227 protein-coding genes, 12 tRNA genes and 1 other RNA gene (1 of these 240 cut by a window edge) are annotated in these 230,686 nt (G+C 30.2%); 80 read left to right on the forward strand and 160 right to left on the reverse strand.

Annotated elements, in window-relative coordinates:
* The 11 genes from atwA to ACI389_RS02980 form a co-directional block, all read right to left on the reverse strand.
* On the reverse strand, positions 1-1,215 hold a 1,215-nt coding region (gene atwA, locus ACI389_RS02930; RefSeq protein WP_439780060.1), incomplete at its 3' end, for a methyl coenzyme M reductase system, component A2.
* Positions 1,216-1,291: 76 nt separating this feature from the next.
* Complete coding sequence (locus ACI389_RS02935; protein ID WP_439780433.1) at positions 1,292-2,002, reverse strand: MJ0144 family RNA dihydrouridine synthase-like protein; 711 nt, start codon at positions 2,000-2,002, stop codon at positions 1,292-1,294.
* Positions 2,003-2,031: 29 nt separating this feature from the next.
* Complete coding sequence (locus ACI389_RS02940; RefSeq protein WP_439780061.1) at positions 2,032-2,793, reverse strand: GTP cyclohydrolase III; 762 nt, start codon at positions 2,791-2,793, stop codon at positions 2,032-2,034.
* A 19-nt stretch (positions 2,794-2,812) separates the two neighbouring features.
* Complete coding sequence (cofD, locus tag ACI389_RS02945; RefSeq protein ID WP_439780062.1) at positions 2,813-3,718, reverse strand: 2-phospho-L-lactate transferase; 906 nt, start codon at positions 3,716-3,718, stop codon at positions 2,813-2,815.
* An 8-nt stretch (positions 3,719-3,726) separates the two neighbouring features.
* Entirely contained in the window at positions 3,727-4,500 is a 774-nt protein-coding gene (locus ACI389_RS02950) for a coenzyme F420-0:L-glutamate ligase (RefSeq protein ID WP_439780063.1), read from the reverse strand.
* Between the two features lie 28 nt (positions 4,501-4,528).
* A complete protein-coding gene (locus ACI389_RS02955) occupies positions 4,529-5,155 on the reverse strand; it encodes an IMP cyclohydrolase (RefSeq protein WP_439780064.1) in 627 nt (208 codons plus the stop codon).
* A gap of 15 nt (positions 5,156-5,170) precedes the next feature.
* Positions 5,171-5,578 carry an ExbD/TolR family protein gene (locus ACI389_RS02960; RefSeq protein ID WP_439780065.1) on the reverse strand — a complete coding sequence of 136 codons (408 nt, stop codon included), beginning with the start codon at positions 5,576-5,578 and terminating at the stop codon, positions 5,171-5,173.
* Positions 5,579-5,586: 8 nt separating this feature from the next.
* Positions 5,587-6,426: a MotA/TolQ/ExbB proton channel family protein gene (locus tag ACI389_RS02965; protein WP_439780066.1), complete on the reverse strand. Its 840-nt coding sequence runs from the start codon at positions 6,424-6,426 to the stop codon at positions 5,587-5,589.
* A gap of 95 nt (positions 6,427-6,521) precedes the next feature.
* Entirely contained in the window at positions 6,522-7,136 is a 615-nt protein-coding gene (gene rnhB, locus ACI389_RS02970; RefSeq protein ID WP_439780067.1) for a ribonuclease HII, read from the reverse strand.
* A gap of 32 nt (positions 7,137-7,168) precedes the next feature.
* Positions 7,169-8,242 carry a rod shape-determining protein gene (locus ACI389_RS02975; RefSeq protein WP_439780068.1) on the reverse strand — a complete coding sequence of 358 codons (1,074 nt, stop codon included), beginning with the start codon at positions 8,240-8,242 and terminating at the stop codon, positions 7,169-7,171.
* Between the two features lie 2 nt (positions 8,243-8,244).
* A complete protein-coding gene (locus tag ACI389_RS02980; RefSeq protein ID WP_439780069.1) occupies positions 8,245-8,883 on the reverse strand; it encodes a hypothetical protein in 639 nt (212 codons plus the stop codon).
* Positions 8,884-9,304: 421 nt separating this feature from the next.
* Between ACI389_RS02980 and ACI389_RS02985 the strand changes: the two genes are divergently transcribed.
* From ACI389_RS02985 to ACI389_RS03000, 4 genes are all read left to right on the forward strand, one after another.
* Entirely contained in the window at positions 9,305-10,000 is a 696-nt protein-coding gene (locus ACI389_RS02985; protein ID WP_439780070.1) for an archaetidylserine synthase, read from the forward strand.
* Positions 10,001-10,062: 62 nt separating this feature from the next.
* A complete protein-coding gene (locus ACI389_RS02990; protein ID WP_439780071.1) occupies positions 10,063-11,232 on the forward strand; it encodes a hypothetical protein in 1,170 nt (389 codons plus the stop codon).
* A 36-nt stretch (positions 11,233-11,268) separates the two neighbouring features.
* Complete coding sequence (locus ACI389_RS02995) at positions 11,269-11,985, forward strand: class E sortase (RefSeq protein ID WP_439780072.1); 717 nt, start codon at positions 11,269-11,271, stop codon at positions 11,983-11,985.
* Positions 11,986-11,987: 2 nt separating this feature from the next.
* On the forward strand, positions 11,988-12,362 hold the full coding sequence (locus ACI389_RS03000; RefSeq protein ID WP_439780073.1) for a dihydroneopterin aldolase family protein: 375 nt from the start codon (positions 11,988-11,990) through the stop codon (positions 12,360-12,362).
* Positions 12,363-12,365: 3 nt separating this feature from the next.
* On the opposite strand, the gene mfnA is transcribed toward ACI389_RS03000, so the two are convergent.
* The 3 genes from mfnA to rplJ form a co-directional block, all read right to left on the reverse strand.
* A complete protein-coding gene (gene mfnA, locus ACI389_RS03005; protein ID WP_439780074.1) occupies positions 12,366-13,523 on the reverse strand; it encodes a tyrosine decarboxylase MfnA in 1,158 nt (385 codons plus the stop codon).
* A gap of 52 nt (positions 13,524-13,575) precedes the next feature.
* Positions 13,576-15,852 (reverse strand): phosphoenolpyruvate synthase, encoded by a 2,277-nt coding sequence (gene ppsA / locus ACI389_RS03010; RefSeq protein WP_439780075.1) that lies wholly within the window; start codon positions 15,850-15,852, stop codon positions 13,576-13,578.
* 189 nt (positions 15,853-16,041) lie between these two features.
* Positions 16,042-16,524 (reverse strand): 50S ribosomal protein L16, encoded by a 483-nt coding sequence (rplJ, locus tag ACI389_RS03015; RefSeq protein WP_439780076.1) that lies wholly within the window; start codon positions 16,522-16,524, stop codon positions 16,042-16,044.
* Between the two features lie 203 nt (positions 16,525-16,727).
* Between rplJ and ACI389_RS03020 the strand changes: the two genes are divergently transcribed.
* On the forward strand, positions 16,728-16,955 hold the full coding sequence (locus ACI389_RS03020; protein ID WP_439780077.1) for a KEOPS complex subunit Pcc1: 228 nt from the start codon (positions 16,728-16,730) through the stop codon (positions 16,953-16,955).
* A gap of 169 nt (positions 16,956-17,124) precedes the next feature.
* Entirely contained in the window at positions 17,125-18,249 is a 1,125-nt protein-coding gene (locus ACI389_RS03025; RefSeq protein WP_439780078.1) for an ATPase, read from the forward strand.
* Here ACI389_RS03025 and ACI389_RS03030 read toward each other — a convergent pair.
* A complete protein-coding gene (locus ACI389_RS03030; RefSeq protein WP_439780079.1) occupies positions 18,244-19,326 on the reverse strand; it encodes a nucleotidyltransferase family protein in 1,083 nt (360 codons plus the stop codon). The two genes, ACI389_RS03025 and ACI389_RS03030, sit on opposite strands and share 6 nt — an antisense overlap.
* Positions 19,327-19,418: 92 nt before the next feature.
* Between ACI389_RS03030 and ACI389_RS03035 the strand changes: the two genes are divergently transcribed.
* Positions 19,419-20,675, forward strand: a complete 1,257-nt coding sequence (locus tag ACI389_RS03035; RefSeq protein ID WP_439780080.1) for a dihydroorotase — start codon at positions 19,419-19,421, stop codon at positions 20,673-20,675.
* Positions 20,676-20,725: 50 nt separating this feature from the next.
* On the opposite strand, the gene ACI389_RS03040 is transcribed toward ACI389_RS03035, so the two are convergent.
* From ACI389_RS03040 to mcrB, 22 genes are all read right to left on the reverse strand, one after another.
* Entirely contained in the window at positions 20,726-21,961 is a 1,236-nt protein-coding gene (locus tag ACI389_RS03040) for a 4Fe-4S binding protein (RefSeq protein WP_439780081.1), read from the reverse strand.
* 17 nt (positions 21,962-21,978) lie between these two features.
* Entirely contained in the window at positions 21,979-23,406 is a 1,428-nt protein-coding gene (locus ACI389_RS03045; protein ID WP_439780082.1) for a Ni/Fe hydrogenase subunit alpha, read from the reverse strand.
* Position 23,407: 1 nt separating this feature from the next.
* Positions 23,408-24,334: a F420-nonreducing hydrogenase gene (locus ACI389_RS03050; protein WP_439780083.1), complete on the reverse strand. Its 927-nt coding sequence runs from the start codon at positions 24,332-24,334 to the stop codon at positions 23,408-23,410.
* Between the two features lie 14 nt (positions 24,335-24,348).
* Positions 24,349-24,774 carry a hydrogenase iron-sulfur subunit gene (locus ACI389_RS03055; protein WP_439780084.1) on the reverse strand — a complete coding sequence of 142 codons (426 nt, stop codon included), beginning with the start codon at positions 24,772-24,774 and terminating at the stop codon, positions 24,349-24,351.
* Between the two features lie 311 nt (positions 24,775-25,085).
* The gene (locus ACI389_RS03060; protein WP_439780434.1) at positions 25,086-26,336 is read right to left on the reverse strand and encodes a SufB/SufD family protein; all 1,251 of its coding nucleotides are present in this window, start codon (positions 26,334-26,336) and stop codon (positions 25,086-25,088) included.
* On the reverse strand, positions 26,305-27,060 hold the full coding sequence (locus ACI389_RS03065) for an ABC transporter ATP-binding protein (protein WP_439780085.1): 756 nt from the start codon (positions 27,058-27,060) through the stop codon (positions 26,305-26,307). Before ACI389_RS03065 ends, ACI389_RS03060 begins: the two co-directional genes overlap by 32 nt.
* A 161-nt stretch (positions 27,061-27,221) precedes the next feature.
* On the reverse strand, positions 27,222-27,488 hold the full coding sequence (locus tag ACI389_RS03070; RefSeq protein WP_439780086.1) for a PRC-barrel domain-containing protein: 267 nt from the start codon (positions 27,486-27,488) through the stop codon (positions 27,222-27,224).
* Between the two features lie 56 nt (positions 27,489-27,544).
* Complete coding sequence (locus ACI389_RS03075) at positions 27,545-28,189, reverse strand: NTP transferase domain-containing protein (RefSeq protein WP_439780087.1); 645 nt, start codon at positions 28,187-28,189, stop codon at positions 27,545-27,547.
* Entirely contained in the window at positions 28,170-29,639 is a 1,470-nt protein-coding gene (locus tag ACI389_RS03080; protein WP_439780088.1) for a methanogenesis marker 14 protein, read from the reverse strand. Before ACI389_RS03080 ends, ACI389_RS03075 begins: the two co-directional genes overlap by 20 nt.
* A 226-nt stretch (positions 29,640-29,865) precedes the next feature.
* On the reverse strand, positions 29,866-30,804 hold the full coding sequence (gene mtrH, locus ACI389_RS03085) for a tetrahydromethanopterin S-methyltransferase subunit H (protein ID WP_439780089.1): 939 nt from the start codon (positions 30,802-30,804) through the stop codon (positions 29,866-29,868).
* 11 nt (positions 30,805-30,815) lie between these two features.
* Positions 30,816-31,058, reverse strand: coding sequence for a tetrahydromethanopterin S-methyltransferase subunit MtrG (gene mtrG / locus ACI389_RS03090; protein WP_439780090.1), 243 nt, complete (start codon positions 31,056-31,058; stop codon positions 30,816-30,818).
* An 11-nt stretch (positions 31,059-31,069) separates the two neighbouring features.
* Positions 31,070-31,276, reverse strand: coding sequence for a tetrahydromethanopterin S-methyltransferase subunit F (locus ACI389_RS03095; RefSeq protein WP_439780091.1), 207 nt, complete (start codon positions 31,274-31,276; stop codon positions 31,070-31,072).
* 10 nt (positions 31,277-31,286) lie between these two features.
* The gene (mtrA, locus tag ACI389_RS03100) at positions 31,287-32,003 is read right to left on the reverse strand and encodes a tetrahydromethanopterin S-methyltransferase subunit A (protein ID WP_439780092.1); all 717 of its coding nucleotides are present in this window, start codon (positions 32,001-32,003) and stop codon (positions 31,287-31,289) included.
* Positions 32,004-32,333 carry a tetrahydromethanopterin S-methyltransferase subunit B gene (locus ACI389_RS03105; RefSeq protein ID WP_439780093.1) on the reverse strand — a complete coding sequence of 110 codons (330 nt, stop codon included), beginning with the start codon at positions 32,331-32,333 and terminating at the stop codon, positions 32,004-32,006.
* A gap of 15 nt (positions 32,334-32,348) precedes the next feature.
* A complete protein-coding gene (mtrC, locus tag ACI389_RS03110) occupies positions 32,349-33,164 on the reverse strand; it encodes a tetrahydromethanopterin S-methyltransferase subunit MtrC (RefSeq protein WP_439780094.1) in 816 nt (271 codons plus the stop codon).
* A complete protein-coding gene (gene mtrD / locus ACI389_RS03115; protein ID WP_439780095.1) occupies positions 33,165-33,866 on the reverse strand; it encodes a tetrahydromethanopterin S-methyltransferase subunit D in 702 nt (233 codons plus the stop codon). It abuts the gene before it with no gap.
* Positions 33,867-33,878: 12 nt separating this feature from the next.
* Entirely contained in the window at positions 33,879-34,823 is a 945-nt protein-coding gene (mtrE, locus tag ACI389_RS03120) for a tetrahydromethanopterin S-methyltransferase subunit E (RefSeq protein ID WP_439780096.1), read from the reverse strand.
* Positions 34,824-35,002: 179 nt separating this feature from the next.
* On the reverse strand, positions 35,003-36,658 hold the full coding sequence (mcrA, locus tag ACI389_RS03125; protein WP_439780097.1) for a coenzyme-B sulfoethylthiotransferase subunit alpha: 1,656 nt from the start codon (positions 36,656-36,658) through the stop codon (positions 35,003-35,005).
* 5 nt (positions 36,659-36,663) lie between these two features.
* Positions 36,664-37,422, reverse strand: a complete 759-nt coding sequence (gene mcrG, locus ACI389_RS03130; RefSeq protein ID WP_439780098.1) for a coenzyme-B sulfoethylthiotransferase subunit gamma — start codon at positions 37,420-37,422, stop codon at positions 36,664-36,666.
* Positions 37,423-37,424: 2 nt separating this feature from the next.
* Positions 37,425-38,024 (reverse strand): methyl-coenzyme M reductase I operon protein C, encoded by a 600-nt coding sequence (gene mcrC / locus ACI389_RS03135; RefSeq protein WP_439780099.1) that lies wholly within the window; start codon positions 38,022-38,024, stop codon positions 37,425-37,427.
* 1 nt (position 38,025) lies between these two features.
* Positions 38,026-38,481 (reverse strand): methyl-coenzyme M reductase operon protein D, encoded by a 456-nt coding sequence (gene mcrD, locus ACI389_RS03140; RefSeq protein WP_439780100.1) that lies wholly within the window; start codon positions 38,479-38,481, stop codon positions 38,026-38,028.
* Between the two features lie 36 nt (positions 38,482-38,517).
* Entirely contained in the window at positions 38,518-39,849 is a 1,332-nt protein-coding gene (gene mcrB / locus ACI389_RS03145) for a coenzyme-B sulfoethylthiotransferase subunit beta (RefSeq protein WP_439780101.1), read from the reverse strand.
* Between the two features lie 487 nt (positions 39,850-40,336).
* Here mcrB and mmp10 point away from each other — a divergent pair, with 487 nt between their 5' ends.
* Positions 40,337-41,581 carry a methyl coenzyme M reductase-arginine methyltransferase Mmp10 gene (gene mmp10, locus ACI389_RS03150; protein ID WP_439780102.1) on the forward strand — a complete coding sequence of 415 codons (1,245 nt, stop codon included), beginning with the start codon at positions 40,337-40,339 and terminating at the stop codon, positions 41,579-41,581.
* Between the two features lie 10 nt (positions 41,582-41,591).
* Here the strand turns inward: mmp10 and ACI389_RS03155 are convergent, their stop codons facing one another.
* On the reverse strand, positions 41,592-42,515 hold the full coding sequence (locus tag ACI389_RS03155) for a methanogenesis marker 7 protein (RefSeq protein ID WP_439780435.1): 924 nt from the start codon (positions 42,513-42,515) through the stop codon (positions 41,592-41,594).
* Positions 42,516-42,558: 43 nt separating this feature from the next.
* On the reverse strand, positions 42,559-43,083 hold the full coding sequence (locus ACI389_RS03160; protein WP_439780103.1) for a hypothetical protein: 525 nt from the start codon (positions 43,081-43,083) through the stop codon (positions 42,559-42,561).
* 39 nt (positions 43,084-43,122) lie between these two features.
* Between ACI389_RS03160 and comB the strand changes: the two genes are divergently transcribed.
* From comB to ACI389_RS03185, 5 genes are all read left to right on the forward strand, one after another.
* On the forward strand, positions 43,123-43,812 hold the full coding sequence (gene comB / locus ACI389_RS03165) for a 2-phosphosulfolactate phosphatase (protein ID WP_439780104.1): 690 nt from the start codon (positions 43,123-43,125) through the stop codon (positions 43,810-43,812).
* A gap of 59 nt (positions 43,813-43,871) precedes the next feature.
* Complete coding sequence (locus ACI389_RS03170) at positions 43,872-45,044, forward strand: TraB/GumN family protein (protein WP_439780105.1); 1,173 nt, start codon at positions 43,872-43,874, stop codon at positions 45,042-45,044.
* A gap of 63 nt (positions 45,045-45,107) precedes the next feature.
* Positions 45,108-45,323, forward strand: coding sequence for a DUF1922 domain-containing protein (locus ACI389_RS03175; RefSeq protein WP_439780106.1), 216 nt, complete (start codon positions 45,108-45,110; stop codon positions 45,321-45,323).
* A gap of 17 nt (positions 45,324-45,340) precedes the next feature.
* Positions 45,341-46,660, forward strand: a complete 1,320-nt coding sequence (locus tag ACI389_RS03180; RefSeq protein ID WP_439780107.1) for a hemolysin family protein — start codon at positions 45,341-45,343, stop codon at positions 46,658-46,660.
* Between the two features lies 1 nt (position 46,661).
* Positions 46,662-47,606 carry a calcium/sodium antiporter gene (locus ACI389_RS03185; RefSeq protein WP_439780108.1) on the forward strand — a complete coding sequence of 315 codons (945 nt, stop codon included), beginning with the start codon at positions 46,662-46,664 and terminating at the stop codon, positions 47,604-47,606.
* Here the strand turns inward: ACI389_RS03185 and ACI389_RS03190 are convergent.
* Entirely contained in the window at positions 47,565-48,440 is an 876-nt protein-coding gene (locus ACI389_RS03190) for a TIGR00269 family protein (protein ID WP_439780109.1), read from the reverse strand. The two genes, ACI389_RS03185 and ACI389_RS03190, sit on opposite strands and share 42 nt — an antisense overlap.
* Before the next feature lie 51 nt (positions 48,441-48,491).
* Between ACI389_RS03190 and ACI389_RS03195 the strand changes: the two genes are divergently transcribed.
* Entirely contained in the window at positions 48,492-48,797 is a 306-nt protein-coding gene (locus ACI389_RS03195; RefSeq protein WP_439780110.1) for an MTH1187 family thiamine-binding protein, read from the forward strand.
* Positions 48,798-48,816: 19 nt separating this feature from the next.
* On the opposite strand, the gene ACI389_RS03200 is transcribed toward ACI389_RS03195, so the two are convergent.
* On the reverse strand, positions 48,817-49,923 hold the full coding sequence (locus tag ACI389_RS03200) for a DegT/DnrJ/EryC1/StrS family aminotransferase (RefSeq protein WP_439780111.1): 1,107 nt from the start codon (positions 49,921-49,923) through the stop codon (positions 48,817-48,819).
* 108 nt (positions 49,924-50,031) lie between these two features.
* Here ACI389_RS03200 and ACI389_RS03205 point away from each other — a divergent pair, with 108 nt between their 5' ends.
* From ACI389_RS03205 to cofG, 5 genes are all read left to right on the forward strand, one after another.
* The gene (locus ACI389_RS03205; RefSeq protein ID WP_439780112.1) at positions 50,032-51,198 is read left to right on the forward strand and encodes a tRNA (guanine(10)-N(2))-dimethyltransferase; all 1,167 of its coding nucleotides are present in this window, start codon (positions 50,032-50,034) and stop codon (positions 51,196-51,198) included.
* A 183-nt stretch (positions 51,199-51,381) separates the two neighbouring features.
* Positions 51,382-51,858 (forward strand): Lrp/AsnC family transcriptional regulator, encoded by a 477-nt coding sequence (locus ACI389_RS03210; RefSeq protein WP_439780113.1) that lies wholly within the window; start codon positions 51,382-51,384, stop codon positions 51,856-51,858.
* A gap of 331 nt (positions 51,859-52,189) precedes the next feature.
* Positions 52,190-53,131, forward strand: a complete 942-nt coding sequence (gene mptA / locus ACI389_RS03215; protein WP_439780436.1) for a GTP cyclohydrolase MptA — start codon at positions 52,190-52,192, stop codon at positions 53,129-53,131.
* Positions 53,132-53,142: 11 nt separating this feature from the next.
* Positions 53,143-53,583, forward strand: coding sequence for a DUF2120 family protein (locus ACI389_RS03220; RefSeq protein ID WP_439780114.1), 441 nt, complete (start codon positions 53,143-53,145; stop codon positions 53,581-53,583).
* A gap of 1 nt (position 53,584) precedes the next feature.
* Positions 53,585-54,685 carry a 7,8-didemethyl-8-hydroxy-5-deazariboflavin synthase subunit CofG gene (gene cofG, locus ACI389_RS03225; protein WP_439780115.1) on the forward strand — a complete coding sequence of 367 codons (1,101 nt, stop codon included), beginning with the start codon at positions 53,585-53,587 and terminating at the stop codon, positions 54,683-54,685.
* Here the strand turns inward: cofG and ACI389_RS03230 are convergent.
* Complete coding sequence (locus ACI389_RS03230) at positions 54,663-55,391, reverse strand: class I SAM-dependent methyltransferase (protein WP_439780116.1); 729 nt, start codon at positions 55,389-55,391, stop codon at positions 54,663-54,665. The genes cofG and ACI389_RS03230 overlap by 23 nt on opposite strands.
* Before the next feature lie 184 nt (positions 55,392-55,575).
* Here ACI389_RS03230 and psmB point away from each other — a divergent pair, with 184 nt between their 5' ends.
* The 5 genes from psmB to ACI389_RS03255 all read left to right on the forward strand — a co-directional run bounded on the left by psmB (position 55,576) and on the right by ACI389_RS03255 (position 62,782).
* Positions 55,576-56,190, forward strand: a complete 615-nt coding sequence (psmB, locus tag ACI389_RS03235) for an archaeal proteasome endopeptidase complex subunit beta (RefSeq protein WP_439780117.1) — start codon at positions 55,576-55,578, stop codon at positions 56,188-56,190.
* Positions 56,191-56,318: 128 nt separating this feature from the next.
* Positions 56,319-58,232 carry a beta-CASP ribonuclease aCPSF1 gene (locus ACI389_RS03240; protein ID WP_439780118.1) on the forward strand — a complete coding sequence of 638 codons (1,914 nt, stop codon included), beginning with the start codon at positions 56,319-56,321 and terminating at the stop codon, positions 58,230-58,232.
* 91 nt (positions 58,233-58,323) lie between these two features.
* Positions 58,324-59,343: a phosphoribosylformylglycinamidine cyclo-ligase gene (gene purM / locus ACI389_RS03245; protein WP_439780119.1), complete on the forward strand. Its 1,020-nt coding sequence runs from the start codon at positions 58,324-58,326 to the stop codon at positions 59,341-59,343.
* A 20-nt stretch (positions 59,344-59,363) separates the two neighbouring features.
* Entirely contained in the window at positions 59,364-60,392 is a 1,029-nt protein-coding gene (gene comC / locus ACI389_RS03250; RefSeq protein ID WP_439780120.1) for an L-sulfolactate dehydrogenase, read from the forward strand.
* Positions 60,393-60,568: 176 nt separating this feature from the next.
* On the forward strand, positions 60,569-62,782 hold the full coding sequence (locus tag ACI389_RS03255; protein ID WP_439780121.1) for a hypothetical protein: 2,214 nt from the start codon (positions 60,569-60,571) through the stop codon (positions 62,780-62,782).
* 24 nt (positions 62,783-62,806) lie between these two features.
* Here the strand turns inward: ACI389_RS03255 and ACI389_RS03260 are convergent, their stop codons facing one another.
* Genes ACI389_RS03260 through ACI389_RS03280 form a run of 5 tightly spaced genes read right to left on the reverse strand, consistent with a single transcriptional unit; the run spans position 62,807 to position 67,910 of the window.
* Positions 62,807-64,594 carry a DNA polymerase domain-containing protein gene (locus ACI389_RS03260; RefSeq protein WP_439780122.1) on the reverse strand — a complete coding sequence of 596 codons (1,788 nt, stop codon included), beginning with the start codon at positions 64,592-64,594 and terminating at the stop codon, positions 62,807-62,809.
* The gene (locus tag ACI389_RS03265; protein ID WP_439780123.1) at positions 64,595-65,617 is read right to left on the reverse strand and encodes an AI-2E family transporter; all 1,023 of its coding nucleotides are present in this window, start codon (positions 65,615-65,617) and stop codon (positions 64,595-64,597) included. It abuts the gene before it with no gap.
* Between the two features lie 14 nt (positions 65,618-65,631).
* The gene (locus tag ACI389_RS03270; protein WP_439780124.1) at positions 65,632-66,432 is read right to left on the reverse strand and encodes a dihydroorotate dehydrogenase electron transfer subunit; all 801 of its coding nucleotides are present in this window, start codon (positions 66,430-66,432) and stop codon (positions 65,632-65,634) included.
* 2 nt (positions 66,433-66,434) lie between these two features.
* On the reverse strand, positions 66,435-67,346 hold the full coding sequence (locus tag ACI389_RS03275) for a dihydroorotate dehydrogenase (protein ID WP_439780125.1): 912 nt from the start codon (positions 67,344-67,346) through the stop codon (positions 66,435-66,437).
* 24 nt (positions 67,347-67,370) lie between these two features.
* Positions 67,371-67,910, reverse strand: a complete 540-nt coding sequence (locus ACI389_RS03280) for a coiled-coil domain-containing protein (RefSeq protein WP_439780126.1) — start codon at positions 67,908-67,910, stop codon at positions 67,371-67,373.
* Positions 67,911-68,021: 111 nt separating this feature from the next.
* On the opposite strand from ACI389_RS03280, the gene ACI389_RS03285 reads away from it, so the two are divergent.
* Both ACI389_RS03285 and ACI389_RS03290 read left to right on the forward strand, forming a co-directional pair.
* Complete coding sequence (locus ACI389_RS03285; RefSeq protein WP_439780127.1) at positions 68,022-69,182, forward strand: NOP5/NOP56 family protein; 1,161 nt, start codon at positions 68,022-68,024, stop codon at positions 69,180-69,182.
* Positions 69,183-69,185: 3 nt separating this feature from the next.
* Positions 69,186-69,827, forward strand: a complete 642-nt coding sequence (locus ACI389_RS03290) for a fibrillarin-like rRNA/tRNA 2'-O-methyltransferase (RefSeq protein ID WP_439780128.1) — start codon at positions 69,186-69,188, stop codon at positions 69,825-69,827.
* A 639-nt stretch (positions 69,828-70,466) separates the two neighbouring features.
* On the opposite strand, the gene ACI389_RS03295 is transcribed toward ACI389_RS03290, so the two are convergent.
* From ACI389_RS03295 to ACI389_RS03340, 10 genes are all read right to left on the reverse strand, one after another.
* Positions 70,467-71,102, reverse strand: coding sequence for a phosphopantothenoylcysteine decarboxylase domain-containing protein (locus ACI389_RS03295; protein WP_439780437.1), 636 nt, complete (start codon positions 71,100-71,102; stop codon positions 70,467-70,469).
* A 25-nt stretch (positions 71,103-71,127) separates the two neighbouring features.
* Positions 71,128-71,640, reverse strand: a complete 513-nt coding sequence (locus ACI389_RS03300; protein ID WP_439780129.1) for a flavoprotein — start codon at positions 71,638-71,640, stop codon at positions 71,128-71,130.
* Positions 71,641-71,671: 31 nt separating this feature from the next.
* Positions 71,672-72,223, reverse strand: coding sequence for a PsbP-related protein (locus tag ACI389_RS03305; RefSeq protein ID WP_439780130.1), 552 nt, complete (start codon positions 72,221-72,223; stop codon positions 71,672-71,674).
* A gap of 26 nt (positions 72,224-72,249) precedes the next feature.
* A complete protein-coding gene (locus ACI389_RS03310; RefSeq protein WP_439780131.1) occupies positions 72,250-72,939 on the reverse strand; it encodes an endoglucanase in 690 nt (229 codons plus the stop codon).
* 57 nt (positions 72,940-72,996) lie between these two features.
* The gene (gene pheA / locus ACI389_RS03315; RefSeq protein ID WP_439780132.1) at positions 72,997-73,803 is read right to left on the reverse strand and encodes a prephenate dehydratase; all 807 of its coding nucleotides are present in this window, start codon (positions 73,801-73,803) and stop codon (positions 72,997-72,999) included.
* 30 nt (positions 73,804-73,833) lie between these two features.
* Positions 73,834-74,634 carry a CBS domain-containing protein gene (locus ACI389_RS03320; protein ID WP_439780133.1) on the reverse strand — a complete coding sequence of 267 codons (801 nt, stop codon included), beginning with the start codon at positions 74,632-74,634 and terminating at the stop codon, positions 73,834-73,836.
* Between the two features lie 30 nt (positions 74,635-74,664).
* Positions 74,665-75,600, reverse strand: coding sequence for a CBS domain-containing protein (locus ACI389_RS03325; protein WP_439780134.1), 936 nt, complete (start codon positions 75,598-75,600; stop codon positions 74,665-74,667).
* A gap of 64 nt (positions 75,601-75,664) precedes the next feature.
* Positions 75,665-76,363: a 7-carboxy-7-deazaguanine synthase QueE gene (locus tag ACI389_RS03330; RefSeq protein WP_439780438.1), complete on the reverse strand. Its 699-nt coding sequence runs from the start codon at positions 76,361-76,363 to the stop codon at positions 75,665-75,667.
* Complete coding sequence (locus ACI389_RS03335) at positions 76,363-76,878, reverse strand: 6-pyruvoyl trahydropterin synthase family protein (RefSeq protein WP_439780135.1); 516 nt, start codon at positions 76,876-76,878, stop codon at positions 76,363-76,365. The genes ACI389_RS03330 and ACI389_RS03335 overlap by 1 nt, the downstream gene beginning before the upstream one ends.
* On the reverse strand, positions 76,875-77,471 hold the full coding sequence (locus tag ACI389_RS03340) for a DUF366 family protein (RefSeq protein ID WP_439780136.1): 597 nt from the start codon (positions 77,469-77,471) through the stop codon (positions 76,875-76,877). The genes ACI389_RS03335 and ACI389_RS03340 overlap by 4 nt, the downstream gene beginning before the upstream one ends.
* 99 nt (positions 77,472-77,570) lie before the next feature.
* Between ACI389_RS03340 and ACI389_RS03345 the strand changes: the two genes are divergently transcribed.
* The 3 genes from ACI389_RS03345 to cas4 all read left to right on the forward strand — a co-directional run bounded on the left by ACI389_RS03345 (position 77,571) and on the right by cas4 (position 81,508).
* Complete coding sequence (locus ACI389_RS03345; protein ID WP_439780137.1) at positions 77,571-78,644, forward strand: DNA polymerase subunit beta; 1,074 nt, start codon at positions 77,571-77,573, stop codon at positions 78,642-78,644.
* A gap of 339 nt (positions 78,645-78,983) precedes the next feature.
* The gene (locus ACI389_RS03350) at positions 78,984-80,471 is read left to right on the forward strand and encodes a sodium-dependent transporter (RefSeq protein ID WP_439780138.1); all 1,488 of its coding nucleotides are present in this window, start codon (positions 78,984-78,986) and stop codon (positions 80,469-80,471) included.
* Between the two features lie 242 nt (positions 80,472-80,713).
* Positions 80,714-81,508 (forward strand): CRISPR-associated protein Cas4, encoded by a 795-nt coding sequence (gene cas4, locus ACI389_RS03355; RefSeq protein ID WP_439780139.1) that lies wholly within the window; start codon positions 80,714-80,716, stop codon positions 81,506-81,508.
* Between the two features lie 18 nt (positions 81,509-81,526).
* On the opposite strand, the gene ACI389_RS03360 is transcribed toward cas4, so the two are convergent.
* From ACI389_RS03360 to ACI389_RS03450, 19 genes are all read right to left on the reverse strand, one after another.
* The gene (locus ACI389_RS03360; RefSeq protein WP_439780140.1) at positions 81,527-82,186 is read right to left on the reverse strand and encodes a DUF5612 domain-containing protein; all 660 of its coding nucleotides are present in this window, start codon (positions 82,184-82,186) and stop codon (positions 81,527-81,529) included.
* Positions 82,179-82,442 (reverse strand): energy-converting hydrogenase B subunit P, encoded by a 264-nt coding sequence (locus tag ACI389_RS03365; protein WP_439780141.1) that lies wholly within the window; start codon positions 82,440-82,442, stop codon positions 82,179-82,181. Before ACI389_RS03365 ends, ACI389_RS03360 begins: the two co-directional genes overlap by 8 nt.
* 12 nt (positions 82,443-82,454) lie before the next feature.
* A complete protein-coding gene (locus ACI389_RS03370) occupies positions 82,455-83,453 on the reverse strand; it encodes a respiratory chain complex I subunit 1 family protein (protein WP_439780142.1) in 999 nt (332 codons plus the stop codon).
* A 3-nt stretch (positions 83,454-83,456) separates the two neighbouring features.
* Positions 83,457-84,587 (reverse strand): hydrogenase large subunit, encoded by a 1,131-nt coding sequence (locus tag ACI389_RS03375; RefSeq protein ID WP_439780143.1) that lies wholly within the window; start codon positions 84,585-84,587, stop codon positions 83,457-83,459.
* Between the two features lie 12 nt (positions 84,588-84,599).
* Positions 84,600-85,046 carry an NADH-quinone oxidoreductase subunit B family protein gene (locus ACI389_RS03380; RefSeq protein WP_439780144.1) on the reverse strand — a complete coding sequence of 149 codons (447 nt, stop codon included), beginning with the start codon at positions 85,044-85,046 and terminating at the stop codon, positions 84,600-84,602.
* Positions 85,047-85,538 carry a 4Fe-4S binding protein gene (locus ACI389_RS03385; RefSeq protein ID WP_439780145.1) on the reverse strand — a complete coding sequence of 164 codons (492 nt, stop codon included), beginning with the start codon at positions 85,536-85,538 and terminating at the stop codon, positions 85,047-85,049. It abuts the gene before it with no gap.
* Positions 85,535-86,944, reverse strand: coding sequence for a 4Fe-4S binding protein (locus ACI389_RS03390; protein ID WP_439780146.1), 1,410 nt, complete (start codon positions 86,942-86,944; stop codon positions 85,535-85,537). Before ACI389_RS03390 ends, ACI389_RS03385 begins: the two co-directional genes overlap by 4 nt.
* Positions 86,945-86,956: 12 nt before the next feature.
* A complete protein-coding gene (locus ACI389_RS03395; protein ID WP_439780147.1) occupies positions 86,957-87,208 on the reverse strand; it encodes an energy-converting hydrogenase B subunit J in 252 nt (83 codons plus the stop codon).
* On the reverse strand, positions 87,205-87,681 hold the full coding sequence (locus ACI389_RS03400; RefSeq protein ID WP_439780148.1) for an MnhB domain-containing protein: 477 nt from the start codon (positions 87,679-87,681) through the stop codon (positions 87,205-87,207). Before ACI389_RS03400 ends, ACI389_RS03395 begins: the two co-directional genes overlap by 4 nt.
* Entirely contained in the window at positions 87,678-87,959 is a 282-nt protein-coding gene (locus ACI389_RS03405) for an EhbH (protein WP_439780149.1), read from the reverse strand. Before ACI389_RS03405 ends, ACI389_RS03400 begins: the two co-directional genes overlap by 4 nt.
* Positions 87,952-88,287 (reverse strand): hydrogenase, encoded by a 336-nt coding sequence (locus ACI389_RS03410; protein ID WP_439780150.1) that lies wholly within the window; start codon positions 88,285-88,287, stop codon positions 87,952-87,954. The genes ACI389_RS03405 and ACI389_RS03410 overlap by 8 nt, the downstream gene beginning before the upstream one ends.
* Positions 88,284-89,738 (reverse strand): energy conserving hydrogenase EhbF, encoded by a 1,455-nt coding sequence (gene ehbF, locus ACI389_RS03415; RefSeq protein WP_439780151.1) that lies wholly within the window; start codon positions 89,736-89,738, stop codon positions 88,284-88,286. Before ehbF ends, ACI389_RS03410 begins: the two co-directional genes overlap by 4 nt.
* Positions 89,731-90,117 (reverse strand): cation:proton antiporter subunit C, encoded by a 387-nt coding sequence (locus ACI389_RS03420; protein WP_439780152.1) that lies wholly within the window; start codon positions 90,115-90,117, stop codon positions 89,731-89,733. Before ACI389_RS03420 ends, ehbF begins: the two co-directional genes overlap by 8 nt.
* Complete coding sequence (locus ACI389_RS03425) at positions 90,117-90,350, reverse strand: DUF4040 domain-containing protein (RefSeq protein ID WP_439780153.1); 234 nt, start codon at positions 90,348-90,350, stop codon at positions 90,117-90,119. Before ACI389_RS03425 ends, ACI389_RS03420 begins: the two co-directional genes overlap by 1 nt.
* Before the next feature lies 1 nt (position 90,351).
* On the reverse strand, positions 90,352-90,774 hold the full coding sequence (locus tag ACI389_RS03430) for a cation:proton antiporter (protein ID WP_439780154.1): 423 nt from the start codon (positions 90,772-90,774) through the stop codon (positions 90,352-90,354).
* Positions 90,771-91,037, reverse strand: a complete 267-nt coding sequence (locus tag ACI389_RS03435) for a hypothetical protein (RefSeq protein WP_439780155.1) — start codon at positions 91,035-91,037, stop codon at positions 90,771-90,773. The genes ACI389_RS03430 and ACI389_RS03435 overlap by 4 nt, the downstream gene beginning before the upstream one ends.
* A 44-nt stretch (positions 91,038-91,081) precedes the next feature.
* Positions 91,082-91,396 (reverse strand): Na+/H+ antiporter subunit E, encoded by a 315-nt coding sequence (locus tag ACI389_RS03440; protein WP_439780156.1) that lies wholly within the window; start codon positions 91,394-91,396, stop codon positions 91,082-91,084.
* A 274-nt stretch (positions 91,397-91,670) separates the two neighbouring features.
* Positions 91,671-92,375, reverse strand: a complete 705-nt coding sequence (locus ACI389_RS03445) for a metal-dependent hydrolase (RefSeq protein ID WP_439780157.1) — start codon at positions 92,373-92,375, stop codon at positions 91,671-91,673.
* 72 nt (positions 92,376-92,447) lie between these two features.
* A complete protein-coding gene (locus tag ACI389_RS03450; protein ID WP_439780158.1) occupies positions 92,448-93,188 on the reverse strand; it encodes a deacylase in 741 nt (246 codons plus the stop codon).
* Positions 93,189-93,232: 44 nt separating this feature from the next.
* On the opposite strand from ACI389_RS03450, the gene ACI389_RS03455 reads away from it, so the two are divergent.
* The 3 genes from ACI389_RS03455 (at position 93,233) to ACI389_RS03465 (ending at position 97,217) form a co-directional block, all read left to right on the forward strand.
* Positions 93,233-95,155, forward strand: a complete 1,923-nt coding sequence (locus tag ACI389_RS03455) for an IGHMBP2 family helicase (RefSeq protein ID WP_439780159.1) — start codon at positions 93,233-93,235, stop codon at positions 95,153-95,155.
* 91 nt (positions 95,156-95,246) lie between these two features.
* The gene (locus tag ACI389_RS03460; protein WP_439780160.1) at positions 95,247-96,425 is read left to right on the forward strand and encodes an argininosuccinate synthase; all 1,179 of its coding nucleotides are present in this window, start codon (positions 95,247-95,249) and stop codon (positions 96,423-96,425) included.
* A gap of 66 nt (positions 96,426-96,491) precedes the next feature.
* Positions 96,492-97,217 carry an NAD-dependent protein deacylase gene (locus ACI389_RS03465; RefSeq protein ID WP_439780161.1) on the forward strand — a complete coding sequence of 242 codons (726 nt, stop codon included), beginning with the start codon at positions 96,492-96,494 and terminating at the stop codon, positions 97,215-97,217.
* Here the strand turns inward: ACI389_RS03465 and sfsA are convergent.
* Both sfsA and ACI389_RS03475 read right to left on the reverse strand, forming a co-directional pair.
* Positions 97,164-97,880, reverse strand: coding sequence for a DNA/RNA nuclease SfsA (sfsA, locus tag ACI389_RS03470; RefSeq protein ID WP_439780162.1), 717 nt, complete (start codon positions 97,878-97,880; stop codon positions 97,164-97,166). The genes ACI389_RS03465 and sfsA overlap by 54 nt on opposite strands.
* Entirely contained in the window at positions 97,867-99,408 is a 1,542-nt protein-coding gene (locus ACI389_RS03475) for an NAD(P)H-hydrate dehydratase (protein WP_439780163.1), read from the reverse strand. Before ACI389_RS03475 ends, sfsA begins: the two co-directional genes overlap by 14 nt.
* Positions 99,409-99,483: 75 nt before the next feature.
* Between ACI389_RS03475 and ACI389_RS03480 the strand changes: the two genes are divergently transcribed.
* Complete coding sequence (locus ACI389_RS03480; protein ID WP_439780164.1) at positions 99,484-100,617, forward strand: NAD-binding protein; 1,134 nt, start codon at positions 99,484-99,486, stop codon at positions 100,615-100,617.
* Between the two features lie 45 nt (positions 100,618-100,662).
* On the opposite strand, the gene fhcD is transcribed toward ACI389_RS03480, so the two are convergent.
* Positions 100,663-101,553, reverse strand: a complete 891-nt coding sequence (fhcD, locus tag ACI389_RS03485; protein WP_439780165.1) for a formylmethanofuran--tetrahydromethanopterin N-formyltransferase — start codon at positions 101,551-101,553, stop codon at positions 100,663-100,665.
* Positions 101,554-101,635: 82 nt separating this feature from the next.
* Complete coding sequence (locus ACI389_RS03490; RefSeq protein WP_439780166.1) at positions 101,636-102,697, reverse strand: UPF0104 family protein; 1,062 nt, start codon at positions 102,695-102,697, stop codon at positions 101,636-101,638.
* A 68-nt stretch (positions 102,698-102,765) separates the two neighbouring features.
* On the opposite strand from ACI389_RS03490, the gene ACI389_RS03495 reads away from it, so the two are divergent.
* The gene (locus ACI389_RS03495) at positions 102,766-104,199 is read left to right on the forward strand and encodes a TrkH family potassium uptake protein (RefSeq protein WP_439780167.1); all 1,434 of its coding nucleotides are present in this window, start codon (positions 102,766-102,768) and stop codon (positions 104,197-104,199) included.
* 48 nt (positions 104,200-104,247) lie between these two features.
* Positions 104,248-104,907: a potassium channel family protein gene (locus tag ACI389_RS03500; RefSeq protein WP_439780168.1), complete on the forward strand. Its 660-nt coding sequence runs from the start codon at positions 104,248-104,250 to the stop codon at positions 104,905-104,907.
* On the opposite strand, the gene ACI389_RS03505 is transcribed toward ACI389_RS03500, so the two are convergent.
* From ACI389_RS03505 to ACI389_RS03545, 9 genes are all read right to left on the reverse strand, one after another.
* Positions 104,902-105,513: an MBL fold metallo-hydrolase gene (locus tag ACI389_RS03505; protein ID WP_439780169.1), complete on the reverse strand. Its 612-nt coding sequence runs from the start codon at positions 105,511-105,513 to the stop codon at positions 104,902-104,904. The two genes, ACI389_RS03500 and ACI389_RS03505, sit on opposite strands and share 6 nt — an antisense overlap.
* Positions 105,514-105,573: 60 nt before the next feature.
* A tRNA-Trp gene (locus ACI389_RS03510) sits at positions 105,574-105,721 on the reverse strand.
* A 55-nt stretch (positions 105,722-105,776) separates the two neighbouring features.
* The gene (hjc, locus tag ACI389_RS03515) at positions 105,777-106,187 is read right to left on the reverse strand and encodes a Holliday junction resolvase Hjc (RefSeq protein ID WP_439780170.1); all 411 of its coding nucleotides are present in this window, start codon (positions 106,185-106,187) and stop codon (positions 105,777-105,779) included.
* A gap of 119 nt (positions 106,188-106,306) precedes the next feature.
* A tRNA-Glu gene (locus ACI389_RS03520) sits at positions 106,307-106,381 on the reverse strand.
* A 58-nt stretch (positions 106,382-106,439) separates the two neighbouring features.
* A tRNA-His gene (locus ACI389_RS03525) sits at positions 106,440-106,515 on the reverse strand.
* Between the two features lie 30 nt (positions 106,516-106,545).
* Positions 106,546-106,628 (reverse strand) — tRNA-Leu (locus ACI389_RS03530).
* Positions 106,629-106,684: 56 nt separating this feature from the next.
* A tRNA-Glu gene (locus ACI389_RS03535) sits at positions 106,685-106,759 on the reverse strand.
* A gap of 27 nt (positions 106,760-106,786) precedes the next feature.
* A tRNA-Ile gene (locus tag ACI389_RS03540) sits at positions 106,787-106,860 on the reverse strand.
* Positions 106,861-106,865: 5 nt separating this feature from the next.
* Positions 106,866-106,938, reverse strand: a tRNA-Asn gene (locus ACI389_RS03545).
* A 189-nt stretch (positions 106,939-107,127) separates the two neighbouring features.
* Between ACI389_RS03545 and ACI389_RS03550 the strand changes: the two genes are divergently transcribed.
* From ACI389_RS03550 to ACI389_RS03585, 8 genes are all read left to right on the forward strand, one after another.
* Entirely contained in the window at positions 107,128-108,108 is a 981-nt protein-coding gene (locus ACI389_RS03550) for a radical SAM protein (RefSeq protein WP_439780171.1), read from the forward strand.
* A 161-nt stretch (positions 108,109-108,269) separates the two neighbouring features.
* Positions 108,270-109,622 (forward strand): Asp-tRNA(Asn)/Glu-tRNA(Gln) amidotransferase subunit GatB, encoded by a 1,353-nt coding sequence (gene gatB, locus ACI389_RS03555; protein ID WP_439780172.1) that lies wholly within the window; start codon positions 108,270-108,272, stop codon positions 109,620-109,622.
* 11 nt (positions 109,623-109,633) lie between these two features.
* Positions 109,634-110,440: a CBS domain-containing ParB/RepB/Spo0J family partition protein gene (locus tag ACI389_RS03560; protein WP_439780173.1), complete on the forward strand. Its 807-nt coding sequence runs from the start codon at positions 109,634-109,636 to the stop codon at positions 110,438-110,440.
* On the forward strand, positions 110,441-110,728 hold the full coding sequence (gene hisE / locus ACI389_RS03565) for a phosphoribosyl-ATP diphosphatase (protein ID WP_439780174.1): 288 nt from the start codon (positions 110,441-110,443) through the stop codon (positions 110,726-110,728). It abuts the gene before it with no gap.
* Positions 110,729-110,757: 29 nt separating this feature from the next.
* The gene (locus ACI389_RS03570) at positions 110,758-111,525 is read left to right on the forward strand and encodes an ABC transporter permease (RefSeq protein ID WP_439780175.1); all 768 of its coding nucleotides are present in this window, start codon (positions 110,758-110,760) and stop codon (positions 111,523-111,525) included.
* Between the two features lie 9 nt (positions 111,526-111,534).
* Positions 111,535-112,950 carry an ABC transporter ATP-binding protein gene (locus ACI389_RS03575; RefSeq protein WP_439780176.1) on the forward strand — a complete coding sequence of 472 codons (1,416 nt, stop codon included), beginning with the start codon at positions 111,535-111,537 and terminating at the stop codon, positions 112,948-112,950.
* Positions 112,951-112,961: 11 nt separating this feature from the next.
* Positions 112,962-113,480 carry a hypothetical protein gene (locus ACI389_RS03580; protein ID WP_439780177.1) on the forward strand — a complete coding sequence of 173 codons (519 nt, stop codon included), beginning with the start codon at positions 112,962-112,964 and terminating at the stop codon, positions 113,478-113,480.
* A gap of 13 nt (positions 113,481-113,493) precedes the next feature.
* Positions 113,494-116,031, forward strand: a complete 2,538-nt coding sequence (locus tag ACI389_RS03585) for a CDP-glycerol:glycerophosphate glycerophosphotransferase (protein ID WP_439780178.1) — start codon at positions 113,494-113,496, stop codon at positions 116,029-116,031.
* On the opposite strand, the gene ACI389_RS03590 is transcribed toward ACI389_RS03585, so the two are convergent.
* Complete coding sequence (locus ACI389_RS03590) at positions 116,020-116,580, reverse strand: GNAT family N-acetyltransferase (protein ID WP_439780179.1); 561 nt, start codon at positions 116,578-116,580, stop codon at positions 116,020-116,022. The genes ACI389_RS03585 and ACI389_RS03590 overlap by 12 nt on opposite strands.
* Before the next feature lies 1 nt (position 116,581).
* On the reverse strand, positions 116,582-117,343 hold the full coding sequence (gene larB / locus ACI389_RS03595; RefSeq protein ID WP_439780180.1) for a nickel pincer cofactor biosynthesis protein LarB: 762 nt from the start codon (positions 117,341-117,343) through the stop codon (positions 116,582-116,584).
* 55 nt (positions 117,344-117,398) lie between these two features.
* On the opposite strand from larB, the gene hypF reads away from it, so the two are divergent.
* Positions 117,399-119,639: a carbamoyltransferase HypF gene (gene hypF / locus ACI389_RS03600; RefSeq protein ID WP_439780181.1), complete on the forward strand. Its 2,241-nt coding sequence runs from the start codon at positions 117,399-117,401 to the stop codon at positions 119,637-119,639.
* A gap of 42 nt (positions 119,640-119,681) precedes the next feature.
* Here hypF and ACI389_RS03605 read toward each other — a convergent pair whose 3' ends face one another.
* Positions 119,682-120,257: an ArsR/SmtB family transcription factor gene (locus tag ACI389_RS03605; protein ID WP_439780182.1), complete on the reverse strand. Its 576-nt coding sequence runs from the start codon at positions 120,255-120,257 to the stop codon at positions 119,682-119,684.
* A 240-nt stretch (positions 120,258-120,497) separates the two neighbouring features.
* Between ACI389_RS03605 and ACI389_RS03610 the strand changes: the two genes are divergently transcribed.
* The 3 genes from ACI389_RS03610 (at position 120,498) to dnaJ (ending at position 124,231) form a co-directional block, all read left to right on the forward strand.
* Positions 120,498-121,049 (forward strand): nucleotide exchange factor GrpE, encoded by a 552-nt coding sequence (locus tag ACI389_RS03610; RefSeq protein WP_439780183.1) that lies wholly within the window; start codon positions 120,498-120,500, stop codon positions 121,047-121,049.
* Between the two features lie 37 nt (positions 121,050-121,086).
* A complete protein-coding gene (dnaK, locus tag ACI389_RS03615) occupies positions 121,087-122,958 on the forward strand; it encodes a molecular chaperone DnaK (protein ID WP_439780184.1) in 1,872 nt (623 codons plus the stop codon).
* A gap of 127 nt (positions 122,959-123,085) precedes the next feature.
* Positions 123,086-124,231, forward strand: a complete 1,146-nt coding sequence (gene dnaJ, locus ACI389_RS03620; RefSeq protein WP_439780185.1) for a molecular chaperone DnaJ — start codon at positions 123,086-123,088, stop codon at positions 124,229-124,231.
* A 358-nt stretch (positions 124,232-124,589) separates the two neighbouring features.
* Here the strand turns inward: dnaJ and ACI389_RS03625 are convergent, their stop codons facing one another.
* A complete protein-coding gene (locus tag ACI389_RS03625) occupies positions 124,590-124,913 on the reverse strand; it encodes a hypothetical protein (RefSeq protein ID WP_439780186.1) in 324 nt (107 codons plus the stop codon).
* A gap of 551 nt (positions 124,914-125,464) precedes the next feature.
* On the opposite strand from ACI389_RS03625, the gene ACI389_RS03630 reads away from it, so the two are divergent.
* From ACI389_RS03630 to ACI389_RS03640, 3 genes are read left to right on the forward strand one after another with little or no spacing between them, the layout of a single operon-like run.
* Complete coding sequence (locus ACI389_RS03630) at positions 125,465-126,175, forward strand: DUF2162 domain-containing protein (RefSeq protein ID WP_439780187.1); 711 nt, start codon at positions 125,465-125,467, stop codon at positions 126,173-126,175.
* Between the two features lie 15 nt (positions 126,176-126,190).
* On the forward strand, positions 126,191-126,835 hold the full coding sequence (locus ACI389_RS03635) for a MotA/TolQ/ExbB proton channel family protein (RefSeq protein WP_439780188.1): 645 nt from the start codon (positions 126,191-126,193) through the stop codon (positions 126,833-126,835).
* Between the two features lie 9 nt (positions 126,836-126,844).
* The gene (locus ACI389_RS03640) at positions 126,845-127,180 is read left to right on the forward strand and encodes a DUF2149 domain-containing protein (RefSeq protein ID WP_439780189.1); all 336 of its coding nucleotides are present in this window, start codon (positions 126,845-126,847) and stop codon (positions 127,178-127,180) included.
* Positions 127,181-127,772: 592 nt separating this feature from the next.
* On the opposite strand, the gene ACI389_RS03645 is transcribed toward ACI389_RS03640, so the two are convergent.
* The 7 genes from ACI389_RS03645 to ACI389_RS03675 all read right to left on the reverse strand — a co-directional run bounded on the left by ACI389_RS03645 (position 127,773) and on the right by ACI389_RS03675 (position 144,110).
* Complete coding sequence (locus tag ACI389_RS03645; protein ID WP_439780190.1) at positions 127,773-134,633, reverse strand: right-handed parallel beta-helix repeat-containing protein; 6,861 nt, start codon at positions 134,631-134,633, stop codon at positions 127,773-127,775.
* A 193-nt stretch (positions 134,634-134,826) separates the two neighbouring features.
* Entirely contained in the window at positions 134,827-137,268 is a 2,442-nt protein-coding gene (locus ACI389_RS03650; protein WP_439780191.1) for an adhesin, read from the reverse strand.
* 135 nt (positions 137,269-137,403) lie between these two features.
* Complete coding sequence (locus ACI389_RS03655; protein ID WP_439780192.1) at positions 137,404-142,320, reverse strand: cobaltochelatase subunit CobN; 4,917 nt, start codon at positions 142,318-142,320, stop codon at positions 137,404-137,406.
* A 366-nt stretch (positions 142,321-142,686) separates the two neighbouring features.
* Positions 142,687-142,967, reverse strand: an RNA gene (gene rnpB, locus ACI389_RS03660) — RNase P RNA component.
* Positions 142,968-142,991: 24 nt separating this feature from the next.
* Positions 142,992-143,066 (reverse strand) — tRNA-Met (locus ACI389_RS03665).
* Positions 143,067-143,178: 112 nt separating this feature from the next.
* Positions 143,179-143,691, reverse strand: coding sequence for a hypothetical protein (locus tag ACI389_RS03670; RefSeq protein WP_439780193.1), 513 nt, complete (start codon positions 143,689-143,691; stop codon positions 143,179-143,181).
* Positions 143,692-143,699: 8 nt separating this feature from the next.
* Positions 143,700-144,110: a hypothetical protein gene (locus tag ACI389_RS03675; protein WP_439780194.1), complete on the reverse strand. Its 411-nt coding sequence runs from the start codon at positions 144,108-144,110 to the stop codon at positions 143,700-143,702.
* Positions 144,111-144,213: 103 nt separating this feature from the next.
* Here ACI389_RS03675 and map point away from each other — a divergent pair, with 103 nt between their 5' ends.
* Positions 144,214-145,131 (forward strand): type II methionyl aminopeptidase, encoded by a 918-nt coding sequence (map, locus tag ACI389_RS03680; RefSeq protein ID WP_439780195.1) that lies wholly within the window; start codon positions 144,214-144,216, stop codon positions 145,129-145,131.
* A gap of 66 nt (positions 145,132-145,197) precedes the next feature.
* Here the strand turns inward: map and frhB are convergent, their stop codons facing one another.
* The 4 genes from frhB to frhA are packed head-to-tail and all read right to left on the reverse strand — an operon-like array spanning position 145,198 to position 148,703.
* On the reverse strand, positions 145,198-146,049 hold the full coding sequence (frhB, locus tag ACI389_RS03685) for a coenzyme F420 hydrogenase subunit beta (protein WP_439780439.1): 852 nt from the start codon (positions 146,047-146,049) through the stop codon (positions 145,198-145,200).
* 11 nt (positions 146,050-146,060) lie between these two features.
* Complete coding sequence (gene frhG / locus ACI389_RS03690; protein WP_439780196.1) at positions 146,061-146,903, reverse strand: coenzyme F420 hydrogenase subunit gamma; 843 nt, start codon at positions 146,901-146,903, stop codon at positions 146,061-146,063.
* Positions 146,903-147,472 carry a hydrogenase maturation protease gene (locus ACI389_RS03695; protein WP_439780197.1) on the reverse strand — a complete coding sequence of 190 codons (570 nt, stop codon included), beginning with the start codon at positions 147,470-147,472 and terminating at the stop codon, positions 146,903-146,905. Before ACI389_RS03695 ends, frhG begins: the two co-directional genes overlap by 1 nt.
* Positions 147,473-147,488: 16 nt before the next feature.
* Positions 147,489-148,703 (reverse strand): coenzyme F420 hydrogenase subunit alpha, encoded by a 1,215-nt coding sequence (gene frhA / locus ACI389_RS03700; protein ID WP_439780198.1) that lies wholly within the window; start codon positions 148,701-148,703, stop codon positions 147,489-147,491.
* A 148-nt stretch (positions 148,704-148,851) separates the two neighbouring features.
* Here frhA and ACI389_RS03705 point away from each other — a divergent pair, with 148 nt between their 5' ends.
* From ACI389_RS03705 to ACI389_RS03715, 3 genes are all read left to right on the forward strand, one after another.
* Positions 148,852-149,409 (forward strand): endoglucanase, encoded by a 558-nt coding sequence (locus ACI389_RS03705; protein WP_439780199.1) that lies wholly within the window; start codon positions 148,852-148,854, stop codon positions 149,407-149,409.
* A 96-nt stretch (positions 149,410-149,505) separates the two neighbouring features.
* Positions 149,506-149,579: transfer RNA gene (locus ACI389_RS03710), tRNA-Arg, on the forward strand.
* Positions 149,580-149,638: 59 nt separating this feature from the next.
* Positions 149,639-149,712, forward strand: a tRNA-Arg gene (locus tag ACI389_RS03715).
* Positions 149,713-149,716: 4 nt separating this feature from the next.
* On the opposite strand, the gene ACI389_RS03720 is transcribed toward ACI389_RS03715, so the two are convergent.
* From ACI389_RS03720 to ACI389_RS03800, 17 genes are all read right to left on the reverse strand, one after another.
* Positions 149,717-150,898, reverse strand: coding sequence for a TIGR00375 family protein (locus tag ACI389_RS03720; protein ID WP_439780200.1), 1,182 nt, complete (start codon positions 150,896-150,898; stop codon positions 149,717-149,719).
* A 99-nt stretch (positions 150,899-150,997) separates the two neighbouring features.
* Positions 150,998-151,777, reverse strand: coding sequence for a proteasome assembly chaperone family protein (locus ACI389_RS03725; RefSeq protein ID WP_439780201.1), 780 nt, complete (start codon positions 151,775-151,777; stop codon positions 150,998-151,000).
* The gene (locus ACI389_RS03730) at positions 151,777-151,944 is read right to left on the reverse strand and encodes an RNA-protein complex protein Nop10 (RefSeq protein WP_439780202.1); all 168 of its coding nucleotides are present in this window, start codon (positions 151,942-151,944) and stop codon (positions 151,777-151,779) included. Before ACI389_RS03730 ends, ACI389_RS03725 begins: the two co-directional genes overlap by 1 nt.
* 6 nt (positions 151,945-151,950) lie before the next feature.
* Positions 151,951-152,751, reverse strand: a complete 801-nt coding sequence (locus ACI389_RS03735; RefSeq protein ID WP_439780203.1) for a translation initiation factor IF-2 subunit alpha — start codon at positions 152,749-152,751, stop codon at positions 151,951-151,953.
* Positions 152,752-152,813: 62 nt separating this feature from the next.
* The gene (locus tag ACI389_RS03740) at positions 152,814-152,993 is read right to left on the reverse strand and encodes a 30S ribosomal protein S27e (RefSeq protein ID WP_303345555.1); all 180 of its coding nucleotides are present in this window, start codon (positions 152,991-152,993) and stop codon (positions 152,814-152,816) included.
* A gap of 9 nt (positions 152,994-153,002) precedes the next feature.
* Complete coding sequence (locus tag ACI389_RS03745; RefSeq protein ID WP_292739056.1) at positions 153,003-153,281, reverse strand: 50S ribosomal protein L44e; 279 nt, start codon at positions 153,279-153,281, stop codon at positions 153,003-153,005.
* Positions 153,282-153,509: 228 nt separating this feature from the next.
* Entirely contained in the window at positions 153,510-154,388 is an 879-nt protein-coding gene (locus ACI389_RS03750) for a DNA replication complex subunit Gins51 (protein WP_439780204.1), read from the reverse strand.
* Between the two features lie 60 nt (positions 154,389-154,448).
* Entirely contained in the window at positions 154,449-155,183 is a 735-nt protein-coding gene (pcn, locus tag ACI389_RS03755) for a proliferating cell nuclear antigen (pcna) (protein ID WP_439780205.1), read from the reverse strand.
* Between the two features lie 71 nt (positions 155,184-155,254).
* On the reverse strand, positions 155,255-156,028 hold the full coding sequence (gene trpA / locus ACI389_RS03760) for a tryptophan synthase subunit alpha (protein ID WP_439780206.1): 774 nt from the start codon (positions 156,026-156,028) through the stop codon (positions 155,255-155,257).
* A complete protein-coding gene (gene trpB / locus ACI389_RS03765; RefSeq protein WP_439780207.1) occupies positions 156,021-157,205 on the reverse strand; it encodes a tryptophan synthase subunit beta in 1,185 nt (394 codons plus the stop codon). Before trpB ends, trpA begins: the two co-directional genes overlap by 8 nt.
* On the reverse strand, positions 157,202-157,801 hold the full coding sequence (locus ACI389_RS03770; RefSeq protein WP_439780208.1) for a phosphoribosylanthranilate isomerase: 600 nt from the start codon (positions 157,799-157,801) through the stop codon (positions 157,202-157,204). The genes trpB and ACI389_RS03770 overlap by 4 nt, the downstream gene beginning before the upstream one ends.
* A complete protein-coding gene (trpC, locus tag ACI389_RS03775) occupies positions 157,794-158,570 on the reverse strand; it encodes an indole-3-glycerol phosphate synthase TrpC (RefSeq protein WP_439780209.1) in 777 nt (258 codons plus the stop codon). The genes ACI389_RS03770 and trpC overlap by 8 nt, the downstream gene beginning before the upstream one ends.
* A 5-nt stretch (positions 158,571-158,575) precedes the next feature.
* Entirely contained in the window at positions 158,576-159,583 is a 1,008-nt protein-coding gene (gene trpD, locus ACI389_RS03780) for an anthranilate phosphoribosyltransferase (RefSeq protein ID WP_439780210.1), read from the reverse strand.
* Positions 159,580-160,164 (reverse strand): anthranilate synthase component II, encoded by a 585-nt coding sequence (locus ACI389_RS03785; protein WP_439780211.1) that lies wholly within the window; start codon positions 160,162-160,164, stop codon positions 159,580-159,582. Before ACI389_RS03785 ends, trpD begins: the two co-directional genes overlap by 4 nt.
* Positions 160,161-161,657 carry an anthranilate synthase component I gene (trpE, locus tag ACI389_RS03790; protein WP_439780212.1) on the reverse strand — a complete coding sequence of 499 codons (1,497 nt, stop codon included), beginning with the start codon at positions 161,655-161,657 and terminating at the stop codon, positions 160,161-160,163. Before trpE ends, ACI389_RS03785 begins: the two co-directional genes overlap by 4 nt.
* Before the next feature lie 100 nt (positions 161,658-161,757).
* Positions 161,758-162,159: a hypothetical protein gene (locus tag ACI389_RS03795; protein WP_439780213.1), complete on the reverse strand. Its 402-nt coding sequence runs from the start codon at positions 162,157-162,159 to the stop codon at positions 161,758-161,760.
* Between the two features lie 21 nt (positions 162,160-162,180).
* Positions 162,181-162,738, reverse strand: coding sequence for a lysostaphin resistance A-like protein (locus ACI389_RS03800; protein ID WP_439780214.1), 558 nt, complete (start codon positions 162,736-162,738; stop codon positions 162,181-162,183).
* A gap of 556 nt (positions 162,739-163,294) precedes the next feature.
* On the opposite strand from ACI389_RS03800, the gene purB reads away from it, so the two are divergent.
* Complete coding sequence (gene purB, locus ACI389_RS03805; protein WP_439780215.1) at positions 163,295-164,644, forward strand: adenylosuccinate lyase; 1,350 nt, start codon at positions 163,295-163,297, stop codon at positions 164,642-164,644.
* A gap of 41 nt (positions 164,645-164,685) precedes the next feature.
* On the opposite strand, the gene ACI389_RS03810 is transcribed toward purB, so the two are convergent.
* The 9 genes from ACI389_RS03810 to cfbD form a co-directional block, all read right to left on the reverse strand.
* A complete protein-coding gene (locus tag ACI389_RS03810; protein ID WP_439780440.1) occupies positions 164,686-167,178 on the reverse strand; it encodes a heavy metal translocating P-type ATPase in 2,493 nt (830 codons plus the stop codon).
* Between the two features lie 194 nt (positions 167,179-167,372).
* Complete coding sequence (locus ACI389_RS03815) at positions 167,373-168,590, reverse strand: amidohydrolase family protein (protein WP_439780216.1); 1,218 nt, start codon at positions 168,588-168,590, stop codon at positions 167,373-167,375.
* A gap of 8 nt (positions 168,591-168,598) precedes the next feature.
* Positions 168,599-168,988, reverse strand: coding sequence for a DUF126 domain-containing protein (locus ACI389_RS03820; RefSeq protein WP_439780217.1), 390 nt, complete (start codon positions 168,986-168,988; stop codon positions 168,599-168,601).
* 9 nt (positions 168,989-168,997) lie between these two features.
* Entirely contained in the window at positions 168,998-170,254 is a 1,257-nt protein-coding gene (gene truD, locus ACI389_RS03825; RefSeq protein ID WP_439780218.1) for a tRNA pseudouridine(13) synthase TruD, read from the reverse strand.
* Between the two features lie 20 nt (positions 170,255-170,274).
* Positions 170,275-170,348 (reverse strand) — tRNA-Arg (locus tag ACI389_RS03830).
* 61 nt (positions 170,349-170,409) lie between these two features.
* Complete coding sequence (locus ACI389_RS03835; RefSeq protein ID WP_439780219.1) at positions 170,410-170,847, reverse strand: hypothetical protein; 438 nt, start codon at positions 170,845-170,847, stop codon at positions 170,410-170,412.
* A 51-nt stretch (positions 170,848-170,898) separates the two neighbouring features.
* Positions 170,899-172,263, reverse strand: coding sequence for an AIR synthase-related protein (locus ACI389_RS03840; RefSeq protein WP_439780220.1), 1,365 nt, complete (start codon positions 172,261-172,263; stop codon positions 170,899-170,901).
* Between the two features lie 2 nt (positions 172,264-172,265).
* A complete protein-coding gene (hisH, locus tag ACI389_RS03845; protein WP_439780221.1) occupies positions 172,266-172,862 on the reverse strand; it encodes an imidazole glycerol phosphate synthase subunit HisH in 597 nt (198 codons plus the stop codon).
* Positions 172,859-173,932, reverse strand: a complete 1,074-nt coding sequence (cfbD, locus tag ACI389_RS03850; RefSeq protein ID WP_439780222.1) for a Ni-sirohydrochlorin a,c-diamide reductive cyclase catalytic subunit — start codon at positions 173,930-173,932, stop codon at positions 172,859-172,861. The genes hisH and cfbD overlap by 4 nt, the downstream gene beginning before the upstream one ends.
* 77 nt (positions 173,933-174,009) lie before the next feature.
* On the opposite strand from cfbD, the gene ACI389_RS03855 reads away from it, so the two are divergent.
* A complete protein-coding gene (locus tag ACI389_RS03855; RefSeq protein ID WP_439780223.1) occupies positions 174,010-174,408 on the forward strand; it encodes a C-GCAxxG-C-C family protein in 399 nt (132 codons plus the stop codon).
* Between the two features lie 39 nt (positions 174,409-174,447).
* Here the strand turns inward: ACI389_RS03855 and ACI389_RS03860 are convergent, their stop codons facing one another.
* From ACI389_RS03860 to ACI389_RS03870, 3 genes are all read right to left on the reverse strand, one after another.
* The gene (locus ACI389_RS03860) at positions 174,448-175,473 is read right to left on the reverse strand and encodes an SLC13 family permease (RefSeq protein WP_439780224.1); all 1,026 of its coding nucleotides are present in this window, start codon (positions 175,471-175,473) and stop codon (positions 174,448-174,450) included.
* A complete protein-coding gene (locus ACI389_RS03865; protein WP_439780225.1) occupies positions 175,457-175,771 on the reverse strand; it encodes a TIGR04076 family protein in 315 nt (104 codons plus the stop codon). Before ACI389_RS03865 ends, ACI389_RS03860 begins: the two co-directional genes overlap by 17 nt.
* A 99-nt stretch (positions 175,772-175,870) precedes the next feature.
* Entirely contained in the window at positions 175,871-177,061 is a 1,191-nt protein-coding gene (locus ACI389_RS03870) for a redox-regulated ATPase YchF (protein ID WP_439780226.1), read from the reverse strand.
* A gap of 80 nt (positions 177,062-177,141) precedes the next feature.
* Here ACI389_RS03870 and ACI389_RS03875 point away from each other — a divergent pair, with 80 nt between their 5' ends.
* From ACI389_RS03875 to ACI389_RS03895, 5 genes are all read left to right on the forward strand, one after another.
* Positions 177,142-178,011 carry a metallophosphoesterase gene (locus ACI389_RS03875; protein WP_439780227.1) on the forward strand — a complete coding sequence of 290 codons (870 nt, stop codon included), beginning with the start codon at positions 177,142-177,144 and terminating at the stop codon, positions 178,009-178,011.
* Positions 178,012-178,028: 17 nt separating this feature from the next.
* Positions 178,029-180,128, forward strand: a complete 2,100-nt coding sequence (locus ACI389_RS03880) for a phage holin family protein (protein WP_439780228.1) — start codon at positions 178,029-178,031, stop codon at positions 180,126-180,128.
* A gap of 75 nt (positions 180,129-180,203) precedes the next feature.
* Positions 180,204-180,845, forward strand: coding sequence for a cobalt-precorrin-7 (C(5))-methyltransferase (locus ACI389_RS03885; protein WP_439780229.1), 642 nt, complete (start codon positions 180,204-180,206; stop codon positions 180,843-180,845).
* 126 nt (positions 180,846-180,971) lie between these two features.
* The gene (locus ACI389_RS03890) at positions 180,972-181,871 is read left to right on the forward strand and encodes a hypothetical protein (protein WP_439780230.1); all 900 of its coding nucleotides are present in this window, start codon (positions 180,972-180,974) and stop codon (positions 181,869-181,871) included.
* Positions 181,872-182,022: 151 nt separating this feature from the next.
* Positions 182,023-183,750, forward strand: coding sequence for a hypothetical protein (locus tag ACI389_RS03895; protein WP_439780231.1), 1,728 nt, complete (start codon positions 182,023-182,025; stop codon positions 183,748-183,750).
* 351 nt (positions 183,751-184,101) lie between these two features.
* Here the strand turns inward: ACI389_RS03895 and ACI389_RS03900 are convergent, their stop codons facing one another.
* Entirely contained in the window at positions 184,102-185,115 is a 1,014-nt protein-coding gene (locus ACI389_RS03900) for an ArsA family ATPase (protein ID WP_439780232.1), read from the reverse strand.
* 194 nt (positions 185,116-185,309) lie between these two features.
* Between ACI389_RS03900 and ACI389_RS03905 the strand changes: the two genes are divergently transcribed.
* The 4 genes from ACI389_RS03905 to ACI389_RS03920 all read left to right on the forward strand — a co-directional run bounded on the left by ACI389_RS03905 (position 185,310) and on the right by ACI389_RS03920 (position 189,979).
* A complete protein-coding gene (locus tag ACI389_RS03905) occupies positions 185,310-186,095 on the forward strand; it encodes an NAD+ synthase (RefSeq protein WP_439780441.1) in 786 nt (261 codons plus the stop codon).
* A 10-nt stretch (positions 186,096-186,105) separates the two neighbouring features.
* Positions 186,106-188,961: a leucine--tRNA ligase gene (leuS, locus tag ACI389_RS03910; protein ID WP_439780233.1), complete on the forward strand. Its 2,856-nt coding sequence runs from the start codon at positions 186,106-186,108 to the stop codon at positions 188,959-188,961.
* Positions 188,962-189,241: 280 nt separating this feature from the next.
* Entirely contained in the window at positions 189,242-189,586 is a 345-nt protein-coding gene (locus tag ACI389_RS03915) for a DUF2085 domain-containing protein (RefSeq protein WP_439780234.1), read from the forward strand.
* Entirely contained in the window at positions 189,587-189,979 is a 393-nt protein-coding gene (locus tag ACI389_RS03920) for a hypothetical protein (RefSeq protein WP_439780235.1), read from the forward strand.
* 120 nt (positions 189,980-190,099) lie between these two features.
* Here the strand turns inward: ACI389_RS03920 and ACI389_RS03925 are convergent, their stop codons facing one another.
* Both ACI389_RS03925 and ACI389_RS03930 read right to left on the reverse strand, forming a co-directional pair.
* Positions 190,100-190,831 carry a tRNA (adenine-N1)-methyltransferase gene (locus ACI389_RS03925; protein ID WP_439780236.1) on the reverse strand — a complete coding sequence of 244 codons (732 nt, stop codon included), beginning with the start codon at positions 190,829-190,831 and terminating at the stop codon, positions 190,100-190,102.
* A complete protein-coding gene (locus ACI389_RS03930) occupies positions 190,831-191,787 on the reverse strand; it encodes a zinc metalloprotease HtpX (protein WP_439780237.1) in 957 nt (318 codons plus the stop codon). Before ACI389_RS03930 ends, ACI389_RS03925 begins: the two co-directional genes overlap by 1 nt.
* Before the next feature lie 153 nt (positions 191,788-191,940).
* Between ACI389_RS03930 and ACI389_RS03935 the strand changes: the two genes are divergently transcribed.
* Complete coding sequence (locus tag ACI389_RS03935) at positions 191,941-192,888, forward strand: replication factor C small subunit (RefSeq protein ID WP_439780238.1); 948 nt, start codon at positions 191,941-191,943, stop codon at positions 192,886-192,888.
* A 9-nt stretch (positions 192,889-192,897) separates the two neighbouring features.
* Complete coding sequence (locus ACI389_RS03940; RefSeq protein ID WP_439780239.1) at positions 192,898-194,373, forward strand: replication factor C large subunit; 1,476 nt, start codon at positions 192,898-192,900, stop codon at positions 194,371-194,373.
* On the opposite strand, the gene ACI389_RS03945 is transcribed toward ACI389_RS03940, so the two are convergent.
* Both ACI389_RS03945 and aroE read right to left on the reverse strand, forming a co-directional pair.
* Positions 194,359-195,066: an ATPase gene (locus tag ACI389_RS03945; RefSeq protein WP_439780240.1), complete on the reverse strand. Its 708-nt coding sequence runs from the start codon at positions 195,064-195,066 to the stop codon at positions 194,359-194,361. The two genes, ACI389_RS03940 and ACI389_RS03945, sit on opposite strands and share 15 nt — an antisense overlap.
* A gap of 4 nt (positions 195,067-195,070) precedes the next feature.
* Positions 195,071-195,922, reverse strand: a complete 852-nt coding sequence (gene aroE, locus ACI389_RS03950; RefSeq protein WP_439780241.1) for a shikimate dehydrogenase — start codon at positions 195,920-195,922, stop codon at positions 195,071-195,073.
* Positions 195,923-196,005: 83 nt separating this feature from the next.
* On the opposite strand from aroE, the gene hisS reads away from it, so the two are divergent.
* From hisS to ACI389_RS03970, 4 genes are read left to right on the forward strand one after another with little or no spacing between them, the layout of a single operon-like run.
* The gene (hisS, locus tag ACI389_RS03955; RefSeq protein ID WP_439780242.1) at positions 196,006-197,301 is read left to right on the forward strand and encodes a histidine--tRNA ligase; all 1,296 of its coding nucleotides are present in this window, start codon (positions 196,006-196,008) and stop codon (positions 197,299-197,301) included.
* Positions 197,302-197,304: 3 nt separating this feature from the next.
* Positions 197,305-197,712, forward strand: coding sequence for a phosphoribosyl-AMP cyclohydrolase (hisI, locus tag ACI389_RS03960; protein WP_439780243.1), 408 nt, complete (start codon positions 197,305-197,307; stop codon positions 197,710-197,712).
* 1 nt (position 197,713) lies between these two features.
* Positions 197,714-199,558, forward strand: coding sequence for a PINc/VapC family ATPase (locus ACI389_RS03965; RefSeq protein WP_439780244.1), 1,845 nt, complete (start codon positions 197,714-197,716; stop codon positions 199,556-199,558).
* Positions 199,559-199,562: 4 nt separating this feature from the next.
* Positions 199,563-200,312, forward strand: coding sequence for a sugar phosphate isomerase/epimerase family protein (locus ACI389_RS03970; protein WP_439780245.1), 750 nt, complete (start codon positions 199,563-199,565; stop codon positions 200,310-200,312).
* Here the strand turns inward: ACI389_RS03970 and ACI389_RS03975 are convergent.
* The 8 genes from ACI389_RS03975 to ACI389_RS04010 all read right to left on the reverse strand — a co-directional run bounded on the left by ACI389_RS03975 (position 200,309) and on the right by ACI389_RS04010 (position 210,914).
* The gene (locus ACI389_RS03975; protein ID WP_439780246.1) at positions 200,309-202,630 is read right to left on the reverse strand and encodes a DEAD/DEAH box helicase; all 2,322 of its coding nucleotides are present in this window, start codon (positions 202,628-202,630) and stop codon (positions 200,309-200,311) included. The genes ACI389_RS03970 and ACI389_RS03975 overlap by 4 nt on opposite strands.
* Positions 202,631-202,763: 133 nt before the next feature.
* On the reverse strand, positions 202,764-204,275 hold the full coding sequence (locus tag ACI389_RS03980) for a Mur ligase family protein (protein ID WP_439780247.1): 1,512 nt from the start codon (positions 204,273-204,275) through the stop codon (positions 202,764-202,766).
* The gene (locus ACI389_RS03985) at positions 204,268-205,653 is read right to left on the reverse strand and encodes a Mur ligase family protein (protein ID WP_439780248.1); all 1,386 of its coding nucleotides are present in this window, start codon (positions 205,651-205,653) and stop codon (positions 204,268-204,270) included. Before ACI389_RS03985 ends, ACI389_RS03980 begins: the two co-directional genes overlap by 8 nt.
* Positions 205,654-205,735: 82 nt before the next feature.
* Entirely contained in the window at positions 205,736-206,923 is a 1,188-nt protein-coding gene (locus ACI389_RS03990) for an aconitase X (protein ID WP_439780249.1), read from the reverse strand.
* 1 nt (position 206,924) lies between these two features.
* Complete coding sequence (locus ACI389_RS03995) at positions 206,925-208,259, reverse strand: DHHA1 domain-containing protein (protein WP_439780250.1); 1,335 nt, start codon at positions 208,257-208,259, stop codon at positions 206,925-206,927.
* The gene (locus ACI389_RS04000) at positions 208,249-208,647 is read right to left on the reverse strand and encodes a 30S ribosomal protein S15 (protein WP_439780251.1); all 399 of its coding nucleotides are present in this window, start codon (positions 208,645-208,647) and stop codon (positions 208,249-208,251) included. Before ACI389_RS04000 ends, ACI389_RS03995 begins: the two co-directional genes overlap by 11 nt.
* A gap of 69 nt (positions 208,648-208,716) precedes the next feature.
* Positions 208,717-209,268, reverse strand: coding sequence for an XTP/dITP diphosphatase (locus ACI389_RS04005; protein ID WP_439780252.1), 552 nt, complete (start codon positions 209,266-209,268; stop codon positions 208,717-208,719).
* A 47-nt stretch (positions 209,269-209,315) separates the two neighbouring features.
* Positions 209,316-210,914, reverse strand: coding sequence for a bifunctional N(6)-L-threonylcarbamoyladenine synthase/serine/threonine protein kinase (locus tag ACI389_RS04010; RefSeq protein ID WP_439780253.1), 1,599 nt, complete (start codon positions 210,912-210,914; stop codon positions 209,316-209,318).
* A gap of 80 nt (positions 210,915-210,994) precedes the next feature.
* Between ACI389_RS04010 and ACI389_RS04015 the strand changes: the two genes are divergently transcribed.
* Both ACI389_RS04015 and cobT read left to right on the forward strand, forming a co-directional pair.
* Positions 210,995-211,498: a hypothetical protein gene (locus ACI389_RS04015; protein WP_439780254.1), complete on the forward strand. Its 504-nt coding sequence runs from the start codon at positions 210,995-210,997 to the stop codon at positions 211,496-211,498.
* Complete coding sequence (gene cobT / locus ACI389_RS04020; protein ID WP_439780255.1) at positions 211,491-212,552, forward strand: nicotinate mononucleotide-dependent phosphoribosyltransferase CobT; 1,062 nt, start codon at positions 211,491-211,493, stop codon at positions 212,550-212,552. The genes ACI389_RS04015 and cobT overlap by 8 nt, the downstream gene beginning before the upstream one ends.
* 29 nt (positions 212,553-212,581) lie before the next feature.
* Here cobT and ACI389_RS04025 read toward each other — a convergent pair whose 3' ends face one another.
* Together ACI389_RS04025 and ACI389_RS04030 are read right to left on the reverse strand one after the other, a co-directional pair.
* On the reverse strand, positions 212,582-213,415 hold the full coding sequence (locus ACI389_RS04025) for an undecaprenyl-diphosphate phosphatase (protein WP_439780256.1): 834 nt from the start codon (positions 213,413-213,415) through the stop codon (positions 212,582-212,584).
* 12 nt (positions 213,416-213,427) lie between these two features.
* Positions 213,428-214,351 carry a branched-chain amino acid transaminase gene (locus ACI389_RS04030; protein WP_439780257.1) on the reverse strand — a complete coding sequence of 308 codons (924 nt, stop codon included), beginning with the start codon at positions 214,349-214,351 and terminating at the stop codon, positions 213,428-213,430.
* Between the two features lie 124 nt (positions 214,352-214,475).
* On the opposite strand from ACI389_RS04030, the gene ACI389_RS04035 reads away from it, so the two are divergent.
* A tRNA-Val gene (locus ACI389_RS04035) sits at positions 214,476-214,547 on the forward strand.
* A 256-nt stretch (positions 214,548-214,803) separates the two neighbouring features.
* Positions 214,804-215,631 (forward strand): F420-dependent methylenetetrahydromethanopterin dehydrogenase, encoded by an 828-nt coding sequence (locus ACI389_RS04040; RefSeq protein WP_439780258.1) that lies wholly within the window; start codon positions 214,804-214,806, stop codon positions 215,629-215,631.
* A 109-nt stretch (positions 215,632-215,740) separates the two neighbouring features.
* On the opposite strand, the gene hisB is transcribed toward ACI389_RS04040, so the two are convergent.
* The 5 genes from hisB to ACI389_RS04065 form a co-directional block, all read right to left on the reverse strand.
* Complete coding sequence (hisB, locus tag ACI389_RS04045; protein WP_439780259.1) at positions 215,741-216,319, reverse strand: imidazoleglycerol-phosphate dehydratase HisB; 579 nt, start codon at positions 216,317-216,319, stop codon at positions 215,741-215,743.
* A 48-nt stretch (positions 216,320-216,367) separates the two neighbouring features.
* Positions 216,368-216,559: a 4Fe-4S binding protein gene (locus tag ACI389_RS04050; protein WP_439780260.1), complete on the reverse strand. Its 192-nt coding sequence runs from the start codon at positions 216,557-216,559 to the stop codon at positions 216,368-216,370.
* An 18-nt stretch (positions 216,560-216,577) separates the two neighbouring features.
* On the reverse strand, positions 216,578-217,270 hold the full coding sequence (locus tag ACI389_RS04055; RefSeq protein WP_439780261.1) for a TOBE domain-containing protein: 693 nt from the start codon (positions 217,268-217,270) through the stop codon (positions 216,578-216,580).
* Positions 217,271-217,507: 237 nt separating this feature from the next.
* Positions 217,508-219,064, reverse strand: a complete 1,557-nt coding sequence (locus tag ACI389_RS04060; RefSeq protein WP_439780262.1) for an oligosaccharide flippase family protein — start codon at positions 219,062-219,064, stop codon at positions 217,508-217,510.
* 50 nt (positions 219,065-219,114) lie between these two features.
* The gene (locus ACI389_RS04065; protein WP_439780263.1) at positions 219,115-219,699 is read right to left on the reverse strand and encodes a flavodoxin family protein; all 585 of its coding nucleotides are present in this window, start codon (positions 219,697-219,699) and stop codon (positions 219,115-219,117) included.
* A 279-nt stretch (positions 219,700-219,978) separates the two neighbouring features.
* Between ACI389_RS04065 and ACI389_RS04070 the strand changes: the two genes are divergently transcribed.
* Positions 219,979-220,776, forward strand: coding sequence for a phosphoserine phosphatase (locus ACI389_RS04070; protein WP_439780264.1), 798 nt, complete (start codon positions 219,979-219,981; stop codon positions 220,774-220,776).
* On the opposite strand, the gene ACI389_RS04075 is transcribed toward ACI389_RS04070, so the two are convergent.
* Genes ACI389_RS04075 through ACI389_RS04085 form a run of 3 tightly spaced genes read right to left on the reverse strand, consistent with a single transcriptional unit; the run spans position 220,773 to position 224,232 of the window.
* A complete protein-coding gene (locus ACI389_RS04075) occupies positions 220,773-221,054 on the reverse strand; it encodes a zinc ribbon domain-containing protein (protein WP_439780265.1) in 282 nt (93 codons plus the stop codon). The two genes, ACI389_RS04070 and ACI389_RS04075, sit on opposite strands and share 4 nt — an antisense overlap.
* Positions 221,055-221,106: 52 nt before the next feature.
* The gene (locus ACI389_RS04080) at positions 221,107-222,348 is read right to left on the reverse strand and encodes a bifunctional 5,6,7,8-tetrahydromethanopterin hydro-lyase/3-hexulose-6-phosphate synthase (protein ID WP_439780442.1); all 1,242 of its coding nucleotides are present in this window, start codon (positions 222,346-222,348) and stop codon (positions 221,107-221,109) included.
* Between the two features lie 57 nt (positions 222,349-222,405).
* Positions 222,406-224,232: a threonine--tRNA ligase gene (locus ACI389_RS04085; protein ID WP_439780266.1), complete on the reverse strand. Its 1,827-nt coding sequence runs from the start codon at positions 224,230-224,232 to the stop codon at positions 222,406-222,408.
* 118 nt (positions 224,233-224,350) lie between these two features.
* Here ACI389_RS04085 and cfbB point away from each other — a divergent pair, with 118 nt between their 5' ends.
* Both cfbB and ACI389_RS04095 read left to right on the forward strand, forming a co-directional pair.
* Positions 224,351-225,706: a Ni-sirohydrochlorin a,c-diamide synthase gene (cfbB, locus tag ACI389_RS04090; protein WP_439780267.1), complete on the forward strand. Its 1,356-nt coding sequence runs from the start codon at positions 224,351-224,353 to the stop codon at positions 225,704-225,706.
* A 1-nt stretch (position 225,707) separates the two neighbouring features.
* On the forward strand, positions 225,708-226,769 hold the full coding sequence (locus ACI389_RS04095) for an oligosaccharide repeat unit polymerase family protein (protein ID WP_439780268.1): 1,062 nt from the start codon (positions 225,708-225,710) through the stop codon (positions 226,767-226,769).
* Here the strand turns inward: ACI389_RS04095 and ACI389_RS04100 are convergent.
* A complete protein-coding gene (locus tag ACI389_RS04100; RefSeq protein ID WP_439780269.1) occupies positions 226,755-227,657 on the reverse strand; it encodes a restriction endonuclease in 903 nt (300 codons plus the stop codon). The two genes, ACI389_RS04095 and ACI389_RS04100, sit on opposite strands and share 15 nt — an antisense overlap.
* A gap of 124 nt (positions 227,658-227,781) precedes the next feature.
* On the opposite strand from ACI389_RS04100, the gene surE reads away from it, so the two are divergent.
* On the forward strand, positions 227,782-228,558 hold the full coding sequence (surE, locus tag ACI389_RS04105; RefSeq protein ID WP_439780270.1) for a 5'/3'-nucleotidase SurE: 777 nt from the start codon (positions 227,782-227,784) through the stop codon (positions 228,556-228,558).
* A 2-nt stretch (positions 228,559-228,560) separates the two neighbouring features.
* Here surE and ACI389_RS04110 read toward each other — a convergent pair whose 3' ends face one another.
* On the reverse strand, positions 228,561-228,704 hold the full coding sequence (locus ACI389_RS04110; RefSeq protein ID WP_439780271.1) for a hypothetical protein: 144 nt from the start codon (positions 228,702-228,704) through the stop codon (positions 228,561-228,563).
* A gap of 77 nt (positions 228,705-228,781) precedes the next feature.
* Between ACI389_RS04110 and ACI389_RS04115 the strand changes: the two genes are divergently transcribed.
* Complete coding sequence (locus tag ACI389_RS04115; protein WP_439780272.1) at positions 228,782-228,985, forward strand: LSM domain-containing protein; 204 nt, start codon at positions 228,782-228,784, stop codon at positions 228,983-228,985.
* Positions 228,986-228,987: 2 nt separating this feature from the next.
* Here the strand turns inward: ACI389_RS04115 and ACI389_RS04120 are convergent, their stop codons facing one another.
* Together ACI389_RS04120 and ilvC are read right to left on the reverse strand one after the other, a co-directional pair.
* Positions 228,988-229,995 carry a methanogenesis marker 12 protein gene (locus ACI389_RS04120; protein WP_439780273.1) on the reverse strand — a complete coding sequence of 336 codons (1,008 nt, stop codon included), beginning with the start codon at positions 229,993-229,995 and terminating at the stop codon, positions 228,988-228,990.
* Between the two features lie 58 nt (positions 229,996-230,053).
* Positions 230,054-230,686, reverse strand: partial view of a ketol-acid reductoisomerase gene (gene ilvC / locus ACI389_RS04125; RefSeq protein WP_439780274.1) — the 3' portion only. 360 nt of this gene lie beyond the right edge of the window; 633 of the gene's 993 nt are visible here — the last part of the coding sequence; the start codon falls outside the window, past its right edge — the gene reads right to left on this strand; its stop codon occupies positions 230,054-230,056.

The following is a 230,686-nucleotide window of genomic DNA, read 5'->3' on the forward strand; positions in this document are numbered from 1 at the left end:
AATTGCTTTAATTTTAGCGAATTCAGCAGGAAGATTTAAACTAATTGCATCAGTTAAGTTACCAAGAATTGTCCTATGAGGATATAAAGAATATTCTTGATGTAATAAACCAATATAAGGCATTATACGACCACGATTAAGAGGACCTACTTTAGTCATGTCAATCCATTCATCACCAAGCTTGATTTGTATATCCCCACCACTTGGCTCAGTTAATCCCATTAACATCCTAGTAGTAGTAGTTTTTCCAGAACCACTTAAACCTACAATACCAAATATTTCTTCCTTATTAATAGTTAAATCTACACCATCAACTGCTTTAACAACACCTCTTTCGATGGAGTAATAATGCTTTTTAACATTTTCTAAAACTACTTCCGGTTCTCCAAATTCAGGAATTTCCTGCTTTTTAGGAATAGGAATTGTAGCTACAAATTCATTTACAACTTTTTGAGGATCCCCTTCTTCCTTAATTTGACCGTCTTCTAACCATATAACATTATCTGCTAGTTCAGTCATTACTTCCGGCCAATGGGAAGTGATTACCATAGTTATTCCTTTATCTTTAACACCCTCTTTTAGAGTATTATGAAGTTTAATCGCAGTTTGAGGATCTAATGTACCTGTAGGTTCATCAGCTAAAAACATCATTGGAGATTTTGCTAATTGCCTTGCAAGTACAACTCTTTGTTTTTCCCCACCACTTAAATCACGAGCAATATGAGTAATCCTATGATTCATTTGAACCATTTCTAATAATTCTAAAGCTTCATAGATTCCTTCTTCATACTCTTTACCCTCAGGCATTGCTCTCATTACATTTTCAATTACTGTTTCCTCATCATATAATGCAAAATTACGTTGCAACATGATAGAAATTCTTCTTTTAATACTTGAGAATAATTTTCTTTCCGCATTAAAGAAATCCACTTCTTTCGCTTCTAAAGTTGCACCACAACTACATTTTTCACCAGCATGAGATGGAGAATCCACTGCTAAACATTCCGGACAGACAGCCACATTAACTAATATTTGACCGGCATCAGGTTTATAATCTGATGTACCTCTTAACATATTAATTAAAACAGATTTTCCACTTCCACTACGCCCTAAAATACCTAAGGTTTCTCCTTCAGCAATTTTTAAATTTACATCTTTAAGAACATCAACACCATCAAAAGTTTTAGTAATATTTTTAAGTGTTATAAAATCCATGAAATCACCTATATTTAAAATAATTTATATATTAAAGTATTAATAATACTTTCTAATAACAATTGTTTTAAAAAAATTAAAGATTAGAAATGTCAAATTCTAAATTCCCAGAAATAACAGAACGAGCAATTGAAAACCCATCAACACCAGTGCCAATCATTTTTTTAACATTAATTTCTGAATTTACAGAATTATTACCAATAACATTAATATTAACCTCATCACAAATTCTCTCTAAAAGTTCCCAGTCAGCTTCAAAAATGCCTTTTCTCATTGCATCAATATGTAAATAATCCGCTCCAGTATCTTCAATCAATTTGGCTATTTTTAATGTATCAACACATTCAACATTAGCTCTAATTTTAACTGAAACTTCACTATCCACATTATCAACAATTTGAGAGATGAACTCTTTCAAATCATCTCTTTTTAACATTTCTTGTCCACAGCCAATATTTAAAATTTCTTTTTGACGACAATGACAATTAATTTCTACAATATCCAAATTTTTAATATTCCCAATATCAATTATTGGCTGAGGATTTATTGCACGAACATTAGCTGAAACTTTTACATTATTATGAGTTTTCTTAATCAAATCAACTTCATTTTTAATATGATGAGAAATCACATCCAAAGGAAAATTAAATTCTTTCCTTCCCCTTTGAATAATCTTCTTACTAGCTTCAATTGTAGGATAATCTAAACTATATCCTCCTAAAGTAGCTACATTAAATCCATACGGAATAACTTTATTTAAAAAAGCAGCATTAGTTATACCTGCCATTGGTGCAACTACTTTAAGCATAGAATTCCTCAATCTTCTTTTTCAACAACCCAAGTCCACATCATATTATTATGTGCACGGATTTCTTCTAAACCAATATCTGCCATATATGCTGCATCTTCAGCATTTTTAGCTCTTCCAATACCTGCTTTAAGTTTAATACCAATTTCTTCATCAATTTCAATTAATAAATCTTCAATTTCTTTTTCAGATAATCCATTACATGGAGCCATGAAATTGTCCCCACCTATAAAGAATAATAATGCTCCTTTCTTAATTAATTTAGTCATTAAGTAATGTTGAGCTTTATTAACACTGAAACTTGTATCAAAAGCAGATTCAATATCAGTAAGAGTTTCAGTGACGCTATTAATATCAATATGGGCTGTTTGAACAAAACTATCTTCTTCATCAACAAGACTATCAATAGCTAAAATTTCTTTTCTTTCCCCAGATTGTGCACTTCCTGCTTTTTGAAGAGCAATAGTAGCTAATCTTTGAGCTTCATGTGGAGTTTCAGCAGCACCCACACCCATACTTACTGTAACAGGATACTTGTTCCTAATAGATCTTTGAATTCTTAAATGATCTTCTTCATTTATGCCATTTGAAATTGCAAGTAAATTATCAAATCTAGTGAAGAAAACTAAACCTTTTTTAGATCCAAAATAACTGTTTAAATCAGCAAATAATCTTGCTTGAAGAATTTGTAAGTCAGACTCAGTTCTTGGTCTTGGAGTGACAGTCCAAGGACCATAATTGTCAATTTGTATTAATGTCATTTGTATCATTGAACAACCTCTTTCCATATTAAGGAATACTATCAATAATAATTTTAGCCAAATTTTTTTTAGCATCTAAATTATTCATAATTGTATTTGTAATTATTACCTTATTAACTATTTGATTTATTTCAGCTTTTTTATCATTATCTTGGATATCAATTACCATTATATCTAAAAAATCTTCATATAATGATGCAACACCGACAGAAGAAACATCAATATCCAATGCTTTCATGAATTTACTTGCAGGTCCAGAAACAGAATCAGAACCAATAATTGGAGATACTGCAATAACATGAGTTTCTTTTAATGCATCACGAACACCATCTAATGACAAAATTGGTGAAATTGAGGTAATTGGATTTGACGGACCAATAATTACCGCATCTGAATTTTTAATTATATCAACAATACCCTCAGTTGGAGAGACCTTTGAAAATTTAAGATCCAACACTTCAGGCTCAGCCTGATGTTTAATTAAAAAATCATGGAATTCCAATTCACCCTTATCAGTAATAATTTTAATATCAGAATCCTCTTCACTCATTGGGATTATTCTTGATGAAATACCCATATTTTTAGCTTGAATTTCACATGCATTATTAAGACCATATTTTTCCATCAATTGAGTCTTTTGTATCTTAGTTGCACGATCAATATCTCCAATTCTAAGTAATTCAGAACATCCAAGCTCCTCAAGACGTTCATGAGTAATGAATGTATCATTTTTAACACCATACCAGAATTCATCATTAATCATATCTGCCATAGTATACAATACAGTGTCAATATCTGCAGAGACATAAACACCAGAAAAATAGTCATTTTCTAAGGTATTAACAATAATATTCAAATCTTTAGGATCAACAACTTCTTTTAATCCTTGCAATAATTTTGGAGTACCAGTTCCACCAGATAAAACAGTAATCATAAAACCACTTAATTTCTAAATACATCAAATTCTTTTGGCATGAGAACAGATTTAATATTTGAATTAACATCTCTTAAAGTATCAAAGCTATCGAAACCACGAATAATAACAACTGGAAGACCTTCATCAGCTTGACCCATTATAAGAGATGCTGCTGATGCTAATTCATCACAAGTTGCGATTTCAGTAGTTTCAAGTTCTCTACCATATAAATCTCTTTCACCAACTCTTTTCCATATTGGAGAAATCCCAGAACATCCAATTGCAGTACCAACAGCACCAAATCTAAATGCTCTTCCTTGAGTGTCAGTTATAATAACTGCAATTTCTTCACCAAATTCCTCTTCTAAATATTCACGAATTTCAAAAGCAGATTTATCTGCATCCTTAGGCATTGGAGTAGCAAAACCATCCCCTACATTAGATTCATCTATACCTGCGTTAGCACAAACAAAACCATGAACAGTTTCTGTAATAATAAATTTTGGACCTACTGCAACAATTTCATTAGATTCTTGAATAATGGATTCAACTAATTGTGGGTCTTTTTTAGCTTTCTTTGCCAGTTCAATAGCTTGATTTGATGGAGTTAACTCATTTAATTTTATAAAATTCTCTTCAGCTTTTGAAATTAATGTTTCAGCAATTAAGATAATATCTCCATGACAAATGTTGCATCCTTGTTTTTCAATAGCTTCCTTAATAATCTTTGAAATATCACTATCCCCATCAATAATAGGAATATTCTCTAAACCAAATAATTCAATACTCATAATAATCATCTAAAAAAAGTTTAAAAAAAAGAAAAAATTATGGACTATAAGCATCAATAGCCCATTTTCCATCAAAAACTGCAGCAGAAGAAGTTACTGGCTTCTCATAGTCTGCAAAAGTACCTTCATCAAAAATAAATTTAGCACTTTCAGTAGCTGTTTCCGCATCAAATTCCACTGGGTCAGGAACTTGAGTACCATAAGTTGAGATAAATACTGCTTTTCCATATGGAACTTTTTCAACTAAAATCTTCTGGTCATTAACTATACCAAAATAACACTCATATTCATCTTCATCACTAGACGCAGTAATACCCGCAGTAATTCTTGGAGTATTATAACTATCTTTTTCATAGTCCATTGTAAGTAATGAATATGCTATTGCATCCCTCAAATTCATTCCTAAAGTAATTTTATCTGCTATAACATCAGTCTGAGATCCATTAGATACAATTGCAACATCATTAACAATACGAATACAATTGTAAGTAATATAAGGATTTTCAAAAATATCCTTCTCAAATCCTTCTTTTGGAACAACTGCCGCACGATTTTCAAATTTAAGACATTGTCTATTCGGAAATGACCTACTTGAAACCCTATATGCAACAAAAGGCTTACCTTCACCAGTCATTCCAGTTGATAAAATTCTACCTGTATACATTTTTATTCCTCTATTTTAAATTTGCGGACGTTGAACAGCTTTATCAGGTGAAACTCCAGAAGGAGTTGTAATATCAATTTCACCCGGTTTAATGGAAATCTCACCATTATCAATTACATTTGCTTGAACACCAACTGCACTATTCATAATCGTGTCTGACTTATCAACACCATTAACTGTAACTTTATGTAAATTAGCTACAGGCATTACATAGTATTCAGCATCACCAGAAACAGAAGTAACATTAGGTTTTCCTCCACCCTCAGTAACATCTGCATCGTCCGCTTGAGCTTCAGCTGAAAAATTACTAGTTACTACTAAAAAAATCATGATTGTAAATAAAATATCAATAAATGGAACTAAATTGATACTTGGCTTTCTGTCTGAAACTTTCTTTTTATGTTTTCCAACATCAATTGCCATTTAATCACCTATTGTTTTAGTTTACTTTCAGTAATTTCAGCATTAACATTACACTTTTCCAATATAATATTGGAAATACTTTTATCTAACATACTTGGTTTAAAAGAAACTTTAATATTTGCGTATGGATCTGAAATAAATCTTGTATTAACCACACCTTCAGCTTCTTGTAATGCTTCAAGTGCACATTCAACATTTGAATCAACCCTAACTTTAACTACAGCATAACCCCAATTGGTCATTTTTGTAGCAAGTTCAATTTTATCCATTTCTACTTCAATAAGACCTTGGATATAAGTATAAATTGGCAATAAAACAATTGCGACTAAAAGTCCCATAATAGTTGTAGTTAATGCAACATAAATACCCTCTGCCATTGCAGCAGAATCTGGATTAACACCTAATGATTTAAAAGTCAACCAAATACCAATAACAGTACCAATTAAACCTAAAAATGGTGCTAATTCAGTAATAGTTTTGATTGTATTTAATCCCTTAGTCATTTCTCCTACTTCAACAATGAAGATTTGTTCCATACTTTCCTCAACTTCTGTTTTATTTTTATAACCAATCTTTAAAGTTTCAGAAATAATTCTGGAAACAGGATTTTTAAAACCACTTATTTGTTTTAAAGCTTCAACAGCACCTCCTCTTTCCATAGATGCAGTTACAACCCCAAATATTTCAGTTGCATCCACTTTACTAATTTTTCTAAGATATGAAATCTTTCTCAATGCAATAATGAGACCATAAATTCCAACAAAAAGAATTACATAAGTAATAATTCCTCCTTGAGTAAAAATATCCATTACTCCATCAATAAAAGGTACAATATTCTCAATAATCATTTTCATCCTCTATAAAATATTAAATTGAAAATTTTTTATAAGAATAGTTATATAAATTCAAATACTTAAATATTATTTTAAAAAAAAGTACTAAATTATCTCATTTTTGCAACAGTAGCCCATGACTTTCTAACAAAAACTGGCATTTCATCATAAGTATAATTAGTTAAAAATTTCTTAGTTGTTGGGTCTGATGGATAACCTGAACCAATGCCACCTAACTTAATATACTCATCATTAATCTCTTTAATCTGAGCATCCCTTTCAGCTTTGGCAATAATAGATGCTGCACTAACCTCAATATACTTATCATCAGCTTTATGTTCAGCTACAACATTACAACCTGTGTCTTTACATAGATTTTCTTGAAAACGTTCAGCTTTAACATCTACCGCATCAACAATAGTTTTTTCAGGTTTTAACTTCAAAATAATGTTTTCCATAGCATTTTTTTCTATCTCATTAAGATTAACACCATTTTCCCTTAATTCATCAATTTCACGTGCAGAAATCACTACAATCTCAAAATCAAACATTTTTCTTAATTTTCTAGATAAAATAGTGCGTCTATTAGGAGTAAGCCTTTTAGAATCTTTAACACCCATTCTTTCAAGAACTTTATCCATTTTTTCTGGGACAATAACACCTGCAATAACCATAGGACCTAAAACAGATCCCCTACCTGCTTCATCAATTCCTAAGACATCCATAAAAATCAGTAAAAAAAAATAAATAAAAATATTTATTTCATAGCCCTAAGACGTACTTCAGGTTCTAATGCAAGAGGTTCTGCAGCAACAATAGCAGTACCTTTTGCCACAACAGTCATAGGATCTTCAGAAGCTACTATAGGAATAGATATTTCATCAAATATTCTTTCTTTCATACCACGAAGTCTTGAAGTTCCACCAACTGCAACAGAGTTATTGTAAACTCCCATCATTAATTCAGGAGATAATCTTTCTAAAATAACATTTAATCCATCAATGATTTGTTGCATATAAGGTTCAACAGCCTCTGCAACGAGCATAGAGTCAATAATAACTTTTTTAGGCCTATTAGTTTCTAAAGATTTACCAATTATCTCAACACTAAGATTTTCTAATTGTTCTGAACAGTGAACCATACCCACTTCTATTTTAGCAGATTCCGCATCATGAATACCAATAGCTACATCATATTTTTCAGCTACAAGTTCCACAATTTTGTTATCAATGTCATCCCCACCACATCTAACAGTTTCAATATCATTAATACCACCAAGAGAAATGATAACAATATCAGTTGATCCAGCACCAATATCAACAACCATAGTTCCATTAGCTTCAGCAATAGGTAATCCTGCACCAATAGCTGCAGCTAATCCTTCACTAATAACTAGAATATTTTGAGCTCCAGCTTTTCTACCTATTTCTTCAGCAGCATTTTTTTCTACTTCAGAAGCATCTCCAGGAATACCAATAACAATTCTTCCAACACTTTCTCCTTCATTAATACCAATTTGCATAGCTTTAATCAATAATGCTTGAGCTTGAACAACATTTTCAATTACACCTTTTTTCAAAGGTCTTACAGCAAGAATATCCTCTGGAGTCCTCCCTAGCATTTTTTTAGCTTCTTCCCCAACAGCTAAAACTTCTGAAGGGTCATCTTTTTTAACAGCAACAACAGATGGTATTTGATATAAATCAAATTTATCACCTGAAGGTTTTGCAATTACAGTGTTCAATGTTCCTAAATCAATTCCTAAACTATTGCTAATAACTTTGGTATCATTAATCTGTGGTTCTTCTTCCTCTTTTCCAAAAATGTTCATGATTACTCCTCCGTTACAATATCTTTAAAGTCAATAACGAAAATTCTGTTAGATGTAGCTATACTTTGAACTTTTTTAATTTCTTCCTTTTTATCGACAGAAATCAAAATTGTTGATAAAACAACTTCATTCGCATTATAAAATGGCTTCAATGCAGATTTAATAAAATTGGGTAACTTTACATTATCACTTAAGTCAACATCAATAAATCCTGTAGTTTGTGAATCCTGTAAAATTGCAAAAGATAACTTTGATCTTTCCAATACAGACACTGTCTTTTTAATGACATTATCTGGGGCAATTAAAACCATTAAGTTTGGATTTTCAACTAGATACTTACGCAATATTCTTACATAAGCTCCACCATCTTGGTCTGCAAATTTTTTAAATTCATCAATAACAATAGAATTACCATAAAGCATGATAAAATCGAATTTTTTATCCAAATTACCCTCTTTTAAAATTACATGTTCCCTAAATAATATCTTAACACGATGATTAGATGCTATAGCTTTATAAGCTACTTTATCAACTAATTCAGCATTTCCTGCAACAACACACCAATTTTTCTCAATTTCATAGTCATTATTAGCAGAAACTTTTGCCGCTTGTCTAAGAACACGAATATTATCTTCTATCATCTAACTACTCACTTAATATTGATTTAAATTCAATTTTTATATAAATTAAACATTACCTTCATTAAAAAATATTAAATTTTATCAACTAAAAAATAAATCTAACATTTTAAATTAAAGAATGCATAAGCTATTTATTAAAGTTTAACCATTACTATTTATAAAAAAATTATTATATATATTTTATCTTTTATAATAATAATTCAAAAAAATATAATGAAAGAATAAAATAACTGCAAAATTATTAATTAAAAACAATCGTATTAATAATAATCCAATTAAATAATGAAAAACTAGAATAATTAATAAGTACAAATAAAAATAAGTCTTATTAAGTATTAGATATAAATATACATAAAAATAAAGTAAAATAAAAGATAAGATTAATAAGAAATAAAGTAAAAAGTAATACTGGAGTTCGAATATGAAAATTGAAAACACAAATATGAAAAGTTTCATTGCACTATCAGACATCATATCTTTAATGAATATGGCCTCAGGATTTTTATCAATAATCTTCTCATTTAATCATGAATTCAGCATAGCAGCAATCTTAATGATTATTGCAATCATATTCGACTCAGCAGATGGTTGGGTAGCACGTAAAATAAATAGGCAAGATGAATTAGGATTTGGGAAAAATATCGATTCATTATCAGATATTGTCTCATTTGGAGTTGCACCAGCAATTTTTCTTTACAGTTGCATTAACACCACCCCAGGTATTTTTCAAATAATAATAACACTTGTTAGCTTATTAATTATAATTTGTGGAGTTTTAAGATTAACAAGATATAATGTAATTGCAGGTAAAATAGATACTCATGATTTTATTGGATTTCCAATTCCAGGAATATCATTAGTAATAGGGTCATTTTATCTAAGTGGATTATTTAATCCATATATTGCAATTTTATTAAGTATAATTATTTCATTACTTATGATAAGTAAAATAAGATATCCTAAATTTGATAATATACCATTAATTGCAATATCATCCATATTAATATTAATATTAATTCTCCCAATTGATATAATCTTATTTAATATTAATATTCCTGCAACATTATTACTATTATTCTGCTTATACTACCTAATAGTTAATTTAATTAAAAAATGAGCAATATTACTCCTATAATTAAATTACCCATCTAAATTTATTCAAAATTAGGAGTATAAATAATGAATGATAAAAAACCAAGAGATCCATTGTATCCTAGGGGTTTTGAAGAAACAAAAGAATTAAAAAAACAATTAAATAAAGAATATTCAAAACCAAATAAAAAAGAGAATGAATTAACACCACTAAAAAAATTGAACCGCAAACTTGGAGTTTATTTAAGTCCAAATTCTATTGAAATATCCGATGATGAAAAAAAGAAAAAAATTGGTATAATAATAACTACATTAATACTACTTACAATAATTTCATCAGCATATTATTTCTTAATTTATGAACCTGCACAACAGGAATTAACACTTGCAAAAACAACAAAATTAAATGAACTACACGACTTATATAGTGGACCATTAACAACATCTCAGAATTCAGTTTTATTAGAAAATCGAATCAATGATGCAAGAACTCCCAAAGAAATCGAACAAATAAACATATTAACACCTGCAACAAAGGATTGGCAATCATTCCATAAAAAATCAATCTACTCCAATAAGGATAATTACAACAGAACTATGGCAGTGTATTCAAATGAAAGTAAAAATATGATTATGCCAATGAAAAAAGCTATTAATATTGTAAATGAGAATAATGCTGAAGTTTTATCAAAAATTAAATTTGAAGAACCAAATACCGTATCTGTTCCAATTTTAATCTCAAGGCTCCAAGCAGGAGCTGGCCTTGTAACAGTAGGAAGTGTAGTGGATATTTACACTAACAACAATAATACTATTGAAAATTACACTTCAAATAATACAAGCCCAGATATAAGTGGTTGTACGGTTTTAGCAATAATGAGATATGAAGATAATGGAGAAATTGACTCAGAATATTCAAAATCCAATACTCAAATAAATGGAAACAATACTAATCCAAAAGAAAATACAAAAGCGTTTTCATCAGATGTTCTTGAATTAATCAAAGGATCAATAATCAATGGTTATGATGAAGAAAAAACATTTAATATGCTTAAAAATTATGGGATAAAATTATCAAATTATGAAAGACAGATAAATTTAGGTGATTTAAATGCTCAATATATGCTTCTAATCGAAACACCACAAGATAAAGTAGAATATGTGATAAATAATATGGATAATATCATCTTAACAATTCCAACAACAAAAGCACCTAACTGGATGATAAATGAAATAAACTCGACATATCAATATTAAGAAAAGTATTATATTAGATTTAACAAAATTGATATTATGAAAAAACCAACTATCTCAACTATAATCATTATTATTTGTATATTAATAATTGGATTATATGCAATGGGAGAAGTAAATTATTTCTCATCCAAAATTTCTGTGGAAAGAAACATTGATTGCCCAACTATTGTAATACCTAGCATCGGAGTCAATGAAAAGATTAATAATGTGTCATTAAATCAAGGTGTATTAAGTGACCCAGAAGATAATATCCCTATCAAAGATTATGTTGTGTTATATGGTCATAGAACCCTTCAAGGTTCCCCTTTCTTCAGATTAAATGAACTTAAAGTTGGTGATTCATTAGTATTAGAATGGCCAGGAATTGGAGAACTAAACTACACAGTAACTAACACGACAATCGTACCAGGGACTGCTGATGTGCCAATAGGAGGAAACGAATCATTGTTCTTAATAACCTGTGATCCAATTGGATCTACAGAAAACAGAATAATAATTGAAGGAGAATTAGAAAAACAAGGTCCTATAAATGACAAAATTATTAAAGAAAATCCACAAGCATTTAATGCAATTATTATATCTGCAATATTCTTTATAATAGGAACAATATTCAGTTATTTCTATCCTAAAGACAACAGAATTTACATTTTTGCAGTTGTCTTAATAATTTCCACATTATTATTCTACTTCTGCATAAATCCAATCCCGTCTGAAATATTTTATGAAAAAATCATATTTTTAAATGGAGGTTAACAATGGACGTTGATAAAAAATATTTTTCAAACATAACAAAAAGAGAAAGAGCAATTTTTGAAGGTGCAATTAGTATGGGTGCTCTCTTTCACCAGTTCGTAGGAACACCTGTCAATAAAAATACAAAAAAAGGATTAGAAAAAAGTATGGAAGATTCTTTAAGATTACAACCTGCAATTGAAAATGTCGATGTTAAAATCAGATTTGATAAACTTGAAGAATCAATGACTGAGTTTGACTACACTTCCCTTAATGGGGATATGTTAGACGTTAAAATATATACAAAAGTAGACAATGTTAAAGCAACAATAAAAATTGAATTTATCGAAGAACTCAATTATCCTTTAATGTATGTCGAAAATATTACAGAAGATTAAAAGTTAAAATATTTCTTTTAAATCTTCCACTAATTCTTTTAAATGATTTAATTTTATATGATTCATTAATACAATCCTAATAGCTACAGGACATTTAGCAACTGAAACTTTCCAGCCAAATACATCTAATTTTTTTGCAATTTCATCAGCACATATATTAGGATGATTAAATGCAACAAGATTTAATTCAGGTTCACAAATAACTTCATAACCAATTTTTTCAAGGTTTTCTTTTAAAAATTTAGTATTATTCATTGCATCCTTAATTAATTTAGAATATCCTTCTTTTCCAAGATATTTCATGACCGCATAAGTTGCTGCAGAAGCAGCACCAGACCGTGTACCAACAATTGTTGACTGAGTTTTAGTGGTTAAATAAGGAGAATCAACTGCCATAACATCAAGATATTCTTCTTTTCTAAAAAGTATGCCCCCAGCAGGAATTGGTGCTAAACCCATCTTATGAGGATCAATAGTTATGGAACATACTCCCTCTAGAGAAAAATCAAAAACAGGTAAATTAAAACCCATTTCTCTTAGAAATGGAATAGCAAATCCTCCAAAAGCAGCATCAACATGGAAATAGATATTATTATCATGAGCTATTTTTGAAATTTCTTCTATTGGATCTATTAAACCTAATTCAGTAGTACCTGCAATAGCTACAATAGCTACTGTTTTATCTGAAATTAAATGTTTAACTGAATCTACATCCATTTTATAATTATCATCAAGACTTGCTTCAAGAATTTTTAAATTTAACATATCTGCAGCTTTTTTAAATGAAAAATGAGCAGATTCTGGAATAATTATTTCTCCACCTATTATTCCTTTGTATTTTCTTGCATGGTTTCTAGCAGCACGTATTGCCATAATATTAGCTTCAGTACCACCAGTTACAATATAACCATAAGGCTTATTTATAGATAATAATTCACCAATAGATTCAATAACTTTACTTTCTATTAATTTAGTACCTTTAAAAAGACCAGGATCACCTAAATTTGTATCAATAAATTTATAATAAACTTCTTTAGCAAAAGGATGTGCTTCAGTACACATTGAACCTAAAATTCTACCATCCCTATAATCATAATCCAAATTATGAAGTTCATTTAACTCCTTTAAAATAACATCTTTATCTATTTGTTTTTCATCCATAAAATAACCTAAATCTAAAATTCAATAAAAATAAAAAAAAGAAATAAAAAGATTATTCTAAACGTTGACGAGCAGCATCAAGAATAATTTTTTGTTCGGCCCTAGCAACAGTTTTTCTAACTTCTGCTATAGCATCAGTGTTTGAAGATACACTTGTAATTCCAAATCCAACAAGTTTTTCAACAATACGAGGTACACTACCTGCTTGACCACAGATACTACATTTTACACCTGCTTCAACACATTTTTTGATTGTCATTTCAATCAATTTCATTACTGCAGGATGTTCTTCAGAATAGTGTTTTGCAACATATTCATTGTTTCTATCAACAGCAAGAGTATATTGTGTTAAATCGTTGGTTCCTAAACTTACAAAGTCAATTCCTACTGCAATATAATCTTCAATAGTTAATGCAGCAGCCGGAATTTCAACCATCATACCAAAATCAACATCTTTATGAGGTTCTAAACCAATTTCAGAACAAATTGCTTTAGCTTGTTTAAGCTCTTCTGGACTTTGTGATAATGGAATCATAATTCCAATATTAGTGTATCCTTTTTCATGCAATTTTTTAATAGCTTTAAATTCACATTTGAGAATTTCAGGTTGATCAAGTTCCCTTCTGATTCCTCTCCAACCAAGCATTGGATTGTGTTCTATAGGTTCATTTTCTCCACCTTCTAATGTGATAAATTCATCAGTAGGAGCATCTAAAGTTCTATACCATACTGGTTTTGGATAAAATTCATCTGCTACAATCATAACATTTTCAGCAATAGTATCGATTAATTCATCTTCTCTTCCATCAGCAATGAATTTTCCAGGGTGAACACCCGCAGTTAACATTAAGTGTTCTGTTCTAAGTAAACCTACACCATCTGCACCAGTTGCAGCTGCTTTAGCTGCTGCCTCAGGCATACTTACATTAGCTTTTACTTCAGTAACAGTTATAATTGGAGCTGCTTCAACATTACTAGCTACTTGTACTGCTTCTTCATTAATTTCAGAAAATCCTTCAAATACTAATCCTTTTTTACCATCAATAGTTACACTAATATTTTCTTCTAAAACATTTGTAGCATCACCAGTACCTACAACACAAGGAATTCCAAGTTCACGAGAAATAATAGATGCGTGACATGTTACCCCACCCTCATCAGTTACAATTCCACTTGATCTTTTCATAGCAGGAACCATATCTGGAGTAGTCATAGTAGTAACCATTATGTCTCCATCTTCAATCTTATCTAATTCTGCAATATCTAAAATAATTTTAACATTACCAGAAGCCATACCTGGACTTGCACCAAGACCTCTTACTAAAACATCTCCAATTTCAGAAGAAACTTCATCAACATCTTCAACAACATCACCTAATGTAGTGATAGGTCTTGCTTGTAATAAAAATAATTCTCCTTTTTCAAATGCCCATTCAGTATCCATTGGTTCGCCATAGTGACTTTGAACTTTTTTACCCATTTCTGTTAATTCAATGAGTTCTTCATCAGATAAAACTCTTTCATTCCTCATATCTTCTGGAACATCAACTTTAACACTGGTTTCATTTTCATCATTAACGTACATGACTTTTTTATCACTCACAGTAACATTAATAATATCATTGTCTTTTTTAGAAACTTGATAATTATCTGGAGTTACATCACCAGAAACTACTGCTTCTCCAAGACCCCATGATCCTTCAATTAAAGCTATATCCTCACCAGTAGATGGATTTACAGTGAACATTACTCCTGCTTTATCTGCATTTGCCATTTTTTGGACAACAACAGCAATTAAAACTTTTGAATGTTCAAAATTATTTTCTTCCCTGTAAAATATAGCCCTTGCTTCAAATAAGGAAGCCCAACATTTCCTTAAGTATTCTAACACTGAATCATTTCCAGAAACATATAAATAAGTATCTTGTTGACCTGCAAATGAAGCTTCAGGTAAATCCTCTGCTGTAGCAGAAGATCTAATAGCTACTTCAACATCATCCTCACCACATCTTTGACAAAGTTGATTGTAAGCTTCAGTAATAATTAAAACCATGTCTTCTGGAATAGGAGCTTCATTAATAATAGCTTTAATTTCTTCAGAAGCCGCTTGAAGAGCTTTAGTATCATTGATATCAATTTCATCAAGAATACTTAAAACTTGATCATTGATTCCAGTTTCCACCATAAACTTTTCATAAGTTTGTGCAGTTACGACAAAACCTGGAGGTACTGGGATACCTGCTTGAGTTAATTCACCCAAATTAGCACCTTTTCCACCAGCAATTGGAATATCAGATTTATTTAAATCCTCAAATTTTTTAACATACATGAAATATAACCTCTTGGCTTGAAATTAATACATTGACATTCACTTTTAGAATAAAAACATTGCCAATATTATATAATAATATAAAATTTAAAGTTTAAATATTTAATTATAAAAATTAAAAATTAAGTAAAAAAAACTATATAAAATAGAAAATAAAAAAAGAGTAAAAAGAAATTCAGTTAAAAAAAATTATTTAACTAAATCTGCACCTTTATCAACAACGATTCTACATGGAACTGGTAATTTCATACCTGCTCTTTTTAATGCAACTTTAGCTTGTTCAAAGTTTCTTTCGTTACAATCAATAGTAACAATTCTTTGACCTTTTTTAACAATAGCTTCAACACTGATAGGTTTACCAAAAGCATTTCTCATACCACTTTGTACCCTATCCGCACCTGCACCAGTTGCCATTGGGTTTTCTCTTACGATTTGGTGAGGATAAACTCTCAATTTTAAGTGGTAACCCATTCTACCAGCAGCTCTTTGCATTAATCTGTTAGAAGCAATCCTTGCAGCTTCTAAAGAGTTGTGTCTAATATGAGCTGGTTTTTTAACAGCCAAACTTACAGATACTGGGAATTCATCTTTTAAATTACCCATATCATATTGTACAATTCTTGAATTTGGGGTTTTTCTAATATAATCTCTTCTTGTATAAGCACGAACCATTATAATTCCTCCGAAATAACTATGACATGATAAACATGTTTTAATTAAAAATAGCTATAATATAATCAAATTCGATAATAGCTATATAAAAATTATATATCGTAATAGATAGAATACTTAAATATATTAATTAAGTTATTAATAAATGTTACCATAATCTTAAAAAATATTAAAAAAAAGTAAAAATTAAAAAAAGTGAAAAAATGGAAATTAAAGGAACAGTATACTTAGATTACAATAATAATGAATCCGCAAAGTTAATCTTTGACTCACTAGAAATAGATAATAAAGATTATTTAAAATCAGAATTAAAAAACAACAAAATAATTTATGAAATTACAAGCGAAACATTAGGTAGTTTTTTAACAACCACCGATGATTTAATCGCATCTGAAATTGTTATTGAAAAAATATTGAATACAACACATTAATTTCCTACATACTCATACCCAATGAACATGTTTAAAATTAAACTTTTCTAAAGATTCATACTAATTTTAATTATTAAAAATAAAGATTATAAAAAGTTTTATATAATTATAAAAAAGATATATTATTTTATTATATTAATTTAATTAATTCATTTAGAGTGTGTAATTTATGGAATGTTATTATCATCCTGGAAGAGAAGGCACAGCTAATTGTGCAATATGTGGCAAATCTGTTTGTAAAGAATGTAGTTTAGAAATTGCAGGTAAAATTTACTGTAAAGAATGTTTAGAAAAAATTATAGGCATTACACTTGAAAAAAAAGCTCAAGAAGAACCTCAAGTTGTAGAACCTCAACCTGTTGAACAAAAACCTCTTGTAACAGAATCCCCAGAAATTAATACTCAAAATACTGATGATAATATATATAAAACACTAAATGAAGATAACTTTGAAATACCATACAATCCTCAAGAAGAAGTTACTTCAAATGAAATTAAATCAATAAGTGGTAACTCACCATACAATATAAAAGATAATATTAAATATTCTGGTGGACTTGAATCTTCTTACAATATTGATTCTGAGATTTATCAACAACCACCAGTAGAACAAGAACCACAAATTGCTCAAAATGAATTAGACATGCAACAATCCAATTTAAGTTCAATGACTAGTGACGATTTCATCTACCCTGATCACAATTATGAACCACCAAAAACTACTGCTAGACAGGAATTAGAAGATAAATATGAAAAATACCTTGATGACTTGTACTTTGATGAAAATGAAATTCCATTAGGTGAACAATTAGCAAAAGATGAAGCACAATATGGATCATTGACAAGAAAAGAATATGTTCCTAAACCTAAAGAGGTTCCTAAACCACAAGCACCTGTACAAGTTAGTGAGCCAAAAATAGAAACTCCTGAAGAAATGGAAGATAGGATTAGAGCTGAAATTTTAAAAGAACAAGGTTTAATGACTGATGAATTAATCCTTAAAGAAGAATCTAAAAAAGAAAGTAAACACTTCGGTTTAAGACATAAAAATAATGATAATGAATTACCAACTGATGATAAAAACATCCATAACTTAAATTATAAGAATGAAAAAGAACCTATGGGTGCTGTTGATATATTATTAACAATAATTCTTATCATTGTAATATTAATTGTAATATATTATATTGTTTACTTATTCTTATTAAGTTCAACTTATCCAACATTTATGGATGCAATATTCGCAATTAGAAATCCTCAAAATATTATTAATACTATTTTGACACAATTATAATAATGAAATATTTTCATTATTTACTTTTTTTATAAATTTTTCCAATATTTCCTTATTTTTATAACCTAAAACTCTAATATTTGATGGATATTTATCAATATATTGAGAAACAATCTTTTTTGGGATAGGATTTTCTAAAATGCTTAAAACCCTTTGATGAAAATGAGAGGAAAATCCCTGTAAAATAAATTCTTCCAATTTTTCTAAAGTATTATACGGCCCATTATCAAGAATATTTTTAGCTAATTTTTCATTAAACAAATTCAAAGCAGATAATTCCTCAAAAGTAAATGTATTAACTGTATTTAAAATAGATTCAACATCACGAATACCATATATTATGGAATCCTTTTTAATTTCCCTTTTTAAAACTTCAATAGTCTTTGAGGGCATCATATCTAAAACATCATCAAAATTATCTTTTTGAATACTTTCACGAATTAATGTTCCACTTACCCCTTCAATTCTTTCAACGAAAATAAACTTATTAGTATAATCAAATCCAATCTTGCTTAAAGAATTAGAAAATGAAGTTATAACATAATTATCTTCTTCAAGCTTATCTTTTAAAATAGTTTCATTAGTAGTTTTATCTACAATTTTATAAGGTTTTGGAGCTATATGATGACCTAAATTTATTCTTTTTAAAATTTCATCAAATCCTTCTTTAGGATTATATCCTCGTGGAATATAATCTGTATTTAATGATTTAAACATCTTACAAAGACATAATGAATACTGTCCAGATCCCATAATTCCCATTGGAGGACCTTCAACAACAATATCTGCCCCAACTGAAATTGCAATTTCTGCCCTAATTTCTCTTGGCAATATATATGGAATACCCCTACCACTTCTTTCAAATAGTCCCGGAACAATAGCAACAAATAATGAGTCAGGAAACATATTCTTTGCAGTCTTCATACAATGAAAATGACCGTTATGTAACGGATTATACTCAGTAAAATCTGCTATTAAATTTATATCTGAAGAAGTATCTGAATTCTCACATTCCATACTTACATCATTGAAAAATAATTTTTTATCTCTTTTGAGAATATCTAAAACTTGGGACATGAAAATAAATATAACTTTTAAATTAAAAAAAACTTATGATTTAAAAATGTTAAAAAACAAATATGCAATAAATAATCATTAGGAGATTAATAATGGATTTAGTAATTAAAAATTGTAAGTTGGTTAATAAGATTGGAAATTATTCCATTAAAGTAGAAGAGGGTAAAATAACTAAAATATCAAAAACACCTATAAAAGCTGATGAAGTAATTGATATTAAAGACAACTACATAATGCCCGGTTTTATTGATCCTCATATTCATTTCAGAGATCCTGGATTAACTCAAAAAGAAGATTTTAAAACTGGAAGTTTAAGTGCTGCAAATGGAGGATTTACAACTGTAATTGATATGCCTAATACTCTTCCTAAAACTAACACTTATGAATCTCTTAAGGAAAAAATCCAAATTGCAAAAAAGAAGTCCGTTGTTAATTTTGAGCTTCAGGCAGGAACTAATAATCTTGAAGAAATGAGAAAAATGATTGAATTAAATCCAATTTCATTCAAAATATTTATGGATTTAGAAAGTGATGAGAGTTTAGAAAAAATATTTAAAGATTTATCAATATTAAAAAAAACTACAAAATATAATGGTCTTGTTTGCGTGCACTGTGAGAATAAATCCATCATTGAAAACGAAACTAAAAAGTTAAAAGAAAAAAAAGAAAACACTCCTATAGATTACACTTACGCAAGACCAGTGAAAAGTGAAGATAAATCAGTGATGCAAGCTATTGAACTTGCAAGAAAAAACGATTTAACATTACACATATGTCATTTAAGTTCGTCCAAATCATTACAAATAGCAAAAGATGCAAGTAAAAATATGGCAATATCATGGGAATTTACACCACATCATTTATTACTTGATAATTCAGCATATAATACATATGGAACATTCATAAAAACCAATCCCCCATTAAGACCTAAAAATGAAAGTGTGAAAATAAGTGATTTAGATGAAAATTCAATTATAGGAACTGACCATGCACCTCACACTATGGGAGATAAAACAAAAGGAGTCTGGAATTCATCACCAGGAATTCCTAATTTAGAAACTGTGGTTCCATTACTCTTAACCGAAGTAAATAAAGGAAATATTGATTTAAATATTATTCCAAAAATCTTTTCCAAGAATGCTGCTAAGGTTTATAAACTTAGAAATAAAGGTGAAATTGCCGTTGGAAAAGATGCTGATTTTACAGTGATAAACCTAAAACAAGAAGGAAAATTCAATATAGATGAATTTAAAACAAAAGCAGAGTACTCTCCATTCGACAACTGGACTTATATTGGACAGCCAGTAATGACAATAATAAATGGAAAACAGGTAATGAACAAATTATAAAATAATTATTTTAAAAAAAAGAAAAAAATAAGGTGTGCGTGTTATCACACCTATTTATAGCATAATGCATCTTCAGGACATGCTTCGATACATTGACCACATAAAGTACAGAATCCTGCAATTGGTAATTTAGGATTTTCTGTTTTGTGAATCATGTCATAAGGACATGCATCGATACAGTCACCACATTGATCACATTTAGATGGATTGAATGAAATCCTATCTCTAACAACAGATTCACCATCAATGGTTATTTCATATTGTTCAACTTTTAATGCGTCGTTAGAACATACGGAAGCACAAGCTCCACATCTAATACAACTAACAAAAGATGGATCAGCATCAGTTTCTACTAAAGATGGGCAGGACATACCAGTTTTGGTAACTACACGAATAGCTTCAGTAGGACATTTGTTAGCACATGCTCCAATAAAGTCACATTTTTCTACATCTCTTCCAATACCTTCTGAATCTACAGGTGAAGCTTCACCCCATTCAACATCAATTTCTAATGCATCAACAGGACAAAGTTTTACACATAAACCACATGCAGCACATACGCTAGGAATAGCAACAGTTAAAGTAGAACCATTAGCAGTGATGAAATCTCCAGGACATGCTTCTACACAAGTATTACATCCAATACATTTAGCTGAGTCGAAAGTAAATGATTCAATTTCTTTTGTACGTTTAATAGGTACTTTTTCGGAAATAAATATTGCATTCCATGGACAAGTTTGGGAACATAATCCACATCTGATACAATCATCACTTACAGTAACTGGACTTCCTACTTCATCGAGAGTAATAGCTCCTACAGGACAAGGTTCTACACAGGTTCCACATCCAACACAATCTTTGATGTATAATGGACCTTTTCCTTTAAGATCTAAATCATATTCTGCAGGTTCTTTAACACCAGGAATACCAATTACATCAACTGGGCAAATGTCAACACATTTTTGACACATTACACAGAAACCTTCAACTTCTTTTAATTTTGTACCAGTGACTTCAATAGTTCCTTGTGGACAAACTTCTTCACATTTACCACATTTATCACATAAAACAGAATTAAATACTAATCTTGCTTGGCTAACGCCTTCAACAATTTCATAATCTTCTACTTTTAATGCTCCATTAGGGCAAACATCAGCACATTTTGGTTCTCCACCACAAGTGTCACAATGTACAATAGCAGTTGGTGTTACATCAATAGCTGAAGTAGGACAAGTTCCTTCACATGCCCCACATTTAATACAGCCATCTTCATTAAATACAATCATTAATAAACCCCCTTAAATTAGAATTTTTTAATGAGGTTTCCTTCACTGTCTACAATATCTACTTCAGCTAATCTCATTTGACTATCCATTGAGTGAGTAGCACAAGATAAACATGGGTCGTAAGCTCTGATAACCATTTCCATTAAGTTGAAGATTTTATCATCTACTTCAACACCAGGTTTAATGTAGTCTTTAGCAACTTGGTGAATACCCATTTCCATAGCAGGGTTATTTTGGATTGTAGCAACAACAATGTTAGCTTTAGTGGTTAAACCATTTTCATCAGATTCATAATGGTGGATTAAAGTACCACGAGGAGCTTCTACAATACCTACACCTTTACCTTCAGTTCTTTCTAATTCATCTGGGAATTTTTGGCCAGATAAATCTTCTTCTAATGCATTAGCAGCACATTCAGCAGCAGCTAATAACTCAATGAGTCTAGCATAGTTGAATAATAATGGTGCTTGAGCATATCCGAAAGCATCACGGAAGTCTTTAAGAGCTTCTCTTGCGAGAGGTGCTTCTTTAGGCATATCATCACAAACATTAATCCTAGATAATGGTGCAACTCTGTAAATACCTTCTGGGTATCCTAATTCTTTAATGTATGGGAATTTTAACCAGGAGTAAGGTTTTACATGTTCAGCAACAATGTCAGTGTACTCTTCGTTTCTGTATTCTAAGAGGTCACTTCCATCTTTGTCTTTGATTCTTACATTACCATTATATACATCCCAAGTTCCATCAGGTTTTACGAGACCACAGTGTCTGGTATCTCCAAAGTTACCTAATGAAGAGATTAAGTCAATGTTTTCTTCAAATACGGGAATAGCTAAATCTAAGGTAGCTTGTGCTAATTCAACATTTTGTTTAGCTCTAGCAAGTAAATCTTTTTGAGTTTCATCATCTAATTCAGTAGAAATTCCACCAGGAGTGGAGGAAGTTGGGTGAATTGGACGACCACCGATTTTTCTAACCATTTCTAAACCGTTTCTTCTGATATTAATAGCTTGAAGTGCAACTTCAGGCATGTCTTTAATAACTTGGAAAACATTCCTGGTTTTTCTAGTTCCGTTAGGAATAATTAAATCTGGTGCAGCTAAGAAGTAGAAATGAAGAGCGTGGGAGTGCATGTATGAACCCCAGTTCATAATTTCTCTCATTCTGTATGCAGCAGGTAAAATTTCATTATCGTCGAATCCAAAGATTTGGTCAACTGCTTTTGCTGCTGCTAAGTGGTGTTGTACATCACAAATACCACAGATTCTTGGTACGATTCTTGCTAATTCTTCTACAGGACGACCTTGTAAGAATTTTTCGAATCCTCTGAATTCCATAACGTGTAATCTTGTTTCTTCAACGTTTCCAGCATCATCAAGATGCACTGTAATTTTAGCGTGTCCTTCAATACGAGTAACAGGTTCCATAGTAAGTTTAACCATATTATTCTCCTCCTTTTTGCATTTTAGCAGGGATTAATGCTGCAGGTAATGTGTAAGTGTAGAAAGTACCTACAATATCATCTAATTGTTCAGCAACAGTTTCAGGATCTACAGTTTTATCTTCTTGTACACCGTAGTCAGATGCAATAGCACTGATCATTTTTGCTCCTTGGTCTAATACTTTTGCAGTAGGACCATAACATCCTCTACATTGGATACCAATAGAAGGACATTCTGCTCCACATAAAGATACGGTTGCAGGACCCATACATACTAATCCTTGACTAATTAAACATAAATCAGATTCTGGAGCACCCACTTCAAATTGTCTTTTAATGAAGTCCATAGCTAAACCAGCAGGTGGTTTTTCTCTAGGACATACTTCACAAAGGTTAGTGGATGGTAATTCAATTGTTTCTCCTTTTAATAATGTTAAAATAGCTTCAGCTACAACATCGGAACGAGGTGGACAACCTGGAATCATTAAATCAATATCCATAGTTTCACCAATAGGTCTTACTCTGCTTTCGAGATGAGGCACATCTTCATGAGGAATAATGCCATCAGGGTTTACAGTAGATACAGAGTTAATGTATGCTTCTTCTTCTAATTCTTCAACAGTCCATAAGTTTCCAAGACCTGGAATACCACCGTAGCAAGAACAAGTTCCGTAAGCAATAACCATGTTTGCTTTTTCATTTAACATTTCTGATAATTCTCTGTTTTCATCATTTCTGATTCCACCTTCAACAATAATAATGTCTAATTCAGGTACTTCATCATATTTAGTATCCATGAGTACAGGAGAGAATTCGAAGTCAGCGAATTCCATAACATCAATTAAAGATTCGTGGAAATCTGCAATGGACAAGTGGCAACCAGAACATCCGCCAAACCACATAGTTCCTATTTTTACTTTATCTGCCATATTCATTCCTCCAATTATTCTTCAGCATTTAATTGTTCTTTCAATGGAGCTGGACCTAATTCTTTGATTCTGCTAACCATCATTTTAACAGCTTCAGAGAATTTTTCACCTTCGGATGCAGAAATCCAATCGTGGTGAAGTCTTTCTTTTCCAATTCCCATATCTTCAACTAATTTATAAACTAATCTCATTCTACGATCTAATTTATAGTTACCAGCATCATAGTGGCAGTCACCCATGTGACATCCAGCTACAAATACCCCGTCAGCACCTTCTTTAAATGCTTTTAAAATAAATTGTGGGTCAATTCTTCCAGAACACATTACACGAATAACTCTAATATTCGGTGGGTATTGCATACGTGCAGTACCTGCTGTGTCTGCTCCTCCATAGGAACACCAGTTGCAACAAAACATTACAATTTTTACATCATCAGCCATAGAGTTTATCCTCCTCTATAAATATTTCTCCAATTTAGAAAAACATTTGTTCTTCTAAATCAATTTTAAACTTTTTTAAAAAATTTTAAAATTTTTTTAAAGAACACCATTTAGGCGTGCCTTAAAAACACAATTTCTGTACGTAATGAGCTAGCTCAGCATTACATTATGTACTAAATAATATATTTCATTTATAATTAATATAAAGGTTACTTAGAAAATAAAGTCAAAAACTTTATATACTAAAAAAGGAATTCAATAAAAAATGAGAAATATAATAGAAATTAATAAAAAAAGAAAAATAGATGGAATTACATCCCATCAAGACTCATATTAATCATATTTTGAGTTTGTTGTGCTAATTCATCAGGAAGACCAGTAATATCCATGTTTAAGAATCCTCTAACAATCATGGATTCAGCTTCTTCTTCAGGTATTCCACGAGAAGTCAGATAGTTAATTTCATCTTCAGAAATTTTACCCACAGCAGCTTCGTGAGACATTTCTAAGTTACTAGAACTAGCCTCAAGTTCTGGAACTGCATAGATAAAACTATCATCAGACAATACTAAACCATGACATTCCAAATGACCTTTAACATTAGGAACATTACCTGCTAAGTGTCCTCTAGCAAATATTTGAGATTCATCTTGAGCAACTGCTCTTGAAATAACTTCTGCCATAGCACCTTCGGCATTCAATACTGCTCTAGACCCTACATCAATAATAGAATCTTTTTTACCACCTTGAATACTTTGGAAGATAGCACGAGAATTTTTACCATCACAGTATGCAGTAGGGAAAGATTGAATGGTGCTTACAGGACTTGTTAAAATATAATTGTTAATATATGTTGAATTATCAGCTAATTTAATAGCAGTTCTTGGACGTACTTCAACTTCTTCAGCCCAATTATGAACCATTGTAAAAGTAATTTTTGAACCTGGTTTTAAGTATAATTCAGAAACACCAACATGCATTGCAGATGAAATATCATCACCAGTAGCACAACCAGTAATTAAATGCAACTCAGAATTTTCTTCTGCAATAATAATATTATGAGCAGTCTGCATAATACCAGTATCACTAATAAACATACATGCTTGAACAGGCATTATTTCTTTAGTACCTGGAAGTGATCTAACAAAATAACCACTAGTAACTCCTTCTTCTTTTTCTCTTAAAGCAGTTTTAGCAGTGTATTTATCAGTATCTGGTTTAACTACATTCCACATGTAATCTTCTAACCAAGAATATTTTTCTAATGCAACACCCATATTCATTACTTCAACAGAATTAGACATGGAATTGTTAGTAAAAATATTACTTTGATCAACTTGTAAAAATGAACCTGCTCTATTTTCTTCGTTAGTATCAACACCAACTTTTAATAAATCTTTTTTAGTTTGTTTATTTAAATCATCCAAATCATCAATCATATCAATTGCATTGATTGTTTCATCAGTGAAATTCTCAATAGTAATATCAGCACCAATAGCTGCTTTTTTATTTATTGCTCTTTCAGCATCATCATAAACATTGCGCACATTCAACACATCCATTAAAACCATTTTTTCTAATATCTTCAAGAATTTCATTAGGATTTCCTGAACAAGAAATAACACCATCAATTAAAACATGAGCTTTATCTGCACTAACAAAATTTAAAATATAACCTAAATGTGTAATTAAAAGACCGCTTCTTTTCCTACTACGTTGTGGTTTATCTTTATCTAATAAAGTTCCAATTTCAGAAGCTAATAACTCAACATTTTCAATGTCCACACCAGAATCCGGTTCATCAAACATAGTAAAATCAGGCATTTGAGCTAATAATTGTAATATTTCAGAACGTTTTACTTCCCCACCAGAGAATCCTAAATTAACATCACGATTTAAAAATTCATCATTAAATTTAAGTTGCTCAGCCAATTCTTTCATTCTTGGATTTAATTCTTCACCAACATCTTGATTAGATATAATTTTTAATAAGTCTCCAACAGAAATTCCTCTAATTGCTGGAGGAGTTTGGAAACTAACTCCAATACCTAATTGAACTCTTTCAGCAGTGGTTAAGTTAGTTATATCTTGACCTTTAAATTTAATAGAACCTTCAACAACATCATATTGTGGAAAACCTAAAATAGTTAAGAATAATGTACTTTTACCAGCACCATTAGGCCCTAAAAGAACGTGAGTTTCACCTTCCTCAATTGAAAGATTAACACCTTTTAAAACTCTTTTTCCAGCCACTTCAACAGCTAAATTTTCTATTTCAAGCAACATATAATCACCTATTTATAAACATAATACCTTATAACAATGTAATATTTGCATTATACCTTATAAATAGTTAACCTATAAAAAAAGAAAATATATAACTCAAAATAAATTATTTGATAATAATTGATTAAAATAAATCTAAAAAATAAAAATAGAAACTGAAATTATTCAGTTACAATAATAAATTCGCCAACTTTTTCAACTTTAGCGAAAGGAACTAATAAGATATCACCATTTCTTTTTGCACCTTTAACATGGATATTACGATCAGCATCGACTTTAATAGCAATATCTACGATTTTACCAGTTTTCTCATTAATAATTAGTTCATCAAGAACACCAAGAATACGTGCATTATTAGTAGCAACTTGATAATTCTTAATTTCACTCCATAATTTTTCTTCTCTTCTATGAATTTGTTTATTTTCCATTAAAAATCACCGATGAAAATTAAATCTAATTATATAACTATTTAATTTCATTATATTTAAATATAATATTCATTATATAATTTTTCTGCAACTTTACTGTCCAAGAGAGTATTAATATTTAATGCTAATTCAACTTTTGGAATAATAATATTATTTTCCTCTTGAACAATATTTTCACTTCTTAAAATATTTAATCCTGAAGGCACATTTCCATCAAAATCATAAGAATATTCTAATCCTAATTCCTTAAAAATTTCAACTGGAACAAGAACAGATAATGCATCCTTATCAGATTTTAAATAATACTCTAAAACATTATCTATAGTTTTAGAAGAAATAAACGGTAGATCTGCATTTATAAATAATAAAATGTCCTCTTTAGATTTTTTTTCAAAATAATCTAAAATATATGATAAATCCCTTAAGTAGTCTTTACCAGAAGTATCTAAAATTTCAAAATCATAATCTAAAGATTTTAAATAATTAGTAGTTTCACATGTATTCGGACTAACAGCAATAATAATTTTATCGATTAATTTAGATTCACTTAAATTATCAAGTACATATTTAATTAAAGGAATATCTTTTAATTTAAAAAGAGGTTTTTCACAAGGAACTTTAAGTCTAGTTCCCCTACCTCCCGCCATTAATATTGCATAAATCATTTGAATCCTTAAAAAATTAGGCGAACTTGCCACCATTCATTTTCATACGATCTTTAAGAATACATCTACCACCTTGTTTTCCTCCAATTGGTACTTTTGGAGTACCCATTGAATTCATACAACGAGCCATTATTGCAGAACCTAATGCAAGACCATCTTCAACAAATACAACATTTTCAAATTTATCTTGAACAGCTTCCAAAATGAGCTCAGGTTTACGTCCAGTAATACCAGCCCTACCAGTAATTCCCAAAGCAGAACCTGGAACAATCACTTTTTCATCAAATGCAACATCTAACACTCTTTTCACAATATTTGTACTGACATAATCTAAAGTAGAAAGTAAAGTTGGAAGACCATTAGCATCATAAAATTGAGCACCTAAATCCATTAATTCACCTAATTTATCCCCATTAAATCCTACATCACAACCAATTAATATGGTTCCAGCATTATCAGCAGCAACTGGATCAACCGGCACAGTACCAAATCTATCAACATCCATTGGAACTTTAGAAATATTAATTAATTTATGAGCTTCCAATGCATTAGCTTCAGCTTGTTTATGATCTGCTTTTTTCATTGCTTTAGCAGAATATAAATCTAAAGCAGCACCATTTTTCTTATCAATTTTACCAGAACCTCTAGCTAATGAATCAGAAACAACACCTGCTAAACCTAAAAAGTTTCCAACAGTGTTAGCATATGGTTCATTATCATTGACAATACGTCCTGCTAACGTGGAACCAAAATCAAGAGAAACACAAGGGTTTCTATAATCAACATCAGTCCATTTAGCACCTAATTTGATACCTGCAGTAACAAGCTCTCCTTCCATTTCATTAGCAACAGTTTCTTTACCTTTAGGCGGGACAACACTAACAACTGCACCATCAAATTGAATATTATCTAAAAGAGAATGTAAATGTAATTTTTCAGGAAGTTGAGATACACTCATTGCAGGAGACATTTTACGAGGAGGAATATCTGCTTCAAGACAACCATCAGCTAAAGCAATAATTAATTGACCAGCTTCTTCAGCAGTAGCAAAACCTGCAGTAACTCCAGTAGACCTAACAACAAAATCTAAATCTTTATCTTTATCAACATTAGCTTTTTTAAGAGCTTGTAGAACAGTATCTCTAACTAATTCAGTAACAGCTTCTTTAGAAAGTTCAATACCCCAAACAGTTTTACCAAATACTTCTTCAGAAGGTTTAGGAGGACGAATATCTCTTGTCATTTTAACAGTTTTATTAAGCAAATAAGATTCACTAGTGTTTAAATTAGTTGCCATAACAATACATTTAGTTGTAGTATTTCCTAATTCAACAGAAGCAGTTACATAAAAAACATCAGGCTTTTTAACTGCACCAGGACTTGCAGGACCAGCATGTTGTGCAGTCAATGCTGCTAAATTACCCTCACGAGATTTAGCAATAATAGGTTTTGGACCTTTATTAAAAATTTTACTTAAAAAAGACATAGTATAACCTCAATATAATTAGATATAATTTTCTTTTTATAATAATATAAATTTTATTAAAAAATTTTATTGATTAAAAAAATAAAAATATTTCTTTTTTATATTTAAGTAACTAAAATCTGTTTTATAATAAACAAAAATAGAGAAAAATAAGCAATAAAGATTAGTAGTAACTAAAAATAATCTTTTAAAAAAAAACAAAAAGGTATAGATTAGAAAATCTAACCTATAATAATTTGTTCATTGGGTGGTTTTCTACAGGTTCAGTACCGAAGTCAGCAGCAGCTTCAGCTACAAACATATCAGTTTGAGCAACAGCTGGGAAAGCGATTTTAGCGTTATCGATAGGTCCAAAAAGAACGAAGTCTCCACCACACATTACTTGAACAATGTTTGCACCAATATCACAAACAGTGTAAGCATCTTTGTGACCTGCTTTTTTGTAGTCTCTTAACCAGTCCCATGCGGAAGGTACGTTGTGAATACCGGATCCTACAGGGTATCCCCATTTAGCTTTTTCAGCAAAGGTAGTTTTAGCAGCAATACCTGCACCTTGACCTAAAGGAGTAACAGCAGTATCCATCATGAATTTTGTAATACCACAGTCAGCAGCTACTTCAAGTAAACCTTTTTCGTAAGCACCGTCGTCACCGTTTTCCCACATAGCCATTTTACCATCAACAGTAGCATTCATAGGGTTGAAACCTAAAATAATAGAAGCAGAAATATCAGTTTCAGCTAAAGCGTCTAATTCAGATTTATCTGCAGCCATGTTGATAGAGTTGTAAATAGCTCTTTCGGTTAATCCAACTTCATCAGAGTATTGTGCACCAGCAACTCTTGCATCACCAGATGTAGAATCGATAAGGTATGGAGCATCGAGAAGATCTCCAACAAACTCAATGTATTTTACAATTGCTTCTTCAGTTTGTCCGAAAACTTGTACAATGTATGGGTTACCTGTAACATCTGAAATTTCAGCCATATCATTAAGTAAAGTTTCAGCTCTTGCTTTATCAAAATCTCCAGTCAATTCATCATTAATAATGTTGTGACCACCGTAGAAAATAGTCCCAGCTAAAACTGTAGGGTATTCTCCAGGTTGTCCTCCCATTTTAACTCCTGCGAAATCAAAAACTTCTTGTTCTTTATCAAATTTAAACATAAAAATCCTCCTTATAATAAGGTAGATAACATTGAAGCTATACCAAATTTAATAGCCACAACTAATATAATTAATCCAAGTATAATACCATATAAAATACCAACATCCCTACCACTTTGTTGGCCTAAACGTTGATAATATTCTCCAACAGTGAAATCAACTTTTTCTTCTGCATCATCTAATTTATCGACTACTGCATTGAAATCATCTGAGGAAACCATAACTTGAGGTATTGAATTATTTTCATCACTCATAATAAACACCTCTAAAATCCTGCTAATTTTGCAATGAAAGGAATAACCACAAGTAATAATAATGCAAAGCATATTCCAATAGCAAATCCTTTAAATCTAGTTGCGAGTAAACCTGCAAATAATTTACCTTCTCTTGCAACAAGTTTTGAACTGTATTCAGCATCATCAGCAGCTGTTTTCATTCCATTAATATTTGGTTTGTTTGAAATTTCAACCATAAAATTCCTCCTAGAACATCAAGAATAAGGTACCAACGATTAAAGTGAAAGCTAATCCTAACATAATACCTTGAACTTTACCGGAATAGTTACCAGCCATAGTTCTTTGGACAGCTCCAACCATGTCAATTTTGGTGTTAATATCTCTAATTCTTGCTTCGATGAGAGCGGTTTCTGGGGAAACAACTTTAATAGCTTCTCCTTCTTCTTCCTCACCCTCGTCTCCTTCAACAGAAATAACCATAGCTTCTTCTTCAAAAGCACCAGGGTCTTTTTCTACACATTCATTGATTTTTGCTTGAATAGCACCAACATCTTCTGTGTCAATTAAATCAACAATTTCTAATTGTTGTTGGAATCTTTCAACACCTTCGAGTGGAACATTTTCTACAAATGGAATAGCACCAGTTGCTCCGATAATTTTCTTTTTATCAGGGTCAGCACCATTTTCGTGTAAAGCTTTAAAACTTTGACCAGTAATGTGTCCTTGTACTTCAGCACCAGCTAAGATTAAGAAACGAATGTTAGGGTTTGAGATAATGTTAGCAACAACTTTTTCTACACCTAAGTTTTCAGTTTTACAAGGACCTGCGATAGCAGCACCGGAAAGTTCAGCTTCAATGTGAGAAGCAAGAGTAGTAACAGCTACAGGACTTTCAGGGTCACCTACAATATAATCCCCACTGATAACTGGCCAGTTATCTGCAGGAGCTTTTTTATCAGCCATCTATAAAACCCCCAATGTTTGTAAGATTGGTAATGCTGCAAATATGATAAATGAAGCTAATAAAAATCCATATACAATGTTTGTTAATAATCCTGAAGTAATGTAAGATCCTTCTCTTCCAGGATATGATCCGACAGGACTTGTGTATGGGTCTAAAGAAGCCATTAATTCATCAGCAGCTAATTCTACTTTTGATACTTGTTCATTTATTTCATCCATAGATAGAAGAACAATTCCTGAACCTAATGAAGTACCAATAACCCCAGTAACAGGATCATAAGCTAAATTCATATTTGGTATAATTTGTACCATTGGTAACATTTGAGCCATATTAATTCCTCCTATTTATTCCTCTACTTTAGGCCATAAACCAGCCCATCTAGTTGAAGCAGCATCATTACATGAAGCTTGTACGAATGCTCTGAATGAAATAATCCAACCGATTAATCCAACAATGAATACAAAGAACCATGCAATACCTCCAGATACAATGGACATGAGACCAACTAAAACCATGGATAAGAATGCAGTAGAACAAGCACATTTTAAAGTTCTTACTTGATCTTCGTTAGGTCCTAAACATGCATTGAATGGGTGTTGAATTGCCATAGTACATAAAATAAATAATACTGCAATGAAACCAGTTCCAACAACTTGTTCATAAATTAAAGCCATGTCGCAAACTCCTACAATAGCAACACAGAATCCTAAAACTGCTAACATAGCTGCTGCAGCAATTTCAATAGTACATTGAATCATAATAGGGATTTTCATGCCTACAATTTTAGTAGCTACTAAAGAAATAACAGCACCAATAATAATAGCAATTATTAAACCTGCGATAGGTGCAATTATTGGCATGTTATATAAAGTACCAATAGTTAAACCTGCTAAAGCAGAGATTACACCAACAGATAAAGACATATATCCGATAGATGGAACACCAGTACCTAAACCGTAACTTGCTACTCTACGAATAGCATCTGAACCCCAAACGATTGCAAGAACCGCACCGATACCTGCAACAACAGGGCCAACAAGATTACCTAAGAATCCTGCAGCATAGATACATACTAATCCACCAATTAAACCTAAAATTAATAAATGCATTGAGTCAACTGCACCTGCAGCTGCACCATCTGCACTTCCACCAGCAGACATTTAGATACCTCCAACTAAAATTACACAAAAGATTCCGACAACGATGGAAGCAATAGCACAAGCAACAGCTCCAGTACCGATTCTTTTGAATTTTGGATCGTGCATACCTTCAATGGTACCACCAATGTTATAAGACGCAATTACAGAGTTAATAAAGAATACAGCAGTACCAATAATAGCTGCTAAACCAATACTAACAGTAGGGTCAGTGATAAGAGAACTTTGGTTTACTGCAGTGTTAATTCCGTAGAAAACTAAACCTCCACCAAAACCACCAAAGAGACCACCGATAAGACCACTTATGTAAGAAGTTAATGGTACACCGTGACCTTCAGTACCAGGAGTTTTATAAGCTTCTTGATTACGTTTACTAATCCAATCTACACGTACTTTGGATGCTGCAGGAACAACACCTACACCAAATACATAGATTAAGTTAGCAATAAGCATAGTAATACCCATCATAATCATAGCACCTATAGCACCACCAATACCAACTATATAAAATGGTTCACCAGTCATAGTAGCTGCAGTAATAAGACCTGTTAAACCAGCACCAGCAGCTAACATAGCAGTACCGGTACCTACACCAGTAGCAGTAGCCATAGCTGCAGGAGCTCCTCCTACAGGAATAAAGTGCACACCAGCACCAATCATAATACCGCCTATTGCGATGAATAAAATTAAACTAATTGGATCCATAATAAAACCTCCTTATTCATCCCCATTTTCATCTGCTACTAAAGCATCAGGATCATAAGGTCCGTATTTTTCTCTTGCGAATACTTCAACTTTATCATTAGCAATTATTAATAAAATAATGATAATGATACCAACAATAATACCACCATATACACCAAATACTACTGCATTCCAGAAGCTGAAGAATACAACGAGACCAAAACAGAAACCAGTTAATGGTCCACCAAATTTAGCACAGAAGTTTACAACATCCATAGAGTTTTTAGCACCTAATGGAGCTTTAGTAACAATATCTCCTTGAATAGCTACAGGAGTACCTCCACCAAACTCAAATTTTTGATATTCACTTTCTGCACCGTAATGTACATCCCCAGTTGAAGAACCAATAGCACCCAAAGCAATACCCCAAAGCATTGCGGAAAGTGGTAATGGGAATACATGTAACGGAGTTCCGTTTAATGGAACAGACATTAAATATGAAATTCCAACAATACAAAAACTAGTTATAAATCCGTGACCAACGATAGGTCCTAAAGATTGAGTTAACACATCCATAAATAAAGGTTGTTCAAATTGAGATTGACCAACAATCCTTCCCATATGAGCTGTGACAGTATAAATTCCGTGAACAAAAGCAGCGACACAAGCACCCATTGCAATAGCAACGATAGGCATCATACCTAATCCCATTACAATAAAAGCAATAGCACCAGCAACACCACACCAAACACCATAAGCGACCGGTTCACCAGAAGCCGCTTTGTTAATCATACGGTGTAAATGTCCCATTTGTGGAGCAAGTTGAACTTGAGAGTTAGGGTTACTTTGAGAACCAATATCAGATTCTAAGTCCTCTGCAGCCCCTCCGATAGTAGCAACTGCACCCATTAATGCAACTACACCTAATGTTACAGGGTCCATAATTTTTTCCTCCATATTTATTATTAAATTGATCATTTAATAAACGTGAATAAATCTTGATTTTTGTTCCATACAAAAATCATAATGCAATAAGAATTGCATAGTATATTTTTTAAAATTATTAATATAAATGTTTTGTGAATTAAATTATTTAAACAAAATTTAATTATAAAAATAGATAGGTGGGATTCACCTATCTACGTGTTTTTATATATCTATTTTGCTGGAGTAATAACAGTTCTTTCACCAGCTGGTTCGAACTCTCTTAAAGCACCTTTAGCAAATTCTGCACGTACTTTACTGAAGTCGAAGACTAAGTTTTTATCAGCAAATGCAATTTTGATTAATGGGTTGAAAGCAAAAGCATCTCCACGAGCTGCGTGAGGAGCTTGTGCGATACCTGCGTATTCACCTTGGTGACCTACGTTCATTGCATAGTTAGGATAGTTTGGTCCTCTCATTTCGAGTGGTAAACCTTCATCGTTTCTGATAGAGAATACGTTAGCAGCACCACATTGGTCTTGTAAATCGTATCCGTAGAAACCTAATCTGGAGTGTTGTTCTTTGTGTAAGTACATAGCTAAGTACCATGCGCTTAAACCAGTTTGTGCATTACCAGTAGCAAATGCAGTGGAACAACCAGCAGCTGCGGAAATAACGGAAGCTCTTTGAGATCCACCGAAGTGAGTTTCAAGTAATGCTGGGTATTCTTCGTATTGGTCTAATGCGTAGAAAGTAACTTCAGTACCAACGTCTAAAACAGTATCCATGTTGTTAGGTGCTTCACATAATCCGCCGTATTTATCTTCGACGTAATCTTTACCGTAGTAAGTGAAGTCATCTAATACATTATCAGTATATGCTGCAGTAGCATATTGAGTGAATCCTACACCACCAGACATGTAAGAACCTAACCAAATTTGGTCGTATAAAGCAGCACCTAATGCTACAACTTCTAAGGAAGTTGCTACAGGGTCATCTGGGGATACTCTAGAAGCTTGACAGATATCTGCCATGAATCCGAATGGAACTCCACCAAGTTCGTTTGCTGCTCTTGCTCTTCTTACAGGTAAGTAAGTACCCATTTGAATAACTTCTGCGTGTTTAGATGCGTATGCGAAGTCACCAGTAGCTCCTTCACCAGCACATTGGTTATATGCAGAAATCATAGACATACCAATTTGCATAGCAGACCATCTAGAGGTAGTACCTCCGTCACAAATTCTTCCTACAATAGAAGGAATTCTTACAGCTTGCCATACAGCTCCACCAACTTCAGCTTTTAAAGCTTCAGCTTGTTCTTCAGGGAACTCTTTGTTAATGTCTAATACAAATGCAGAATCAATTTCATCAGCTAATTCATCATCACCAGTGAAAACTTTCACATAGGAATCTTGTACAACTAATGGGTCAGTTTCTACCATGTGTTCTTGAACTACAGCTGCACCAGGCATAGCGTGGTTTACAGTTTCTAAGTAGTTAGTAATAGTTTCAGGAGTTACTTCAATACCTAATCTTTTTTCAAGAACGTTATGAGCAGTGTTTAAACCTACAATTACAGTTCTTCTAATGTCATCCCAAGCTTGTTGGATAGCTGCGTTGTTGATAAAGTGTAAATCATCACCTTCAACAAAAGTGTCAGTGCCTGATAATTGGTAAGACATTAAAGCTCTTTGACCTAAAGGAGTACCAATGTCTGGATTGTACATTGGAATTCCTCTTTTTTCAGCAATTGCTTTACCTTCGTTAACAAATGCAGTTTTTCTTTCAGATTGTTTCCAACCACCCATGTTATAGAATTGGGTTGATTTTTCAGTTGGATCTTCACTGAATTTTTGTTTCATTGCATCTAAGAATTTTTTATCAGCCATATTAATTACCATCCTGCGTTTGGATCAAAAGCACCGAAAGATCTAGATACGTGAATATTGTGTAATACTTCAACAGCATCTTTATCATCTTTGTATGCTTCACCATCTATTCTGTAAATAGTGGTTTTTGCTTTTAAAGTTTCTTCGTCTAATGGTTCACCTAATACAACAGGTTCATCTAATTCTACACCAATTTGGTCTTTAACCATTTCAACGTTACCGGTTTCTTTGTTGAATACTTGTCTTCTGAGCATATCAAACATTAAACCATTTTCATCTAATCTTAAAGAGTGACCGTGCACACCTGCACCTCTAATACCAGTTCTTGCGGTATCGAAGTATTCGGTTTCTAAGAGGATTTTGGATAATCTTTCGATATCTCTTTCTCTTGCTTCGATTACTTGTCTTCCGGATAATGTACCAGTATCAATTCCTCTGTATCTGTTTAAGTAAGATCTAGCTCTTAAGTAAGGTTGAGCTGGAGCAAAGTACATGGAGTCTACGAATTGAATGTATCTAATCCTGTCCCCTGCTTTTGCACCGTCAATAGGGGTTACTAATTCCCTTACAATGTCATCAGGCTCGTCCATTTCATCTAATGGTGGGTGAACAGATTTGTATTCTTCACCTGGAGCCCTGTGACCTAATATTTTTACTACGTCTTCATCAGAGATTTCTCTTAATTTTTCTAATTCATATTCTGGATCACAGAAGTTTCTTCTGTTTTGAGCAACCTGAGAAGTACCTGGATAAAATTGTACCATAATTATGCATCTCCTAATGCTAATTTAACTTTTCTAATAATTTCATCTAATTTTTCTTGTGAAATTGTTTCACCACGAATAACACCTGTGACTATATCTTTAATGACTCCTTGGGTTTTAATATCTTCATCTGCTGGCATTACTTTTGAAGTTTTAACCCCAATTTTAGCAAAATCTTCACAGTCAACAGGAGATTCACAAATGATTATACAAGGTTTATTTACATTTCTTAAAATTAACCTTGCTTTGTAAATAATATGATTTGCAACACCACCTAAGTGGATAACAAGTAATTTAAAATTATTCAATTGATTAATTTCTTTATCTGTGATTCCAAACAAAGTCCCACCAGATGCAGGAGCATCATGAGGAACACCAGCACCAGCATTTAACACCACAGTACTTGTTAAAACATTAGCCTCACGTAGACCAAATGTAATTTCACAAACAGGTTTAGTAATATGTCTACGTCCTGGAGACATAGCAACAGCACATACATCAGTACCACATTCAGCAAAAGTACCTCTTTGTGCAAGACTTCCGCCTTTTCCCATACCACTTGTTTCCCTACAATCTACAACATGAGTACATCTTCCAATCATATTAATCCATAGTATCTCTTTTAATAATATTCACATGGCTTTCGAAATTAGAATATTGATCAGTCATTCCAATAAGTTCATCAGGCAATTCTGCTGAACCATATTTAATCTTATCAGAAACTGTTTTATGTTTCCTAATATAATTACTCCTATCTTGGTTAATATCAAAACCAAAAGGAATATGTTTCTTACAGACTTCCTCAATTTCATTAATTGTAGATTCCATTGTTAATTCAATGAAGATTCTTGCAGTTTTAACTTGTAAAACAACATCCTCACCATTAATTGTAATGACTCTACGTTCTTTATATTTATCAGGTAAACTTTCTTCACCTTTTGGAAATCTTGGACCATGAATAACAGTTCTTTGAACATCATCAATAAGTTCCAAATCATTTAACAACTTTTCAGTTGTATCACTACCAAGAACTCTATGAGGAAATATTTCAATATCCATTTTTTAACCTTCGAAAATTAGATTTATTTAAATTAATTAGATGTCACCTTTAATTTCTTCAGCTGCAATTGCAACAGCATTCATAGGTTCTCTAAATTCATCAATTTGACTGTATACTTCTTTAATTAAACCAGAAGTTGCTTCTGGTGAAAAGAGTTGTGTTCCTGCATCTAATGACATAGCAGCAGCAGCACATGGAATACAGAATCCTTTACTGTGTCTGGTTACAACGTGGTTACCGTTGAAGAGACCAGGACCTCCACCACCATAGATGGAGTGACTGAAGAATGAGAATCCAACAGCTACACCTTCTGCTCTACCATAATCAATACTTGGTAAACCAGTAGCGAATTCTAAGTTATCATTGAAGTATAATAAAGTAGATGGTACACCTTGAGCAGCACGAGCAGCACCAACGTTGACCATAGTTGCAGCTACAGCACCAGCAGCAGCATATGCGTTCCATTTAGCTGCGTCATCAGTGTTATATATGGAGAAGTCAGTTAATTCTTTTTGAGGAGCAATAACTCCATCAGCTTCTGCACGAGCAATAGTAGCTTGTACAATAGAACCAACAGTTCCTTCAGCTGCATTATCTTTTACTAAATCCATTACTAAATTATCAGCGTTTAAACCTTGGTAAGCTAAACCTAATAAGTGTAATCTTTCGTAAGTACCTACAGCATCACCCATTTCGAACATAGCAGTTTGTTCAAAGATAGATGCTAATGCAGTAGTTTGGAAAGTATTTTTTAAAGTAGCAGCAGCGAAATCGTTTGCTTTTACTCCTCTTAATGCGTAACCTGCACCTTCGAGTTTTTGTGGAATATCTAACATAGTTGCAATGTTAGATCCTTTGTAATCTACAGATTGTGGGTATCTACCTAAAACTGCAGCTTTTACAAAGTTAGCATCATAAATGCTTACATCACAAACATCGATGATAGCTTGTACTAAAGAAGTAGCAGTAGCTAAAGTAGCAACAGAATATTCAGCAGCAGCGTCAATTCTTTGAGTTGGTACTTGTACTAATAATCTTTTACCACCAGAAATAGGTTCTACTTTAGTATCGTCACCTTCAGAAACTTGCATAGTTTCTTTAATTTTTGCTGCGATTGCTTCTGCATTAGAAACAATGTCGATATCTAATTCTCTTCCTAAAATTTTAGATTTGTCTCCACCAACAGAACCAGTCCTTACGGATTTTTCTACTCCTTCTAAGTTTACTGCAACAGTTCTTTTAACACCTTTAACGATGTTTTGAATTGCAGGATTTCTTAATGGACTAATAGCTTCGATTGGTATGTCAGATGCAATTACAGATCCTCTATCGTCGTATAAATCGACTTTATCATCAAACTTTGCCATTTTTTCCCTCCTAAATAAATAGAGTTTTAACTAATATACCACTCCAATTGTAAAAAACTTTTTTACCAAATTGAGTTAAGCTATAAAACAATGTTTGCAATAGCTAGCGATATGGTATACAGATTTTATTTTATTAAAAATATAATATAAATATTACCTATAAACTTTTTTAGAAAACTTTATAAAGTATAATAAATCATTTCAAATTTAAGAAAAATGAAGATTAAAGTAATACTATTTATTTTTATTTAAACTAAGTAACGATGAATATAATCAAATATTAAATGAATAATCTTAAAAAAATATTAATTAAATACCTAGATAGCTAAAATAAGAATAAATACAATTTTTTAATGAAAATAAAAGAAAATAAAAAATTATTACTTAAAAAGTTCTAAGTAATAAATAATACAAAGAGTAATACTAAAAAATTATACAAAAAATGATTATTAATTTATAAATAAAATGAAATTAAGAATTATAAAATATGCAATTATTAGCAGATGTTGGTGGAATACCAGGTAAAGATTGTAACGGTTTTTGTAAATACTGTTACTTCAGAAAAGTAAAAGAAGTCAAAAGTTTTGGTTGTGCATATTGTCTTCCTAATAAAATAGGTTGTGAAAGATGCAGTAAAGGTGTTAGTGAAACACAAAATGAATTTAAATCACCATTCCAAGTTATAAGTGAAGTACAAAATGCATTAATGATGAATATGCATAGAGGTAAAGTAACTGCAAATATAAGTGGTGGTGGAGATATTAGTTGCTATCCACATCTTGAAACATTAACTTCTAACTTAAACCAACTATCAATTCCATCAATATTGAGTTATACTTGTGGAAAAGGAATAAATGATGGTGAAATTGCTTCCAGATTAATTAATAATGGTGTTGAAGAAGTTTCATTTACTATTTTTTCATCAGACCCAAAACTTAGAAAAGAATGGATTAAAGACAAATATCCTAAAGAAGCTCTCAAAGCATGCAAAATCTTTTGTGAAAATATCAAATTAACTGGTGCAGCTGTAATAATACCTGGTGTTAATGATGGTGAAATATTACGCCAAACATGCAATACCCTAGAAGAATGGGGTGCAAAAGGAATGCTTTTAATGAGGTTTGCAAATACATTCAACGAAGGATTAATCCTTGGAAATGAACCAATCCTTAAAGGAATTGAATCACAACCTGTTGAAGATTTTGCAGAACTTGTAAAACAAATCAACCAAGAGTATAACTTTAGAGTAAGTGGAACACCTTTATGTGATCCTGAAACTGGTGGTCCATTTGCAATAGCTAAAGATGAAAATGAAGTATTCTTACAGTTTATCAAACCTATCACTGGTGAAGCAACTATAATTACATCCAAAATCGCAGCACCATTTATCTCCAAAATATTTGATAAATTAGAAGCAGATACTGTTAATGTTGTAGCTGTTGAAAAAGAAATTGCATGTTTAATTACTAAAGAAGACTTAGAAAAACTTGATTTAAGTGAAATAAAAGACGTTGCAATTATTCCTGGAAGATCATTTGTCCATCAGCTTGATGCAGAAAGAATTTTAAGTGCAGATGGTGTTGAAAGACTTGTTGGTCGTGGCCCAGACACACTAAGTTTTGATGGAGAATTAAGTATTGATATGACTGATGAAAATGTCATAGAAACAGAATTAGAACAATTTAATGATTTAGTTGATGCTATTAATTTCTTCGGAATGAAAAGAATATGAAAAGTAAAAATTAATTAGAATTCTCAACAAGAGAACTCTCACTATTAATTTTTACTAAAATATAATCATACATAAATGATTTCTTTATCTCAGCAAGTTCAGATAACTTTTTATCATCAATAACCACATTACCTATTACATCCGCATAATCATCATAATTTAATTTTACACGAACACCATCTAATTGTGAAGTTACTGGAGCAGGAGAGAAAACATCTTTAATTTCCATAACTTGATTTTCAATTGCATTTTTTACAACAATAGATGGAACTAATGGTGGGTCAAGAGTCATCTCTCGTTTTTTATCATTTAAAATTTTTTCACATGTTTCAACTAATTTATCCAATGCACGAACATCTGGTCCTCTTCTTAATCTTCTAGGAATTCTGCCCAAATCGCCAACATATGCATCAGCACCTGGAAGTTCTTCGATAGGAATATCCGGAGCACCAGTCACAATTACAGGTATATCAATATCATCATATAAGAAAGCCTTTTCCTTAATACAATTTTCAAAACTACCTAATACAAAAATAGCAAGGTCATGTTCTTCAATTAAACTTTTTTCTTCCTCAGTAATACCTGAAGTACCTTTACCATCACCCCTAGCAAGACCAATCATATTATCCTTAGCACCAAATTCACGTAAATATTCAGAAATATCACATGCAGCGTGAGGTAAATGGTGTCTTGCAAGAGTTGGTGAGATAATAGCTATTTCAGAACCTGCCATTGGAGCAACTGAAATTTTTGCTAAAAGTTCAGCTGATTTATCCTTAATCCTATCAACATCTTCCAAAGGAACAGCAATACTTAATACCAATTCCATTTGTTGAATACTTTCTTGAAGAATAAATCCACCTAAATCCTCAATCAATTCTTTAAATTCTTCACTTTTGTGAACTCCACCAGTAAATGTTAATGTTTCATACAATGTTAACAACTCTCCAAAATGCAATTAAATTATTAATATATTATTATATGCTTATTAAATTTTCTAAAAGTGAATATCTAATTTCTATTTTTTCAAAAGGATTTTTCGAAATACAATTATGGGATGGAATTTCAACAAGATTCTCACTTTCAATCACTTCGTTTTTAAGATAATCAGGATAAATCACATAATCAAAATCTTCAGATACAATATTAAATCCCATATCAAAAAGAATATCCTTTAAAAACTTAGAATATACTTTAACATTAATATCTCTTTTAAAATTAGAATCCAAATATTTTTTACATAATTCATAATCCTCAAAAAATGCCAATATATCCTCATCAGATAGTTCATTTTTAACTGTTTTAGAAACCTTTTTAATACTTTCAAAAACCTGTGAAGGAGTATTAATTTTAATAGCAAGACTATTCATTTCTACTTTACTTTCTGATAATAAAATAGCTAAATCTCCTTCTCCATTATCAGGATATTTATTTATAACATAATCATTAATACCTGCAAGTTTGACAATTTCTTCACACATGGGTGTTGTGATTATTTTCATAATAATTATTATATATTAATCTTTAATATAAATTAACCCATGAAAGTCACATTGAGTTTTGAAGAAAGTGAAAGTTTAGATGTTTCAATAATGGTTGATGCATTAAGAGCTAGTTCTACAATAACTCTCGCTTTAAATAATTTTAAAAAAGTCATACCCTGTTTTTCAATAAAAGAAGCAATTGAATTACAAAAAAATATTGGGGGAATACTTGCAGGAGAAAGAAATGGTAAAAAGATTGATAGATTTGATCTTGGAAATTCTCCTAGTAAAATAAAAGATTATGCCACAAATTCAAACTATCTAATATTAACAACAAGTAACGGAACTAGAATTCTTGAAAAAATGAAATCAACAGTCCTTGTAGGTTCCCTTATAAATGCCAAGTCAGTAGCTGAAAAAAGTATTAAAATAGCAGATAATCATATTGATGTTGTAATGGCAGGAGTTAAAGGACAATTTGCAATAGAAGACTTTTTAGCATCCGGAGAAATATTATACTGGATTAATAAAGAATTAACAAATTGTGAATTAAACGAATATGGTAAAGCCGCAATATTAGCAAGTAGAAATTATGACTCAATGAAAGAATCATTCATTACTTCAAGATCAGGTCAAAGATTAAAAGAATTAGGTTATGAAAAAGATGTTGAAATATGTTGTATGAAAAATATTACTAACAATGTTGCAATATATAAAAATCAAGAATTAATATTATTAAAAGATTAAATTTATATATTTAACATTAATAATATGAAAATAAAATTTATAAAGAAGTGTTTTTTTAAATGAAAAGAGAATTATTAACAATAATTGGTACTGCTCATGTATCTGAAGAAAGTGTTAATGAAGTAAAAGATGCAATTTATGAACAACACCCCGATATTGTTGCTATTGAACTTGACAGAGGAAGATATGCAAAAATAAGAAATAAAATGATGGGTATTGAAGAAGATGAGCATATTTCTGTTACTAGAATAATCAAAGAAAACAAAGTAGGATTATTTTTAGTAAGTACTCTCCTCGGATATTTTCAATCAAAAATTGGAGAGGAAGTGGATGTTGATCCAGGTTCTGAAATGATTGGTGCTATTGAAGCAAGTCAAGATTTAAATATTCCAATTGCTCTTATTGACCGTGAAATCAATACAACACTACAAAGAGCATTGAATAAAATGGGATTTATGGAAAAAGCTAAATTTGCATATGGACTACTTCTTTCAGTCTTAGGTTTTGATGATGAAGCGGAAGAAATTGATATTGAAGAGTTAAAAAACTCTGAAAATATTGATGATATGATGGAAATATTTAAAGATGAGGCTCCGAGTGTCTATGAAGTTCTTGTACATGAACGGGATGCATACCTCGCAGGAAAAATAATGCAAATACCTCATGATAAAGTTATTGCAGTTGTTGGAGCAGGACATAAACCAGGAATTGAAAAATATTTAGATAATCCTGAAACATTACCTAACTTAAAAGAACTAGAAGTTATAAATGATAAAAAAGGTATTCCTTGGGTTAAAATATTTTTAGCAATGATTCCTATATTATTTGTTGTGATATTTTTTCTGGCATATTTTAATGGGATAAATATTACTGGGAACATTTATGAATTCATAATAATTAGTATGATTATGGGATTTATTGGATCAATTCTTTCTGGTTCTAAAATTCAATCAGCAATTGTTGGTGGAATTGTAGCTCCATTAACTATAATACATCCTTTACTTGCTGCAGGATGGTTTTCAGGATTAACTGAAATAAAATACAGAAAAGTAAAAGAAAAAGATATTAAAAATCTAGCCAAAATTAAAAGTTTTAAAGATTTATGGAACAATAATATATTTAGAATATTACTTGTGGTTATAGGAACAAATTTAGGAGTTAGTATAGCTACCCTAGTAATTTTACCATCGAAAGTTTTCATTCCATTATTCATGAAAATATTTGGTGGATAATAAAAGTTTTATATGTGGAGTAGTTATATTATTAATACAATTTAATTTTAAGGAAAAAAAATCATGTATTTTATATTTCGTTGTGATTGTGGACGTGCACTATATGCAAAAGAAGGAGTAGCTACTCGCAAATGTGTTTGTGGTAAAACTTTAAAAATAAAATCTAGACGTATATTTCAAAAAGTAGCTACAAGAGAAGAAGCATCACATGCTGTTCAAGAAATGCAAGATAAAATATATGGAAATACTGGATTTATGAAAGCCAGTGATTTAAAATAACATACGGTTTGTTGAAAATGATTGGAACGACACTCGAAATAATTATAATTTTAATTTTAATGATTCTTAACGGATATTTATCAATGGCAGAACTCGCTGTAGTCTCCGTAAGAAAAGCAAAAATGGAAAAATACTTAGAAAAAGGAAATAAAAACGCAGAAATTGTTTTAAAATTACTAGAAGATCCAAATGAATTTTTATCTACAGTTCAAATTGGAATCTCACTTATTGGTGTATTAACTGGGGCATTTGGTGGAGTAACCTTAGCAGAACCACTTTCTAAACTAATTTACTTTATACCCTACAACGACATGATTAGTGTAGTACTAGTCGTTATTATTACTACCTACTTGACTTTAGTTGTTGGAGAAATCGTGCCTAAAGTTATAGCATTGAATGATCCTGAAAAAATATCAATACAAGTTGCAAAAAGCATGGTGATTCTTTCTAAAATTTCAAAACCAGTTAGTTTTATTCTTGCAAAATCAAGTAGTTTTCTTTTATGGTTGATGAGAGTCGAAAATAAAACTGATAATGTTGTTACTGAAGAAGAAATCGAATTAATGATTAAAGAAGGAAGAACAGACGGAACTATTGAAAAAGAGGAAGAAGATATTATTAAAAGAGTATTCAAACTTGACGATCAAAAAGTTGAAAGTATAATGACTCCTCGTAATGAGATTATTTGGATTAATCTTGAAGATGAAAAAGATATCAATAAAGTCAAAATTATTGAAAGTAGAAGATCAATTTTTCCAATAAGTAAAGGAGAATTGGATGAATTTATTGGAGTAGTTCAAGCAAAAGACATTCTTTCAATGATGTTTAGTGAAGAAGAATTTGATATAAATGAAATTATAAAAGAACCATTAGTAGTATCTGAACACTTAGAAACACTAGACTTACTAAAAGAATTCAAAGAAAACCAAGAATATGTTCATATGTCTCTGGTAGTAGATGAATTTGGAAGTGTCGAAGGTTTAATTACATTAAATGATTTACTTGAAGGAATTGTTGGAGATATTCCAGGAATTGACGAAGAAGATGAACCACAAGCAATCAAAAGAGAAGATGGAACTTGGTTAATTGATGGAAGATATCCTATTGGTAAATTTAAAGAATTGTTCGACTTTAATGATTTCCTTCCAGATGAGGAAGAAGACAATTATACTACCCTTGCAGGATTCATTTTAAGCATTAGTGGAACTATCCCTAATGAAGAAGATAAATATAAATGTGATAGATTCATATTTGAAATAATTGATATTGATGGGCATCAAATCGATAAAGTTCTTGTAACTGATCTTGGACCACAAGAAGAAATAAAAGAGGAGTAAAATGGATGCTGGAATTATTATCCAAGTAATTTTGTTACTTGTGGGATTTGTATTTTTAATTAAGGGTTCAGATTTTTTTGTTGATGGATCAAGTAATGTTGCTTATATTCTTAAAGTGCCTACCATAATTGTCGGATTAACAATTGTGGCATTTGGAACAAGTGCACCTGAAGCTGCAGTATCAATTACATCATCACTTTCTGGAAACAATGCAATGGCTGTAAGTAATGTCATTGGAAGTAATTTATTCAACATGCTAATGGTTATTGGAGTATCTGCAATACTTAGCAATTTATTAATGGAAAAAAATATTCTAAAAAAAGATTTACCTTTCCTTGTAGCTATAACATTATTACTAACAATATTCATTGTTATTGATTGGAAAATATCTACTATCGAAGGAATAATTTTACTTGTACTATTAATTGGCTATGTATTCTTCCTCGTTCAAAGTGCTAGAAAAGATAGTCATGCCCATGATGTAGATAAACCAAAATTGAACCTTAAAAAGAGTATTGCATTTATTATCATAGGGCTTGCAGGAATTATTATTGGTGGAGATTTAGTTGTAGACAGTGCTTCATCCATAGCAATAGCCTTAGGACTGAGTGAGACATTGGTTGGTTTAACTATTGTTGCAATAGGAACCTCATTACCCGAATTTGTAACATCTATTACAGCCTTAAAAAAAGGAGAAAATCAATTAGTAATAGGTAATGTTATTGGATCAAACATTTTTAACATTTTATTTGTTTTAGGTGCAAGTAGTGCAATAAGTGAAATACCCCTAAATCCAAGTTTACTTATAGATACTGTATTTATGATATTTGTTACAATATTATGTTTCATCTTCGGTAAAACAGAAGAAAAATATGATAAAAAAGAAGGTATTATTTTAATAACCTTATTCATTGTGTATATGATTTTTGTAATTTTGAGAAATTAATTCTTTTAACTCACAATTCTTACAAATGTTAGATGATGTTGGCTCACCACATATTTCACACTCATTAAGAATTGTGACTATATCATTTTCAAAAGTTAACATCTTTTGAAAAGATTTCATCACATTATTTTTAACACCAGGATATTGATCTTCACTTATATTTAAAAATTCTTTAATTTTAGCCCTTAAAGATAAATGAGAATAAGGGCACTCATCTAAATGAATATCAACATCATTTATTACTGCCCACATCCCAACTTCTTTTTCAGGTGTGTTCCATAACGGTTTTATTCTCGGAACTAATTTAGGATGAATAACATCAAGTTCTGGTCCAAATTTTGAAAATTTAATTGTATCCCCACGTGCAAAACTCATTAAAAAAGATTGGATTTCATCATCTAGATTATGTCCAGTGGCTATTTTAACTGCTCCTAATTCATAAGCAGTTTTATTTAAAATATTTCTTCTAAACACACCACATGGAATACATGCACTTTTAAAATTTTGATAAATATCATCTAATGCAAACCCTTCTTCCTCTTTAAATGATTTTTGAACTAACTTAACACCTAATTCTTTGGCATTATTAATAGCCGAATTAATACCATTCTGCCTATAACCTTCAATTCCTTCATCTACACTAATAGCTACTAAATCAAAATCTAATAAATTTTGATAGTTTTTTAGTGCATGTAAAGTCAATACACTATCTTTACCACCAGATAATGCCACTGCTATTAATTCACCTTCTTTAATTAATTCATAATCATGAATTAATTTATTAATCCTTGTAAAAATACGTTCATTAAATTCATCTTTGTTTAATTTATCCATTACTAAATTAATTTATAGAATGATAAATAAATAATTTTGTAGGTGAAAAAAATGATAACATGTGATTTTGCAATATTACCTGTTGGGACTGAAACTACTGAATGTAAAGAATATGTAACTGCAGCAGTTCAATCCATAAAAGATTCTGGACTTAATTATCAATTAACTGGAATGGGAACACAAATTGAAGCAAATAATCTTGAAGAACTTTATTCTGCAATAGCTAATGCTCAAGAAGCTATCTTTGAACTTGGAATTGGTAGAGTGTACACAGTTATAAAAGTAGATGATAGAAGAGATATTGAAAATAGAACTTTAGATGCTAAAATTGATACTGTAAATAAAATATTAAAATAAATAAAAAAAGAATTAGCAATTAAGCTAATTTTTCTGAAGCTGTTTTAACAGCTTCGATAACTAAATCTAAATCATCTTTTGTTAAAGATGGATGAACTGGAAGAGAAATAACATTCTCAGCAACAAGTTCTGCTTTTGGACAATTACCCTCAATTCCTAATGATTTATAAACTGGTTGATTGTACAATGGAATTGGATAATGAATTCCAGTTCCAACACCACATTCATTAATAATAGCCACCCAATCATCCCTATTTCCTTTTTCAACACGGATAGTATATTGGTGATACACATGTTTTGAACCATATGCACAATAAGGAGTTATAATTCCATCAACATCTTTTAAACCTTCATTTAGATATGCTGCATTTTCAATTCTTTTATCGTTAAATCCATCAATTTTATCCAATTGAGCAAGACCAATAGATGCAGAAATATCAGTCATTCTAAAGTTATAACCAACTTCATCATGATGATATCTTACGCTTGCACCATGAGCTCTGAAAATTTTAGCATTTTCAGCTAATTCTTCATCATCAGTTGTGATTATTCCACCTTCAGAAGTTGTCATATTCTTAGTTGGATAAAAACTAAAACATGACATGTCTCCTAAACTACCTACTTTTTCACCATTACATGTTGCACCATGAGCTTGTGCAGCATCTTCAATAACTATTAATCCATGCTTTTCAGCAATTTCATTGATTTTATCCATATTTGCAGATTGTCCATATAATTGAACTGGCAAAATAGCTTTAGTGTTCTCAGTTATTAATGATTCAATAGAGTCTGGATCCATAGTATATGTTTTTAAATCAATGTCTGCGAAAACTGGTTTTGCACCAGTATATAAAATTGAATTTCCAGTTGCAATAAAAGTGAATGGAGTTGTAATTACCTCATCTCCTTCTCCAATACCACAAGAAAGTAATGCAACATGCAATGCTGCTGTTCCAGAGTTAACAGCAATACCATATTTTGCACCAACCCAATCAGCGAATTTTTGTTCAAACTCAGCGACTTTTGGTCCTTGAGCAATCATTCCTGATTTTAAAACTTCAACCACATTTTCTATTTCCTCTTCCCCAATTATTGGTTTTGCAATAGGAACTTTAATATCTGCCACCATAATCACCATTATATTAATAAATTAAAATTATCTACACTAATCTTTAAATCTAATAATATTTAAAACATTACTTATTATTAATAAAAGAATTCAAGAGTGAGACCAATGGAAGAATATAAAACCAAAACTATTAACGAAGGTATAACAAAAATTGAATTTCCAGAATTTGATAAAGTATCTTCTGATGCACCAGTTTTTTATAATCCTCATATGGAATTAAATAGAGATTTATCCATATTAGCAATACAAGTATTCCAAAAAGAACAAGAAAGAGAAATAAATATTTGTGATTTATTCGGAGGAAGTGGAATACGTGGTATCCGTTATAAAAATGAAATTGATGGTGTTGGAGAAGTTTCAATTAATGATATAAGTGAAATAGCAAACCATTATGAAAGGCATAATATTGAATTAAACAACTTAGAAAATGTTGAAGTGTACCAACATGATGCTAGCATGTTTTTAAGAATGAAACGTGGAGAATTTGATGTAATCGATATTGATCCATTCGGAACTCCATCTCCATTTCTTGATTCATCTGGTTATTGTGCTCGAAGAAATTCTCTGTTATGTGTTACAGCAACAGATACTTCTGCACTATGTGGAACATACAAAGAACCTTGCATACGTAAATATAATGCAAAACCATACAAAAGTGAATACTGTCATGAAACAGGTATTAGAATATTAGCAGGTTTTGTTGCACTCACTCTTTCAAAATATGCAAAATGTATTGAAGTAAAAATGTCCCATAGTACTGAACACTATATGAGATTATACCTTGAAATTAAAAAAGGTTCAAAAAGAACAGACGAAACATTGAAAAATATTGGTTACATTAGCCATTGCAAACACTGCCTCCATAGGCAAACAAGTAACGGTTTAGCTAGCCCAATTGATGCAATATGTCCTATTTGTGGTGAAAAATTAATTCATGCAGGTCCATTATGGTTAGGTCCTATCCAAAATAGTGAATTTATTCAAAAAATGATTGATGAAACTAAAAATAAAAAAATCAATAGTGAAAAAGAAGCTTTAAAATTATTAAATAAATGTCTCATAGAATCTGATGCACCAGCAACATTTTTTGATATTCATAGCATCTGTAAATCATTAAAAGTCAGTGCCCCTAAATTTGACTTGATTTTAAATGAACTTAAAAAAAAAGGATTTATAGCAGTGAAAACACATTTTAAACCTTTAGGTTTAAAAACAGATGCTTCTATTGAGCATGTTAAAAATATTCTTATCCATTTACAAAATACAATTTAAAAAAATTTAATATAAAAAAGATATTTTTATAAAAAATAGTAAAAAAAACAATAAATATTATTAATTTTTAAAAAAAAATAAAAAATAATTATTAAGTTTTAAATATTATAAGAAATATAACATAAATTACATGGTTGATTAGAATAATTAACCACATTTATATCAATATAAGAGGCAATAGCGATGGTAAAAACAAAAGATAATGTTATCAAATTAGATGATATTGACATCAAGATTCTAAAAATAATCAATGAAGATGTTAGGACATCCTATAGACAAATTTCACGTAGTTTAGATGTATCCGTGGGAACCGTTCACAATCGTATTGATAAAATGCTAAAATCAGGAGTTATCAAAAAATTCTCACCGGTTATTGACCATGAAAAATTAGGTTTCGTTTTAACCACAATTATTGGAGTAAGAGTAAAAGGTGGAAAACTCAAAAATTGGGAAGAAAAAACTTTCTTTAACAAAAATGTTGTTGGAATCTATGATGTTACTGGAGAATACGATGCATTCTTGATTGCAAAGTTCAGAAACACCAACGAATTAAATGCATTCATTAAAGAATTGTTAAAAGATCCAATTATAGAAAGAACATATACTCAAACTGTTTTAGATGTTATTAAAGAAGATATGGGATCTTCAAACATTTTATAATCTATTTTTAAAAAGTAGTTCTAATGAACTACTTATTATACTACTTTTTAGATTTCTTTAATAACTCACCTTTAAGGATAACACAAAATTAATAAAATATTTTTTATTGAACAACATACCTATTTTTTCAGATACATTAATTAAAATATGAACTTTTTCATAGAATAATAGATAAAATATTGTCTAAAAATTAATATAATGCTTTCTCAATTTATAAAACAAAATTAATATTATAATGAAAAAAATAACTAGAGATAGGTAATTTTCATTAAACTATATAAATAAAAAGACAATAAATATATACTTATTATAAATATTAGAGGTTATGAAATTGGTAGTATGCTTACCTGACACTCAAGATGACACTCCAAGTATACCTATTAAACTAACTAGAGTAGGTGTTAAAGGAGTTAAAAAATTATTACAATTAGAAAGAACAAATAAAAGACCAATAATTTTATTACCTACATTTGATGCATTTGTAGATTTGCCAAATGATCAAAAAGGTGTTCATATGTCTAGAAACCCGGAAGCTATTAGTGAAGTGCTTGAAAGTGTTGCTAAAGATCCAACTGCAGACATAGAATCATTATGTGCAAAAATCGTTGAAAAAATGATGACTAAACATGAATATGCAAAACGTGTTGAAATTTCAATGACAACTGATTTCATGTTCATGAAAAGATCCCCTGTTACTAAAAACAAAACTCAAGAAATGAGTAAATTAATAGCAAAATCTGTTGGATTTAGAGATGAAGATGGCAACATTAAGATTAGAAAAAGCATTGGTGCAGAAGTCATTGGAATGACTGTTTGTCCATGTGCACAAGAATCTGTAAGAGAATCTAACAAAAATGAATTATTAAAGTTCTTAGATGAAGAAACTACTCAGAAAGTTTTAGATACTGTTACATTTGCTTCTCATAACCAAAGAGGAATTGGAACCTTATTAGTTGAAGTTCCAGAAGATAAAAAAGTTAAAGCTGAAGATCTCATAGACATTATTGAAAAATCAATGAGCTCCCCTGTTTGTGAATTACTCAAAAGACCTGATGAGAATGCAACTGTTATGAATGCACATAAAAATCCTGTTTTTGTTGAAGACTGTGTTAGAAATATGATGGAAAAAGTTGCTAAAAAATATGCAGACTTACCAGATAACACCTTAATCACAGCACGTCAAGAAAATGAAGAAAGTATTCATAGACATAATGCATATGCTGAAAAGGTAACTACAATGGGTGAATTGAAATCTGAATTAAATATCCAATAGGATTTGATTTAATGAAAAAAAGTTATGAAATTGCAGGAAAAGTAATGGGTTTTTTTGAATCATTTAAAGGTTCAAGACCTGCAATTAACAATGCTAAAATACTCATTGTTAGAGGAAGATCCAGAAAAACCATTCCTTTAGATGAATTTGACTCCAAACTTAGTGAATTAGGCGAACTTCTTGGAGGAACTGAGTTAAATGCTAGTTCTGAAGAAATTTCTAAAATATTAAAATCTGGAGACAAACATATCAAAGAAAGTGAAGGAACTACAACTACTATTGATGAACATGGATTTTCAAGAATGCAAAAAGAACTTGAATCCATGGGTCTTGAAGTTGCATACAAAGTATTCAGACTTCCAGGTTTTGATGTAGTAGTTGCTATATGGGAAGATAGAAATGAATTACCTCCATTATATGTGGAAGTAACTGTTTCAGAACATGAAGATTAAAATGCATTCAAAATTAAATAAAGAAGATATTCTCCAGATTTTAAAAGCTACTGACAGTGAAATAATCAAATATATGTCACAAACAGTACAATATAGGGAGAATAATCTTATTACTTATTCTAAAAATGTATTCATACCATTAACTGAAATTTGCAGAAATGATTGTGGATACTGTAATTTTAAAAAAAATCCTAATAATCCAGAAGCCATTATTCTTAAAACAAAACAAGAAGTTTTAGAAATCTTAAAAGAAGCTGAGAAATATGGATGTAAAGAAGCTCTTTTTACTTTTGGTGAAGATGCGGATGAAGAAAAAGTTGTTCAACTCAAATTAGCAGAATATGGCTATGAAAAAATGATTGATTATATTATAGATATATGTCAAATGACCTTAGATGAAACAACTTTATTACCTCATACCAATGGTGGAAACTTTAGTTTCGAGGATTTAAAAAGATTAAAAGAAGTTAATGCATCATTAGGATTGATGCTTGAAAACTCATCAAAAAGGTTAATGGAATTGCCTGCACATAATAAAAGTCCTGGAAAAAATCCAAAATTAAGACTTGAAACTATATCTAATGCAGGAAAGCTTAAAATTCCATACACTACAGGAATATTAATTGGAATTGGTGAGACAAAAGAAGAAATTGCAGAATCTTTAATCACAATTAGAGATTTATATGATAAATATGGACATATTCAAGAAGTAATTATTCAAAATTTCACACCAATCCCTGGAATTGAAATGGAAAATTGGCCAGAACCAAGCTTTTTAGATATGATTAGAACTGTAATAGCTGGAACTCTATTATTTGGAGATACTGATGTAAGTATTCAAGTTCCACCTAACTTAAACAATGAAACTGCACAAATATTTTTATTGTGTGGTGCTGATGATTGGGGTGGAGTTTCACCAGTAAGTCCAGACTATGTGAATATCACATCCCCATGGCCTGGAATTGATGAACTTGAAAAAATAACTATTGATGCAGGTTTTAAATTAACTGAAAGATTATGTGTATATGAAAAATATATTAATAATAAATGGTTAAATAACGATTTATTAAAAAGAATATCTAATTTATCCGAGCATCAATAACAACATGCTCTACGCCAGGAGCATATTTTTTTATTTTATTTATTTTTAATAACTCAACATCTCTATCTCCAGCTTGAGCCTTAATTCTCTCTATTGGTCTAGTATTTACTAATTTTTCTGGAACTGTTTCATGATAATGAAGAATTCCTCCTTTATTCAAACTATCAATAGCTATTTTTAAATAATGATGAGTTGTTTTTACATAACCCATTAATATCCTATCTGCCTTAAAGTTAGGAGTTTCCGTCATACAATCTCCTAAAATTGGATTTACATTTGTTAATTTGTTTAATTTAATATTTTCACATAAAAAATGATAAGAATTTGGATTTATTTCAATTGGAATAATTTCCTTTGCATTTGAATATACTCCAATAGGAATAGAAAAATAACCAATACCTGCAAACATATCAAGCACTATCTCATCATCTTCAACTAGTTTAGCAATTCTTAATCTCTCATTATTATTACCTTTAGACCACATTACTTTAGCTAAATCCAATTTAAATAAACAACCGTTTTCTTTATGTATTGTTTCTGTTTCATTTCCAAAAAGGATTTTATAAATTGGTTCCCTTTTAGTTCCTTGGATGTGATCAATTTTCATTATAGTTTTCACATTATGATTATTAGATAACTCTTCAAAATTATTACCCGAGTACTTATTGTCCAAAATTAATATATCACCAATTTTTTTATACTTCATTTTAAACACCTTAAATAAGAAAAGTTTATATATTCTAATTTAATAATATAGTATTGTTAGTTTATACTAATTATTGATTCTGATTTTAAATAATATTAATACGAAAATATTAATTTATTTTGTTAAATTAACCTATAAGTAGTTGAAATAAGATATTTTAAATACTTAAATGAGGTGTATTTAAGTGAAAGATAAAATTGTAGAAGGTACAACAACCGTCGGAATTACTTGTGAAGACGGAATTGTATTTGCAACTGAAAGAAGAGCAACTATGGGAAATTTAGTAGCTCACAAAGTAGCAGAAAAAATATTTAAAATTGATGATCACATTGCAACAACCATTGCAGGTTCTGTTGGGGATGCACAAAGCTTAATGAAAGTTATTAAAGCAGAAGTTTCATTATACCAAATGAGAAATAATGATGAAATTAGTGTTAAAGCTGCAGCATCATTAACTGCAAATATTTTACGTTCAGGACCAATGCATGTTCAAATATTACTTGGTGGTATGGACGAAGGCAAACCATCCATTTATTCATTAGATCCTGCTGGTGGTATGATTAAAGATAATTACATCTCAACTGGATCAGGATCTATCGTGGCTTACGGTGTTCTTGAAGACAGATTTAGAGATGATTTATCAGTAGACGAAGGACTTGAAGTAGCCATAAGAGCTATAAGAGCTGCTGCTGAACGTGATACTTATTCCGGTAACGGATTTTTAGTCGCTAAAGTAGATAAAAACGGCTATGAAATGTTAGATAATGAAAAAGTAAAAGAAATTTTGGATAAAATATAGCAAAACTAATTTTCATAACTAACTATTTTTTTATATAAAATGTGTACATAGTTTATGAAATTTAACTAATTATAGCTTAAAGCTTTTCATAAACTATTATAATACACAACTTTTTTTGAAGGGATTATATGGCTTCAGATATTTTAGAAGATATTAAAAAAGAGATTTTGCAAAAACTGCCTAATGAAATTCAGGTTTCCAAAGTAGAATTCGAAGGACCTGAAGTAGTAGTTTATACCAAAAATCCAGAAATTATAACCGAAAATGGTGACTTAATTAGATCACTTGCAAAAGAACTTAGAAAAAGAATAATTATAAGATCAGATAAAAGTGCATTGCTTGATAATGAAGCAACAATAAATAAAATTCATGAAATTGTTCCAGATGGGGCAGAAATTACTGATATCTACTTTGATAATGTAACTGGAGAAGTAGTTATTACTGCCAAAAAACCCGGACTTGTTATTGGAAAATATGGTGCTACTTCAAGAAATATTGTTAAAAATACTGGATGGGCACCTAAAATTTTGAGAACCCCTCCAATAAGTTCTGACATTATTGGAAAAATTAGAACTATCCAAAAAAATAGTAGTAAAGATAGAAAAAAATTATTACAACGTCTCGGACGTCAAATTCACCAAGGAAGTAAATACCCAAATGATTGGGCAAGAGTTACTTCAATGGGAGGATTTAAAGAAGTTGGACGTTCATCCATGCTTTTACAAACACCAAATAGTCGTGTTTTATTAGACTGTGGAGTTAACGTCGCTGCATCAGATAATAAAAATGCATTCCCATATTTGAATGCACCAGAATTTTCAATTGAAGAATTAGATGCAGTTATTATATCTCACGCTCACTTAGATCATTGCGGATTTGTACCTTACTTATTCCATTATGGGTATGATGGACCTGTATATTGTACAACCCCAACTAGAGATTTAACCACACTTTTACAATTCGACCACCTAGATATTGCTCACAGAGAAGGTAATCCTTTACCATTTACATCAAAACATGTAAAACAAGCAATTAAAAATACAATTACATTAGACTATGGTGAAGTAACAGACATCTCACCAGACATAAGATTAACATTACATAATGCAGGACATATTTTAGGTTCAGCAATCTCCCATATGCACATTGGAGATGGAGCTCATAATTTAGTTTATACTGGAGATTTTAAATATGAACCATCTAGATTACTTGAGCCTGCAACTATTCGTTTCCCACGTGCTGAAACAGTAATCATGGAAAGTACTTATGGTGGAAGAGAAGATGTTCAACCTTCAAGAAATAATGCAGAAAAAGAAATGATGAAAACTATCTACAAAACTCTTAAACGTGGTGGAAAAATATTAGTTCCAGTATTTGCTGTAGGAAGAGCACAAGAACTCATGATAGTATTAGAAGAATACATGAGACATGGATTGATTGAAGAAGTTCCAGTTTACATTGATGGAATGATTTGGGAAGCAACTGCAATTCACACCGCAAGGCCAGAATATTTAAGTAAAGACTTAAGAGATCAAATTTTTCACATGGGTAGAAATCCATTTGTCTCAGAGATGTTTAATAAAGTTCAAAACCACGACCAAAGAAAAGAAATTGTTGAAAGTCAAGAACCAGCAATTATTTTATCTACATCAGGTATGTTAACCGGAGGTAACTCAGTAGAATACTTCAAATGGTTATGTGAAGATGAAAGAAATACTCTCATATTTGTAGGGTATCAATCTGAAGGTTCAATGGGTAGAAGAGTTCAAAAAGGTTGGAAAGAAATTCCACTTGAAGATGATGATGGAAAAACAAGAATTTTCAATGTTAAAATGGAAATTAAAACAATTAATGGATTCAGTGGTCACTCTAATAGAAGACAATTAATGGAATACGTTAAAAGACTTAATCCAAGACCTGAAAAGGTCATCACTTGTCATGGAGATCCTTATAAAACTGTGGATCTTGCATCATCAATACACAGAAGTTATAAAATTGAGACAAAAACTCCAATTAACTTAGATTGTGTAAGAATTCATTAATAATAAATAAATACTAATTAAAACAAAAATTATTATTAAAGAATGTTGTATAATCACAACATTATTTATTTTTAAAACAATAGGTGTTAAAATGGTTACATATTCAGAATCCGGTGTTGATATTGACTTAGAAGCAGTTACTGTTTCAAAATTAGCTGATAAACTCAAATCAACATTAGAATGTAGAGATATTATCACAGACAGTGGTCATTATGCAGCTTTAATAAAATTAGGAGATAAAGCTATTGCAATGAGTACTGATGGTGTAGGAAGTAAAATTTTAATTGCAGAAATGATGGACAAATATGATACAATAGGTATCGATTGTATTGCTATGGTTGTTAACGACATTTTATGTGTTGGAGCAGAACCAATAGCCTTAGTGGATTATCTTGCTGTTGAAAAACCAGATCCTGAAAGAGCAGCAGAAATTGCTGATGGTCTTGTAAAAGGTGCTAATGAATCAAAAATTGCAATTATTGGTGGAGAAACTGCATCTCTTCCAGGAATTATTAAAGATTTCGATTTAGCAGGAACTGGTATTGGATTTGTAGACATTGATAAAATTATTACAGGTGAAAAAATCCAGCCAGGAAATGTATTAATTGGTATTAACAGTAATGGTATTCATTCTAACGGATATAGTTTAGCTAGAAATGCACTATTTGATAAAGGTGGCTTTTCTATTGATGATAAAATGCCAAATGGTGAAACAACCATTGGTGAAGAATTAATTAGACCAACTGAACTCTATGTTAAACCTATTGTTGCACTATTTGAAAAAGAATACAATATTCATGGTCTAGCTCATATCACAGGAGGAGGATTTACTAACCTTAGACGTTTAAAAAAAGGTGTGGGATATGAAATTAATGACCTTCCAGAAGTTCCAGAGATATTCAAACTTATTTACAAACAAGGAGTAGATATAAAAGAAATGTACAAAGTCTTCAACATGGGTGTTGGTTTTGTTGTTATCTGTGAAGAAGAAGAATCAAGAAAAATCATGAATACTCTAAATGAATATTGTGACTGCCAAATCATTGGTAAAGTAACTGATGATGAAAAAATCACTGTTAAAGGTTTTGAAGGTAGTAAACTTGAATACTAATTTAAATTGAGAGTGATATAATGAAGATAATGAAAGATAATGAAATAGCTCTTGTAAAAGAGATATTAAAAAAATTGGGAGCTAGTGAAGAAGATCAAGAATTAGTAGCAGAAGCAACAATTGATGCAGATTTAAAAGGATTTACATCACACGGACTTGGTAGATTCCCACAATATCTCATCAGCATTGAAGCAGGGACAATCAACTTAGAAGAAAATATCACTATTGAAAAAGAAACACCTGCAATGGCATTAATTAATGGTAATAGTGGTTTTGGACAAGCAGTGTCTTATAAAGCTATGCAAATCGCAATTAAAAAAGCAAAAGAAATGGGTATTGCATGTGTGGGTGTCCATAATTCTAATCATTTTGGAGTTACTGGATTTTACAGTGATTTAGCATTAAGAGAAAATTGTATTGGACTTGTAATTGCAAATACTGACCCTGCAATTGCACCATTAGGTGGTAAAAAAGCTTTAATTGGAACTAATCCAATAGCATTAGGAATTCCATCAGACACATATATGACAGTAGATATGGCAACATCCGTTACTGCACGTGGAAAAATCATTGAATCAAGAAGAAAAGGTTTAGATTTACCTGATGGATGGGCATTAGACAAAGATGGAAATCCAACAAACAATCCTGAAGAAGCATTAGAAGGATCCATTTTACCATTTGGTGGATTTAAAGGATATGCATTATCTTTATTAATTGAAGTATTAACCGGACCATTAGTACAAGCAGGATATGGTAATGGAGTATCAGGTACAGCATCACCAGATAAAGATTGTACAAAAGGAGATTTATACATAGTAATTGATCCTTCTAAATTTGGTGACTTTGATGAATTTAAAGCAAACACTGAAGACTTTGTTTCTCAAGTAAGAGCAACAGGTGAAAATGTAGCTATTCCTGGTGATTTAGAAGTTAAAAGGATTAGTGAAGCAGAAGCTAACGGTATTCCAATTGATAAAAAATTAAACGAACAATTAAAAGAAATCTGTGATAATTTAGATATTGACTTAGATTCATACCTTGAAGAATAATTTTATTCTTTATTATTTTTTTTACAAATTTATCGATAGTAAAAGAAATGCAATTCATAGAAAGATTTAAAATAAGAGTGAACATATATTAAGTTATATTGAAGAAAATATATAGTCCATAGAAAATCATACTTCTTTTTAGAATAATATGATTTTCATGACGGAGGAAAAAAGTTATGAAAGTTAAAAATTCTCATATTTTATTAATAATTAGTGCAATTATATTATTGATAAGCTTGGGAACAGTTAGTGCAAATGATGTTTCAACAGATTCCATATCTGATAATGGGACAAATGTTGATTCTGGGAATGATGTTGTAATCCCAAAAATAGATACTGAAATTGTTTCTAATGATGTTAAAATAAAAGATACTGAAACAGTAACAATAAATGCAACTGTAAAGGATAATAACTCAAATCCAATACCTGGAATTACTAATAAAAATTTAACAGTTATTGAAGGAAATAAAAGTATAAATTTCAATTATAATGAATCCAAAATAACTATCCTTGATGATTTATCAATCGGAAATCATAATTTGACTATTAATTATTTAGGTAATGAAATTTATTCTAATTCTACAACTAATATCCTTTTATCAATATTTGGTAATTATACTTTAGAAACACCTTCTTCTATTAATGTAAATAGCAGTAAAATTGTTGAAATACCTATTAATGTTACAAATGGTGTTGATATTAAAGATATAACTGCAGATGATTTCAATATTATCTTAACCTACAAAGATGGAAATGAGACTAAAATACTCAATATATCTGATTTAATACTAGAAAATAACAAACTTATCTTTACATACACATTATCAAATAATATTACTTCATCAGATATGACTATTATTTATAATGGAAATAAAGAAAAAACTATAAACTTAAATAGAATTTATAAAAGTAAAATTGAAGTAATAAATAGTAAAAACCAATATCAAAATGGTAATTTTACATTTAAAGTTATTGATATTGATACTAATGAAGTATTATCTGGTGTGGAAATAAATTTCCCTCTGCTCATTGGAGGTAATCATATAACAGTTGTTAAAAAAACAAATGAACAAGGAATTGCATCATTTAAAACTTCTGAGTTATCTAACTGGTATGAAACATTTAATGATAAATTAAATGTTGGCAATTACACTATTGAATTATCAACTAATGGTATTTATAAATCAACACCTTTTAAAGTTAATTTAACTATTGAACAAGCTCAAATCAACATTAAAATTGATCCATTTAAAGATGTATTTGGAACTAAAAAAAATGTAACTATTACAGTTACAAACTCCAAAAATGGAGAACCCGTCCCTGGCATAATACTTCATTTATACATGCCAGATACTTCTAAAAAAGATTATTACTATATGACTGATGCGAATGGACAATGTAAAATTTCAGTTAGTAAATTAGTTGGTGGAACTTATTCTATTACTGCAAGTAACAATGATACTGAAAATATGATATATACTAATGATAGTGGAAAAATAACTATTACACCACAATCTATTAAAATGACTATTACTTCTGGATTAACTATCTATTATAACACTGGATATACTGCAATTATTAAAGTTACAGACAAAACAGGTAAAGGAGTATCTGGAGTATATTTACTTGTCCAATTATACACAGGTTCAAAAGCATCAACTTATATTGTTCAAACAGATAAAAATGGAATTGCTAAATTTTCAGTTCCACTAAATGTTGGAAAACATAAAATGATTGTAAGTAAATCTGATAAGAGATATACTGAAGGTTCAACAACTAAATATATTACAGTCAAGAAAGCTACTGCAAAAATCAGTGCACCACAAACAAAAGCATACTACAAACAAGGAAAATACTTTGTCATAAAATTAGTTAACACAAAGAAAAGTAATGCTCCAATTTATGGTGCAAAACTTAACATTAGAGTTTACATATCTTCTTACAGATATTACAACTACAATGGAAATACTAGTGGAGATGGTACATTAAAATTATTAATTGATCTCAAACCTGGAACTTATAAAGTTGAAGTTAGAGGTGCTGATTCAAAGAATTTTGCTGCAAGTAAAGTTTCATCCAAAATTGTAGTATATAAAACTCCAACAAAAGTAACTCCAACAAAATTAACCGCTAAAAAAGGACAAACAACCTATTTCAAAGTTACTGTGCAAAACACAAAAACTAAAAAAGTAATTCCTGGAGTTCAAGTAAAAATCAAAGTTTATACTGGTAAAACATATAAAACTTACACAGTAAAAACAAATTCAAAAGGAGTAGCTCAACTTAATGTAAAATCATTATCTCTTGGAACTCATAAAGTTATTGTCAGCTCTGCAAATAGCTATTGTGTTGCAAAATCTGCTACATCATATATAACAATAAAAAAATAAATTTAAAAGAGAATTAATTTTCTCTTACTCTTTTTCTTTTTTGTATTTCGCATAAAAACCATCAGTATCTGCGTATATCGCATAAAATCCATATTCTTCAGCCATTTTTATAGATGATTTAATATATTGTCTTCCCCAAGATGTGATTGCTTTTGCACATTCAAATGAATACCATCTAAATCTTGGAAAACCATAAATACCATACATAGTATTTGCTAGTCTTTTAATAGCTTGCTGTTGTACATCTAACGCTTTTTTCTCAGTATCATTATTAGCTACTTTCATCTCACGTTTAATTCTAAAACGTTCTTGCAATATCTTATCGATAACTGATGGAATAAAACCTTTTGGTTCTTTTTTAAATTTAATATCATGCTCAGGAGATATGTTATACTCATCTTCACCATCAACATCCCCTAAATACATTACATCAGGAGATATGTTCTTTGATATAATGATACTTGGGTATAGGCTCCTAAAATCGAATTGAACAAGATTTTCATGTAATCCTTTTTCAGGTTCTCTAACATAACCACCTTCATTTTCATCAGCAGCACGGTTTGCAAAATTAGAACCTTTCTTATTTGGAACTATTTCATTATCAAAATAAGCTTGTTTTACTAAAAACCATTCTGCCTGTTGACCAGTAGCCATACGAGAAACATCAAATAATGGTTGACCTATAATACGAGTAAGTTCTAAATTAAGAGGTAAAGTCTGCTGTGCAATTTTTAATGTTGAGACAACATCATCAAGAGAATAATCAAATAAATTATCTAGCTCTTCGCCTTCATTATCCCAGAATTCCCAAATTCTATCTCCCGGAACATCAATTTTCTCTTCACCAAATAATTCATAATAAACTCTTTCAAGAGTATATCTCTCAAGAGTCATATATCTTCTCATAACTAAGTATAAATCAACATGTATTAAGCCTTTAAAAGATGCTGCATTAGTAAATCCTCTTCTAATGAATTTAACATCAGATCCATCCATTCCAATATCTAAATCAACACCCAATATTTTGGCTCTGTCTTTAAGATAAGGGAAATCAAAATTATCTGAATTATAACCTACAATAATATCAATATTATTCTCTTTAATAATTTTAACAAATTCTTCAATCATTTCTTTTTCAGATTCTACTTGATTTACAAAATTATCACGAGAATCAGAATTAGTTTTAGTTGAAATTACTTGGTTAACTCCAAAATTACTAGAAACACCAATCATGATAATTTCATCAACTTCTGAATTTGGCATTCCATGAGGATTTCTAACTTCTAAATCAAAGCTTAAAATACGAAAATCATGAGGATAATCTTGAGTGCGTTTTAGTTCATCAGTGAGTCTAATAATTTCAATATCTTGTTTATTTGAGTCTAAATCAAGAAATGAATCCAACTTATCTCCAATAGCGACTACCTCAGTCATTGGAATAACATCACGATCCATTAGATATCTTCTATAAAATGGGATATCAAATTCTCTAATCTGAATTACACTTTCTAAATCTCTTAGTACATCCCTATTATTTGCAAGTTCCGTAGGATGCTTAAATATTACCTTTAGAAATTCATTTTCAATTTGGAAATCTTTCTTGATTACTTTTTCAATACGAACATCACTTATATTATCTTGAATTTCAGCAATGCACTCATCCAAATCATCACAAACAACATACAGATATGGCTCAAAAGTATCATCGATTAATATAATATTTTTATCTCCATCTTTTGAAAATAGCCTAATAATTGGCTTATCTTCATAAGTAACATAATCAATATCTAAGATAACAACATTCCGCTGCATTTATTCATCCCCCATGAGATATTCTTTCCTATAACTATCTAAAACTGTGTATGTTATTCCTAAAATTAAAGGTCCTACAATAAAACCAACAATACCATATACTAAAGGACCTGCTAAGAAACCTACAAGTAAAATTAAAGGGTGAATATCAGCATAATAACTTGAAAGAGCTGGTCTAATATACATATCAACAGAACTTAAGAAGAATCCAAATAATAATACCACCACGGCTCTTGGATAATTTCCACTTAACACATCAATGAAAAATAAAGTCCAATAAATTGGCCATGGTCCAAATATTGGAATTAATTGTAAAATACCTGTTAAAACTCCTAAAAATGCTCCAAATGGATAACCTAAAATAGAATAACCAATACATCCAAAAATTCCAATTAATACTGCAGTTAAAAAGTGACCATAAAATATGCTTCTCAATACATTTTTTATATCCTCAATAGTTTTATCGAAAAAATCAATAGAATCCTCTGGAATAAAACTTTTAATAAATTTTAAACACTTATCTCCATCTCTAACAAAATAAAATACTGAACAAACTAAAATAAATAAATCTAAACTAAGATTAGCAAATTTACCTACAAGACTTACACCATAATCCACAACATAACTTATAATTGTCTCAAAAGAAGATGTAACAGATTGAGAAATATCATTTGGATTAGCATTAATATGCAAATAATTTATAAATTGAGAAATGAATTCATCAATATCTGCAATATAACCCGATGTAATTATAGCTGATGCAACAGAATAAAGTTCATATGAAATATAACCTACAAGAACAATTAAGGGAATTAACACAGCAACCATTGCAAATATTATAGAAATAGAAGAATATTTTAATTTTGATTGGATTTTAAAAGCTATTGGCTTAATTAAATAAGCTAAAATAGCTCCTAGAACAATCATTTTTAAAACAGGACAAATGAATATTAATGAAATAATTAATAAAAAACAAATTAAAAAAGCTGGAAATGTTAAATGTTTCTTAATATCAATTCCCATTTTATCAACCTTAATTAATATCTAACACCAGAAGCATCTCTTCTGTATTTTCCAAACTCAGTAATTTGACTTATTTTATCATTTTCAAAAACAGGACCTTCAACACAGATTCTCCAACCTTCCTCATCAACACAACATTGCCCACATATCCCAAGAGCACATTTCATATATCTTTCAAGAGAATATTGACCAGGGATTTCAGCTTCTTCAAGAATATCATAGATTCCTTTCATCATTATTTCAGGACCACAAACAAATGCATAATCAAAAGTAGAGCTTTTAAGTAACTCACTAGTACAATCAGTTGCAAAACCTTTAAATCCTAAACTTCCATCATCAGTACAATTATGAATATTAACACCTAATTTTTCAAGTGAATCACAATATAATAATTCATCTTTAGTAACAGCCGCTGCAACAACGTTTATTTCATTTCCTTTTCTAATCAAATCACTAGCAATTGCATTAATAGGAGCCATTCCAACACCTCCCCCGATTGCTAAGATTTTTTTGCCTTTAAATGAATTATCAAATCCATTACCATAACTACCCCTAACACCTATTTGATCTCCGATATTCAAGTCATGCAATTGAGATGTGAATTCCCCAATATTTTTAACAGTAATAGCTAACTCATCATCATTAATTTGAGCAATTGACATTGGTTTTTCATTTTTAAAATTCCAAACCATTAAAAATTCACCAGGATTTGGTTTTCCTAATGTTTCCATGTCCCAATTAAATTTAAAAGTTTTAATTGTAGGAGTTTCATCAATAATTTCAGTTATTTCAACAATCTTTGGTTCATTAATCATAATTACAACTCCCTATGTGCAAGTCCAACCATTTCATCTATAGATGAAAATCCTTTTTCAGCCATGAAATTTTCTAAACCTTCATTAATACAACTAAATACACCAACACCTTCATCCATTATAGCAGTACCTATTTGAACTGCTCTTGCACCAGCATATATAAATTCCACAACATCTTCCCAATTATAAATTCCGCCAACACCAATCAATGGAATATCAACTGCTTCATAAACGGAATAAACATTACTAATAGCAATTGGTTTAATTGGACGACCACTCATACCACCAAATTTATTAGATAAAACTGGACGAGCAACATCAATATTAATCTTCATACCTGGACCTAATGTATTAATTAAAGATAAACAATCAGCACCAGCATCTTCACAAGTTTTTGCGATTTCAGTAATATCAGTGACATTAGGTGTCAATTTAGCAATAATTGGTACATCAGAAGCATCTTTTGCTGCTGAAACAATTGTATGGCTTAAATTACAATCTTGACCAATAGAAGCACCATAACCATCCATTGCATGAGGACAAGAAATGTTCAACTCAATCATGTCAACAAGTCCTTGAATCTCACCAACCAATGAAGAAAATTCCTCAGGAGTTGCTCCATAAATTGAAGCAATTACAACATTATCTTCTCTTTCAATTCTTTCCAATTCTTCTTTAAAATTATCAACACCTGGATTTGAAAGACCAATTGCATTAATAATACCTCCTTCAACTGCAACAGTTGTAGGATTAACATATCCTGGATGAGAGTTTAAAGAAAATGATTTTGAAACAACTCCTCCAGCACCTGATTTTAAAATCCAATTCATTGATGACGCATTACTTCCCAAAATTCCTGCAGCTAACATCAAAGGATTTCTAAATTCAACTCCACAAATATTAGTATTTAACATGATATCAATTTTGTAATTAATTATTTAATTAGTTTTTGTTAATTTATCAATTATATCTTGATATTTTTCATTTTGTAATTTTAAACTAATTATATTAGTTTTATTGGATTTAATTATTTCTTCTTTGGATTTAAGTAAATTTAAAATTTGTTCGTCTTGTTTTTCTATAATCAAATCTTTTTGCTTTAATAAATCTTCATATGTTTTAGAGATTTTTCTAAGCTGAGTTTCAAGATTTACAGTATTATCATTCACCTGAGTCCTATAATCATCAATTAAAGATCTAAGATATCGAACTTGATCTTGCTTATCCTCAATAATAATGTCTTTTTCCTTAATTTTATCTGATAAATCATCTAACTCATTCATTGTAGCTTTATCATAATTTATTTTTGTATCCAGCTTATCTTCCAAATTTTTCTTTTCATATTTTAACTTTGTCGCATATAATTTCAGTTTATTAATTTCCTCTTTCTTATTTTCTAATTCAATATTAAGCTCATCAATTTCTGCATTTTTAAGTTCCAATTCATATTTTAAATCCTTGTAATTCTCATCTGACATAATCTCAAACCCAAAAAAATAACAATAATATACTAATTTTATTGTTTAGATAAATTAAATCTTCGTACAATATAAAAATACTTATTAAAAATAAAAAAAATATTTAATTTTATGGAATGTTATATAACTTACTCAGTTAAAGGGTTTTTAGCTTTTAATAATGAAAATGATGTAATATCCGAAAAATTGTTTCCTGAAGATAAAATAATTGATAGATTAGCTGAAATTAATGATAAAAAAATAGTTAAAGAAGAATTAGAGATAATTGAAGAAGTTTCTAGTGATTATGATGAAATAATCATTGAATCAAATAAAAGACGTTCTGATTATAATAACACTAAAATAACCGTAAAAACACCAAATCAAGGTGGGAATTATTTAAGAGATAATTATGATAAGTTTGGACTAGATTCAGAAGAAATAACCTCAATTTATAGAAATTTAGCAATTTATAAAATCAAAAAAGAATCAGCTTCACAAGATAAACATTTAATACAGGCTATTAACTCTATTGATGAAATTGATGAAAGTATTTCTAAATTAATTGAAAGAATTAGAGAATGGTATGCTCTTTATTTCCCAGAAATGGACATTATTCACAATAATGAAACATACATCAAATTAATATCACAAAATAAAACAAAAGAAAAAATTATTGAAGCAAAACCCGATGCCTTTCCAAATGATATCATTGACCTTGAAGAGGATATAGATCCATTAGATTTGGAAATTATGAATAATTATGCAAATTCTATTTATGAACTCCAGAAATCCCGGAAAAACATGGAAAATTATATCGATGAAAAAATGGAATCAATTGCACCTAACTTAAAACTTTTAGTTGGATCATCTCTTGGTGCGAAATTAATTTCCCATGCTGGAGGAATTAAAAGACTTGCAGTCTATCCATCAAGTACAGTTCAGATAATGGGTGCAGAAAAAGCATTATTTAGGCATTTAAAAAGTGGGGATAGACCACCAAAATATGGCTTAATATATCAACACCCTCAAGTAAGAGGTGCGAAATGGTGGAATCGTGGAAAAATCGCAAGAATGCTTGCTGGAATGATATCTCTAGCTGTTAGAAGAGATGTATTTACTAAAACTTTTGATGAAAATGTTGCAGATGAATTCACCTCAAAAGTTCAACAAATAGAAAAAGATAACCCATTTCCAACAAAAACAACAAAAAGAAGGACTGAAGAACGCTCCAAATCCAATAAATCTAAAAAAAGTAAGAAAAAAGGTAAAAAAAAGAAAAAAAGGAGATAAAGTATGGATGTTTATTTTAAAGATGGGACTGTGGCAACTAAAAACCTTAATCCTGGAAAATCAGTTTATGGAGAAGAGTTAGTTCAAGAAGATGTAGAATACAGAATATGGAATCCTAGACGTTCAAAATTATCCGCAGCTCTATTAAATGGATTAGAAAATTTAAAGCTTAAAAACACCTCAAAAGTACTATACCTTGGTGCATCAACTGGAACAACAGTTTCACACATTTCAGACATTGTAATCGACGGAAGAATTTATGCAGTTGAATTCTCACCAACAACAGCTAAAAAATTGGTTCAACTCTCACGTCAAAGACTTAATATTGCTCCGATTTTAGGAGATGCAACAAAACCCAAAGGATATCTTAATATTGTTGAAAATGTAGACTTGGTGTATTGTGATGTCGCTCAACCGACACAAACTGAATTATTTATGAAAAATATCAACATGTTTGCAAAAGATGATGCACAGGGACTTATAACAATTAAAGCTAGAAGTATTGACGTAGTACAAAAACCTAAGAAGATTTTTAAAGAACAAGAAAAGAAATTAAAAGAAAAAGGCTTTAAAATTGTTGAAAAAGTAAAACTAGAACCTTACGAAAAAGACCATATTGCATTATTAGTAGAGAAAAATTTTTAAAAAAAAAACGGCTAATTTTCACCACTAAACAAGCAAAAAAATAGCCATGAGAAATTAAAAAAAATACTACAAAAAAACTAAAAAAGTATTACTCCAATACCTTTTTATACTAGAAAATTAAAAATTATGTATGCTAATGCAAATAAAACAAAAGTTCATTAAAGTGTCCTTTAGGTTGATTCACTCTATTAATCACTCCATTTAACTAAAGCCTAAAGGCATGAACTTATTTTATGAAAATACTATTTTTTAAACGACTTTCTTTAAAAGAATATTTTACTCATTTTAATTGAAAAAAGTATTACTATAATGACTTTATATTCTCTATAGGATTATTTATTAAATTAAAAATTTGATTCATTGAAAAGATAACAACAAAATCGATTTTTAATAAAATACCCTTTTCAAATAAATAAATAACATTACATAAACTTGACAATAATAAATTTAACATATTTCACAGTAGTTTCATATTCAAGTAAAAAAATATAATAAAACTATGAATAGATTGAAAAAAATATTTAATTAAATGAAAAATATAAATAATTAAAAATACATTTAATATGAAATAATATAAAATTATTAGTCATAAAATAAAAATAATAAAATCAGTAATAAAAAAATAATCTAAATCACATACTAATGTACATGTCCAGATATCTTTTTTGATATTATATCTAAAATGACTTTTGCAATTTCCATTTTTGAAGCTAAAGGAACAGACAATACATCATCATCAACTATAAAAACCTCATTATTATCTGATCCAAAACTACACTCCTCTTTAGATATATCATTAGCAACAACAATATCAGTACCCGCATGTTCAATTTGTTTTCTAGCACAACAAATAATTTCATCTTTTGAGACATTGAATTCAGCCTTAAATCCAACTAAAAATATATTAGGATTTATTTTTTTAACTTGACGAATTATTTTGGTTGCAGGTTTTAAATCTAAAGATAAAGAGCTACTTGAATCAATCTTTTTATCATCTTTCTTTTTAAACTCAAAATCCGAAACAGCAGCAGTGGATATAAATATATCAAAATCAGGAATTAAGCTTAAAATAGCTTCATTCATTTCATTACCTGTTTCTACATGAATGACATCAAAAACAGGAGGAATTTCAACACTAACTTTAGCAACAACAAGAGTTAAATCAGCACCTCTAATATATGCTTCCTTTGCAAGTGCTAAACCCATTTTACCAGAAGATTTATTTGTAATTCCCCTTACAGAGTCTATAGGCTCATAGGTTCCACCAAGACTAATTAAAACTTTTTTCCCTTTAATAAAATCAATCCTTCCTATTTAAAGTAATGGTTCTTAAAGATTCAAGTACAATGTCCTCTTTAGATGGAAATTTAGCTTTTCCTTCATCCATACGAGGTTTAATAAAAGTAGCTGAACCTTCTTGTTTAATTTTATCAATATTCTCTTTAATAGCTTTGTACATTGAATCATGCATAGATGGAACAAATATGATTGGAGTGTCATGCCCATAAGCAGTAATTAAAAGAGTAGAAATAGCATCATCAGCAATTTTATATGCAAATTTTGAAATAGTATTAGCAGTTGCTGGAGCAACCAATATCAAATCCTCTTGAGAATATTTAACATGCTCAATTTGACCAGTTAATTTAGTTACGACTTTATTTCCTGTTGCAAACTCCATTGCATTCGGATGTATGATTTCACATGCAGCATCGCTCATGAAACATTTTACAATAACATCATTACGTTTAAACTCACGAGCTAATTTAATAGCCTCAGTAGCTGCAATACTACCAGTAACACATAATATAATCATTAAAATTCCTCCAATATAATTAAAAAAAGAATTATGTAATTTGAATGTCAGACAACATATAATCAAATACATATAAATTATCTTCAAAGTCATCTATCGGTGCACTATATAACATAACATAAGCTTGTCCCCCTTTTTCAAACCAAACAGCTTTATGAGCTTTTATAGTAGTATCATTTTGACTAGAAGAATATGTATATTCATATGCATGAATATTATTTACCATAACTTCTCCAGAAGAGGTTAAATTAAAAGAAGAATCTTTTTGCATTGAACTATATGTACTATTTAAAAAAGTATAAAAATCCCCTTGAATAGCTTTCTTCTCAAAGTTAATATTAACTTGACCTACTCCAGAAGAATCAATTGAATCCAACTTAGATATTGACATGATAGAATAATTAGAATCAGACTCAGAATAACCCCAATCAGAAGGATAATGAATAACAATACCTCCTTTAGATAAAGTTACCATAGTAATATCTGAATTATCTTCTTTAGCATTAACAGATGAAAATGCACAAATAAGCAATAATATAAATGAAATAATTATTATACTTCTTTTAAAAACATCCTTTTTCATAAAATCACCATTTAAATATAATATTACTATTCCTCACTAGCCCCTTCCTGTCCAGAACCATCACTTGAATCATCTGAATCAGCATCACCACCAGAAGTAGAATCACCCTCATAGGAATTAGAACTTGATGAATCATCATAAGAATCGGAACTTGATGAATCTTCAGTAGTCTCCACATCAGAATCACTGGTTGAGTAATCAGCCTCAGATGAAGATGATGTAGTCTCTGTAGTATTCTTAATATTTTCAGTAATATCAGGGAATGCAGTATCATGAACCATAGCCACAGTAGATGTCTCAGAAATACTATTAAAATCTAAATTAAAGACACCATAACCTACACCAACTGTGAAAGCTATAACCAATACTAATAACAATACTAGTTTAAATGTTCCTCCACCCATCGAGTTTTTTTCTTTTTTATTGTATTTAGCATCATCCTTTTTAGGGTTGATAATGTACTTTTGAACTAAATCTTGCTCTTCTTCCTTTTTATTTTTGTTAGATGACTTTCTTCTATTAATTTGAGTAGTTTGATTAGATTTACCTTGCATAGATCTAATCCTTCGAGTAGCTTCCATTGCATCAATAGAATTTAATTTATCTTCATATTTAGAACGAAAATAACTATATTTCTCTGGAGAAATCCTCCCCAAACGATAATCCTCTTCCAAACTATTCATAATTTTTAGAAGTTTATCCCTATCATTTGACATTCCTACCCTCCCTGAATCATTATAATATAATTTTATATTAAAACAATGATTTAAAGTTTACCTAAATTCCGGATAAGAACCTAAAACTTTTAAAAAATAAGTTTTTTCTTGGATTTGGCTAATGATATTTTGAATAATATCATCCTTTCTATGCCCATTAAAATCAACGAAAAACAAATATTTACCCAAACCTTTTTTAGAAGGTCTAGACTCAATTTTAGTTAAGTTAATATTATTCTTTTGGAAAATTCCTAAAATATCATATAACCCTCCAGGTTTATCTTCATAAATAGAAAATATAATAGAAGTTTTATCACAACCTGTTGGTTCATGATCATTCTTTGATAAGACTACAAATCTTGTTTCATTATTACCAGCATCTTGAATATTTGGTTTAATTATCTCTAAACCATACAATTCAGCCGCTTTTGAATTTCCAATAGCTGCTTTATTTTTATAACCAATAATATTCTTAGCTGCATTAGCAGTACTTACCGCATAATGAGGTTGAATTTTATTTCCAACAATGAACTCTTGGCATTGAGCAATTGCTTGAGAGTGAGAATAAACATCTTCTATGTCTTCCATTTTGGTTCCAGGATTTACCATTAAATTTTGATTAATTGGAATAATAATTTCATCAAATATCTTCAATTCAAATTTATGGGCTAAAGAATCCAATGTGATTCCAACAGGTCCCTCAATTGAATTTTCAATTGGAACAACACCATATACTGATTCCTCATTAACAACACTTTCTAAAACTGCAGGAATAGTACAATACGGAATTAAATTATCCCCAAACATATTAGCCGCTTCATGGGTAAATGTTCCTTTAGGTCCTAAAAAAGAAATTACTGGCATGTTAATACCCTTAAAAAAAAAATAAAAATATTAAGATTCTAATTTTGCAATTAGTCTTAATATATCTGTTTGTGTTATAATACCAACAACAGTACCATCTTCAACAACAGGTAAACCATTATATCCTGTTTCAATCATGATTCTAGAAACTTCACTGATTGACATTTCTTTAGATACAGAAGATGGATTTGAAGACATGATTTCCTCAACGAGAACCTCTTTAATTTGAGATTTTTGATATTTCTCAGGGACATTTTTTCTAAAATCAATGAATGCTCTCATTAAATCTTTAGATGTGATAATTCCCTTAAGTTCATCATCTTCTATAACTGGCACTCTTCCAACGTTAGCATTAATCATTTGTCTCCTTGCATGAATTAATCTATCACTTGGAGCAACTGCAATTACATTATTAGACATGACTTCTTTTACAGTTATCTTATCAAATGCAATCCCAATAGCTAGAGTTACAAAATCAGCTTTAGAAACAATTCCAATCATACCATTATCAGAGACAACAGGAACTGAACCAATACCATTCTCTAACATTAATTCTGCCACATCACTTAATTGCATTGTTTCCAAAACAGTAATTACATCTTTAACCATTACAGATGAAATATGGAATCTTGATGCAGGCATACTCTCAGATTTTGAAGATCCAAGTTTATTAGCAATATCTCTTTCAGAAACGATACCAACAAGTTCTTTATTATTTGTTACAGGCAAACGAGAAACATTATGTTTGCGTAATAATCTCAATGCATCAGAAAGATTTTGATCTTTGTCTATTGTAATTAAATTTTCAGACATCAAATTCTTAATTTGCATGATTATCATCCCCTTAATCTATATAATTATTTATACTCTTCTAACTGAGTTTAAAATATCTCTTTCTGTGATAATACCTACAATTGTATCATCTTTAATAATTGGCACACCACCAATGTTTTTTTCCGCAAATAACTCACATAAATTACCAATAGTCATTTTTTGGTCTACTGTAATTGGATCTTTAACCATGATTTCTGATACAGTAGTTTTTAAAACATCAGTAGCTAAATTTGAGTTTAAATTATCAAATAATTCTTTTGCATTTAAAAATCTGATAACATCTGTTGATGTTAAAATACCTAATAATTTTTTATTTGCATTAGAAATGTCCGCTTCACCACCAACAATTGGAATTCTTCTTAAACCATTCCTAACCATGATTTTACATGCACTTTCTAATGGTGTACCTGGAGTAGTAGTAAATACTTTAGGACTCATGTATTCATGTACAGTTTCTTTACCTGCCATACCAGCTAAAGATAATGCAATATCCCTTTCAGTTACTATTCCCACAAGTTTTCCATTCTCATCAACAAGAGGGATAGCTCCTAGTTGATTATCCAACATTGTTCCAATAGTTTCTCCAATTGAGGCTTTTGTAGATAATGTAATTAAATCACGAGACATAATTTCTTTAACAGGTTCATTAATTGCTGCTAAAAAGTTATCTTCGTATTTATTCTCAATAATGTTAAATTTTTTTCCTCCACCAAAGAAATCTAATATATCCATTACAGTTACAATACCTAATAATTTACCAGAACCTGGGTCGGTAATTGGTAATCTCCTAAACTCATGTTGCATCATTACCTTAGCAGTGTCCTTAATAGATTTGGTAGGAGGAATGGAAATAACATCTTTAGTTGCAATAGCCATTATGTCTCCCTCCTTATCATGAACTTTAGTCACATGTTCAACTGCACCAGTATTTGATTTTCTATTAATGGATGTTTTATCTTTCATTTATACACCTCTATTATCAAATCACACATCAAAAAAAAATAAAATCAAAATATCAAAAACAAATTCACTCAATGTTCAAAATCTTATGAATTTGAGGAATGGTGGAAACATCAAAATATTGTCCAACAACTTCAGAATACTCAAATAATCTAGAATTAATATCTTTCCAGTCATTTAGCGGACTTGATGGTTGGATAATTATTTTAAGGCTGCTTTTGTTTGAGATATTTTCTGATAATTTTTCAACTACCTCTCTAAATGATTCTATTTTCGTTGAAGGCAATATGACTATTTTACAATATACCATTATGCACTTAGCTATTAATAAATTTAGTGATTTGATTTCATTCAATAAAATATCCTCATTAAAATCATTGTCAAAATGTTCAGGTAATTTAATATCTAACGAAACAATGTCCAATTTCTCAATTGAATCAATATTATCTGGTAAAGTACCATTTGTTTCAAGCATTATATTTAAATTAAAATTCCTGCTGACCTCAGAAATAAATTCAGGATATAAACTAGGTTCCCCACCAGTAAATGAAATTGTCTTACAATCAGGAGTTAAAATTTTATTAATTTTCTCACAAACTTCTTCAGGTGTCATTAATTTTCCTGATTTTTCAGATTTACTATCATTAGTATCGCAATAATTACAATTTAGATTACAACCTGCAAATCTAACGAAAATTTGCCTTTCACCAATTAAAAGACCCTCACCTTGAAAACTTGAAAATATTTCTATAATTGGAGCTTTCATCATAAATCTTTCCTATATTCTGCACCTTGACCAATACCCTCATTAACACAAACTGCAACATATTTTAAGTTATTATAAGACTCTGATAATTTTTCTGCTAAATTCTCAGCAAAGTATTTTGATAACTCTTCAGCAGAAGTGTATGGCAAAGGCAACAATACACAGTCCACAGAAGGAATTGAATATCCTTTACCATCAATTTTAAAATGAACAGATTTGTTTTCTTTTAAATCTTCAATTGAATCATTTTCCTTATCGAAATCTTTAAACTCAATTAAATCATTGAAAACTGGAATCAATAATCTGTGATCAAGTTCATTACAAATTGTTTTTGTAAAACCTTTTACATCCTTAAAATCAACTACAAATTCAAATTTTCCCGCTCTTTCACCTTCAATTTCAACATCTACAAAGTAAGAGTGACCATGAATAAAACCACAGGATTCATGACCCGGAATTACATGAGCAGATGAGAATCTTAAATTTGATTGAATACCATTAACTAAAATTTTCATCCTAACACCTTTGTTTTACTTATATCTTTTTCAATTGTTTCTAACTCATCAATAAATCTGTATGCGATTTCATTAATCAAATCTAATAAATTATCATCATTAAAAATTTGAGTTCCATTTTCATCTTCAATGTCAAATAAACCAATTGTATCAACATCATCTGGAGTTCCTTTATCCTCCAAGTTAAGTGCAAAATGTATTTTTGCAGAACTTAAGGAAATACTAGCTATTGAAATAGATAACTTCCCACCATCTACAAAAATATCATCACCTTCTCTTTTAGTTTCAATTCCATATTCAGTAAGAATTTCCCTAAAAATCATTACAAGAAGTCTTTGTCTTAAATAAGCAATCCTCATATTCGGTGGTTGTTGATCGAAGAATTCACAGATGAAATTAACCATATAATTAGATTTTATCTCCAATCCCACATCAGCAAAGTCCTTTAAGTTATCTGGAGTAATATTAACTGGACCAATCCAACTTATAATTGATGATCCATAAATTCCAAACTCTTGAAAAGCCCAAGACGGATTAATTTGGCTTCCATCATATTCAAATATTTCATCGATATGTTTGTGAATAATAGACATGAACTAATTTAAGATTATATTTTTATATAAATATTAAGATTAAATGAAAAATTAATTTAAAGATGTGCTATAAAATAATTTAATTAGGAGATAATAAAAATGGAACAAGTAAGAACAAGAGATTTTATTTACACAAGTGACGATTTATATTTCGCATCAACAAATTATATTCATCCAAAAGACAGAGTAATATCATTTTTAAGATATATCCCCGATCCCGAAGGAGATAGGCAAAAAGATGGTAAAAGATACAGGAAAGTAGGCTCCGTAGAAGCTTACGAATACTTAAGGGAAAACCACCCTGATTATTTATACTTCTGTAACGTTACAAATGTTGAAATGATGGGAGTACCACTGGAAAAAGTTGAAAGGATAATTAAACCTGAAAAAAGACTTTCAGAGATTAAAGAGGCTTTCGATAATGGTGAAGAAGTTAAAAATCCAGAACTCATTGCAAAATTAATGGATGTTGCTGATTTTTTCCATTTCATGGCAGATATTCCTTATGATCATTTAGGAATCTCAGGTTCAATTTTACCATGTCTTCAAAAAAGTAATGTTTCAGACTTAGACTTTGTAGTATATGGTCTTGAAAATCACAGAAGAGCAATAGCTACCTTTAAAGAATATAGAGGAAAAGAAGTTTATATTGAAGAAATTGATAAACATATCACCGTCGAAGGCATTACAGATGATTACTGGGATTTTGTATACAATAAAAGGATGAGTGATGAAAGTCTAACTAAAGAAGAATTTAGATGGTATGAAAATAGAAAAGCAAATAGAGGAACAATTAACGGAACTTTATTTGATATTCTTGCTACTAAAGATTACGATGAAATTGAAGGAACTTGGGGAGATACTATTTATGAACCTCAAGGAATTGCTAAAATCGAATGTGATATTGTAAGTTCTCTTGGTGCATTTGATAATCCTTCATTATACACTATTGAAAACTTAAAAATATTAGATGGTGTTGAAGCACCTATTAAAGAAGTTGTTTCATTTACACACACTTATGCTGGTGAAGTAATCGATGGAGAACACGTAATAGCTAAAGGTAAAGTAGAAAAAGTCATTACTCAAGGAAAAGATGACTACTACAGAATTGTTGTTGGAACTAATCGTGAAGCAATTGATGAATACTTAAAACTTAAAGAAAGTCCTGCATAAATCGGGAGTTTATACTCCCAACTCTTTTTTAAAACAAATTCTCACCAACAAAAAGCTATTTTTTATTTAATTCAAGTAAATAATTACTCCAAAATTACAACATCTAACATTTTAAAGAAACAAAATACTCTTTTTTAAAATATTAATAAGATATAATGAACCTATTACAAATTTTTTAAAAACTTTTAGAGTTTTAATTGAAAATAATTCAATAGAGTAAAAAAAGTAAAATAATTATTCAGTATTTTTAAACAACATCGAACAAATAACTTAAAAAAAATTCAAATCAATTATAAACTTCAAAATACAAATAACATTATTATTATTTAATGTGATAAAATGAGTGAAAAAAAGGTAGAATGGGAAAGTACTTTTGCATTCATGATGGCTATGATTGGTTCAGCTGTTGGACTTGGAAATATTTGGCGTTTCCCAAATGTTTTATATTCCAATGGTGGAGGATCATTTATGATTCCTTACATCATATCATTATTCTTACTAGGAATTTCTTTTGTACTAGTAGAATATGCAGTTGGATTCCGATTTAAAAAATCTGTCGGTAGAATACTGTTCTCAATAAGTAAAAAATTAGAACCAATAGCATGGTTCATCGTATTAATCGTATTTTTAATTACAACATACTATATTTGTGTTGTAGGATGGGATTTAATTTATGTTGTTTTAAGTTTTACAAAAGCATGGGGAGCAAACCCAAATACATTCTTTACCAACAACATATTACAATCAACAAGCTCACTAAATGGAATATTCCAAATTGTTCCTATCGTACTTGCATCAGTAGCTGCTATTTGGCTTATGGTATGGCTTATTGTAAAAAGGGACTTAAATGAAGGAATTGGAAAAGTAAGTAAAATTTTATTACCAGTACTTTGTTTAATAGTGGTAATAATTGTCATATTCTCATTGACTTTACCTGGAGCATCAATTGGATATACACAAATATTTACTCCAGATTGGAGTGCACTAACCGATTTAAATGTATGGTTAGCTGCATTTGGACAAATTGTATTCTCACTTAGTTTAGGTATGGCAATTGCAATGACTTATGCAAGTTACTTACCAGAAAAATCAAAATTAGTTGACAGTGCAATAACAGTAGCATTTTCAAATTCATCATTCGAAGTATTCAATTCAATTGGAATTTTCTCAATTTTAGGATTTATGGTAATGTCAACAGGAATTCCATTTAATGAATTAGTAACCGAAGGAAGTGGTCTTGCATTCGTAGTATTCCCACAAGTATTCAACACCATGGGAACAATGGGATCAATTATAGGACCATTATTCTTCATATGTATCTTGTTTGCAGGAATTACCTCTACAATTGCACTTCTAGAAGTAGCAACATATGCAATTTCTGAAAAATTCGATATTGAACGTAAAAAAACAGTTACAATGATTTGTGTTGTAGGATTCCTAATTTCAATGATTTTTGCAACCGGCCTTGGAAGTACAATACTCAGTGCATTCGATGCATTCTTAAACAACTTCGCATTATTACTTGGAATCTTTATCGAATGTATAATCTTCGGTTGGATTTATGATTTCGATAAATTAATTGAAACTTTAAATGAAAATTCAAGAATCAAAGTAGGTAAAACCTGGAAAGCAGTCATTAAATTTATTTTACCTATTTGTATTGCTGTTTTATGGATTCAAGGAGCTTACACCACAATCACAAGCTCAGATAGTTTAAGCTTGGTCATTATGGGAATATTAAGCGTAGCATTAATCATATTGCCAATAGTATTCACCAAATTACCTGCAAAAAATAAAGACTACTACAATGTGGAATCAGATGAATAGCTAACCAATTAGCTATTCCCTTTTTTTATTTTTTAGGATTTTTAATCCAATTCACCACCAAACAACCAAATCTTATTTAACAGACAACAACCTGAATACATCATTAAAAAAAATACTTAAAATAAGTATACTGTACATATACATAATATTTATAGGCATTAATAAAATTTAAGAGTTTAAAAGCCATATTTATTTATATTACTACTTTCTAAGTAATTATACCGAATTTAAGAGGTAAAAATATGATTAACATATCTTCAATAAAAGTGCATATGTACTGCCCAATGAGTTTATACCTAAAAACACATGTCGATATCGATGAAAACAACGAGAATAATTGTTACTTGGAAATTAAAAACTTAAAAATCGATATTCAAGATCTGATGCAGAAAAATATCCGCAAAATCAAAAAAACCATGGATTTAGAAGAAATTGAAAAAATATTATCCCAAAATATTTACGAATACATAAAAAACACAACAGAATCCATACAATCTTCAAATATGGAACTTACTCCAGAACAAATTGACGATATAAACGATGAAACCTACTTTAACATAAAAACATTGAGTATTAAATCCAAAAAAGCCATGACAATACTTGATAAAGATGGATTTAGTATTAGTGAAATGTTCTTTCCAAACTGTATTTATTCCTATTTAATCAAGGATCCTCAACTCGGATTAATTGGAATATGCGATAAAATAGAAATAATTGATGGAAAATATTACCCAATATGCGTTAAAAGTTCAAATCCACCAATAAAAGGCGTTTGGGACCAGGACGCTATTGAACTTGTTGCAAATGCAATACTTCTTGAAGAAGAATTCGACACTGAAGTGTACGTAGGTTTTGTTGATTATAAAAAAATTGGTGATAGACGACCTGTTGTAATGGACGTTAACCTTAGAAAGTCACTATTTAGTGTAATACGAGAAGTTAAAGAAATAATCGAAAATAAAAAAATTCCAAAAGTCAATAAAAATTCCAAAAAATGTATGAAATGTGAATATGAAAAAATATGTATGGAACAATAATGATAATATCCTATTTACTTAAAAACGAATATTACCATCTAAACGTTCAATATTAAATGCAGCAGTGTCTGCAATTGACATTACAGCTAAAACACCCGCCTGAACAGGATCAGTAATGATCAAATCAGCGTATTTAGTTACGCTACCCGGCATATTAAGTGAAATCACAACCAAATTACTTTCTTCCTTAACTTTTTTAACGGCATTAGTGATTTCACCACCCATGAGTGAACCAGCCAAAACTAAAGCTCCAACACGAGGAAGCCTGGAAATAGCTTCAATAGCTTCAGCTAATGATTTTTCACCAACTAATGGAATGGTATCAATACTTATACGTTCACCACGTATATTATGCCTATCTGCTTCTGTAATTGCACCCATAGCCACTTGAGATACTTGTGCTCCACCACCAACAATAATTATACGTTTACCATAAATATCCAATTGTGAACCGTGTAACTCAACTGATTTAATCTCTTCAATTTTTTTCAAATCTTCAATTAAATCATCAATGTTTTCAACATGTTCAAGTTCAAGATTAATAGAACCCATGTTGTTTTTTTCAACAAAAAGATGAACATAACTGATATTTGCACCATATTCAGTTATAACATCAGTAATATCATCCAATACACCTTTTTTCTCATCAGATTTAATAGTTAATGTATAATCACTCATTTTTTGGCCTTACTTTATCTAATTCAGCATGTGCCCTTTTCCACATGCTTAAATAATTATCATTTTCAGTAACTGGAATAACATCAAGCCCCAACTCTCTATGTTCTTGAATCCATCCTTCATTAAAAACTGGAATTTCAATTTTAATTGGCTCAGAAGTTTTATTAACAATAATAAGATCCCTATAAGGGAAATCCCATTCAACAATGTATCCTCCGAGACTTATTATATGATATGGTCTCATAACAAATTTCATAAATAATTCCCCCTATAATAATCCAAGTATGATAGCTAATATACCAAGTAATGTTGTTCCCAAGATTGTTGGCAATAATTGCTTATTTGTAAATACTGGTGCAAATGCTGAGAAAATACCCATCATAAATACAAAAATTAAAGCAACAGCAATATTAACAAGAATTCCTACTGAAAAAATACTTGGAGGAACACCGATGAACAGTACTGAAAATACAGCACCAAGTACAAACATGAAAAATCCTCTAGTTAAAAAGACAATAGATCTATATTTAGCTGCATATTCCATATATGGTCCTTCAATAACATCAGATTTAGCTTTAATAATTGAAAATGGATATTCATTTAAAATTATCATATAACCTATGAAAAATACAATAGCCGCAATTCCACCAGATACTGTGAATAAAAACGGTCCATGTACCTGCTGGAAAGCAACAATATCCTCTAAGAAAATACTTCTAGCCGCAGTTACTGGAGCAAACAATGCCAAATACAATGGAAAAGATCCATAAGTAATCATTCTTAAAGACCTTTTTGCACTTATATCTTCAATGAAAGACAACGGAGCTTTTAAATGTGATGCTCCTTTTACACGATCAGGGAAAGGCATTCTAACAGACATTACAGATTTTGATAATGCACCCATCAATACATAACATATTTCTTCCACCTTTAAAAATCCAACAATAGCTACTAAACTTGCAAGTGCTGGAATTTTATAAGCTTGAGGGGTTAATGCAATTAACACACATAAAACCACAATGAAACACACTATTGGTAAACTCTTATATAATTTTGGAACAGGAGATGAAACTTCAACATTTTCCTTAAATAAAAATTTAAGTGGAGCCATAATTCCTGGAGAAAATACCAATGGTCCAACCCTTTGTTGAATTCTTGCATGAACATATTTTCTTTCAATACCTGGAAGCAATGTTGAAATTACAAAACAAACAACCACTGTGAGAATTACTGCAACTATTGGATTAGTAATTATATTTGAATACATAATCTATCTCCTAATTACCTCGATTGCTCTATCAGTACATGTAAAGCATGGATCACACTGTACTATACATAATTGACCATCTGTAAGATGATTACCAATGCATGCATATTGCATTGCGCCAATATTTGCCATTGAAGGAGTTCTAATGATACAATGTCTTACTCTACCTGTTTCTAATGCATAAGAATGATATAATGTTCCCCTTGGAACTTCAATATAACTTTCAGAAATACCATCAGTATCAAACATTTCCCAATCATTGTTAACTAATTTACCATCAGGAATATTTGCAACAGCTTGTCTTATAATTTTAATTGATTCAAATGATTCTAAAACCCTCATCAATAAATTAGATTTTACATCACCATCAGGTTGTGTTACTACATTATAATCAAAATCATCATACTCAAACATAGTAGTTCTCAAATCCCTTGCAACACCAGTAGCTCTAAGAGATGGTCCAGTTACAGCTAATTTAATTGCTTGTTTTTGAGGTAATACTCCTACACCCGTAATCCTTGACAATACAATTGGATCTGCGACAAATCTATCTGCAAAATTTGAAAGACCTTCTTCAAGTTTATCCATATCATCTTTAAGTCTTTGTAATTTGTTAGAATCTAATTCACATCTAGGTCTTACTCCTCCTAAAACAGAACATCCATATTGGACCCTGTTTCCTCCAATCATTCCAAGCAATTCCATAACAATTTCCCTTAAATAGAACACTCTCATTGAAAATGTTTCATGAGCCAGTACTTCACAACCATGAGCTAAATACAAAAAGTGAGAATGCAATCTTTCAAGTTCGCCCATAATCACACGAATATAAGTAGCTCTCTTTGGAATTTCAATACCTAAACCAATTTCAGCAGTTCTGCATGAATTCCATACATGTGAATTAGAACAAATTCCACAAATTTTTTCAGTGAGTGCATTTGCCTTTTGAACAGGAAGACCTTCCATGATTCTTTCTATTCCCCTATGATTAACACCAATAGTAATTTCAGCTTCTTGAATTATCTCATCTTCAACAAAAAACCTTACTCTATATGGTTCCAATGCAGCAGGGTGAACTGTACCCATTGGAATTTCTGTTTCAATAATATTATTTGTTGGTACTTTTTCATCCATATAACTCCCTCTCTAATCCGCATCTAATAATGTAGGTAAAAGTGATACAACTCCAGCTAAGACATCTTGTGGTCTTACAGCACAACCAGGAATTTTTGCATCAACAGGTATAATCTTATCAACAGGTCCTTCAATTTCCTCTGACGGAATATCTCCAAAACAATTTTTATAAACACCACCCATCAAAGCACAACTTCCAGCAGCTACAACTAATTTAGGATCAGGAATAGCATCATAAATTGCTTCTAATGGTTTCCTATTTAAATGTGTAACTGGTCCAGTTACAACTAAAACATCAGCTTCACGAGGATTCCAAGTTAAAAATACATTATATTGTTCAGCATCAAACCTTGGTGATAATACTGTATTAACTATTTCAATATCGCATCCATTACATCCACCAGTATAAACTAACATGATATGTATTGCTCTTGCTCTTGAAAAAGATTTAATTCCCATCTAATCACCATCCTCTTTATTTTTTAACACTGTTTTGTCTGACAAATACTGTGCAATAAATTTAAGCTTATCATCGGATATTTTAAATGGTTGTTCAAGGAATTCTGAAACATTTACTTCTTGATCACCTACACAAGATGGATGAATAGTTCCTTTTTGCCCATAAAGTGAAAATATTGGACAGAAATCATGACAATAATAACATACAACACATCTTTCAAGGTTAATTTCAGGCACTTGATCTTTAATCCAACCTTCAGTTAATTTAACAGGATGAGCTAATGGTTTCATTTCAATTGCATTAGTTGGACATACATTAGCACAACCAGAACATCCAATACATGCACTTTCATCAACTCTATCATCCACTTCCACGGAAAGAGTTGCTATTTGTTTTTTCATGTCCATATCAGTAACTCTATCAGCTGCAAAAAAGATTCTTTTAAAGTTAGTAAATGCTCCTTCTAAAGCTATTCTAATTAAATTTCTCATTTAAATACCCTCATTGAATCTTTAAAATTTCTTTCAAATAAAAATGCCCTTGCAGGACATGCATTCTTACATGCACCACAATATATACAATTTTCTTCATTAACAATGAAATTACCATCAATTTTTTCAATTGCATCATATGAACAAGTTTTATAACATAATCCACAATGCATACATAATTTTTGTTCAATGAAATTGAATCCATCTTTAATTTCATTCTTATAAATTGTAGATTTAGGAATTGCATCAACAGGACAATGTACTGCACAATTTTCACATAATATACATTTATCTAAATCAACAGAGATACTTCCTCTGTTAAGTGTAATTGCTTCCTCCTGACAAACCTCAACACAGATTCCACAAGATATACAATCTTGTGAAACTTTTCCATCCCATGAATAAGTCATGAATTGGCGAGCATTATCATTACAAACTTGGAAACATTTTCCACAAGATACACAGAATCCTGACAATGTAGGTAATTCCTCTTCATTAGATTCATCATAAATGAACATTTCATCATCTTCAACTAATGTATGAATTGGACAATGATTAATAATTGTTTCATGATTTGAATTTTCTACATCTACTGTTGGATCATATCTTAATTTATTATTGTCCACACGTCTAATTGATTCATTTTCACATAAATCAGCGCATAATCCACAATTTAAACATGAAATAATCGAACCATTAGGTTTTTGATTCAATTTATTGACAACAATTTCAGAATCCTCAATAGAAATTGCATTATGAGGACAAGATTTCATACAGTTAAGACAAAGTGTACAAGATGTTTTATTAACAATTTGATGTTTATTCATTGAATCATTAGGACAAACATCCTCACATAATCCACATCCACTGCAAATTCCCTCATCCCTGTCAATTTTAACATGAATAGCCCCAGTAGGACAATATTCTTGACACCTTCCACATAAAACACAATTATCCACATCAGTTCCAAAGTAACCTCTTGTGACTACCTTAGTTTTACTTTCTTTTTTGTGTGGAACATTATTTAATGGAGGATTGAGAATTTTTAATGATCTAATTAAATTTAATTGTTTATCCTTTTCAAGTTCATATCCATCGACACGGTTTGAACAAACTTCCTGACAAACACCACAACGAGAACAGATACCATATACAACTCCATCTTCAATAGTGATATTGTCTATAGGACAATTGTACATGCACATTCCACATCCATTACATTTTGCCCTGTCTACAACATAACCACCGTAACTATTCTGGAATATTGCATCATTTGGACAGTTTTCATAACATATTCCGCAAGTAAGACAACTAAATGCCTTTCCATTGATAAATCTAATAGATTTTGTAGGACATTGATTAATACAATCCCTATTTCCTTCACATTTATTAGTTGTTAAAAACATTATAAAAACTCCTTATTTACTCCTTGCAAATAGTAGTTTGCCTACAAAAATTCCTATTAAAGCAGATACAAAAGCTGTTGAAATTGGTAAATCTGTATAAAATGGATAATTTCCAGATTGCCATGCTACAATGATTCCTGCAATAATTATTATTACAAATGATGCTAAAGTAAACTCAGAATCACAACGATTAAGCTTGATTTGAGATCCGATAATTACACCAAATATTATCCCAAATATTATTGGTCCTAAACTTAACATCATTCACTCTCCTCATTAATTTTTTTAAATCCAACAAATGCAATAACAATTGCAGATAAACCTACAAATACTTTCAATCCAACAAATATATTGAGATATGGAATGATTCCAGCATTAGTAACATCAGGATAATGGAACACATTTTGAATTGTAGAAGGTACAATATTTAATAAATCTGTACCTACGTTGTATAAGAAAAATCCTCCTACAAATAATCCTATTAATCCAAAAATGATAAATCCTAATGCACCAATAGACTCAAAAACTTCAATATATGCATGTGAAAATTCTAATGGAGAATTACCTAACCCATATACAAGAATTGATAATATGACTCCACTTGCAATCATTGCACCTCCTTGAAAACCACCACCTGGAGTTATATGTCCTCCAAGAATAGTCATTATACCTAAACAGATTAATATCAATGAAATAGGTAATGAGATTAATTTTAAAATCATGCTACCTTGACTCATTCTTTATCCCCCAATAATCCTCTACCAAATACAAGTAAAACTACTAAAGCAGCAGTCAACAATATAATTGACTCACCTAATGTATCATAAGCTCTGAAGTCAAAGATAACAACAGTCACCATGTTTGGAGCTATTTGAGTTCCTAAAACATTATAAATATTACTTACACCAGCATTAATCATGCTACTTAAATGAAATACAGCATCCAATAAAGTAACAGAAAATATTGCTGTCATTACTGCTACGATTAAATTACGGACTGATGTGTGATTAGACAAGATTACCACCCCAATACATAACTACACATATGATTGCAAGAGTCAATATTGAATAAAATAGCATTTTATCTAGAGAATCCTCTTGTTCAATTTTAAACTTTGGAATAAGTGGAATATTTACAATTAAAATAATTGCTGTAATTAAAGCCAATAATCCTGCAAGTAAAATGCTTATATGTCTTAATAGTAAAGTTGCTAGAATTAATGAGACAATTAAAAATATTTCTGCTGAAATACTACCTGAAACATCCACATTAGTTACAGGACCTGGTGAAAACAATTTTCTGAATTGTTTTACAACATCAAATATTTTATCATATAAGTTCATAATATTCCCCCTACAAAGTTAGAAATTCCGTGTACAATAATATCTGGGAATAAACCTAAGAACACAATTAATATCAATAATATTCCCATTGCAAATACCATAGCACGAGGAACCTCTTTATTTCCAACATCTAATTCAACTGGTTTTGGTTTTAAAAACATTGCATAAAATGTTTTTACAAATATCATGAATGTAGCAATACTTACCATAATAGCCAAAATTGATAATTCTGGGAATCCGCAACTCAAAGAAGCTTGAACAAGCATTAATTTAGACTGGAAACCACTTAATGGTGGAACACCAGCCATAGCTAAACCACCAATTAAAAGCATAATACTTACTTTTGGATGATATGCTAAAAGACCTCCAAGTTTACGTGTATCCACTTCATCTGTTGCTTCTACTATTGCACCAAACCCAATAAATAATAATGCAGTGATTATAATTTCATTTAACGCTTGGAAAAGCCCAGCAGTAATTGCAAAGTTAGTTCCAAGACCAATACCTAAACCAATGAAACCTAATTCTCCAACAGCTAAAAATCCAATCATTCTTCTGAAGTCTGTCTGGGTCAATGCAAGTGAAACACCTAATACCATAGCTAAGATAGAGAAGAATACTATAAGAACTTCAAATATTGGCAATACTGAATAAATTCTAAACATTATTAATACAATTGAAATCATTGATGCAACTGTAAATGATTGAAGTAACGCTGCTCCATGAGGTTCTGCTTTTGAATAAATTCCAGATTTTATAGTATGGAATGGTGGTAAACCAGATGCGTATAACCAGCCAAAGAATATTAATCCGAGTGATAATAAAAATACTGGAGATTTTATATTAACTAATCCACTATGGACTGCAGTAACAATATCAGTTATATTTACACTACCAGTTAATGCAAGTAAAAATCCAATTCCTAAAAGCATTATTGGACTTCCAATTGATCCTAAAATCATGTACTTCAAAGCCATTTCATAACTGTAATCAATTGATGAAGCTGCTACTATACCTACTTGTGCAAGTGCTAAAATTTCGAAGAATACAAACATGTGAAATATATCATCTGTTAAAAATATTGCAGTAACAGCTGCAGTACCCAAGAACAACAAGAATAAATAAGGTCCGGAAACTTTCTTATATTTAGTTAAATATATAAATACAACTAAAAATGTTAAGATACCTATCATTGCAATAAATACTTGTTGTAAGAATGAAAATGAATATGTAATCGCAGGATGATACATAACATTTGTCACATTATCCAATATTGGTTCATATCCTCCAAAGTAATGGAGACCATAATTTGATAATAATGGAATCAACGGAAGACAAATTGCAACAACAAATGCAAAAATCTTAATAACCTTATTGAATTTTGAAAAAGCACTAATGATTAATGCAGCCATTAATGGAATAATAACCATAAGAGGAATTAGTTCATTCATCGTATTCCTCCTGCTTTGATGTATCTGCTAACATTACACTAGTACTTAACGTACCATATCTTTTGTAAAGAACCATTGCTAAAGATAACATGACCGCCAATGTACTTGCACCAATTACAATACTGGTAAGTACTAAACCGAAAGACAATGGATATGCTGCATTTGAAGCAAACCATGAAGTGTCCATACCTGGCATTAAAATAGGTACAACACCACCTGCCTTATATCCAATAGCAACAATGAACAAATTAGCCCCCTCTTCAATGAAGCTAATACCAATTATTTTTTTTATGATATTATCAATAAAAATTGCAGAATAAAGGCCTACAATAATCAATGCAACAGAAGTCAATAATATCACAAGTTGAGTTTGTGCCATTAGTTATCCACCCTCTGAGTTTTTTTAACAGCTAAAGCAATAAATACTGGTACAATTGCAGCACCTACAATAGCTTGAGTTAAAGCAACATCCGGTGCTAATAATATTTGGAAAAGAACTGCAAGAGCTCCACCTGAAAATCCAGTTAAAATTGCTGCTTTCAATAAGTCTTTTTGGATAATAGCAAGAATGGCACTTAAAACTGTTATTAAACATAATATAAATTCTATCATCCTACTCATCCTCTTCAATTTCTAATGTAGTCACTGAAAACCTTTCATCTACTTTAAGTTTTTCTGAGTCCTCAAATTCTAAAGCTTGCATTTTTTCTTTAGGATGTAAAAATGGATGGTTTTCATCTACATTTTCTTCCATAATTTGTAAATCTAAATTATTTTCTCTATCTTCTTTTTTCCAATAAGCATTACCTACTACGTGTGCTATAAATGGCATTAGAATAAAATAAATTCCAGCAAGTAAATATTGACCTATTGCAATCATTGCAATAACACATGCAATATCAAAAACACCTACAATATGAATTCTTGCATAAACAACATTCTTTGTATCTTTATCCAAACTAATAAGGCCTATTGCAGAAATGATAGTTAAAATAGCTGATATGATAAGAAGAACTGACTGAACATACTCTATCATTCATCATCACCCCCCAAAACTACAGAAAATACAACAGTACCTACAAAACCAAAGAATATTAAAGCTAATGATATATCTCTAAAGAATTCAAGATTATATAACCCACCAAAAATCAATAATGCAACTGCAAATGCATTTACCACAATTGAGCTTCCTAAAAGCCCCATAGATGTGGATTTATAGGCACTTGCTCTTAATGCAGCTAACATCATTATCATTAATGCAATAACCACAATATATTTTGAAATAAATAATATATCCATACTATCTCACTCGATTATTTTATAATAAAATGTTAAAACCGAATTTATTCCAACATTTTCTTTATATATGGTTCAAAAGGAATAACATCCTCTTTTTTTCTTGGAGAAATAGTAGCTACTTTGATAATGTTATTTTCACTGTCTAAATCAACAGCCAAAGTACCAGGAGTTAAAGAAATACTATTCGCTAATATTGTCTGTGAAACAGGTCTCTCTAAAACTGTTTCAATATCAAAAACAACAGGATCAATATTTCTTCTCATAATTCCATCAAATGCAACATTAAATGTTGATTTAATGATTTCATAAATAAGGTCTAAGAAATAAATAATTCCATAACCAATTCTAGTTAAAAACATTAAATAAGCTCCATTTCATTAATAATTAAAAAAAGTCAAAAATTGACTATTAATAATACAATATTAATTATCATGATTATTTATTATAAATGTTGTGTATTGTTATTTGAAATGTTATAGAAAATAAATAACACATGTAATAATTTTTTAAAAAAAATAAAAAAGCAACCAAATCATATTAAAAATAAAAAAAGAGCAATAATATTAAGTTAAATTAAATTTAAGGACGAATATCAAAAAATAAAAACACCATCATATCATGGTAAATAAAAGATTAATACTGAATATACATTTCAAATATTTTAAATAATTCTGATGCATGAAACATAATAGATAAAATTACTAAAATAAAAATCATGATTAATCCAAAACTTTTATAAACCTTTTTTGAGGATAAAGGAGCAAATAATTTAATCCCAGATGAAGTAAATGAATCTAGAACAATATGTGATAATAATCCCAAAAATAAACTTACAACAATTTCTATATAAGTGAAATCCCCTGCCTTAACTATAAACAAACAAATAAAAAATATTGGTAAAAAAATCATCAATAGCTTCTTATTTAAAAATAAAAAGCCTAATAAAACAATTAATACAGCCAAAATCATATAATGCTCATTTACTATTGTGAATGTTGTTATTAACTGCAATCCCCAAATCAATATTAAGCTAACTGCAGCAGCCAATATTAATATCCCAAAAAGTGAATGAGTGAAACTACGATGCTCAGAGAAATAAAAGGTTACACCTAAAAATATTACAATTAAACCAATATAATAAGGCAATTTAAGTATATAAAGTGATATGAACATTATTAATCCCAAGATAATCATCTTATATACATTATCCTTTTTGAATTTATGATCAAAATCTGGAATATTTGCACCAATTATTGTTAAAGCAATTAACAGAGGACTGTGAAAAAACATGCACGCAAGTAACAATGCAAATATAGAATGCTCTTTATAAGACGACAACTTAAATCACCTTATAATTATTATTTAAATATAATTAAAAGTAATTAATCCAAGAGCATTTGAAAAGTAACATCAAATTCCAAAATAAGATAAAAAGCTTTTCATTTGACTAAAAGATTGTTTAACAGTTCCTTTACCAACATTACCAAATGGAGATAAAACTTCACATGTAATTGATGGAATCCCCTTTAAATTACAAACATCTTCAACAGCACCCTTATACATAGCACCTGCAAAATCAAAAGAAATCATTTCAGAACCCACATCTCGTGAAATATAATTCGCAATTAAAAAACTTTCAGAAGTTGGAGCCTTTGATGAAAAAACAGACTCACGCCCAGGATTAGAATTAAAAGAAGTTGAATGAAAATCACCAACAGCAGAAATATTTAACTTTTCAATAGCCTGCACAATCAGATTACTCACTGAATTTTTAGTATGAGCTGCCCTATTTAAATCAATTGAATTGAAATTTCTCTCATTATTCATAGAAGATTTTGGAGATGCAAATGGAATTAAAAAAACAGTACAATTCAATTCTCTGTTAGCCAAATAATTTATCAAATACATATTAGCTATTTGAGGAGGCAATTCATTTCCATGAATTCCAGATAAAATCATTATTTTCTTTCTACCATCCCCCACTTTGAAAATCGGTGTGCCATAAACAGATTCTTCTAAAATAAATAGATTAATAGGGGTTAATTCCAAATGCTTTAAAATATTTTTATTTCTTGAAATGTAACCTCCAGAAAAATCTGAAATATAACTCATTTCTAAATTTCCAAATAAATCCAGCTTTTTAAAATGCATAATTAATTATACATAATAACCCCTATTTAAAAATAGGGATTAATTTGAAGAAATATATTAAAAGACTAATTAAACTTGTTAACTATGAAAGAGAAGCTGAAATAGAGTTAATGACTCATGAAATCAGCACAATGTCTGCTAAAAAACGAGAAAAATTAGGTAGAACCATAAATAAAGTTAAAGGAAAATTTATCAGTGCAGAATTAGGGTTAAAAATTGTTCAATTCGGGAGATCTGAAAAAATCGAAACAGAAATCTCTGTAGGTGACATGGTTTTAATCAGTACTGATAATCCCCTTAGAAGCGATTTAACAGGAACAGTTACCGAAAAAGGAACCCGATTTATTAAAGTTGCATTCAATAAAAGAATCCCAAAATGGGCTATGAAAAAGAAAGTCCGCATTGATTTATATGCAAATGATGTGACTTTCAAAAGAATGGAAGATAATTTACGGCATTTAAGTTTAAGAGGGAAAAATGCACTAGAATATATTTTAACTGATAGAAACCCTAAGAAAAATAAAAAAACACCATATATTGATTATATTGATGATTTTCTTAATAATTCACAAAAAAGAGCTATTGAAAATGCACTCTCATGTGAAAACTTCTTTTTGATACATGGTCCCTTTGGAACTGGAAAAACAAGAACACTAGTTGAATTAATCGCCCAAGAAACCAGACAAAAACACAAAGTATTAGCTACAGCTGAAAGTAATGCTGCAGTAGACAACATACTAGAAAGATTAATGGAAAATAAAAAATTAAATCTGACGAGACTCGGCCATCCTCAAAGAGTATCCAAACATAATATCACACAGACCTTAGCATATAAAGTTGAAAAACATGAACTAAATAAAAAAATTAAAAAAGTTCACCAAAAAATCGAGAAAATAATAGAAAAAAGAAATACTCACACAAAACCAACACCACAATTTCGCAGAGGATATAGTGACCATGACATATTACATAATGCTTCAAAAGGAAAAAGTGGGCGAGGAATTACTCCTGAAAAAATGAAATCCATGGCACAGTGGATTGAATACAATCAAGAAATTAATGAATTGCAAGAGAATATAAAAGGAATAGAAAATAAAATGATTCGAGATATTATTGAATGCAGTGATGTTATTCTCACAACAAACTCATCAGCTGCTCTTGATTCAATAGTTAAAATCAAATTCGATGTTGCGATTATTGATGAAGCATCACAAGCAACAATTCCAAGCATATTAATTCCAATAGCAAAAGCCCGTAGATTCATACTTGCTGGAGATCACAAGCAACTCCCTCCAACAATCATAAGTCCAAAATCCAAAGATTTAGAAAAAACATTATTTGAAGAGTTGATTAAACTTTATCCTCATAAATCTCAGTTATTAAATATCCAATATCGAATGAACAAGTTACTTATGGAATTCCCAAATAGAGAATTTTACAATAATGGATTGAAAAGTGATTCAAGCGTTAATGAGATAAAAGTTGACGATTTACTTGGTTCAAATAACCATGAAGAAGCATTACTTTTTATTAATACATCAAACGTATATAAAAATGAAGAAAAACATTTGAAAGATTCAAAATCACTTATAAATCAATTAGAATCGGAAATTGTAGTTAATATTGCTAAAAAATATCTAAACGCTGGAATCCATGAAGAAGATATTGGAATAATAAGTCCATATGCTGATCAAGTAAAATTAATACAAAATAAAACCCCAGTTGAAGTAAAGACAGTTGACGGATTTCAAGGAAGAGAAAAAGAAATTATCATCATATCAACTGTTAGAAGTAATGATATGGGCAACATAGGATTTTTAAAAGACTTAAGAAGGTTAAATGTTGCTATAACAAGAGCTAAACGAAAACTGATAATCGTTGGAAATAAAGAAACATTAAAAAATAATCCAACATACACAAGACTTATCGAATTTGTTGAAAGTGAAAACTTACTAATTGATGCCTAAAAAAATAAGTTTTTTAAATTATAAATACTATTAAAAATATAATTATTAAATGAATACTTATTCTCATTATAAATTATAACGGTGATTAAATATGACTGAAAAAGTTGTCTTAGCATTCAGTGGAGGATTAGACACCTCCGTTTGTGTTAAATTATTAGAAGAAAAATATGATGTAGAAGTTATTACTGCATGTGTAGATGTTGGACAAGGCGAAGAAGAAATGGAAAGAGCAAAAATCATGGCTTCTAAAATTGGTGGATTAAAACATTATAATATTGATGCAAAAGAAGAATTTGCTAATAAATATATCGCACGTGCAATTAAAGCAAATGCAGAATATGAAGGATATCCATTAAGTACTGCACTTGCAAGACCACTTATTGCTCAAAAAATTATCGATATAGCTGAAAAAGAAGGAGCAACTGCAATTGCACATGGATGTACTGGAAAAGGAAATGATCAATTCAGATTTGAAGCAGTAATCCTTGCAATGTCTGATTTAGATATTATTGCTCCTATCAGAGAATTAAACTTAACCAGAACTGAAGAACAAGAATATGCTGCATCTAAAGGAATTGAATTAAGTTCCGATAAACTTTACAGTATTGATGAAAACATTTGGGGAAGATCTATTGAAGGAGACCTCTTAGAAGATCCTGCAAACGAACCGCCTGAAGAAATTTACGAATGGACTAAATCTTGGGAAGATTCAAATGATGAACCTGAAAAAGTGACCATTGAATTCGAAGAAGGTGTTCCCGTAGCAATTAACGGTGAAATGATGCCTTTAATCGACCTTATTAACAAAGCAAATGAAATTGCTGGAAACAATGGTATTGGAAGAGTAGATACTATTGAAAACAGAATGATTGGTCTTAAAAGTAGGGAAAACTATGAAGTTCCTGGAGCAAAATTGTTAATCGCAGCTCACCAAGCTTTAGAAGAATTAGTTTTAACTACTGATGAGTTAAGATTTGCTGAATATATGTCAACACTTTATGCTGATTTAGTCTACAGAGCTCTCTGGCAAGAACCATTAAGAGAAGACTTAGATCAAGCATTTGATAAAATGCAAGAAAGAGTAAGTGGAGAAGTCGTAATGAAACTCTTCAAAGGTTCTATCCAACCTTTAGTAAGAAAATCTCCATTCAGCTTACACAGTATTGAACAAATTACTTTTGAAGACAAAGAAACTGACCAAAGAGAAGTTGAAGGTATGATTAAATACCACGGTCTTCAAGCTGCAAATTATCAAAAATTAAAAAGATAGCTTTAATGCTATCTTACCTTATTTTTTTATAGTTACTAAAACACTCATTTTTTAAAATCTTAGATTATGTCTAAAATTAACCAATTACAAAAAATTATTGATTCCTCCAACAATATTGTATTTTTCGAAGGAGCTGGAGTATCAACAGAAAGTGGAATTCCTGATTTTAGATCTCAAAATGGAATTTTTAAAAGTTTAAAAAAATATGGAGACACTCCAGAAAATCTTGTTTCATATAATTACTATTTAGACCACACAGAAGAGTTTTTCAACTATTATAAAAAGAATCTTATTTTTGAAGATGCTGAACCCAATCCTGCACACATTGCATTAAGCAAACTAGAAAAAATTGGGAAATTAAAAGATATAATAACACAAAATATTGATGGACTTCATCAAAAAGCTGGAAGCAAAAACGTTTTAGAACTCCATGGAAATATTCATAGAAATTATTGTCAAATTTGTGGAAAGGAATATGGATTAAACCATGTTTTAAAAAGTAATGGAATTCCTAAATGTGAGTGTGGAGGCATTGTAAAACCTGATGTTATTTTATATGGAGAACCACTAAATAATGCAGTTTTAAATTTTTCAATTGATTATATATCACAAGCAGACACCTTAATCATTGGAGGAACTTCACTTGTTGTATATCCTGCTGCAGGACTTATAAATTATTTTAACGGGAAAAATCTTGTTTTAATTAATAAAAGTGAAACTCCATACGACAATCATTCATCACTTGTCATTAACGATGCTATTGGAAATGTTTTCTCTCAAATCAAAATCTAAAGCTTCTGGAATCAATGTTATTCCATCTAATTGATTATCACATCCATAGACAAGAATTTCAACACCAGCATTATATGCCTCATTTAATGTTTTGGAAAATATTTGATCATTTTCCCAGTTCGGTCTAAAGAATTTACCCGCAGGATGTTGTACTAAAAAAAATACTACACTGCGTTTTCCTTCTTTTTTAAGTTTTATTAATTCATTTAAGTGTTTTGAACCTCTTTCAGTTGGCGCATCAGGAAATCTAGCTTCACCATCCACAACTAATGTTACTCCTTTCACTTCAACATAACATTCTTCAGTTCCATCTGAAAGATATATATCTATTCTTGAATTATCAACTGTTTTTTCTCTTTGATGAATAGAATAATCAGAAAGTTCTTTTATTTTACCATCAAGAATAGCATTATACACAATACTGTTTGCTTGTTGAGAGTAAATTGATACTAATACATTTTTATTTTCTACGAAGTGGAGTGAAAATTTAGTTTTTCTTTTCGGATTATCAGATGGTTTAAGCCAAACTACAACACCATCAATTAAGAGCTCTCTACATCTCCCAGTATTCGGTACATGAGCGATTTCTAAATTACCATCCACTTCCACTTCTGCTATGAATCTATTTGGACGATTCTTAAAAATTCCTTTAACATAATCCATCTTTAATCACATTACCAATAAAAGATACTAAATCAGTAGCTGAAAATCCATTTCCCTTTTCTTCAAATGCCCTATCCCCTGCTAGACCATTAATAAAGACAGCTAGTGTTGCACTATCAAAAGCATTTAAATTTTGAGCGAATAAACTACCTGCAATACCTGAAAGTGCATCACCAGTTCCACCTACAGTCATTCCAGGATTACCACTTTTATTAATCTTGAATCTATTTCCAGATAAAATTAAATCATATTGCCCTTTAACAATAACAGATCCTTTAATTTGGCGAGAAAATTGCTGAAATTCAGTGATATTTTCATCGACTTTCTTAAAATCATATGTATCAATATCCAATTTCAAATCGTTATTAACATTAAAAAAAGATTTAAACTCAAAAATATGTGGAGTTAATATGATATCCTCACGATTTTCAATTAAAGACAAATCAACCTGTTTTAAAGCATCAGCATCTAAAACTAATGGTTTTTTAATTTTTATAGCAAGTAAATTGAATAACTTTGAAGTATCCTCAGATATTCCTGATCCTGGTCCTAACAGTACTGCATCAACATTTTTGGATAATTCAATTATGTCTTCAGCATTATCCAAAGATAATTCATCCCCTTCAAGAGATTTAACAATTAAATCTGGAGATGTTACTTTAATAGCTTCACTAGCTTTTTCAGGTGCAGCAACATAAACTAAATCAGCACCTGCCCCAATTGCAGCCATTCCAGCAATTGCAGGAGCACCAGAATAATCAGAAGAACCCCCTACAATGAGTAAACGACCATTATTTCCCTTATGAGAATTATCATCTCTATTATTCAATCTTAAAAAGTCACCATAATTGACAAAATATTCTGCTTCAAATGGAATGCCAATATCTGCTGTTACAAGACCTCCAACAACCTCTTCATCAGCATTTCTTACACCCGTCTTAATTTTATGAAAACTAATCGTATAATCTGGAATAACTACCAAATCATCCACTTCACCAGTTAAAGGATCCAATCCTGAAGGAACATCAACACTTATCTTAACACCACTAGATTCATTAATTACTTCAATAGCTCTTTTAATATTGGTTTGTAATTTTCCTTTAATTCCAGTCCCTAAAATACAATCAAGAATTATAAAATCATTATTCACATTTTTAGCAACTTCACAATTATTAATATCATCCAAAGTTTCTAAATTAAATATATTTAAGCGAGACAAACGTGGTTTCATATTTTTTAATATTTCAAGATTAATATTAGCATCTTTAGAATGAATGTTATCCTTTAACATATAAATATCAACATCATATCCTCGGTTTAACAAGTATCTTGTTGCAACAAAACCATCTCCACCATTTCCACCAGAACCTGTAAAAATAACAACTTTAACTGGTTTAGAAAATGTATAAACTGCAATTTTACCTACTTCCTCTGCTAAAGATTTACCTGCAGACTCCATCAAACATAATCTTGATAAACCTAAATATTCACAATTATACTCAGTAACCATCATATCAATTGGATCCAAAAAATCACCTTTAAATTAAAATATAACTATTTAACATAAATATAATTATCTTAAATATTTTATGGGAACAAATTTATGAGAAAAATAACAATTAGAATTTTGACAAAATTACCCACAAGATATGTGACAACAGGGTTTATATTAATTATTGGATTATTTATTTACGGAATTATTGGTTCCTATTTTATAATGGACCTAAATCTTATTGATTCCATTTATTATTCAATTATCACAATGGCAACAGTAGGTTATGGAGATTATACTCCTCATACTGGAATTCAAAAGATTTTTGCAACAACATTAGCTCTTTCAGGTGTTGCATTACTTGCTTATGTATTTAATATCATGTTAACAAGTTTCCAAGAAAAAATGAGCGCATATTCAAAAGGAGCTAGGAAAATGAAAAAAATAAGTGACTTAGATGATTATTATATTATCTGTGGATTTGGCAGAGTTGGACAAGTAGTATATGACGAATTAATGAAAAGAAATCAAAATATAATTATAATTGACAAAGATGAAGAAGTTTTCAATAACATTGAAGAAAAAGATTCCGTAGTCATCATCCAAAGAGATGCAATTGAAGATAATTTAATCGCAAAATTAGCCGGAGAAAAATGTAATAGTGTAATTGTAAGTACCGGAGATGATGTAAACAATTTATTTATTGTATTAACAATACGTGAAAGCAATTCAGATGCTTGGATAATTACAAGAGCAAGTAAAATAGAAAATATTAACCGTCTTAAGAAAGCAGGAGCAAATAAAGTTGTATGCCCTGAAATAATTGGTGGACAAGATATGTTTTTCGAATCTACAAAACCTCATCTTTTAAGAATAACAGTGAATCATACTCCTCATGAATTATATGATGAATTTAAAATTATTAACAAATATGGATGTAGTTTAGAAAATATTGATTACCACATCCCCGGCGTTGAAACACCACTTACACGTGATATAGGAGTAACAAAACTTACCGATGGTAAACGCTATCAAAACTATTTAGAAACACATGATGACCAAAAAGAAGCATTACATAATTTATATAAAGCTACAAGTAATATTCATTCACATTTAATTTTAGGACCTGATAAAAAAACTTTTGAAAAATTAATTGATGATTTAAAAGAAATAGAAGACATAATTGGAATAAATCTAACAAATGAAGAAATAGCTAAAATAACTGGAAAAAAAGATTTAGATTAAAATAAGTAAATTCAAATAAAAAAAAAGAAAAGAGAATTAAATTCTCTAGAATAACTCTTGTAAGTTCATGATGTAAGCACCTAATTTACCATCAAAGTTACCTGCACTGATTTCAAGTACATCATCAACTGAACAAGCTGCTTCAATACCTGCTTTCATAGCTGCTTTAACGGATTCTTCATCTACACCATCAATAACAATTTCAAATACACCATCAGCATCATCTCTGATATCAGAGTCTACTTCACCTTTTAAAGTTACACACATTTTTTCATTAGTAGATGCGTTTAAGAATTTTGCGTATTTGTTAGATCCTACTTTAGAACCAGATGCAACCATACCACCAGGGAAAGGAGTAATTACGCCTTCAACATTAGATATAGCTTCAACAGCAGCTTGTGCTGCTTTTACACCAGTCATTTGGTCTTTTGCTAAAATAAAGAAGTTTCCACCAGCTACACCCTCTTTGTATCCGAATTCAGATTCTACTAAGAAATCACCAGACATGATTGGGATGGAATGAATTTTTCTTCCATCAATCTCACATTCTTTTTCAAATCCGTCACCGAAGAATTTTAATTTGTTACCAGTTTTTAAAGTAGTCTCTGATTCAAGACAGTTGAATGCTGCTGCAGTAGGAGCAGTTAAAATACACATTCCAATTCTTTCCATTAATTCGTGATCAAGTGCTTTTTTACCACCTTGACAGATCATGATGACATAACCTGGTCTTCCATCAGGAGTGTTTTCTGCTGGTACAAAGCAATCAATACCTGCTTCTGCAGGACATCCGATAACAGAAGTTCCGTAACCAGTTGCTTCAGTTGCTGCGATTTTTGCTAATTCTTCAGTTGCTGCAGTAACTAAAATTCTAGTTACTTTAATTCCAAAACCTTCTGCATAAGTATCTTTAATTTCTACACCATTAATTTCCATGATTTCACCAAAATTATATACAAAAAATAAATTTTTTGCTATAATAGAAAATATGTGTATAAATTAAAATAAAGTTTTCTATTTAATCATCCATTTCATTTTCAAATGTATCTTCAATTTCCTCATTTGATGAACCAAATGAAACTTTATCCAAAATTGAAGAACCATAATGAGGTAAAATGATCATTCCTAAAATTGTAGCCATCCAAAATGAAATTAATCTTTCTATAACAGTTGCAGCTGCACTTACTGAAGCAGAAACTCCCGCAACAGAATAAAATACAACCATAATTCCATCAACAGCACCAAGACCACCTGGAAGAAGTGGTATCATACCAACTAATGAAGCAATAATAAATACTTCACCAATAACAATTGGACTAATATTTGCTCCAAAAGCTAAAAATACTATATAAACTCTTAGGATTTCGAAAATCCAAATAATAAATGATAATGGCAATGCATAATATGTAACTTTTTTACTAGAAATTACAATTTTCATAGTATTCTGGAAATCTTCTATAACAGAATGGATTTTATTTTCAAATTCCTCAGAATTTTTCTTATAAAATCTTCTAACTAATCTAATTATCCACCCATCAACACGTTTTCCAAATTTAGGATTAATAGACATATAAATAAGCATAATTAAAATAAAAATAATAGCTATTACGGCTAGAATCATTACAACAAGCAACCATAAATCAAAGTTGAAGTAAAACATCATACCAATAATTGTTATTACTGCCAACAATACAAATGGAAAAGTATCTAAAGCTCTATCAGCTACAACAGTAGCAAAAGTCTCTCGCATTGGATAATCTTCTTCTTTTGCTAAAATATATGCTCTAACAGGTTCTCCCCCTCCACGTCCAGAAGGTGTTATGTTATTTACTGCAAGACCCACTAAAACCATTGGAATTAATTTTTTAAGACTAGTATTAATATCAGCTAAATTATTAAGTATTTGCCAACGTAAAGCATATAAAACATAGATAACTACTTGTACACCGATAGCTAACGCTATCAATTCTAATTTGGCAACTTTAAGAGCAACAATAACTTCATCCACTCCCACTATCCATAACATGACAAATAGTATAAGAATACTTATTCCAAGAAAAAATGCTGATTTTTTATCCATAATTACTATAACTTATATTTTCTAATACTTATAAATTTATATAGAAATTTATTCAAAATAATACATTAATGAGATATATAACAAAGACTGACTTATTAGTTATTGGCCTAAATTCAGGATATTTATTAATTGGTATCGGAATAATGTGTTTGATTCCATTAATATTTGATTTAATATATTTTGAATTTGATTTAATTAGTTTTCTTCTACCTGGAGCAATATCAATAGGTTTTGGTGTTCTTTTAATGAAATATCTCAAAAAATATTCAAAAAAGAATGTTCGCCTTAAACATGGTATGATTATTTCATCTATCGGTTGGTTATGGGCTGCTCTTATAGGAGGACTAGTTTTTATGCTTGCAACAAATATGCCTCCATTAGATGCGATTTTTGAAAGCATGTCTGCCCTAACTGGTACAGGAATAACAATATATAGTGACTTAGAAATATTACCTCACAGTATACTGTTTTTTAGATCTTTTGAACAATGGATTGGAGGTTTAGGAGTTGTAGTTATGGTCATTAGCATTCTGACAAAACCTGGTGCTGTAACCTCAACTTTATACCATTCAGAAGCACGTGAAGAACGTATAAAACCAAGTACAAAAACAACTCTTGAAAAAACAATAAAAATATATGTACTTTACACAGTTACAGGAATCATATTATATACCCTAGCTGGAATGCCTCTTTTTGATTCACTATGTAATACATTTTGTATTATTTCAACTGGTGGTATGAATATTAAAAATGCTAATATGGGTTATTATAATAGTGACTTGATTTATTTCATAACAATTATTTTAATGATACTTGGTGCTACAAGCTTTTTAGTCCATTACAAAGTTATAAAAACAAAAGGAAAATCTCTATTAGAGGATTTACAATTTAAAATAATTATCTGTGTAATTGCAATTGTAACATTATTACTTTATTATATGTCAAATATTGTCCCAATGGAATTATTGTTTACAGTAGTATCAGCAATTACAACAACAGGAGCAAGTATTCCATCATCTTTAACAATGGCAGGTTGGCCATCCTTCGTATTAATCTGCTTAATTTGTCTAATGTTAACTGGAGGATCTAACGGATCCACAGTAGGAGCAATCAAACTTATTAGGATAATTACATTTTTCAAAGGAACTTATAGAAATATACGCGAAATTCTATCACCAACAGGAAGAGTCGTTCCAATAAAATTACAAGATAAACCAATACCTGAAAAAGTAGTATCACAATCTGTAAGTTATATTACATTATACTTAATATTTATAATGTTTACTTGGGCACTATTCTGTCTATTTGGCTATGATCCATTTAAAAGTTTATTTGTAACAGTATCAATTCAAGGTAATAACGGTTTAGATCTTGGAATTATAACCTCCCAAATAAATCCTATCTTAAAAATAGTAAGTATTATTAATATGTGGATTGGAAGATTAGAAATTTATCCAGTTTTAATCACAATAAGAACTGTTTTTGAAATTTTTAAAAGATAAACTTTATAATATCTAAAAATAAATATTGTTTAAGTTAAGGTGATTATAATGGATTATGTGGTAATTATGGGAGGAGGTCGTGTAGGACTTGCCCTTGCAAATTTATTAATTAATGAAGGATATGATATTACACTAATTGAAAATGATACTAAATTATGTGCTGATGTTGCATCAGAACTCGATGCATTAGTAATATGTGGAAATGGAACAAATTCTAAAATACTTGAAGAAGTAAATATTGAAGATGCAAAATATTTCATTGCAACAACAGGAAATGATGAAGCAAACTTACTTTCATGTATCCTCGTTAGAAAATATAATGTTGAACATATTATTGCTCGCGTAAGTAATCCCGATCATGAAGAAGCATTTAAAGAAGTTGGAATAGAACAAGTAATTAGTCCTGAAAGAGCAGCTGCATCATATTTACAAAAAATTGTTACTAGACCAAACACAGCAGAATTAATGACCATAGGCCAAGGGGATGGAGAAATTTTAGATATGACCATAACCAATGATAAAATTATTGGTAAAAAATTTGAAGATATATCCCCAACAAAAGATTTCATGATTATAGCTACTTATCAAAATGGAACATTAATCATCCCACAACCAGACAATATCATTAGCCGCGGAGAAAAAGTTTCCGTCCTTGTTAAAAGAGGATCATTTAGCAAAGTATCTAAAAAATTAGAAAATAAATCATAAATATGAGTAAGATAATTTAATATGATTTTTTCCATTATCCTCAACAATAGGTCCATGACCTGGAAAAATTCTTTTGACATTTAATGTCATTAATTTTTCAACACTCTTTTTCATATCTTCATAATTTCCTCCAATATCCATTCTACCAACACCACCACCAGCAAAAATAGTATCTCCACAAATTAAATTTTCACCATCCCAAAGAGAAATTCCACCATTTGTATGTCCTGGAGTATGGATTACTTCAAAATCTGCTATTTTATCCCCTTCTTCTAGTTCAATATCAACACGAGAATTATTGATATTATCAAAACCAAAAGCAGAACCTGCAGTACCTAATGTATCTTTATTTTTAATTGGAATTGCATCTAATCTATGAACTGCTATTTTAGCATTTGGAAAAAGATGATTACCTCCAATATGATCAAAATGACAATGAGTATTAACAATTAATTCAATATCTTCTGGTTCAACACCATTTTCACGTAATTTAGAAAATAAATAATCCTTGTTCTCACCAGCACCAGTATCAACTAAAATTTTGTTATCAATTAAATAACAATTTGAATCATAATTATATCCTAAAATAAAAAAAATATTTGACATGAAAAATAATATTAAAAATCTAATAATTAAAATTTTTGAAAAATAGTTTTTGTATAAAAATGGGGTCACAGGGATTTGAACCCCGATCCTGGGATTTCTCTTGCCTCAGTACTCCAATTGTTCATCACAACAAGTACTGTTCAGTTACGCGTATATTTCTTCAAAGACAACTGGAGTCCCAGATGATGCCAGGTTACACCATAACCCCACAAATAACATACAACAATAATAAATTTATTTTAATAATATATAAATATTACCATTTACTCAAATTTCATCTGCCTATCAATACCTGTTATTTCATCAATCTCGAAACCTTTTTCCAGAGCATAATCTTTTTTAACACGATAATTACCTTTATCAGTACGAGGAGTTTTATCCGGTTCTAAAAAAAGCCATTTAGTGTATTTAAATCTAACACCAATATAGGGTTTAGCACCAAAAATGTTCGAAAATTCACATAATTCATCAATTTGAATAGAATCAATATATATTTTATCTTTTGTAGTTGTTTTAACTTCAATAGCTAAATATATTTTACCATTTCCCGCAACAACATCAGGTAATGATTTTTTAGTAGCTCCACCAGATGCTGGAGCCCTCATAGCTGCAAAACCTCTTTCCCAAAGTTTATGTACTAACTCTCTTTCTTCAGCAGACCCCTTTTTAGCCATAACAACACACAACAATAAAAATAATTTATTTATAATAATAGTTTATTTTGCATAGTATATAATAAAAATGCAAGAGCATCTGAAAACTAATCTAAAAAAATCAAAAAATATATTAAAAATGCTCCGGCCGGGATTCGAACCCGAGTCTTCGGCTCGAAAGGCCGAAATGATTGGCCGGACTACACCACCGGAGCATACAAACACAATAATGTATAAATTACATCAAATAATCAGAAAAATAGATTTTATAAATGGGGCCGGAGCCGAGATTCGAACCCGAGTCCCGGGATCCACAGTCCCGGAGGATGACCACCTACCCTACCCCGGCAAATGAAATAAATTAAAAAATTGTGAAGAATGCGGGAGCAGGGATTTGAACCCTGGTAGACCTGCGTCAACAGGTCCTAAGCCTGTCCCCTTTGGCCTCTCGGGCACCCCCGCTTATGAAAACAAAGGATACATAGAAACCATAAAAAATCTTAACAAATTTTTAAAAATGCTCCGGCCGGGATTCGAACCCGAGTCTTCGGCTCGAAAGGCCGAAATGATTGGCCGGACTACACCACCGGAGCATACAAATTTAAACTGTTTAATCAACATGGGCCCAATGGGGTTCGAACCCATGGCCTTCCGGTTATGAGCCGGACGCTCTACCTGGCTAAGCTATGGGCCCAAAAGCGCCATCGACAGGGCTCGAACCTGTGACCAATCGGTTAACAGCCGAACGCTCTACCTACTGAGCTACGATGGCATATGACACCCATCTCACTTAACCAAATACAACCCATGTTTAAAAATCAAAAGACTTTAAACAGTAATAATTAGTTTGTATAATGAAGTATATAAACTTTTTGGTTTTTGTAACCTCAACTAATAAAATTAGCCCTATTAATTAAATTAGACTAACTAGTATATAAAGTTTAAGAGCATATATACATACATGGATTCTAACATATTCGATTTAATAAAAAAAGCCAATAATACCACATTAAACAAACATGGCGATTTAATTACCTTAGAACGAGCTGTATTTTTATCATGGTGGTGTGACAAAGGAGACTGTGCATTCTGCTACATGTCAACACAAAAAGATAAAATTAAAGATCCAACTAAAGCAAGACGAAACATCAACAACATATATGCTGAGGCAGAAATGTGCAAACGTCTCAATTGGAATATTGAATTTTTATCTGGAGGATATGAATCCTTTAAAACACAAGAAATTAAAGAAATAGCTACAACAATCAAAGATATAACTGGAGATGGTGTCTGGCTAAATACTGGTATAACAGATGAATTAGAAGAATATGGGTCAGAAATAAAAGGAATTACGGGGGCAGTTGAAGTAGCAAATCCAAAAATCCATGAAAAAGTATGTCCTTCAAAAAAATTAAATGATATAAGTAATATGTTAGATGTTGCGAAGGATTTAGGCTTTAAAAATGCAATCACAATAATATTAGGTCTTGGTGAAACATTGTCTGATGTAGATTATATCATTGATTATATTCGAGACCATAAAATTGATAGAGTAATATTCTACTCTCTAAATCCTCACAAAGAAACAATATATGCTAATTCATCACAGCCTGCTTCTCTTTATTATGCACAAGTAGTAGCTAAAGTTAGGTTGGCATTCCCAAAAATCGAAATAATCTGTGGAACCTGGATAGATAATCTTGCAAACATAGGAATATTAATATTGAGTGGAGCAAATGGAATTACTAAATTTCCACTATTTAAAATGTTTGGAACAAAATACGGAAAAAGAGTTGAAGAAGAAGTAAAATGGGCAGGTAGACAGTTAAAAGGAACATTTACTGATAAAACTCAATTAGGCCCTCAAAAAAGTGAAATTTCACCAGAACTAGATAAATTTATTAAAAGATACATAAAAGAATCTCTCAAAAATAAATATTAAACTAAAATACAAAATTAAACTATCATCATATAAATTAAAATAATCATAGTAATTAATTAAAATAAATACTATTCGTAATAACCTTTATAAATCTAATTTATTAAATATAATTATAATATAACTTATTTAGTGGAGGAATTATTATTAGCGATGATGTCGATATGATGTGTGGACTTGAAATCCACGTACAACTAGAAACTGAATCAAAATTATTCTGTGATTGTCCTACAAATTATCAGGATGCACCGGCAAATGCAAACATCTGTCCAGTTTGTCTTAACCAACCGGGAGCAAAACCACACCCAACCAACATAAAAGCATTAGAAAATGCATTAATGATTGCTTTAATGCTTAACTGTGAAATTGATCAAGATGTAATTTATTTTATGAGAAAACATTACGACTATCCTGATTTATCTTCAGGTTATCAAAGAACTTCTGTTCCAATTGGAATTAATGGTGAATTAAATGGAATTAGAATTAGAGAAATTCACGCAGAAGAAGACCCTGGTCAGTACAAACCAGATAGAGGTATTGTTAACTTCAATCGTTCAGGAATTCCATTAGTTGAAATTGTTACTGAACCAGATATAAAATCTCCAGAAGAAGCAAGAAACTTCTTAAAAGAATTAATTCGTGTTTTACAATATAGTGGAGGAGCTCGTGGTGAAGGAACCATGAGAGCAGACGTAAACATTTCAATTAATGGTGGAAACAGAGTAGAAATGAAAAACGTTAACTCAATCAAAGGAGCTTACAAAGCATTGAAATTTGAACTTGTAAGACAAAAAAACCTTATGAAAAGAGGAGTTGAAGTTAAACAAGAAACTCGTGCTTACTTAGAATCCCAAATGATTACCGTTGGAATGAGGATGAAAGAAGATGCAGATGATTATAGATTCATCACAGATCCTGATTTACCACCTATGCAAATTTCTGATGAAACCATCCAAAGAATATTGGATACAATGCCTGAAGCACCTCACAACAAAGTAAAAAGATTTGTTGAAGATTATGGTATTGATTCAGAATCTGCAAAAGTTTTAACTTCAGAGCTTGATTTAGCTATCGCATACGAAGAAGTTGTAAAAGAAATTGAACCAATATTTGCATCCAAATGGATGAGAGATGAGCTTAAAAGAGTTTTATCTTATAATAAATTAGATTTCGCTGACAGTGACATTACTGTTGAAAATTTAATTGAATTCTTAAACATGATTCAATCAAAAGAAATTACACAAAAAGCAGCTAAAAAAATTATTGAACAAATGCCAAACAATGAAAAATCACCTAAAACTATTGCTGAAGAACTAGGATTACTTGGTGTTATAAAAGATGATGAGGTACTTAATGCTGTAAAACAAGCAATTGAAGAAAATCCAAAAGCTGTTGAAGATTATTTAGCTGGACAAAAAGCTTCAATTAACTTTTTAATGGGGCAAGTAATGAAATTAACACGTGGGAAAGCAGACCCTGGAGAAACTGTTAAACTATTAAGAGAAAACATAGAATAAGGAGGACAAATATGGTGGAGAAAAAATCTTTAGTTAAAGATTACATGACAAAAAATGTTATTTGCGTTTCCCCAGATACTCCTACTGAAGAAATTATTGAATTAATGAGAACAAGTCGCCATAACAGTTATCCTGTTGTTGTAAATGATCGGGTTGTTGGAATGGTAACTGCATTTGATGTCGTATCTAAAGAATGGGCAGATACAGTTGAAGGGTTGATGAGTACTAAATTAGTTGTTGCTAACCCTGAATTATCAATTAATGATGCATCTAGAGTTATGTTCAGACGAGGAATCTCCAGAATGCCAGTCGTTGATAATGATAATAAACTTGTAGGAATTATAACAAATACCGATATGGTTAGATCACATATCGAAAGATCAACACCAAATAAAGTTGAATATTTCAAAAAAACTTTAGAACAATTATATGACATTAAAGCTATTTTAAGACACATGCCTGTTGAAACTAATAAATTACGCCCAACACAAGATAGAGTTTATGCAGATGAACTTGAAGGAAGAACTTATGAATTAAAAAGAGGATTAGCAGAACCTGCAATTGTTGTAAAAACTGGAGATAGATGGATTTTAGTTGATGGACATCACAGAGCAGTAGCTTCATCCCAACAAGGTTATGAAACAGTAGATTCATATGTTATTGATTTAAAACAAGACATAAAACTAGGTATGGAAAAAACTGCAGATAAAGCAGGAATAAAAACATTTTCAGATATTGAAATTATCGATGACGACAAACATCCACTTATAGCACTTACAGAAAGCCTTCAAGACCAAGAACGTAAAAGTGATGATTAGATGAATGATGATATTATAAGAGAAGTATATGAAGTTTTAGAATCCCGTCGTGACAATCCTATTGATTCATATACTTCAAAAATTATGCAAGATAGTGATAAAAAAGCAGAAGACAAAATACTTGAAAAAATAGCTGAAGAAGCTGGTGAAGTATTAATTGCCTCTAAAAATGATGAAAATTTAATTTATGAATCTGTTGATTTAATTTTTCACACATTATTGCTCCTTGCATACAAAGGTGTAAACCTTGATGATGTGTTTGATGAATTCGCAAGAAGAAGAAAATAAACAATATTCATTCCAAAGGGTTGAAAAATATGTTTGATACAATCACAGAAAAGAAATTTTTATTAAAAGAGTTAGTTAAAAAAGATTTAACTTCGAAATATAAGGATTCTGTATTAGGAATACTTTGGAGTTTTTTCAATCCTCTTTTAATAATGTTAGTATTTACAGCAATTTTTTCAATGTTATTTGGTCGTCAAATCGAGAATTATCCAGTTTATTTTTTATCTGGAAGAATTATATTTGATTTTTTTAACAATGCAACAAAAGGTGCTATGAGATCAATAAAAAGAAATTCTAATCTATTAAAAAAGATTTATGTACCAAAATATATGTTTTCAGTAAGTACAATATGCTATGAATTTGTTAATTTCTTAATATCATTCATAATTTTATTCATTGTAATGATTCTTACTGGAGCTACATTCCATTGGACTATAATACTATCCTTAATCCCAATGTTTTTCTTAGTTTGTTTAATATTCGGAGTTGGATTAATATTAGCTGTATGTAACACTTATTTCTCAGATATTGGGCACTTATACAATGTATTTACTCTCATATTAATGTATGCATCTGCATTATTCTACCCTATGGAAATTGTTCCAGCAATAGTTCAGAAGATATTTACATTAAATCCAGTTTATTCAGCAATTTCTTGTTTTAGAGATTGTATTAGTTATGGAATTTTTCCAAATGTATCTACATTAACTTACTTAGCCGTATTTTCCATTACTACATTAGGAATCGGAATATGTCTCTTTAAAATTTATGAAAAGAAATTAGTATTAGAAATATAGGGGATTACTATGAGTTTAATTAAAAAAATAAAAAATTTAATCAATAAAGATAGTAAACAAGAAGAAAATAAATACATTCCTCTTGATGCTAAATTCCAAAATAGTAGATTTAAAAATATTAAACTCTATGCTCCTGATTTTGTGATGAGTAATGATAAAAAATATCGTGTGCAATTATTAGATTATTCTAACAACCCTATTGTGAAAAGAAAGATAACATTAAACCTTGATAACAAATATTATAATAGAATAACTGATGAGAATGGATATGCATTCATTAAAATCACACCACAAGAAAATAGAAAAGAAATAAAAGTATATCCCTCAGATGAAGAAGAATATTGCCCTTGCACTATTGCTAAATTAATACATCCTGATGATGTTAAAGAAGAATCTGGAAAAATAAAATTATATGCTCCAGATATAGACATTTATTCAAAAGATGAACCTCATTACTGTGCTAGATTGTTTGATAGTGAAGATAATCCTCTAATTGGTGAAACCATCTTATTCAATTTTAATAATGAAACATATGAAAGAATAACTGATGAAGAAGGATTCGCTAGCATTGATTTAAAATTAGATGAAGGAGAATATTCTATCAACACAATATTTGAAGGTGGGGAAAATTTCAATTCCCTTTCTAAAACATCAAAAATAAATGTAAAAACTAGAAACATCGATCGTGAAGTAATGATTGAAGTTAACCATCTTGCAATGGAATTTAAAGTTTCAAAGGACAAAATAGATACATTAAAAGAATATATTATTCGAACTATTAAAAGAACCAAAAATGATCATAAAAAAGTTAGAATACTTGACGATGTCTCATTTAACATTTACAAAGGAGAAAGAGTAGGTATCTTAGGATTTAACGGTGCAGGAAAAAGTACTCTTTTAAGAATAATAGCCGGTATCTATGAACCTAGTGAAGGAGAAATAACCATCCATGGTAAAATTGCACCATTACTTGAATTAAGTGCAGGATTTGATAAAAATTATTCTGGGAAAAACAATATCTTTTTGAATGGTGCTCTTTTAAGTATGGAGGAAGATTTTATCAAAGAAAAATATGATGAAATAGTTGAATTTTCTGAACTTGGTGAACATATAAACTACCCAGTTAAAAATTATTCAAAAGGTATGAGAGCAAAATTAGGTTTTTCAATTGCTACACTTGTAAATCCTGAAATTTTAATTATTGATGAAATTTTAGCCGTTGGAGATATTAAATTTAGGAAAAAAAGTTCACAGAAAATTAAATCAATGATGAAAGAAGGAGTTACCGTACTTCTTGTATCTCATTCTATAAATCAAATAAAAGACATATGCGATAGATGTATTTGGATTGAAAATGGTCGTGTCTACATGGAAGGTCCAGCTAGAAAAGTCTGTAATGCTTATGTTAAAAGTGCTAAAAAATAGTAGGGATTAAAATGGATAAAAAATGGATATTAATATTAATATTTTTAATTGTAGGATGTTGCTGTCTATTTTATGTTGTTGAAACATCACCTACCGTTGGAAATGCAATTACAGTGGTAAATAAAACTATTGTGTCACTCCCAGATGAATTTTCAATTGAAAATAAGGAAAATGCATATAGTACATTAATTAATAAAAATACAAATGAAAAAATTATTATTAAAGATTTAGGTAAAAAAGATTCAGCATTAGATAATTTTAAAGAAAAATCAATAAATTTAAGTAAAAATCCTGATATAATCCACGTTAATAATTCAACATTAAATATCAACAATATTACTACATACAAAATCGACTATCAAAACATTACAAAAGAAAACAATTCTGATTTGAGTAATGTTTATATATTCACTTGCAATCATACATTCTTAATTAAATTAGAAAATTACAATAATAGTACTAAATTAAATAATAATTTAGATTATGTAATTACACATATGACTCCCGATTTTAAACAATCTCAAGATTAAAAAATGTGAAAAAATGGATGAAATTGAATTTTCAATTATAATACTTACTCATAATTCAGAATTAGGAATAGAAAAATCAATTGAATCCATACTTAATCAAACACTTGATTTTAAAAAGAATACTGAAATAATTATTGTGGATAGCAACAGTGAAGATAAAACTCAAAGCATCTGCCAGGAGTATGTTTCTAAATATCCTAAAAACATATATTACACACAATTAGATACAATCAATTCCTCTGAAGCAAAAAATATAGCAATTAAAAATGCTTGTGGAAAATTCATTACTTTTTTAGAACCTCATGACTATTTCTCAAAAGATACATTATCTCATCTTTTAGAATTTATTAATATTAACAAAGACCTGGATTTAGTATTGATTCCTATTTTTTATTACGAAAATAATAAAAAGAAACATTATATTAATTATAAAATTAAAAATAGTAAAAAAATTAATCTACTTGAAAATCCACAATATTCACAATTATTAGAATTATCTACATTTTTTAAAAATGAATCTATTGAAGACATTAAATTTTTAAATACAACCAATGAAAACATAACTTTTTTCAGTGAAATATTAATTAACAATCCATATTTAGGTATTTGCAGTAAAGGATCATATTTTGCAAGCAATATTGAAAAAAAAGAATACATTCCAAATACTACAGTTTATTCCACAGAAGAATATGAAAAATTTATCAAATATAATTTTAATCATATAAAAAATAGATGTTTCAACAAATTTTCAGAAATACCGGAATTTATCCAATTTAATTTTATAACTCATTTAAGAGAATTATTATCTATAAAAAAAACAGAAGAAAAAATTGATTTGACTAATTTAATTGATAATATAATACATATAAAAGATAGTGTACTTTTGAAAAATAGATTACTTGGAAATGAATTTACAATTAAAACCTTCCTATTAAAATATAATAATCAATTAAGCGAAGAATTAAAAGAAAAATTAAATTTAAATACTGTTTTTATTGATATATATGACATTATTGATAATAAACTCCACATATTAGCAAGCACCATAGATATAACACGAAGAAATATTGATATTTTAGTTAATAATGAAAAAATAGAAACTAAAAAATTAACATTTCCATATAAATATGCTCCTAGTTTGGGTTATAATTTATTACATGATTATTCAATAGAATGTATTATTCCAATTGAAACAAATAAAAACTTTGAAATTGAATTTAAACAAGAAAATAAATCATTACATATTGATTTTTCAAGACCATGTAACTTTTCCAAAAGTGTTGGGTATTCAAAAACAAGACATTATTTAAGTATTCTTAAAGATGACAAAATAACTATCCAGAAAAAAACAACATTAAAATGGATTAAACAAGAATTAAAAAGTTTAGTAAATATGTTTAAAAATCATGACCCTGGATTTATAAAAGTAGTCCCCTTTAGAATAGCATATATGATTAGTTATCCCTTTTTAAAAGATAAAAAGATATGGTTTTTTATGGATCGACCAGATAAAGCAGATGACAATGGATTAGCGTTGTTTAAATATGCTATCCAACAAGATGACCATATTGATAAATACTTTATTATAAACTCAAAAAATAAAGAGTTCAATAATATAAAAAAGATAGGTAAAGTCATTGCCTATAAATCTCTTAAACATAGATTTTTAGGGATGTTTGTTGAAAATATTATCACATCTCATCCCGATAATGGAATTATTTACCCATTTTGGGGAGGATATCCGTTTTTTGCAGGTCTTTTAAAATCAAGCACAATGTTTCTACAACACGGAATCATAAAAGATGATGTATCATATTGGGCAAATAAATCAAACATGAATTTATCATTGTTCGTAACATCAACTATTCCAGAATATGAATCAATATTAAAAAATCCATATAACTATGATAATTATGTTGTTCAATTATTAGGATTACCTAGATATGATAATCTTACAAATCACGAAGATAAAAAAGAAATCATTATTATGCCCTCTTGGAGACGGGATTTAGAACATAAATCAAAAGAATATATCAAAGAAAATGAATTTTTCAAAAAAATCAACTCATTAATAAACAACAAACAATTAATAGAAGTAGCACGCCAAAATAACTATAAAATACTATTTAAACCTCATCCTAATGTTTATAATTTTATCGAGTTATTTGATAAAAATGAGTATGTTGAAATTTTAGATTATGGTGAACCAAAATATCAAGAATTATTCAACAACGGATCTTTACTAATTACTGATTATTCATCAGTAGCATTTGATTTTGCATATCTTTATAAACCAGTCATATACTACCAATATGGTAATGACTATCATTTTGATTTAGAAAAAGGATATTTTGATTATGAAGAAATGGGCTTTGGAGAAGTTGTTAAAAAAGAAGGTGAATTAGTCAACTTGATTAGTGAATATATTGAAAATGACTGTAAAATTAAAGAAAAATATTGCAATAGAATCAAAAATACCTTTAAATTTACTGATAAAAATAATTGTAAAAGGAATTATAACAGAATTAAAGAAATTAAGTTAAAGGATTAATTCCATATTATACATTCCTCTCTCAAAACTTCCAATTTTAACTCTTTTTTTATTGAAAATAGAAAAACCAATTCTTTCATAAAGTTTTTTAGCTCCCATATTTCTAAAATCAGCATCAATAGTAACACGATTTAATTTTTTAGAGCGAGCATATTCAATAACATCCATTATAACTTTACGACCTACTCCTTGACCTCTTAAAGACTCATCAATAGCAAGTTCAGCAAGATATAAATCATCTTTTTTAACATCACACAATACAAAATAATCTAATATATCTACAATAAGTAACTTTAATGATTTTAACCTCCAATCAAATGGTTTTTTAGAGATATACATCATTAAAATACCAATCACTTGCATTTCATCATTTAAAATTACTTTAAAAGTATCATCTACCTCATGTTTTTTTAAATCTTTCTCAATTTTTGTAATAGCATCATGTGGAGTTTTGAATAACAGATCAAAAGTTCTAAAATCAACATCATAAACTAATTTAGCAACTTTATATGTATCATGAATTTGGGGATTGAAATTTTCATATTTCAAGTTAACCACCATTTACAATAGTAAGTGCAAATACGCCTGCACCAAAACCATTATCAATATTTACAACTGCAATTCCAGGAGCACATGATTGTAGCATTGCATCAAGAGCAACTCTTCCACCTTCCCCAACACCATAACCTACGGAGGTTGGAACTGCAATAACTGGAACATCCACAAGACCTGCGACAACAGAAGGAAGAGCTCCTTCCATACCTGCACAGACAATGATTGCACGAACACCTTCTTCAATCATTTTAGCTATTTGGGGAAATAACCTATGAATTCCAGCCACACCAACATCATATGAAGTAATAGCTTCACAACCACCTTCTTCCACAATTACACGAGCTTCTTCAGCAACATTAATATCTGAAGTTCCAGCAGTCATAATACCAATTTTTGCAATTTGTTGTATATCAACATTCTCTTTTTTTATAATTAAAATTTGAGCACGTTTATTATACTCAAAAATAAAAGAATTATCACTTAAATCATCTAAAATACGTTCATATCGTTCATTAGATAATCTAGTAAAAATTAAATCATTATTATCAGATTCCATGTATTTTTCAATGATTAAAAGTAAGTCCTCATATGATTTACTTTGTGCAAAAACAGCTTCTGGAAATCCAGTTCTATCTTTTCTTTTTGTATCAAATTTAACAATTCCATTAAGTTCTAAAATATTATCTGCATTAATCAACCTTTCTGCATCATCAATATTAATTTCACCATCGAGTAACCTTTCAAGAATCTCTTTCATAATTATAATATTAAGATAAAATTATATAAAATTTAACTTACAATATTATAATTTAATGAATGCATTAAAGATTTTAACACAGGGAATAGTACAAGGTGTAGGATTTAGACCATATATCTATAGATTAGCAGTTGGATTAAATCTTAAAGGATATGTTAGAAACCTTGGAAATGTTGTTGAAATCATTATTGAAGGTGAAAATACTGAAGTCTTTGTTGAACGACTTCCTAAAGAGTTACCACCAATAGCTAAAATTAATTCTATGGATGTTGAAGCTATTAGTGTAAAAAATTATACTGATTTTGAAATTATTGAAAGTGAAGATTCCTATTCTGGAATTAGTGTAATTCCCCCAGACATCGCAATATGTGATAACTGTCTTAAAGAAATACGTAATCCCAATGATAGGCGCTATAAATATGCATTTAATGCATGTACTGACTGTGGACCAAGATTTACAGTAATTAATAGCGTTCCATATGATAGAATAAAAACTTCAATGGATGAATTTCCATTATGCAATGATTGTTTAGCAGAATACACCGAACCATTAAATAGACGTTATCATGGTGAAGCAATATGTTGCAGTGAATGTGGACCTCAAATGGAAATTTATGAAGGTTTAAATAAAATAAATACGGGCAATCCTATAAAATTAGGTGCTGATAAATTAAAAGAAGGTAAAATTTTAGCAATAAAAGGAATTGGAGGAACACATCTTGTTGTTGATGCTTATAATGATGAAGCAATTAAAGAATTAAGAAAACGTCTTAATCGTCCAAATCAAGCATTTGCAGTGATGTGTAAAGATTTAAAAAGCCTTCAAAATTATGCACATTTAACTGAAAAAGAGATTAATACAATAACTTCAAATAAAAGACCAATTGTTATTTTAAAGAAAAAAGAAAATTACCCATTCCCAGAAAGTTTATCCCCAGGACTTCATAATATTGGAGTGATGCTTCCTTACTCCCCAATGCATTATTTACTGTTTGATGAGGGAGATATTGATACATACGTTATGACATCTGCAAACATTCCTGGAGAACCAATGATGATTAAAAATGAAGATATCATCAATGGAATTAATGATTATTCGCTAATCCATAATCGTCAAATTTTAAATAGATGCGATGATTCAGTAATTCGATTTAGAAACAATGAATTATCATTTATTAGAAGATCACGTGGATACACACCTGAACCATACACAATAAATTATGATGTGAATGGATCAAATATACTTGCATTAGGTCCAGAACTTGATGTTACATTTTCAATTGCAAAAGACAATATTGTTTATCCATCCCAACATATTGGAAATACAAATAAACCCAAAACATTGAAATTCCTAAAAGAAGCAATTGAAAACATGCAAAGAATTACAAAAATAAATGAATTTGATATAATTGCATGTGATATGCATCCTCATTTCTTCACAACAAGACTTGCTCATGAGTTTGCTGAAAAGTATGATGCAGAAGTACTACCTATTCAACACCATCATGCCCATTCTATTGCTCTTGCCAATGATAATGCAATTGATGAAATGATTGTAATTACAGCTGATGGAGTAGGTTATGGAAGTGATGGTACCAGTTGGGGTGGTGAAATCCTTTATACTGATATAAAAAATTTTGAAAGATTAGGGCACTTACAACCTCAATTAATGCCTGGAGGAGATGTTGCTACAAAATATCCTGCTAGAATGCTTGCAAGCATATTAAATGATAAAGATTTAATCAAAAATTATTCTCATTACTTCAAATACGGAGAAATTGAAATAAAAAATATATTTAAACAAATAAATAGTGGGATAAATGTAGGTAAAACAACAAGTACTGGAAGGATTCTTGACTCAATGGCAGTTGCTCTTGAAATATGTCATGAACGTACATACGAAGGAGAATGTTCTATGAAACTTGAATCTGCAGCATATTATGCAACTAAAAATATAGAAATCCCAATAAGTATTGAAAATAATATTTTAAATACAAGTGAAATATTAAAAGAAGTTGTAAGATTGTATCAAAATGGTGAGAAAAAAGCTGATGTTGCAGCTGCTGGTCAAAAAGCTGTTGCACGTGGTTTAAGCGAACTTGCAATAAATGCTGCGAATAAAAAGAATATTAAAGAAATCGGTGCTACAGGAGGAGTATTTTACAATGAATCTATTACAAACACCGTTAAAAATTACATAGAAAATAATGGATTTAATTTCATTCAACACAAAAATACTTGTGCAGGAGATGGATCTGTATCATTAGGCCAATCCATAATTGCTAAAAAAATATAAATAAATGGTTTAAATAACAAACCATCTTACTGGCCAAAAAAACTATCTATTTTTTAAAGTTCTTTCAAGAATATATTCTGCTCTTTCTTTAAGATTACCATATAATCTTATTTGATTTTTCAACTCTTCGATAGCTTCAAGCTGTCCATCATCTATTCTTTTTTCAATATCTAACAATTTAGACCATTCATCACCTGATGGGAGTTGTAATGTATTAAGCATGTCCTCAGACAAGTTAACATCAAAAGTATTCCTATTAATTGTAATATGAATATTGACTTCATTTTGTAAATCATAGTATTTACGTGGCCTACCCCTTACAATCTTTTTATAGGAAGAGTTCAGAATACCTATATCTTCCATTGCCCTCAAATGAGCAATAATTGCTTTTTGACCAATTTCTAGCTCATTTGATATTTCACTAACAAACATAGGTTCTTCTCTTAAAAGATTTATAATATCTCTTCTAGTCTTACAACCCATTACATCAAGGATATCTTCTTTATCAATCCCTCCTAATTGGTCATTATAGTTTCCTCTAATTTCTATGTGGCCATTAGACGAATTGACATTTTTACGATTTTTTTTAATATTGCCAATATCATCATTTCTACTCATAATTATACATTATATCGAAACCTTTATATAACTTTTTGTTACTATAATAATGTATGAGAAAGATAACTTTTGGTTACTTTAATATTTGGTTTCAGAAAACTTGATGTAATAACTTTAAATGAATGAACCATTTTCCTATATGTCCATAAATTCCCAAAACCAATATTAAATAACTTAAAGTTTAAGTTCTCGCAGGAGAAGTTATTACAAAAGTTTTTCAAAAACCTTAAAGGTGCAAATATGACTGATGAAGATAAAAATGAAGTTGAAGTTGAAACTCAAGATATTCAAGAAAAATATGATGAGCTTCTTGAAGAATTAGCTCTTAAAGAAGAAGAGCTTAAAGAAGTTGAAGAAAATCTTGAAAAACAAAAAGCAGAAACTCAAGAGTACATTTCACTTTCACAAAGACTTCAAGCAGATTTCGAAAATTTCAAAAAAATCACTGATAAAAGAAATCAAGAGCTTGTTAAATTCGCAAATGAAGATATAATAAAAAAAATTCTTGATTGCTACGAAGATTTCGGTAGGGTTTTAGAAATTGAAAATAACGAAAACTTAAAAGAAGGAATAGAACTCATATATGATAAATTCAAAGATATTCTAACAAAAGAAGGTATTGAAGAAATTCCTACAGAAGGAGAAAAATTTGACTTGAACAAACATGAAGCAATGATGGTTCAAGAGTCTGAAGATGTTGAAAATAATTATATTATAAAAGAGTTAATGAAAGGATACATGTACAAAGATAAAGTCCTCAAATACTCAAAAGTTATTGTTTGTAAAAAATAATGTTTATTAATTTATTTATAAAAAATAGGTGATAATTATGTCTGATACTAAAAAAGAAAAAATAATTGGAATTGATTTAGGAACAAGTAACTCCGCTGCATCTGTACTTGTAGGTGGTAAACCAACCCCTATCCCATCAGCAGAAGGAGCAAGCCAATATGGTAAATCATTCCCAAGTTATGTTGCATTTACTCAAGAAGGTCAAATGTTAGTAGGTGAACCAGCAAGAAGACAAGCTGTAACCAACCCAGAAAACACTATTAGTGCAATTAAAAGAAGTATGGGTACTGATCACAAAGTTACAGTAAATGGAAAACAATACTCTCCACAAGAAATCTCTGCATTCATCTTACAAAAAATTAAAAAGGATGCAGAAACATTCTTAGGCGAACCTATTGAAAAAGCTGTAATTACTGTGCCTGCTTACTTTGATGACAACCAAAGAACTGCAACTAAAGATGCAGGAACTATTGCTGGACTTGATGTTGTAAGACTTGTAAACGAACCAACTGCTGCAAGCCTTGCATATGGTCTTGATAAATCTGATGAAGATGATATGAACATCATGGTTTACGATTTAGGTGGAGGTACCTTAGACGTAACTATTATGGAATTCGGTGGAGGAGTATTTGAAGTAAGAGCTACCAGTGGAGATACTCAACTTGGTGGTACTGATATGGATAATGTATTAATCAAATACTTAACTGATGAATTCAAAGCTAAAGAAAATATTGATTTAATGGATAATGATCAAGCAGTACAAAGATTAAGAGAAGCTGCTGAAAAAGCAAAAATCGAATTATCCACTACTACAACTACCCAAGTAAACTTACCATTCATTGCAATGAGTGCTGATGGAACTCCTAAAAACTTAATTATTGATCTTACCAGAGCAAAATTAGAAGAATTAGTTGACAGCATTGTAGAAAAATCTGGTAAACCAATGGAACAAGCATTAAACGATGCTAAAATGACAAAATCTGAAATTGATAAAATCATCTTAGTCGGTGGACCTACCAGAATGCCAATTGTACAACAATTCGTTGAAAAATTCATAGGTAAGAAAGTAGAACGTGGTATTGACCCAATGGAATGTGTATCCATGGGTGCTGCTATTCAAGGAGGAGTATTAGCTGGGGAAATTAAAGATATTGTTCTTTTAGATGTAACTCCATTATCTTTAGGTATTGAAACCTTAGGTGGAGTATCAACTACATTAATTGAAAGAAACACTACCATCCCTACTAAGAAAAGCCAAATATTCTCCACAGCTGCAGATAATCAACCATCTGTAGATATTAATGTATTACAAGGGGAAAGAAAAATGGCAATTGACAACACTTCCCTTGGACGTTTCCAACTTGTAGGTATCCCACCTGCACCAAGAGGTGTTCCTCAAATTGAAGTAACATTCGATATTGATGCTAACGGTATTATTAATGTAACTGCTAAAGACAAAGGAACTGGTAAAGAACAAGCTATTACTATCACTTCCTCAACTAAATTATCTGACGAAGAAATCGAAGAAAAAATTAAAGAAGCAGAAATGAATGCTGAAGCTGATGCTAAAAGACAAGAAGAAATCGAAATTAGAAACAATGCAGATTCATTAATCTACACTTCAGAAAAAACATTAGATGAACTCAAAGATCAAGTGTCTGAAGATGAAAAAACAAAAATAGAAGATCTTGTTAAAGAATTAAGAGAACTTATAGCTGGCGATGACGTTGATGCCATTAAAGCAAAATCTGATGAATTATCTAGTGTAGTTCAAGAGATTGGTGCAAAAATCTACCAACAAGCACAAGCTGAAGCACAAGCACAACAACAAGCAGGTGCGGATGCTAATGCGGGTGCTCAAGATGCAGATGATGACACAATTGATGCAGACTATGAAGTAAAAGACTAGATTAAATAATAACATTTTATTACATTGTTAGGTTAATAAAAATCAGAATCAAAACTAAACTAACAATAGATAAAACTATTATTTTTTCTATCTATTTTTTTATAATTATTTTTAATAGGGTGAATTAATGGCAGACAAGCGCGATTATTATGAGGTTCTTGGAGTAGATAAAACTGCTGATGAAAAGACAATTAAAAAAGCTTATCGTAAATTAGCCAGAAAATACCATCCAGATGTTTGTGATATGCCTGATGCAGAAGATAAGTTTAAAGAAGTAAGTGAAGCTTACGCTGTCTTGTCTGATGAAGATAAACGCCAAAGATATGATCAATTTGGTCATGCTGGAATGGATGGATTTAGTGCTGAAGATTTCTATCAAAATGTAAACTTTGAAGATATTTTCCAAGGATTTGATATAGGAAATATTTTTGATATGTTCGGTTTTGGTGGAGGCTCACGTTCTAGAGGTGGCAGCAGTGGCCCTCAAAGAGGTTCAGATATCTACACAGAAATACCAATAACTCTCGAAGAAGCATTTAATGGATGCGAAAAAGAAATAAAAATTACTAGAAGCGAATTATGCCCTACATGTAAGGGATCTAAATCCAAACCAGGTTCTAATCCAGAAACATGTACTAAATGTGGAGGAACAGGACAAATAAAAGAAGTTAGTAACACTTTCCTTGGACAAATGGTTAATGTAAGACCATGTAGAGAGTGCGGAGGTACTGGTAAAATTATTACAGATCCTTGTGATGTATGTCACGGAAGAGGTAGTGTAAGAAAAACAAAAACAATTAAAATCGAAATTCCTAGTGGAGTTGATGAAGGAAACCATTTAAGAGTATCACATGAAGGAAATTGTGGTGAAAAAGAAGGTCTTGAAGGAGATTTAATTGTTACTGTACATATTAAAAAACACAAAAAATTCACACGTGAAGGCGATCATTTATACTTAGAACAACAAATCAGTTTTCCACAAGCTGCACTTGGTGATTTAATAACCATCCCTACAATCGATGGAAAGAAAATGGAATTTAAAATTACTCCTGGAACACAATGTGAAACTGTTTATAAATTAAAAGGACAAGGAATGAAATCTGTTAGATATAACAATAGAGGAAATCTTTATGTGAAAATAAAAGTTGTTGTTCCTAAAAAATTAAATTCAAAACAAAAAGAATTACTCAACGAATTCGCTGAAGTAAGCGGTGATGAAATAAAACATGTTGAGAAAGGACTCTTCGATAGAGTCAAAGATGCAATGAAGTAGATTAGGTAGACTAATTTACTTTATCTACTTTTATTAAATTTTGAAATTATTTAATTCAAAATTTAAATAAATTTTATATATTAAATAATTAAATATAAGTTAAATTAAAAGACTATTTTTAAAAATATTTCAAATATACTTATGAACTAAATTAAAATAATTAAAGGATACTTTAAAAATAATAAATATTAAGACAAGAATATATATGAAAAAATAAAAATATACAATTATAAAATCATTAGTTCTAATTAGAACATTAACAGATTTAAAAAGTGAATTATAATACAAGTAGCAATTAAAATAATTAGAAATTGACACTGAAATTTTAGTTGATGATTTAACAAAAATATAATTCTTTTTAAATCATTTTTCTCAATTCATCAAGATTCAACACAATAAAATTCTTGTAATCAGGATTAGCTAATATTTTATACTGTTTTTTATTTGTTTTCAAATAAGAATCCATCATAATCTTTTGTAACTCTGATACATCACTATTTAAGATAGCAGTTAATTTATTACTTTGTTCCATGCTTAAATTATCCATATATGATTGAATTACTGATTTGAATTTATCTACTAAATTTGAATTCCTTTTTGCCATTCTCTCTAGTATAAATGAAGGTGCTAATGTAACTAAATAATCATACTCCATAACATCATCAATTGTAATCTTTTCCATAGTATCAACCTTAAAAATTAAATAACAACTGATTTTATATTAATCATAAACAATGTTAAATTTATTGAAAAATAATCAAACTATTTGGAACTAATATGGAAACTAAATTATAGTATACCATGTTTAAAAGATATACTTTAAACAATAAAGTTCCAAAAAGATAATTAAAGCAATATTTGGAACTATTTGAGGCATATTGTAACCTAACCTATTTTAATTGAAATAATATTAATTGTTATCTCGTAGCATCGGAAAAAATAAATCAAGGAATTATAAAGGATAGTTACCTCAATAATTTACTGATACCCATGAGAACAACTTATAATATATGGATACCAAAGATTGATTAAAAAAATGAATTATCTATTACTTAATGAAGATAATAAATACATATCATAAACAAATATTAAAATTAAAGCTATTAAAAGAATTAAATAAAGAATAATAGTTCCTTCACTTTTTTATCAATACATCCATTTAAAATCAAGTTTTTTTTATTTATTCTAAATATTTATTTACTTGTTTTTATATACTATCAAATGGGGTTAAAAATGGATATAATAAATATGTTATGGCAATTCGGTATTCTTGCAGCAGTTTTAGTTTTTGGAGTTAAATTAGGACTTGCTTCAGGGATGGCAAATTTGTCTAAAAAGTTATTTGCAATCATCTGTATCTGTTATGGCGCCGGTGTTTTAATAATTTCAAGTATAGCTTCCATGTTTTCAAATCAAATAGTTACAATTATTTATTCATATAATAGTTTCTTTTATATCATAATGGCACTTGTAATGATTACTGCAGGTTTGTTAACAATTAGGGAATGGAAAGTTCATGGGAAAAATACAAGTAAAGCTACAAGTATAGCAATTATAGCTCCCTGCCCTTGTTGTTTTGGTTCAATTGTAGTTAGTATCCTAGTAGTTGCTCCAGCTATTGGTATGGGTTCTTTCCATTTAAGCATAATTGTTTCAATAGCATTAATTTTGGTAATGCTTGTAACTTATTTTGCTTCAAATACTATAGTAAAATTTATTAAAAAACCTTATCCAATAGTTCTAGGAAATTTCATGCTATTTTTAGGTGCTTATTTCTTATTATCTTCAATTGTAATTCCAAATATAGTGAATATTCTTTCAAATGGATCAGAAGGACTTTCTTTATCTTCACCAAATACTATTATTGCATGTATTGTATTTGTTGTACTTTTGGTTATTGTAGGAATATTCTTGAATAAAAAAGGAGAAAGTCTTTTAAGATAAAAATGGTGATTATTTATGAATTCAACAATTCCAGGAAGTGAATATTTAACAGGAACTTTAGATGTAATTTCACAAAGTCTATCAATTCCTGTATTAGTTATTTTATTAATTTTAGTAATTATTTCAATTATAGCCCTTGGAGGATTCATTTCAGAATATACTTCAAGAAAAAAAGTTGATGTTAAAACAATCTCAGATGGAATATTTAGCATTAGTTCAGCTAGTTCAATAGATGATTTAAAAAACATTATTAATAATTTAAACATTCCTAAATCTCAAAAAAGAGTTTTAACTAAAATTGCAGAAACTGAAGATTTAAATAACTTCTCAAGAGAAGCATTAGCTCGTAAGTTAGTCGAAAATGAAGAGGAAAAAATTGATGACTCAATGGAGAAAACTGATATTATTACTCGTATCGGTCCTACTCTAGGTTTGATGGGTACTTTAATTCCAATGGGCCCAGGTCTTGCAGCTTTAGGTTCAGGAGATATTAATGTTCTTGCACAATCCCTGACTGTGGCATTTAACACCACCATTGTTGGTATTGGATGTGGTGCATTATGCTATGTAATATCAAAAATTAGACGTAAATGGTACGATAAATACACATCTGACTTAGATGCATTATCTGATGCAGTTTTAGATTACATGAATAAATAAGTGATTTTTATGGTGAGACGAAAATATAAAAGACATAGAAATCATCAAGAAGAAGATCCCATGGCTGGAACAGCAAACCTTGTTGATGCAATGCTCGTAATTGCTGTAGGATTCCTAATTTTCATAGTAATGAGCTGGAATATGCAGGGAGTAATATTCTCAGACATGTCTCATGAAGAAAAACAAAAGACAATGGAAGCTATGAAACAAGTTAGCGAGGTTAACCAAGGTGAGGAACTAGATGATACACCAGATACTTCTAATAGCTCAGGACAAGGATATACCGAGATGGGTAAAGTTTATAAAGATCCATCGACAGGAAAACTGATTTTAGTTGAAGGTTAATCCCTTCAATTCTTTTTTTTAAATAAATATAACTTCTTATAAAACACATCATATCCATCAGCTAAAAATATTGATTTAACAAAACAAAAAAACAGATATTTGAAATATATAAAATACTCACCAATATATCTATTTATATGCTTAAAAATAGCTAAACTATACTTTTAATAAACTCATATTTTAATTATTTCATAGTTTTAACAATTTTAATCATTAAACTAAGTTATCATATATAGAATAAAAAAATAAAATAAATTTCAAAACCTCATAAAATTCAAACATGTTTTTGTTCAACACGACTTTAAAAAAAAGATAAAACTCTCTTAATATCTATTAAAGCTGTTTTTATAATTTTTACTTTTATTGTGACTTTTGCAGCGATAGAATAGTTTATGCCTACATCTAACCTATTGGTAATGCACAAACATTACATCAGTGATTATCATTATAATTTACTGTAAAAATCATAATTTTCTAGATACAATATACTTACCATCAACAAGTACATTATTTATTCTGCTTTTAATCGTACAAAAATATAATTAATTTTTTTAAAAAAAAAGAAAAATAGAAGATATTTTGTATATCTCTTCTATCTTTTAGTTGTTAATATTGCTTTTTGACTTATGGAACTATAATAGTTGTTTCCATTATATTTAATGGATGCTGTGAATTTTCCTGCTTTAGTTAATCCAGTAATCTTAAATGTAGCTCTACCTTTAGAATTGGTAATTGCTTTGTAAGTTTTACCGTTAACTTTAAGATAAACAGTACCTTTGTAGATATATTTGCCTTTATTGTCTTTTAAAGCAATAGTGTATTGTTTAATTTTTGTTTTTACTCTGAAAGTCTTTTCATAAGCAGTGATTTTTGATGGTTGTTTTATAGCTTCAATAGTTACAGTTCTATTACTAGATTCATATTTATCATCACCATCAAACTTAATACTTGCTTGTTTAGATCCAAGAGTAGCAGTGTTTATTTTAAATACAGCTATTCCTTCTGAGTTTGTTTTTGCAGTATAAGTTTTACCATCATACACCAAAGTTACTGTCCTATTAGCTAAAACATTACCTTTTGAATCTTTAAGCAATACTTTATAACCATATCCTTTAGAGAGTATAGTTAAATAAAGTTTCTTGTTAGCTGATGAGAATTTTGATGGTTGTTTTATAGCTTCAATAGTTACAGTTCTATTACTAGATTCGTATGTATCATCACCATCAAATTTAATGATTGCTTGTTTAGATCCAAGAGTAGTAGTGTTTATTTTAAATACAGCTATTCCTTCTGAGTTTGTTTTTGCAGTATAAATTTTACCATCATACACCAAAGTTACTGTCCTATTAGCTAAAACATTACCATATTCATCTTTAAGCAATACCCTATAACCATATCCTTTAGAAAGTATAGTCAAATAAAGTTCCTTGTTAGCTGATGAGAAAAATGTTTTAATTGGGTTTTTAATTACTCCAGTAATGTTGTTTATAGCTTTATCACCTACTAAAGTAGCAGCAATTAAATGGTTGTCTTTAACTACTGAAATATTGTTTTCAGATTTTAAAACATTAACTGCATAATCTCCAGTTGTTGTGATATTGTTTCTTAAGATAGTTCCATTAACATTACCATCGTAAAGTAAAATACCTTGGTTAGTTGCACCAAACATGTCTGCTGTTGTAGCATTAGTTTTTCCAGTTCCATTGGAAATTATTCTGTTATCTACAATTATGACTTCTTTAGAGTTAGTTGCAATACCCATTGTGTATTGACCATTTGCAACAACATCGTTGTTAGAAACAATCTCTTTATCACCTAATAATTCAAAGCCATAAGCGGTTTTTCCATTAACAGATACATCATTATTTGTATAGTTACCTTCAACAGTATCAGATCCCCATTGTGAGGAATAAATACCATATGCTGATTCATTAGATACAACATTAACTATATTATTATTTACAGTTCCTATAAATGGACATTCAATATCAATACCAGCACCATAATTTACTTTATTAATAACAGTGATGTTGTTTGAATCTATATCCATGTTTTCTCCAGTAGCTTTTAAACCATAAGCATAGTTTACACCAGTAACAATGACACTATTATTACTGAAAGTTACATCATCTGCCTTGATTTTAACACCATAAATAGAATCATAATCACCAACACGGTTAGATACAGAAACATTAATATCATTTCCTGTAATCAATGCCTCATGGAATGTTGCATATATAGCCTCAGATTCTGTTCCATAAGCACATGAAGGAATAATAGCAGTGATTTTATTTCCAGAAATAGTAGCTTCATCAGAACCTGATAAATAAATAGCTACATTCATTGATGGAATCATATCACCAGCAGTAGGAGTACCTAAACCAGAACCATTAATAAATATATCATTATTTGAAATATTTACACTACCACTAACAAAAATAGCAATACCTAATGTATAATTTCCTTTAGCTATTATCTCATTATTAATAGCTGTTTCATCAACACCCATCAATTCCATACCATAAACAGAATTAGAGTTAAGAATGAATTTATTACCATCATATAATGCATGAACATCTCCATAATCATTAGTACCATAAACAACAGATTTAGCAGTTAAATTTACGATATTATTAGAAATAACTCCAATAAATGGTGCATTTAATGAAATACCATTAGCAGAATAATTACTGTTGAAAACAGTTATATTATTGTCAGTTAAATTAACATTGTTACCATCTGCAGTAATACCATAAATATAACTATTACCTTTACCTTTTATAGAATTTTTAGAAACGGTTGAATTTGATCCACTAACAACAATAGCATATAAACTATCATAAGAACCTAAAACAGATGAATAGTTTAATGATAAATCATTGTTTGAGATTATGTTATTATTTCCTTTAACCTGAATAAGATAAGCTGAATATTTTGCAGCATAATCTGGTCCTGGACCATAACCAGTTGCAGCAGAAGGAATTTCAGCATCAATTTTATTATTAGATACTACAGAATTATTAACATTTTCTAAATTAATGACTCCATTAACATATGAATCAGTATTATTTCCTTTAAAAGTAATTGTATTGTTTTTAATTGTTATATTATTAACATCACTAGCATAAATCAAAATATTGTCCTTACCTTGAACTAAAACAGAATTGAACTTGTTATTCATGATTGTAACATTGTTTCCATAAATTTCAATTAAGTTTTCAAGATCGAAAGTAAAACCATCAACTACAACATTATTACCTGCAATACTCATAGTCATATTGTTTAATACAGCATTATCTGAAACTAATCTGATTGAATCTATGAATGTAATTACATTAACTCCAAGATTGGAAAATTCTCCAACGAAAATCAATGTTTTATTAGTTACAGTTGGTAGTAACATACCATTTTCATCGAAATAATCATAGAAAGTTGAATTTGTAATAATTCCATTTAATATTATATAATTGTTTTCAACAACATTGTTTTCAGCACCTAATACTGCACGATCACCTGAAGTTTTTTCTCCTTTTAAACTATTGTTAGATACTGTGTTACCTGAAAGGCCAGTGATATTTACTGCATAACCTTTAGTTGAAACAATACTATTGTTTGAAATGTTATTGCCAGTAGAACCTGCTTTAAAGAATACCCCTGCATTACCATAACCTAAAGCATCAGGATAGTTATTTATGGATATTTCACTATTTCTATCACTGTTAACATGAATATCATTATTAGTGATTTTGTTGTTGTTTGATCCATAACCAGCTACACCAAATCCATATATTCCATTTGTAGTCATATTATTTCCATCTATAACATTATCATTACCATCGAATATTTCAACAGCATATGAAACATTGGATTTTAAGGAAATATTATTATCAATAACTTTTGAATTTTTAGCATATTCTAATGTTATACCATAAGCAGTATAATTACCAACAATATCAAAATTATTATCTTTAATTGAAATATTTTCACTATGATATCCTAAAATTAAACCTGTGGAAACATGATTTCCTCTAACAGTTACATTATTATTAGTGAAATTATTATTGTTAGATACTTCATCACTTCCAGAATTAGTTTGAGCACCTAAAACACCCATACCATACTCATAATTATCATAACCATATACTAAAACATTATTTCCATCAAATACATTATCACTGGAATCGAAATAAGCATCAATACCAACAAGAGAATTGGTTATTAAAGCACCATTATTTAAAATGGTTTTATTTAATTTTGAGGTTACAGTCACATTATTAGATTTAACTTGATTATCAGAAGAAGTGATAAGTAAAATACCATATGTTCTATAAATTTCATTTACTGAATTCACTCCATCAATACATTTAGATGCTTCATAATTATGATGTTGACCAGTACCATTGGTCACTATTTTATTATTCTCAATAATAGAACCATCAAGACCTAAACCCACTAAAGTGTAAGTTAAATAATCTCCAGAAGAATATAATACATTATTCTTAACTGTTGCATTAAAAACACAATTTAAGTAAATAGCATAAGCAGCATTTGGATCACAGACAGAAATATCATTATTAACAATAGTTAAATTTTCAACATCATATCCATAAATACCCCAGTTGTTTAAGTGACTTGAATTGCCATTAATGATTTTTAAGTTTTCAATCCATACATTATCTGAGGAAACTGTAATTTTAGAATTCTTAAGTACTGCATTATCTCCTGTAATTTTAACAGGTTTAGATATAATTGGGAATATTTCAACAAATTCCCCTTTAAAGTTCAAAATATCTCCATCATTAACCTCAACACTTATTAAATTACCATTATCATCAAAGAAAACATGGTAATTATCAGAAGTAATATCATGAATTTTTCCATTGAATTCAGAAGAATTATCAGGAACAAATTCACCATCAGGAGTATAAATCTTAGCAGATCCATTTACAGTATTGCCTTCAATAGTATAACTATCTTTATCAGCATCTTTAGCATTGATTGCATATTCATTATCTGTGGAAATAATATTATTAGTTATTGTAATATCAGATGGAACCCTAGTTTTAGATGATTTAGAAACATATACACCAATACCACTAGTTGAAGTAATATTATTGTTTGAAACAACTAATCCTGTGAGCTTACCTACCTGAGATACACCATTACCTGAAACTGTTGTGATATTATTATTCATTACTTTAACATTATTACCATTAGCATCTACACCAACACCTTTTCCTTTAAGATTAATATCATTATATTTAACAGTAGTGTCATCACTTGCAGATACACCCGCAGATTCAACTAAACAATTAATAAGTTTATTGTTAGAAACAGTTGAATTCTTTCCAACAATAATAGCATAATCTCCACCAACTAACTCGCCAGTAGCGAAATTTTTACCTGTAATATTAATTAAAGTATTATTATTAACATTAGCACCATCCTCAGCGGAAATTCCCCTAAATGTTCCAATTACTGTATTAAATTCAGCAGTATTATTTGAACCCATTAACTGAATACCATAACACCATGAAGTTGGAACAACCATACATTTTACAGTATTATTACGTATTATGTTATTATTAGATCTTCCACCTACAAATGCACCAGAACCATATGCAGATAGATAGATTCCATTAGCGTCATCTACTTCAATGTAATTGTTTTTAATTAAATTGTTATGAGCATCCCCTAAAACAAGAGCAGATGTAGACTTTGTAGTTCCTTCTAAAGAGATTTCTCCACTTCTAATTATATTATCTGAAATTACATTATTATTTGAACCTGGATTCAAAGCTATTGGGAATGAACTTTGACCAGAACAATTAATATCATTATTTTTAATTAGACAATTGGTAACACCAGCTAAAATGATACCTTGTGTATCAGTACATCCAATGTTTATTATTTTCAAATTAGAAACAGTAGAACCAGAAGCTCCAGTAACAAGGGCGACAGTTCCATTATAAATAATTGCATCTTCACCAGTTAAAGTAATGTTTTTATTAATTATAAATTTTTTACCAGTGAAATTTCCAGTTAAAATCAATGTATACCCATCAGCAACATCACCCATTAAATTTCCATCTTCATCAAAATAATCATCATAATTATTTACATCAACAGTAAAGATATTAGCATTTTTATTTCCATCAGGTGTTTTCATTATAGAAGATCCATTGAAATAATTATCCCTAATATTATAATTATTAACCTTCCCAACATCAATAGCATACTTACCATCAGATATGGAAATATTATTACCCATGATTACAATACCAGATGCTGAACTTGCAGATACACCATTACCACTAACTGAAGTAATATTATTATCTAAAACAATTAAAGCAGGACCACTAGTTACACCTATAGCATTCCCATTATTAGTTTTAATATTATTATGAATTAATGTAATCTTTTCCCCTGAAGGATTTATTCCAACACCCCTTCCTGTAATATCAATATTATTATCAGAAACAGTTGTATTTGAAAGTGGAATTATACCTGCACGTGTCATTCCACCGTAAACAGTATTACCTGTAATAATTCCATTATTACTAGTAGTAATACCTGTATTTGAAGCAGAGATAGTATTATTTCTTATAATATCTCCTTTACTATTAGCATTAATTCCATAACTTGATGAAATAACTTTATTAAATTCAATAGTATGCTCTTTACCTGTTAATCTAAAAGCCTGACCAGAACCAGCTCTAACAGTATTATTACGCAATACATTATTAGAAGCTGAAGTACCTATAATGATAAATCCATTACCATTACTAGAATCAACATGATTTTTTTCAAATAAATTGTAACTAGAATCCTTTATATAAATAGCATCAAGATTTCTAGTAAACATACCATCAATATACCCTTTTGACATTATTGAATTATTAAAAATCACAGTATAATTCGCATTCATTAAATATATTGGTTGTGAATTTTTACCAGTAGAAGTAATATTGTTATGCATAATAGTACAATTAGTAACACCATTCAAATTAATACCATTAATATCAGTACCATTATTAACAATTATCAAATTAGAAACAGTAGAACCAGAAGCCCCTGTAATAAGAGAAACAGTACCATTATAAATAGTCACACCATTACTAGTTAAAGTAATGTTTTTATTAATTCTGAAATTCTTGTCATTGAAGTCTCCAGTTAACACTAAAGTATCGCCATCAACAACAGTATCTTTTATATGATCATTCTCATCAAAATACTCATCATAATTATCTTCAGAAACAGTATATTCCGAAGATTGAGAAATAGTAGGACTATCATCAATAGTTGCACTATTCTTAGTTAGAACACTGTATTCAGAAGATTCAGCAATAATCGAACTATCATCAATAGTTGTATTATCTTCCGCAGAAACAGCACCCATTGCCATTACAATGAATAAAATAAGAATAGATAAAAATTTTATATTCTTTTTCATTAATTTTTTCCCTCCTTAAAATACATTATAGACTTTAAATAAATAAAAAAATTAAAGTCAAATTTATTTTTATAAAATCTAGTATAAATAAATTATTGATGATATTTTATAAAATATACTTTATAAAATAAATTACTTGAGAATTAAAAAACATGCAAAAATTAAAAAAAGGGTTGAAATAAACCCTAAAAACTTATTTTTTCTTATATCCATAAACTAATAATGCAAATATAATTATAATAACTAAAATTATTACAATTAAAGAGTTATTATTACTTATTTCTTTAGAAGCACTAATCTTTTCAATTTCATAGCTTTTAGATGAAGAATCAGCACTTGAAATAGAATTATCTTCATCAGTTGATTTAAACTCAGTTGGATTAACTATATCCTGACTAGAATATCCATTAACAACCATATCACTACCAACATCACCAATATTTGAATCAATTGAACTTCCACTAGAAACCTGGGAACTTGCATTAACATTAATATCATTATTAGTTATGTTATTGTTAGTTCCATTTGGATTAACATTAGTACCATTATTGTTAGTTCCATTTGGATTATCTGGATTATTATTAGAATTCCTTACATTGAGATATTCATCTTTTAAATTTTGAACAAAATCCAATATCCTATCTAAAAATGAACTACTATCTCCAGTATATTCCTTATTATTATCATCCCTAACTAAATTATCAGGGTTTAAAAAATAACTATAATCCATTATATCTCCACTGAAATCTTTAATAAAATTATCAGTGAAATTTACATATTGCCATTTGTACTCTGTGTTATTAGATATAATTATCATACCATCATTGTTTTCAAGGATATTCTGTTCAATGTGAATTTTTGAAGCTGTTAAATCAAATATTGCACCATCGTTAAGAGAATTATTTGCAAAATAATTATGCTTAACATCTACAATACCATAAGGACCATCTTGAATACCATCAATATGGTAATATCCTCCAAATAGTGAATAAATTATACTACTAGCTTGACCAAGATTGATTCCAGTGAAACTATTATCTTCAATAGTGATGTTATCTATCACTTTAATAGCAATTATAGGACCTATACTATATTCAAAACCTATATTTCTAAATGCATTTCCTGAAATAACAGTAAAATGAGAATTTACATCAATATAAGCCAGTGATGAATCATTATCTGTACCTCCACCATAAAAGTAATTATTCTTAATATTAATATGACTTCCTGTGTAAGTATTAATAGCATGAGTTGAATTTATGAATATATTTGAAGTTATATTCACATCATTTACATGTTCTAAATCAATAGAATTCAAGGAATGGTTAAATATATTATTACTAATGGTTAAGTTAGCTGACTTATCTCCTCCAAAACTATTAAGATAATGAATTCCATTGGAATTTTCAAAATAGTTATAAGAAACTGTACAATTTACACAATTGAGTAAGACATCAAAAACTTCCCAATCTTCAAAATATCCTTTGTCAGTAGCATTTTCATTCCTATAAAAATTATTACCACTTATAATTACATTATTTCCATTAATAGACATGGATTGTGCATCGGATCTTGCATTGTTATTAAAAAATACATTATTCAATATAATGCAACCATCACCCTTAAGAATATATATCGGAGGAGTAGCTGCAGAATTATTTAAAAAAGTATTATTAATAATAATAATTCTATTATATGCTAGAATAGCACTAGATACACCCTTATTACTCAAATTTACTTTTTCACTACTATATGAGGATAACATGGAATAAACCTCATTAGAGTCAAATTCATTATTTATGAAAGTTGAAACATTTCCATTTGAGAACACAGCAGCAGCATATTTATCAGATAAGTCAACATGTTTATGCATACTATCTGTATATCCATAGATATAATTCCTATCAAATCTAGAATTTTTGACTAATAAATTGTTTCCAGAATTATAAACAGCACCACCAAACATTTCCCCATTTCCATACCAATATGTGTTGAATATATGATTTTTTACAAAAGAACAGTTGTCAATAGTTAAATTATTACCATAATTAGCTATTGCACCACCTTGTAACATACCATTCTTAATTTTCGCATAGTTTTCAGTAAATGTGGAATTAGTTATGGTTAAATTACTTTGAAGGTTATATATAGCTCCACCACTAACTGAAGCAGTATTGGATTTAAAAGTACAGTTATTTAAAACAATGTTTCCGTTATTGTAAATAGCACCACCAGAATTTGCTCCATTATTTATAAAAATACAATTATTCAAAATTAAAACACCATTATTATAAATAGCTCCACCAAGAGTTGCTTTGTTATTTATAAAAGTACAATTATCCAATATTGAAACACCATTATTATAAATAGCTCCTCCAGTTACTCCTTTACCATTAGTTAAATTCAAATTAGATAACTTTAAAGTAGCATTAGAAGAAACATTGAAAATAGTATTCTTATTATTACCTGAAATAACAGATTGATCATCTGGATTAATTGAAACCTCATGATCCACCATGATAGTTTCATCAACAACATTATTTTCAGTTAAATTATCCAAATCCATAGCAGAAGCTGAACCAACAGATAAAACAAACAACAAACCTAAAAATAAAACTATTACATTAGACTTCAATTATTTTTCACCTCCCTTAACATTTATATGGCCAAATAAAGAAAAATTGACCATTAATAAATATATATTGATTAAGAATATTTAAATATTTTGAAAATATAGTTGATAAAAATAAAAAAAGAAAAATAGAAAGAATTATTCATCCCTTCTATTTCTAATATAACCAAATCCAAATAATATAATCAACACAATAACTGCAATAATAACAAGAGCAGGTGTTGAAGATTGTGAACTAGCTATATTTTTAGATGAACTTTTTTCAATCTCATGTGCTTTACTTCCAGAGTCATCTCCTGCATTCCCACTATCTTGAGCATTAGAATTCGCAGATGGATCGAAAGATTTAGCACTAGGTTCCGCACTATTAGAAGGTGAATTTCCAGCAGAAGTTACACCTGCAGAGGATGAATCACCACTATTAGATTCACCACCATTTTCCCCTTGAGAAGTGTCTGAACTATCTGAACTTGCATCATTTTTATAGATTGGATCTTTTAAGGTAGCATTAGCTAAAATTTCAGAATATTTCTGTTTTTCCTGAGCTGAAAGTGTACTCATTTGCATTAAAATCTTATTGAAATTAATATTGTTACATGTGTGGTGACAACAAGCAACACCATACTCAATAGAAGTTTTAATCATCTCATTAGACAATTGTTCTAAAGTACTTCTTACAGATGGATCAAGAGAATTCAAGAATTTATCTACATCCTGTTTTGAAATAGATTTAGAACTTAATAATTTCTTAAATGATTGATCAACAGAATGACCATTAGCATCAGTCATTTCCCATTTATTATTAAGAGCCATATAAACCATCCATGCAGATGCAGATGAAAATGCTGCTGCACTTGTAGTGGAATCTACATATTTCTTCATGTAAAGAGTTGATTGAGCCAATTGTGATCCTAATTGGGTGTTTAAGCTACCTTTACTTACAACTAAAAATCCAAAAGCATTCTGGATTTTAGATGCAAATGAATTCATACCCATATCAGATTTTCCCCATTCATCAAGAAACTTATTATTGGTTAAAACTGATCTTATTTCAAACTCAATTTGTTCTTGAACTGTATTAGAGGTATAATGATTCTTATTTCTGATATCTACAAATGAAGTGTCTGGATTAGCTCCAAAATGATTAGCAGCATTTAATAAACCTCCAAACCAATCATAATAATCATCACTATCAAGTACCCTCCAAGTACTGTCTAAATTCTGAGTAATCAAATCAGTTTTTCCAAGTAAATACTTGTATTGGTCTTTTTGCTGTGAAATAACAATATTACCATTATCATCAATACTCCATGCATAAGATACCTTATTCATATAAATATCTGCTAAAACATCATTTACTTTATCAATACTCCATTTGTTAGTATTTGGAATAAATGTACTCATACCAGTACCTTCCAATACCTTTCCTGGAAGACCAAATAATCTATTTAATGTTGGATTTTCTGAATAATGCTTTTTAACAAAATTAACAGAAGCATCCTCACCCGGAGCATTGAAAGCCAAACGAGTAGCAGTCACTAACCAAGTAATCCAATTTTTATTACTAGTCACCATACTTGCATATACATCTATTCTTGGTCTTTTTACAACTTTACCATTAGATAAAGTGACAGTTAATTCACTTAATGGAAGTAATTCAACACCATCAACAGTACCTGTTCTTGTCCAAGTCGGTTTACAGCCTAAGAAGTATAAAAACTCAGAAATACCAATACCTTCAGTTCTTAAAATCTCAGTACCCCATAAAATTAATGCAGTCATTTCAGGCCATTTACCATGTTTTTCATAGTAATCCGCAAGAAGCATGTTGACTATTTTTTTAGCAGATTCAAATGATGCTTTAGATGGAACTTTTGTATGATCTGTTGCATATCCATTATAACCAGTTGGAATTGAATCTCCATAAGCAGGATCTGCAAATAAACCACCTTCAACATAGCTACCATTTAATGCAGCCAATAATGCATTCCACTCATTGTTCGCATAAATTTTTAAAATAGTTTCAGCAATATATAGAGAATCTTTGTATAATTGGGATTTTTTACCATAACCCAATGAATCAGATAGATTATCACAAGTGGTTCCTCCAATGATTGACTTAACCATTTCACGTAAAAATGCTTTAATAAGTTCAATTTGAGTAGCATATTCTTCTTTACCTACAATATCATCATAATAATCTAAACCTGCAAATTCTTTAAATAAGAATGCAGCAATATGATCATAAACTGAAGTTTGAGAAGAAACAATAGTAATAACTTCTTCTATAAGATTTTCACCACTTAAAACATGCCCTAAAGTATGTAAACCTAAAGCATTGAAGTCATTTTCTAACTCATCCAAATAATCATGTAATTCAGATAACCACTCAGCGAAAGTCTGATTTTTACCTTGAGATTTGAAACCTACATTATGTGCAAGTGCAATAATCTGAGCTTTATAACTTTCTGCATTATCAGAGACATTAAGTTTAATTGCATTATTATATCCATTAATAGCATTAGCTAATTCTGAATAGTTACCATATAATTCAGAAGCAACAATAGCTGGAGTCATATGAGTAATCATTAATGCTCCTAACCTATCACGAGCAACCATAGCCTCACCAGGATTAGATACAATATAAGGATATATAGTTGGAGTTAAAGTTAACTCAAAAGTCCAGTCACCTTCCTGTACACCAATTTGATGACCTGGTAAAAACTCTAAAGTACCGTGAGTTCCCATATTAATGATAGCATCTGTTTTTGCAGTTTTATCTAACCATTCATAAAATGCAACATACTGTTGGTGCGGAGGCAATGTAGTATCATGGTAATTTTCTATTTCTTCCCATCCCCTACTTGGTTGGAAAGTAATAAAGACATTACCTAACTGTATACCAGGTATTACAATATACTTATTATCATATACCATTATTTTACCTAAACCTTCACCCCAATAATCTACTAACTGCTTCATTGCATCAGGGTTAATATCAGATATTAACTTCTTATATTGATTAAGAGATATTAACTGATGATTAGCCATTAAACTATTCCAGTTCTTTTTGACATAATCATTTAACAGCCCTTGAGCCCATGTACCTTTGTTACCGAAATCAGCTATAATATTACCTAATTCTTTTACACTAGGAATGTCTTTTTTATCCATTCCTATATCATAACCATTATCAGCTAAAAGCATTAAAAGATCATGTACACTTTGGTAAACATCCAAATATGAAGCTCCAATTTCAGCTTTTCCAGGTGGATAGTTATAAAGAACAATAGCTATATTTTTATCTTTATTTTCCTTATCTTTAAGATTTGCCCATCCAAGAGTCATTTTAACAAGTTTATCAACTCCAGACTCAATAACATGAACTTTACCTAAATCATCAACATAAGATGTTACAATAGCCCCAAATACACCCTCAAAACTAGGAATTGTAACTGCATAAGACCATTCCATTTGAGGACCTAATTCATTGTCATACCCTTGTTTAGAAATATCATAAACTGCTTTGAGAATTGTTAAATCAAGATCAGTTAAGTTTTTAACAGCAGAGTTATTTGCCATTCCATTATAATCTAAAGACCAAGAATATAAAGAATTTATCGCAGATACACCTATTGTTGATGCTTTTGCAATTTCAACCAATATTGAAGACATAGGTATAGAAGTACCTGACTGATATATATTAAAAGCAGGTCTACCTGCAGCTTCATATTTTCTAATTAGACTATCTATTAAATCTCCACCAGCATAATAACTAGCTATGACAATAAATGAATTTGAATAAGGCTTATTTTGCTTATACCATGTTTCAAACATTCCCATAAATTTAGCTGGACTTGACTGAGTTTTCTGCCATTCTGCATAATTATCAGTCATCCAGTTAAGAGAACCTATTCCATCATGGTCATAACCAGGATTCGCTTTAATCCAAGAATTAATATCCTTTTGAGATGGTGTAACTGTTAATGTTCCACAATCCGGATGGTAAAATCCAAATGATGAAGCCAATAAAGGAGTTCTTTTTGGGTCTAATGTAGGATTTGAATAATTAGATGGATTAATTAAATATTTAATATAATCTAAAAGATTAGCCATATTTGTATTTAAAACTTTTTCATCAGGAGTGTCTTCAGCCTGGAAATATGAACCAATATATGTATTTTCCAATGAATTCACATCATTATGAGAAGGGCTTCCTCCAACGAAATGAAGATCAATATTGTCTAACAATTCTTTTGAATAGACTCCAAAAGTATATGCAATCATATATTTTTCATATGCTGGTGAATACTTTAATATATCTGTACTAAATGAATAAGTAGGTCCATCAATATACATATCTAACTGTATAAAATTAGCATAGTCAAACATCCATTCTTTAGTCTTATCAAAATTCATTGTTGATACATAACATACTCTTTTTGATAAATTACATAATACATTAAGTTTCTCATGATGAGAAGAATAATCTACAAAGAACAGTATATCTGGATAGAAAATATGTTCAATATTCAACTTATTTGAAAGAGTTACAGATTTAGAATAAACTTCATAAGTATCTAAAGCTATATCCACTCTATATTTACCCTGAGCTAATTTAACAGACAATAACCCATTATCATTTGTATGGCCTTCAAATACTTTGTTATTTGATATGTCATAAATAGATATTATTGCTTTATTAGTAGCAACACCATCTTCAAACCAAGTATTATTAGCCTGAGAATAAGAATCCCTAATATCAAAATTAATAACACCATGATTAGAATTAACTGCTTTAACGACACCATTCTCCAATTGAGTATTATTAACTGAAGAATATGAATCTCCAATATCAGAATTAATATCATGATCAGAAGTAGCTACTTTAACAACATTATTATCAAAACTATCTAAGTTTGAATCAGTATTGTTTAAATCATTTGCAGATACTGTACTTAAACTTATACATGTAATAACCAATAAAATTAAAACAAATAAAAGCTTTTTAGTTTTGATATTTTCACCTCCATTTAAATTAATTAATGAAACCATAGAATGATATTAAATAGAAATATCTAATATTTTTTAATATATCCTATGCATATTCATTTATAGAACCTATTATATAAACAATACGGAATGTTTTAAAAAAAATAAAGTAAATTTGAATTAGTAATTAAATTAATTAAAAAATATTAAAAAAGAAATAAAATGAAGTTGAAAAAGAAATAATCTATATGAAATATAGTTATCTAATCAAAACTACACAAAGTTCAAAAAAATAATTTGAATCATAAAATATAATTCAACACAATTACAGAATTAATATAATAAAAATTGTAAATAAATTACATTGTATTTAATTATAATCTTAAAAATATGTAGATTACCAATATTTGATAATTTAAATTTTTCATGGCCTGTTAAGAGTAACCCACCTTCTGTTTAACAGCATTCATCTTAGCGTGCTACCTTGCCTACCCAAGAGATTATCGGCAACTTTGCTCTTGCATCCTATGGAATGGCCGTTTCACCAATTCTTTTAATGTCCTCAATTAAATATCATCGTCAACCATTAAAAGCTGTATCGTTTCTGCTCCAGTGTCATGCCTCTCAGCATACGTTTTTCAACGCCATAGTCTTGTATGATGGGCGGAGTTTCCTTAGTTAATAAAAACCAGTAGCTGTCTTTAACTTGCCATGAAAAAATGATTAATATATAGTAGCAGGGCCTAGATTTGAACTAGGGATCTCGGGGTTATGAGCCCCGCGGGATCACCAGACTACCCCACCCTGCTATACGAATAAAAACAGTATATGTATACTATATAATATGACAAATATAGTATATAAAGTTTTCGTAAAAATATGTAAAAACTTAAAGAAAATAAATTAATTTAAAAAAATAAATTATTTATTTTCTAAAGAATCTATTCTTTTATCTAAGTCACCTAATCTTTCTTCAGTAGCTTTTTGGAATTCCTCAGAGGTTTGTTTAAATTCATTGAAACTTTTTTCTAATGTATCAACATTATTAGTAGTTTCATCAAATTTAGCCTGAAGATCATCTAAATCATTCATAGTAACTAAAGACCACTCCTTAATTAACTGATCACTTTTTTGATCTAAAAATGCATCAAGCTTTTGGGAAAAAGCACTAGTATTAATAGTAGAACCATCAATATCACTTAATTTAACTTTAATTCTTTGGCCCATTGATTCCTCTTCTTTAGATAAATCTTCATATTCTGAAGTAGATTTATTATTTTTTCCTAAAATTTCATCCATATGAGCATCAGCACTCTCAGGCATGAAATCACGTAATTTATCTACAGTAGATGGACTATTTAGTAAATAATAATAAACTAAAATAATAATTGCAACAATTAAAATTAAAATTGCAACAATTTCAATGATATCCATATTACCACCTATTTATTCATTTTACTGAGTTTTTTTTCTTTTGCTTCAATTTCTTTAAGCATTTTTTCTAATTTTCTTTGTTCAGTTTCAGCTTCAAGTCTAGCTAATCTTTCATTAATTTCAGAATGAAGATAACCAACATTACTTCTTACTTCAGTAGTAGATTGCCTAATAGCTGAAAGACTATCTTGCTGTTCCTGAGGTAATGGAATTGGATTATCCATTAATCTTTTAGATTCAATGTCTTTTTCAACCATAGCCATTTTTTTAAGTTCAATTTCCTTTTCAAGGATTAAAATTGAATTTTTAGATTCTGTAACTTTTTTCCATTGGAAAACAATAATAATTAAAACAATAGCAACAATTACCAAAATAATCAAATAAAAAATTTGATCAGGTATTGCAGTAATAGTATCCATTTTTAACCTCCAATTATATTTATAGAGTAAAGTAATATAAATATAAATATAAAGTTTATTTATTAAATAATTAATTATTTATATATTTAAGAAGGGGTAACATATGATAGAATCTTATATAAAAGCTGGAAAAATTGTTTCAGACATACGTAATGAAGCTTCAAAAATGATTACTGATGGAGCTTTAGTTATAGATCTTGTAAACTACGTGGAAAGTGAAATATTAAAAACTGGTGCTAAAATTGCATTTCCATGTAATGTGTCTATAAATGAAATTGCTGCTCACTATACTTCACCTATCGGCGATGAAACCTCATTTAAAGCTGGAGACATGGTGAAACTAGACTTAGGTGCAATGGTTGATGGATGTATTGCAGATTCTGCAATTACAGTAATAGCTAGTGGAAATTTAGATGATAATTATACACAAGATGAAATTAATTTACACGAAGAAATAAAAGAAGCTTCAGAAGCAGGTCTTGAAGCAGCAATAGCTACTGCTAGAGCAGGTATAGAAGTTTCCAAAATAGGCGCTGCAGTTCATGAAGCAATTGAAGAATATCATTTAAATCCAATATTTAATTTAACTGGACATAGTTTAGAACAATATAATTTACATGCAGGAATTTCAATTCCAAATTACGATAATCACGACAATTATATTCTAGAAGAAGGTCAAGCTATTGCAATTGAACCATTTGCAACTAACGGAGAAGGTATTGTAAATGATGCACCTGGCCATTATATCTTTTCATATATGGCAAATAAACCATTCAGAATGAAAAGTACACAAAAAATCTTAAAATATATCCAACATAATCATAGTAAAGTCCCATTTTCTGGAAGATGGATAACTAATGAATTTGGAGAAAGAAAAGGATTAATTGCACTAAAACAATTATCCGAAGCAATGGCTGTCTATCCCTACGCACCTCTTCGTGAAAAAGAAGATTGTTTTGTAAGTCAAAAAGAACATACTGTAATTATAGAAAAAGAAGGTTGTACGGTTACAACTATATAGAAGAAAATTATTTTTCTTCAACTAATTTTTTATTGAATCCATTTAAAAAAAGAAAAAAAAGAGAATTTAATAGATGGTAGGAACCCTAACACCCATTTTTGCTCTTCTTTCACGTTCTTTAGTATTTTTATCTTTTTTACCTTTAGCTAATTTTTCAAGTAAAGGAAGACCCGGTTTTACTTCATCCATTGGTTTTGTTTCAATTAAACCAGCAGATACTGCGGCTTTAAATATGCTGTTACCATCATCTGTTCTAGTTAAAACAGTAGACCATCCATCTGGAGATCCTACAGAACCAGTTGATACATCAGCCCATTCAGCAACATAATCTTGACAAATATTACATCCAGATTGTTCATAACCATGTGTTTCTTTAATTGCTAAACCAGAGTCTTCTCCATCTTTAGTTAACCAGAATTTACCTTTACCTATGTCCATTTTAGAAGCATCAGTTAAGTCATCAAATCCTAATTTTGCAGTAGCAAAAGTATCAAGAGAAGCCATAGGGAAGTTTTCCATACAATAAATACCAATCATTAATTTAATTTTATTAACAACAAATCTAGTGAATGGATAAGCTTGTGCTTTCCTTAAACCTTGAACTTGACATGGTGTTGCTACAACTCCGATTTTTTCAAGACCATATTGACGAGTTGCTTCTTTTAAAGCAGATAAAGTAGGTGACATAGAGTATTTAGTTCCAGCTGCTGCAATTACTTCATCAGAAGAAGTTACTACAGTAGGAACAGGTCTCCAATCATCATCAGGAGTTCCAGCTACAACTGCACCTTCAATAATTCCTTCATCAAGTGCATAACAGAGTAATGCAGATACAATTCCTCCGTCTTGTGATACATCTAAGATTTTTTTCTCAGTAGATCTAGCTGAGATTACTTCTTTATAAGTACCTAATGGCATTTTCATTCCTCCTAAAGTCCTGTTTCCTTTTTAATTCTTTCTTCAGGTAACCATGACCTTGGACACATCATATAACAAGATCCACATTTAACACATCTGTCTTTATCACAGCTAGGTCTACCTTCTGAAAAGCCCATTGCTCTAGTTGGACAAGCAAGAGCACAAGTTCCACAACCACTACAGAGTCCTTGACGGACAACATTAGTTAATACATCACAACCGCATCCTTTATCACATGCAGCCCAATCCATTGCAGGTTTTAAGTAATCTAAGTCACCTTCACATAAAGCAACTATAGTTTTTGCAATCATTTCAGGAGCTGTAGGACAACCTGGAAGTGCTAAATCCACTTTAACTAATGAACTAATTGGTAAGAAAGATTCATGTTTAGGTTGAGCTTGCTGACCTCCACGGGCATATGTGGTGAAACAACCAGTAATAGCACATGATCCAAATGCTGCAATTAAACCAGATTTTTTCCTTGCTTCTAAAAGTTCATGTACACTGTGTTCATCTTGTAAACAAACTGATCCTTCAATTAAACATAAGTCCATTTCAGGCATTTCTTCAGCAAAAGTTCCATGAATCCATTTATCTACCAAAGTTTGTCCGTATACAATATCAACCATATCTGTTAAAACTGTAGATAAAATATCATAATTTTCGGTTAAAGACATTGCATCCCCAGTACAACCACTTAAGTGTATGTAACCAATACGTGGTTTTGATGAAGCTGTTTTAGGTTCTTCTGCAGGTGCTTTGGTTTCTACATAAACAACATCTTCAACTTTTTCTTCTACTTTTGGAGCAGGTTTAGATGAACCACCAAAAGCTTTTTTTAATTTATCAAACATTATTTTACCCCGATTTCTTTTAAAACAATATCAATAGCTTCAGGAATCGCCTTCTCTACAGATTCAGATAAACCCACATCGACATCAGGTATTGGTATAGACGCAGGTTTACAACCAACAATTAAAACTTCACATTTTTCAGAAATTTTTTGAAGTGGTTCTTCGACAGTCATACCATGAGGATTATCATATTTTCCCACTTGCATAGCATTAGGGTCAAATACACTCACAGTTCCTGGAGTTGCATCAGATTCAACTACATCAATAACAATTAATTTTTTCCAATTATACTCATTGTATAAAGGGAAGAAGTTCATTGGTGCAGCAGTTCCTCCATCAATAAATTGAACACCCTCAGGTAATGTTACATCTTCAAATTTTTCTTTGATTTGGGTTAATACATCCTTATCAAATTCCTCTTCAACATATGAAGTAACTGCCGGATCATAATAATCATTTTTATCATTGAAATATTTTTGTAAAAGATTAATAACTATTGGACCATAGCCATCATCTTTAAATAAGATATTTCCACATCCAATAACAATTATATCCGAATCATAAGGCATTATTCATCCTCCACAATTATATTCTCACCATTTCATTTTTAAGAATGGATTTGTCCTCATCATCAACAACCATTACATGAGTAGCACATGATAAACAAGGGTCATATGCTCTGATAACGTGTGGTCCATACTCATGATGGAATCCTTCGGTAGCAGGTCCCATTGTTGGAATGTTCCAAGTGGTTGGTACGATAGCAGAGTAGAACTTAACTCTTCCATCAACAACTTTAGCCATGTGTACATTGGTTCCTCTAGGACCCTCAATTACACCAAAACCAAGTTCTTCAGTTCCTCTTTTATCATAACTTACATTTGCAGGAGCAGCAGGATCAATTGCATCTAAAGCTTCCATACATGCATCATAGTTTACTAACATTTCATCTGCACGAGCTACATGTTGTTGATTTACACCTTTACCTTTAAATCCAGCAAATTTTTCCATTCTTGCCCTAGGACCAGTTTCAACATTTTCACCATTAATTAATGGAATTACAGAACAAGCTTTTTTACCTATTTCAGGATCATCATACCAAGCTTCAGGTAAACATTCTGAGAAAACGTCCATATCAAAATCATTGGTTCCATAAGAGGAATCAGTTGCTAGTAATGGTCTGTCTACTACACCTAAATCTGCAGGTAAACCTTTTTCAACAACACAATTTTTTATTAATTCAATGTGTTCTTCGAGTTTTGGTCTAAGTGCAGTCATTCTTTCAATTAATCTTTCTTTGGTGAATGGAGTAATATTTCTTGCCATTCCACCAACTCTTATATCAGAAGGATGGATACCTTCACCAGCAATCATATCTACAACATATTGTACTGTTTTTCTTATTTCACTTACACTGTCAACTGCAGTAGTGAATAATTCATCAGGCACAAAATCAGTTGCGATTAAAAAGTGATGAATAGCTGCACTATTTATGTTATGTGCTGCTAAAGTAGCTTTTCTTAACAATTTTGCAGTTTTAGGAATTTCAATACCTAATGCCATGTCAATTGCTTCTGCTGAAGCCAAAGTGTGTGGGATTGGACAAACACCACAAATTCTTTGACATAAAACAGGTGCAGTTTCTGGAGCTTTGTCAAGAACCATCTTTTCTAAACCCCTAACAGGAGTTATACTTAAATACATACCTTTTGTAACTATCCCCTCATCATCAACTTCCATGACTAATTCGGCATGGCCTTCTTGACGACTAGTAGGAGATATAACTACTCTATCTTTCAAATATGTCACCTCAATTATAGAAATTAACATTTAATTATATGCAGTTACTAAATATAAATAGGTTATGCTAAACCAATCATAACGAAATATATATAATATATAACCGACTAATTTATATTATTATATTTAAATTAAAGGAGGGAAAAAATTGGATAAAGCAAATATTATTATTTCAATTATTATCGTTTTATGTATTGCAGCAGCCGTTGCAGCATATGGTATTACAAATAGCGATAATCCAATCTTTTCTGGCTTATCCAGTATGTCAGCAAATGATAATGATGCAGGAAATGGAATAGGAAATAACACAATTACAGGAAATGGAAGTGGAGATTCCCCAGCAACTACTGCAGATTCAAGTTCAAGCAGTGCGTCAGGAACAAGTAGTGGATCAAGTTATAGTAGTGGATCAGGATCAGGCTCAAGTAGTGGCTCAGGCTCCGGAAGTGGATCAGGATCAGGCTCAAGTAGTGGCTCAGGCTCCGGAAGTGGATCAGGATCAGGCTCAAGTAGTGGCTCAGGAACACATTTATCACAATCAGAAGCAAAAAGTATTGCAAATGGTGCTATTCAAGAAAGTGGATGTTATGCTGGAAGTGGATCATATTCTGGAGGCTACTGGTACTTTACTGTATATGATGCACAAGGTAATGCTGTAGATACCATAAGTGTTAATGATGCAACAGGTGCTACTGGAAGAGGATAAATTTTAATAATTAATCCTTTTTATTTTTATTGAAATTCAAAATAATAGTTAAATATATATAATACAAAAAACAAAATTATTATTGTTGTATGTAAAGGGCCCGTAGCCTAGCTGGATAGGGCGTCGGACTTCTAATCCGAAGACCCCGGGTTCAAATCCCGGCGGGTCCGCTCTTAATATACTCTTTTTTTCTAAAATATTTTCTTTAAATTTAATTTATAAATAATATGGGCTTGTAGCCTAGTCTGGAAGGGCGTAAGACTCCTAATCTTAAGATCGAGGGTTCAAATCCCTCCAAGTCCGTTTTTTAAAAATCATCCAATGTAATTACATTAGGAGTATCTTTTTTTATTTTATTAAAAGAAATTTGACCATATTTACCCCCACCACCAGGGATAACATCTATTTCATCATTTCTGAATAATTTAATAGCTGAAGCAATATTTGAATCTATTTTTTCAATAGCACTTAAATCAACATTAATTAAAACATCAATTTCTGTATCAAAATTATCAATCAATTTCTTCCATTTACTTTGTACTGTTTTTGTAGTAACTCCTTTACCATAAACAGAAGAAATTATCTCAGCCAAAGGCATTATATGGACATAATTAGGTCTAAAATCAGGATGTTTTGGTTTATCATAGTCTGCAATTTCAGAAATTCTAAAGTCCACACCTTTTTTAATTGTTCCACCACACTCACATTTCATTTTATTCTCACGTGCTATTAAAGGATCAATCAATTTATAACATTTAGTACATGCAGTCATATGATACTTCCCTAAGTTTGGAACCAATCCATAATTAGCTTCAATCTTTCGATGATTAAATGCTTTTTTTATTGAAGAATATGAAATATCTTCTAATTCTATTTGATTAAATTCCCTACCTATTCTATGAGGCCATGGTGAATGCGCATCAGAATTTGTTAAAAATGGAAAATCCTTAAGTTCTGAAATTCTATCTGCCATAAATGTATCAGCAGATAATCCTAATTCAACAAAATCCACCTTTTTCTCATAACAATCATAAATACTATCATAGGATTTATACATACCTGTCCATGGAGTAAATGCGTGGGCAGGACCAATTAAACAATCATAATCCCTAACTAACTCTAAAAGTTCAATACCTGATAAATTTGTCTTTGGTCTTCCATCAAATTTTTTATTTTTAGATGGAACTTTATCTGACAGTTCACGTGCAATATCCAGACTCGGGATAATTATTAAATGATGAATTCTATTTCTTCCTTCAACTTCAGTTGTTAAAACAAAATTCATATCATCATTACTATAAATACCGTCTCCCAAATATGTAGTACTTTCCTCAATAGTATCCAACCAACCAGGATGAAAAGCATCCCCTGTTCCTAAAAGATTCAAACCTTTTAATTTAGACTTAGGAGCCATATTCTTTATTAGCATATCTTTTGATGATGCCATTGAAAAACAACTATGAACGTGAAAATCAGCATTTACTAACATAATTAAATGTTAGAAATTAAAATTATATTTATTTTTCCAATAAATGATGAATATAGAAAAATTTGAGTAAAATAAAAAAAGTAAAAAAATATACTGAAATCATCCAATATATCTTAAATCATCAGCATTTCCAGCATTATTCTTATTTATTAAATCTTGTTCCATTTTTTGAGCTTTAGCAATCATTTGCCTAGTTTCTTCAGCTCTTTCATCTAATTTATCAGTATTAATTTCAAAGTTAAGTAATAATGATAATTTTTTCAAAATAGCTTCAGCAGATTCCGCATCAATGAAATACCCTGGAGTTTCACCCATAAGGCAAACACCTTGAATTCCTTGACGAAGCCCTAAACCTAAAAATAAACCTGAAGCACCAACAATGCCACCATCATTAGATCTGATTTTAATATCGGCTCCTTTTAATATTTCAATATTAGCTTCATCAGTAGCAGCACCATAAACATTAGGATTTTCAACGGGTTGAGGTATAGCCATTCCACCCATAGTGAATATTCTAGTTATTCCATAACCTTTAACAAAATCTAAAATATCTTTACAGATTAAATATTGTCCTTCAGGAGATAAAGCTTGAGTATTACCAACAAGAATAATTAAATCTATTTTGTCTTCACCAACATCTTTTAAATAATACAACTCATTGAGCATATTACCAATTATTCCCTCTTCTTTAATAAGAACTTGAGGTGGAAAAGACGGAGAATAAATTTCAGCGAATTTAGTTGCTCCTAATTCATCAATCATATGATCTGCAGCTAATTTACCAACATGTCCAAGACCAGGTAATGCTTCAATGAAAATAGGATTATCTAGTTCAATTTCTTCTTCTAAAATTTTAATTTCAGCAGCATTCACGGACATTACTCCTTCATTGATTCTTTTTTCAAAATACGACGATATTTACCATATTTATCCTCAACTGAAAATTTAGGAGGATAAATAACTTTAAGTTTCCCGCCACATTTTGGGCAGGAATCTTTCAAAGTATAAATTCCACAATCGGGACATTTATTCATTTTCATGTTCATAAGAATCTAATTATTATCTAACTCTCTTAGGAAAGAACCATTACCTTCAGATTCTTCAATAACTGCAATACACCTATCAGCTGCAGCTTTAAGAGCTTTTTCAGCTAATATATAATCAGTAGATTTTACAGTGATTCTGTATCTAGGTGCACCAACACATTGGACTTTAATTTCTTCCCCTTCATCACCATTATCTTCAGCAGCTTTAAGAGCATCAATGATAACTTCAACACCATTTGGTACAAAAGTTTCAATATCAACATAACCACTAATATGGACTTCTGGAGGAGTAATATTTTTCTGAGCTACTTCAGTTATAGCATCAGCCCAATCCTGAGGAATTCCCTCATTAGTAAGAGATTTCGCACCTTCCTCTGAAGCAGTTTCAAAAGCACCATAAACATCACCAAAGATGTCCATAAGCTCATAACCTACCTCATCATAAGCATCATCTAAACTTTTATCTAATGATTTTGCAGATAATTCTAAGAATTTTTCAGCTTTTTGCTCTATTTTCCAATGTTGGATTTTTTTAGTTCTTTGGTCTTCACGAATTCTTTTTAAAGAAGCATCAACATGCCCCTTTTTAGGATTAACTCTGAGAACACGACAAACAATTTTTTGATTTTCCCTTACATGATCTCTGATATTTTTAACCCAACCAGAAGACACTTCAGAAATATGAATAAAAGCTTCTTTGCCCTGATATTCTTCTAATTTAGCAAAAGCCCCATAATTAAGAACTTTATAAACAGTACCAACAATAAGTTCTCCTTCATCAGGCCATTCTTGACTTTTTCTTACCATATTCTCACCAACATTAATAAAAAATTAAAAAAAAGTAAAAAATAAGTTCAAACTAGGAAAATCTAGTTTAAAACTTTTTCAATGTGTGCAGTGATTTTAGCTTTAGCACCGCGAGATTTGACAAGAGTTTTACCACAAATGATACATTTTACATCAGATGCAGCACGATCGAATATTACTTGCTCATTGTCACAATCTAAACATTTAACTTTTAAAAAGTTTCCTCTACCATTACTAACCATGTTAATCACCTATTTAGCTACAAATTCAGGTTTTCCTGTTCTGAAAGATTGTTTAATGTGAGATTTACCGCATTCTTTACATTTGAGTCTTAAATCTAATTTTTTAACAGGTTTGTTTCCAGCAGGTAAAGGCCTTGGGTAACCTCTGTAACCAGCAGTTACACGTCTGAATTGTCTTTGTCCCCAAGTTAATTCACTAGCTTTCCTTTTTTTAGCAGTGTGAACTTCATGTACAGTGTGTCTTTTACAATGAGGACAATAAGTTCTTTTTTCTTTTGGTATTTTCATATTTTCACCGTAATTTAATAAATCATTGTAAATCTATTTATGAATTTATCTAAATCCAATATATGTATTAAAAAACTAGAGATTAAGACTGTATTGTAACGCATCAAGTCTACACACAGCAAAAATCCAAATTATATAAAATATAATTTTTTATTATCACAAATAGATACGATTAATATATCTATTTATTAAATTATTTAAATTTAATGGAAAAAAACAATGTATTAGTTAAATTTTAACTTGACGGCCTTTTCTATTTTTGAAAAATACTTTTGCATTTATCAAAGGTAAAGTTACTAAATCTTGAGGTCTAAATGGCCCATAAATTTTTTCATCAACTCCCACAATAGGATTGATTTCATCAAAAACCAACATAGTAACAAGTTCTGTATCCTTAGCTAATTTCTTAGACTCCAAATCATAAAATTCATCTTGTTCATCAAAAGAATTAGGATTTTCCTCAATACTTTTTTCAGGGACTTTTTTAACTTGAGACTTTTGAATTTGAGCTGGCTTAGGCTCAGTTTTAGGTTTTGATAGTTCGTTTGTTATAACTTTTGCTCTACTAATTTCATCTAAACGATTTAATACCTCATCTTTAGGTTCCCCATCAAGTTTTAAATCTACTGCATTAGGCTTAATTTCACTGGACTTCGGCATTAAAGTATTAGTTTGAGTTTCTTTAGGTTTAACAACTTTATCCTCATCATCAGATAACTTTTCTAAAGAAATATTTCCCCTATGATTTTTTAAAGTATCCAATATAGAAAAATAAAATTTTTCCTCTTCAGGAGTTAAATTAAGTGGAGTAGTATCTATTAAATCAAATTTAGGCTCTCCAGTAAATAGATGATATGACCTATGAATATTTACAACAGCAGCATCAGTAATTTTATGTTCTCTTCTTTCACAAATTTCTGTTGCAATAATTTGAGCTTCTTTAAGCATACCATGAATATTAGAAAATGGATCTCTAATTGCTTCTTTTCTTAACTCATCTAAATACTCATGAATTCTAGCATAAAAATCTTCATCTACACGAGCTAAAGTACTGTTATTACGTTCTTTTTTTTGAATTTTACGCAATTCTTGATAAAACTGATCCACTTAATACCATCTCTAAATCATAAATTAAAAATAAAAAAAGATAAACACAGATGAAAAAGTTTATTCATCTGATTCTAATCTAGGAGCAAGCAAGAAACTGAGTTTACCGTCACCAGTAACCATAGTAAGACTTAAACTTAATGGCATGTCAGTACCTAAACTAATTTCAGCTTCCTCTGAAAATTTGTCTGCTTTAAGCATTTCCCTAATCTTATCTAATGAGAATAAAGCTTTTGCATGTTCCTGAATATTTTCACCATGAAGATATTTAACACTTGCATCTCCGAATTCACCATCTGCAGATGCTATAAAATAATCTTCATCAACTTGGAATGCAATCTTATCTGAGAAAATATCAATATCATTAATACAATCTTTTAAAATTGAGAAACGTACTTTAAATTTAGTTGGATGCTCAAGTTGAGGTGGAGCAGGACTATCATATTCCATATCAATTAATCTAATTTTAAAAGTTCTTGTAGCATCACCCTCGAAAGTAATAATGAAATTACCTTCATCTACAGACATTAAAACTCTATCTTGTGATTTAGCTCTTTTAAGAACTTTCATAAATTCATCAGTATCAATATTGATTTTTTCAGGGACATCACAAACATATTCATCAAATAAACTAGATTTAAGTTCTAAATGTACGAAAGTTATGTGACTGCGGTCTAAGGCATCTAATCTCATGCCCTCACTATCAGTTTGAATCTGTACTTCATCAACAATAGATGAAATAGCATCAAAACTGCTTTTTAAGATATTAGAATCACTTAATTCTGCTTTAAACATAAATAATCCTCTAGTTAATAATGTAATTATATTTATTTTTTATATATAATAAATTTATCTTTTTTAATGAATCATTTATTACAAGCATTTTTCATACTTGAAACATATTCTTTTAAAGCTTCACTGGCATTTTCACCATGCTCTTCAATTATCTTTACAATTGCACTACCAACAATAACTCCATCTGCAATTTTAGAAATATCCTCTGCTTGTTGAGGAGTATTAATACCAAAACCAACAGCTAATGGTAAATTAGTCACCTCCCGAATATCTGCTAAAATAGCATTTAAATCTGTTTTTATTTCACTGCGCATTCCAGTGACTCCTAAAGATGATACAACATAAATAAATCCAGTTGCATCATTAGCAATCATTTTAATTCTTTCACTTGAAGTTGGAGCAATTAATGAAATAACATCCACATCATTTTTAAGAGCAATATCTTTAATTTCATCTTTTTCCTCATATGGTAAATCTGGGGAGATAATTCCATCAACTCCTAATTCACCACATTTCTTAAAGAAATCTTCATAACCATAAAAGAAAACTGGATTTATATAAGTTAAAAATACCAATGGAATATCAGTTTTTTCACGAACTCTTCTAACAATATCAAATACATCATCTGTTGTAGTATCATGTTTTAAAGCACGTACATTTGCATCCTGAATTACAACACCTTCAGCCATAGGATCAGAAAATGGAATACCAATTTCTATTAAATCACATCCTGCTTCTTCCATAGCTAAGATATATTCAACAGTTTTATCAATTGTTGGATCTCCTGCAGTTAAAAATCCTATAAATGCAGTTCCTTTTTTAAATGCATTAGCTATTTTACTCATTTAATTCAACACCCCTATATTCTGCAATTGATCTAACATCCTTGTCTCCTCTCCCTGAAAGACAAATTATTATAATATCATCTTTATCCATTTGTGGAGCTATTTCCATAGCATGGGCAACAGCATGTGCACTTTCAATAGCTGGGATAATTCCTTCCATTTTTGATAAATATTCGAATGCATCAACCGCTTCTTCATCAGTTATAGGAACATATTCTGCTCTACCAATATCCCTTAAATAAGCATGTTCTGGACCAACACCTGGATAATCAAGACCTGCTGAAACTGAATACACTTGTGCAATTTGACCAGAATTACTTTGACTAAATATTGACTTCATTCCATGGAAAATTCCAATTTTACCATTAGTTAGTGCAGCTGCATTATATGGTGTATCAATGCCTTTCCCACCGGCTTCACATCCAATTAATTTAACTTCTTCATCATCAATAAAGTTATAAAAAGCTCCCATAGCATTACTTCCACCACCAACACATGCAACAACAGCAGTTGGAAGTTTTCCTTCTTTTTCTAATATTTGTTCACGTGCCTCAGCACTTATCACTGATTGAAAATCACGAACCATCATTGGAAATGGATGTGGCCCCATAGTTGAACCAATTACATAATTAGTATCATGAACACGAGCAATCCAATCTCTGAATGCATCGTTTACTGCATCTTTTAAAGTTTTAGTTCCAGATTTTACTGAATGAACTTTTGCTCCTAAAAGTTCCATTCTATATACGTTTAGGGCTTGTCTTTTAGTGTCTAATTCACCCATAAACACTTCACATTCCATATCTAAAAGTGCTGCAGCAGTAGCAGTTGCTACACCATGCTGACCCGCACCAGTCTCAGCAATAACCCTTGTTTTTCCCATTTTTTTAGCAAGTAAAACTTGACCTAAAACATTATTAATCTTATGAGCTCCAGTATGGTTTAAATCTTCACGTTTTAAATAAATTTTAGCTCCACCAAGATTTTTTGTCATTCTTTTAGCATAATATAATAAAGATGGACGTCCTGCATACTCCTTTAATAACATGTTGAGCTCTTCTACAAAATCAGGATCATTCATGTAATGATTGTACTGCTCTTCCAAATAAATCAATTCATTCATTAAAGTTTCAGATATGTATTGACCACCATATTCCCCATATCTTCCTTTACTCAATTTACAACCTCCATTATTTCTTTAATTTTAATTTCATCTTTCAATCCATTAGTTTCAAGACTAGAACTTAAATCTATTGCATATGGATTAAATTCTTTTATTGCTTTTTGAATATTTTGACTATTTAATCCACCAGCTAAGAAAAAATCTTTTTTTAAATCGCTTCTTATCCATTGCCAATCAAAGGTTTTCCCGCTTCCTTTGCCACTATCCAACAATAAATAATCTGCCAACGATTTATCATATCTCAATAAATCTGTATCTTGTGACATTTCAATAGCGTTTATAATTTTTAGCTCATGATTAGTTTTTTCTTTTAAATCAATTATATATTCTTCACTTTCATTACCATGAAGTTGGGCAATTTCAATTATACCCTTATTAAACAAATCCAATATCTCATCTTGGGATGCATTGACGAAAACACCAACTGAAGTTATATTAGGATTCAATTTATCTTTTAATTTTTTAGCCAAATCATGCGAAATCTTTCTTTTTGAATCTGCAAAAACAAAACCAATATAATCTGGAACATACTTATTTACAACTTCAATATCTTCCATTCTCTTAATTCCACAAATTTTGATTTTAACCATTTTTTAACTCCGAAATCGTGGACATTTTATCATTGCTTTTCATTAAAGTTTCACCTATTAAAACAGCATCAACATCATTTTCTTTTAATTTACTTACATCTTCTTTTGTTTTAATACCACTTTCTGAAATAAATATGACATCGCCACTTACACATCTACGTAGATTAATACTATTTTCAATATCTACAGTGAAATCTTTTAAGTTTCTATTGTTAACACCAATAATCTCTGCTCCAACAATCATTGCTTTTCTAATTTCATCACCATCATGAGCCTCAACGATAGCTGAAAGCCCTAAATCATGTGCTAAATCTAAATATTTCTTTAATTGAACAATATCCAATATAGAAACAATTAATAATACGGCTGATGCACCTAATAATTTAGCTTCCCAAATCATATACTCATCAACGACGAAATCCTTTCTTAAAATAGGAATAGAAACATTTTGAGCAATTTCACTTAAATAATCATCAGATCCCATAAAAAAGAAAGGTTCTGTTAAAACTGAAATTGCAGAAGCACCAACTTGTTCATAATCTTTTGCAATAGTAATGTAATCAAAATCTTTAGCAATTAATCCTTTAGATGGAGATGCTTTTTTAACCTCAGCAATAATTGACATTCCTTCTTCACTTAAAGCTTTTTTAAAAGGAAAATCTTTAGTTATCTCCATTAATGAAACCTCTTTTTTGATTTCTTCAAGAGGAATTATTTTCTTTGCATCTTCCACTCTTTTTTTAGTTTTTTCAACAATTTCATTTAACATAGTAATCAGCTATTTGTAACTTCAATAAACTTTTCAAGTTGTTTTAATGCTTTTCCAGAATCAATTATTTCAGCTGCAAGGTCAACACCTTCTCTTAAAGATCCAACTTTACCTGCAACATATAATCCAGCAGCAGAATTTAAAAGAACAACATTTCTTCTCGGTCCTTTTTCACCTTTCAATATGGATAATGTGATTTCTGCATTTTCACAAGCATCACCACCAACAAGATCCTCTTTTGATGCTAATTCCATACCAAAGTATTCTGGTGAAATTTCATATGACATTGTTTTACCATCTTTAAGTTCACATACAAATGTTTTATCACTAATTGAAATTTCATCCATTTTATCCATCCCATAAACAGACATTGCAGATGAAACACCTAAATTTTTCAATACATCCATCAAAGGTTCAACAAGTCCTTTTTCATAAACACCTAATACTTGCATTGTAGCTCCAGCAGGATTTGTTAAAGGACCTAAAATATTAAATATTGTCCTGATTGAAAGTTCTTTTCGAACATTAGCTACATATTTCATTGATAAATGATAATTTTGAGCAAATAAAAAACATAAATTTATTTTTTCCAAACATTTTAAACTTTTTTCAGGTTCAATATGAATATTTACTCCTAATTGCTCTAAAACATCTGCAGCACCACATTTACTAGAAGCTGACCTATTTCCATGTTTTGCAACAGGTACTCCTGCTGCAGATATAACAATTGAAGAAGTAGTAGATATATTAAAAGTATTTGAACCATCACCACCAGTTCCAACAATCTCTAAAACTTCCTTATCATTTAATAACCTTACACAATGATCCCTCATAGCCTCAGCAGAAGCAGTGATTTCGTCAATTGTTTCTCCTTTCATAGACATTGCAGTTAGATAAGCACTCATCTGAACTTCACTTGCCTCACCACTCATAATTTCATCCATAGTATGATATGCTTCACTATAAGTTAAATCTTGATTTTTATATACTTTTAAAATAGCTTCTTTAATCATAATATTCTCCTTTTTACTTTTTCTAAAAAATTTTCAATAATAGTTAAACCATCTGGTGTTAATATTGATTCTGGGTGAAATTGAAGTCCATAAACATTGAAATCTTTATGTTTAATCGCCATGACCTCCCCATCATCTTTAGCTTTTGAAATAATTTCCAAGCAATCTGGAAGAGTTTCCTCCATCAAACTTAAAGAATGATACCTCCCAACAGTTATTTCACTTGGTAATTCTTTAAATATGAAATCATAATCAAGAGAAATTTTTGAGGACTTTCCATGCATTAATCTTTTAGCATAAGATACTTTTCCTCCAAATGCAGTACAAATTGCTTGATGACCCAAACAAACACCCATAATAGGTATTTTATCATGAAATTCTTTAACTACATCAATACAAATTCCTGCATCCTCAGGTTTTCCCGGACCTGGAGATAAAATAATTGCATCCGGATTTAAACTTTCAATCTCATCAATTGTTATTTTATCATTTCTATAAACTTTAATATCCCTATTAACTTCACCTATTAATTGATATAAATTATATGAGAAGCTATCATAATTATCAATTAAAATAATCATGAAATTCCTCCATTAGCAATTTTTAAAGCATTAATTACAGCTACTGCTTTATTTAAACATTCATCAAATTCTTTGTCTGGAACACTATCTGCTACAATTCCTGCTCCTGAACGAATGAAAACTTTATTATTACGAGCAAATGCAATTCTAATAGATATACAAGTATCAATATTTCCACTTAAATCTACATATCCAATAGCTCCACCATATATTCCTCTTTTATTATCTTCAAGCTCATTAATTATTTCACAAGCTCTTAATTTTGGAGCACCGGACAATGTTCCTGCAGGAAGGATAGAATCAATAGCTGAAAGTGAATCTAAATCACTTCTTAATGTTCCACTAACAGTTGAACCTATATGCATTACATGTGAAAATTTCTCAATAGACAAATATTTATCAACACTTACAGAACCAATTTCAGATATTCTTCCAATATCATTACGGCCTAAATCAACTAGCATATTATGCTCAGCTAGCTCTTTTTCATCTCTAAGCAATTCTTCTTCAAACATTAAATCTTCCTCTTCAGTCTTACCACGAGGCCTTGTTCCTGCAAGCGGGAATGTATACAACATATTATCTGTTAGTTTAACTAATGTTTCAGGTGAAGCACCCGCTATTTCAATATCATTACTTGAGAAATAAAACATATAAGGAGAAGGATTAGTTGTTCTTAAGACCCTATATGTATCAAATAGACTTCCAGAAATATCTGCTTCAATCCTATTTGATAAAACAACTTGAAAGATGTCTCCATTATAAATATAATTTTTAGCTTTTTCAACCATTTCACAATACTCCTCACGTGAAAAAACCGGTGAAAATTCTGATTTTAAATTAAGTGGTTGTATTTCTGTTTTTTTACCTGTTTTAATCAAATTTGATATACTTTTTAATTCTTCACATGCTTTATTATAATTTTTTTCCAACTCATCAGTTTTCATGTTAACTATGATAATAATCTTCTGTTTGAAATTATCAAATGCAATAACCTTATCAAATAACATTAAATCAATATCTTTGAATTGATCTTGATTTTCTGCATCTAAATTGAGAGAAGGTTCACAGTATTTAATATAATCATATGCGAAATATCCAACAAATCCTCCTGTAAATGAAGGTAAATAATCAAGCTTTGGAGATTTATTTTTTCTAACTAAATCTTTGATAATACTACCTGGAGAATCACTTTCAATTATTACTTCCTCATCATTTAGTCCATTGAAATCCTTATCACCCCTAATATGTACAATACCATCTTGACAAGTGACTTCCAAAAGTGGATTGAATCCTAAAAAACTATATCTTCCCCATTTTTTTGAATCCTCAACACTTTCTAACATGTAAGTATGATTACTAATACCCTTTAAAATTCTTAAAACTTCTATAGGAGTGGCAATATCTGAAAATAATTCATAAGATATTGGAATCCTTTTATATTCTTTATTTTTTCCTATTTCTTTTACTTCTTCTAAACTAGGGGAAAACATATTATCACATATATTTAATTCTCATAATACATTATATATAATGTACTATTTAAATCCTTGTTGTAATAAAATGTACATTACATTATATATTTAAAAAAAATTAATCTAATTTGTCCTGTTCTCGACTAAATTGAATTACAATTTTTTTGATTTCCCTACTTTCCAAATATGGAATTTTTTCTGTAATTTCTTTTTCTAAATCACGATTTAATTGAAGCCTTTTTTGAGAGTACTCTTCACCTTCAAAATCTCTACGATATTGTCTGTTAAGATTTGAATATTTAGTAATCAATGGTTGAAGAATAGAACCAATATCTTTTTCCAATCTATCATTTTTAATTTTTTGTTCTCTAATTCCAGCAACAAAACCTAAAACAGTTATGGCAAACCCTAAAACAGTTACAGTTAATGCAGGAACAAAAAGTTTATCATCACCTATAAAAGCTACTGTAACAAAAATTCCAACAAATATTAAAAAAATACCTATTTTTTTTAAATCCATATTAAAACTCCTTAAAATATTCTATAATTTATTAATATTTAATATATTCCATTGCTCTTTAATTTGAATTAAAAGTACAATAGCTGAAATGATTGCTAAAATTGACATTATCAACATAACAATCTGATTTGTAAATAATACATTACCTACATCAAAGAAAACAATACTTTCCGCAATGAGATTATTTAAAAAGTGTGCAAAAACTGGAACTAGAATATTATCCGTTTTTAAATACAAAATAGTCATACAAATAGCAAAAATAAATGCAGATATAATACTTCCAAAGCTATGTAGAGCAGCAAATAAAACAGATGAAATCAATATTGAAAAAGTCATGGGTAGAATTAACTTTAATCTATTTAACAAAACTCCTCTAAAAATCAATTCTTCAGAAACTGGTGAAATAAAAACTACCATTACAAATCCATAGAAAGTAAACAAATTGATATGTACTGTAGACATGACAAAGGACTTTAAAGCTGGGAAAACTCCTAAAATAAAGTTTGCTAAATAAAGCAACCCATAAGAAATAAAAATATTCAATATTACAACAATGAAAATAGTTTTTAACGAGTGCATTGTGAAGACTTTTAAAAAATCTTTCCTAAAACTTGAAAAGGAACTCCTAAGCTTAAAAATAAAGTAACAAATCACAAAAATATAAATTAAGTTAAAATTAAAATTAACTAAATTTAATAAAACTAACAAAGCCTCGATGATAAAACTTAAAAGAATAACAATTGATAAGTCTTTTAATGAAATAAGTTTAAGTTTTTCGTTGAATGAAGACATAATATCAAAGTTAAAATTTTTTAAAGAATAAATTAAATACAAAAACAATCTAATTCTATTAACATTCTTCACTAAAAATAAAATCCCAATAGCATTTACTCAATAAATAATAAGGGATATAAGTGTTTTATTGTATGATGAATTACATCAACAACAATATGTTACTAAATCCTGCTTTTCTTTGCACATTATTTTTGTTTCAAATTATACTGAAACATTAACAATATTTATTATTTTTTTCTAAATAAAACATATATAAATGTTTTGTAACTAAATACCTAATATTATAATAGTATTAAAGTAAAATATTATATTGTTATTCATAATTATGTGAGATGATAAAATGGCTATACATCCTATTGAATTTAGATATGGGACTCCTGAAATGAAAAAAATTTGGGAAGAAGAAAATAAATTACAAAAAATGTTAGATGTTGAATCAGCATTAGCTCAAGCTGAAGGTAAACTTGGAATTATACCTCAAGAAGTAGCTGATGAAATTTCAGCAAAAGCTAGCACAAAATACGTTAAATTAGCAAGAATGAAAGAAATTGAAGCAGCAACTAATCATGATATTGCAGCATTATCAAAATCAATTACAGAAGTTTGTGAAAATGGTGCTGGAGAATATGTGCACTTTGGAGCAACATCTAATGATATTGTTGACAGTTCAAATTCATTATTAATCAAAGATTCAATTATTGTATTGAAAGAAAAATTAGAAAGATTAACTAAAATCATGCTAGATTTAGCAAGTGAAAACAAAATGAAAGTATGTATTGGGCGTACTCACGGACAACACGCTCTACCAACAACTTACGGAATGAAATTTGCTTTATGGGCAGATGAACTTCATAGACAATACGACAGATTAGAACATGCTGAATCAAATGTATGTGTTGGAATGATGGATGGAGCAGTAGGTACTACCGCAGCATTAGGTGAACAAGGTTGGGAAATTCATAAAACTGTTGCAGAAATCTTAGGTTTACCTGCAGCAACTATTACTAACCAAGTTGTTCAAAGAGACAATCATGTAGAATTCATTAGTGTATTAGCCAATATTGCAAGTACTTTAGATAAAATTGGGCTTGAAATCAGAAGCTTACAAAGAACTGAAATTATGGAATTAGGCGAATACTTCGATCCGGAAAAACAAGTTGGAAGTAGTACTATGCCTCATAAAATGAATCCTATTACTGCTGAGAGAATTTGTGGTGTTGCAAGAATTGTTAAATCTTACGTAAACGCAGCATTAGACAACAATCCACTTTGGCACGAAAGAGATTTAACCAATTCTTCTTGTGAAAGAATAATGTTCCCAGAAAGCTGTATTTTAACCGATTACATTTTAAACTTAACAATTAAATTAATGAGCAATCTCGTATTCTACGATGAAAACATCGAAAGAAACTTAAACTTCACCCATGGTTTAATTATGGCTGAAAGATTGATGGCAGAACTTACCCGTGCAGGAATGGGAAAACAAACTGCTTATGGAATTGTAAGAAAAAATGCTATTAAAGCTAACAAAGAAAAATTATTACTTGGTGAATTAATCTTAGAAGACGAAGAAGTTAAAAAATACTTAACTCAAGAAGATGTCGATAAAATAATGGATCCACACACATATACTGGATCTATACCTACCATTATTGATGAATTAATTGAAAAATCACAAGGATGGTTTTAAAATTAAAAAAAATAGAATTAATTGATTTAAATCAATTAATTTTAATTATTACTTTTTCTTTTTATCTCAGGAACATATCTCTTAAGCATTAATGAAAGAGATATAACTGTTACAGAACTCATTGCCATTGCAAGACCAGCTAATGCCGGTTCAAATGTTATACCAAATGCAGGATATAAGACTCCCGCAGCAATAGGAATCAATACTGAATTATATGCAAATGCCCAAAATATATTTTCCTTAATTCTACGCATTACCTTTTTAGAGAACTGAATAGCTGCAACAACATTTTCTAAATCCCCTTCCATAACAACAATATCACCACTTTCCATAGCAATATCAGTACCATTACCCATAGCTACACCAATATCTGCTTGTGTAAGTGCGGGAGCATCATTAATACCATCTCCAACAAATAAAACTTTTTTAGTATTATTTGCTTGGACTTCTTTAATAATTTCTAATTTATTTTCAGGAAGAACACTTGCTTTTACGTTGTCAATACCAACTTCGCGAGCTACATTTAATGCTGTAGACTCATTATCTCCAGTTAACATATAAGTTTCAACACCCATTTTGTGCAATTCATCAATTGTTCTTTTGGATGTTGATTTAATCTTATCAGACAAGCTTAAGAAACCTTTAACAGTTTTTTCTTCAGCTAAGAATATAATTGTTTTAGATAATTTCTCAAGTTCATGATACTTATCAATTAATTCAGATGAAACTTCAACATTTTCCATTTCCATTAACGCTAAATTACCTGCAAGGACTTCTTTAGAATTAAGTTCAGATTTTAAACCTTTACCAGTAACATTTTCAAAACTAGAAGTCTGATCTAATTCAATATTCATTTCTTTTGATTTATTTACAATAGCTTTAGCAATAGGGTGAGTTGAATTTTGCTCAACACTTGCCTCAAGCTTAATTAATTCATCATATGAACAATTATAAGTAATGATATCATCAACTTCAGGTTTTCCTTCTGTTATAGTACCAGTTTTATCAAATGCAGCAACGTCAATTTGACCAGCATTTTCTAAAGTATCTCCATTTTTAATCAAAATTCCGTATTCTGCAGCTCTACCAACACCTACTGTGACTGCTGTTGGAGTCGCAAGCCCTAAAGCACATGGACATGCCACTACTAAAATAGAAATTAAGCAAGTTAATGAGAATAACAATGTTGCTCCAAGTAAATAATACCAAATTAAGAATACAACAATAGCTATTGTTAAAATAACTGGAATAAAATAAGATACAATTGTGTTAGCAAATTTTTGAACTGGTGGCCTTGAAGATTGTGCTTTCTCAACTAAACGAATAATATTTGAAAGTACTGTCTCTTTTCCAATTTTTTTAGCTCTAACATGCAATACACCCTCTTGATTAATAGTTCCCGCAAAAACTTCTTCACCATCTTTTTTTACTTTAGGAATTGGTTCACCATTAATCATAGATTCATCTACATAAGATTCTCCTCCGACAACATCTCCATCGACAGGAATCTTTTCACCAGGTTTTACAAGTAACAAATCATCCAATATAATATCCTCAATAGCCACTTCCTTTTGAGATTTGATTTCACCATTTTCATCGACTTCAATTGCTGTTGCAACAGTCGGTTGAAGACCAATTAATTCACGAATTGAATCAGAAGTCCTTTTCTTAGCTCTTGCTTCCAAATATCTTCCAATCATTAAAAATGAAGGAAGCATTACAGCAGAATCATAAAACATAAATGTATGATTTAAAACAATGCCAAAAGTTCCAAGAATACTTGAAACATAAGCAACTAGAATACCCATTGAATACATTACATCCATATTCAAGTTTTTATGGATTAATCCATTCCATCCTGCTTTTAAAATAGGTAAAGAAATATATATGAACGGTGCAATACTTACAATCAATGAAAGTAATCCCATTGAAGAAATATGAATGCCACTAGAATGATTAAAACCTTCAATAACACCCATTAAAGGATCCCATCCACTAAACATTAAAATCATCAAAATAACTGAAAAGATTAAACCTACAACAATTCTAGTGAGTTTATCTTTTAAATCCTTTTGATAAATTGCCTCTTCATCTATTTCGGTTTGACCTTCAATACCCAAAAGTTCAAAACCTAAAGATTCAATTACTTTTTCTATTTCATCCATGTCTACTTTTGAAGAGTCATATCTTATTTTAGCAGACTGAGAAGTTAAATCTGCTTTAACATCAAAAATTCCATCTAATCTGATTAAAAAATTCTCAACATTCATTGTACATGATGCACAATGCATACCTTGAATTCTTAGAGTCATTTCATCAGAATGCAATTCAAATCCTAAATTTTTAACTAATTTTTCAATTTTTTCATAAGAAATTTTTTTAGGATTAACAGTTATATGGAGTTTATTCGCAGCTAAATCAGCATCAACTTCTTCTACACCATCTATTTTTTTAAAAGTTTTATTAACACTTAAAACACAGGATGCACAGTGCATTCCTTCTATTGGTAAATCCATGCTTTTGAGTTTTGCTATATTATCACGCTCATTACCATAGTTATAACTAACATTTATATTTAATATTAAAAATAATTTGCTTTAATGTTTTAAGGAAGTAATTTTCTAAACTAGGATAAAACCCATCTCTAAAAAAGAAATCATAATTAATCTACAGGTTTAAGAAAAACACCACTTATTAAAAAAAGTTAAAAATATGAGTTATATATTAATCAGTTTTTTACTATAATCCCATCTTGGATTACTTTTAAAATATTATCATTATTCCTTAAAATAGAAACATCATCTAAAGGATTTGAATTAACTAGAATTAAATCTGCAATGAAATTTTCTTTAATTTCACCTAAATTATCATATCCTAAAAATTCAGCTGATTTAACAGTTCCACTAGCTATTGCTTCTGAATTACTCATTCCAATATTAGTCAAATGAATTAATTCTTCTAGGTTATGCCCATGAGGAATAACCCCACTATCAGTACCCATTAGAATATTTACACCTTGTTCATATGCAACAGAAATGTTTTCCTTGTGAACTTTAACTATCTCTTTTAATTTAGCTGTTTTTTCACTTGCATAATTATCCCATGCAGGAAATCCATTTTCATATAAAAATTGATGAACCAAAAGTGTTGGAACCAAACTAACATTATTTTTTACCATTTTCAAAGAAGTATTTTTATCAATGAATGTCCCATGTTCAATTGATGAAAAACCTGCATCAATACAATTATTCATTCCTTTTAAACTATGACAATGAGCTGAAACTTTCATATTAGTTGATTTAGCTTCTTTTACTATAGTTTTAAGTTCTTTTTTATTAAACTGATGAAAATCAGGAGAAGTATTAGTTGTTAAAACTCCACCACTACACATTACTTTTATGAAATCCGCACCAGCTCTTTTCATCTCACGAGTCTTTTTTAGGACTTCTTCTACACCATCACATCTTCCTTTAGGAAATCCTGGATACATTATCTCCATATCCCAACCAGATGGTAAAAATAAATCAAAATGCCCACCAGTCATTACAAGAGGTGCAACAGATAAATGAACCTTAGGAGCTATAAATAATTTCCTTTGCTGAGCTAATTTAAAACCTAAATCAGCAGATCCACAATCTCTAATTGTTGTAATTCCAGCATTAACTGTTTGTAATGAATGGGGAACCGCATTATAAAAATGAATTCCTAAAGGATTTACCATATTCTCTTCTTTATGAAATCCTTTTGCAAATATATGTGTATGGCAGTCAATAAACCCCGGGAGTAAATAATTATCATTCCCATCTATTACATTCACACTATTTTTTGTAGATATTTTAGATGAAGAAATTTCTTTGATTAAATTACCTTCAATCAAAACATTTTGATGAGTTTTTACACCCTCTTGAGAGTTAATAACATTTACATTTTTAATTAAAGTTTGCATATGCTCACTTATAATATTTCAATAGTTCCGTTATCCCCATCAACTTCAACCAATATTCCATTTGTTAATTCTTTAGTTTGACTAGGTGAATCGACCATTGGAATATCAGACATAATAGCACCAGTTGCTATAATTGGTTCAGCATTAAGACAAATAATAGCATTTGGAGCAGTATTATTCTTCATCATTTGGAAAATAACATAAGAACCAACAGTAGATCCTTTACCACCAGGAATAAATAAAACCTTATCTTTAATACATTCTCCTTTTAATTCATGAGTAGGGTCAATTATTACACCAGTTTCAGGATCAACACCACCAAGAAAACTAATAGGTTCAGATGAAACAATTAGCTCTCCTTTTCCTTTTCCCTTTGAAATATTTCTACATTCAATCATACAAATCACCTAAATAACATCTTTTTTCATTATTTCTCTTAAAACAGCAGTAGCATATGAACCTTTATCAATTGAAAATTCACATAAAACACCATCATCAGTCGGAATAGCTGATGCATCCCATACCTGGAACCTCATAGATCTTCTAAGTCCATGACTTCCTAAACGTGGCATTTTTGGAACTTCAAAATCGGCTTTTGTAATATTATAATTTGTTAAAATACTCTCTTCCATTTCTCCAACAGCTCCTCCAGCAAAAGGAACTTTTGTACCGTATAATGGACAAGTTGGACTAGCTTCAAAATTATCAATCAATTCCTGGAACTCTTCGGGAGTTTTATCGCGAACAATATGTTCTTCTTTATCAATTATAATATCTCCTTCAATATATTTGTTCATTCCCATTTCTATTCTTTTACTTACGGCTTCATTGAATAAGTAAGATTGATAAGCATGAACAAACATTCTCTGAAGAGGCTTTGGAAGAGCATGTAATGCATTCATATATGATTTATCGGTTAATTCACCTTTTTTGGAATCTCTAATTAATTCTTTTAGCATCATTTTTTCATAACGCATTCCTTTACCCATTAAATTAAGGGATTCTTCAAGGTTTCCATCGTCAAATGCTTGCCTTGCAGCATAATTCTCACTAGATTCATCATTTTGAGGATTACCAATGTAAACACTAACTGCTTTTTCTAGATTATTTTCAACAAGAGCTTCTCCAACTAAATGAGTTATTGTTCTAGGTTTTCCAAACCTTTGCCATCCGAAATAATTAGGAACACCAGTTTTTTGAAGATTTTCTAAGACTTCATTTGCAACATCTGCACTTTTTTCAATATCATCCAAGTCTTTAACAAGAATTCTGAATTTATTTCCTCTAAGTTGACCCATTCTAAGTTTTTTACGGCCACGAACAACTTTTAAAAAATCAGTTTTATAAATATCTAAGTTTTCAACCTGTTTAAGCTGTTCCTCTGAATCCATATTTGCAATACAAATCCATTGACGAGTAATAGCTTTTTTATCTTTCATTCCAGCAAAGCCCATTCTTTTTCTTGAAATATGCAAATCACGAGCAATATCTAAAACAACATCAAGTGTAGTTCTTCCCAATTTCTCAATCCACACATAAACATTAGGACCCTCGCCTTCAGGAATGATTTCAGGAATTTCTTCAACATAAAAATCTTCATATTGGTTTCTAATTGTTCCACCAATACCCTTTTGAGCTGTAACATAAGTATTAGCATTTAACATAATAATCACGGAAATAATAGTGCCCTGGCCGGGATTTGAACCCGGGGAATGGGATCCGCAGTCCCATGTGTTATCCAAACTACACCACCAGGGCAAATAAAATAAGATAACATATAATTATATGATTTTAATAGTATTTAAAGTTTAATAACTCATCACCATACAGACAATGTATAAGAATATTCACCATAATTCCTTGTTGCTGTTGAAACTTTAATAGCTTTTGAATAGTCACCAGAGACAGCTAATATTTTTTCATTTAAAACATTATTCTCACTAAATCTATAATTTGTAAGATTAAAACTTGTAAACTTATTTTCACAAATTTTTGAAACTTCCCTAATTGAGTCTTTTGAATTCTTATTATCCTCCAATATTTTAGAAATATCTCCAAGAAAAGTCCTATCTGTAAAATCTATTTTTCCACTTAGAATTTCCATAATATCTTGAGCTGTTCTGATTTCATGAGAATCATAAGAATAATCAGGATTTTGAATAGATATCGTAGTATTTACTACTAAAAATACCATTAAAATTAGAATCACTGCTAGAACAGCATCAATTATATAAAAATATCCTTTTTCATCTAACATAAATGAAAGTAGAATTTTAAAATATTAAAAAAATAGTAAAGTGTGCAAAAATTAATTTGCACGAATGTGATTAATCACTTTTTCTTTTTTAGCAATAGCTGCATCAGAAGCCCTTTGAACTTTTTCTTTCATTTCCTCAAAGTCTTCAGGAGTTGTGTCACCAACTAATTTTTTAATTTTAGTGTAAGCTGCTTCCCTAAACAATGGAACAAGTTTTTCCTCAGAAGAATCCTCTTTAATTAATATTGGTTCACTTGAAGTATTAACTTCCCCAATTTCAGATATAGCCACATCATATTTTCCAACAGCCTTTTTAATATCTCCCACAATTTCCGGAGGAGCAATTAACATTAAAGAATCAGTTGAAACTCCTAATGGATCTATGTTTAATGTTTCAAGCATATTTAATACATTTGGAGCAACCATTTGCCTAATTTCTTTTTCATAGAATTCTAATCCAACACCAGTAGTATTAGATATCTCATGAGCATCTCCTCTAAGACCACCATTAGTTACATCAGTCATAGCATGAATATCTTTTACAAGATCTGCTTCAAATAATGCATGAGAAGCTTGAACAAAATTCACGTTCATAGTATCCCATACAACATCAAAGAAACCATTATACAATGCAGTAGTTGTGATTGTTCCACCACCAGAACCTTCGGTTAAAAGAATCACATCTCCATCAGTTGCTCCTTTTCTTGCTGTAGGTGGGTAATTTGATACACCAACACTTCCAACTGCTGAAACAAACCTATCACCTAAAACCATATCCCCACCAACACGCAGAGTACTTCCAGCAACGATTGGAACATCAACAAGTTCTGAAACTGCTGCAACACCTGCTGTAAAGTCAAAGATTTTAGCTACATCCCCATCATCTGCCAAGTGAACATCACTTAATATAGCAACTGGATCTGCTCCCATTACACAAACATCCCTAAGAGTTGCCCTAGTTACATGAAAACCTCCTAAAAATGGATATTCGCTTAAACGTGAGTGAATTCCATCAACAGCTGTTGTAATATATACTTCATCATTATTTACTTTTGCTTTAACAACACCACCATCATCTTGTTCTGATGGATTTACTAATGATGCAGTGTTTGTTGAGGATACAATTTCTGCGATTTTTCTGTGAACAAAGAAATCACCTGCGCCACGAGATCCAACTCCCATTTCACCCATTAAAACATCTGCTTTGTTAACATCAACTACCTCTTTTAAAAACTCATCATCACTTTCTTGTAATTTAAGAGTTGTTGAAACTTCATCAATAACAGCTTTTGCCATTTCAACGGAGTTTTCTTCTGAAATTTTCTTATATTCTCTAATTCTTACAGCTAAAATATCTGCTAAATCATCATAATCATAATCATCAATTCTATTCCTTACAAATCCTTCAATATCCATTATTATAACTCCAAATTAGTAAAATTCTTTAAAATCTTAAGCCCTGCTACACCACTTTTTTCTGGATGGAATTGTGTTGAAAATAAGTTATTTTGACTTAAACTAGCTACAACTTCTCCACCATAATCACAAACTCCAGCAACAATACTTTCATCATCTGCAATAACATGGTATGAATGTACAAAATAGAAATATTCTCCATCGACTCCATCTAAAATAGGAGAATTATTACATACTTTTAACTTATTCCAACCCATATGAGGTATTTTTATATCTCCAGACAACATTTCAACATGCCCTTTGAATAAATCAAGACCTTTAACACCAACTGCCTCTTCACTTGAACTCATTAAAACTTGCTGACCAAGACAAACTCCTAAAAAGGGTTTATCATCTCTAACATGCTCATGAATCACATCCTCAAAGGGTTTTAAATTTTCCATTGCACTTCCAAATGCTCCTACACCTGGTAAAACAAGGTAATCACTATTAGCAATTACATCCTTATCATCTGTAATTTGAAAATCAGCACCAATTTTTTTAAATCCATTTGAAATACTTTTCAAATTTCCACTTTTATAATCAATAATTGTTATCATTCATCTAACCATCCAATAGCTGATCTAATCATGCCCCCAAAGTCTGAAAATACTATTTCATTAGTACCAAGAGTTTTTGAATGAGCATCAAGCTCAGCAATAACATGACTGTAACCTAAATTCCTTAAAGGTTCTACTAAACGAGGTCCATCAGTTATTGCAACTGATTCAACATCAAAGTCTTCAATTGGAAATGCATGTGGAACACCAAATACAACAACCAAATCTAAATCCTTATCTTTTAAGTATTCAGCTGCAACATTTGCAGTAATTGGATATTCATCAAGTCCACCAGTAATATAATCAATATCCATTGGCAGTTCCTCAATAATATTTCTTGCATGACCCCTAATTCTTTCAAGTCCAATACTCTCATCAAGATTTGCTACAATAATAGGTTTATTGTTAGGATTTATCTTATTATAATCAAAATTAATAATATCTGCAAACAAATAAGATGTTTCTTTTTTGGCATTATGTACAAATGCCACTTTTTTACCATCTTTAATAGCTTGAACTACGATTTTAGCAACATGTTCTTTTGAATCACCAAAATTAGGCTTAATGTACTTACCTTGGGCCATTCCACGTGTTTTTTCAACTTCAGTTGCTTTTTCAAGCATTTCAATTTGTCTATCTGCCTCATCTTGCGGTATAACCCCACAATCTACTGCTGATTCTAAAACCATAATAGCACCAACAGTATTATCACCTTCACCAGATCCACCATGAGATTCTACAGGTATTACTGTACAAGGTAAATCAACATTAGCAATAGCTTCTTTTAAATCTTCACCAATAATCATACTTGCACAGGTACCTACAACACCAATTAATTTTGGATTAAACATGTCATAAGCTTCTTTTAAAGTTTCCTCCAACTTTTCGCCAGCTCCTAAAATAAAATCATTTTCAGCCATTGCAGTTGTTAAGACTCTTACACCATCACTTTCTAAGAGTCTTCCAGTTCTAAAACAACAGCCATTTGGCCCATGCATAATAATAACATCAACATTCATGTCTCTTAAAGTATAAAGAGACGCTGCAATTGGACTTGGTCTTGGATGCATATCTTTTCACCTAAATAATTTAATAAATAATTATTTTAAATTCTTAATTTATATACTTATACAAAGGAGATTAAATTATGAAATTAGATAAAAAAATTTTAGAAGAAAAAATTAGAAAATACCGAGATTCTAAAAGTTGTTCTGAATCAACATTAATGGGACTCTGTGAAACTGCTGAATATCCTATAAGTGAAGTAGAAATGTGTAAAATAGCTTGTGGATTTGCAGGAGGAATGGGAGGAACATTTGATGAAGGAACATGCGGTGCTGTAACTGGTGCTTTAATTGCAAATGGATTAGTTTTAGATAACCCCGATAAAATTAAAGAAAATGCAAAAGAAATTTTTAACTTATTTAAAGACGAATATGGAAGCGTGTGCTGTGGTACAATAACAGACAACGGAAAAGACAAATACCCCTGTGTTGATTGTTGCGTATTTATCGCAAAAAAAGTTGCAGATTTATGGGATGAATAATCCACTTTAGTGAAATTTATCTCCTAATACCCTCTTATTTTAAATTATAACATAAATGCCCAACAGAATAACTAATAAAATAAGATTTAAAACTGTGAATATTATCAAATATCTAATTTTAAATTCATTATACTCACGAACAAGAATTTTATAAGAAATAAGATTCGCCATAGATGCAATAAGAGTTCCAAATCCTCCAATATTAATTCCAACAATAATAGCTTCATAATTATTACTAAATCCACTAAAAAGAATTGCTGTTGGAACATTAGAAATTATCTGAGATGCAACCACGCTCCCTAAAACTTCATTTCCTCCAATCCATTTTGTAAATAATAAATTGAAAAAAGAGATATTTTCCAAATTACCAATTAAAATGAATAATGCGATGAATGTCAAAAGTAAATAATAATCAACACCAAATAAAATCTTTTTAAAGAAATTTTCTCTTACAAATTCCGTTTTATCCATTTTAGATAAAATAATCTTATCCTTTGGAACAAATAATAACACCACTACTAAAAATATAACAGATACAAAAATATAGGGCAATAATAATAAGAAAAATGATACGAATGACAGATTAGAAATTGTATACATTACAATATTGTGAGGAGCTCCAATAGGAAGAACCATACATCCAACATTAGCTGCAATAGTCTGTAAACTAACAGTTAATATTATCAAATCAACACGATTAATCTTTTTTAGTGCTAATATTGAAAATGGTACAAATATAATTAATGAAATATCATTTGTAAGAAATATAGAACTAAAAAAACAAATAAATACCATTACAAAAACAAACCCACGAATATTCTTAATTTTAGTCAATAATTTACGAACCAAAATCTCAAAAACAAACAAATTCTTAAAAATTTCTACAATAACCATCATTACTAAAAGTAAGATTATTGTATTCCAATTAATATACGTAATACTTGGCTTAACAAAAAAACAAGAGATAATAGCTAATATTAAAGATATAGAAAAAACAATTTCTCTTTTAAAAAAAATATAACTCTTTTCTATAAAATTAGTCATAATATTACTCTGCATCTTCATTTAAAGTTTCTAAAAGAAAACTAACTGGTCTAAAACCATCATTGCAAGATACCATTGCAGATTTTTTATTTTTCATCCACCCATCATAAAAATCACTAGCACCACAAGACAATGCTAATACAAAAGGTGAAAGACTTTCCCATGCACTGTCACAAAAATTATCTGGTTTTAACCATCCATTTGCAATAAATACTTGACCCTCTTCGACATCACATTCATGCTCTAGTGGATTTTCATACTCCTCAATTAAATCATCATGTCTAACTTTTCTCATGACTGTAATTTTTACTTTTTTCATAATTATCCCAAATAATCATAAGGCCATTAACTCATTATTTTTAAAATTAATAATTTTTATGAAAAATAAATATACTTAAAAAATAATAAAAAAGAGGAATTAACCTCTTGTTACGATACTAATAATGTCCCCATCTTTTAACTCATAATCACTAGCTACACGCATGTTTTTTCTTGCATCAACAGCATGCATGAATTTATCACCAATGTCAGTGTGTACAATATAAGCTAATTCACGAGGAGTTGCACCATTTGGAACTAGAAATCCATCTGGTAAGACATTTCCTTTTTGATCTGTGTATTTGTGTTCATCTTGAACAGGATAAACCACAATTCTATCGAGTAATTCAAAAATACCATAATTCAATGCATCTTGAACTCCAGTACTTCCATATTTATCTAAAATATTAGTTTGGATATATTCTAATGCTTTAAGTTGATTTGGATTTAATTTATCAGATTCTAAAATTTCAAAATGGTCATCCCCTGAAACATATGAAATTAAACCTGCCTCTGCCGCTTTTACAAGTGCAATTTCAGATTCTGCTGAAGTTGGGATTACATATGGATATTTTTCCTTTATCCTTTCAATATTGGCAGCAGAAGTTGGTAAATCCGCTTTATTTGCAATAACCATCATTGGCTTAGCTATTTTCAAGATATTTCTTGTTAATTCAATTAAATCTTCTTCTTCCCATTTATTGTAGTCTGGTTCAACATTCCTTTTAGCTTCAATAATATCTTCAATAGCTATTCCAGTACCAGATAATTGATCAAATAATACTTTTGAAATATCTAAATGTTCAGCACCAACTTTCCTTATAAGCCTTACCCAATTTTTTGATAAAATTCCATACATCCACATTACAATTTCTTCTTCTAAAAACTTTATATCTTCTAACGGATCATGACTTCCCGGATCAACTGGATTTCCTTCAATATCAGTTGAACCTGAAGCATCAATAACATGAATAAAAACTTTAGCTTGCATTAAATCATCTAAAAATTTGTTACCTAATCCTTTTCCTTCATGTGCTCCTGGAACGAGACCAGCAACATCTATTAACTCAATAGGAAGCAATCTTTTTCCATCAATACAAATTGAATTATGAGGATTGCAAGTAACTTCTAACTCTTTACATGGGCAATCCTTAATTACATGAGCAACAGCTTTATTCGCATCAATTGTTGTGAATGGATAATTTGCCATTTCTACAGCAGATGCTGTTGCTGAATTAAAAAAAGATGATTTTCCTACATTTGGTTTTCCACAAACTGCAATTTGAAGCATAATAATCACTTAATAATCTATAACAATTTAATGTATATTTTTAAAATTATAAATAGTTTCAGAATGCATATATTACCTTAATGAATAATGATGATATTGACCACCCCCCAGCTATGAAAATTCGTCAAGGAATTCAAGATGCTATGACTCATTCACTTCCAGATAAGAAGTTTGAAGCTAGTAAAATAGATTTAGTTGAAATAGACATTAAGTTAGATAATCTTGGATGGAATTTTCATAACTTTAGAATTTTAAACCTAACAGATATTCATTTAGGTCAATGGATCAATCCAGAATACTTAAATAACCTTGTAGATTATGTCAATACTTTGAATATTGATTTGATTACTTTAACTGGTGACTATTTTTCATACATAACAAAAGGCTATGAAAAATCATTAACAGATTCTTTTAAAAAATTAAAATCAAAATATGGAAAATTTGGAGTTTTGGGAAATCATGATCATTGGATGGGTGCCTCAGAAATAAGAAGCATATTCAAAACATCAAATGTCATAGATTTAAGTAATAACATCCATGTTCTTGAAAAAGAGGGAGATTATTTAAATATTTGCGGTGTTGATAGTTGTACTGTTTGTGCAGATAATCTAAATGAAGTTTTAGTTAAAATGAAAGAGAATACTCCAAGTATTTTACTAGCCCATGAACCAGATTTTGCAGAAGAATCATCAAAGACCAATAAATTTGATTTACAAATTTCAGGTCATTCACATGGTGGGCAATTCATAATTCCAAAATTCGAAACAACACCATTTAGGGGACCAAACTCAAAAAAATATCCTGTTGGTCTTTATAAAGTTGGAAACATGATACAATACACAAGTAAAGGACTTGGAACAAACTCATTCAGAATGAGGATAAACTGCAAACCTGAAATTACAATAATAACTTTAAAAACAAATAAAAAACAAAAAATCGATATAAAATGAATCTCCGTAACATCATAATGCCAATTAGAAATACAATTAATTTTATTTTATTAATCTTAGTAAATGCACTTGTTTTAATATTAATCTCTAAAATAGATGGTGATTTTTCAATAGGTGTATGGTACAATGTATTTTTAATAGTTATTTCAATAACAATAGCCAATGCATTACTATGGCCTTTTTTTAAGCGATATTTCATGAAGTTTATGATACAAACTTTAGGTATTGGTACTATTTTTATTAATGCAATAATTTTATATATTGCTTGTTACTTCATTCCAAATGTTGAAGTTGGATTTTATGCATCAATAAAGGTCCCAATTCTCCTATCAATAGTAACAACAGTTGTTACAAACCTAACAAACACCAATTACTACAATAAACATCTTAAAAATATTGTTAAACATGCCATTAATAAAAAAACTGATTCGAAAAGTTATCCTGGAATAATAATGCTTGAAATTGATGGTTTGTCAATAAATATCCTAAAAAAAGCAATTGACAAGGATATCATGCCAACCGTTAAAGAATGGATTAATTCAAACACCCATACTCTAAAGGAATGGGAAACAGATTTATCTTCCCAAACAGGAGCAAGCCAAGCAGGAATATTACATGGAAACAATGAAAATATTGTAGCTTATAGATGGGTTAACAAAGAAAATAATAATCAAATAATCGTGTCTGGAAAATTAAGTCATGCTCCATTAATCGAGGAAAAAATAACTAATGGTAACGGATTACTTGTTGATGGGATAAGCATTAGTAATATGTTTTCAGGAGATAGTAAAAATGCACCGTTAACTTCCTCAAAATTAGGAACCATTACAAAAATTAACAATAATAGCTTAAATACAGTATTTTTAGATAGCTACAATTACCAAAGAATATTCACATTATTTTTATGGGACATGCTAGTTGAATTAAAATCACAAATAAAACATTTAATAAAAAATATCCATCCAAGACTTAGGAGGACTATTATTTATGCTGCTGTGAGAGCTGGTGCTAATGTAATACTTAGAGAAGTTACAACAGATATTTTGACTAGTGAAATATTAAAAGGTGAAATTGACACTGCCTATGCAACATTTATGGGCTATGATGAAGTAGCTCATCATTCTGGAACCCAAGATGAAGATGTATGGCCAGTATTAAAACAAATTGATACACAATTTAAAAGACTAACAAATGCACTAGAATTAAGTGATAGGCATTATGAACTTGTTATTTTATCAGATCATGGTCAAAGCAATGGAGCGACATTTAAACAAAAATATGGAATAACACTTGGAAATTATGTTAGAAGATTTCTTCCAGATAATTTAAAAGTTTATAGAAATGAGTATAATATTGATCACTTTAGAAATGCGATTATTTCTGAAAATAAACAATTAAAAATTATTAAAAAAAAGATAGGAAACTTCTACGAAGATATCTTTGATGAAAATGGCTATATCCAAAACATTATAGAAGAAGTCGAAAATAAAAAACCCGACATTATCTTTAAGAATGAGCAATACTTAAAATTAAGGCAAAGATATTCAAATAGCCTTGAATACATTACTGGCCATAAAAGCATTGAGCAAAGTACAAAAAAAGCTAAAAATTCCGAATTAATCGTTTTAGGATCTGGAAATCTTGGATTGATATATCTAACTGATTGGAAACAACGTTTAACATATGAAGAAATAGTAATACTATTTCCTGAATTAATACCTGGACTTGTAAAACATCCAGGAATTGGATTTATTTTAGTTAATTCCATGATAAATGGTGGAATGGTTATTGGAGAAAATGGAATTTATTATTTAGATAGTGATAATGTAGTTGGTGAAAATCCATTATCTAATTATGGAAAAAATGCTGCAAAACATCTTAAACGAGAAAATTCATTTAATAACATGCCAGATATAATGGTAAATGGTTACTACGATGAAGAACATGATGAAGTAAATGCATTTGAAGAATTAATCGGAAGCCATGGAGGTCTTGGAGGAGATCAAACAAAACCATTTATTTTATATCCCTCACAATGGGATGACCCCGGAGAGTTAATTGGAGCATCCTCAATTTATAAATTCTTAAAAAAAGAGATAGAAAAATTAGATTCATAAAAAACAAAAATACTTCGTAAATCTCTTATAACTAAAAAGTAACAATTAATAATAATTTTAAATAAATAAAAAAACATGCCTACTGGAAAAATTTTTATTATTGGGATTGGTCCTGGTGCCTCTGAATACTTAACTAAAAAAGCTCTTGACACCGTAAAAGCAAGTGATTATACTGTTGGAAGTACAAGAGCAATTGAACTATTTGATGATGTTCAAAATAAAATTTCTTTTAACGTGAAAAATCTTTTAGACAAATTAAAAGAAGGTGTTCAACTCGCTTGCGATGGAAACACAGTATCAATATTATCAACTGGAGATCCTGGTTTTTCAGGTGTTCTAAATACAGTTTTAAAAATTTCAAAAGAAAAAGAATTTCCAAAAGGAAATATTGAAGTCATTCCAGGAATAAGCTCCTTACAACTTGCAGCTGCAAAATGTCATATTCAATGGGATAACGCCAATGTAATGACATTTCATGGCAGAGAAAACATAGATGATATTTTACCAGCCATCAACAATGGAAAACCAACAATAGCTCTTCCTTCAAGAAAAGTAAAAGATATGGCTCAATTTTTACTTGACAATGGTATTGATGAAGATAGAAAAGTTGTAGTTTGTGAAAGATTAAGCTATTCAAATGAAAACATTGTTGAAGCTACTTTAAAAGATATTGCTCAAAGTGAATTTACCTATATGTGCATTATGATTATCTATTAAGATAATTTATGCTTAAAATTCATTTTAAAAGTTATTTACTATTTATTTTAAAAATTAAAGCTTATATACTTTATATATCAAACTTTAATCGTCGATTTGACAAAAATTGATATTAAGGTAGATATCATGAATGCTAAAATAAACACCACATGTTTCGTTTTACTATTTATTTTTTTGATTACTGCAGTATCTGCAGCAGATACAAAAAATGAAACTATTTTAAAACAAACACAAACAGATTCAACTCAAAAAGTATCTAAATTAAGTGTTAAGAAAGAAAAAGTCACAGTAACAGCTCCAAACTTAAAAATGTATTATAAAGATGGAAACAAATTTAAAGCAACGATAAAAAATAAAAATAAAAAACCAATACCAAATGTGAAAGTAGATTTTACCGTTAAAAATAAGGTTTACACTAAAAAAACTGATAGCAAAGGTAATGCATACCTTACCATTAATTTAAATAGCGGAAATTATCCAATAACCACAAAATTTGTAGAAAATATTAAATACGCCTCTGCATCTAAAAAGAGTACAATTACGATTAAAAGTACGATAAAATCCAATGATTTTAAAAAATATTATAAAAATACCTCACCATACAGTTCCACATTTTATGATAAAAAAGGACATATATTAAAAAACACCGCAGTGAAGTTTAAAATAAATAATAGAGATTATTCCATTAAAACAGACACCCAAGGCATTGGAAAATTATCAATTAATTTGAAACCTGGAACGTACACCATATCCATCGTAAATCCAAAAACCACAGAGGCTGTTAGCAAAACCATAACAATAAAAAGCTTAATTTCAACTAAAGACTTAACCATCACCAATCGAAATGATGGTGATTTTAATGTAAAAGTATTCAACAGCAAAGGTGAAGCTTACTCAAATCAAAAAGTTATATTTAAACTCAATGGAAAAACCTATGCAAAAACAACTAATAAAAATGGAATTGCAACATTAAATGTTGATTTAGATGTTGGAAAGCACACAATAACAACTGAATATACAGGATAAAAATACTAATAAAATCATTATAAATAAAGTCGTAAAACCAAGTAACTATGTCCATACTACATTAATTCCAAATTATATTAATGTTACTAGTAATTTAGTGATTAATAACTCCATTTACTGCATTAAATCTGGAGTTAATGGAATTATAAAAATGCCAAAAAGTGAAATATTTAACATCCAAATTAAAGATAAAGTCTACACATTCACAACAATATCCAATAGTGAATCAAATTCTACACAACTTAAATATAATTACTACTATTTTGTGCCTTTTGATGGAAGTGGAGTGAAAATTGATAAAAATCGGGCAAAATTAACATTAGATGGAATAATAATTTCTAAAGTTGATGATTACACCCAAATTGATTATCAAAGTAAAACCAAGGACAATACTGTATTGTTTGGATTTTATGCAAGTAGAAGCCCATGTCAAAGTGAGACATTAACTTACCTGGAAAACGATAAAATAACTGCAAAAATTAACTTCCAAACATTAAGTTTTGATGATAGTGGATTAAAACACAGTTTATCTGTATTATATGGAAAACCCATTTACAACTTTACTTACGAAGATTACAAAGATGAGTCAATTAGATTCACAAATACAAATACTCCAGTTATGCTTAATTATGTTGGAAACTCTATCGTAGGAGGAATCTCAGATGAACGCATCACTACTAAATTTAAAGTAAATGCAAAAGAAGTAATTGAAAAAGAAGAAAGCATAAGCTACGGATTAAATAAAAATTATAAAACTGCCATGGGATTTGAAGTTCTGCAAGCATACACAATAATCAATGAAAAAATAACTCAAAATATCTTAGAAAATTGGATTTCAAGAAATCCAAATTACTTACAACGATTTGGAGTAATGAATGTTTACGGTATGCATTTGGCATCTCTTGAAGTAGCTTGGCTTGCAGATAAAATTGCTGATGAAAGCTCTAAAAAACTAAATATAACTTGGAAAAGAAGTAATACTTTGATAATACTCGGAGGAATAAACCTAGAAGACACATATCTAAATGTTTTAAATGCTGATATGGGCATGGAAGCAACTGGTGATGCTAATAACATTATTCTGTTTAACCTATTTAATTCTATTAATTTACCAAATATAGAAGAATATGCATTATCAAAAGTTGCAGATAGATACCTTGATAAAAGTTCAAACTCCCTAACAAATGTATTATCATCAATTTTAAAAAATAATTTTAGTATGACTCAATTTGGAGATATGGTTTACATATTTTCAGAAGTAGATTTAAAATCTGCAATCATATTAAATACAAGCAGTGGAGTTTCCAGTGTAATTCTAGCTCAGAACTCTGTTTATAAAGGAGTATCACTTAAAACAACAAAAGACTGTTGTGGTGTTGGAATACTGCCAAAAGATATAATAAAAGGTATTGGAGAGACTATATCAAATTTAGCAAACATAATCCAAAAAAAGTTCCTTCCATTATCTCAACTGTTATATCATGGTATAAATATAGCATCTTTTGCATTAAAAGGATTAGGGATTTATATGAAATTATTTGGAAGAATGTCGGCTATACAAACTGCTGGTGTGATATACAAAGAGAATATAGTTGAAAAAGAAGAATGGTACGACCTTATGGATACAGTCACATTTACAAGACCAGGATACTTACAATCTAAAAAAGTATATAATATCCCTAATAAAAGTGGAGGATATGATTTTGTAGAAGTAAAAATCAATAAAGACATGACATTAGACAGAAATAACGCGATTTATATTAGTAAAGGAGAAACAAAAAACTTAACTAAATCTGAAACATATGCGTATTTTAGTGATGAATACTGGAGTCCATTTGCTGTGCCACAAAAATACTGGGATGAAAGTTGGAATAGGTGATAAAAATTAGAGAAAAAAATAAGCTTATATTATTATTAATTGCAATATTAATCATTTTGCCAATAACCATAATATACCCAAAATATAGTATTTGTTGGCCGATTTTATATTTAATTTGCCTTTTTCGTGATATTTGGCGAGAAGCACCTAATGATAATAATTTAATCGAAAGAATGCCATTTATAGTTAAAGTTGCATGCTTATTATCTTTTATTGCCATGAGCTGTGAAGTTACATTCACAGGTTCTTGTATCTACTCACTATCTTTATTTGCAATCATACTTTGCTTACAAGAAATATATGGTGATAGTTAAAAGTTAAAATAATTATTATTTTAACTTATTTAATTTTTTAAAGATGAATAGCTTCTTGAACAACTTCATCGTTGTCCTCATCATCATACAAAATATGTGCTAATTTTAACAATTTTTCTTGACCTTTAACTTCATCTTTGAATAAGGGTACTTCTGCAATGTGTTGATTTGGGAATTTTTGGTCAATTAAAGCTAAACGTTTTTGTTGTAACTTATGTCTGGAATGGCAGAAATCACAATCACAGATATCAGGCATTACTTGATTTACAATAACACTATCAACAGTAATGTCATATTTACCAAGAGCTTCTAATGCTCTTTCAGATTCATAAATAGACATTTCTTCTGGAATTACAACCATTTTGAAAGTGGTTCTATCAGGATCGGATAAAACTTTTTTTGCCATGTCAATTTGTTCTTTAGTTCTTTTTAAATCTTCAGAAGTTTGAGGATCATCAACAGCATCCATAAATGGCATAATTTTCTTTAAAGAATTAGTTAATCCACCTAATTTTGCTTTAAGCATCATCATTTTACCTACCCATGAATCCATAACTTCTGGAAATGACAATAACCGTAAAGTGTGCCCTGTTGGTGCAGTATCAAATACCACAACATCAAATTCATCAGAATTCATTACACCCATAAACATTTCAAATGCAGCTGCTTCATCAGCACCTGGTGAAGAAGATGCCATATCTAATTGATCAGATAAAAAGTCCATTCCTAATAAACCACCATCATCAGAAGGATTTGATGCTTTTTGAGCTTCCAATTGCGCTTGTTTTTGAGCCATTGCTTCATCAGGGTCAATTTCAACTGCAAATAAATTAGTTTTAATTTCACGAGGATAACTTCCAATTGGTACTTCTAATGAATCTGCTAATGAATGAGCAGGGTCAGTTGATACAATTAATGTTTTTTTACCTTGTTCTGATAACCATAATGCAGTAGCAGAAGAAACAGAAGTTTTTCCTACTCCTCCTTTTCCACCGACAAAAATAAATGTAGTTTTGTCTTTATTAAATTTAAAATAATCTTTAAATGCCAAGTGACTTACCTCCTTAATAAACTTACTTTTAGTAACTTAATGTTATTTAATTCATTATAATATATAAAGTTTAGGTAAAAAACTGTAAACTTTTTTAAGAAAAAATTACCTCATTAATTTAGACAATTCTATATAATATATAAATTAATAATTACATATTATTTAATGTATAAATGATAAAGGTTGGTGAGAAAATTAGTGAAATTCCAAAACTAAACTGTGAAAAAACAAAAGACAACATTGTTGAATTTATTAAATCAAAAGTGTCTAAATCTAAAACTAAAGGCCTTGTAGTTGGTTTAAGTGGAGGAATTGATTCAACACTTGCAGCATATCTTGCATGTGAAGCTATTGGAAAGGAAAACGTATTTGGAATATGTATGCCATCCACAACAACACCAACAGAAGATAAAATTCATGGTATTGAAGTAGCTCAAAAATTAGGAATTGAACATAAAGAAATAGCTATTGATAGTATCCTAAATGAATATTTATCTGTAACTCAATTAGACAATGATAAATTAGCTATTGGTAACTTAAAAGCTAGGATTAGAATGTCTATTATTTATTATTATGCTAATCATAGAAATTACCTCGTTTGTGGAACAGGTAATAAAAGTGAAATCCTAATCGGCTACTTTACAAAGCATGGAGATGGAGCGTGCGATATTGAACCGATTGGAGACTTATATAAAACAGATGTATTTAAATTAAGTGAATTCTTGAACATTCAAAAAGAAATCATTGAAAAACCTCCTCGTGCAGGATTATTTATTAATCAAACCGATGAGAATGAAATTGGAATGAGCTATGATTTACTTGATCAAATTCTTTATTTATACATTGAAGATATGAAAAATACTAAAATAGCTGAGAAATTAAGTATTTCAGTAGATGACGTTGATAAGATTATTAATAAAATAACCAGGAACAAACATAAAAGCAAAGTTCCTGAAAGCCCTAAAAAAATAATATTATGATGGTGATTTAGTGAGTGAAAATATTGAAAAGAAATGGCAGAAAAAATGGGCAGATGCAAAAATATTTGAATCAAACCCAGATGAAAGAGAAAAATTATATCTTACCGTTGCTTTTCCATACCCTAGTGGAGCAATGCATATAGGTCATGGCCGTACTTACACAGTACCTGATGTTTATGCAAGATTTAAAAGAATGGAAGGGTATAATGTATTATTCCCAATGGCATGGCACGTAACTGGTGCACCCGTTATTGGAATAGCAGACAGGATTAAAAGAAAAGATCAATGGACTCTCAATTTATACAACAAAGTGCATGGAGTTCCTAAAGAAACTTTACCAAAATTAGAAGATCCTGAATACATTGTTAAATACTTCTCAACTGAATATCACGAAGTAATGGAAGAAATGGGTTATTCAATTGACTGGAGAAGAGAATTTAGAACAATCGATCCAACTTACAGGAAATTCATTGAATGGCAAATTACCAAATTACATGAAAAAGGATTAATTGCAAAAGGAGAACACCCTGTAAAATACTGTCCTAATTGTGACAACCCAGTTGGAGACCACGATTTACTTGAAGGTGAAGGAGTAGGAGTTAATGAATTAACTCTACTTAAATTCCCAATTGGAGATAAATTCCTTGTAACTGCAACATTAAGACCTGAAACCATCGTTGGAGCAACTAACATATGGTTAAACCCTGATATTGAATATGTTTTAGTCAATGCTAAAGGTGAAAACTGGATTATCACTAAAGAAGCTCACTATAATTTAAAAAATCAAATTAAAGACTTAGACATCATATCTGAAATTGATCCTAACGATTTAATTGGACAAATGGCTAAAAACCCATTTACCAATAAAGAGTTACCTGTTTTCCCAGCTAGTTTTGTAAGCGCATCCTACGGAAGCGGAGTTGTATTTTCCGAACCTGCAGATGCACCTGCAGACTACATTGCACTTCAAGATTTAAAAAATAATGCTGAATTAATAGCTAAATATAACTTAAAAGGCATTATTGAAAACATTCATCCAATTCCAGTATGTACTCTTAAAGGATATGGGGAAATTCCAGCTAAAGACATTATTGAAAGACTTGGAATTACTGACCAAAACGATGAAAAATTACATGAAGCTACTAACGAACTTTATAAAGCTCAACACAGTAAAGGTAAAATTATCGAATCCATACCTGGTTTTGGAGGTATGAAAGTACGTTTTGCTCGTGAAGAACTAAAAGAAAAATTAATCAATGACAATATGGCTACAATCATGTACGATTTTGCTGAAAGACCAGTAGTCTGTAGATGTGGTAACAATTGCGTTGTTAAAATCATGGATAACCAATGGTTCATGAAATATGGTAATGAAGAATGGACTGAAAAAACCTTAAAAGTTCTTGATGGCGAAACTGTTATTCCAAAAGAAATTAAAAACAATTTCGAATACTACTTAAATTGGCTAGATGACTGGGCTTGCTCTAGGAAAGTAGGACTTGGAACTAGGCTTCCTTGGGATAATCAATGGTTAATTGAACCTTTAACTGATTCTACCATTTACATGTCTTATTATACTATTGCAAAATACTTAAGAGACATGAATCCAGATGATTTAAACCTTGCTTTCTTTGATAAAGTTTTATTAAATGAAGATTCTGGAGAAATCACTGTACCTGAAGAAAAAGTTAAAGAAATCCAAGATGAATTTAACTACTGGTACCCACTTGACTGGAGATTATCTGCAAAAGACCTTGTAGGTAACCACTTAAGCTTTTTAATGTTCCACCACAGTGCTATTTATCCTGAAGATAAATGGCCAAGAGGAACTGTAGTCTTTGGTATGGGTCTTTTAGAAGGAAATAAAATGTCTTCATCAAAAGGAAATGTAATATTACTTAAAGATGCTATTCGTGATTACAGTGCTGATGTTGTAAGACTTTTCTTAATGGCATCTGCTGAACCATGGCAAGACTTTGATTGGAGAGAAAAAGAAGTTCTTGGAACAAAAAGAAGACTTGAATGGTTTAGAGAATTTGCTGCAAAAGTTGAAGAAATCAAAGGTTCCCCATTAGACTTAAGTAACATTGAAGAAGTTGAATTAACAAGAACTATTGATTTATGGATGATTAGTCAACTTAACCAACATATTAAAAATGCAACAGAAGCATTAGAAGTCTTCCAAACAAGACAAGCACTACAAGATTCTTTATTCTTACTTAAAAAAGATGTGGATCACTACTTATACAGAGTAAAACACATCATTGATGCTCAAGACTCAGGAGTAATCTATGTTTTATCAACAGTTCTTGAAGCTTGGATTAGACTCCTTGCACCATTTACACCACATACCTCAGAAGAATTATGGGCAACCTATGGAGGAGTTGGATTTGTAAGTGAAGCTAAATGGCCTGAATACAATGAAGAGCTCGTAAGTGTTGAAATTGAAAAATCAGAAGACTTAGTAGAAAACATCATTAAAGATATTGCACACATCAAACAGATGGTTGGAGAAAACATTGAAAAAGTCCACATTTACCTTGCATCTGAGTGGAAATGGGAATTATACAAAATAGCCGATGAAGTTGGAAAACCAGACATCGGACAAATTATGGGCAGAGCTATTGGAGCTAAAATCCACGATGATAAAAAAGAAATAGCAATGGTAGCTAAAAAAATCGGTAAAGAGATAACTAAAACAAAATATATTGGTAAAATCAACGAAGCAGAAATTTTAGCTGATGCTATTGATTATATCAAAGAAGAATGTGGAAACGAAGTTATCATTCATACTGATGACTCTTACGACCCACAAAACAAGGCTAAAAATGCAATGCCTTATAAACCTGCAATATTTATGGAATAAATTATTATTCCAACCTTTTTCTTTTTTTAAAAAATAATCACCATAAAATACTCTAAAACTAACATTACCATTAGTAAATCTCCAAAATCAAAACAAAATTTATAATTTAAGTAATTGAATTATGTATAAACAGATAAAAAAAAATAATGAAACCAAATCATTAGAAAAAATAAGAAAAAGAAAAAATTATTCAACTTTTTTAAAAATTCAATTTAAACCATACAAATATATATGTATAATGCACATATTATAATTAAGGAGTATATCAAGGGTTTAAATTATGAATATCTTAAATTTAATTTGTCATAGGAAACCTGAAAGAAGTTTTTTTATTAAAGGACACCAATTCCCAATATGTTCACGATGCACTGGTTTTTACGTTTCCTTAATAATGTATTTCACTTATACATATTATTTCTTCGTGGATTATAATACATATCTACTCATATTTGCAGCAATATTGTTAATTCCAACTATTGTGGATGGATTAACACAATTATTTGAATATAGGGAAAGTAACAATCCATTGCGATTTATAACTGGATTATTAGGTGGCTTAGGTTTAGGAATACTCATGAAAGCTATGAAATACTTCGTATATCTAAAAATGAATGGAGGTCTTTAAATGAGTTTTTTAGATGATTGGAAAGAATGGAGTACTGCAAAAAAAGCAATATCAATACTTGTTGTCTGCTGTATAGGATTAATAGTTGTGTCAATGATTACTGGAGCATTATCTCCTGATAAGAACACTAGCAGTTCTGTTGCTGATAATTCTGCAGAGAAAACATATGATGACGGTACTTACAAAGTAGGTTCAGATTTACCTGCAGGAGAATATAAATTTACACAAACTTCAACAATTGGAGGATATGTTGAAAGAGCATCTGACTCCTCAATGGAACTTGAAAGCATAATCAGTAATGAAGCAACATCCGAAGAAGGATCTACAGTATACATTACTGTTAATGATGGAGAATACTTAAAAATCCAAGGTGGAGAGTTAACTATAGCTTAACTCTTCTTTCTTTTTTTTTGATTATTTTTCTAATAGATATAATTTCTGCAAAACCAAAACTTACGTAAAATAATAAAAACTAATTTTAAAAATAGTAAAATAATTATAGCTAAAGTATAGCTATAATTTTCTTGCAAATACCAAATAACCACTATGGCCAACCATACGTGTTTTTGGTCTAACACCTTGAGGTCTAACTTCAAGACCACGTTCTAAAATTTCAAAAATCTCAATATCATAAAATCCTAATTTTTTAGCGATACGATAAGAGATTTCTGCTTGATCGATGTAAGGTGCATAAACTGTTAACCATCCACCAACATTTAAAGATTCCATTACCTCCTCAAATATTTCAAATGGCTTTGGTAAATCTAAAAAGACCAAATCAATTTTATCTTCATCAATTCCATCTTTAATATTTTTATTTTTGACATGAATATTGGTAATTCCAAATTTTTCAATGTTTTTACGGGCAACTTCAGCAAAGTCTTGCCTAATTTCATATGTAAATACATCACCTTCCGGACCAACAACATTTCCAAAGTTTAATGCAATAGCTCCAGCACCAGTTCCAGCATCAACTACACGTGAAGCAGAACCTAAACCAGTATGTGCTAATACTAATCCAATATCTTTTTTAAGAAGAATAGAACATCTTCTATCCATAATATCAATGAAATCATTGATATTTGGTTTAATAATTTTAAATGTGTGGTCTAAGTGGCTTTTAACCTCATCACCAACATCTGCATTATCTAATACCTCAGCAGATACTATTCCTAAATCGCTTTGGAACTCTTCACCAGGCTTTAAAACATACTTTTTACCACGTTCATCTAAAATCATTTTCATTATTCTAACTCCGCCAATTTCTTAACTCTTTTTAAGGAATCTGGGTGAGTGGATAATAACTCCATAATTCCGTTTTTCTTTGAAATTTTAACATCAGAATTTGCGAGTTTTCTTAACTCATCATCAGATATTTTTCCATCTCCATCAAAGTCAATTTGTTGGAAATCAAAAACATCATTTTTTGCATTGTTTACATCATTTACAAAGAAAGCTCTGTTTGTATTTACCTCTGAAATTGTCTGTTTATCACACCTAGCTGCACCATAAGATAGTTTATAAAGTGCAGATACTAAAGCTGCAGGCCTATTTCCAAACTCCACACTTGCTTCATCAGCATAGTATTCACGAGTTCTTGAAATAAATAGTACTAACAATTGCCCAATCAAATAGAAAACATATCCAAGAATTCCAATTATAAATGTCCCCTCATTATCACGATCTCCTGAAAACATAAATGATAATGCAATATAATAACAAATCATTGGGACAACACTAACCGCAGCAGTAACAATCATATCATTATGTTTAATATGGCCCATTTCATGACCAATAACCGCTTTTAATTCATCATAGTCCAATAATCCTAAAATAGGACGAGTAATTGCAATGTGTCCACTTCTACTTGACCTACCATATGCAAATGCATTTGGAATATTAATTTCAGACAAACCTATTTCTGGTTTTGGAATTCCAGCGGCATCAGCTAATTCTTGAACCATTTTATGGATATGAGGTGCTTCAGATTCTGATAATGGCCTTACATTCATTGAACGTTTTACTATACTTGGTCCAAACCAATATTGTAAAAATATAATTACTATACTTATACCAAAGTATAATTTCCAGCTACTAATGCCTAAGAAATATCCTACAAGCATTATAAGGAAATATACGATTGAAAACATTATAATAGATGTAAGAATCATTCTTAACTTAAGTTTCCATGTATTTCTCATATTAATTAACACCTTAAAATTTATTATAAACATTAGTTTTTAAATGCTTACTTTAAATATATATCTATTAGATTTCATATACTTAAAAAAGTTAAGCAAAAAATAATTTAATTACAAAATACATAATGTTACTATATAAAAAATGGTGATTAAATGAGCGGACCATGGGTAGAAAAATATAGGCCAGAAAAATTAGAAGACATTGTAGGGCAAAAAAAGATTGTTACAAGATTAGAAAAATATGTAGGCGAAGAAAGTATGCCTAACTTAATGTTTACAGGTCCTGCAGGTGTCGGTAAAACAACCACAGCATTAGCATTAGTAAAATCCATTTTAGGAGAATACTGGAGACAAAACTTTTTGGAATTAAATGCATCAGATGCAAGAGGAATCGAAACTGTAAGAAACAACATTAAAAATTTCTGTAGATTAAAACCTGTTGGTGCTCCATTTAGGATAATATTCTTAGATGAAGTAGATAACATGACAAAAGATGCTCAACATGCTCTTCGTCGTGAAATGGAAATGTATACAAAGACCGCTTCATTTATACTTTCATGTAATTACTCATCAAAAATTATCGATCCGATTCAATCTAGATGTGCAATATTTAGATTCGCTCCAATTAAAGGAGAAGAAATTAAAGAACGTTTACAATATATTTGTGAGACAGAAGGCTTCGAAGCAGATGATCAAGGTCTTGAATCAATTGTTTATTTTGCTGAAGGAGATATGAGAAAAGCAGTAAATGTCCTTCAAGCTGCAACATCAGAAGGAGAAGCAGTTACTGAAGAGTCCGTTTATGAAGTTGTTTCAAAAGCTAAACCACAAGATATTGGAAATATGATAAATAAAGCACTAATGGGCGATTTTATGGGTGCTCGTACACTTCTTAGAGAAACTATGGTGCTTCAAGGAACCAGTGGAGAGGACATGGTTACTCAGATTTATCAAGATGTTTCTAAAAGAGTTATTGAAGGAAAAATGGATGCATCAATCTACATGGATTTAATTGAATCTATTGCTGAATGTGATTTTAGAATAAGAGAAGGAGCAAATCCAAGAATACAGCTTGAAGCTTTATTAACACAATTCTTATAAGGTATAGAAATGTTATGGACTGATAAATACCGACCTCAAGAATTAAGTGAAGTGGTAGGTAATAAAAAAGAGATTGAAATAATCAAAAACTGGGTTAATGCTTGGAAATCAAATGACCCTCAAATACCCCTACTTTTAGTTGGTCCTCCAGGTATCGGAAAGACAACACTAGCTCACATTGTAGCAAAAGAATTTTCTGAGTATGTTGAGCTTAACGCTAGTGATAAACGTTCACACGACATTATTAAAAATACAATTGGAGAATCCTCCTCTTCTAGGTCTCTTTTTGGTGATGAATACAAATTGATTATTCTTGACGAAGTAGATGGTATTCATGGAAGCAATGACCGTGGAGGAGTTAAAGCGATTGGAGAGATAATTAAAAACTCAAAACATCCAATGATTTTAATAGCTAATGATTTTTACTCTAAAAGATTACAATCCATAAAACCAAAATGCCAAGTAATTAAAATGAAAAAATCAAGATGGAATTCCATCTCAAAGCTTTTAAGAGAAATTGCTAAAAAAGAAGGTGTAGATACAAATCCACAAGCATTAAAAGAAATTGCTCTAAAATCACAAGGAGATGTCAGATCAGCTATTAATACCCTTCAAGCACTTTCAAGTAAAGATACAAAACTGGAAGTAGATGATATTGAAAATATACAGACAAAAGATACTCGTTCTGATATTTTTAATGCCATTACTGGGGTATTAAAAAGCAAAACCCCCGCTCATGTTAAAGACGCAATGTGGATTGAAGAAGATCCTACACTTCTTATGGAATATATTGCTGAGAATATTCCAAGAGAATATAAGAAAAAAGATGAGATTAAAAAAGCTTATGATTATATTTCAAAAGCAGATATCTTCTTTGGAAGAGCTCAAAATAGTAGAAATTATGGTTATTGGAAGTATGCAAGTGACTTTATGGGAATTGGAGTAAGTAACTCTAAGCATGAAACATATAAAAAGTTCACAAAAATCCAAACACCTACAATATTCTCATTAATGAGTCGTAACAGAGGTAAAAGAAATCTAAGAGATGGAATTGCAGAAAAAATGTCTGTAAAATTACATATTTCACATGCAATAGCTATTTCAATGTTTCCATACCTTGAAATAATGTTTAAAAACGATGAACTTGCTTGGGAAATTTCTGATTATTTAGAACTTGAAGATACTGAAATCAAAAGATTCAGAAGCAGAAAAATTCCTAAAAAAGTCATTACAAAAATGGAAAAACAAAAAGCTCAAATGAGAGTTGAAGAACGTGACAGGCATGCTGAAGAGATTAAAAATCAAATGACTGAGGTTGTTGAGGAAGTTAAAAAGACTAATGATGAGGAACTTCCATTTGATATTCCAGACATTGATTCCAGTAATGTTAAAAAGGAACCTACTATAGAGCCAGCAGAAAAAGTAGTAGAAAAACCTAAAAAGAAAAAGAAAACAGACAAACAAGTCTCATTATTCAGCTTCTAAATAATTTGTTTTATCAGCAGATTTCTTTTCAATGAATTCTGCTGCTTTAACAACATTTTCTTTATATTGAGGAGCTACATCTTCTAAAAATCTGCTAAATGAAATAGCTAACTCATTTTTATTTTTATTTTCAATTAACTTTTGACCATCCATCTCTAAAAATGAATTAATCCAATCTAATGGCACATTGATTAATGGATAAATTTCACCAGATTTTATGTTGAAATTTAAGCCTACACCATCAAATATTCCCTCAAAAATATCATTTACTTGATCATCTAAAATCAAAGGATTAACAATTAAATCACTTTCACCCTCATAAACCAGTTTAACACCATATTTACGAGTATACGGCTCCATAAGCAATTCAACTATAAAATTATCCTTAGGCATTAAAATAGAAGAATTCGGTTTTATTTCCAATGCCAAATGTTTTGATGATTTTGAACATATTTTTTGGAATAGTGAACTTCTTACAACTTCAATTTCAGGATATTGCTTATTAAAGGTAGCTTGTCTTTTTCTTGAAAATTTTGAAAATCTTAAATTATTAATATAAATTTTATTTGGAGTATATGAAATAAATCGGCTATCCACACCAATTATTTTTAAAAATTTCAATACATCCTTTTTAGATGTCGAAAATTCATCTTCACTATCAGCTATTCCTGAAACATCAAATATTAAATCCATATTATCACTCTAAATTAAGTGTTTGCCTTAGGGCTTTTTCCATCTCATCAATAGGAGGTTTTCTACCTGTCCAAATTTTGAAACTTTCTGCTCCTTGATAAAGTAACATTTTAATACCATAAACTGGCTTTGCCCCTGCTTTAATAGTTTCTTTTATCAAAACTGTTTCATTTGGATTATAAACCGCATCAAATACAACTTGGCCCTCATGCATATTTTCTGCTCTAACAATTGGTTCATCATCATAATTAGGATGCATTCCAATGGGTGTTGTATCTATTAAAATATCACTATTATCAGAATAATCATTAATTTTTGAAATAGAATCTCCAATGACTTCATTGATTAAACCAGAATCTGTAATATCACTAGCTAAGCTTTTAGCCCTATCAAAATTTCTATTTAAAATTGTAATGGATTCTGCGCCGTATTTTGCAAGATAAAATGAAATAGCTCTTGATGCACCACCTGATCCTGCAACTACAATATTTTTATTTTTAATACTGCTAACTTCTTCAATTGCTTTTATAGCACCAATTCCATCAGTATTATATCCTTTTAAGTTTTTAAAATCAATAGTATTAACAGCACCAATTAAACTAGCTACTTCATCAATTTCATCTAAAAATTGCATTACATTAATTTTATGAGGAATAGTAACATTAAATCCTTTAATATTTAATGCTTCACCAGATTTGATTGCTGATTTTAAATTATTTGGATTAACATCAAAAGCAACATATGCATAATCCATGCCTAATTTGTCAAATGCTGCATTATGCATTGGTGGTGAAAAACTATGCTCAACAGGATGACCAATTAATCCTACAATATTTGTACTACCTTTAATTTCCATAATATTTAATTGATTAACAAAGATTATATAAATTTGGATATACATACTTAAATTATAATATATCATTTATAAGGAGAACAAAAATGGATTTTACAAGACCAAGAGGTACAAGAGATTTTTTATTTGAAGAAATGAGAGAAAGAAAACAAGCAGAAAGTACCTTAAGAAGAGTATTTGAAAGTTACGGTTATCAAGAGATTCAAACACCATTATTTGAAGAATTAAAACTATTTACAACTAAATCTGGAGAAGAAATTGTAAACCAATTATACAATTTCAAAGACAAATCCGACAGAGAATTAACATTAAGACCCGAAATAACAGCACCTGTTGCTAGATTGTACTTAAATGAACTTGAAAAAACAGCAACAAAACCAATCAAGCTCTATTATTATGGAAGCTGTTTTAGATACGAAAGACCTCAAAAAGGAAGATTTAGACAATTTTGGCAATTTGGTTGTGAATTAATAGGTGCTAAAACACCTCAAGGGGAAGCAGAAGTCATTGCACTTTGTAGTGATGCAATCAAATCCCTTGGAATTACCACTGCTGATGTTAATCTTAACCATTTAGGAATAATCAGAGGATTATTCAAACATTTCGACATTCCAGTTGAAACACAAAGAGAAATTATGATTATTATCGATAAAGGAGATAAAGACTTACTCATTGAATCTTTAAGTGGAGATGAACCTGTTATTGATAATGATGAATTAAATCAAATTTTACTAAAATTGATTGACCTTGTTGGAGATAAATCAATTATTTCAGAAGTTGAAGATTTAATAGAACCTTATGAAGAACCAAAAGCAGCATTAAACGAACTTAAAGAATTAATTTCATATTTAGATGCATTCCAAGTTGAAAATTATACCTTGAATTTAGGTGTTGCGAGAGGACTTGATTATTATACTGGGGTTGTATTTGAGATTTATGTTCCAGAACTTGGTGCTCAAAAACAAATCTGTGGTGGAGGATCATACAACCTCGTTAAACTTTTCGGAGGCCAAGAAGTAGAATCCACTGGTTTTGCACTAGGTTTTGACAGATTAATGAACGCAATCGAAGAACTTACAGATAAAGAAGAATTACCTTCACATTTAGATGTCTTTGTGGCTCCTATTTCTAAAGATGTTAGATTAAAAGCATTTGAAATAACCCAAATTCTAAGGAAAAATGGTTTTAAAGCTGACGTCGATTTAAACGGTAAAAAATTCAAAAAATTAATGAATTATGCTGATAAAATTAAAGTTGAAAAAATTGTTATTATCGGTGCTAATGACCTCGAAGAAGGCAAAGTTACTGTTAAAAACATGATTAGTGGCCAACAAGAACTAGTCGATATTGATAATATTGTAGATTATCTTAAAGAGGAATAAAAAATGGAAATCAACTTCAGACATGAAATTAACGGTGTTAAAGTAATTACTGCTATTGCACAAGATGCTAAAACAAACCAAATATTAATGCTTGCAAATATGAACAAAGAAGCATTAATAAAAACCATTGAAACTGGTAAAGCTCACTATTGGAGTACTTCAAGAAATCAATTATGGCTTAAAGGTGAAAGCTCAGGCCATTACCAAGAAGTTAAAGAAATACTTGTTGATTGTGACATGGATGCAATTATTCTAAAAATCAATCAAACTGGTGCTGCTTGTCATGAAGGATATATTTCATGTTTCTATAGAAAAATAAACACAGAAAATGAAGTTGATATTGAAAATTTAAAAGAAGAAGATTTAGAAGTTATTTTAGAAAGACTTGTGAATCCAGAAGATGTGTATTAAAATGAAATGCATAATACCAGATACAAGTGCAGTTATTATAGGTGCAATAACCGAATTAATTGAAACAGAAGATATGGATTATCCCGAAATTATTGTACCTGAAGCTGTTGTTTGTGAACTTGAACATCAAGCTAATGCTAACAGACCAGAAGGTAGAAGAGGACTAGAAGAATTACAGAAATTACAAGCCCTCCAATATGAAGGTGAACTATCCATTAGCTTTAAAGGAAAAAGACCAACAAATTATGATATTAAATATGCTAAAAGTGGTGAAATCGACAGCATAATAAAGGATTTAGCAAGAAGTGAAATGGGAACTCTTCTTACAAATGATAAAGTTCAAGCTGAAACTGCTAAAGCTCAAGGCATTCCTGTTTATTATTTTAAACAAGAATACAAAGAAACTCCACTTTCAATTGAGAAATTCTTTGATGATGAAACAATGTCCATTCATTTAAAAGAAAATGTTGTTCCAATGGCTAAAAAAGGAACTCCAGGACATATTAATTTTGAAATACTAAACGAAAAAAAATATACATATAAAGAACTCAAAGAAATTGTCACTGAAATTCTTGATAAAGCAAAAAAAGATCCTAAAACCTATCTTGAAAGTGAAAAACAAGGATCTTATGTTGTTCAATCAAGAGAATATAGGATTTCAATAGCTTATCCACCATTTTCAGAAGCTTTAGAAATAACAGTTGTAAGGCCTGTTGTTAATAAGGATTTAGAGGAATATAATTTATCCGAAAAGCTATTAAATAGGATTCAAACTAGTGCTGAAGGAATATTAATCTCAGGTTCACCAGGAGCAGGTAAATCCACATTTGTACAAGCAATTGCAAAATATTATTCATCAGAATTAAACAAAGTTGTAAAAACAATGGAAACTCCAAGGGATTTACAAGTTCCAGATGACATCACACAATATGCTCCATTAGAAGGAAGTATGGAAAATACTGCTGATGTTTTATTACTTGTAAGACCAGATTATACTATTTACGACGAACTTAGAAAAAATACCGATTTTAATATCTTTGCAGATATGAGATTGGCAGGTGTTGGGATGATTGGAGTAGTTCATGCAACTCGTCCAATAGATGCAATCCAAAGAATAGCTTCAAGAGTAGAACTCGGTGTAATACCTTCAATTGTTGATACAAGCATTTATATTGAAGATGGAAAAGTTACTAGTGTTTATGAAACAGAAATGACTGTTAAAGTTCCAACTGGAATGAAAGAAGCTGATCTTGCAAGACCAGTAATTGAAGTAAGGGATTTTGAAACTGGTGAACTTAAAAATGAGATTTACACATACGGTGAACAAACCATTATTATGGACATAAATTTAGTCAACAACCCTCAAGATGCTGAGAAACAAAAAACTGCTGTTGAGAGAATTGCTGAGAGAGAAATTTTAAGAAGAATTAAAAAACTTCTTCCGAAAAAAGCCAAAGTTGACGTAGAAGTTACTTCACCAGAAAGAGCAAACATATACATTCCAGAAGAATTTATTCCAAAAATCATTGGAAAAAATGGTAAAAGAATTGCTGAAATTGAAGAAAATATTGGAATAAGTCTTGGAGTTGAAGTAATTGAATCTAAACCAATCAGTAAAACTCCAATTGAAGTGGACATTATCCACACAAATAAACAATTAATCTTAGATTTAGGTCGTGAAAAAGGAAGAAAGAATTTTGATGTATATATTAGTGGAGAATATTTACTTACCGCTACAACTTCCAAAAAAGGAGAAATAAAAATTAAAAGAGGAATAGAATTATCTGATTTCATTATTGAAGCTATTGAAATGGGATTAGAAATTACTGCTATTCAAAAAATGTGATATTATGAAAATTGGAGCATCAACACTTGCAGGAATTGAAGATACATTAGACAAGACTTTAGAATTTATTGAAAACTTAGGCTTAGATTATGCTGAGCTAGTACATCAATTTCCTTGTGAAAATATTGATAGTGATTTATTAAGCAGTTATAATCTAAAATACTCAATACATGCCCCTTTTATGGATGTTAACATTGCTAGTTTACAAAATCAAAGTAGATTAAATTCAATTAAACAAATCAAATCATCAATTGATTTTGCAAATAAAATTGATGCTGATGCCGTTGTTGTCCATCCAGGAACAACTTCCTTTTTACCAAATAAATACTTTAGAAATGAAGTAATTAATTTTGCAAAAGAATCAATGATAGAACTTGGAGAATATGGACAAGATTTAGGTGTATTAACTACCTTTGAGAACATGCCTTCTTTTGATAGTATGATTTACTCCGATATGGTGGAATTAGATGAGTTTTTAAAAGAAAATGAATTATACATGACTTTGGATATTGGTCATGCCAACCATTCAGGAAAATCTGCAGAGACAATGTATTTAGATTCAATTAAACACGTACATATCCATGATAATTTTGGTGATGATGATACACACCTCACATTAGGTGAAGGTTCAATTGATTTAAATCATATAGTCAACACTCTAGAGAAAAATAATTATGATGGCATCTACATCATTGAAGTAAATAATTATGATTCCATTAAAAAAAGTTATGAGTATATGAAAAAGAACTTCTAGATAAGTCTTTTTTCTTTAATTTCTTTTTCAAAATAAAGATATTTAGAATCAATCACCTTTCTAATATTCTCTGCTGTTTTTTTACCAATGCCTTCAACCTCCTGAAGTTCACTTGCACTTGCATTCATTATTTTTCCAACACTACCAAAATAAGCAAGTAGATTCTTAGCATTAACCGGACCAATATTAGGTAATGATTCAACAATAAACAACTGCTGTTCCAAAAGACTTAGTGGTTTTTTATCTGTTCTAATTTGAATAGGAGTTCTTTCCCCAGACTGCTCACGAATAGCTATTCTTTTAATCATTGCTGCAGTATCCTGAGCATTTCTTGTTGGAATAATACTAATGCCAAAATCAATTGCAATTGAAGCAAGTGATCCGCGAATTGCATTTGCATTAATCATACCACTATACAACCCATCACCTTCAAGGATTAATAATGGACGCTTAAATTCCTCTGACAATTCACGAGCTTGTTTAAATAATCTTTTATCAATAATTGAATCTATGAAATCCTTAGTAGTTTTTCTCTCAATTGCTACTTCATCACTTACTTGATAATCAGCAACAGCCATTGAACTAACTTTAACATCCATTTCCATTTCAGTTAAGTGCCTAATAACTTTTGAGTTACCCTCACGAGAATCAGCATAGACAACAGGAAAATTATTCTCTTTTTTAGGCCTGTCAATAACTTTAACATTTTTTTGATTTTCCATACGCTTAATAGCCGATGCATTTAATTCTTCTAACACCTTAGGATCAATTAATTGATTTTTCATACGGTCTTCTTTATTAATACTGGTCCAATAATAAGCTTCATCCCTTGTTCCATTTGTCATTAATACTTTTACACGACCAGTTCTTTTACGACCAGTTCTTCCCCTTCTTTGAATCATACGCACTTCAGATGGAACTGGTTCATATAATATAACTAAATCAACAGCAGGAATATCAATACCCTCTTCAGCTACACTAGTGGATATTAAAACATCATATTCTCCCATTTTAAATGATTTGATAATTGCTTTTTGCTGTTTTTGAGTTAAACCTTTTTCACCATCTTTTGATGCCTGACCAAAGAATTTAACTGATTTAATTCCTTCTTTTTCAAGTTTATTATGAATCATCTCAAGAGTATCACGATATTGTGTGAAGACCATGATTTTAGATGCATTCTCATCACTTTTATCTTCAAAACGGTTTGTAGTGAGTTTAACCTGACCATCAGATTCACCCAATTCTTTTTTGATAATTTTTGTAATTTCATTTAATTTTGGATGTTCCCATCCATTGTTTTCAGCATCCCTTGCTAATTTGATAGCACGACTAAAATTATCATCCCACATTAATGATTTAGCGGCTTTAGTTCTCTTCTTACGTAATCTTCCAACATATTTATTAAATGTCTGAATTCCCTGAGTTTCAATTAACTCTTGAGCATGTTGAACATTAATAACTGCACTTAATATTGAGATAGCTTGGAATAATTCTTTATTGGGATTGGATGATTTTGCAATTTCGCCTTGGACTCTTCCTCTTGCTTTTAAGATATCAACCTTTCCTACAGAAACCGTTTTGATAATACCCATGTTTTTAAGTGCTTTGAGTCTTACTTTTAGAGATTTATCAACTAATTTTTTAATTTTCTCAAGTTCCTTACTCATTTTTACTCTAACCCAATCGATTTCAACTGGATTAAAATAAGGTTTTACATCAGCATCATCTTCTGTTTTAACAACAATATTTTGAATGTACAAATTTTCACAAACTTCCTTGATTTTAAATTTATCAGAACCTGGAGAAGCAGTAAGAGCCAAAATAAGATTAAATTTAGATTCTTGCACATAACGAGAAGCCAAATATACATAAGAATAAGATCCAACACCATGATGACATTCATCAAATACAATTAATGAAACACTGCTTAAATCATAGCGCCCATTTAATAAATCTGATTCAATAGTTTGAGGTGTTGCAGAAATTATTCTTGATTCTTCCCACCTTTTAACCCTATCTTCTGGTTTAATAGCTCCTGTTATTGAAGTGCATGGAAGATTAATAAATTCTTTAAAACTAGCTTCGTGTTGTATTGCTAATGGTTTAGAAGGAGCTAATATCAATATCTTAGAATTATTAACCTTCTGTAACCTGTCAACTGCAACCAAAACAGCAACAATTGTTTTACCTAACGCAGTAGGTGCAACAACCATCGTATTTCCTTTTTTTAAAACATCCCCAGCAAGAATCTGCTGATATAATCTTGATTCAATCGCATTCTCTTTCAATAAAGGATGAGAAATATAACTAGTCATAATAAAAACCCATATCTAATAATTGCAAAGGAACTATGCCTAACCCTTAATTAATTATCATATTACTTTTGGTATTTATAAAATGTTTAGTGGAGAGCATTTGAAAAGTAATATCGCTTAAAAAAAAATAGAATTATAATTCAAAAACAACGTTCTTGAATTTAGTAGCGGCTTCACCAATAGCTATTACCATCTCACAATCTAAGTTTAAAGCTTTTTTTAACCCATCTTTAACTTCATCTTCAGAAGCACCAAGAGTCCCTTCCTTTTCAAAGTCATTAACATGATTTAAAAATATTCTATCGTTTAATTCAGGCTTTGATTTGAGCTTTTCAAGTGCTATTTTTTGTGATGCAGCAGATGCTGGAACAATAAACTTTGAAAATTTTAAAACACTATTAAATATATCAATATCACCAGCATATCCTGATTCAGATGAAATTGTAATTACAGTTGTAAAATCTCCAAACAACTTTTTAAATTCTTTTAAAACAGTTTCCACACCTGCAGGATTATGAGCAAAATCAACAAAAATATCTTTACCTTTAACTTTTGCAACTTCTTCCATTCTTCCACTTACACCAGAAAAACTTGCAATTGTAGGTAAAATTTTATCATAAGGTAAATCTAAGAATTCATGAGCTGCAATAATAACTCCAGTTAAATTGTAAACATTATGAAGTCCATCAACACCCATTTTTACAGTTAATTTTTCAGTTGGTGTGTGTAAATCAAAAGTTCTGTTTTTCAAATCAACATTTGTTGCAATATAATCAACTTGAGGAGTTGTAAGTCCACATTTACAGAAATAGTATCCACAACCAGAAATTATTTCCTTAACAGCTATTTCATTACCACATACACATTCTTTCATCCCAACTGATTCTGGAAGTTCATCAACACCAAAAGTAATTACTTCCCCTTTAAAGTCAAGTTCTCTTAAAAGCCCCATGATTGTTGGATCTTGTCCATTTACAATTAATTGACCAAGCCCTATTTCTGAAATAAATTCTCCCTTAACATTCGCATAATCCATGAAACTTCCAAGATCATTTAAATGATCAGGAGTAATGTTTGTAATTAATCCACCAGACATTCCAGTATCCTTAACAATTCTTCCAATAGTGCCTGGAACACCAAAGGTTCCAACTTCAAGAATTCCTACATCACCATTTAATCTGGATTGTAGAATTGGAATAAACTCTGCATTACCCTGCATACCATCTAACATGTGTTCACATGGTTTGATTCCATTATCATAAGCAATTTTTTTAAGTAATGTAGTAGTGGTTGTCTTACCATTGGTACCAGTTATCCCAAATACTGGTTTTTCAGATTGAATCATTTCAATAACATCATATAATTCAACAATAGGTTTGTCCCCAATTTGTTTAAATAGATTGGATTCTTTAGATAAACTTGCAGGAGGAATTATATAATCCACCTTTTTAAAGAAAGATTCAGGAGTTTTTCCATAGAATATTTCAATATCATAACCTTCTAATGATTTGGCAAACCGGCAATCCTTTTTAAAAGATAAATCAGTTCCAATAACATTATATCCTCTTTGTTTAAGAATTCTTGCTATTAAATTTCCGTTTGCTCCACAAACACCAATAACTCCGAAGGTTTTATTTTTATTCATATTTTTTACTTCCTATTTCAAGCCCTTTAGTAATTTTATCAACAGTAGTTAACCTATCATATGCTATAAGTGGTCCCATATGTAAAATAATATCCCCTGGTTGAGAATACTTGAAAGTTAATTCAGCTGCTTTTTCAATTGTCTCAACAGCTACTTTCTCAATTTCAGGATTTGTTATAGCATCTAAAATTTCATGTGCAGCTTCCATTTCAACACATTGTGTAACTTCATTAAATCCACTAGCTATAACAACTTTAAGATTATATCCGCTTATTAGCTCACCGACTTCAGCTTTATCTCTTACTGATAGGGTATCAAAATGATCTAAGAACAATACAACACTTTCATCTTTAAAGTAATCAAGAGTAATTTTCATTCCATCATATAAAAATGCAGAATCTAAAATTACTTTTCGACCATTATAATCGCCAACATCTTCCATGTGTGCAGGTAGACCTTTAAATACAGTTAAAGCATCAATAATATCATTTTCACTAACACCATAAGTTAATGCAACAGCAGATGCTGCAACAGAATTCTCAAAGAAGTAACTCATCATATTAAACGGTGCTGTGAATTCATTATCAGCATATGTAATAGTTAATGATTTATTGCCCACAGTACCTCTAAAATCAACATCCTCATCTAATGCATAAAATAGTGCATCACTGCGAACATTTTCGATTATATCCCGACAGGAATTATTTGATATAAATATCTCACTCATAGCCTGCAATATTAACTTACGTTGTTGATATTTTTCAAGAGAACCACCAAACTCAGACAAATGATCCTCAGCAATATTTGTTAAAAGACCAATTTTAATATTTAATTTATTTAAAAGACCAATAGTACCATGAGGAAGTTCAAAAATAGCTATATCACAATCATAAGATTTACCTTTAACAATACCATCAATAATAGCTTCTGAAACTAAATTATTTACAAGAGAAGAACATGCCCAGACTTTATAACCTGCTTGTTTAAATAGACTAGTTGTAATAAAAGTAGTAGTAGTTTTTCCCATAGTCCCAGTAATTCCAATAATATCCACCGGAATTAAATCATTCACCATTTTAGAAAATTCTTCATTAGTTAATATTTTTAGATTAGACTCTGAAATTTTTTGAGCTATTGTAGCAGATTCAGGCAAAGTAGGAGGCAAATACGCCGCATCAAATCCTTCAACTGAAGGATTTTTATTAGGCATGTCCAAAGTAACACCTTCTTTTTCCATTTCAATTAAACTTCTTTGAAATTCTATTTTAAATTCGGAAATATCTTTTAAATCTGTTACAGTAACATTATGACCTAAATGATTCAATAATCTTGCAACAGGCCTACTTGCATTTCCAGCACCAACAACTAAATAATTCATAAAAAGTCTTCCCCTAATTCTAATTAGATTAATATTTAGATTTTATTATTTAATAAGATTTTTAAAAAAAAAATTAGAAAATTTATTCAAATTGAATTAAATTTTCCACATCATTATATACAACATCAAGTCCACACATAGATGGAACATAATTTGCTGCTTTTGCTGAGTTTACACCAATTACTTCAAAGCCCATATCCTCAATAGGAGCTACAACCATACATGTATCACAAACAACATTTCCACCTGATTGTTCAATAATTTTAGTATAACCCATTCTGTCAGCTGTTGCCTTTACACTTACGGATGTGCAAATCCATAATTTGTTTTTAATAGTTTTACCTTGGACAATGTTAGCTACTTGCTTAATTTCATCAAGAGATGCATGAGGACATCCTAAACAAATTAGATCTGGTGCCTTATCAGTAGTGGATAATTTTTGGCGAGTTTCATTAATTTGATCTCTTGAAACAAACATCACATCTTCAACATCATCTTTTCCAGCATTTTGGTATTCAGGAGTTATATTCTCTACATGATAAAGTGCAACTGAACCTGAAGACGCGAGTGCTGCTCCTAATGTTTTTAAATCATTATTATCAGGTGAATTTTTTAAATTAAAGTAAGGAACTCCCCCACCAACAAATTTACCAATAATATAACCTAATGCACCAAAATCTGCACCATTAATTTCACAATCAACATTAACAATTAAATCAGCTTTCCTATTTTGTTCTAAGTGAAATCCATATAATGGAGTTTTACCAACAATAGCTGCTGCTAATGCAGCCGGTCCACCCTCACGATTAGTTCTAGCACCAATAACAGAATTAACAAATGCTACAGCAGATGATTCTGACCAAGATACATGATCTGCGAATCTTGGAACATTACCAACTAAATATGGTGTACAAGTACATGTTTTATAAATTCCAAGATTTGCATAAGCATCTACAATTTGATTTTGCTTAATTGCAAATTCCTCTGGAAAACCTAACTCTTTCCAATTATCTAAATCAGTTCCTGGTGGGTTTAAAGAAGCATTAATAGTAGCTTTACCTGATCCATCACGAGCTAAATCTTCAAGATATTCTAATCCAGCATCTCCAATAGTTTTATATGAAACACCAGATACTTGTGCAGAAGTAATGTCAACCAATTTAGAAGCACCATAGATATCTCCTAAAGCAACTAAAATATCCATACTTTTCCTAATGGTTTCTCCAAACTCCCCATCACACATTTGTTCTTCTTTTTTTGTTAAAAACATATTAATCATTAGTTAATTGATATTCAACCATTTCATCAACTAAGTGTAGGAAACTATCTTTAAATTCATAAGGAATCATAGCACCTGCTGCAATGTCATGACCTCCTCCAGAACCATTAAAGTTGTTTGAAGAGTCTTGTAATGCTTTACCTAAATTAACCCCTTTATCAACCATTTCTCGAGTGGTCCTACCAGATATTTTAATATCCTTATGAAGTCTTGAAAGACCAATTACTGGTTTTGAATCATCCAACAATTCAACTGATAAACCAATACTTGCAATAGTGCCCATTACAGATTTTAATACTTTATCTTCAGAATATAAGTATTGAATACTATTAAGTTGTTCAGCACCTTGTTTTTTAATCCATTCAAGTCCTTTAACAATTTGGTCACGATATTGACGTTGTAGTTTTAAAGCAGTATCAAGTGCTTTTTCACGTTCTCCAAGTGCAATACTTAAACCTAAACCTTGTTTCTTGTTTTTACCACATGCATCAAGAATATAAGAATATTCTTCTAAATCACGTAATAGTGGTACTTCTTTTGGAACAGTATAACAATCTCCAAATATTTCTGGATTAATGGACATGAGAACATCTTTTAACAAATCTTTCTCTTCATCTTCTAAATCATTGAATTTGATTCCATAAGATAAATTCATACGTTCTAAAAATTCACGTGCACCTTCAAAATCTCCACTGATTTTAGGTAAAGGTGGTGAAAAAGTATAAGCTAAAGATTTGAAAATTGGCTCAGATGCTTTAGAAACTATTTTTAATCCCTCATGGATTTCTAAAGTTCCACTTTCAAGAGCATCATCAACAATCAGTTTATTTACACCAGTAAATCCATTTTGTCCTTGCATATCACCAAATGCACCAACCAAAGCAAAATAAGCTAAATGCTTTTTATCAAGTTCACGAATAGTAAGATAACTTGAACCTGCACCACATAAATCCTTACTACCATCTATTCCAAATAAATGAGGATTTAAATGAACAACATTAGACTCTGCTTCAGTATCATCTACTTGATGGTGATCTGCAACAATAACATCATGTTTATATGTATTGAATTCTTTAATAAATGGACTTCCCATATCTGAAAATATGAATAAATCATAATTTTCATGCCTTAACTGATCTACAATATCCTCTTTAAGACGAGGAATAATTGTAGTGTGAAATTGAACATCATCTTCAGCAAGAGCATTCGCTAACACTGCTGCTGAGGATATTCCATCAGCATCATTATGAGAAATTATTCTTATAACATCATCCTTTTCAATATGCTCTTTGAGCATATCAGTTGCTTCACTAGCCCTATTTAACAAGGAGTGCTGCTTCTTTTGGATTATATCTCCATCCTTCTGGTAATGCACCTTCACTTACGTAATAAGATGCTAATCTTCTGATTCTGGATTCAATGATGGTTAAACCTCTTTTGGAGTGTAAATCTTTAGGATTTTCTGCTAAGTGATCTCTGATGTTAACAGCTCTTCTGATTAAATTTAATAAATCTTCAGGGTATTGTCCAGCTTGATCATTCCTTTTTAAGATTTGAGTTATTCTTTCACCAGTAACATCTTTTACAGATGGAATTCCATATTGGTCTCTTAATACAATACCAATTTCAGAAGTACTTTTACCTTCTTTGTTAAATTTTAAAATCATTTCTTCAATTTCTTCATCACTATAAGTTACCCATTCTGGTCTTGCCATAATATAACCTCTTTAATATTTTTAAATAAGCCCAATAAGTATAAATTCAAAATTTTTAGAAATATGCAACTATTCTTGACTAGAATACCATTTAATAAATTTTTCTAAAGAATTTTTTCTATGTGAAAATTGGTTTTTTTCATCAGTTGTAAGTTCACCAAATGTCTTATCTAGACTTGGAATATAAAAAAGTGGATCAAAAGCAAAACCTAAATCTCCCCTTTCTTCAACTGCGATTTCCCCTGACACCTTACCTAAAAAGATCTTGGGCTCAGAATTGGGGGCACAGTACCCAATAACTGACCTGAATTCGGCATAACGGTCATCAGTATCTGCTAATAACTTTAAAATTCCTTGATTTCCTAAAGTATCTTGAACATAATGTGAATAAGTTCCAGGAAATCCATTTAAAGCTTTAATGAATAAACCAGCATCTTCAACAATCACAGGTTTATCAAGTTTATGACAAGCATATTTTGCGCCTGATATAGCTACCTCCTCAAGAGTTCCTTGAGGTTCTTCATAACCTAAATCAATATGCTCTAAGTTAATGTCATAATCTTTGAAAATATTCTCTGCTTCTTTAACTTTATGTTCGTTACCAGTTATAAATGTTATCATATATTTAAGTATGATTTCATTTTTTTATATAGTTAATCCAATAAAATTTAATGAGTATATCTTCCACGAGATTCAATGTCAGATATTTTATTGACAATACTCTCATCAGCATATCCTTTCAATACACAATCAAAATATTTTAATGCTAAATTATAGTCAATACTTTGGAAAGATTTCTTTAATACAAGTAAATCAACTGCTTTATCTTCATCTAAATTAGAATATCTCCCAAGACCAAAGTCAATGAAAACTAATTTATCATCTTGAATCATAATATTAGATGAAGTAATATCTCCATGAATAATATCTGCAGAATGAAGCTTTGCAATCTCCTCACCAATTCTGAATGCTAAATCCTCATTAATAACATCCTTAACCATATTTCCTTTAATCTCTTCCATAACGATTGATTTTTCTTTTAAATTAACATCATATAATATAGGTGTTCTAACACCAGCACGCTTTGCATCAGATAAAAGTTTAGCCTCTTCTTTTGTTCTTAATTTTCTAATTTTATTATCTATTTCAGGAATTCTATAGCCTTTAGGGATTCTGTCTTTTAAGATAACATTTTCACCTAAATAACTACTTTTAACAATGTTAGATTCTGCTCCTTTAGCTATTAAATCATCACTCAATTTTAAATAAGATTTAGTATTATCAATCCACGGAATATCAACTTCATCAGTTCTAAACTTTTGAATAATTCCTGTTTGAGATAAATCCATTGGCCCGAACTCTTTACACATTAAAAGACCTAACCATGCAATCATTACTCCATTATCACCACAAAGTTCCATTTTAGGCATGTAGAATTTAGCACCATGCTCTTCAGCCATTGTTTTAAGCATTTCTCTTAGTCTTGAATTAGCTGAAACTCCACCACACAACATAACTTCATCTTTTTGAGTATGTGACAGAGCACGTTCAGTTACTTCAACAAGCATAGAAAAAGCAGTTTCTTGAAGAGAATAACAAATATCCTCCATAGGAGTTCCTTTTTTAGCTTCCCTTAATGCAGCTGACAATAATCCTGAAAATGAAAAATCCATTCCTTTTACAACATAAGGTAAATCAATATATGAACCTTGTTTAGCTAATTTTTCAACAACTGGACCTCCAGGATGGCCTAACCCTGTTTCACGACCAAAATGATCAAGACAATTACCAATAGCAATGTCTAAAGTTTCACCAAATACCCTATATCGTCCACTTTCATAAGCGATTACCTGACTATTTCCGCCACTTACATAAAGAGAAACAGGATTTATAGCACCAGTATCTAGTTTTCCAACTTCAACATGACCAATACAATGATTTACACCAATTATTGGTTTTTTAAGAGATAAAGCAAGACTACGAGCAGAAGTTGCAACGATTCTCAAACCTGGTCCTAAACCTGGACCTTGGGAAAATGAAATTAAATCAATATCCTCATAAGAAAGTCCAGATTCTTCAATAGCCTGCGGAATTAATTTTGGAATCCATTCTGCATGATGCTCAGCAGCCATTCTTGGATGAATACCACCTTCTTTCGGAAACAATTGATTTCCAGCCATAGCTAATATATTACCATCACTATCAACAATACCGACACCAGTTTTTTCTGCAGTTCCCTCAATTCCTAAACATATCAAAATAATCAACTAAAAAATTCAATTAATTATTATATTACTTTTAAAAATATAAAAATATTTTTTAAATCTAAAAAACATAATAAAAAAATATGGGATTTTATAGCGCTAATACTCCAGAAGAAAAAAGAGTTAAAAAATTAACAGGAGATATTAACATCAGTGACATGTTTAAAAATGAATGTGAAACCCGTGGAATTCCAATTTATAATGCTTATAATATTCAAAAAAGATTATTACACGAGGTAGAACAAGAACAACTCCATGGTGTTAAGGAAGTAGATGACAGACTAATGGAATTACTTGATGAGCGAGGAAAAAACAAGGTAACACATAGATATGTTGACTTCATTACAAATGAAGATAGTGCATCAAGAGGAGTTATACCTCCAAAAGGAAGTGATAAAAAATCACTACCCCCAAAAAATCAAATTAAAATTCCACCAAGAGCAAGAGATGGAAAGCAATTCTTAAATGATGATGAATTACCTGAAATAGAAATGCTAAAGAAAATCATGTTGCAAAATAAAAAAATTATTAATCAAAATAAATTAATTTTAGAACAATTGAAAAAACTAGGTGAAAATAATGATTGATGGAATAAAAACTTATGGTTCAACTGAACTTATTGAAAAATTACAAGAATGTGAGGAACCTGTATTTTTACTTACAATAGGAACAACTGATACCTCAACAATTCCAAATATTTCAGGAGCAGGAGCAACACCTGAATTAACATTATTTACACCTGCAGCAGATGCAGAGTTTTTAGTCTTAGGGGAGGTTCATTGTACACAAACTGCTGCAGAGACAGTAGTTGGCGGTGCAGCAGCACCGACACCTGCAAGACTTACAAAAGCATCACTTCAACTTTCAAATATACCATTTGTTATTATTGATGCTGGATCTAAAGTAAAAGCAGATGTATCCTACTACAGCTTAGGAAAAGAATCTGGTAACGACATAAGAACTGGAAAAGGTGTTGTAAATCCATTAGAAATTATTGAAAATGGAAAAGATTTAGGTGCTGAATTATCTAGAAGACACGAATTTCTAATTATTGGTGAAAGTATAGCTGCTGGAACAACAACAGCACTTGGAGTGTTAAGAGCATTAGGTTATAAAGCTAATGAAAAAGTTAGTGGAAGTATGCCTCACAATCCTCATGACTTAAAATCAAAAGTTGTTGATGAAGGTTTGAAAAATGCAGGAGTAGTTCCTGGTGAAGTAGATGCTATACAAGCTATTGCTGCTGTAGGTGATCCAACAATAGCTGCAATTGCTGGTCTTGTGTTAGGCTCAGATGTTCCAATTATCTTAGCTGGTGGAACACAAATGGCTGCGACTTGTGCTGTAATAAAATCAATTCAACCAAACTTTGATTTTTCAAGAATTAATTTAGCTACTACTGTATTTGTTGCAGATGATGAAACTGCAGATCTATTTGGTATTTTAAATCAAATTGATGATAATATTACAGTTAATATAGTGGATCCTAAATTTGAAGAATCTAAACATGAAGGATTGAGAAATTACTTAACAGGATTTGTTAAAGAAGGAGTAGGGGCTGGAGGAATGATGTTTACAGCACTTGTTTTAGGAAATTCTGTTGAAGAATTAAGAGAAAAAATAGAAAAAGTATGTGAATAGAGAATTATTAATCTCTATTTTTTTTAATTTTAGAATATATGGGTAATTGAACCCATAAACACTATAATACCAATCAACCAACAATAATATGCAAAAATATCTAAACTTCTATTTTTAATTAAATCTAACATCCATTTAATAGCTAAATATCCTGCAATTATTGATGCAATAAAACCAATAAACATTGGTAAAAAGTTAATACTCATTGAAGCACCAAGATCCCCTAGTTTAAAGACAAATGCTCCACATATTGCTGGAATGGATAAAATAAAACTAAATTTAGCAGCAAACTCTTTGTCAAGTCCCATTACTAAACCAGCTGCAATAGTAGTACCTGAACGTGAAAGACCAGGCAATATTGCACACGCTTGTCCTAATCCCATTATAAGAGATTCAAATTTAGAAATATTATTCATGTTAATTTTACCACTATTCATTCTTTGAGATAGGTAAAGAATAGTACCAGTTACAAATAAGAAAAATGCTGGAACATAAAGTGCACCTTCGAAAAATGATTCAACTGCATCATTAAACAATATTCCCACAATTCCAACGGGGATAGTTGCTAAAATAACATACCAAGCAAGTCTTTTATAAGGATCATTATAGAAACCTTCTTTAAATCTTCCTTGCAATATGTCCCCAATACTTAATAACCAGGATCTAATCATTTTGATTATATCCCCACGGAAGAACCATAATACTGCAATTAATGTTCCTACATGAAGTAAAACATCAAAAGCTAGAGAACTTTCAACATTTAATAAATTATGGGCAAAAACTAAATGTGCTGAGCTACTAACTGGTAAAAATTCAGTTAATCCCTGAACAATACCAATTATTATAGCTTGTAATATATCCATAAGCTACACCACTTAAATATAAGATAACCAACCATATTTATCTTCTACTTTAGCTTCAACAATATCGAAGAAAGCAGTTTGTAATTTTTCAGAAATTGGTCCTCTTTTACCAATACCAATAGTTCTGTGGTCAATAGAACGAATTGGAGTTACTTCAGCTGCAGTTCCAGTAAAGAATACTTCATCAGCAGAGTATAATCTTTCTCTTGAAATAACTTCTTCAATAACTTCATAACCTAAATCACGTGCAACAGTCATTATAGAATCTCTTGTGATACCTTTGAGGTTAGATGATGACATGGATGGAGTGAATAATTTTTCACCTTCAACTAAGAAAATATTTTCTCCACTACCTTCAGAAACATGTCCTTCATAATCAAGCATAATAGCTTCATCATATCCATTATCAATAGCTTCAAGTTTTGCTAATTGAGAGTTCATATAATTAGCACCACATTTTGCAAGTGCTGGGAAAGTATCTGGAGCAGGTTTTCTCCATGAAGATACACCAATATCTACACCATTTGCCATTCCTTCTTCACCTAAATAAGATCCCCATTCCCAAGCAGCAATTACTACATTAACAGGACATCCACTAGGATCTACACCTAATTGTCCATATCCTTTAAATGCAATAGGACGGATGTAACATCCATTTAAATCATTTACACGAACAGTTTCTAAAATTGCTTCTTCAATTTCTTCTGGTGTAAATGGAATTTCCATTTTATAGATTTTTGCAGAATCAAATAAACGTTGTACATGTTCTTTTAAACGAAATACTGCAACACCATTTTCATTTTTATATGCGCGGATTCCTTCAAAAACACTGGTACCATAATGGACTACATGAGAAAGAACATGAATTTTTGCGTCTTTCCAATCAACCATTTCACCATCTACCCAAATTTTACTAGCTGTGTCATCCCATACCATTTTATCACTTCAAATAATATTAAGTATATGTTAGTTATGTTTTTATCATATATTAAAATTTACTTTGTTAAAATTTGAAAAAAGGAAAAGTATATATACTATTAAGTTCATAACAATATTTGTTGGTTCCGTGGTCTAGTGGTATGATACCTCCCTTACAAGGAGGGGATCACGAGTTCGAATCTCGTCGGAACCACTATTCTAATTTTAAAAATTTTATCAATTTAAGTATCCTTTTTCGTTCTATTTTAAATAAAAAATTATTACTTATGTAAATTATTTTTCTTAAAAAAAACTTAAAATAATGAATTTTGTTTATTTTTTTATTAAATAAATGAAATAATGGATAATTTTTAAAAAAATAAGTAGTATAATAACTAAAAATAACAAATAACAAAATTTAAATACTTTTCTAACCAAAATTAGTATTATCGAAAAAGGAGATTTAAATTATGGTAGTTAAAATTGCTATTATTAAAAGTGGTAATATTGGTACTTCACCAGTAATTGACCTATTGTTAGATGAAAGAGCAGACAGACCAAATATTGATGTAAGAACTTTTGGATCTGGAGCAAAAATGAACCCTGAACAAGTAGAAGATGTCGTACCTAAAATAGATGCATTCGAACCAGATTTCGCAATTTTCATTAGCCCAAACCCAGGAGCACCTGGACCTGCTAAAGCAAGAGAATTATTATCTGAAAAAGACATCCCTGCTATTATCGTAGGTGATGCACCAGGTAAAGGTAAAAAAGATGAAATGGATGAACAAGGATTAGGTTACATTATTGTTATGTCTGACCCAATGATTGGTGCAAAAAGAGAATGGTTAGACCCAACTGAAATGGCTATTTTCAACGCTGACATCTTAAAAGTATTAGCTGAAACTGGAGCATTAAGATTAGTCCAAAAAACTATTGACAATGTAATTGAACAAGCTGAAGCTGGAGAAATCGAATTACCTAAACTCATTGTTACCGCTGAAAAAGCTGCTGAAGCAGGTGGATTCGCAAACCCATACGCAAAAGCAAAAGCAATTGCTGCATACGAAATGGCTGGATCTGTTGCAAACTTAGACATGAAAGGTTGTTTCATGACCAAAGGTTTCGAAAACTTCATCCCATTAGTAGCTGCTGCTCACGAAATTGCTGGATGTGCTGCTAAATTAGCTCAAGAAGCAAGAGACATTGAAAAAGCAAATGATACTGTTTTAAGAACCCCTCACATGAAAGAAGGAAACTTAGGTTCTAAAACTGACTTAATCTCAAAACCAGAATAAGTAGTTTCTACTACTTTTCTTTTTTTATTTTTTTAAATAATAAACCATTCAACCAGTATACCATAAACTAATTTTTATAAAATAAGAAAAAAAGATAGCTAATTAATAACTATAATACACCTTTTGTAGAAGGAATTTGATCATGTTCTATTTTTATTGCTTCTTTGATAGCTTTAGCAAATGCTTTAAAAATAGCTTCAGCTTTATGGTGGTCATTAACCCCTTCAACAGTTCCATAAATATTCAATTTAGCAGAGCCTGCAAAAGATTCAAAGAAATGAATTACAATATCAGAAGTCATGTCTCCAATTTTTTCATTTTTAAATTTTAAATCCATATTACAATAACTACGTCCACTAATATCTATTGCTACTGTCGCTACTGACTCATCCATTGGAACAATAGCATGAGCCATTCTTTTAATTCCTTTTTTATCACCAATAGCTTCAGCAAATGCTTCACCAAGTAATATTCCAACATCCTCAATTGTATGATGATCATCAATTTCAATATCTCCAATAGCTTGGACATCTAAATCTATCATACTATGCTTTGAAAATGATTCTAACATATGATTAAAAAAATTTACACCAGTTGAAATATTATATTTGCCCGTACCATCAAGATTCATCATTATATTAATATCAGTTTCAGATGTTTTTCTTGAAACATTTGTATTTCTATTCATAATCCAACCCATAAAATAATTAAATTTAGCTTAAATAATTTAAATAGTTCAACCATTACGTTCAATTATAATGCATTGAGTAGGGCATTCCATTGCACATAGTGTACAAACATGACAATATCTTAAATCTAATATATGTGCAACATCTGTGATTTTCCAAATTTTAGCAGATTTTGGACAAATCTCAGCACAATTTCCACAACCAATACATTTTTCTTCATCAACCAAAATTTGTAACATCTAATCTCCTCACAATAATCATAATTTTAATGTTGCAACAGACATTGCCTTAAAACCAACATAAACTTCAGTGCCAATTTTAAGATCTAATTCCTTCTCAGCAGAAACAGTAATGTCAGAGCATAAAACAACTCCACCAACATCAACTTTAACACGAATTATCTCATTTTGAAGTTTCATTTCAACAATTCTACCTTTTAAAACATTACGAATACTTGAAGATTGAGGTTCCAACATTAAAAATATATTATCATAACTTATTAAAGCTAAAATTCTATCTCCAATAGAATAATTCCTATTTAATGGTGCATTTATTTCAAACTGATTCATTTTAATAGTCATTACACCTTTTTCAGTATTAATATCGACAATATCTGCCTCAATTTCATTAACTTCATTGTGAAGTTCCATAATTGCATTAATCTTTTTACATTCTTTTAATATGGAGTACCCATCATCTGTAAGAGAGGTTCCTCCCCCACCACCTTTACCACCTTTAGTAGTATTAACGATTTTTACATTAAGTGCAGATTCCATTTTCTCAATGTAGTTTAAAGCAGTCCTATAAGAAACTTGAATTTCTTTAGAAGCACTTGTTAATGAGCAAGTATCTAAAATAGCCTGCAATAGCTGATATTTTTTATTATCTAATAAAAATAAATTACCATCTACATTAATTTTGTATTCTACACCTGCATTTACATCAGCCATGATAATCCCCCCAAAATTATAATATTATATTTATTTCTATAATTAAATATCTTTTGATTATTCTTTATCAAATTTAAATTTATTCAATAAATATAAAATAAATTTAATAAAATTTTATAATTTATTAAATAACACTCATTTTTTCAAAATAATCAACATTAAGCAATAATAAAGAATAAATTAAGAATAAGAAATAATAATATTGGGAAAAATCGATTCAAATCCAAAATTATTCATTTACCTAAACTCAATTCTTTCAATGAAATTCAACAATTTATTAATAATTTTAGAGAGAGGACCAAATTTAGATGAAATCCCTCTTAAACTTTCAATATCCTCTTTTTGGAAGAATTTAACTAAAATTAAAGCAAAGAAATATACAATCATACATAAAAATATTCCAGGGAATAACCATAAAGTATCTTTTGGAATAAAATATGCAACTGTAGCCATAATTCCTGATGCAACCAATATCTTAACTACTTGCGCAACAGGCGCCTTAGTTTTTGTTAATCTAAATACAAAATACACACATGGAACCATCATTAAAAAACAAGCCACAGTAGTAGCAAGTGCACCACCAGCGATTCCAAGAGTTGGAACCATTATCCAATTCAAAACACCAGTTACAATAGCACCACCAACTAAAATATACATTGGAATTCTAGGATTACCTATTCCTTGAACAATACTAGTTGAAATAGAAAATATTGAATAAAATGTCATACCTATAGATAAAATTGATAAAGCCATAGCCCCTGCTACATAAGCTGGATTTTTGAAATAAAGAACTCTTAAAGTAGGTTCAGCAAATAATGCAAGGCCAACACACATCGGAATAACAAATAACAATGAAAATTTATAAGCTTCTGAAACATATTTTTGGAGCATACCTATATCTTTTAATTTAAATGCCTCTGAAGAAGCTGGTAAAATTGTAGTCGCAATAGAAACTGAGATAATCAAAGGAAGCCTTGAAATAGGATCTGCTGCTGCAAAAAATCCGATATCATCAAATGTTAAAAACTTACCCATTACAATAGTACAAATATTATAAATAAGCATTTCAGCAATAGCTGTGATAATTACTGGAATAGAAAATTTAACCAATGTAGTTGCAAGTTTTAATTCATCGCGCCTAGAGAAAACAAAATCCTCACTAGCTTCAGGTATTAAATTACCCATATGATATTTAAAAATATAAACCGCCGCTACAACAGAAAGAGAATATCCTAAAACAGTACCCCATAAAGCACCAATTGTAGATAAACCTATTAAAACAAAAGCTGTTGCAAATAAAATCATACCAAGTTGTTCTACAGCACGAGTATATACAATATATTCCATTTTATATACTCCTTGGAATGCTCCTCTAAAAGCACCAACAATAACACTAAATGGAGTAATAAGACCTACAATTTGTAAAGGAATTAATGCCTCTGGTTTTCCCAAGTAATCATAAGCCAAATATGGAGCAACAACAAAAATCATTATTACTCCAAAAAATAGACCTAAAAAAACCATAATCTTTAAAGCCGTATAAATTGTCTGACGAGCCATATCTTTTTCATTAATGGCTTCATATTCAGCAACATATTTAGCAATGGCAGGAGGAAGTCCTCCAGCAGATAAAGTCTGAAAAATTCCTTGAAATGGCAAAGTAATCCCTAAAATACCATATGCAGTAGGTCCAAGTAGAATCGCCATTAAAAAACGGTAAATATAACCTCCAATACGGAAAATTACATTACCTATAAGAATTATTAAACTACCTCTTACTAACTTATTCGCCATAATATTACCTTAAAAACTAGTTACTATTAAATTTAACTTGATTTTAGTATTTAAATATACTTATTTAAAAAATTTTCAAATTCAATTAAAGTCCTATCCAATGATTCCATCCCATACTCATCTTTTTTAATATCATCTAGGCAATCATTTGACCAAAAGGATGCTCCAAGATTAGAACCAAATGGCCCTCCACTAACCGGGATAATACCATGTATCATAAAATAAGTGATGTTAGCTAAATGAGCGAAATCTTGACCACCAGTGCGATCACCACCAACAGCAATACTCATTCCGATTTTACCCCTAAGTAAATTGTAGTCAATAGCTTCTAATGCCCTAGTTCTATCCATTATTACTGATAGGTTTGCTGAAATAGAACCTGATTGAACAGGAGTTGCTAAAATAATTCCATCAGAATTCTGAAGATTCTCATAAACTTCACTCATATCATCCTGAATAACACATTTTTTATGTTCAAGACAATAATCACAATGCATACAAGGTTTTAAGTCCTTAGCATTGCAATTAAATAAGGTTGTTTCAAATCCATGATTACTTAAAGAATCTAAAACATTATTTAAAACATAATGGGTTGTACTTAATCTAGGACTTGCACAAATTCCAAAAACTTTCATAAAAATAGTTTAGAAGCCGTGATTAAAATAATTTTTTAAAATAAACTATGAAAATCATAACTATCTCCTAATCAATTTAAGAGTTATTAATAGTAATTTGTTTCTTATTCATAAAACACAATCCAACATATCGATAAAATATAAGAATAAATCTGATAAATCCCTATATCAAAACATTACTAAAGACAGGGACAAAAAATACTACTCAATTAAACTTAGTTACAAAATATTTATTTAATTAAAAAATCAAAATTGTATTTAATTATAAGGGGATAATTTATGAAATTTGGGAAAGGCAAAGTAAAAAAATATTCAAGAGAATATAATAGAACACTAAAAAATGGTGAAAAGAAGAAATACACCACAAAACAAATTCAAATTACCATTCCTAAAAATGAAGACATTTATGATAATAATGAAGAAGTTTTAATTATCCCAAATAGTGAAATTGAAAATTTCAATGATCGAGAAGAAGAAAACGAATTTTTAAAAGTCGCTAATTATTTTTATGTTAAGGAAGTGAAACAATTGAATGAAAAAATGAATGAAAACTTAAATTCCACTTCAAATTATGAAGAAGGAATTAAACAATTAAAAACAGAACTTTCCTCTTTAAAAGAAGCTGAAAATAAATATGTTTCCTTGCAAAAAAATAATTTAAACAATCTTAAAGAAGAAAACGAAAACTTAAAAGCAAAATTTGCTAGTATTAAAATTGAAAATGAAAATTTAAAAATACAATGTGTAAGTATTAAAGAAGAAAATAAAAATCTTAAAACTGAATGTTCTAAATTAAAAGAAGATAATTTGACAATTAAAAATAGTTATAATCAAGTTTCTGAAAAATACGATCAATTAAAACAAGAAAATTTCAATACAAAAACTGGTTATGCTGAAATTTATGAACTTAATGAAAAGCTTGAAAAAGATTATGATGCTCTTCGTTTAGAATATAATGAATTAGTTGATAAAATTAATAGCTTAGAAGAAGAATTATACAAAATTAAAGCTAAGAAAACTCATGATGAGCATATAACAAATAAAGTTAAAGAATTTATTTTAAAAAGAGAGGATTAGAGAGTTTTGTAATCATCTTGAAACTCAGGATTCCATCTCTTAAGTCCTGGAATGAACAATGCTGTAATACCAGTAGCTTGTGTTTCAGGCAATCTTGGATTTTTCTCCATCATTTCTTTTGTTTTTCTTACAATTATTTCCTGAAGAGTTATATCAGGTTCTGTATATTCACCATTTTGATAACAATCTTTACAAAAATCAGGATTTAAACTTCCATCTTTGTTAGTTCCATAATCTTCTTTTACAATTGGTCTACCGCATGAATTGCAAAATCCCATAATAAAAACTCCATTAAAAAAAATAGTTGTAAATTAGAAAAAATCTAATTTACTAGTCATCTTTTACTTCAATATTTTCATCTTCATCCATAGCAAGTCTCATATTATCTGGATCTGGTTCGAAGTGTTCTAAGAAGTCTTGTGCAGCTCTTCTTACATCTCTAGAACCAATGATGTATCTACCTGCAATGATGATGTTAGCACCTTTTTCAATAGCATCTTCAGCGTTAGAAGGTTTAATACCTCCAGCAACAGCAACAAGACCTTTATCACCAAGAAGTGCTTTAATATCTTTAATGTTACCCCATTCAGTCATATCACTAGTATCTTCACCGTGTTCTGCTCTATAGGTTTCCATGTCCACATTTCTGTGTAATAAAACAATATCTGGTTTTAAGTCATCAGGAAGTTTAGCTAATTTTTCTTCAAATCCAGCAACATTCATCATGTCTAAGATTGAGTAAATACCTTGTTTTTGGGTTTCATGAATAGCTTTAGCAATAGATTCAACAGTACCAAGACCAGAAATAGCTACTGCATCAGCAGTTTCATCTGCTGCCATTTTAACTTCTACACGACCAACATCTAAAGTTTTTAAATCAGCAATAATGAATGCATCAGGACGTAATGCTCTGATTTTTCCAATAATTCCAACACCGAATTTTTTAACAAGAGGAGTTCCTGCTTCGAGTAAAATTCTATCATTGTCTGGTAAATCATTAATGATTCTTTCCATTGCTGCTTCATTATCTAAGTCAAGTGCAACTTGTAAGTATGGTGGTGACCAAAGTTTTTTGACTTTGAATCCCATGATTGGGTGAGTTCCACGGTCTTTTTCAGCTAAAACTTTTTCCATTGATGGGTAACCTTCCATTGCTCTTCTAATAGCTAATTTTGTTGCCCCATAATTGTATTGATAAATTTTCCTGAAATCTTTTGCAGATGGATCAATGAATACACTTACATTAATTACAATATCTTCTACAATTTCTTTTGGAATGTATCCTTCTTCTACTGCATCAGCAACTGCTCTTGCAACAGCAGTTTGTGCAGGTCCAAATATTTTACTAGCATCGTCTAAATCGCCAACAGTTACTTTAGGAATAATTAAAGTAGCTGGTTTAGTCATTAAATTAGGTCTAATTACGCTTGTTAAAGGAGTGTGTCCTACAGATAAGTTTGATAAACCATTAGCGAAAGCTTGACCAACAGGGCCAAATTTATCACCAATTAATAAATCAATGTGTGCTAATTCAGGGCCATCTCCAATAAGAGCTTCTCCTATTTTATACATTGGGTTCATTAAATTTCCTCCATATAATAGTATTAGTTAAATTATAAATATAATTATTTATTGGAAGTTAATCCTTTTTGAGATATCTTTAGGTAAAGGTAATCTTCTGAAAGGTTTTCCTTCACATTTTTCGTTAATTTCAGCAATTAACTCATCGACAGTCATGTCAACTTTTTCACCAGTTTCACGTACAGTTACTTGGAATTTACCAGATTCAACTTCTTTATCTCCAACGACGAAAATGTATGGAATCCATTCTTTAGAAGCATTTCTAATTTTTTTACCTACACTTTCATCCCTATCATCAATATCTACACGAATGTTTGAAGCATTAATTTTAGCATAAAGTTCTTCTGCAAATTCCTTGTGAGCTTCACCAACAGTTAATATTCTTGCTTGTATTGGACTTAACCAAGTTGGTAACATTGGAGATTTCTCATTTAATTCAATTGCAGTTTTTTCAAGCATTGCACATAAAACTCTTTCAATACTTCCGGTTGGGGAACAATGTAAGATTGCTGGAGTATGTTGTTCTCCATCTTCTCCTAAGTAGGAAATATCGAATCTTTTACCACTTTCAACATCGATTTGAACAGTTGGGTTTTCAATTGGACGACCTAAAGCATCAATATTTGCTAAATCGATTTTACATACCCAATAATGGTGTCTTTCAGGTAAGATTTCTAATAATACTGGTTTGTCGAATTTTTTAGCAATTTCATACATCCATTCTTCATTATCATCGAAGAAATCTTGGGTTGCTCTGAAAATTACTTCAAAGTCTAAATTTAAATCTTTACCAGTACTCATACACATATCAGTTTGTTTTGAGAATTCTTCAAGAGATGCAGAAACATCAGCACAGAATGAGTGGAAATCTGGCATGGTGAATGCTCTTAATCTTTTAAGACCAACAACTTCTCCTTTTTTCTCGAAACGGAAACTGTAAGTGGATAATTCATAAACTTTAGCAGGTAAATTTTTCCAAGTTAAGTATGAATCAGCCATTAATCTGAATGCTCCAAAACAACATGCAAATCTAAGCATTAAATTCTTTTTGGTGTCTGTTCTGTATTGTCTTTCACCAAATTTGTATGCATGTTGATAGATTGCTTCATTATCTAAATCATAGAAAATTGGAGTTTCAATAGGCATTGCTCCGTTATCTACAGTAAGATTGTAAACATAATCCGCAAGTAAATCTCTTATTAACCTACCTTTTGGGAACCATCTGAGATTTCCAACATCAGAAACTGGTTCATAATCACAGATTTCTTTTTCTCTCATTAGTTTAACATGAGGAGGTTCACCTTCATCAGATGCTCCGCGACCTAATTCATAATCAACTAACTGTTTAAAAGTTTTATTATCAAATTTAAAGTCTTCGATTTGAGTAATTTTGTCTCCTTCGAGAATTTGCCATTTTGAAGGTTTTCTCTCAACTTTAGCTTCATCTGCATCATCAGCAGTTATAGTTCTAGAAAGTTCACTTAATGGGTGACCTTTACAGGAGATTTCAAATGCTTTATACCATCCGAAAGGTACTCTTTTCACATTAAAATCTTCAGCAAGTAAAGCTTCCTCTGCATCTTTTAAAATTTGTACTGCTATTTTTGGAGAGCTTAATGAAGAAGATAAGTGAGCATATGGATATAATACAATATTTTCAGCTTTAACTTGATCATTAGTTTTTTTAACTTCACTAACTAAATTTTTAACAATACCTTCTGGATTATTTTCATCATCTTTTTCAACAGCTGTAAATACTACTAAAGAGTCATCAAAGGAACCTTCTTTTTTAGCATCCTCAATATCTTCAGCTACAGGTGTTTTGTTTTTTACATTATAATTTAAATAATCAGAATGAATTAATAAAATTCTCATTTTACCACCATATATTATGAATTAATTTTTATTTTTAATATTATATAAAAATAGCTAATCTTAATATTTAATTTCAAAAAGATAACTTTTTAATAAAATATATAAATATATTTTAATCATGAGAATTATTTTAGCAGGAACTGGAAGTGCAGTTGGAAAAACAACAATAGCTACTGGAATAATGAAAGCACTAAGTGAAAAATATAATGTTCAGCCATTTAAAGTTGGTCCAGATTATATTGATCCATCTTATCACACATTAGCTACTGGAAATGTTTCAAGAAATTTAGATTCATTTTTTATGAAAGAAGGCCAAATTAGAGACTCCTATCTTAAAGGAATGAATAAAAAAGATATAGCAATTATTGAAGGAGTAAGAGGGCTTTATGAAGGAATTGATTCTGTAAATGATATTGGAAGTACTGCTGCAATAGCTAAATCTTTGAAAGCTCCAGTAATTTTAATCATTAATTCTAGAAGCCTTGTTAAAAGTGCTGCAGCTATTGTTTTAGGTTTTAAAGCATTAGATCCTGAAATTAATATTGCTGGAGTTATCTTAAATAAAGTTAAAAATAAGGCACATTATGAAAAAACCAAAAAATCAATTGAAGAGATAACAAACACTGAAGTTATCGGCGGAATAATACGTGATAACAATATTTCCATTGAACAAAGACATTTAGGTCTTGTTCCTGCTCGTGAAAGGGAAAATTCACTTAAATTTATTGATTTATGGTCAGATATCATTAAAAACTCAATTGATTTAGATAGATTAGTTGAAATTGCAAAAACAGCACCTAAACTTACATCCGAAATTACTCCAATTTGGAATAAAATAAACAAACAACCTGTTAAAATCGGAGTTGCTTATGATGAAGTGTTTAACTTTTATTATAAGGAAAATATTGAATCACTTGAAGCAAACAATGCTAAAGTAATATATTTCTCACCGTTAAATGATGAAGAACTACCAGATGTTGATGGATTATACATTGGTGGAGGATATCCTGAATTATTCTCCAAAGAACTTAATGCAAATCAAAATATGCTATCACAAATTAAGAACTTCCATCTAGAAGATAGACCTATATTTGCCGAATGTGGTGGTTTAATGTACCTTATGAATTCAATACATGAACATCCTATGACAAAGGTATATCCTTACAAAGCTATTCTAACAGATAGAGTACAAGCACTAAAATACACTATCGCTGAAGTAAAAGAGGACAACATTATCTGCAAAAAAGGTGAAAAATTCAATGGTCATGAATTCCATTATTCAAAAGTTCTTGTAGACAATAGCAATATTAAACACAAACTAGCATTCAATATATTAAGAGGAAAAGGGTCTTACAATAATCAAGATGGATTTATGCAAAGAAATACACTTGCAAGTTATGTCCACACTCATGTAGCTGCTATGCCAAACTTTGGTGGAAACTTATGTATTTCTTCTTTGGAACTCGGAGGATAAAATGAATCTTAAAAAAATTGATTTTTTTAACCCATTAATCATTGTAGTGGCAATTCTTGTATTTTTAGTAATGGGATATATAGGATCATTTGACTACAGATTTGAAGATCCACTTAACATGAACGTGTTTTTAATTATTATTTTCGCATGCATACTCTTTTCTGGCGGATTTTTAATTATTAAAAATAAAATCAAAGTAGAAAATACCCGAGAAATCAATTTTATATCCGAAAAGTTATTAATAATTCTTGTTTTAATAGCCTTAGTATTGCAAACTTTAAATATAGTACTAATTGGAGGAATCCCTCTTTTTAATAGTGTTTTAAAGTCAAATGCAACAACAAACATTTGGAGAGTGGCATATCCCTTATTCTTAATAATGATAAACATTCTTCTTGCAAAATATTATAATAAAAAATACTTAATTCTAGTTGCACTTGGAGCTTTAATATTCGGCCTTAATGGATATAGAACATCAGTTTTAGGAATTTTAGGAAGTTCTTTTATTACACTTTATTATCTAGGAAAAATATCTAAAAAAATAGGAATTTTATTTATCGCAGTAATGGTTATTGGGTTAATGGCTATAGGATATATTGCATCCCAATCAATAGCTAATCAACATTGGACATTAAATCCTGCTCAATTAGTATTCTATAGAGCAGCATTTACCTTAGAAGTCTTTGAAAAAATAATTCCACTTGCTGGCTCAACAAACGGGCATATTCTAAGTATGATTTTCTCATCTGGAAGTCCAAGAACATTTATTGGTGAATATGTATTGCACTACACAGTTTGTCTTACATCAACCCTATTTGGACCTGTTACTCTTGACTTTGGATTAATTGGCCTTGCAATTCAAATGTTATTCATGGGAGCATTCATGGGAATGCTTTATAAATTAAAAAAAGGAATTGGAATTGGAATTTATTCCATTATTTTAATACACACATTAATTTGGATAGAAACTGGACCCACAGATATTATGATTTGGTTCTTATATTTACTTGGATTAATTTTAATAATAATTAATCGTAATTATATTAAATTAAACAAAAATTAATATAATTAAGATAATTAATGAAATAAAGAATATGAATGTTCCTTTAACAATGAAATCCCTATTTCTATCTGTGTATAATGAGAGACCATATGAAAGAAGCAATGCTACAACCATCTCTATTAATCCACTTATTCCCGCATCTACTTTTAATAGATTACCTGCAACATAAGAAATAATATATGAAACTGCTACAACTAAAATAATTAATACAATTGGGTTTTTAACTAAATTAAAGATAAATGAATCCTGTCCAAAAGTACTTTTTCTAGATTCATAATTATATAAATTGGTCGTATTTGACAAACCACCAGTTGAATTTCTTCTATTTAAAATAGATGAAAATCTAGATTGTCTATTTTCTTCGCCAGTTTGTCTATATAATGTATTTTTATAAACAGCAGGATTTTGCTCTCTTCTTCTCATCAAATATTCCATATCAGAAGCATCATAAGCATATTCAGGGTATTCTTCCTCAATATATTGAGATGCCCCTCCATCATACTCAGTATTATCCAATGTAGTTTGACGAGTTCTGTCTTGATATTTTTTAGCAAGCTCAAGTAATCCATCTCTATCTACTAATTTAATGTTTTTTCTAAGAGCATAATTCTTTGCTTGATCTGAAAAATAAGATGATGCAACAATAGTCACTTTAGATGCCTTAATATTTTGTTGGACTTCTTCCATTTCCCTTAATACATCAACACCAACTTCAAAATCTTTATCATAGTTTTTACATGCTACAACAACACCAAAATCACCAATAGTAGTGGGTAAAATAGCATATATATCTATAACCTTCTGAGAAGTTTTAAAATTCTTATAAATTTTAAAACCTGAGTCCTCCATTACCTTAGCTATAAAATTAATCAATTGTGGTTTTTCCACGTTTCCACCTGTTGTGTTTTTTGCAATTAATATTATATTTTATACAAGAAATTGTTATTAAACTTTTTTATAAGTCCCTATAAAATATAAAATTATTTTAAGAAGATTAAACCTTAATATAATTATGAAAGCATTAATAAGTAATGATGACGGAATAACAGCCTCAGGAATTCTAGCTTCAAAAAAAGCTATGGAAGGCTTATGTGATACTTATGTTATTGCACCCGAAACACAACAAAGTGGAATAGGTCATGCATTAACATTATTCGAACCATTAAGAATAAATGAGCATGTTTTAAGAGACGGAAGTATAGGATATGGAGTAAGTGGAACTCCAACAGATGCTGTAACAATTGCATTATTTGATATAATGGATGAAAAACCAGACATAATGATTTCTGGAATAAATACAGGGTTTAATATTGGTAAAGCAGAATTAACAACTTCCGGAACATTAGGAGCAGCAATTGAAGCTGCAAGTTTTGGTATCCCAACAATTGCTATTTCTCAAGAAGTAACACAAGACGATGTTAAATTTGAAAATGGTAAAGTAGAAGTGGATTTTGATTTTGCAGTCGAAATGCTTAATAAATTAGCAAAAATAGTATTAAAAAAAGGATTACCTGAAGGAATTGACTTATTAAATGTTAATGTTCCTGCAAACCCTTCAGATGATGAATTTGAAGTTGTGGAATTAGGAAATAGGATGTATTCACCTGTTGTTGAACAACGCTTAGATCCACGTGGAAAACCCTACTATTGGATCGATGGTGAACTTTATGAGCTTAATAAACCTGGAAGCGATGGGTATGAATTAAGAGTAAGTCAAAAAACTACAATTACTCCATTAAAAATAGATTTAACTGGTGATTTAAACTCAATAAAAAAATGGTTAAAATAATCTTATAAATTTAAATCTTTAAGTATTTTATCTCGCTCTTCCCTAAGCTCATTTAAAACTTTCTCATCACTACATCCATCTTTTTTTAATTGAGCTATTGTACGAGTAATAGCTTCTAAATTACTTTCTAATTGATTGATTGCCATAGTATATACTATAAATGTCAAACTATATAAATATGAAACATCAAAATAAAAATAGAATTATCAAGGATTGAAGATTTATGAGTCAAGATAAAGATAATGTAAATAGAATGTTTAAACAATTTAAGAATAAATATGTAACTGTTGATTTAAAAGGAGACTATCAAAGCGAAGGAAAAATAATCGCAATTGACAATTACTTAAATATCATCCTTGAAAATGAAAATGGTTTAGAAACCGTCAAAGGCGGAAATATTATTTTTATTAGTGTAAAAGAAGAATAAAGTTATGAAATATTAACTTCAATACCTAATATTTCTTCTTTACCATTATAAACATCCATCGCTATTTGAGCAGCACCAATAGCTCCAGATTCTTTAGAAATTACTTTTAAATGATATTTATTTTTGAAATACTTGTTAATTTCATCTTCAAAATTAAATGGTTCAGTTGCACTTCCAATAGAACCAGTAAGCACTATTCCATCAATCTCATTTTCACATACTGCATCTAAACCTGCAATTTCCATTACAACAGTCATAATTAAAGTATCAATAGCTAATTTTGCTTTTTCATCACCATTTCTGTAATTTTCAAGAAGCATATCTTTCATATTAGCTACTTTACCGTCAATTCCAGCAATTTTGACTGCACCTGCATGTGAAAAAGCACCATTAGCAGATATTTTGCCTTCATCAATATCTCTAATCATTTCAAGGTCAATAGGTCCATGAACAATACCCATAGCACCTAAACATGCATCCATTGCACCTTTAATTTTTCCATCTTCAATTAATATATCAACACTATTAGATGAAATGTCTGCTACAATAAAATTGGACCATCCAGTTTCCTTTAATCCATTATAACAAATACTTACTTTTTCAGGACTGGCTTGGTGAGAATAAGCTGCCCTAAATAATTCATTTAAAGAATCAGAATCATTATGAAGACCTGGAATCATAATTGAATCAATATTCAGTGATTCTAATTCAGAAAATACAGATGTTCCCCCTCCTGTTACTTTTCCTGCTCCATTGATAGATAAAATTCCCCTATCTTCAACTTTATTTGTTGGTAAGATTTGATTTATTCCATCACCCATAGCATAAGTAATTGCCATTAATTTTACGGAATCTAAATCAACACGTTTTGTTATTTCTTCGGTTGCAGAAACTAGTCCTTTTTTACTTTCTTCCCTTCCAATTTTAAAAACATCGAGTACTTCGCCCTCATCAGACAATATACAAAAAGAGATTCCAGTAGTTCCATGGTCCATTCCAATAAATACCACGATTACCACACTATAAAATAATAATTAAATAAAAAAATAGTAAAAGGATTGAAAAGACCTAATCGTCTTTTTGTAATCCACAAGCTTTTCTTAATCTTTCACCGACAATTTCGATTTCTTTTTGACTTTCAGCAGCTCTCATTTCTTTTAAGTTAGCTCCATCAGTAGCATTTTCGTCAGCAAATTGTTTTTTGAAAGTTCCATCTTGGATTTGTTTTAAAGCAACTTTCATACCTTCTTTTGCTTCATCAGTAATGATGGTTTTTCCTCTAGTTAATCCACCGTATTCAGCAGTGTTACTTACATCATTCCACATTCCAGCAAATCCTTTTTCATAGATTAAATCAACGATGAGTTTTACTTCGTGACAAGTTTCGAAGTATGCAATTTCAGGTTGGTATCCAGCTTCAACTAAAGTTGTGAATCCTGCGTTAATTAATTCAGTAACTCCACCACATAAAACAGTTTGTTCACCAAATAAATCAGTTTCAGTTTCTTCTTTGAAAGTGGTTTCTAAAACACCTGCTTTGGTTAATCCACATGCTTTTGCCATACCTAATGCAAGTTGTAATGCGTCACCAGTAGCATCTCTTTCAACTGCAACTAAACCAGGAATACCGAATCCTTCTTCGTAAGTTCTTCTTACCATAGATCCAGGTCCTTTAGGTGCAAACATTACGATGTTTACATC

The organism is Methanobrevibacter sp. (assembly GCF_051877095.1).
Lineage (GTDB): Archaea > Methanobacteriota > Methanobacteria > Methanobacteriales > Methanobacteriaceae > Methanocatella.

What these genes read in the sequence shown, in the direction of transcription:
- ACI389_RS03575 (WP_439780176.1), top strand. Translation starts at nt 111,535, where the DNA reads ATGAGTTTAATTAAAAAAATAAAAAATTTAATCAATAAAGATAGTAAA.
- ACI389_RS03800 (WP_439780214.1), bottom strand. Translation starts at nt 162,738, where the DNA reads ATGCACTCGTTAAAAACTATTTTCATTGTTGTAATATTGAATATTTTT.
- hisI (WP_439780243.1), top strand. Translation starts at nt 197,305, where the DNA reads ATGGAAATCAACTTCAGACATGAAATTAACGGTGTTAAAGTAATTACT.
- ACI389_RS03580 (WP_439780177.1), top strand. Translation starts at nt 112,962, where the DNA reads ATGGATAAAAAATGGATATTAATATTAATATTTTTAATTGTAGGATGT.
- trpA (WP_439780206.1), bottom strand. Translation starts at nt 156,028, where the DNA reads ATGAGTAAAATAGCTAATGCATTTAAAAAAGGAACTGCATTTATAGGA.
- ACI389_RS03735 (WP_439780203.1), bottom strand. Translation starts at nt 152,751, where the DNA reads ATGGTAAGAAAAAGTCAAGAATGGCCTGATGAAGGAGAACTTATTGTT.
- ACI389_RS03260 (WP_439780122.1), bottom strand. Translation starts at nt 64,594, where the DNA reads ATGCAGCGGAATGTTGTTATCTTAGATATTGATTATGTTACTTATGAA.
- fhcD (WP_439780165.1), bottom strand. Translation starts at nt 101,553, where the DNA reads ATGGAAATTAATGGTGTAGAAATTAAAGATACTTATGCAGAAGGTTTT.
- ACI389_RS03335 (WP_439780135.1), bottom strand. Translation starts at nt 76,878, where the DNA reads ATGAAAATTTTAGTTAATGGTATTCAATCAAATTTAAGATTCTCATCT.
- ACI389_RS03030 (WP_439780079.1), bottom strand. Translation starts at nt 19,326, where the DNA reads ATGTCCCAAGTTTTAGATATTCTCAAAAGAGATAAAAAATTATTTTTC.
- ACI389_RS03340 (WP_439780136.1), bottom strand. Translation starts at nt 77,471, where the DNA reads ATGTCTATTATTCACAAACATATCGATGAAATATTTGAATATGATGGA.
- ACI389_RS03230 (WP_439780116.1), bottom strand. Translation starts at nt 55,391, where the DNA reads ATGAAGTATAAAAAAATTGGTGATATATTAATTTTGGACAATAAGTAC.
- ACI389_RS03835 (WP_439780219.1), bottom strand. Translation starts at nt 170,847, where the DNA reads ATGTTAGATGAAAAAGGATATTTTTATATAATTGATGCTGTTCTAGCA.
- ACI389_RS03325 (WP_439780134.1), bottom strand. Translation starts at nt 75,600, where the DNA reads ATGAAAGATAAAACATCCATTAATAGAAAATCAAATACTGGTGCAGTT.
- cfbD (WP_439780222.1), bottom strand. Translation starts at nt 173,932, where the DNA reads ATGCATCCAAGACCAAGTCCAATTGCAGCGTCTCTTTATACTTTAAGA.
- ACI389_RS03305 (WP_439780130.1), bottom strand. Translation starts at nt 72,223, where the DNA reads ATGAAAAAGGATGTTTTTAAAAGAAGTATAATAATTATTTCATTTATA.
- ACI389_RS03915 (WP_439780234.1), top strand. Translation starts at nt 189,242, where the DNA reads ATGAATATCTTAAATTTAATTTGTCATAGGAAACCTGAAAGAAGTTTT.
- ACI389_RS04040 (WP_439780258.1), top strand. Translation starts at nt 214,804, where the DNA reads ATGGTAGTTAAAATTGCTATTATTAAAAGTGGTAATATTGGTACTTCA.
- ACI389_RS03045 (WP_439780082.1), bottom strand. Translation starts at nt 23,406, where the DNA reads ATGGTTAAACTTACTATGGAACCTGTTACTCGTATTGAAGGACACGCT.
- ACI389_RS03275 (WP_439780125.1), bottom strand. Translation starts at nt 67,346, where the DNA reads ATGTTAAATACTAATATTTGTGGAGTTGAATTTAGAAATCCTTTGATG.
- ACI389_RS03075 (WP_439780087.1), bottom strand. Translation starts at nt 28,189, where the DNA reads ATGGTGGCAAGTTCGCCTAATTTTTTAAGGATTCAAATGATTTATGCA.
- trpD (WP_439780210.1), bottom strand. Translation starts at nt 159,583, where the DNA reads ATGATTAAAGAAGCTATTTTAAAAGTATATAAAAATCAAGATTTAACT.
- mcrA (WP_439780097.1), bottom strand. Translation starts at nt 36,658, where the DNA reads ATGGCTGATAAAAAATTCTTAGATGCAATGAAACAAAAATTCAGTGAA.
- ACI389_RS03930 (WP_439780237.1), bottom strand. Translation starts at nt 191,787, where the DNA reads ATGAGAAATACATGGAAACTTAAGTTAAGAATGATTCTTACATCTATT.
- ACI389_RS03370 (WP_439780142.1), bottom strand. Translation starts at nt 83,453, where the DNA reads ATGTATTCAAATATAATTACTAATCCAATAGTTGCAGTAATTCTCACA.
- ACI389_RS03965 (WP_439780244.1), top strand. Translation starts at nt 197,714, where the DNA reads ATGAAATGCATAATACCAGATACAAGTGCAGTTATTATAGGTGCAATA.
- ACI389_RS02990 (WP_439780071.1), top strand. Translation starts at nt 10,063, where the DNA reads ATGAATGATAAAAAACCAAGAGATCCATTGTATCCTAGGGGTTTTGAA.
- ACI389_RS03560 (WP_439780173.1), top strand. Translation starts at nt 109,634, where the DNA reads ATGGTGGAGAAAAAATCTTTAGTTAAAGATTACATGACAAAAAATGTT.
- hisH (WP_439780221.1), bottom strand. Translation starts at nt 172,862, where the DNA reads ATGATAACAATTATTGATTATAAAAGTGGAAATTTGAAAAGTATTTCA.
- ACI389_RS03500 (WP_439780168.1), top strand. Translation starts at nt 104,248, where the DNA reads ATGGATTATGTGGTAATTATGGGAGGAGGTCGTGTAGGACTTGCCCTT.
- ACI389_RS03460 (WP_439780160.1), top strand. Translation starts at nt 95,247, where the DNA reads ATGACTGAAAAAGTTGTCTTAGCATTCAGTGGAGGATTAGACACCTCC.
- mmp10 (WP_439780102.1), top strand. Translation starts at nt 40,337, where the DNA reads ATGCAATTATTAGCAGATGTTGGTGGAATACCAGGTAAAGATTGTAAC.
- ACI389_RS02950 (WP_439780063.1), bottom strand. Translation starts at nt 4,500, where the DNA reads ATGATTATTATGAGTATTGAATTATTTGGTTTAGAGAATATTCCTATT.
- ACI389_RS03385 (WP_439780145.1), bottom strand. Translation starts at nt 85,538, where the DNA reads ATGAGAAATTTAATTAGAATAGCTTTAGAAGGAGCATTTACTAACTTT.
- ACI389_RS02980 (WP_439780069.1), bottom strand. Translation starts at nt 8,883, where the DNA reads ATGATAGAAGATAATATTCGTGTTCTTAGACAAGCGGCAAAAGTTTCT.
- ACI389_RS03365 (WP_439780141.1), bottom strand. Translation starts at nt 82,442, where the DNA reads ATGAAATTTGTTATGAGACCATATCATATAATAAGTCTCGGAGGATAC.
- ACI389_RS03350 (WP_439780138.1), top strand. Translation starts at nt 78,984, where the DNA reads ATGAGTGAAAAAAAGGTAGAATGGGAAAGTACTTTTGCATTCATGATG.
- mcrC (WP_439780099.1), bottom strand. Translation starts at nt 38,024, where the DNA reads ATGATTGGAAGATGTACTCATGTTGTAGATTGTAGGGAAACAAGTGGT.
- ACI389_RS03000 (WP_439780073.1), top strand. Translation starts at nt 11,988, where the DNA reads ATGGACGTTGATAAAAAATATTTTTCAAACATAACAAAAAGAGAAAGA.
- ACI389_RS03240 (WP_439780118.1), top strand. Translation starts at nt 56,319, where the DNA reads ATGGCTTCAGATATTTTAGAAGATATTAAAAAAGAGATTTTGCAAAAA.
- ACI389_RS04025 (WP_439780256.1), bottom strand. Translation starts at nt 213,415, where the DNA reads ATGGATATATTACAAGCTATAATAATTGGTATTGTTCAGGGATTAACT.
- ACI389_RS03610 (WP_439780183.1), top strand. Translation starts at nt 120,498, where the DNA reads ATGACTGATGAAGATAAAAATGAAGTTGAAGTTGAAACTCAAGATATT.
- hypF (WP_439780181.1), top strand. Translation starts at nt 117,399, where the DNA reads ATGAATGCATTAAAGATTTTAACACAGGGAATAGTACAAGGTGTAGGA.
- larB (WP_439780180.1), bottom strand. Translation starts at nt 117,343, where the DNA reads ATGAAAGAGATTCTTGAAAGGTTACTCGATGGTGAAATTAATATTGAT.
- mcrB (WP_439780101.1), bottom strand. Translation starts at nt 39,849, where the DNA reads ATGGCAAAGTTTGATGATAAAGTCGATTTATACGACGATAGAGGATCT.
- ACI389_RS03105 (WP_439780093.1), bottom strand. Translation starts at nt 32,333, where the DNA reads ATGGCTCAAATGTTACCAATGGTACAAATTATACCAAATATGAATTTA.
- ACI389_RS04055 (WP_439780261.1), bottom strand. Translation starts at nt 217,270, where the DNA reads ATGGCTGATGTAAATGCAGGTGTAGAATACAAAATTAATGTAGATGGT.
- ACI389_RS03695 (WP_439780197.1), bottom strand. Translation starts at nt 147,472, where the DNA reads ATGCCTTATGATTCGGATATAATTGTTATTGGATGTGGAAATATCTTA.
- ACI389_RS03975 (WP_439780246.1), bottom strand. Translation starts at nt 202,630, where the DNA reads ATGACTAGTTATATTTCTCATCCTTTATTGAAAGAGAATGCGATTGAA.
- mtrH (WP_439780089.1), bottom strand. Translation starts at nt 30,804, where the DNA reads ATGTTTAAATTTGATAAAGAACAAGAAGTTTTTGATTTCGCAGGAGTT.
- ACI389_RS03875 (WP_439780227.1), top strand. Translation starts at nt 177,142, where the DNA reads ATGAATAATGATGATATTGACCACCCCCCAGCTATGAAAATTCGTCAA.
- ACI389_RS04000 (WP_439780251.1), bottom strand. Translation starts at nt 208,647, where the DNA reads ATGGCAAGACCAGAATGGGTAACTTATAGTGATGAAGAAATTGAAGAA.
- mfnA (WP_439780074.1), bottom strand. Translation starts at nt 13,523, where the DNA reads ATGGATGAAAAACAAATAGATAAAGATGTTATTTTAAAGGAGTTAAAT.
- ACI389_RS03640 (WP_439780189.1), top strand. Translation starts at nt 126,845, where the DNA reads ATGGTGAGACGAAAATATAAAAGACATAGAAATCATCAAGAAGAAGAT.
- ACI389_RS03185 (WP_439780108.1), top strand. Translation starts at nt 46,662, where the DNA reads ATGGATGCTGGAATTATTATCCAAGTAATTTTGTTACTTGTGGGATTT.
- hisS (WP_439780242.1), top strand. Translation starts at nt 196,006, where the DNA reads ATGGATTTTACAAGACCAAGAGGTACAAGAGATTTTTTATTTGAAGAA.
- ACI389_RS03920 (WP_439780235.1), top strand. Translation starts at nt 189,587, where the DNA reads ATGAGTTTTTTAGATGATTGGAAAGAATGGAGTACTGCAAAAAAAGCA.
- ACI389_RS03725 (WP_439780201.1), bottom strand. Translation starts at nt 151,777, where the DNA reads ATGTCCGTGAATGCTGCTGAAATTAAAATTTTAGAAGAAGAAATTGAA.
- mtrE (WP_439780096.1), bottom strand. Translation starts at nt 34,823, where the DNA reads ATGATCAATTTAATAATAAATATGGAGGAAAAAATTATGGACCCTGTA.
- ACI389_RS04005 (WP_439780252.1), bottom strand. Translation starts at nt 209,268, where the DNA reads ATGATAACATTTATAACTGGTAACGAACATAAAGTTAAAGAAGCAGAG.
- ACI389_RS03210 (WP_439780113.1), top strand. Translation starts at nt 51,382, where the DNA reads ATGGTAAAAACAAAAGATAATGTTATCAAATTAGATGATATTGACATC.
- ACI389_RS03720 (WP_439780200.1), bottom strand. Translation starts at nt 150,898, where the DNA reads ATGTTAGTAAATGCTGATTTTCACGTTCATAGTTGTTTTTCAATGGCA.
- cofD (WP_439780062.1), bottom strand. Translation starts at nt 3,718, where the DNA reads ATGATTACTGTTTTATCTGGTGGAACTGGTACTCCAAAATTATTGCAA.
- pcn (WP_439780205.1), bottom strand. Translation starts at nt 155,183, where the DNA reads ATGTTTAAAGCAGAATTAAGTGATTCTAATATCTTAAAAAGCAGTTTT.
- ACI389_RS02935 (WP_439780433.1), bottom strand. Translation starts at nt 2,002, where the DNA reads ATGGCAGGTATAACTAATGCTGCTTTTTTAAATAAAGTTATTCCGTAT.
- aroE (WP_439780241.1), bottom strand. Translation starts at nt 195,922, where the DNA reads ATGGAAATTAAAGGTAGTACAAATATTGTAGGATTAATTGGTCATCCT.
- ACI389_RS03290 (WP_439780128.1), top strand. Translation starts at nt 69,186, where the DNA reads ATGGATGTTTATTTTAAAGATGGGACTGTGGCAACTAAAAACCTTAAT.
- ACI389_RS03330 (WP_439780438.1), bottom strand. Translation starts at nt 76,363, where the DNA reads ATGAAAGCTCCAATTATAGAAATATTTTCAAGTTTTCAAGGTGAGGGT.
- ACI389_RS03655 (WP_439780192.1), bottom strand. Translation starts at nt 142,320, where the DNA reads ATGGTTTCATTAATTAATTTAAATGGAGGTGAAAATATCAAAACTAAA.
- ACI389_RS04115 (WP_439780272.1), top strand. Translation starts at nt 228,782, where the DNA reads ATGAGTCAAGATAAAGATAATGTAAATAGAATGTTTAAACAATTTAAG.
- trpE (WP_439780212.1), bottom strand. Translation starts at nt 161,657, where the DNA reads ATGTTTTCCCCTAGTTTAGAAGAAGTAAAAGAAATAGGAAAAAATAAA.
- cobT (WP_439780255.1), top strand. Translation starts at nt 211,491, where the DNA reads ATGATTGATGGAATAAAAACTTATGGTTCAACTGAACTTATTGAAAAA.
- ACI389_RS03390 (WP_439780146.1), bottom strand. Translation starts at nt 86,944, where the DNA reads ATGTTTTTAACAACTAATAAATGTGAAGGAAATAGGGATTGTATTAAT.
- ACI389_RS03935 (WP_439780238.1), top strand. Translation starts at nt 191,941, where the DNA reads ATGAGCGGACCATGGGTAGAAAAATATAGGCCAGAAAAATTAGAAGAC.
- ACI389_RS03865 (WP_439780225.1), bottom strand. Translation starts at nt 175,771, where the DNA reads ATGAAAAAAGTAAAAATTACAGTCATGAGAAAAGTTAGACATGATGAT.
- ACI389_RS03670 (WP_439780193.1), bottom strand. Translation starts at nt 143,691, where the DNA reads ATGGATATCATTGAAATTGTTGCAATTTTAATTTTAATTGTTGCAATT.
- ACI389_RS03970 (WP_439780245.1), top strand. Translation starts at nt 199,563, where the DNA reads ATGAAAATTGGAGCATCAACACTTGCAGGAATTGAAGATACATTAGAC.
- ACI389_RS03745 (WP_292739056.1), bottom strand. Translation starts at nt 153,281, where the DNA reads ATGAAAATACCAAAAGAAAAAAGAACTTATTGTCCTCATTGTAAAAGA.
- truD (WP_439780218.1), bottom strand. Translation starts at nt 170,254, where the DNA reads ATGTTAAATGCTAATACTTATGTTACAGCTCAAAAGGGTATTGGTGGA.
- ACI389_RS03925 (WP_439780236.1), bottom strand. Translation starts at nt 190,831, where the DNA reads ATGAAAATGATTTTAGATGAACGTGGTAAAAAGTATGTTTTAAAGCCT.
- ACI389_RS04085 (WP_439780266.1), bottom strand. Translation starts at nt 224,232, where the DNA reads ATGAGAATTTTATTAATTCATTCTGATTATTTAAATTATAATGTAAAA.
- pheA (WP_439780132.1), bottom strand. Translation starts at nt 73,803, where the DNA reads ATGCCAGTAATTTCTTTTTTAGGACCTAAAGGAACATTTACCCATGAA.
- ACI389_RS03195 (WP_439780110.1), top strand. Translation starts at nt 48,492, where the DNA reads ATGATAACATGTGATTTTGCAATATTACCTGTTGGGACTGAAACTACT.
- ACI389_RS03840 (WP_439780220.1), bottom strand. Translation starts at nt 172,263, where the DNA reads ATGGATATTGAAGGATTTGTAAGGAATAGAATTGATGATTATGATTAT.
- ACI389_RS03895 (WP_439780231.1), top strand. Translation starts at nt 182,023, where the DNA reads ATGCCAAAAAGTGAAATATTTAACATCCAAATTAAAGATAAAGTCTAC.
- ACI389_RS02975 (WP_439780068.1), bottom strand. Translation starts at nt 8,242, where the DNA reads ATGAACATTTTTGGAAAAGAGGAAGAAGAACCACAGATTAATGATACC.
- purB (WP_439780215.1), top strand. Translation starts at nt 163,295, where the DNA reads ATGGCTATACATCCTATTGAATTTAGATATGGGACTCCTGAAATGAAA.
- rnhB (WP_439780067.1), bottom strand. Translation starts at nt 7,136, where the DNA reads ATGGATGTCTTAGGAATTGATGAAGCAGGTAGGGGATCTGTTTTAGGT.
- ACI389_RS03890 (WP_439780230.1), top strand. Translation starts at nt 180,972, where the DNA reads ATGAATGCTAAAATAAACACCACATGTTTCGTTTTACTATTTATTTTT.
- ACI389_RS03885 (WP_439780229.1), top strand. Translation starts at nt 180,204, where the DNA reads ATGCCTACTGGAAAAATTTTTATTATTGGGATTGGTCCTGGTGCCTCT.
- mcrG (WP_439780098.1), bottom strand. Translation starts at nt 37,422, where the DNA reads ATGGTACAATTTTATCCAGGTACTTCTCAGGTTGCTCAAAACAGAAGA.
- hisB (WP_439780259.1), bottom strand. Translation starts at nt 216,319, where the DNA reads ATGAATAGAAATACAAATGTTTCAAGAAAAACATCTGAAACTGATATT.
- mtrG (WP_439780090.1), bottom strand. Translation starts at nt 31,058, where the DNA reads ATGAGTGATGAAAATAATTCAATACCTCAAGTTATGGTTTCCTCAGAT.
- ACI389_RS03570 (WP_439780175.1), top strand. Translation starts at nt 110,758, where the DNA reads ATGTTTGATACAATCACAGAAAAGAAATTTTTATTAAAAGAGTTAGTT.
- ACI389_RS03860 (WP_439780224.1), bottom strand. Translation starts at nt 175,473, where the DNA reads ATGAAGATGCAGAGTAATATTATGACTAATTTTATAGAAAAGAGTTAT.
- ACI389_RS03730 (WP_439780202.1), bottom strand. Translation starts at nt 151,944, where the DNA reads ATGAACATGAAAATGAATAAATGTCCCGATTGTGGAATTTATACTTTG.
- ACI389_RS03495 (WP_439780167.1), top strand. Translation starts at nt 102,766, where the DNA reads ATGAGATATATAACAAAGACTGACTTATTAGTTATTGGCCTAAATTCA.
- frhG (WP_439780196.1), bottom strand. Translation starts at nt 146,903, where the DNA reads ATGTTTGATAAATTAAAAAAAGCTTTTGGTGGTTCATCTAAACCTGCT.
- ACI389_RS03940 (WP_439780239.1), top strand. Translation starts at nt 192,898, where the DNA reads ATGTTATGGACTGATAAATACCGACCTCAAGAATTAAGTGAAGTGGTA.
- ACI389_RS04075 (WP_439780265.1), bottom strand. Translation starts at nt 221,054, where the DNA reads ATGGGATTTTGCAATTCATGCGGTAGACCAATTGTAAAAGAAGATTAT.
- ACI389_RS03265 (WP_439780123.1), bottom strand. Translation starts at nt 65,617, where the DNA reads ATGGGAATTGATATTAAGAAACATTTAACATTTCCAGCTTTTTTAATT.
- ACI389_RS03550 (WP_439780171.1), top strand. Translation starts at nt 107,128, where the DNA reads ATGGATTCTAACATATTCGATTTAATAAAAAAAGCCAATAATACCACA.
- ACI389_RS03050 (WP_439780083.1), bottom strand. Translation starts at nt 24,334, where the DNA reads ATGGCAGATAAAGTAAAAATAGGAACTATGTGGTTTGGCGGATGTTCT.
- ACI389_RS03435 (WP_439780155.1), bottom strand. Translation starts at nt 91,037, where the DNA reads ATGGATATATTATTTATTTCAAAATATATTGTGGTTATTGCATTAATG.
- surE (WP_439780270.1), top strand. Translation starts at nt 227,782, where the DNA reads ATGAAAGCATTAATAAGTAATGATGACGGAATAACAGCCTCAGGAATT.
- ACI389_RS03425 (WP_439780153.1), bottom strand. Translation starts at nt 90,350, where the DNA reads ATGATAGAATTTATATTATGTTTAATAACAGTTTTAAGTGCCATTCTT.
- ACI389_RS03740 (WP_303345555.1), bottom strand. Translation starts at nt 152,993, where the DNA reads ATGGTTAGTAATGGTAGAGGAAACTTTTTAAAAGTTAAATGTTTAGAT.
- ACI389_RS03160 (WP_439780103.1), bottom strand. Translation starts at nt 43,083, where the DNA reads ATGAAAATAATCACAACACCCATGTGTGAAGAAATTGTCAAACTTGCA.
- ACI389_RS03645 (WP_439780190.1), bottom strand. Translation starts at nt 134,633, where the DNA reads ATGAAAAAGAATATAAAATTTTTATCTATTCTTATTTTATTCATTGTA.
- cfbB (WP_439780267.1), top strand. Translation starts at nt 224,351, where the DNA reads ATGAGAATTATTTTAGCAGGAACTGGAAGTGCAGTTGGAAAAACAACA.
- ACI389_RS03985 (WP_439780248.1), bottom strand. Translation starts at nt 205,653, where the DNA reads ATGAATTATTTAGTTGTTGGTGCTGGAAATGCAAGTAGGCCTGTTGCA.
- ACI389_RS03505 (WP_439780169.1), bottom strand. Translation starts at nt 105,513, where the DNA reads ATGTCAAATATTTTTTTTATTTTAGGATATAATTATGATTCAAATTGT.
- ACI389_RS03605 (WP_439780182.1), bottom strand. Translation starts at nt 120,257, where the DNA reads ATGAGTAGAAATGATGATATTGGCAATATTAAAAAAAATCGTAAAAAT.
- ACI389_RS03410 (WP_439780150.1), bottom strand. Translation starts at nt 88,287, where the DNA reads ATGAACTTATATGATAAAATATTTGATGTTGTAAAACAATTCAGAAAA.
- hisE (WP_439780174.1), top strand. Translation starts at nt 110,441, where the DNA reads ATGAATGATGATATTATAAGAGAAGTATATGAAGTTTTAGAATCCCGT.
- ACI389_RS02940 (WP_439780061.1), bottom strand. Translation starts at nt 2,793, where the DNA reads ATGATACAAATGACATTAATACAAATTGACAATTATGGTCCTTGGACT.
- ACI389_RS03795 (WP_439780213.1), bottom strand. Translation starts at nt 162,159, where the DNA reads ATGGATTTAAAAAAAATAGGTATTTTTTTAATATTTGTTGGAATTTTT.
- ACI389_RS04080 (WP_439780442.1), bottom strand. Translation starts at nt 222,348, where the DNA reads ATGTATAAAATAGGAGAAGCTCTTATTGGAGATGGCCCTGAATTAGCA.
- ACI389_RS03585 (WP_439780178.1), top strand. Translation starts at nt 113,494, where the DNA reads ATGGATGAAATTGAATTTTCAATTATAATACTTACTCATAATTCAGAA.
- ACI389_RS03040 (WP_439780081.1), bottom strand. Translation starts at nt 21,961, where the DNA reads ATGATTGTATTTAATGAAGATGGCTGTATTAAATGTGGGGCATGTGAA.
- ACI389_RS03450 (WP_439780158.1), bottom strand. Translation starts at nt 93,188, where the DNA reads ATGCATTTTAAAAAGCTGGATTTATTTGGAAATTTAGAAATGAGTTAT.
- ACI389_RS03180 (WP_439780107.1), top strand. Translation starts at nt 45,341, where the DNA reads ATGATTGGAACGACACTCGAAATAATTATAATTTTAATTTTAATGATT.
- ACI389_RS03430 (WP_439780154.1), bottom strand. Translation starts at nt 90,774, where the DNA reads ATGATAGAGTATGTTCAGTCAGTTCTTCTTATCATATCAGCTATTTTA.
- ACI389_RS03220 (WP_439780114.1), top strand. Translation starts at nt 53,143, where the DNA reads ATGAAAAAAAGTTATGAAATTGCAGGAAAAGTAATGGGTTTTTTTGAA.
- ACI389_RS03175 (WP_439780106.1), top strand. Translation starts at nt 45,108, where the DNA reads ATGTATTTTATATTTCGTTGTGATTGTGGACGTGCACTATATGCAAAA.
- ehbF (WP_439780151.1), bottom strand. Translation starts at nt 89,738, where the DNA reads ATGAATGAACTAATTCCTCTTATGGTTATTATTCCATTAATGGCTGCA.
- comC (WP_439780120.1), top strand. Translation starts at nt 59,364, where the DNA reads ATGAAGATAATGAAAGATAATGAAATAGCTCTTGTAAAAGAGATATTA.
- ACI389_RS03310 (WP_439780131.1), bottom strand. Translation starts at nt 72,939, where the DNA reads ATGTCAAATGATAGGGATAAACTTCTAAAAATTATGAATAGTTTGGAA.
- ACI389_RS03820 (WP_439780217.1), bottom strand. Translation starts at nt 168,988, where the DNA reads ATGATTGAATGTAGAAATATTTCAAAGGGAAAAGGAAAAGGAGAGCTA.
- ACI389_RS04070 (WP_439780264.1), top strand. Translation starts at nt 219,979, where the DNA reads ATGAAATTTGGGAAAGGCAAAGTAAAAAAATATTCAAGAGAATATAAT.
- ACI389_RS03945 (WP_439780240.1), bottom strand. Translation starts at nt 195,066, where the DNA reads ATGGATTTAATATTTGATGTTTCAGGAATAGCTGATAGTGAAGATGAA.
- ACI389_RS03035 (WP_439780080.1), top strand. Translation starts at nt 19,419, where the DNA reads ATGGATTTAGTAATTAAAAATTGTAAGTTGGTTAATAAGATTGGAAAT.
- ACI389_RS03300 (WP_439780129.1), bottom strand. Translation starts at nt 71,640, where the DNA reads ATGATTATATTATGTGTTACTGGTAGTATTGCAGCTACTGAGGCTATT.
- ACI389_RS04060 (WP_439780262.1), bottom strand. Translation starts at nt 219,064, where the DNA reads ATGGCGAATAAGTTAGTAAGAGGTAGTTTAATAATTCTTATAGGTAAT.
- ACI389_RS03060 (WP_439780434.1), bottom strand. Translation starts at nt 26,336, where the DNA reads ATGGATGTGTTGAATGTGCGCAATGTTTATGATGATGCTGAAAGAGCA.
- ACI389_RS03020 (WP_439780077.1), top strand. Translation starts at nt 16,728, where the DNA reads ATGGAAATTAAAGGAACAGTATACTTAGATTACAATAATAATGAATCC.
- ACI389_RS03880 (WP_439780228.1), top strand. Translation starts at nt 178,029, where the DNA reads ATGCCAATTAGAAATACAATTAATTTTATTTTATTAATCTTAGTAAAT.
- ACI389_RS04015 (WP_439780254.1), top strand. Translation starts at nt 210,995, where the DNA reads ATGGGATTTTATAGCGCTAATACTCCAGAAGAAAAAAGAGTTAAAAAA.
- ACI389_RS03465 (WP_439780161.1), top strand. Translation starts at nt 96,492, where the DNA reads ATGTCTAAAATTAACCAATTACAAAAAATTATTGATTCCTCCAACAAT.
- ACI389_RS03360 (WP_439780140.1), bottom strand. Translation starts at nt 82,186, where the DNA reads ATGAGTGATTATACATTAACTATTAAATCTGATGAGAAAAAAGGTGTA.
- ACI389_RS03400 (WP_439780148.1), bottom strand. Translation starts at nt 87,681, where the DNA reads ATGAGTCAAGGTAGCATGATTTTAAAATTAATCTCATTACCTATTTCA.
- ACI389_RS03025 (WP_439780078.1), top strand. Translation starts at nt 17,125, where the DNA reads ATGGAATGTTATTATCATCCTGGAAGAGAAGGCACAGCTAATTGTGCA.
- ACI389_RS03375 (WP_439780143.1), bottom strand. Translation starts at nt 84,587, where the DNA reads ATGGATGAAAAAGTACCAACAAATAATATTATTGAAACAGAAATTCCA.
- ACI389_RS03095 (WP_439780091.1), bottom strand. Translation starts at nt 31,276, where the DNA reads ATGGTTGAAATTTCAAACAAACCAAATATTAATGGAATGAAAACAGCT.
- ACI389_RS03625 (WP_439780186.1), bottom strand. Translation starts at nt 124,913, where the DNA reads ATGGAAAAGATTACAATTGATGATGTTATGGAGTATGATTATTTAGTT.
- mtrC (WP_439780094.1), bottom strand. Translation starts at nt 33,164, where the DNA reads ATGTCTGCTGGTGGAAGTGCAGATGGTGCAGCTGCAGGTGCAGTTGAC.
- ACI389_RS03770 (WP_439780208.1), bottom strand. Translation starts at nt 157,801, where the DNA reads ATGGTTAAAATCAAAATTTGTGGAATTAAGAGAATGGAAGATATTGAA.
- ACI389_RS03170 (WP_439780105.1), top strand. Translation starts at nt 43,872, where the DNA reads ATGAAAAGAGAATTATTAACAATAATTGGTACTGCTCATGTATCTGAA.
- cofG (WP_439780115.1), top strand. Translation starts at nt 53,585, where the DNA reads ATGCATTCAAAATTAAATAAAGAAGATATTCTCCAGATTTTAAAAGCT.
- hjc (WP_439780170.1), bottom strand. Translation starts at nt 106,187, where the DNA reads ATGGCTAAAAAGGGGTCTGCTGAAGAAAGAGAGTTAGTACATAAACTT.
- mtrA (WP_439780092.1), bottom strand. Translation starts at nt 32,003, where the DNA reads ATGGCTGATAAAAAAGCTCCTGCAGATAACTGGCCAGTTATCAGTGGG.
- map (WP_439780195.1), top strand. Translation starts at nt 144,214, where the DNA reads ATGATAGAATCTTATATAAAAGCTGGAAAAATTGTTTCAGACATACGT.
- ACI389_RS03255 (WP_439780121.1), top strand. Translation starts at nt 60,569, where the DNA reads ATGAAAGTTAAAAATTCTCATATTTTATTAATAATTAGTGCAATTATA.
- ACI389_RS03785 (WP_439780211.1), bottom strand. Translation starts at nt 160,164, where the DNA reads ATGATTATTTTAATTGATAATTATGATAGCTTCTCATATAATTTATAT.
- ACI389_RS03070 (WP_439780086.1), bottom strand. Translation starts at nt 27,488, where the DNA reads ATGGAAAATAAACAAATTCATAGAAGAGAAGAAAAATTATGGAGTGAA.
- ACI389_RS04110 (WP_439780271.1), bottom strand. Translation starts at nt 228,704, where the DNA reads ATGGCAATCAATCAATTAGAAAGTAATTTAGAAGCTATTACTCGTACA.
- ACI389_RS03055 (WP_439780084.1), bottom strand. Translation starts at nt 24,774, where the DNA reads ATGGCTGATGATGTAAAAATTGTAATGTTTTGTTGCAACTGGTGTTCC.
- ACI389_RS03380 (WP_439780144.1), bottom strand. Translation starts at nt 85,046, where the DNA reads ATGGGAATTAAATCTTTTTCAAGAGCAAGAGCAATACATATCATGTTA.
- ACI389_RS03630 (WP_439780187.1), top strand. Translation starts at nt 125,465, where the DNA reads ATGGATATAATAAATATGTTATGGCAATTCGGTATTCTTGCAGCAGTT.
- ACI389_RS03490 (WP_439780166.1), bottom strand. Translation starts at nt 102,697, where the DNA reads ATGGATAAAAAATCAGCATTTTTTCTTGGAATAAGTATTCTTATACTA.
- frhB (WP_439780439.1), bottom strand. Translation starts at nt 146,049, where the DNA reads ATGCCATTAGGTACTTATAAAGAAGTAATCTCAGCTAGATCTACTGAG.
- mcrD (WP_439780100.1), bottom strand. Translation starts at nt 38,481, where the DNA reads ATGGATATTGAAATATTTCCTCATAGAGTTCTTGGTAGTGATACAACT.
- ACI389_RS03280 (WP_439780126.1), bottom strand. Translation starts at nt 67,910, where the DNA reads ATGTCAGATGAGAATTACAAGGATTTAAAATATGAATTGGAACTTAAA.
- ACI389_RS02960 (WP_439780065.1), bottom strand. Translation starts at nt 5,578, where the DNA reads ATGGCAATTGATGTTGGAAAACATAAAAAGAAAGTTTCAGACAGAAAG.
- ACI389_RS03870 (WP_439780226.1), bottom strand. Translation starts at nt 177,061, where the DNA reads ATGCTTCAAATTGCAGTTTGTGGAAAACCAAATGTAGGAAAATCATCT.
- gatB (WP_439780172.1), top strand. Translation starts at nt 108,270, where the DNA reads ATGATGTGTGGACTTGAAATCCACGTACAACTAGAAACTGAATCAAAA.
- ACI389_RS03345 (WP_439780137.1), top strand. Translation starts at nt 77,571, where the DNA reads ATGGAACAAGTAAGAACAAGAGATTTTATTTACACAAGTGACGATTTA.
- ACI389_RS03440 (WP_439780156.1), bottom strand. Translation starts at nt 91,396, where the DNA reads ATGTTTTTAACTAGAATTGGTTATGGAATTATTTATTTCTTAGACCTT.
- ACI389_RS02995 (WP_439780072.1), top strand. Translation starts at nt 11,269, where the DNA reads ATGAAAAAACCAACTATCTCAACTATAATCATTATTATTTGTATATTA.
- ACI389_RS03815 (WP_439780216.1), bottom strand. Translation starts at nt 168,590, where the DNA reads ATGCAAACTTTAATTAAAAATGTAAATGTTATTAACTCTCAAGAGGGT.
- ACI389_RS04095 (WP_439780268.1), top strand. Translation starts at nt 225,708, where the DNA reads ATGAATCTTAAAAAAATTGATTTTTTTAACCCATTAATCATTGTAGTG.
- ACI389_RS03190 (WP_439780109.1), bottom strand. Translation starts at nt 48,440, where the DNA reads ATGGATAAATTAAACAAAGATGAATTTAATGAACGTATTTTTACAAGG.
- ACI389_RS04050 (WP_439780260.1), bottom strand. Translation starts at nt 216,559, where the DNA reads ATGTTACAAATTTTGGTTGATGAAGAAAAATGTATTGGTTGTGGAAAT.
- ACI389_RS04065 (WP_439780263.1), bottom strand. Translation starts at nt 219,699, where the DNA reads ATGAAAGTTTTTGGAATTTGTGCAAGTCCTAGATTAAGTACAACCCAT.
- ACI389_RS03675 (WP_439780194.1), bottom strand. Translation starts at nt 144,110, where the DNA reads ATGGATACTATTACTGCAATACCTGATCAAATTTTTTATTTGATTATT.
- ACI389_RS03205 (WP_439780112.1), top strand. Translation starts at nt 50,032, where the DNA reads ATGGAAGAATATAAAACCAAAACTATTAACGAAGGTATAACAAAAATT.
- mtrD (WP_439780095.1), bottom strand. Translation starts at nt 33,866, where the DNA reads ATGGATCCAATTAGTTTAATTTTATTCATCGCAATAGGCGGTATTATG.
- dnaJ (WP_439780185.1), top strand. Translation starts at nt 123,086, where the DNA reads ATGGCAGACAAGCGCGATTATTATGAGGTTCTTGGAGTAGATAAAACT.
- ACI389_RS03320 (WP_439780133.1), bottom strand. Translation starts at nt 74,634, where the DNA reads ATGCAAATTAAGAATTTGATGTCTGAAAATTTAATTACAATAGACAAA.
- ACI389_RS03395 (WP_439780147.1), bottom strand. Translation starts at nt 87,208, where the DNA reads ATGATGTTAAGTTTAGGACCAATAATATTTGGGATAATATTTGGTGTA.
- ACI389_RS03270 (WP_439780124.1), bottom strand. Translation starts at nt 66,432, where the DNA reads ATGATTAATGAACCAAAGATTGTTGAAATAACTGAAATTATTGATGAA.
- rplJ (WP_439780076.1), bottom strand. Translation starts at nt 16,524, where the DNA reads ATGGTTCGTGCTTATACAAGAAGAGATTATATTAGAAAAACCCCAAAT.
- ACI389_RS03635 (WP_439780188.1), top strand. Translation starts at nt 126,191, where the DNA reads ATGAATTCAACAATTCCAGGAAGTGAATATTTAACAGGAACTTTAGAT.
- ppsA (WP_439780075.1), bottom strand. Translation starts at nt 15,852, where the DNA reads ATGTATGTTAAAAAATTTGAGGATTTAAATAAATCTGATATTCCAATT.
- comB (WP_439780104.1), top strand. Translation starts at nt 43,123, where the DNA reads ATGAAAGTCACATTGAGTTTTGAAGAAAGTGAAAGTTTAGATGTTTCA.
- dnaK (WP_439780184.1), top strand. Translation starts at nt 121,087, where the DNA reads ATGTCTGATACTAAAAAAGAAAAAATAATTGGAATTGATTTAGGAACA.
- ACI389_RS03080 (WP_439780088.1), bottom strand. Translation starts at nt 29,639, where the DNA reads ATGTCTTTTTTAAGTAAAATTTTTAATAAAGGTCCAAAACCTATTATT.
- ACI389_RS04030 (WP_439780257.1), bottom strand. Translation starts at nt 214,351, where the DNA reads ATGGTATGGGATGACACAGCTAGTAAAATTTGGGTAGATGGTGAAATG.
- ACI389_RS02985 (WP_439780070.1), top strand. Translation starts at nt 9,305, where the DNA reads ATGAAAATTGAAAACACAAATATGAAAAGTTTCATTGCACTATCAGAC.
- ACI389_RS03990 (WP_439780249.1), bottom strand. Translation starts at nt 206,923, where the DNA reads ATGTTTTTAACAAAAAAAGAAGAACAAATGTGTGATGGGGAGTTTGGA.
- ACI389_RS03855 (WP_439780223.1), top strand. Translation starts at nt 174,010, where the DNA reads ATGAAATTAGATAAAAAAATTTTAGAAGAAAAAATTAGAAAATACCGA.
- purM (WP_439780119.1), top strand. Translation starts at nt 58,324, where the DNA reads ATGGTTACATATTCAGAATCCGGTGTTGATATTGACTTAGAAGCAGTT.
- ACI389_RS03065 (WP_439780085.1), bottom strand. Translation starts at nt 27,060, where the DNA reads ATGTTGCTTGAAATAGAAAATTTAGCTGTTGAAGTGGCTGGAAAAAGA.
- ACI389_RS03420 (WP_439780152.1), bottom strand. Translation starts at nt 90,117, where the DNA reads ATGGCACAAACTCAACTTGTGATATTATTGACTTCTGTTGCATTGATT.
- ACI389_RS02965 (WP_439780066.1), bottom strand. Translation starts at nt 6,426, where the DNA reads ATGATTATTGAGAATATTGTACCTTTTATTGATGGAGTAATGGATATT.
- sfsA (WP_439780162.1), bottom strand. Translation starts at nt 97,880, where the DNA reads ATGGATTATGTTAAAGGAATTTTTAAGAATCGTCCAAATAGATTCATA.
- ACI389_RS03480 (WP_439780164.1), top strand. Translation starts at nt 99,484, where the DNA reads ATGAGAAAAATAACAATTAGAATTTTGACAAAATTACCCACAAGATAT.
- cas4 (WP_439780139.1), top strand. Translation starts at nt 80,714, where the DNA reads ATGATTAACATATCTTCAATAAAAGTGCATATGTACTGCCCAATGAGT.
- trpC (WP_439780209.1), bottom strand. Translation starts at nt 158,570, where the DNA reads ATGTTAAATGAAATTGTTGAAAAAACTAAAAAAAGAGTGGAAGATGCA.
- ACI389_RS02955 (WP_439780064.1), bottom strand. Translation starts at nt 5,155, where the DNA reads ATGTATACAGGTAGAATTTTATCAACTGGAATGACTGGTGAAGGTAAG.
- ACI389_RS03285 (WP_439780127.1), top strand. Translation starts at nt 68,022, where the DNA reads ATGGAATGTTATATAACTTACTCAGTTAAAGGGTTTTTAGCTTTTAAT.
- ACI389_RS03980 (WP_439780247.1), bottom strand. Translation starts at nt 204,275, where the DNA reads ATGAATAAAAATAAAACCTTCGGAGTTATTGGTGTTTGTGGAGCAAAC.